220 protein-coding genes and 5 pseudogenes (1 of these 225 cut by a window edge) are annotated in these 221,995 nt (G+C 64.7%); 100 read left to right on the top strand and 125 right to left on the bottom strand.

Features of this window, described 5'->3' with window-relative positions:
• The 4 genes from FJ950_RS19685 to FJ950_RS19670 form a co-directional block, all read left to right on the top strand.
• On the top strand, positions 1–216 hold the 3' portion of the coding sequence (locus tag FJ950_RS19685) for a sugar ABC transporter ATP-binding protein (protein WP_140618013.1). Its footprint begins 1,332 nt before the window's first position; 216 of the gene's 1,548 nt are visible here — the last part of the coding sequence; its start codon lies off the left edge, out of view; its stop codon occupies positions 214–216.
• Positions 213–1,187, top strand: a complete 975-nt coding sequence (locus FJ950_RS19680) for an ABC transporter permease (RefSeq protein WP_140618012.1) — start codon at positions 213–215, stop codon at positions 1,185–1,187. The genes FJ950_RS19685 and FJ950_RS19680 overlap by 4 nt, the downstream gene beginning before the upstream one ends.
• Positions 1,188–1,278: 91 nt before the next feature.
• The gene (locus tag FJ950_RS19675) at positions 1,279–2,277 is read left to right on the top strand and encodes an ABC transporter permease (protein ID WP_140618011.1); all 999 of its coding nucleotides are present in this window, start codon (positions 1,279–1,281) and stop codon (positions 2,275–2,277) included.
• A gap of 58 nt (positions 2,278–2,335) precedes the next feature.
• Positions 2,336–3,310 (top strand): nucleoside hydrolase, encoded by a 975-nt coding sequence (locus FJ950_RS19670; RefSeq protein WP_140618010.1) that lies wholly within the window; start codon positions 2,336–2,338, stop codon positions 3,308–3,310.
• A gap of 114 nt (positions 3,311–3,424) precedes the next feature.
• On the opposite strand, the gene FJ950_RS19665 is transcribed toward FJ950_RS19670, so the two are convergent.
• The 7 genes from FJ950_RS19665 to FJ950_RS19630 all read right to left on the bottom strand — a co-directional run bounded on the left by FJ950_RS19665 (position 3,425) and on the right by FJ950_RS19630 (position 8,226).
• The gene (locus tag FJ950_RS19665; protein WP_140618009.1) at positions 3,425–3,733 is read right to left on the bottom strand and encodes a DUF1236 domain-containing protein; all 309 of its coding nucleotides are present in this window, start codon (positions 3,731–3,733) and stop codon (positions 3,425–3,427) included.
• A 69-nt stretch (positions 3,734–3,802) separates the two neighbouring features.
• Positions 3,803–4,027: a hypothetical protein gene (locus FJ950_RS19660; RefSeq protein WP_140618008.1), complete on the bottom strand. Its 225-nt coding sequence runs from the start codon at positions 4,025–4,027 to the stop codon at positions 3,803–3,805.
• Between the two features lie 773 nt (positions 4,028–4,800).
• A complete protein-coding gene (locus FJ950_RS19650; protein WP_140618007.1) occupies positions 4,801–5,403 on the bottom strand; it encodes a cupin domain-containing protein in 603 nt (200 codons plus the stop codon).
• A 105-nt stretch (positions 5,404–5,508) separates the two neighbouring features.
• Complete coding sequence (locus FJ950_RS19645) at positions 5,509–5,817, bottom strand: DUF982 domain-containing protein (RefSeq protein ID WP_015316965.1); 309 nt, start codon at positions 5,815–5,817, stop codon at positions 5,509–5,511.
• A 117-nt stretch (positions 5,818–5,934) separates the two neighbouring features.
• Positions 5,935–6,159 carry a hypothetical protein gene (locus FJ950_RS19640; RefSeq protein WP_015316964.1) on the bottom strand — a complete coding sequence of 75 codons (225 nt, stop codon included), beginning with the start codon at positions 6,157–6,159 and terminating at the stop codon, positions 5,935–5,937.
• A gap of 61 nt (positions 6,160–6,220) precedes the next feature.
• Positions 6,221–7,852, bottom strand: a complete 1,632-nt coding sequence (gene groL, locus FJ950_RS19635; protein ID WP_015316963.1) for a chaperonin GroEL — start codon at positions 7,850–7,852, stop codon at positions 6,221–6,223.
• A 59-nt stretch (positions 7,853–7,911) separates the two neighbouring features.
• Complete coding sequence (locus tag FJ950_RS19630; protein ID WP_015316962.1) at positions 7,912–8,226, bottom strand: co-chaperone GroES; 315 nt, start codon at positions 8,224–8,226, stop codon at positions 7,912–7,914.
• Between the two features lie 391 nt (positions 8,227–8,617).
• On the opposite strand from FJ950_RS19630, the gene FJ950_RS19625 reads away from it, so the two are divergent.
• Positions 8,618–8,896 carry an usg protein gene (locus FJ950_RS19625; RefSeq protein WP_015316961.1) on the top strand — a complete coding sequence of 93 codons (279 nt, stop codon included), beginning with the start codon at positions 8,618–8,620 and terminating at the stop codon, positions 8,894–8,896.
• 294 nt (positions 8,897–9,190) lie between these two features.
• Here FJ950_RS19625 and FJ950_RS19620 read toward each other — a convergent pair whose 3' ends face one another.
• Both FJ950_RS19620 and FJ950_RS19615 read right to left on the bottom strand, forming a co-directional pair.
• On the bottom strand, positions 9,191–10,693 hold the full coding sequence (locus tag FJ950_RS19620) for an ATP-binding protein (protein WP_015316960.1): 1,503 nt from the start codon (positions 10,691–10,693) through the stop codon (positions 9,191–9,193).
• A 338-nt stretch (positions 10,694–11,031) separates the two neighbouring features.
• Positions 11,032–11,739: a glutathione S-transferase family protein gene (locus tag FJ950_RS19615; RefSeq protein ID WP_015316959.1), complete on the bottom strand. Its 708-nt coding sequence runs from the start codon at positions 11,737–11,739 to the stop codon at positions 11,032–11,034.
• A 198-nt stretch (positions 11,740–11,937) separates the two neighbouring features.
• Between FJ950_RS19615 and FJ950_RS19610 the strand changes: the two genes are divergently transcribed.
• Entirely contained in the window at positions 11,938–12,246 is a 309-nt protein-coding gene (locus FJ950_RS19610) for a hypothetical protein (protein WP_015316958.1), read from the top strand.
• Between the two features lie 21 nt (positions 12,247–12,267).
• On the opposite strand, the gene FJ950_RS19605 is transcribed toward FJ950_RS19610, so the two are convergent.
• From FJ950_RS19605 to FJ950_RS19595, 3 genes are all read right to left on the bottom strand, one after another.
• On the bottom strand, positions 12,268–13,098 hold the full coding sequence (locus FJ950_RS19605; protein WP_015316957.1) for an aldo/keto reductase: 831 nt from the start codon (positions 13,096–13,098) through the stop codon (positions 12,268–12,270).
• Positions 13,099–13,185: 87 nt separating this feature from the next.
• A complete protein-coding gene (locus tag FJ950_RS19600) occupies positions 13,186–13,818 on the bottom strand; it encodes a PQQ-binding-like beta-propeller repeat protein (protein ID WP_015316956.1) in 633 nt (210 codons plus the stop codon).
• A gap of 34 nt (positions 13,819–13,852) precedes the next feature.
• Positions 13,853–15,073: a helix-turn-helix domain-containing protein gene (locus tag FJ950_RS19595; RefSeq protein ID WP_140618006.1), complete on the bottom strand. Its 1,221-nt coding sequence runs from the start codon at positions 15,071–15,073 to the stop codon at positions 13,853–13,855.
• Positions 15,074–15,189: 116 nt separating this feature from the next.
• On the opposite strand from FJ950_RS19595, the gene FJ950_RS19590 reads away from it, so the two are divergent.
• The 3 genes from FJ950_RS19590 to FJ950_RS19580 all read left to right on the top strand — a co-directional run bounded on the left by FJ950_RS19590 (position 15,190) and on the right by FJ950_RS19580 (position 16,470).
• Positions 15,190–15,369 (top strand): hypothetical protein, encoded by a 180-nt coding sequence (locus FJ950_RS19590; RefSeq protein WP_140618005.1) that lies wholly within the window; start codon positions 15,190–15,192, stop codon positions 15,367–15,369.
• Complete coding sequence (locus tag FJ950_RS19585; protein WP_140618004.1) at positions 15,366–16,112, top strand: thioredoxin family protein; 747 nt, start codon at positions 15,366–15,368, stop codon at positions 16,110–16,112. Before FJ950_RS19590 ends, FJ950_RS19585 begins: the two co-directional genes overlap by 4 nt.
• A gap of 94 nt (positions 16,113–16,206) precedes the next feature.
• Positions 16,207–16,470 carry a hypothetical protein gene (locus FJ950_RS19580; RefSeq protein ID WP_140618003.1) on the top strand — a complete coding sequence of 88 codons (264 nt, stop codon included), beginning with the start codon at positions 16,207–16,209 and terminating at the stop codon, positions 16,468–16,470.
• Between the two features lie 42 nt (positions 16,471–16,512).
• On the opposite strand, the gene FJ950_RS19575 is transcribed toward FJ950_RS19580, so the two are convergent.
• From FJ950_RS19575 to FJ950_RS19565, 3 genes are all read right to left on the bottom strand, one after another.
• Complete coding sequence (locus tag FJ950_RS19575; RefSeq protein ID WP_140618002.1) at positions 16,513–17,511, bottom strand: bestrophin family ion channel; 999 nt, start codon at positions 17,509–17,511, stop codon at positions 16,513–16,515.
• A 154-nt stretch (positions 17,512–17,665) separates the two neighbouring features.
• On the bottom strand, positions 17,666–17,977 hold the full coding sequence (locus tag FJ950_RS19570) for a hypothetical protein (RefSeq protein WP_246681350.1): 312 nt from the start codon (positions 17,975–17,977) through the stop codon (positions 17,666–17,668).
• Positions 17,978–18,007: 30 nt separating this feature from the next.
• Positions 18,008–19,381: an MFS transporter gene (locus FJ950_RS19565; protein ID WP_181171336.1), complete on the bottom strand. Its 1,374-nt coding sequence runs from the start codon at positions 19,379–19,381 to the stop codon at positions 18,008–18,010.
• 117 nt (positions 19,382–19,498) lie between these two features.
• Between FJ950_RS19565 and FJ950_RS19560 the strand changes: the two genes are divergently transcribed.
• The gene (locus tag FJ950_RS19560) at positions 19,499–20,452 is read left to right on the top strand and encodes a LysR family transcriptional regulator (protein WP_140618001.1); all 954 of its coding nucleotides are present in this window, start codon (positions 19,499–19,501) and stop codon (positions 20,450–20,452) included.
• Positions 20,453–20,581: 129 nt separating this feature from the next.
• Here the strand turns inward: FJ950_RS19560 and FJ950_RS19555 are convergent, their stop codons facing one another.
• Positions 20,582–21,199 (bottom strand): TetR/AcrR family transcriptional regulator, encoded by a 618-nt coding sequence (locus FJ950_RS19555; protein ID WP_140618000.1) that lies wholly within the window; start codon positions 21,197–21,199, stop codon positions 20,582–20,584.
• Positions 21,200–21,451: 252 nt separating this feature from the next.
• On the opposite strand from FJ950_RS19555, the gene FJ950_RS19550 reads away from it, so the two are divergent.
• The 6 genes from FJ950_RS19550 to FJ950_RS19525 all read left to right on the top strand — a co-directional run bounded on the left by FJ950_RS19550 (position 21,452) and on the right by FJ950_RS19525 (position 29,289).
• Positions 21,452–21,982 carry a (2Fe-2S)-binding protein gene (locus FJ950_RS19550; RefSeq protein ID WP_140617999.1) on the top strand — a complete coding sequence of 177 codons (531 nt, stop codon included), beginning with the start codon at positions 21,452–21,454 and terminating at the stop codon, positions 21,980–21,982.
• On the top strand, positions 21,979–23,037 hold the full coding sequence (locus FJ950_RS19545) for a xanthine dehydrogenase family protein subunit M (RefSeq protein WP_140617998.1): 1,059 nt from the start codon (positions 21,979–21,981) through the stop codon (positions 23,035–23,037). Before FJ950_RS19550 ends, FJ950_RS19545 begins: the two co-directional genes overlap by 4 nt.
• A complete protein-coding gene (locus FJ950_RS19540) occupies positions 23,027–25,285 on the top strand; it encodes a xanthine dehydrogenase family protein molybdopterin-binding subunit (RefSeq protein ID WP_140617997.1) in 2,259 nt (752 codons plus the stop codon). The genes FJ950_RS19545 and FJ950_RS19540 overlap by 11 nt, the downstream gene beginning before the upstream one ends.
• A gap of 229 nt (positions 25,286–25,514) precedes the next feature.
• Positions 25,515–25,997 carry a (2Fe-2S)-binding protein gene (locus FJ950_RS19535; protein ID WP_015316943.1) on the top strand — a complete coding sequence of 161 codons (483 nt, stop codon included), beginning with the start codon at positions 25,515–25,517 and terminating at the stop codon, positions 25,995–25,997.
• Positions 25,994–26,977 carry a xanthine dehydrogenase family protein subunit M gene (locus FJ950_RS19530; RefSeq protein WP_140617996.1) on the top strand — a complete coding sequence of 328 codons (984 nt, stop codon included), beginning with the start codon at positions 25,994–25,996 and terminating at the stop codon, positions 26,975–26,977. Before FJ950_RS19535 ends, FJ950_RS19530 begins: the two co-directional genes overlap by 4 nt.
• Positions 26,974–29,289, top strand: coding sequence for a xanthine dehydrogenase family protein molybdopterin-binding subunit (locus FJ950_RS19525; RefSeq protein ID WP_140617995.1), 2,316 nt, complete (start codon positions 26,974–26,976; stop codon positions 29,287–29,289). The genes FJ950_RS19530 and FJ950_RS19525 overlap by 4 nt, the downstream gene beginning before the upstream one ends.
• Before the next feature lie 94 nt (positions 29,290–29,383).
• On the opposite strand, the gene FJ950_RS19520 is transcribed toward FJ950_RS19525, so the two are convergent.
• Positions 29,384–30,394, bottom strand: coding sequence for an NAD(P)-dependent alcohol dehydrogenase (locus tag FJ950_RS19520; RefSeq protein ID WP_140617994.1), 1,011 nt, complete (start codon positions 30,392–30,394; stop codon positions 29,384–29,386).
• A 95-nt stretch (positions 30,395–30,489) separates the two neighbouring features.
• On the opposite strand from FJ950_RS19520, the gene FJ950_RS19515 reads away from it, so the two are divergent.
• A complete protein-coding gene (locus FJ950_RS19515; RefSeq protein WP_140618086.1) occupies positions 30,490–31,416 on the top strand; it encodes a LysR family transcriptional regulator in 927 nt (308 codons plus the stop codon).
• 35 nt (positions 31,417–31,451) lie between these two features.
• On the opposite strand, the gene FJ950_RS19510 is transcribed toward FJ950_RS19515, so the two are convergent.
• Positions 31,452–32,753, bottom strand: a complete 1,302-nt coding sequence (locus FJ950_RS19510; protein ID WP_246681349.1) for a PAS domain-containing protein — start codon at positions 32,751–32,753, stop codon at positions 31,452–31,454.
• 46 nt (positions 32,754–32,799) lie between these two features.
• Between FJ950_RS19510 and FJ950_RS19505 the strand changes: the two genes are divergently transcribed.
• Together FJ950_RS19505 and FJ950_RS19500 are read left to right on the top strand one after the other, a co-directional pair.
• On the top strand, positions 32,800–33,756 hold the full coding sequence (locus FJ950_RS19505; RefSeq protein WP_140617993.1) for an AraC family transcriptional regulator: 957 nt from the start codon (positions 32,800–32,802) through the stop codon (positions 33,754–33,756).
• 211 nt (positions 33,757–33,967) lie between these two features.
• Positions 33,968–38,377, top strand: a complete 4,410-nt coding sequence (locus FJ950_RS19500; protein ID WP_181171334.1) for an autotransporter outer membrane beta-barrel domain-containing protein — start codon at positions 33,968–33,970, stop codon at positions 38,375–38,377.
• Between the two features lie 61 nt (positions 38,378–38,438).
• Here FJ950_RS19500 and FJ950_RS19495 read toward each other — a convergent pair whose 3' ends face one another.
• From FJ950_RS19495 to FJ950_RS19440, 11 genes and pseudogenes are all read right to left on the bottom strand, one after another.
• Complete coding sequence (locus FJ950_RS19495; protein ID WP_140618081.1) at positions 38,439–39,320, bottom strand: DMT family transporter; 882 nt, start codon at positions 39,318–39,320, stop codon at positions 38,439–38,441.
• A gap of 413 nt (positions 39,321–39,733) precedes the next feature.
• Positions 39,734–40,805: pseudogene (locus FJ950_RS19485) on the bottom strand (histidine kinase dimerization/phosphoacceptor domain -containing protein).
• 230 nt (positions 40,806–41,035) lie between these two features.
• The gene (locus FJ950_RS29560) at positions 41,036–41,185 is read right to left on the bottom strand and encodes a hypothetical protein (protein ID WP_181171332.1); all 150 of its coding nucleotides are present in this window, start codon (positions 41,183–41,185) and stop codon (positions 41,036–41,038) included.
• Positions 41,186–41,207: 22 nt separating this feature from the next.
• Positions 41,208–42,503 (bottom strand): HlyD family type I secretion periplasmic adaptor subunit, encoded by a 1,296-nt coding sequence (locus FJ950_RS19480; protein WP_140792427.1) that lies wholly within the window; start codon positions 42,501–42,503, stop codon positions 41,208–41,210.
• Positions 42,504–42,514: 11 nt separating this feature from the next.
• Positions 42,515–44,536, bottom strand: coding sequence for a type I secretion system permease/ATPase (locus FJ950_RS19475; protein WP_140617991.1), 2,022 nt, complete (start codon positions 44,534–44,536; stop codon positions 42,515–42,517).
• A gap of 98 nt (positions 44,537–44,634) precedes the next feature.
• Positions 44,635–47,067, bottom strand: coding sequence for a hypothetical protein (locus FJ950_RS19470; protein ID WP_181171330.1), 2,433 nt, complete (start codon positions 47,065–47,067; stop codon positions 44,635–44,637).
• 1,328 nt (positions 47,068–48,395) lie between these two features.
• A pseudogene (locus tag FJ950_RS19460) lies at positions 48,396–49,059 on the bottom strand (TolC family protein); the annotation flags it as partial.
• A gap of 11 nt (positions 49,060–49,070) precedes the next feature.
• The gene (locus tag FJ950_RS19455; RefSeq protein WP_140617988.1) at positions 49,071–52,226 is read right to left on the bottom strand and encodes an efflux RND transporter permease subunit; all 3,156 of its coding nucleotides are present in this window, start codon (positions 52,224–52,226) and stop codon (positions 49,071–49,073) included.
• 4 nt (positions 52,227–52,230) lie between these two features.
• A complete protein-coding gene (locus tag FJ950_RS19450; RefSeq protein WP_140617987.1) occupies positions 52,231–53,505 on the bottom strand; it encodes an efflux RND transporter periplasmic adaptor subunit in 1,275 nt (424 codons plus the stop codon).
• Between the two features lie 278 nt (positions 53,506–53,783).
• Positions 53,784–54,014 carry a hypothetical protein gene (locus FJ950_RS19445; RefSeq protein WP_224527071.1) on the bottom strand — a complete coding sequence of 77 codons (231 nt, stop codon included), beginning with the start codon at positions 54,012–54,014 and terminating at the stop codon, positions 53,784–53,786.
• Between the two features lie 103 nt (positions 54,015–54,117).
• A complete protein-coding gene (locus FJ950_RS19440; protein WP_140617986.1) occupies positions 54,118–54,819 on the bottom strand; it encodes a hypothetical protein in 702 nt (233 codons plus the stop codon).
• Between the two features lie 220 nt (positions 54,820–55,039).
• Here FJ950_RS19440 and FJ950_RS19435 point away from each other — a divergent pair, with 220 nt between their 5' ends.
• Both FJ950_RS19435 and FJ950_RS19430 read left to right on the top strand, forming a co-directional pair.
• Complete coding sequence (locus tag FJ950_RS19435; RefSeq protein ID WP_140617985.1) at positions 55,040–55,768, top strand: response regulator transcription factor; 729 nt, start codon at positions 55,040–55,042, stop codon at positions 55,766–55,768.
• The gene (locus FJ950_RS19430) at positions 55,765–57,006 is read left to right on the top strand and encodes an ATP-binding protein (protein ID WP_140617984.1); all 1,242 of its coding nucleotides are present in this window, start codon (positions 55,765–55,767) and stop codon (positions 57,004–57,006) included. Before FJ950_RS19435 ends, FJ950_RS19430 begins: the two co-directional genes overlap by 4 nt.
• 75 nt (positions 57,007–57,081) lie before the next feature.
• On the opposite strand, the gene FJ950_RS19425 is transcribed toward FJ950_RS19430, so the two are convergent.
• Positions 57,082–58,542, bottom strand: coding sequence for a hypothetical protein (locus FJ950_RS19425; RefSeq protein WP_140617983.1), 1,461 nt, complete (start codon positions 58,540–58,542; stop codon positions 57,082–57,084).
• A gap of 283 nt (positions 58,543–58,825) precedes the next feature.
• Between FJ950_RS19425 and FJ950_RS19420 the strand changes: the two genes are divergently transcribed.
• Positions 58,826–59,416, top strand: coding sequence for a sulfotransferase family protein (locus FJ950_RS19420; RefSeq protein WP_246681348.1), 591 nt, complete (start codon positions 58,826–58,828; stop codon positions 59,414–59,416).
• 84 nt (positions 59,417–59,500) lie between these two features.
• On the opposite strand, the gene minE is transcribed toward FJ950_RS19420, so the two are convergent.
• From minE to FJ950_RS19355, 14 genes are all read right to left on the bottom strand, one after another.
• Positions 59,501–59,773: a cell division topological specificity factor MinE gene (minE, locus tag FJ950_RS19415; RefSeq protein WP_015316923.1), complete on the bottom strand. Its 273-nt coding sequence runs from the start codon at positions 59,771–59,773 to the stop codon at positions 59,501–59,503.
• Entirely contained in the window at positions 59,770–60,585 is an 816-nt protein-coding gene (gene minD, locus FJ950_RS19410) for a septum site-determining protein MinD (protein WP_015316922.1), read from the bottom strand. Before minD ends, minE begins: the two co-directional genes overlap by 4 nt.
• A gap of 170 nt (positions 60,586–60,755) precedes the next feature.
• A complete protein-coding gene (gene minC / locus FJ950_RS19405) occupies positions 60,756–61,619 on the bottom strand; it encodes a septum site-determining protein MinC (protein ID WP_140617982.1) in 864 nt (287 codons plus the stop codon).
• A gap of 160 nt (positions 61,620–61,779) precedes the next feature.
• Positions 61,780–63,837 carry a response regulator gene (locus FJ950_RS19400; RefSeq protein WP_140617981.1) on the bottom strand — a complete coding sequence of 686 codons (2,058 nt, stop codon included), beginning with the start codon at positions 63,835–63,837 and terminating at the stop codon, positions 61,780–61,782.
• A 3-nt stretch (positions 63,838–63,840) separates the two neighbouring features.
• A complete protein-coding gene (locus tag FJ950_RS19395) occupies positions 63,841–69,591 on the bottom strand; it encodes a HAMP domain-containing protein (protein ID WP_246681347.1) in 5,751 nt (1,916 codons plus the stop codon).
• A 171-nt stretch (positions 69,592–69,762) separates the two neighbouring features.
• A complete protein-coding gene (locus tag FJ950_RS19390; protein ID WP_127204769.1) occupies positions 69,763–69,912 on the bottom strand; it encodes a hypothetical protein in 150 nt (49 codons plus the stop codon).
• Between the two features lie 56 nt (positions 69,913–69,968).
• Positions 69,969–70,256, bottom strand: coding sequence for a hypothetical protein (locus FJ950_RS19385; RefSeq protein ID WP_015316916.1), 288 nt, complete (start codon positions 70,254–70,256; stop codon positions 69,969–69,971).
• Positions 70,257–70,450: 194 nt separating this feature from the next.
• Entirely contained in the window at positions 70,451–70,579 is a 129-nt protein-coding gene (locus tag FJ950_RS30110; protein ID WP_281408394.1) for a hypothetical protein, read from the bottom strand.
• Positions 70,580–70,581: 2 nt separating this feature from the next.
• Positions 70,582–70,773 (bottom strand): DUF2934 domain-containing protein, encoded by a 192-nt coding sequence (locus FJ950_RS29855; protein WP_246681346.1) that lies wholly within the window; start codon positions 70,771–70,773, stop codon positions 70,582–70,584.
• Positions 70,774–70,893: 120 nt separating this feature from the next.
• A complete protein-coding gene (locus FJ950_RS19375) occupies positions 70,894–71,493 on the bottom strand; it encodes a BA14K family protein (protein ID WP_140617979.1) in 600 nt (199 codons plus the stop codon).
• Positions 71,494–71,599: 106 nt separating this feature from the next.
• Complete coding sequence (locus FJ950_RS19370) at positions 71,600–72,121, bottom strand: DoxX family protein (RefSeq protein ID WP_140617978.1); 522 nt, start codon at positions 72,119–72,121, stop codon at positions 71,600–71,602.
• Between the two features lie 292 nt (positions 72,122–72,413).
• Positions 72,414–72,893: a tetratricopeptide repeat protein gene (locus FJ950_RS19365; protein ID WP_140617977.1), complete on the bottom strand. Its 480-nt coding sequence runs from the start codon at positions 72,891–72,893 to the stop codon at positions 72,414–72,416.
• Between the two features lie 31 nt (positions 72,894–72,924).
• Positions 72,925–73,896: an MBL fold metallo-hydrolase gene (locus FJ950_RS19360; RefSeq protein ID WP_015316911.1), complete on the bottom strand. Its 972-nt coding sequence runs from the start codon at positions 73,894–73,896 to the stop codon at positions 72,925–72,927.
• Between the two features lie 131 nt (positions 73,897–74,027).
• Positions 74,028–74,273, bottom strand: coding sequence for a DUF680 domain-containing protein (locus tag FJ950_RS19355; RefSeq protein ID WP_140617976.1), 246 nt, complete (start codon positions 74,271–74,273; stop codon positions 74,028–74,030).
• A 12-nt stretch (positions 74,274–74,285) separates the two neighbouring features.
• Between FJ950_RS19355 and FJ950_RS19350 the strand changes: the two genes are divergently transcribed.
• The 4 genes from FJ950_RS19350 (at position 74,286) to FJ950_RS19335 (ending at position 80,168) form a co-directional block, all read left to right on the top strand.
• Entirely contained in the window at positions 74,286–74,705 is a 420-nt protein-coding gene (locus tag FJ950_RS19350; protein WP_140617975.1) for a hypothetical protein, read from the top strand.
• A gap of 197 nt (positions 74,706–74,902) precedes the next feature.
• Positions 74,903–79,021: a Pls/PosA family non-ribosomal peptide synthetase gene (locus FJ950_RS19345; protein ID WP_181171328.1), complete on the top strand. Its 4,119-nt coding sequence runs from the start codon at positions 74,903–74,905 to the stop codon at positions 79,019–79,021.
• Positions 79,022–79,080: 59 nt separating this feature from the next.
• Positions 79,081–79,527, top strand: a complete 447-nt coding sequence (locus FJ950_RS19340) for a GNAT family N-acetyltransferase (protein ID WP_246681355.1) — start codon at positions 79,081–79,083, stop codon at positions 79,525–79,527.
• Positions 79,524–80,168, top strand: a complete 645-nt coding sequence (locus tag FJ950_RS19335) for a 4'-phosphopantetheinyl transferase superfamily protein (RefSeq protein WP_140617972.1) — start codon at positions 79,524–79,526, stop codon at positions 80,166–80,168. Before FJ950_RS19340 ends, FJ950_RS19335 begins: the two co-directional genes overlap by 4 nt.
• 8 nt (positions 80,169–80,176) lie before the next feature.
• On the opposite strand, the gene FJ950_RS19330 is transcribed toward FJ950_RS19335, so the two are convergent.
• From FJ950_RS19330 to FJ950_RS19320, 3 genes are all read right to left on the bottom strand, one after another.
• Positions 80,177–81,277 (bottom strand): KamA family radical SAM protein, encoded by a 1,101-nt coding sequence (locus FJ950_RS19330; protein ID WP_140617971.1) that lies wholly within the window; start codon positions 81,275–81,277, stop codon positions 80,177–80,179.
• Between the two features lie 87 nt (positions 81,278–81,364).
• Complete coding sequence (locus FJ950_RS19325; RefSeq protein WP_140617970.1) at positions 81,365–82,261, bottom strand: NmrA family NAD(P)-binding protein; 897 nt, start codon at positions 82,259–82,261, stop codon at positions 81,365–81,367.
• Complete coding sequence (locus FJ950_RS19320) at positions 82,258–82,455, bottom strand: DUF1127 domain-containing protein (protein WP_015316904.1); 198 nt, start codon at positions 82,453–82,455, stop codon at positions 82,258–82,260. Before FJ950_RS19320 ends, FJ950_RS19325 begins: the two co-directional genes overlap by 4 nt.
• Before the next feature lie 216 nt (positions 82,456–82,671).
• On the opposite strand from FJ950_RS19320, the gene gcvA reads away from it, so the two are divergent.
• Positions 82,672–83,583 (top strand): transcriptional regulator GcvA, encoded by a 912-nt coding sequence (gene gcvA, locus FJ950_RS19315; RefSeq protein WP_140617969.1) that lies wholly within the window; start codon positions 82,672–82,674, stop codon positions 83,581–83,583.
• 69 nt (positions 83,584–83,652) lie between these two features.
• Here the strand turns inward: gcvA and FJ950_RS19310 are convergent, their stop codons facing one another.
• The gene (locus FJ950_RS19310; RefSeq protein ID WP_140617968.1) at positions 83,653–84,105 is read right to left on the bottom strand and encodes a helix-turn-helix domain-containing protein; all 453 of its coding nucleotides are present in this window, start codon (positions 84,103–84,105) and stop codon (positions 83,653–83,655) included.
• A 115-nt stretch (positions 84,106–84,220) separates the two neighbouring features.
• Between FJ950_RS19310 and FJ950_RS19305 the strand changes: the two genes are divergently transcribed.
• Together FJ950_RS19305 and FJ950_RS19300 are read left to right on the top strand one after the other, a co-directional pair.
• The gene (locus tag FJ950_RS19305; RefSeq protein ID WP_015316901.1) at positions 84,221–84,517 is read left to right on the top strand and encodes a YciI family protein; all 297 of its coding nucleotides are present in this window, start codon (positions 84,221–84,223) and stop codon (positions 84,515–84,517) included.
• A gap of 51 nt (positions 84,518–84,568) precedes the next feature.
• On the top strand, positions 84,569–85,384 hold the full coding sequence (locus FJ950_RS19300; RefSeq protein ID WP_140617967.1) for an oxidoreductase: 816 nt from the start codon (positions 84,569–84,571) through the stop codon (positions 85,382–85,384).
• 163 nt (positions 85,385–85,547) lie between these two features.
• Here FJ950_RS19300 and arsK read toward each other — a convergent pair whose 3' ends face one another.
• From arsK to FJ950_RS19280, 4 genes are read right to left on the bottom strand one after another with little or no spacing between them, the layout of a single operon-like run.
• Positions 85,548–86,774: an arsenite efflux MFS transporter ArsK gene (gene arsK, locus FJ950_RS19295; RefSeq protein ID WP_140617966.1), complete on the bottom strand. Its 1,227-nt coding sequence runs from the start codon at positions 86,772–86,774 to the stop codon at positions 85,548–85,550.
• The gene (gene arsC, locus FJ950_RS19290) at positions 86,755–87,168 is read right to left on the bottom strand and encodes an arsenate reductase (glutaredoxin) (protein ID WP_140617965.1); all 414 of its coding nucleotides are present in this window, start codon (positions 87,166–87,168) and stop codon (positions 86,755–86,757) included. The genes arsK and arsC overlap by 20 nt, the downstream gene beginning before the upstream one ends.
• On the bottom strand, positions 87,165–87,857 hold the full coding sequence (locus tag FJ950_RS19285; RefSeq protein ID WP_140618078.1) for an MIP/aquaporin family protein: 693 nt from the start codon (positions 87,855–87,857) through the stop codon (positions 87,165–87,167). The genes arsC and FJ950_RS19285 overlap by 4 nt, the downstream gene beginning before the upstream one ends.
• A 41-nt stretch (positions 87,858–87,898) precedes the next feature.
• The gene (locus tag FJ950_RS19280) at positions 87,899–88,252 is read right to left on the bottom strand and encodes a metalloregulator ArsR/SmtB family transcription factor (RefSeq protein WP_140617964.1); all 354 of its coding nucleotides are present in this window, start codon (positions 88,250–88,252) and stop codon (positions 87,899–87,901) included.
• 105 nt (positions 88,253–88,357) lie between these two features.
• Here FJ950_RS19280 and FJ950_RS19275 point away from each other — a divergent pair, with 105 nt between their 5' ends.
• On the top strand, positions 88,358–88,825 hold the full coding sequence (locus tag FJ950_RS19275) for a DUF6428 family protein (RefSeq protein ID WP_224597190.1): 468 nt from the start codon (positions 88,358–88,360) through the stop codon (positions 88,823–88,825).
• 77 nt (positions 88,826–88,902) lie between these two features.
• Here FJ950_RS19275 and FJ950_RS19270 read toward each other — a convergent pair whose 3' ends face one another.
• Both FJ950_RS19270 and FJ950_RS19265 read right to left on the bottom strand, forming a co-directional pair.
• A complete protein-coding gene (locus FJ950_RS19270) occupies positions 88,903–89,115 on the bottom strand; it encodes a 4-oxalocrotonate tautomerase family protein (protein ID WP_015316894.1) in 213 nt (70 codons plus the stop codon).
• A gap of 87 nt (positions 89,116–89,202) precedes the next feature.
• Positions 89,203–89,958 carry an SDR family oxidoreductase gene (locus tag FJ950_RS19265; RefSeq protein WP_140617962.1) on the bottom strand — a complete coding sequence of 252 codons (756 nt, stop codon included), beginning with the start codon at positions 89,956–89,958 and terminating at the stop codon, positions 89,203–89,205.
• A gap of 103 nt (positions 89,959–90,061) precedes the next feature.
• Here FJ950_RS19265 and FJ950_RS19260 point away from each other — a divergent pair, with 103 nt between their 5' ends.
• The 3 genes and pseudogenes from FJ950_RS19260 (at position 90,062) to FJ950_RS19250 (ending at position 93,223) form a co-directional block, all read left to right on the top strand.
• Positions 90,062–90,955 carry a LysR family transcriptional regulator gene (locus tag FJ950_RS19260; RefSeq protein WP_015316892.1) on the top strand — a complete coding sequence of 298 codons (894 nt, stop codon included), beginning with the start codon at positions 90,062–90,064 and terminating at the stop codon, positions 90,953–90,955.
• Positions 90,956–91,110: 155 nt separating this feature from the next.
• A pseudogene (locus FJ950_RS19255) lies at positions 91,111–92,768 on the top strand (acyl-CoA synthetase).
• Positions 92,769–92,872: 104 nt separating this feature from the next.
• The gene (locus FJ950_RS19250; RefSeq protein ID WP_140617961.1) at positions 92,873–93,223 is read left to right on the top strand and encodes a DUF2200 domain-containing protein; all 351 of its coding nucleotides are present in this window, start codon (positions 92,873–92,875) and stop codon (positions 93,221–93,223) included.
• A gap of 65 nt (positions 93,224–93,288) precedes the next feature.
• Here FJ950_RS19250 and FJ950_RS19245 read toward each other — a convergent pair whose 3' ends face one another.
• Positions 93,289–94,179, bottom strand: coding sequence for a LysR family transcriptional regulator (locus tag FJ950_RS19245; protein WP_140617960.1), 891 nt, complete (start codon positions 94,177–94,179; stop codon positions 93,289–93,291).
• Positions 94,180–94,383: 204 nt separating this feature from the next.
• On the opposite strand from FJ950_RS19245, the gene FJ950_RS19240 reads away from it, so the two are divergent.
• Positions 94,384–95,319 carry a DMT family transporter gene (locus FJ950_RS19240; protein WP_140617959.1) on the top strand — a complete coding sequence of 312 codons (936 nt, stop codon included), beginning with the start codon at positions 94,384–94,386 and terminating at the stop codon, positions 95,317–95,319.
• Positions 95,320–95,369: 50 nt separating this feature from the next.
• Positions 95,370–96,092, top strand: a complete 723-nt coding sequence (locus FJ950_RS19235; RefSeq protein WP_140617958.1) for a haloacid dehalogenase type II — start codon at positions 95,370–95,372, stop codon at positions 96,090–96,092.
• A 46-nt stretch (positions 96,093–96,138) separates the two neighbouring features.
• On the opposite strand, the gene FJ950_RS19230 is transcribed toward FJ950_RS19235, so the two are convergent.
• Positions 96,139–98,148, bottom strand: a complete 2,010-nt coding sequence (locus tag FJ950_RS19230; RefSeq protein WP_140618076.1) for an ABC transporter ATP-binding protein/permease — start codon at positions 98,146–98,148, stop codon at positions 96,139–96,141.
• A gap of 163 nt (positions 98,149–98,311) precedes the next feature.
• Between FJ950_RS19230 and FJ950_RS19225 the strand changes: the two genes are divergently transcribed.
• From FJ950_RS19225 to FJ950_RS19200, 6 genes are all read left to right on the top strand, one after another.
• Positions 98,312–99,196 (top strand): hypothetical protein, encoded by an 885-nt coding sequence (locus FJ950_RS19225; RefSeq protein ID WP_140617957.1) that lies wholly within the window; start codon positions 98,312–98,314, stop codon positions 99,194–99,196.
• Between the two features lie 231 nt (positions 99,197–99,427).
• Positions 99,428–101,320 (top strand): molecular chaperone HtpG, encoded by a 1,893-nt coding sequence (htpG, locus tag FJ950_RS19220; RefSeq protein ID WP_140617956.1) that lies wholly within the window; start codon positions 99,428–99,430, stop codon positions 101,318–101,320.
• A 203-nt stretch (positions 101,321–101,523) separates the two neighbouring features.
• Positions 101,524–102,402, top strand: coding sequence for an ABC transporter permease (locus tag FJ950_RS19215; RefSeq protein WP_140617955.1), 879 nt, complete (start codon positions 101,524–101,526; stop codon positions 102,400–102,402).
• 13 nt (positions 102,403–102,415) lie between these two features.
• On the top strand, positions 102,416–103,258 hold the full coding sequence (locus FJ950_RS19210; protein ID WP_140617954.1) for an ABC transporter permease: 843 nt from the start codon (positions 102,416–102,418) through the stop codon (positions 103,256–103,258).
• Positions 103,255–104,397: an ABC transporter substrate-binding protein gene (locus FJ950_RS19205; RefSeq protein ID WP_140617953.1), complete on the top strand. Its 1,143-nt coding sequence runs from the start codon at positions 103,255–103,257 to the stop codon at positions 104,395–104,397. The genes FJ950_RS19210 and FJ950_RS19205 overlap by 4 nt, the downstream gene beginning before the upstream one ends.
• Complete coding sequence (locus FJ950_RS19200; RefSeq protein ID WP_140617952.1) at positions 104,390–105,553, top strand: ABC transporter ATP-binding protein; 1,164 nt, start codon at positions 104,390–104,392, stop codon at positions 105,551–105,553. Before FJ950_RS19205 ends, FJ950_RS19200 begins: the two co-directional genes overlap by 8 nt.
• A 172-nt stretch (positions 105,554–105,725) precedes the next feature.
• Here the strand turns inward: FJ950_RS19200 and FJ950_RS19195 are convergent, their stop codons facing one another.
• From FJ950_RS19195 to FJ950_RS19185, 3 genes are all read right to left on the bottom strand, one after another.
• A complete protein-coding gene (locus FJ950_RS19195) occupies positions 105,726–106,883 on the bottom strand; it encodes an FAD-dependent oxidoreductase (protein WP_140617951.1) in 1,158 nt (385 codons plus the stop codon).
• Between the two features lie 120 nt (positions 106,884–107,003).
• A complete protein-coding gene (locus FJ950_RS19190) occupies positions 107,004–108,332 on the bottom strand; it encodes an aspartate aminotransferase family protein (RefSeq protein WP_140617950.1) in 1,329 nt (442 codons plus the stop codon).
• A gap of 131 nt (positions 108,333–108,463) precedes the next feature.
• Entirely contained in the window at positions 108,464–109,438 is a 975-nt protein-coding gene (locus tag FJ950_RS19185) for a GlxA family transcriptional regulator (protein WP_015316877.1), read from the bottom strand.
• Positions 109,439–109,658: 220 nt separating this feature from the next.
• Between FJ950_RS19185 and FJ950_RS30105 the strand changes: the two genes are divergently transcribed.
• On the top strand, positions 109,659–109,781 hold the full coding sequence (locus tag FJ950_RS30105) for a hypothetical protein (RefSeq protein ID WP_263486586.1): 123 nt from the start codon (positions 109,659–109,661) through the stop codon (positions 109,779–109,781).
• 264 nt (positions 109,782–110,045) lie between these two features.
• Positions 110,046–110,756, top strand: coding sequence for a hypothetical protein (locus tag FJ950_RS19180; protein WP_140617949.1), 711 nt, complete (start codon positions 110,046–110,048; stop codon positions 110,754–110,756).
• 56 nt (positions 110,757–110,812) lie between these two features.
• On the opposite strand, the gene FJ950_RS19175 is transcribed toward FJ950_RS19180, so the two are convergent.
• Positions 110,813–111,178 (bottom strand): hypothetical protein, encoded by a 366-nt coding sequence (locus FJ950_RS19175; RefSeq protein ID WP_140617948.1) that lies wholly within the window; start codon positions 111,176–111,178, stop codon positions 110,813–110,815.
• 223 nt (positions 111,179–111,401) lie between these two features.
• Between FJ950_RS19175 and FJ950_RS19170 the strand changes: the two genes are divergently transcribed.
• The gene (locus FJ950_RS19170) at positions 111,402–111,842 is read left to right on the top strand and encodes a hypothetical protein (protein ID WP_023775082.1); all 441 of its coding nucleotides are present in this window, start codon (positions 111,402–111,404) and stop codon (positions 111,840–111,842) included.
• A 68-nt stretch (positions 111,843–111,910) separates the two neighbouring features.
• Here FJ950_RS19170 and FJ950_RS19165 read toward each other — a convergent pair whose 3' ends face one another.
• Positions 111,911–113,533 (bottom strand): ABC-F family ATP-binding cassette domain-containing protein, encoded by a 1,623-nt coding sequence (locus FJ950_RS19165; RefSeq protein ID WP_140617947.1) that lies wholly within the window; start codon positions 113,531–113,533, stop codon positions 111,911–111,913.
• 276 nt (positions 113,534–113,809) lie between these two features.
• On the opposite strand from FJ950_RS19165, the gene FJ950_RS19160 reads away from it, so the two are divergent.
• Together FJ950_RS19160 and FJ950_RS19155 are read left to right on the top strand one after the other, a co-directional pair.
• Positions 113,810–114,124 (top strand): EthD family reductase, encoded by a 315-nt coding sequence (locus FJ950_RS19160; RefSeq protein WP_140617946.1) that lies wholly within the window; start codon positions 113,810–113,812, stop codon positions 114,122–114,124.
• Between the two features lie 155 nt (positions 114,125–114,279).
• Complete coding sequence (locus FJ950_RS19155) at positions 114,280–114,567, top strand: hypothetical protein (protein WP_140617945.1); 288 nt, start codon at positions 114,280–114,282, stop codon at positions 114,565–114,567.
• Positions 114,568–114,784: 217 nt separating this feature from the next.
• Here the strand turns inward: FJ950_RS19155 and FJ950_RS19145 are convergent, their stop codons facing one another.
• A complete protein-coding gene (locus FJ950_RS19145) occupies positions 114,785–115,483 on the bottom strand; it encodes an SDR family NAD(P)-dependent oxidoreductase (RefSeq protein ID WP_140617943.1) in 699 nt (232 codons plus the stop codon).
• 177 nt (positions 115,484–115,660) lie between these two features.
• Between FJ950_RS19145 and FJ950_RS19140 the strand changes: the two are divergent.
• Together FJ950_RS19140 and FJ950_RS19135 are read left to right on the top strand one after the other, a co-directional pair.
• Positions 115,661–116,289, top strand: a pseudogene (locus FJ950_RS19140) (glutathione S-transferase family protein).
• Positions 116,290–116,406: 117 nt separating this feature from the next.
• Positions 116,407–116,895, top strand: a complete 489-nt coding sequence (locus FJ950_RS19135) for an Rrf2 family transcriptional regulator (protein WP_015316869.1) — start codon at positions 116,407–116,409, stop codon at positions 116,893–116,895.
• Positions 116,896–116,977: 82 nt separating this feature from the next.
• Here FJ950_RS19135 and FJ950_RS29850 read toward each other — a convergent pair.
• The 4 genes and pseudogenes from FJ950_RS29850 to FJ950_RS19115 form a co-directional block, all read right to left on the bottom strand.
• A pseudogene (locus tag FJ950_RS29850) lies at positions 116,978–117,162 on the bottom strand (hypothetical protein); the annotation flags it as partial.
• A 68-nt stretch (positions 117,163–117,230) separates the two neighbouring features.
• Complete coding sequence (locus FJ950_RS19125) at positions 117,231–117,659, bottom strand: cupin domain-containing protein (RefSeq protein WP_140617942.1); 429 nt, start codon at positions 117,657–117,659, stop codon at positions 117,231–117,233.
• Between the two features lie 43 nt (positions 117,660–117,702).
• On the bottom strand, positions 117,703–118,455 hold the full coding sequence (locus FJ950_RS19120) for an SDR family oxidoreductase (RefSeq protein ID WP_140617941.1): 753 nt from the start codon (positions 118,453–118,455) through the stop codon (positions 117,703–117,705).
• 55 nt (positions 118,456–118,510) lie between these two features.
• Positions 118,511–118,990 carry a carboxymuconolactone decarboxylase family protein gene (locus FJ950_RS19115; protein ID WP_015316865.1) on the bottom strand — a complete coding sequence of 160 codons (480 nt, stop codon included), beginning with the start codon at positions 118,988–118,990 and terminating at the stop codon, positions 118,511–118,513.
• A gap of 125 nt (positions 118,991–119,115) precedes the next feature.
• Here FJ950_RS19115 and FJ950_RS19110 point away from each other — a divergent pair, with 125 nt between their 5' ends.
• The gene (locus FJ950_RS19110) at positions 119,116–120,093 is read left to right on the top strand and encodes a LysR family transcriptional regulator (protein WP_140617940.1); all 978 of its coding nucleotides are present in this window, start codon (positions 119,116–119,118) and stop codon (positions 120,091–120,093) included.
• Here the strand turns inward: FJ950_RS19110 and FJ950_RS19105 are convergent.
• Positions 120,072–120,671, bottom strand: coding sequence for a YdeI/OmpD-associated family protein (locus FJ950_RS19105; RefSeq protein WP_140617939.1), 600 nt, complete (start codon positions 120,669–120,671; stop codon positions 120,072–120,074). The genes FJ950_RS19110 and FJ950_RS19105 overlap by 22 nt on opposite strands.
• A 243-nt stretch (positions 120,672–120,914) precedes the next feature.
• On the opposite strand from FJ950_RS19105, the gene FJ950_RS19100 reads away from it, so the two are divergent.
• The gene (locus FJ950_RS19100; protein WP_140716435.1) at positions 120,915–121,526 is read left to right on the top strand and encodes a hypothetical protein; all 612 of its coding nucleotides are present in this window, start codon (positions 120,915–120,917) and stop codon (positions 121,524–121,526) included.
• A 24-nt stretch (positions 121,527–121,550) separates the two neighbouring features.
• Here FJ950_RS19100 and FJ950_RS19095 read toward each other — a convergent pair whose 3' ends face one another.
• Positions 121,551–122,024 (bottom strand): cupin domain-containing protein, encoded by a 474-nt coding sequence (locus FJ950_RS19095; protein ID WP_140617937.1) that lies wholly within the window; start codon positions 122,022–122,024, stop codon positions 121,551–121,553.
• A 65-nt stretch (positions 122,025–122,089) separates the two neighbouring features.
• Here FJ950_RS19095 and FJ950_RS19090 point away from each other — a divergent pair, with 65 nt between their 5' ends.
• A complete protein-coding gene (locus FJ950_RS19090; RefSeq protein WP_015316860.1) occupies positions 122,090–122,545 on the top strand; it encodes a MarR family winged helix-turn-helix transcriptional regulator in 456 nt (151 codons plus the stop codon).
• Between the two features lie 154 nt (positions 122,546–122,699).
• The gene (locus FJ950_RS19085; protein ID WP_140617936.1) at positions 122,700–123,428 is read left to right on the top strand and encodes an SDR family oxidoreductase; all 729 of its coding nucleotides are present in this window, start codon (positions 122,700–122,702) and stop codon (positions 123,426–123,428) included.
• 24 nt (positions 123,429–123,452) lie between these two features.
• Here the strand turns inward: FJ950_RS19085 and FJ950_RS19080 are convergent, their stop codons facing one another.
• Both FJ950_RS19080 and FJ950_RS19075 read right to left on the bottom strand, forming a co-directional pair.
• Positions 123,453–124,409 carry a LysR family transcriptional regulator gene (locus FJ950_RS19080; protein ID WP_140617935.1) on the bottom strand — a complete coding sequence of 319 codons (957 nt, stop codon included), beginning with the start codon at positions 124,407–124,409 and terminating at the stop codon, positions 123,453–123,455.
• Positions 124,410–124,431: 22 nt separating this feature from the next.
• Positions 124,432–125,337, bottom strand: a complete 906-nt coding sequence (locus FJ950_RS19075; RefSeq protein ID WP_023775064.1) for a S1C family serine protease — start codon at positions 125,335–125,337, stop codon at positions 124,432–124,434.
• A 246-nt stretch (positions 125,338–125,583) separates the two neighbouring features.
• Between FJ950_RS19075 and yghU the strand changes: the two genes are divergently transcribed.
• Positions 125,584–126,450, top strand: a complete 867-nt coding sequence (gene yghU, locus FJ950_RS19070) for a glutathione-dependent disulfide-bond oxidoreductase (protein WP_140617934.1) — start codon at positions 125,584–125,586, stop codon at positions 126,448–126,450.
• A gap of 84 nt (positions 126,451–126,534) precedes the next feature.
• On the opposite strand, the gene FJ950_RS19065 is transcribed toward yghU, so the two are convergent.
• Both FJ950_RS19065 and FJ950_RS19060 read right to left on the bottom strand, forming a co-directional pair.
• Entirely contained in the window at positions 126,535–126,834 is a 300-nt protein-coding gene (locus FJ950_RS19065; RefSeq protein ID WP_015316855.1) for a DUF1236 domain-containing protein, read from the bottom strand.
• A gap of 477 nt (positions 126,835–127,311) precedes the next feature.
• Positions 127,312–127,503 carry a hypothetical protein gene (locus FJ950_RS19060; protein ID WP_348641173.1) on the bottom strand — a complete coding sequence of 64 codons (192 nt, stop codon included), beginning with the start codon at positions 127,501–127,503 and terminating at the stop codon, positions 127,312–127,314.
• Positions 127,504–127,768: 265 nt separating this feature from the next.
• Here FJ950_RS19060 and FJ950_RS19055 point away from each other — a divergent pair, with 265 nt between their 5' ends.
• Positions 127,769–128,509, top strand: a complete 741-nt coding sequence (locus tag FJ950_RS19055; protein ID WP_140617933.1) for a sulfotransferase family protein — start codon at positions 127,769–127,771, stop codon at positions 128,507–128,509.
• A gap of 689 nt (positions 128,510–129,198) precedes the next feature.
• On the opposite strand, the gene FJ950_RS30100 is transcribed toward FJ950_RS19055, so the two are convergent.
• Positions 129,199–130,755: a WD40 repeat domain-containing protein gene (locus tag FJ950_RS30100; protein WP_140617932.1), complete on the bottom strand. Its 1,557-nt coding sequence runs from the start codon at positions 130,753–130,755 to the stop codon at positions 129,199–129,201.
• A gap of 245 nt (positions 130,756–131,000) precedes the next feature.
• Between FJ950_RS30100 and FJ950_RS19045 the strand changes: the two genes are divergently transcribed.
• A complete protein-coding gene (locus tag FJ950_RS19045; RefSeq protein ID WP_140617931.1) occupies positions 131,001–131,093 on the top strand; it encodes a lasso RiPP family leader peptide-containing protein in 93 nt (30 codons plus the stop codon).
• 134 nt (positions 131,094–131,227) lie between these two features.
• Here the strand turns inward: FJ950_RS19045 and FJ950_RS19040 are convergent, their stop codons facing one another.
• The 10 genes from FJ950_RS19040 to FJ950_RS18995 all read right to left on the bottom strand — a co-directional run bounded on the left by FJ950_RS19040 (position 131,228) and on the right by FJ950_RS18995 (position 142,984).
• Positions 131,228–131,998 (bottom strand): exodeoxyribonuclease III, encoded by a 771-nt coding sequence (locus FJ950_RS19040; RefSeq protein ID WP_140617930.1) that lies wholly within the window; start codon positions 131,996–131,998, stop codon positions 131,228–131,230.
• Between the two features lie 5 nt (positions 131,999–132,003).
• Complete coding sequence (locus tag FJ950_RS19035; RefSeq protein ID WP_140617929.1) at positions 132,004–132,648, bottom strand: alpha/beta family hydrolase; 645 nt, start codon at positions 132,646–132,648, stop codon at positions 132,004–132,006.
• 88 nt (positions 132,649–132,736) lie between these two features.
• A complete protein-coding gene (locus FJ950_RS19030; RefSeq protein ID WP_140617928.1) occupies positions 132,737–133,870 on the bottom strand; it encodes a tetratricopeptide repeat protein in 1,134 nt (377 codons plus the stop codon).
• Entirely contained in the window at positions 133,867–134,772 is a 906-nt protein-coding gene (locus FJ950_RS19025) for a Ku protein (RefSeq protein WP_015316846.1), read from the bottom strand. The genes FJ950_RS19030 and FJ950_RS19025 overlap by 4 nt, the downstream gene beginning before the upstream one ends.
• A gap of 317 nt (positions 134,773–135,089) precedes the next feature.
• On the bottom strand, positions 135,090–137,597 hold the full coding sequence (gene ligD / locus FJ950_RS19020; RefSeq protein ID WP_140617927.1) for a DNA ligase D: 2,508 nt from the start codon (positions 137,595–137,597) through the stop codon (positions 135,090–135,092).
• Between the two features lie 94 nt (positions 137,598–137,691).
• Positions 137,692–137,916: a hypothetical protein gene (locus FJ950_RS19015; RefSeq protein WP_140617926.1), complete on the bottom strand. Its 225-nt coding sequence runs from the start codon at positions 137,914–137,916 to the stop codon at positions 137,692–137,694.
• A gap of 112 nt (positions 137,917–138,028) precedes the next feature.
• Positions 138,029–139,177: a GNAT family N-acetyltransferase gene (locus FJ950_RS19010; protein ID WP_246681343.1), complete on the bottom strand. Its 1,149-nt coding sequence runs from the start codon at positions 139,175–139,177 to the stop codon at positions 138,029–138,031.
• 109 nt (positions 139,178–139,286) lie between these two features.
• Positions 139,287–140,507, bottom strand: coding sequence for a GNAT family N-acetyltransferase (locus FJ950_RS19005; protein ID WP_140617924.1), 1,221 nt, complete (start codon positions 140,505–140,507; stop codon positions 139,287–139,289).
• A gap of 9 nt (positions 140,508–140,516) precedes the next feature.
• Complete coding sequence (locus tag FJ950_RS19000) at positions 140,517–141,818, bottom strand: hypothetical protein (RefSeq protein ID WP_015316841.1); 1,302 nt, start codon at positions 141,816–141,818, stop codon at positions 140,517–140,519.
• Entirely contained in the window at positions 141,815–142,984 is a 1,170-nt protein-coding gene (locus tag FJ950_RS18995; protein WP_140617923.1) for a glycosyltransferase family 4 protein, read from the bottom strand. Before FJ950_RS18995 ends, FJ950_RS19000 begins: the two co-directional genes overlap by 4 nt.
• Positions 142,985–143,424: 440 nt before the next feature.
• Between FJ950_RS18995 and FJ950_RS18990 the strand changes: the two genes are divergently transcribed.
• Together FJ950_RS18990 and FJ950_RS18985 are read left to right on the top strand one after the other, a co-directional pair.
• Positions 143,425–144,594 carry a DUF1972 domain-containing protein gene (locus tag FJ950_RS18990; protein WP_140617922.1) on the top strand — a complete coding sequence of 390 codons (1,170 nt, stop codon included), beginning with the start codon at positions 143,425–143,427 and terminating at the stop codon, positions 144,592–144,594.
• Positions 144,591–145,859: a cellulase family glycosylhydrolase gene (locus FJ950_RS18985; protein WP_140617921.1), complete on the top strand. Its 1,269-nt coding sequence runs from the start codon at positions 144,591–144,593 to the stop codon at positions 145,857–145,859. Before FJ950_RS18990 ends, FJ950_RS18985 begins: the two co-directional genes overlap by 4 nt.
• 42 nt (positions 145,860–145,901) lie before the next feature.
• Here the strand turns inward: FJ950_RS18985 and FJ950_RS18980 are convergent, their stop codons facing one another.
• Together FJ950_RS18980 and FJ950_RS18975 are read right to left on the bottom strand one after the other, a co-directional pair.
• Positions 145,902–147,257, bottom strand: coding sequence for a VpsF family polysaccharide biosynthesis protein (locus FJ950_RS18980; RefSeq protein WP_181171322.1), 1,356 nt, complete (start codon positions 147,255–147,257; stop codon positions 145,902–145,904).
• 1 nt (position 147,258) lies between these two features.
• Positions 147,259–149,391 (bottom strand): Wzz/FepE/Etk N-terminal domain-containing protein, encoded by a 2,133-nt coding sequence (locus FJ950_RS18975; RefSeq protein ID WP_140617920.1) that lies wholly within the window; start codon positions 149,389–149,391, stop codon positions 147,259–147,261.
• 282 nt (positions 149,392–149,673) lie between these two features.
• Here FJ950_RS18975 and FJ950_RS18970 point away from each other — a divergent pair, with 282 nt between their 5' ends.
• The 8 genes from FJ950_RS18970 (at position 149,674) to FJ950_RS18935 (ending at position 156,169) form a co-directional block, all read left to right on the top strand.
• Positions 149,674–151,197: a formyl transferase gene (locus FJ950_RS18970; RefSeq protein WP_140617919.1), complete on the top strand. Its 1,524-nt coding sequence runs from the start codon at positions 149,674–149,676 to the stop codon at positions 151,195–151,197.
• 95 nt (positions 151,198–151,292) lie between these two features.
• Positions 151,293–152,501: an NAD(P)/FAD-dependent oxidoreductase gene (locus tag FJ950_RS18965; protein ID WP_181171320.1), complete on the top strand. Its 1,209-nt coding sequence runs from the start codon at positions 151,293–151,295 to the stop codon at positions 152,499–152,501.
• A gap of 196 nt (positions 152,502–152,697) precedes the next feature.
• Entirely contained in the window at positions 152,698–152,901 is a 204-nt protein-coding gene (locus FJ950_RS18960; RefSeq protein WP_140617918.1) for a hypothetical protein, read from the top strand.
• Positions 152,902–152,953: 52 nt separating this feature from the next.
• Positions 152,954–153,160, top strand: coding sequence for a hypothetical protein (locus tag FJ950_RS18955; RefSeq protein ID WP_041163398.1), 207 nt, complete (start codon positions 152,954–152,956; stop codon positions 153,158–153,160).
• 367 nt (positions 153,161–153,527) lie between these two features.
• Positions 153,528–154,559: a hydroxyacid dehydrogenase gene (locus FJ950_RS18950; protein ID WP_140617917.1), complete on the top strand. Its 1,032-nt coding sequence runs from the start codon at positions 153,528–153,530 to the stop codon at positions 154,557–154,559.
• A 121-nt stretch (positions 154,560–154,680) separates the two neighbouring features.
• Positions 154,681–155,058 (top strand): hypothetical protein, encoded by a 378-nt coding sequence (locus tag FJ950_RS18945; RefSeq protein WP_140617916.1) that lies wholly within the window; start codon positions 154,681–154,683, stop codon positions 155,056–155,058.
• Between the two features lie 190 nt (positions 155,059–155,248).
• A complete protein-coding gene (locus FJ950_RS18940; RefSeq protein ID WP_246681342.1) occupies positions 155,249–155,443 on the top strand; it encodes a hypothetical protein in 195 nt (64 codons plus the stop codon).
• Positions 155,444–155,491: 48 nt separating this feature from the next.
• On the top strand, positions 155,492–156,169 hold the full coding sequence (locus FJ950_RS18935) for a GntR family transcriptional regulator (RefSeq protein ID WP_015316829.1): 678 nt from the start codon (positions 155,492–155,494) through the stop codon (positions 156,167–156,169).
• 53 nt (positions 156,170–156,222) lie between these two features.
• On the opposite strand, the gene FJ950_RS18930 is transcribed toward FJ950_RS18935, so the two are convergent.
• Positions 156,223–157,224 carry an NADP-dependent oxidoreductase gene (locus FJ950_RS18930; protein WP_041163779.1) on the bottom strand — a complete coding sequence of 334 codons (1,002 nt, stop codon included), beginning with the start codon at positions 157,222–157,224 and terminating at the stop codon, positions 156,223–156,225.
• A gap of 27 nt (positions 157,225–157,251) precedes the next feature.
• A complete protein-coding gene (locus tag FJ950_RS18925) occupies positions 157,252–158,067 on the bottom strand; it encodes an oxidoreductase (RefSeq protein ID WP_015316827.1) in 816 nt (271 codons plus the stop codon).
• Between the two features lie 103 nt (positions 158,068–158,170).
• Between FJ950_RS18925 and FJ950_RS18920 the strand changes: the two genes are divergently transcribed.
• The 4 genes from FJ950_RS18920 to FJ950_RS18905 all read left to right on the top strand — a co-directional run bounded on the left by FJ950_RS18920 (position 158,171) and on the right by FJ950_RS18905 (position 162,474).
• The gene (locus FJ950_RS18920; protein WP_140617915.1) at positions 158,171–158,755 is read left to right on the top strand and encodes a TetR/AcrR family transcriptional regulator; all 585 of its coding nucleotides are present in this window, start codon (positions 158,171–158,173) and stop codon (positions 158,753–158,755) included.
• A gap of 514 nt (positions 158,756–159,269) precedes the next feature.
• Positions 159,270–159,572, top strand: a complete 303-nt coding sequence (locus FJ950_RS18915) for a hypothetical protein (RefSeq protein WP_015316825.1) — start codon at positions 159,270–159,272, stop codon at positions 159,570–159,572.
• A gap of 268 nt (positions 159,573–159,840) precedes the next feature.
• Positions 159,841–161,868 carry an acyltransferase family protein gene (locus tag FJ950_RS18910; RefSeq protein ID WP_140617914.1) on the top strand — a complete coding sequence of 676 codons (2,028 nt, stop codon included), beginning with the start codon at positions 159,841–159,843 and terminating at the stop codon, positions 161,866–161,868.
• A gap of 252 nt (positions 161,869–162,120) precedes the next feature.
• Positions 162,121–162,474 (top strand): hypothetical protein, encoded by a 354-nt coding sequence (locus tag FJ950_RS18905; RefSeq protein WP_015316823.1) that lies wholly within the window; start codon positions 162,121–162,123, stop codon positions 162,472–162,474.
• Between the two features lie 92 nt (positions 162,475–162,566).
• Here the strand turns inward: FJ950_RS18905 and FJ950_RS18900 are convergent, their stop codons facing one another.
• The 3 genes from FJ950_RS18900 to FJ950_RS18890 are packed head-to-tail and all read right to left on the bottom strand — an operon-like array spanning position 162,567 to position 164,105.
• Positions 162,567–163,160, bottom strand: coding sequence for a DUF6456 domain-containing protein (locus FJ950_RS18900; RefSeq protein WP_140617913.1), 594 nt, complete (start codon positions 163,158–163,160; stop codon positions 162,567–162,569).
• Positions 163,161–163,198: 38 nt separating this feature from the next.
• The gene (locus FJ950_RS18895; RefSeq protein ID WP_140617912.1) at positions 163,199–163,570 is read right to left on the bottom strand and encodes a hypothetical protein; all 372 of its coding nucleotides are present in this window, start codon (positions 163,568–163,570) and stop codon (positions 163,199–163,201) included.
• Entirely contained in the window at positions 163,491–164,105 is a 615-nt protein-coding gene (locus FJ950_RS18890) for a DUF1376 domain-containing protein (protein ID WP_015316820.1), read from the bottom strand. Before FJ950_RS18890 ends, FJ950_RS18895 begins: the two co-directional genes overlap by 80 nt.
• A gap of 93 nt (positions 164,106–164,198) precedes the next feature.
• On the opposite strand from FJ950_RS18890, the gene FJ950_RS18885 reads away from it, so the two are divergent.
• Both FJ950_RS18885 and FJ950_RS18880 read left to right on the top strand, forming a co-directional pair.
• On the top strand, positions 164,199–164,480 hold the full coding sequence (locus FJ950_RS18885; RefSeq protein WP_140617911.1) for a DUF982 domain-containing protein: 282 nt from the start codon (positions 164,199–164,201) through the stop codon (positions 164,478–164,480).
• Between the two features lie 39 nt (positions 164,481–164,519).
• Positions 164,520–164,876, top strand: coding sequence for a DUF982 domain-containing protein (locus FJ950_RS18880; protein WP_140617910.1), 357 nt, complete (start codon positions 164,520–164,522; stop codon positions 164,874–164,876).
• A gap of 117 nt (positions 164,877–164,993) precedes the next feature.
• On the opposite strand, the gene FJ950_RS18875 is transcribed toward FJ950_RS18880, so the two are convergent.
• Positions 164,994–165,632: a GcrA family cell cycle regulator gene (locus tag FJ950_RS18875; protein WP_140617909.1), complete on the bottom strand. Its 639-nt coding sequence runs from the start codon at positions 165,630–165,632 to the stop codon at positions 164,994–164,996.
• A gap of 579 nt (positions 165,633–166,211) precedes the next feature.
• On the opposite strand from FJ950_RS18875, the gene FJ950_RS18870 reads away from it, so the two are divergent.
• Positions 166,212–166,907 carry a helix-turn-helix transcriptional regulator gene (locus tag FJ950_RS18870; protein WP_181171318.1) on the top strand — a complete coding sequence of 232 codons (696 nt, stop codon included), beginning with the start codon at positions 166,212–166,214 and terminating at the stop codon, positions 166,905–166,907.
• A gap of 157 nt (positions 166,908–167,064) precedes the next feature.
• On the opposite strand, the gene FJ950_RS18865 is transcribed toward FJ950_RS18870, so the two are convergent.
• Positions 167,065–167,367, bottom strand: a complete 303-nt coding sequence (locus FJ950_RS18865) for a hypothetical protein (RefSeq protein ID WP_015316815.1) — start codon at positions 167,365–167,367, stop codon at positions 167,065–167,067.
• 182 nt (positions 167,368–167,549) lie between these two features.
• Here FJ950_RS18865 and FJ950_RS18860 point away from each other — a divergent pair, with 182 nt between their 5' ends.
• From FJ950_RS18860 to FJ950_RS18845, 4 genes are all read left to right on the top strand, one after another.
• On the top strand, positions 167,550–167,909 hold the full coding sequence (locus FJ950_RS18860) for a hypothetical protein (protein WP_140617907.1): 360 nt from the start codon (positions 167,550–167,552) through the stop codon (positions 167,907–167,909).
• Between the two features lie 103 nt (positions 167,910–168,012).
• Positions 168,013–168,639: a hypothetical protein gene (locus FJ950_RS18855; RefSeq protein ID WP_140617906.1), complete on the top strand. Its 627-nt coding sequence runs from the start codon at positions 168,013–168,015 to the stop codon at positions 168,637–168,639.
• Positions 168,636–169,256 (top strand): hypothetical protein, encoded by a 621-nt coding sequence (locus tag FJ950_RS18850; RefSeq protein ID WP_140617905.1) that lies wholly within the window; start codon positions 168,636–168,638, stop codon positions 169,254–169,256. Before FJ950_RS18855 ends, FJ950_RS18850 begins: the two co-directional genes overlap by 4 nt.
• Positions 169,253–169,825, top strand: a complete 573-nt coding sequence (locus FJ950_RS18845; protein ID WP_140617904.1) for a hypothetical protein — start codon at positions 169,253–169,255, stop codon at positions 169,823–169,825. The genes FJ950_RS18850 and FJ950_RS18845 overlap by 4 nt, the downstream gene beginning before the upstream one ends.
• A 45-nt stretch (positions 169,826–169,870) precedes the next feature.
• Here the strand turns inward: FJ950_RS18845 and FJ950_RS18840 are convergent, their stop codons facing one another.
• From FJ950_RS18840 to FJ950_RS18815, 5 genes are all read right to left on the bottom strand, one after another.
• A complete protein-coding gene (locus FJ950_RS18840; protein WP_140617903.1) occupies positions 169,871–171,184 on the bottom strand; it encodes a hypothetical protein in 1,314 nt (437 codons plus the stop codon).
• 116 nt (positions 171,185–171,300) lie between these two features.
• Entirely contained in the window at positions 171,301–172,317 is a 1,017-nt protein-coding gene (locus FJ950_RS18835; protein ID WP_023774610.1) for an ABC transporter permease, read from the bottom strand.
• Positions 172,314–173,915 (bottom strand): sugar ABC transporter ATP-binding protein, encoded by a 1,602-nt coding sequence (locus FJ950_RS18830; protein ID WP_181171342.1) that lies wholly within the window; start codon positions 173,913–173,915, stop codon positions 172,314–172,316. Before FJ950_RS18830 ends, FJ950_RS18835 begins: the two co-directional genes overlap by 4 nt.
• 220 nt (positions 173,916–174,135) lie before the next feature.
• Positions 174,136–175,083 carry a substrate-binding domain-containing protein gene (locus FJ950_RS18820; RefSeq protein ID WP_015316808.1) on the bottom strand — a complete coding sequence of 316 codons (948 nt, stop codon included), beginning with the start codon at positions 175,081–175,083 and terminating at the stop codon, positions 174,136–174,138.
• Between the two features lie 263 nt (positions 175,084–175,346).
• Positions 175,347–175,907 (bottom strand): dienelactone hydrolase family protein, encoded by a 561-nt coding sequence (locus FJ950_RS18815; protein ID WP_140617901.1) that lies wholly within the window; start codon positions 175,905–175,907, stop codon positions 175,347–175,349.
• A gap of 140 nt (positions 175,908–176,047) precedes the next feature.
• On the opposite strand from FJ950_RS18815, the gene FJ950_RS18810 reads away from it, so the two are divergent.
• Positions 176,048–176,746, top strand: a complete 699-nt coding sequence (locus FJ950_RS18810; RefSeq protein WP_140617900.1) for a RibD family protein — start codon at positions 176,048–176,050, stop codon at positions 176,744–176,746.
• A gap of 18 nt (positions 176,747–176,764) precedes the next feature.
• Here the strand turns inward: FJ950_RS18810 and FJ950_RS18805 are convergent, their stop codons facing one another.
• Positions 176,765–177,649, bottom strand: a complete 885-nt coding sequence (locus FJ950_RS18805; RefSeq protein WP_140617899.1) for an SDR family oxidoreductase — start codon at positions 177,647–177,649, stop codon at positions 176,765–176,767.
• 90 nt (positions 177,650–177,739) lie between these two features.
• On the opposite strand from FJ950_RS18805, the gene FJ950_RS18800 reads away from it, so the two are divergent.
• Complete coding sequence (locus FJ950_RS18800; RefSeq protein WP_246681341.1) at positions 177,740–178,588, top strand: helix-turn-helix transcriptional regulator; 849 nt, start codon at positions 177,740–177,742, stop codon at positions 178,586–178,588.
• A 137-nt stretch (positions 178,589–178,725) separates the two neighbouring features.
• On the opposite strand, the gene FJ950_RS18795 is transcribed toward FJ950_RS18800, so the two are convergent.
• Entirely contained in the window at positions 178,726–179,022 is a 297-nt protein-coding gene (locus FJ950_RS18795) for a DUF1236 domain-containing protein (protein ID WP_015316803.1), read from the bottom strand.
• Positions 179,023–179,990: 968 nt separating this feature from the next.
• On the opposite strand from FJ950_RS18795, the gene FJ950_RS18790 reads away from it, so the two are divergent.
• A complete protein-coding gene (locus tag FJ950_RS18790) occupies positions 179,991–180,218 on the top strand; it encodes a polymerase (RefSeq protein ID WP_140617897.1) in 228 nt (75 codons plus the stop codon).
• Between the two features lie 70 nt (positions 180,219–180,288).
• On the opposite strand, the gene FJ950_RS18785 is transcribed toward FJ950_RS18790, so the two are convergent.
• Positions 180,289–180,528, bottom strand: coding sequence for a hypothetical protein (locus tag FJ950_RS18785; RefSeq protein ID WP_015316799.1), 240 nt, complete (start codon positions 180,526–180,528; stop codon positions 180,289–180,291).
• Positions 180,529–180,809: 281 nt separating this feature from the next.
• Here FJ950_RS18785 and FJ950_RS18780 point away from each other — a divergent pair, with 281 nt between their 5' ends.
• On the top strand, positions 180,810–181,031 hold the full coding sequence (locus tag FJ950_RS18780; RefSeq protein WP_140617896.1) for a hypothetical protein: 222 nt from the start codon (positions 180,810–180,812) through the stop codon (positions 181,029–181,031).
• A 98-nt stretch (positions 181,032–181,129) separates the two neighbouring features.
• Here the strand turns inward: FJ950_RS18780 and FJ950_RS18775 are convergent, their stop codons facing one another.
• Together FJ950_RS18775 and FJ950_RS18770 are read right to left on the bottom strand one after the other, a co-directional pair.
• Positions 181,130–183,046: a diguanylate cyclase gene (locus FJ950_RS18775; protein ID WP_140617895.1), complete on the bottom strand. Its 1,917-nt coding sequence runs from the start codon at positions 183,044–183,046 to the stop codon at positions 181,130–181,132.
• Between the two features lie 119 nt (positions 183,047–183,165).
• The gene (locus tag FJ950_RS18770; RefSeq protein ID WP_015316796.1) at positions 183,166–184,068 is read right to left on the bottom strand and encodes a LysR family transcriptional regulator; all 903 of its coding nucleotides are present in this window, start codon (positions 184,066–184,068) and stop codon (positions 183,166–183,168) included.
• Positions 184,069–184,163: 95 nt separating this feature from the next.
• Between FJ950_RS18770 and FJ950_RS18765 the strand changes: the two genes are divergently transcribed.
• The 3 genes from FJ950_RS18765 (at position 184,164) to FJ950_RS29835 (ending at position 187,068) form a co-directional block, all read left to right on the top strand.
• Positions 184,164–185,048 (top strand): aldo/keto reductase family oxidoreductase, encoded by an 885-nt coding sequence (locus tag FJ950_RS18765; RefSeq protein WP_140617894.1) that lies wholly within the window; start codon positions 184,164–184,166, stop codon positions 185,046–185,048.
• A 141-nt stretch (positions 185,049–185,189) separates the two neighbouring features.
• Complete coding sequence (locus tag FJ950_RS18760) at positions 185,190–185,948, top strand: pseudouridine synthase (RefSeq protein ID WP_140617893.1); 759 nt, start codon at positions 185,190–185,192, stop codon at positions 185,946–185,948.
• A 385-nt stretch (positions 185,949–186,333) separates the two neighbouring features.
• Positions 186,334–187,068 (top strand): VOC family protein, encoded by a 735-nt coding sequence (locus tag FJ950_RS29835; protein WP_348641172.1) that lies wholly within the window; start codon positions 186,334–186,336, stop codon positions 187,066–187,068.
• Here FJ950_RS29835 and FJ950_RS18745 read toward each other — a convergent pair.
• Positions 187,004–187,585, bottom strand: coding sequence for a histidine phosphatase family protein (locus FJ950_RS18745; RefSeq protein WP_140617892.1), 582 nt, complete (start codon positions 187,583–187,585; stop codon positions 187,004–187,006). The genes FJ950_RS29835 and FJ950_RS18745 overlap by 65 nt on opposite strands.
• Before the next feature lie 171 nt (positions 187,586–187,756).
• Between FJ950_RS18745 and FJ950_RS18740 the strand changes: the two genes are divergently transcribed.
• Positions 187,757–188,206, top strand: a complete 450-nt coding sequence (locus tag FJ950_RS18740) for a universal stress protein (RefSeq protein WP_140617891.1) — start codon at positions 187,757–187,759, stop codon at positions 188,204–188,206.
• Positions 188,207–188,243: 37 nt separating this feature from the next.
• Here the strand turns inward: FJ950_RS18740 and FJ950_RS18735 are convergent, their stop codons facing one another.
• Positions 188,244–189,155 carry an AraC family transcriptional regulator gene (locus tag FJ950_RS18735; protein WP_140617890.1) on the bottom strand — a complete coding sequence of 304 codons (912 nt, stop codon included), beginning with the start codon at positions 189,153–189,155 and terminating at the stop codon, positions 188,244–188,246.
• Positions 189,156–189,359: 204 nt separating this feature from the next.
• On the opposite strand from FJ950_RS18735, the gene FJ950_RS18730 reads away from it, so the two are divergent.
• The gene (locus tag FJ950_RS18730; RefSeq protein ID WP_140617889.1) at positions 189,360–189,926 is read left to right on the top strand and encodes a DUF308 domain-containing protein; all 567 of its coding nucleotides are present in this window, start codon (positions 189,360–189,362) and stop codon (positions 189,924–189,926) included.
• Between the two features lie 33 nt (positions 189,927–189,959).
• Here FJ950_RS18730 and FJ950_RS18725 read toward each other — a convergent pair whose 3' ends face one another.
• Positions 189,960–190,658: an RES family NAD+ phosphorylase gene (locus FJ950_RS18725; protein ID WP_140617888.1), complete on the bottom strand. Its 699-nt coding sequence runs from the start codon at positions 190,656–190,658 to the stop codon at positions 189,960–189,962.
• Entirely contained in the window at positions 190,652–191,062 is a 411-nt protein-coding gene (locus tag FJ950_RS18720) for an MbcA/ParS/Xre antitoxin family protein (RefSeq protein ID WP_015316785.1), read from the bottom strand. The genes FJ950_RS18725 and FJ950_RS18720 overlap by 7 nt, the downstream gene beginning before the upstream one ends.
• Positions 191,063–191,344: 282 nt before the next feature.
• Between FJ950_RS18720 and FJ950_RS18715 the strand changes: the two genes are divergently transcribed.
• Positions 191,345–192,229, top strand: coding sequence for an AraC family transcriptional regulator (locus FJ950_RS18715; protein ID WP_140618069.1), 885 nt, complete (start codon positions 191,345–191,347; stop codon positions 192,227–192,229).
• A 64-nt stretch (positions 192,230–192,293) separates the two neighbouring features.
• Here the strand turns inward: FJ950_RS18715 and FJ950_RS18710 are convergent, their stop codons facing one another.
• The 6 genes from FJ950_RS18710 to FJ950_RS18685 form a co-directional block, all read right to left on the bottom strand.
• Entirely contained in the window at positions 192,294–193,727 is a 1,434-nt protein-coding gene (locus FJ950_RS18710) for an aldehyde dehydrogenase family protein (protein ID WP_140617887.1), read from the bottom strand.
• A gap of 151 nt (positions 193,728–193,878) precedes the next feature.
• Positions 193,879–194,262 (bottom strand): ACT domain-containing protein, encoded by a 384-nt coding sequence (locus FJ950_RS18705; protein ID WP_140617886.1) that lies wholly within the window; start codon positions 194,260–194,262, stop codon positions 193,879–193,881.
• Between the two features lie 16 nt (positions 194,263–194,278).
• The gene (locus tag FJ950_RS18700; RefSeq protein ID WP_140617885.1) at positions 194,279–194,743 is read right to left on the bottom strand and encodes a GNAT family N-acetyltransferase; all 465 of its coding nucleotides are present in this window, start codon (positions 194,741–194,743) and stop codon (positions 194,279–194,281) included.
• Between the two features lie 269 nt (positions 194,744–195,012).
• Entirely contained in the window at positions 195,013–196,002 is a 990-nt protein-coding gene (locus tag FJ950_RS18695; RefSeq protein WP_140617884.1) for an aldo/keto reductase, read from the bottom strand.
• Between the two features lie 2 nt (positions 196,003–196,004).
• Positions 196,005–196,346 carry a carboxymuconolactone decarboxylase family protein gene (locus FJ950_RS18690; RefSeq protein WP_015316779.1) on the bottom strand — a complete coding sequence of 114 codons (342 nt, stop codon included), beginning with the start codon at positions 196,344–196,346 and terminating at the stop codon, positions 196,005–196,007.
• 43 nt (positions 196,347–196,389) lie between these two features.
• Complete coding sequence (locus FJ950_RS18685) at positions 196,390–196,785, bottom strand: cupin domain-containing protein (RefSeq protein ID WP_140617883.1); 396 nt, start codon at positions 196,783–196,785, stop codon at positions 196,390–196,392.
• A 145-nt stretch (positions 196,786–196,930) separates the two neighbouring features.
• On the opposite strand from FJ950_RS18685, the gene FJ950_RS18680 reads away from it, so the two are divergent.
• The 4 genes from FJ950_RS18680 to FJ950_RS18665 all read left to right on the top strand — a co-directional run bounded on the left by FJ950_RS18680 (position 196,931) and on the right by FJ950_RS18665 (position 201,019).
• Positions 196,931–197,824: a LysR family transcriptional regulator gene (locus FJ950_RS18680; RefSeq protein ID WP_140617882.1), complete on the top strand. Its 894-nt coding sequence runs from the start codon at positions 196,931–196,933 to the stop codon at positions 197,822–197,824.
• Between the two features lie 63 nt (positions 197,825–197,887).
• Complete coding sequence (locus FJ950_RS18675; RefSeq protein WP_015316776.1) at positions 197,888–199,327, top strand: PAS domain S-box protein; 1,440 nt, start codon at positions 197,888–197,890, stop codon at positions 199,325–199,327.
• 111 nt (positions 199,328–199,438) lie between these two features.
• A complete protein-coding gene (locus FJ950_RS18670; RefSeq protein ID WP_015316775.1) occupies positions 199,439–199,825 on the top strand; it encodes an ester cyclase in 387 nt (128 codons plus the stop codon).
• A 129-nt stretch (positions 199,826–199,954) separates the two neighbouring features.
• The gene (locus FJ950_RS18665) at positions 199,955–201,019 is read left to right on the top strand and encodes a YeiH family protein (RefSeq protein WP_140617881.1); all 1,065 of its coding nucleotides are present in this window, start codon (positions 199,955–199,957) and stop codon (positions 201,017–201,019) included.
• Here the strand turns inward: FJ950_RS18665 and FJ950_RS18660 are convergent, their stop codons facing one another.
• A complete protein-coding gene (locus FJ950_RS18660; RefSeq protein WP_015316771.1) occupies positions 201,020–201,517 on the bottom strand; it encodes a GAF domain-containing protein in 498 nt (165 codons plus the stop codon).
• 322 nt (positions 201,518–201,839) lie between these two features.
• Between FJ950_RS18660 and FJ950_RS18655 the strand changes: the two genes are divergently transcribed.
• From FJ950_RS18655 to FJ950_RS18630, 6 genes are all read left to right on the top strand, one after another.
• A complete protein-coding gene (locus FJ950_RS18655) occupies positions 201,840–202,073 on the top strand; it encodes a hypothetical protein (protein ID WP_140617880.1) in 234 nt (77 codons plus the stop codon).
• A gap of 383 nt (positions 202,074–202,456) precedes the next feature.
• Positions 202,457–203,500 (top strand): LacI family DNA-binding transcriptional regulator, encoded by a 1,044-nt coding sequence (locus FJ950_RS18650; protein ID WP_140617879.1) that lies wholly within the window; start codon positions 202,457–202,459, stop codon positions 203,498–203,500.
• A gap of 74 nt (positions 203,501–203,574) precedes the next feature.
• A complete protein-coding gene (locus FJ950_RS18645; protein WP_140617878.1) occupies positions 203,575–204,852 on the top strand; it encodes a sugar ABC transporter substrate-binding protein in 1,278 nt (425 codons plus the stop codon).
• A gap of 171 nt (positions 204,853–205,023) precedes the next feature.
• Positions 205,024–205,950: a sugar ABC transporter permease gene (locus tag FJ950_RS18640; RefSeq protein WP_015316767.1), complete on the top strand. Its 927-nt coding sequence runs from the start codon at positions 205,024–205,026 to the stop codon at positions 205,948–205,950.
• On the top strand, positions 205,950–206,807 hold the full coding sequence (locus FJ950_RS18635; RefSeq protein ID WP_140617877.1) for a carbohydrate ABC transporter permease: 858 nt from the start codon (positions 205,950–205,952) through the stop codon (positions 206,805–206,807). Before FJ950_RS18640 ends, FJ950_RS18635 begins: the two co-directional genes overlap by 1 nt.
• A gap of 86 nt (positions 206,808–206,893) precedes the next feature.
• Complete coding sequence (locus FJ950_RS18630; RefSeq protein WP_140617876.1) at positions 206,894–208,894, top strand: glycoside hydrolase family 127 protein; 2,001 nt, start codon at positions 206,894–206,896, stop codon at positions 208,892–208,894.
• A gap of 29 nt (positions 208,895–208,923) precedes the next feature.
• On the opposite strand, the gene FJ950_RS18625 is transcribed toward FJ950_RS18630, so the two are convergent.
• The 9 genes from FJ950_RS18625 to FJ950_RS18580 all read right to left on the bottom strand — a co-directional run bounded on the left by FJ950_RS18625 (position 208,924) and on the right by FJ950_RS18580 (position 214,605).
• Positions 208,924–210,018: an acyltransferase family protein gene (locus FJ950_RS18625; RefSeq protein ID WP_140617875.1), complete on the bottom strand. Its 1,095-nt coding sequence runs from the start codon at positions 210,016–210,018 to the stop codon at positions 208,924–208,926.
• Between the two features lie 357 nt (positions 210,019–210,375).
• Complete coding sequence (locus FJ950_RS18615; RefSeq protein ID WP_140617874.1) at positions 210,376–210,768, bottom strand: DUF1801 domain-containing protein; 393 nt, start codon at positions 210,766–210,768, stop codon at positions 210,376–210,378.
• Positions 210,769–210,800: 32 nt separating this feature from the next.
• Positions 210,801–211,229 carry a DUF1801 domain-containing protein gene (locus tag FJ950_RS18610; protein ID WP_140617873.1) on the bottom strand — a complete coding sequence of 143 codons (429 nt, stop codon included), beginning with the start codon at positions 211,227–211,229 and terminating at the stop codon, positions 210,801–210,803.
• An 11-nt stretch (positions 211,230–211,240) separates the two neighbouring features.
• Positions 211,241–211,462: a hypothetical protein gene (locus tag FJ950_RS18605; protein WP_015316761.1), complete on the bottom strand. Its 222-nt coding sequence runs from the start codon at positions 211,460–211,462 to the stop codon at positions 211,241–211,243.
• Between the two features lie 39 nt (positions 211,463–211,501).
• The gene (locus tag FJ950_RS18600) at positions 211,502–211,894 is read right to left on the bottom strand and encodes a VOC family protein (RefSeq protein WP_140617872.1); all 393 of its coding nucleotides are present in this window, start codon (positions 211,892–211,894) and stop codon (positions 211,502–211,504) included.
• Positions 211,895–211,967: 73 nt separating this feature from the next.
• On the bottom strand, positions 211,968–212,399 hold the full coding sequence (locus FJ950_RS18595; RefSeq protein WP_015316759.1) for an SRPBCC domain-containing protein: 432 nt from the start codon (positions 212,397–212,399) through the stop codon (positions 211,968–211,970).
• A complete protein-coding gene (locus tag FJ950_RS18590) occupies positions 212,396–212,719 on the bottom strand; it encodes a metalloregulator ArsR/SmtB family transcription factor (RefSeq protein WP_140617871.1) in 324 nt (107 codons plus the stop codon). Before FJ950_RS18590 ends, FJ950_RS18595 begins: the two co-directional genes overlap by 4 nt.
• Before the next feature lie 96 nt (positions 212,720–212,815).
• On the bottom strand, positions 212,816–213,547 hold the full coding sequence (locus FJ950_RS18585) for a gamma-glutamylcyclotransferase (protein ID WP_140617870.1): 732 nt from the start codon (positions 213,545–213,547) through the stop codon (positions 212,816–212,818).
• A gap of 149 nt (positions 213,548–213,696) precedes the next feature.
• Positions 213,697–214,605 carry a LysR family transcriptional regulator gene (locus FJ950_RS18580; protein WP_140617869.1) on the bottom strand — a complete coding sequence of 303 codons (909 nt, stop codon included), beginning with the start codon at positions 214,603–214,605 and terminating at the stop codon, positions 213,697–213,699.
• Positions 214,606–214,703: 98 nt separating this feature from the next.
• Here FJ950_RS18580 and FJ950_RS18575 point away from each other — a divergent pair, with 98 nt between their 5' ends.
• The 3 genes from FJ950_RS18575 to FJ950_RS18565 all read left to right on the top strand — a co-directional run bounded on the left by FJ950_RS18575 (position 214,704) and on the right by FJ950_RS18565 (position 219,126).
• Entirely contained in the window at positions 214,704–215,927 is a 1,224-nt protein-coding gene (locus FJ950_RS18575) for an MFS transporter (protein WP_140617868.1), read from the top strand.
• A 52-nt stretch (positions 215,928–215,979) separates the two neighbouring features.
• Complete coding sequence (locus FJ950_RS18570; RefSeq protein ID WP_140617867.1) at positions 215,980–216,672, top strand: DUF2270 domain-containing protein; 693 nt, start codon at positions 215,980–215,982, stop codon at positions 216,670–216,672.
• Positions 216,673–216,759: 87 nt separating this feature from the next.
• A complete protein-coding gene (locus tag FJ950_RS18565) occupies positions 216,760–219,126 on the top strand; it encodes a cation:proton antiporter (protein WP_246681340.1) in 2,367 nt (788 codons plus the stop codon).
• Positions 219,127–219,195: 69 nt separating this feature from the next.
• Here FJ950_RS18565 and FJ950_RS29555 read toward each other — a convergent pair whose 3' ends face one another.
• From FJ950_RS29555 to FJ950_RS18555, 3 genes are all read right to left on the bottom strand, one after another.
• The gene (locus tag FJ950_RS29555) at positions 219,196–219,339 is read right to left on the bottom strand and encodes a hypothetical protein (protein ID WP_181171316.1); all 144 of its coding nucleotides are present in this window, start codon (positions 219,337–219,339) and stop codon (positions 219,196–219,198) included.
• A 199-nt stretch (positions 219,340–219,538) separates the two neighbouring features.
• On the bottom strand, positions 219,539–220,372 hold the full coding sequence (locus FJ950_RS18560; RefSeq protein ID WP_246681339.1) for a methyltransferase domain-containing protein: 834 nt from the start codon (positions 220,370–220,372) through the stop codon (positions 219,539–219,541).
• Positions 220,373–220,457: 85 nt separating this feature from the next.
• Positions 220,458–220,871, bottom strand: a complete 414-nt coding sequence (locus FJ950_RS18555; protein WP_140617866.1) for a DOPA 4,5-dioxygenase family protein — start codon at positions 220,869–220,871, stop codon at positions 220,458–220,460.
• Positions 220,872–221,073: 202 nt separating this feature from the next.
• Here FJ950_RS18555 and FJ950_RS18550 point away from each other — a divergent pair.
• On the top strand, positions 221,074–221,995 hold a 922-nt coding region (locus tag FJ950_RS18550; RefSeq protein ID WP_140617865.1), incomplete at its 3' end, for an ornithine cyclodeaminase family protein.

The raw sequence follows: 221,995 nt of genomic DNA, 5'->3' as shown, positions 1-221,995 counted from the left end.
TTCTACACCTCCGAACTGGAAGAAGTGCAGCGCGTCTGCGACCGCGTCATCGTCATCTTCGGCGGCCGCCTGGTCGATATTTTCCCTGTCGAGGAGGCCGACGAGCCGACGCTGATGCGCGCCGCCTACGGCCTGCCGCGCGGCGTCAAGGCGGATATCGGTATTTTGGCCGCACCCACGGCGAATGCCTCCGATGCGCCGGAGGCAACGCCATGAGCCATTTCCTGCGCCGGCAAGGCTGGGTAACAGGTCTGTTCGCCCTCCTCGTCATCCTGTTCATCGCCACCAAGATCATCCAGCCCGGCTATGGCAGCGGCGATTTCGGCTCGCTGGCGCGGGCCGTACTGCCCTACGCCTTTGCCGTCGCCGCGCAGACGGTCGTCGTCATCGCCGGCGGCATCGATCTCTCGGTCGCCGCCATGATGGCGTTGACCAGCGTCACCGCCGCCTCGATGATGGCGGGCGCGAGCGAGGAATACGCGCTGTTCGTGGTGCCTTTCGTGCTCGCCATGGGGTTCGTGCTCGGCGCGCTCAACGGGATGCTGATCGTCGTCACCCGCGTGCCGGACATCGTCGTCACGCTGGCCATGCTGTTCGTGCTGCAAGGCGCGGCCCTTCTGGTGCTCGGCGCCCCGGGCGGCGCGGCGGCCGAATGGCTGAAGGCGCTGATCTCGGGCACCGTGCCGATCCCGGGCCTGCCCGACGCCGTCGACGCGTGGCTGCCCAAGGCGCTGCTGGTGCTGATCGTCTGCCTCTGCATCGTCTGGATACCGCTTCGACGGTCGCGCCTCGGCCTTTCCATCTACGCCATCGGCTCCAGCGAACTGGCGGCGTTCCGCAGCGGCGTGCCTGTCGCCCGCACCAGGGTCATCGCCTACGCGCTGTCAGGCCTGTTCGCGGCCATGGGCGGGTTGGCGCTGACCATGAGCACAGGCATCGGCGCGCCGATCCCCGGCCCCTATCTCCTGGCCAGCGTCGCCGCGGTCGTGCTGGGCGGCGTGGCGCTCGGCGGCGGCAAGGGCGGCCTGCTCGGCCCCATCGTCGCCGTCTTCGTGCTGCGGCTGGTGCGCACGGATCTCACCTTGCTCGCCATCGACCCCAACGTCACCGCCATCATCGAAGGCCTGATCATGGTCGCCGTGGTGATGTTCGGCGCCTTCATCACGATGCGAGGGCGGCAATCATGAAATTCACCCGCAGCGCTGTACGGCGCCGTAGAGGACCATCCTTCCAGAACGCCACCACCAAGCCCACCTCCTCGCGAGCAGGAGCCAACCCATGAGCACCACCGCGATCACGCCCGCGCCGGTCCCCTTCGGCCGCCGCATAAAACGCTTCATGGCCGACCGGCCCCTCATCCCGCTGATCATCCTGCTGGTCATCCTGGTGGTGATCCTGCAGATCCTGCGCCCCGGCATCGTCAACGAGCGCTGGATCGCCAACACCATCAAATTCGCCATTCCGCTGGCGATCCTCGCCGGCTGCCAGACCATGACCATGCTGACCGGCGGCATCGACCTTTCGGTCGGCACGGTGGCGACGATGAGCGCCTTCATCATGGCAACGCAGATCGTCAGCCAGGACCCGGCTGTGGCCTTCCTCCTGGCGATGATGCCGGCGGTGCTGATCGGCCTCGTCAACGGCATCGGCGTCGGTGTCTTCCGCGTCCACCCGCTGATCATGACGCTGGGCACCAGCCTGATCGGCACCGGCTGCCTGCAGGTCTACCAGCGCACGGTGATCGCGTCCGGCGCCAAGATCCCCGACTTTCTTGCCTGGCTGGGTACCGGCGTCACCCCCGTACTCGGCTTTGCCTTCCCCAACGCCCTGCTGCTGTTCGTGCCGCTGGCGGCCCTCATCGTCTTCACGCTTGCCCGCACCGGCTTCGGCCGCCTGCTCTACGCCGTCGGCGACAATGAGCGCGCGACGCGCCTGTCGGGCGTGCAATACTGGCAGGTCATCACGGCGCTCTACGTCACCTCCAGCGTGCTCGCCGGCGTCACCGGCCTGCTCTATATCGGCTTGATCAAGGCGCCGTCGCTGTCGCTCGCCGAACCGCTGGTGCTGCCCTCGGTGGCGGCGGCCGTCATCGGCGGCACCTCCATCTTCGGCGGCCGCGGCGGCTACACCGGCACCATCATCGGCGCGCTGATCCTGACGGTGCTGACGACGCTACTGACGATTTTGCAGATGCCGGAGGGAGCAAGGCGCATCCTGTTCGGGTTGATCGTCCTGTTGGTGACCGCGGCCTATCTGCGCATTGTCGAGGACAAGTAGGCGCGGGCCGGGACTATTGGCACGGGGCAGCCGCCCCGCCGACAAGGGAGACGAAGTCATGGAAAAGATCATCCTGGACTGCGATCCGGGGCACGACGACGCCATCGCCATCCTGCTTGCGGCGGGAAACCCGAATATCGACCTTCTCGGCATCACGACGGTTTCGGGAAACCACAATGTCGAGAACACCACGCGCAATGCTCTGGCCGTATGCACGGCCTACGGCATCAAGGTGCCGGTGGCGAAGGGCTCCCCCGGCCCGCTCATCGGCGACCAGGTGCTGGCCGTCGAAATCCATGGCGATACCGGGCTCGACGGCCCCGTCCTGCCGCCCGCCTCGTTCGAACTCGACAAGCGGCATGCCGTCGACTTCATCATCGACACGGTCATGGCACACGAGCCGAAAACCATCACGCTGGTGCCGGTCGGTCCCTACACCAACATCGCGCTCGCCATCCGCAAGGACCCACGCATCATCGATCGAGTGAAGGGCGTCGTCGCGATGGGCGGAGCCTACACGCGCGGCAACATCACGCCAGCGGCGGAGTTCAATGTCTATGGCGACCCGGAGGCCGCAGACGTCGTGTTCCGCGCCGATTGGGATGTCACCATGGTCGGCCTCGACCTCACGCACCAGGCGCTGGCCACTCCGGACCTGCAAAACAGGGTGCGCGCCGTCGGCGGCCCGATCGCCAAGTTCATCCTCGATATCTGGGAGTTCATAGCGACCACGCATGGCGGCCTCCTGCAGATCGAGTATCCAGCCGTCCACGACGCGTGCTGCGTCGCGGCCATGATCGACCCGACCGTCTTCACCACCGAGAAGGCCGATATCCGCGTCGAAATCGCCGGGCGGTGGACCAAGGGCATGACGGTGTGCAATTTCGAGAAGATGGGCGGGATGCACCATTTTGGCGGCACGGCGAGCGAGCAGGTCGACTTCCGCCATACCGTGGCGATGAAACTTGACCATCCGAAATTCTGCGGCCTGATCGTCGATGCGCTGGAGCGGTTAACCCACGCCAAGGCCTGACGGGTGAAGGTTTCGGCGGCGCTCACAGGGATTAAGTGGCTTCGTTTAGAAAGCCCGCCGCGCCATTTGCGGCACGGCGGGCCGCCCCCTTTGGCCAGGGACGAACTACCAGCATCACTCGATGATCTGCACGACCCTGCGTGTATCGGGGTCAACCAGAACCGCATGATCGCCGACAACAGTGTATTTGTATCTGACGTCGGGGACGTCGATTGTATGAAGCTCGACAGTGTCAGGGAGAGCGGAGCCGACGTTGAGTTCGACGCCGAGCAGGCTGACTGACGCGAGTTTTTGCTTGTGGATGTATTCGCGGACGACCGTCTGCTGCTCGGGCTTGAGAATTACGACGTCTCCCGCGAAGGAAGCACCAATTCCAGCCATAAGCGCGAGGGTCGCGACAGCGCCGACAAGATATCTTTTCATGACAAGTCCTTTTGTGAACCAAGAAACATTTTCAGAGGCCAGAATTATTCTGGCCTCTGCCGCAGCCAATCAGCCACCATTGGCAGGTGCCGCGGGCTTCGCGGGCGCTGAAGTGGCCGGAGCTTCCACCTTTGGCGCCTCAACCTTCACGTTGATGTCCTTCCCGCCGCCGCCACCGATGTTGATGACACCGGTAAATATCAGCAGGACAACGATAGCGACTATCGCAAGAACAATAGCGACCGCAGTGCCGCCACCACCTCCAGAGTTAACAACAGTTGGACCGTCAGCCATGACTTTCTCCTCTCCTATTCTTTGAGTTGTCACCGGTCACCAACGGCTCCCGCTGCATTGCGTTCCCGGGCAAGGCTTAGGTCTAAGAATTGGCAAGACTGAAGTCGTATGCGGCAACCCATTTCTTGCCGATACGTTGGGTTTCGCGCCGGAGCAACGCAGCCAATCATCCATCATCGCGGAATCCAGCTCGACCGCCGGATATTCTGAGAGCGAGGCAAGCAGTGACATCAGCCCAGAGACCGAGCATCCACGACGACAATCGCCCCGCAAATGACAATGATGTTCAGGCCCCGGAAATCCCGTCGGGCCCGCCCGTCTGTCTGAGTGAGGACGCCAACATGGTCGATCTTGTCAGGCGAACCGAGCGCTTGGCCATCGCCGTTGTCGTGGGAATGGCGATCTGCCTGACGCTTATCCCGGCGATCTATGTTGCCCTCACCTACGGAATGTAGACGGTATATCAGTCGTCTGTCCGCTCCGAGGCAGGCGCAATCTCTTCACCACCTGCTTTCTCCAGGCTTGCTCCCATTGCGCCTGGCATGCCGGACATGTTCCCGCGCGCCATCAATCCCGAGAATCTCAGACAAAAAAGAACCCGCCCCGGCGTCAACCGAAGGCGGGCTCTCTCCGTTTTCCAGTCCGTTGATAAAGCATTCGACGGCTATCAACCTCCAATGCCCGAGAGCGTTCCACCGGAGTGATGAATTATGCTTCGATCTGCCCGTCGATCGTTCCGAGGCAGGGCCTGCTCTCTTTCGCCTTCGGCGAACTCAATCTTTCTTCCACGCCGCCAGCAGCGGGCCCTTGCTTCCATAGACGGGATCCTTGCGCGGACGGCCGACCTTGGGGATCGTCACCACCGCCTTGGCGTGGTCGGCGGTGGTCGTGCATTCGTCATAGGTACCGGCCGGCGGATAGGCGCCAACGACGAGAAAGTCGTCCGAAGCGGAGATGCGCTGGTGCCCCGTGCCGGCCGGAAGAACCGCGACATCGCCGGCCTTCAGCGCCAGCGTTCGGCCCTTCTTGCCGCCAAACCGGACCTTCGCCGTGCCACGCGCCACGCCGAGCACTTCGTGGATGCGCGAATGGTAGTGAACATAATCGTAGATGCCGTTGCGCCAGCTGTCTCCCCAGCCATTGGCCGAGAAAAGCGCCTCTAACACGGCCGCGGGATCGAAGTCTTCCGGCAATCTCACTGCGCCGCGATAGACGACCAGCGGCCAGGACGGATGATTGGGCACCAGGCCATCATCGCCAAACCTGAACTCGTTCGCTTTGCGCGGCCTGACAAGGTCGGCCGCATGACGGCTGTCCGGTCTTGCGGCACCGGTCACCTGTTCGGCCACTTTCTTGATGCTTTGCAGGATGCTCATGACGTCGCCTCGCCTCGGGGAACCAACGCTGATTCAACCCGATGGCCATCGCTTGGTTCCCCGCGGGCTCGCGCCCGCCACCGCCGCGAGGCGGATCGCTGAAGATCAGGCGGACCTGCCGCCTCGCCCTGCCTGCAGCGCATTGTCCATCGCAGCGGCCGGCGAAACCATATCCGGCAGCAATATGTCGTTGCGGCGTGCGAAGGTGACCAGCGTCGCGCGCACCGTCTCCGGGTCGATCTCACCGGCGATGCCCGCCTTGCAGGCATTGAGGGCGACGGCATGGGCGCCGTTGCGGCTGGCGGCCGGCCAGTCCTGCAACAGCGCGTAGGCTTCCATCACGCTTTCGATCTTCCTCGGAAAGCCCATTCCGACCAGAATGGTCACCGGTTCTTCAAACTGCCAGCGATTCATGGCTTGTGCCTCCTCTCGATTGTGCGGACCCGCGGCGGGCCGAACACCGGAAGGCGCGGCCCGCCGCGTAAGGTTCATGGGACTGCCCGTAAGGTTCAGGGGACTGAATGTCAGCGCTCAGCCGCCGGCCGAGGCCTCGGACGCCTCCGACACCTGTTGCGCGGCCAGGAACATCAGCGTCGCGGCAACGGTCCGCCGCTTCCAGCCGGCGGCTTCGGCCCTGTCGAGCAGTTCCGCCAGCAGCGGCTTCAACGCACCGCGGCATTCGCTTTCATAGGCCAGGAACTCCTTTGCCTGATGTGTCGGCGCGGGCACGGGCCCAAGGTCAGCAAGCGCATCCATATCTCTCTCCCTTCAACCGATGCCCGCTCCCTGTCGAGGGAGCGGGCGGACTGGTCGGACCTCAGAAGTCCATGCCGGCGCCGGCCGGCATTGCCGGGCTGGCGGCTTCCTTCTTCGGCTTCTCGGCCACCATTGCCTCGGTGGTCACCAGCAGGCCGGCGACCGACGCGGCATCCTGCAGCGCGGTGCGCACCACCTTGGCGGGGTCGATCACGCCCTGGCCATAGAGATCGCCGAACTCGTTGGTCTGAGCGTTCCAGCCCCAGCCGAATTCGCCCTTCTCGCGCAGCTTGCCGACGATGATCGAGCCTTCAGCACCGGCATTTTCCGCGATCTGGCGGACCGGCGTCTCGATGGCGCGGCGCACGATCTCGACACCGGTCTTCTGGTCGGCATTGTCCGTCTGGACAGCATCGAGCGCCTTGGCGGCCCGAAGCAGCGCGACGCCGCCGCCGGGCAGCACGCCTTCCTCGACAGCCGCGCGGGTCGCGTGCAAGGCATCGTCGACGCGGTCCTTGCGCTCCTTGACCTCAACCTCGGTCGAGCCGCCGACGCGGATCACCGCGACACCACCGGCAAGCTTGGCCAGCCGCTCCTGCAGCTTCTCGCGGTCATAGTCGGAGGTGGTCTCCTCGATCTGGGCCTTGATCTGCGCGACGCGGCCCTGGATTTCTTCCTTGCGCCCGACGCCGTCGACGATGGTGGTGTTTTCCTTTTCGATCACCACCTTCTTGGCGCGGCCCAGCATCTCCAGCGTCACATTCTCGAGCTTGATGCCGAGATCCTCGGAGATCGCGGTGCCGCCGGTGAGGATCGCGATGTCTTCCAGCATGGCCTTGCGGCGGTCGCCGAAGCCCGGCGCCTTGACGGCCGCGACCTTGAGGCCGCCGCGCAGCTTGTTGACGACCAGCGTCGCCAGCGCCTCGCCCTCGACATCCTCGGCGATGATCAGCAGCGGCTTGCCCGACTGGACCACCGCTTCCAGCACCGGAAGCAGCGCCTGCAGGTTGGCGAGCTTCTTTTCGTGGATCAGCACGTAGGGCTCGTCAAGTTCGACGCGCATCTTGTCCTGGTTGGTGACGAAATAGGGCGAGAGATAGCCACGGTCGAACTGCATGCCTTCGACGACTTCCAACTCGGTCTCGGCTGTCTTGGCTTCCTCCACCGTAATGACGCCTTCATTGCCGACCTTCTCCATCGCTTCGGCGAGGAAGCGGCCGATCTCGGCGTCGCCATTGGCGGAGATGGTACCGACCTGCGCGATCTCGTCGTTGCGGGTCACCTTGCGGGCGTTGGCCTTCAGCTCGGCGACGACGGCGTCCACCGCCTTGTCGATGCCGCGCTTCAGGTCCATCGGGTTCATGCCCGAGGCAACGGCCTTGGCGCCCTCCTTGACGATGGCCTGGGCCAGCACGGTCGCGGTGGTGGTGCCGTCGCCAGCAAGGTCATTGGTCTTGGAGGCGACTTCGCGCACCATCTGCGCGCCCATGTTCTCGAACTTGTCCTCAAGCTCGATTTCCTTGGCGACGGTGACGCCATCCTTGGTAATGCGCGGCGCACCGAACGACTTGTCGATGACGACGTTGCGGCCCTTGGGACCGAGCGTCACCTTCACCGCATTGGCCAGGATATCGACGCCGCGCAGCATCTTCTCGCGCGCTTCGGTATGGAATTTTACCTCTTTGGCAGCCATTGGATCACTCCTCTATCTCTAGGCAGCATTCGTTGACTGGTGGATTTTCTAAGAAGCCGTCAGGCGGCCTTCTTCACTTGCGCGGTCTGTTCGATCACGCCCATCACGTCACTTTCCTTCATGATGAGCAGATCCTCGCCATTGAGCTTGATCTCGGTGCCGGACCATTTGCCGAAAAGGATACGGTCACCCACCCTGACATCCAGCTCGGTCAGTTTGCCGCTGTCGTCGCGCGCGCCGGGACCGACGGCGATGACTTCGCCTTCCTGCGGTTTTTCCTTGGCGGTATCGGGAATGATGATGCCGCCGGAGGTCTTTTCCTCGGCCTCGATGCGGCGGACCAAGATACGGTCATGCAATGGACGGAACGCCATGTCGTTCTCCTCTTGGGACAAACAGGTTTTCAGCTTCCTCCACACCGGACCGGCAATTCGGGCCGATGCGGAATGCGGCGACCCTTTGTCAGGCATCGCGCGCGCATATCGAGCTAGTTTTCCCTTTTTTCGGTTTCAAGAGGCCGGCCAGAAAATTTTAGCACTCACGCCGTCGGAGTGCCAACTCACTGTTATAGCGGTCTTATTCGCTCTGCGTCGGGAGCCGCCCCTTGAATTTACGCCTAGATCCGGCAAAATTATCCGAGCCGGTACCATCGCCGGCGCCGGAACCGCTCACCCTCTGAAGGAGTTGTTTACCGACGGCGCACATTGATGGGCCGAGAGACTTTTTCGCCGTTGCGGCCACCGCTGCCGCCGAAAGGAGACACGAATGATCGCAAGCGTCAGCAAGGAGTTCCGCCTCCAGATGGAAGGCTATGGCCTGACCACCGCACAAATCCATTACCGTCTGCCTGACCATCGGAGCCTGCTGCAGCTTTATGTCTGGCAGGACTACGACCTGGCGCCGGAGTTCCCCGAACTCAAGGGCTTTCTCTCCTATTGGGAGCGCGAATTGGACGGGCCGCTTCACTCCGTCCACATCGCCCACCACCGGCTCATCACCCCATCGGAATGGCGGGCGGTCGACGGTGTCATCACGGTCCAGTAAGGGCGGCGTCATCGCGCGGTGCTGACCTTACCAGAAGCCGACCAGCGACCTCACCATCGCCTTCGCACCCGCCGTCTGCGAGCAAGCTTCAGATACGATGATTGACCAGCGCCACGCCGAGCCCGGCAAGGATCGAGCCGCGGGTTCCCGGCACCAGCTACCTTGCGCCGCTTGCCGGGGACCGCGCAAGGGCCAGTGAGGCGATGCCGGCCGCCGCCAGGTCCGCCATCGAGAACCAGCGGATCAGCGTTCGTCGATGAGATCGCAGTGCCGCCACGGCCACGTTGGATGCCCTCACAAAGCCAGGCTTCCCTGCTCCGCCCCCTCGGCATTGGGATCGCCGGGCGCCGTTGCCCAGGCGAGTTCGACCAGCGTCACGGTGCGCTTCCCCGTGCCGTCGACCTGGCAGACGATGAGGCCCTGCTCCTCGATATAGGTGAGCAGCCGCCGGGCGCGGCGCATGGAATGCGAGCCGTAGGCGCGGGCGATCGCGCCATCGCTCGGGCACGGCCAGCCCTCCTTCGCCGCGCGCGCGATCATCATGAACACGCCTTGCATGTCCTCGGGCAGCAGCGAAGCGCGCACCGAGACGTCACGCCACACATCGTCCTCGCTGGCTTCGGCCCCCAGCCCGGCACGGGCGCGCGTCAACATGCGGCGGAAGGCGGGCAGATCAGGCACGACCGAGGCGAGCCCCTCGATGCGGCAGCGCACGACAAACTCCTGGTAGAGCACCCCGATCACGCGGAAGCCCGCGTCGGGTTGTGCAAGAATGGCGCGCAGCACGCGGTCCACCCGCTCGCGCCGCTCCGCCAGATCCTCGGCGCTGACTTGCGGCTCCGCCGGTTCGGGGCGGATTTCCAGCGCAGCCGACTTCGCTGCCATCAACTGGTCGAGCAGGTCCGGCGACGCCACCCGGCGCGGCGCGCGCATCGTCTCGGGCGGCGGGGCGGCCAGGATGATGGCGCGGGCATCCTCGAGCGCCGCCTCCGGCAGCGGCATCAGCTTGGGCGTGCCGTTGCGCGGGCTGGTGTCGGTCGGGCCGATGCGCAGGCCGAGCGGCCGGCGCGACAGTGCCGGCCCCAGCGCCATGAACTGGCCGCGCTCCAGATCGCGGAAGGCCTCCGCCTGCCGCCGCTCCATGCCCAGGAGATCGGCCGCGCGCGCCATATCGATATCGAGGAAGGTGCGGCCCATCAGGAAATTGGAGGCTTCCGCCGCGACGTTCTTGGCGAGCTTGGCCAGCCGCTGCGTGGCGATGATGCCGGCAAGCCCGCGCTTGCGGCCCCGGCACATCAGGTTGGTCATGGCGCCGAGCGAAAGCTTGCGCGCCTCGTCCGACACCTCGCCGGCCACCGCCGGCGCGAAAAGCTGAGCTTCGTCGACCACCACCAGCATCGGGTACCAGTGGTCGCGCGCGACCTCGAACAGCCCGCCGAGGAAAGCGGCGGCGCGCCGCATCTGGTTCTCGGCATCGAGGCCTTCGAGGTTGAGCACGGTCGAGACGCGGTGGATGCGCGCCCGCTCGCCGGCCGCCTGCAGGCCGCGCTCGGTATGCTCCTCGGCATCGATCACCAGATGGCCGTAGCGTTCGCCCAGAGATACGAAGTCGCCTTCCGGATCAATGATGGTCTGCTGCACCCAAGGCGCGCTCTGTTCCAAGAGGCGCCGCAAGAGGTGCGACTTGCCGGACCCCGAATTGCCCTGCACCAGAAGGCGGGTCGCCAGCAACTCCTCGAGATCGAGTTTCGCCGGCGCGCCCGCTGTCGTGTGTCCCATCTCGATCGCAACGGTCATGCCAGACTCATCAGCTCCTTCGCGGACGGGCTTAGCAATCCGATCGCGGCCCGTCGAGCGTGGCATGGCCGGCGATTCGCGTTGCGCACAGCCGAGACAATGAAGATCTGGCCGCGATGGACGGCCGCAATCCGGCGGGCCTGCCGGATTGCGGCCCTGACCTGTGGATAGTAACCACCTGTTCACCATGGGCCGGCGTTTCGATTGCGGCGGCCGGCCAGCCGCTTAGCCTGGCCTCTGCATCGCCCCCCAAAGCGATGCACCCCAACGCCCCCAAATGGCGGCCGGCGTTTTCAAGTTTCTCTCCAAACGTATACGCCGGTCGCCACCCCTTTCGACTACAGCCTCGGCGCCTCATGCGGCTCGACCTGTCCTGGGACTGGCGGCAATCGCGGCGCGTCCAGACCCTCGAAGGGATCACGCCAGGCGTTGATCGCTTCAAGCCGCCGATACCAGCGATCGACCAGTCGATAGTCGCCGAGCGGCAGGCCCGCGACATCGTTGAAAGGCAGGAAGGTCGCCATGCGGAAGTCGGCATAAGAAACTTCGTCTCCGACCAGCCATTGCCGGCCCGCAAGCGCGGTCTCCAGGATCGCCGCCGTCGTGTGAAACAGTTTCAGCCCATCCTCGACCAGTTGGTGATCGATCGGCCCGATGTGATAACGCTGCTTGGTGCCGCGCTCGAAATGCACCATGTCGCAGGCCCGCATGAAATTCTCCTTGCCCCAACTCAGCCAGCGGATCATCTCGGGCTCATCGTCGCCGCTGCGCCAGAAATCGGACCCCATGTCGCGCGACAACCGGCAGGCTATGGCGTCGGCCTCCCACAAGCTTCCGCCGAGCCAGACCAGTATGGGCAGGGAAAGGTTGGGGTTGAGGGGCCGGAATCGCTCCGCTTGCCCCGGCGCGAACGGCGACGCGAATTCGAAGGTCACCCTCGCCCCGAGATGACGCGCCACCGCGACCCCCAGGCGCGGATTGGGGTTGCGGCTGAAGTACAGTTTTGTTTCCACCCCAGCCGGCATCGGCTCGACTTCGTCACTCATGAATGCCTCTCCTTGTCTCGGCGACCGTCGCCAGATCAAGGACGGATGCGGCTGGTGCAATCCGACAAATCATCCACTCCCCGTGCGCCGGGCGGAACGAGCAGCCTATCGAAACAGGATGGGTTGCGCAAAGTTTGGGTTGACGGTCTCCGACGACGAGGCGACACTTCATCCCACAGCAAGGCAGGAGGAAATACGATGGACGAGCCCGACCGCTGGCGCCACATGTCGAGCGCGCCAAAAGACGGCAGCCGGATCCTCGTGACGGTCCGCCCATCCGAGCAGGGGCCGGCGGAAGTCGACCTCGCCTACTGGTCACGCGCCGATCAGTTCGGTGACGAGGGCTGGCGCGCCTCCGATTCCTCGCCCGGCCGCGTCGTCGAATATGCCGAACCGGAGCTGAAGTGCTGGATGCCGATGCCCTCGGCCAATCTCAGCCGGGGCGCCTCGATGCCGGCGCCGTGGGAAGGCGACGACGCGCAACAGCTGGACGGCTCGGGGATTTAGCGCGCCGACCGCTTCGTCCTGTCAGAACAGAAACGCCGCCGTCACCGGATTCGGACCGTTACGGCCGTCAGCCGAATCCATACCGGCGATCGTCTCCAGGTCCTGTGCGTCCAGTTCGAAATCGAAGACATCGAAATTGGCCGCGATGCGGTCCTGGCGCACCGACTTCGGGATGACGATCAGCCCTTGCTGGAGATGCCAGCGGATCATTGTCTGCGCGGTGGACTTGCCGTGTTTGCGGGCAATGCCTGATATGGTCGGGTCGCTCAGCAACCGGCCGCTGCCCAGCGGACTCCAGCTTTCCGTATGGATGTCGTGCCGGGCGTGAAATTCCCTCAGATCGCGCTGCTGGAAGCGCGGGTGCAGCTCGATCTGGTTGACGACGGGCGTCACGCCCGTCTCGCCGATGATGCGCTCCAGATGATCCCTGTTGAAATTCGAAACGCCGATCGACTTGATGCGGCCGGCCTGCTGCAGCTCGACGAGCGTCTTCCACGCCTCGACATATTTGTCCTGGCTGGGCACCGGCCAATGGATCAGGAACAGGTCGAGCTGCTCGACGCCGAGCTTCTTCATCGTGTCGTCGAAGGCCCGAAGCGCCGCATCGCGCTGGTGCGCGCCGTTGCGCAGCTTCGAGGTGATGAACAGCTCTGCCGCCGGCACGCCGGCGGCGCGGATCGCCTCGCCGACCCCTTCCTCGTTCCGGTAGCCCTCGGCGGTGTCGATCAGCCGGTAACCGGCCTGGATCGCCCAGCCCACCACCTGCGCCGTGATGTCGTGATCGACCTGCCAGACGCCAAGGCCAAGCTGGGGAATGGCGGTGCCGTCGTTCAACGTGATCTGTTCGGGCATGGGAGAATCCTTTTGTGGGGGATGGTCCAGCCTATCTAGGTTTGGCATCGCACAACGGCCAGTCGATTGGGGAAAATTCGCGGACCCTTATTTCGGCCGGCGCACCGCCCTCACCACGCCAGCGTTTCCGCTGCCGCAGAACAGTCGGTCGGCGCCATCGGATTCCAGCCCCGAGATGCCCATGTCGGCAGGCATGTCGAGCTTCTCCAGAACCTTGCCCGTCCGCGGGTCGACGCGGCGCAGATCGCTTTCGTCGCCCTCCCAGGTGGCGTGCCACAATTCGCCGTCGACCCAGGTCACCCCGGTGACGAACCGGTTGGATTCGATGGTGCGCAGGATCGCGCCGGTCTCGGGGTCGATCTGGTGGATCTTGCGCTCCCGGTGCTGGCCGACCCACAGCGTGCCTTCGGCCCAGGTCAGCCCGGAATCGCCGCCATTGCCGGGGGCTGGAATGGTGGAAAGCACCTCGCCCGTGTCGGGATCGATCTTCTGGATGCGGTCCTTGGCAAGCTGGAAGAAATGCCGGCCGTCATAGGCGGTGCCGGCATGTGCCGCGACATCAATCGAGCGCAAGGCCTGCCCGCTCTCCGGATCGAAGGCGTTCAGCCTGTCGCCCGAGGCGAACCAGACATTCTTGCCGTCAAAGCTTACCCCGGCCACTGTATTAGCACCGGGAAAGGGCCCGTATTCCCTCAAGATTTCGGCTGCCGAATGTTTCATGTCCTTGTCCCTCGATGGTGGTCGTCGTCACTTTCTAGCCATTGGGAAGCGGCGCGGGGAGTAACAAGGTGGTCGTGAAACCCGCCACCGGCGGCGTCATCCAGCGGCGCGCCCGGCCATGGCCGAAGGATTGTACCTTGCCGGCCTCGGCAAGCGGCTCAAGCGCCCGCTGCACGCTGCGCTGGCCGGTTCCAAGTGCCAGCGCCAGGGCCGAGCTCGACCAGGCCTCGCCGTCGGCCAGCAAGGCAAGCACGGCCGCGTGCCGTTCCTCGATCGGCCGCGCCAGCACCACCACTGCATGGGCCTGGCGCGGCACCAGCGTGAAGCCATGCCTGGTGGCGCTGATGCCGGCCAATGCGCGAAGCTCGGCACGCAGCCGCCCGATCTCGACGCGCAGGCGCGCGCGATGCGATTCATCGGCATGCTTGCCGCCGAAGGCCCGCGCCACGAGTTCCCCCCGCGAAACATCACCGGGCCATGCTTCGGCGAGCGTCCGCGCCAAGGCGAACAGCACAGGCCGGCTCGCCAGCGAAACCGTGGTCCGCCCAATGCGCACGGCGTAGCGGAAAGCATCGACGACCAGCGCCGGCGTTCCCTGCAATGCCTCGACCTCTTCGAGCAGCAGCGGCTGCTCCCTGCCCTGCGCGATCAGCCGCGCCGCGGGTGTCTCCAGTGCCAGCCACGCGCTGTCGACCTCCGCGATGAGGCCGGGAATGCCGGCCTTGCGAGCGGCATGGCGCGCCCACTCCAGCGCCGCGCGCGCCGGCCTGGTACGCAGGCGCCGCATTGCGATACCGGCGACGGCGAGTTCGTGCGCGGCTCTTGCCGCCGGCGGCAGTGGCTCCGGGTCGAGCCCGGCCAGCACGTGCTCGGCCTCGTCGAGGCGGCCGATCAAGAGCAGGCGCCGCACCTTGAGGTGGCCGGCATGCGCCGCGTTCAACCGGTCGCCATGCTTTTCCAGCGCCGTGCGGGCCGCGTCGAGCGCCTTGGCCGGCCAGCCCAAATCACGCGAAACCAGCGCGATCTCGGCCTCCGCGACGACGCATCTGGCGCGCGCCACCGCCTCTTTCGGGCTGAAGGCACGCGCGGCCCGCCGCAACAAGAGCTTGGCGCGATCGAAGTCGCCGAGCTGCGCCATGGCAATGCCGCGCAGCGCCAGCGCCGGCGCATCCTCGCGCAGGGCGACGCGGTCGAGCGCGCCGAGCGGATCGCCGGCCGCCAGCGCCAGCGCTGCCGCGGTGATCAGCGAGTCCATTCAAATCCCGTCACACTTGTAACTCCCACCTCGGCGCCGCGCCGCCCTAACTTACGTCAGTACCGTCAACCAGCAAGACGTGCCGGCAATGACGGCAGCATGGGAGAACCAGAAAAATGCCTGCCTCCACCGACCTCGACCTCGACGCGGCCAATGATACGGCCAAGCGCGCCGCACGCCACCCCTGCTGCGCCGGGCCGGATCTTTCGGATTTCGCCGCGCCTGCGGCTCCCCCACACGTCCAGGCAACACCACACCGCAACGACGCCACGACCGGCAAAGGAGAAGACCAATGACCATGACCATGAACACCCCACCGATCGTCTCACAGCAGGATTGGAACGCCGCGCACGAAAAGATGCTGGTGAAGGAGAAGGCGACGATGCGCGCCAGGGACGCGCTGTCGGCCGAACGCCGGCGCATGCCGTGGACGGAAGTGGACAAGGCCTATGTCTTCGAGGGCCCTGACGGCAAGGTGAGCCTGCTGGACCTGTTCGAAGGCCGCCGCCAGCTCATCGTCTACCGCGCCTTCTTCGAGCCCGGCGTCTATGGCTGGCCCGATCATGCCTGCCGCGGCTGCTCGCTCGGCGCCGACCAGGTCGGCCACCTCGCCCATCTCAACGCCCGCGACACCACCCTCGCCTACGCCTCTCGCGCCCCGCAGGAAGACATCGAGCGGCTGAAGACACGGATGGGCTGGGAAATCCCCTGGTATACGATCACCGATAGCTTCGACAAGGACTTCGGCGTCGACGAATGGCACGGCCACAACGTGTTCATCCATGACAGGAACCGCATCTTCCGCACCTATTTCATCAACAACCGCGGCGACGAGGCTTTGGGCACCGTCTGGAGCTATCTCGACATCACGCCGCTCGGCCGCCAGGAGGTGTGGGAAGACTCGCCCGAAGGCTACCCGCAGACGCCACTCTACAGCTGGTGGAACTGGCATGACAATTACGATGCCGGAGCCGACAAGAAATGGGCCGAAGTGTCAGCTGCCGGCGAGGCCGCGTTCCGCGACAAGGGCAACCAGTAAGCTGGCGCAAGCCCGTCCAGCCTGGGTTCCTCTCCTCCGGCAGGGCCGAGGACCCCAGGTCATGACGGGCCGCAACCATCAAGGGAATAAGATCATGAGCGATATCCCTTCCGGCATCGGCAGCGTGACCCCCGAAAATGTCGTCCCCCATGGCATAGCCGACTGGCTATGCCTCGCCGCGGCGCCGACCTTTGCGGTGATGGCGCTGCTTTCCCGTCTTCACGGCGGCGACGGGACCATGCTGTGCATGGGTGCCTCGCCGCTGACCGGCTCGATCCTGACCGGCATGCCGGCCATGTATCTGCTGATGAGCGCTTTCCATCTGGCGCCCTGGCTGAGGGTGATCTCCCGCCGCTAGGCGCTGAGAAGGCATGGCTCTGCCCGACTCCGGCGCCCGACCTCACATCGCGATGTCATTGACCGGCAGCAATGGCTTGGGAAGATCGCTCTCGCCGAGCCCGGCGCGCATCTCGATCTCGATGTCGCGGCAGATTTGCGAGATCGGCACGTCGTTGGCGTTGCCCTCGAAAGGGTTGGCGCTGCTCTCGCCGACCTGATCGAGGGACATGTAGGCCCAGCCCAGCAGCGTGCTGAACGGGATCGTCAGCCAGATGCCGATCGAGCCGAGCATTCCCCCCAGCTTGCCCATGTCGGCGAACACCGGAACCACGCCGAACGGCAGCAGCGTGCAGAAGATCATGACAAACATGGAACTGACGATGGCGTATTGCCGGGGATAGGGATTGTTCTTGATGCGGTCGCAGCGCGCCTGCTGGTCGTGGAAGTCGCGGATCAGCTTCGTCAGTTCGCCATGGATCTGCGGCGGGACCTTGGCGTCCTTGAACAGTGCGTTGACCTGGACAGACTGCAATTCGAGCAGGGCTATCGCCGGACGAGGCGATTTCAGGACGTCCGCGGTCTGGTCGCCCAGCAGCGGGCGTAATTCGTCGGCGATCGAACCCTTGTCCTCCTGAATGTGGTAACGCCGCCGGTATTCGATATTGGCGGCCTTCCCCATGGATTCCCACGGCATCGGCCGCCGCAGCGCGTATCGCAGCGCCGTCATCCAGGCGATATGGCGGTAGATGAGCTGCCTGGCCGTCGGCGCATCGAGGAAATCCCGACAGAAATTCGACCATACGCGGCTGCTGGCCGTGATCTGCGTGAAGGCCTGCAGCGCCTCACTGCTGCGGGTGAACACCTGCGAGTTCTTGAAGCCGGCAACCAGCGACACCGTGGTGCCGAGCACCAGCACCACCGACCATGGCACGGAGAACCCGGCAATGCCCGGAAAGCGGTAGGCAGCGACGGCCAGCCCACTCACCACCACCATGTAGAGGACGCTGCGCCGTGACCACAGTGCGAAATCGATCACCTTGTAGGAACGGCCTACATACATTGAAATGCCCCTCAATCACGAACGGCCGGCAATCGGGCCACCGGTAGCCTGACGCCTATCATATCGTTTGCACAGGGCGAAGAGCCGTCGACCGCGGTGTGCGCAGGACGCCGCCATGGGCACGGGATCTCGCCCGCGCCCGTGATCGTTCCCCCTATCTCAATTGCACTTCGGCTTGGCGAGTTGCAGGCGTCCGCCAGCTCCGCCCGGCGGGTCCTTGTGGAAGACCGTCTTGAAGGATTCCAGCAGCACCGGACTGCACCGTCGGCAAGGCCTGGACCCCGATCGACGCCGGCGTGGGTTCACCAATAAGCGCCTTCATCATGGCAAGCGCCTCGGCGACGCCCTTGTCATCGGGACGCCACGAGCCGGTAGCCTTGAGCGGAACGCCCTTGGCGATCTCGATTGCCGGCCGCAGGCCGAGATCGACCGTGGTGATTGGAATGTCGATGCCTTGCGCGCGCATCGAGGACAGCGTGTCGAGCGCCAGCTGGTCTCATCCCACCGTCTCGTAGCGGGCGCGGCTCAGGCTGACCAGGCAGGCGATGGCCGCGCAGACGCCGGCCAGGACCAGCGCGAGGCTGGGTGCGCCTGTCGGCGGCACGGTCGCGAAAATGATCGACATCGAAATGGCGCCAAGCGTTTGTCCCAACAGCCGTGCCGTGCCCTGCATGGCTCCCGCCGCACCGCTGCGCGCCTTCGGTGCGGAGAGAAGCAGGATGCGGTTGTTCGGCGTCTGGAAAAGACCAAAACCCGTGCCCGCGACGACGGTTCCGACCAGGAAGGCAATCGCCCTTGGACCGGGCGGTGTCAGGCCCGCGATCAAAAGGCCGATCGCCAGCAACCCGCCGCCGGCGGCGCACAGCCACGCCGTCTTGAAACGATCGGCCAGCCGCCCCGAAATCGGCGCGATGATGATCGTCGCGATGGGCCATGGCATCATGTAGAGGCCCGCCTGGACCGGGCTCATGTGCAAGGCGTGCTGCAGGTAGAATGGCAGCGCGACGTAGCTGAGCATCTGCCCGGTGAAGCACGCGATCGAAGCGATGACGGCTATCCGGAAGGCTGGATCGGCCAAGAGGTCGGTCGGCACGATCGGTGCGGCACTCCTGCGTTCGAGAGACAACAAGATGACGAGGCACAGGACGGAACAACCGATCAGGATCGACCCGCTGACCGGCGCACCGGCGATGCGGTCGGCGCCCGTGAAGAACAGGATAAACATCAGTGTGTTGGCCAGCAATGCCACGAGGTTGAGGTGACGCTTCATGCCATCCAGATGCGCAAGCAACCCGCCAGACAACAGGACGATGATGCCGATCGGGATGTTGACGGCGAACAGCCACGGCCAGCTGGAAACGGAGAGGATCGCGCCGGCGACACCAGGGCCGGCGGCCGCGGAAATCGCAATCGTCATCGCGTTGAAGCCGATCACTGTTCCGAGCAGCCGCTGCGGCACCGAAACGCGCAGGTTCATCGGCCCGGTCGCCATGATGGCGCCCGCCCCCAGCCCCTGGATGGACCGGGCAGCCACAAGAACAGGCAGGCTGCCGGCGAAGGCGCAGGCCGCGGAAGCCACCGTGAACAGCGCGACACCCAGAAGAAAGACACGCCGGGGGCCGTGGATCTCGCCCAGCGCGCCGCAAGGCAAAAGAGCCACAAGCACCGCAAGCTGGTAGCTCGACACCACCCACACGGTGCTGCTGGCACTGGCATTGAGCGACGCCGCGATGGATGGCAGCGCGACATTGGCGATGGCGCCGTCCAGCACGACGAGCACCAGCGTCATCAGCAGGACGCCGATGGCCAGGTAGCGGCGTGGCGACGGCAGGCCGTCATGGGCGGGAGTGATCGTTGCGGCTATGGACATCGGAGGCTCCGCTTCGTGGATTGTCGCCGCATCGATACCGCTCACCCCATTATTGCACCAGACGCAACGGAGTAAATTGACCGTTGCGTCAAACGCCTCATCCCGTTAGGCTCTCTCATGCTCGATCTCGACCTGAACCTTCTGGTGGCGCTTGACGCCTTGCTGCGGGAGCGCAGCGTCTCGGGCGCCGCCAAGAAACTTGGCCTCAGCACGTCCGCGATGAGCCGCACACTGTCGAGATTGCGGCTGGCGCTGGGCGATCCCATCCTGGTGTCGGCGGGACGCGCCATGGTGGCGACGCCTCATGCCGAAGCGATTGCCGAACAGGTGCACACGCTGACGTCGGAGGTCCGGTCCGTGCTCAGCCCCTCGCCGGAGATCGACATCAGCCAGGTGCGGCGCGATTTCACCATCCGGGCCAATGAAGCCTTCGTGCTGCTCTACGCCGCGCGTCTCCATGCCCTTGTCACCAGTGCCGCGCCCGGCATAAGGCTGCGCTTCGCGCCCCGGCCGGACAAGCGCATCGAACTGCTGAGAGAAGCCACGATCGACCTCGATATTGGCGTGCTTTCGGGTGATGGTGCCGAATTGCGTGGTCAGGCGTTGTTCGATGACCGTTTTGTCGGTGTGGCGAGAACGGGGCATCCGCTTCTGGAGACCGAAATAACCGCTGAGCGTTACGCCGCGTGCCGGCACGTGGTCTCATCCCGGCGAGGCCATTTCATCGAACCGATCGATGAAGCACTCGCCGAACTTAGCCTTTCGCGAAAGGTCGATCTGGTGGTGCCTAGCTATCCGGCGGTCGTCTCGGTCGCGGCCGCATCCGATCTCGTTGGACTGGTGCCGCGCTCGTACCATCTGGGTGCGACAGGCCGTACCCAGATGTTTGCTCTGCCGGTGGCAATCCCAGGCTTCACCATCACCCAGGCATGGCACCCCCGCATGGATGCCGATCCCGTGCATCGCTGGCTGCGATCGTTGATCTTCAAGGAGTTTCCGGGCGCGGTTCGCCGGCTCGAGCAGCTGGCGACGGCAGGAAGTCTGGTGGCGGATCGACGGCGGACCGACTGATCCTGTTCCCGGACCCGGAGCAGTCGCCGAGCTGCCATGCCGGAGCAAATTCAGCCGCCCCCAAACACGATCGCACGATCAGCGTTTGTCATCGCTCGCCTCATGCCGGGGCAAGCGGCGTTCGCCCTCTCATCCAGCCTTCGTCGCCCCGAACCGCAACCCGTCCATCAGGAGCTTGACCAGACGGCGCGAGCGGTCGCGCCATTCGGGCGTGTCGGGCGCCGAGTAGATGCCGCCGAGCGCATGCAGCACGTCGGAGGCATCGACATCGCCGCGGATGGTGCCGTCGGCCACCGCCGCCTCGACCAGTTGCCGCAGCGCCTGCGACACCCGTCCCGACGTGTCGGAAAACAGCGTCGAATTGGTGTTGAACAGGATGCGCAGGCTGGTCGCCAGGCCGCGCTTGGTAGCGATGTAGTCGACGAAGCGGCGCATCCATTCTTCCAGCGCCACATCGGAGGGATATCTTGCAGCGAGCTCGCCGGCCGCCGCGCACAACCCCTCCGCCTCGCGGCGGTAGACCACCTCGACCAGATGCTCGCGTGTCGGAAAATGCCGGTAGAGCGTGCCGATGCCGACGCCGGCGCGCCGAGCGATCTCCTCCAGCGAGGCGTCGATGCCGCGCTCGGCAAAGACCGCAGCCGCCACCTCGACCAGCCGGTCGCGATTGCGCCGTGCATCGGCACGCAACGGCTTGTCGGCGGCGGCGGTTTTTTGGTCAGCGGTTGTGACGGGCTCAAAAGCCAATTTTTTTCTCCACCAGGGATATGGGGGCTTGAACCACGCCTGGCCAGCCCCCACGTAAATAAACGGAGGCACCTCCGCTTTTAGTGGAGAACCCCCATCATATAATCAGGGGAACCGGTATGTCACGTCTTTCGAAGCCGCAACCCGCCACTTTCCCAACCCGCAGGAGATTGGCCGTCGCCTGACCTTGCCCTTCCCCGCCCCTACCCCACTTCATTCCCCTCAGCGTCAAGCAACTGGAGCCAGACGCCCATGACCAGCCTTCCCATCTCGCTTACCGTCAACGGACATCGACACGAACTGGAGGTCGACCCACGCGTCACCTTGCTTGACCTGCTGCGCGAGCGGCTTGAGCTCACCGGCACGAAGAAGGGCTGCGACCGCGGCCAGTGTGGCGCCTGCACGGTGCTGGTCGACGGCAAGCGCATAAACTCCTGCCTGGCGCTGGCGGTCAGCCATGACGGCGCCGAAGTGCTGACCATCGAAGGTATCGCTCACGGTGAAGAACTGCACCCTGTGCAGGCCGCCTTCATCGCCCATGACGGTTTCCAGTGCGGTTTCTGCACGCCCGGGCAGATCATGAGCACGCTCGGCCTGATCGCCGAAGGACAGGCTGGCGATGATCCCGAGCGCATCCGCGAGGGGCTGAGCGGCAACATCTGCCGCTGCGCGGCCTATGGCGGCATCGTCGAGGCCGTCCTGGAAGCCCAAAAAAACATTGAAGCCCAGAAAAACATGGCCGACACCGCCACCACCGAGGCACGCAGGAGGACCGCGGCATGAGAGACTTCGATTTCATCAGGCCGGCCACCGTCTCCGACGCCATAGCGGCGGCGGCCGAACCGGGTTCGGCCTATCTCGCCGGCGGCACCAATCTGCTCGATCTGATGAAGGGCGGCATCACCAGCCCCGAACGGATCGTCGACATTACCCGCCTGCCGGAACTCAATCGCATCGAAACGCTCGATGATGGCGGCCTGCGCGTCGGCGCGCTGGTCCGCAATGCCGATCTCGCATATGATCCGGCCTTCGCCAGAGCCTATCCGGCGGTGGCCGAAGCGCTGCTTTCGGGCGCCTCTGCGCAGCTTCGCAACGCCGCCACTGTCGGCGGCAATCTGTTGCAGCGCACGCGGTGCAGTTACTTCTACGACACCGCCAGCGCCTGCAACAGGCGCGAACCCGGTTCCGGCTGCTCGGCGCTTGGCGGCGAGAACCGCCTGCATGCGGTGCTGGGCTGGAGCGATGCCTGCATCGCCACCCATCCCTCCGATTTCTGTGTGCCGCTGGTGGCGCTGGACGCCGTCGTCGAGATCGAGGGCAAGGGAGGCCGGCGCCACGTGACCTTGGAGGAATTCCACCGGCTTCCAGGCGACACGCCGCAGCGCGAAACCGTGCTGCAGCCAGGCGACCTGATCGTTGCGGTGCGCCTGCCGGCGGAAGCAGCGTCCTTCGCCGCCCACGCCCGCTACCTGAAGCTACGCGAACGCACCTCCTATGCCTTCGCCGTCGTTTCGGCTGCCGCGGCCCTGACCGTCGCCGACGGCAAGATCCGCGCCGCGCGGCTGGCGCTCGGCGGTGTCGCGGCCAAGCCATGGCGGGCGCGCTCGGCGGAAGCGGTGCTGCTCGGCGCCGATGCCAATGAAGCGAGCTTCGTTCGGGCCGCGGATGCGGCTCTGGCCGACGCCAGCCCCTCCGGCGACAATGCGTTCAAGATCGAGCTTGCCCGCCGCATTGTCGTCAGGGCGCTGATGTCCGCACAGGCGGGAACGCCCGCTCTGATGCCCGCTTTGCCTGCTTCCCCTTTTTCCTCCCTTCCCGGAGTGCGTCATGACGCTTGAACTCGGCCTCAACCAACAGCCTGCCCATACGCGCCAGGGCTCCAGCATCGGCCAGCCGCTGACGCGTCGCGACGGATTTTTGAAAGTCACCGGGACCGCGCGCTTTGCCGCCGACAACAATCCGCCCGGCATGCTCTATGCCGTGCTTGCCGTCTCCAGTATAGCGCGCGGCCGGGTTGTCTCGCTGGATGTCGAGGCGGCCAAGGCGCATGCCGGCGTGGTCGAGGTGATGACGCCACTGAACCGGCCGGCGCTCGCCGTCGATCCGGATGCCAAGGACCATCCCTTCATGTTCCGGCTCGACCTGCTGCAGAACGATGGGGTTCGCTATCCCAACCAGAGCATTGCCGTGGTGATCGCGCGGACGCTGGAAGCGGCGACCGAAGGGGCGGCGCTGTTGTCGCCGCGCTATGAGGAGTTGCCGGCGCGCGTTGGTCTGGACGGCGCCAAAAGCTTCGTGCCGCGCGGCGTTGGCGTCGGCAATCCGGCTGTGCAGGAGAAGGGCGATGTCGAGGCCGGCCTCAAATCGGCAAGGACGCGGATCGAGGCGACCTACGAGACGCCGGCCCAGTACCACAACGCCATGGAGCCCCACGCGATCGTCGCTGCCTGGGATGGCGACCGGCTGTCGATCGACACGCCGAGCCAGGGCCTGGCCATGGCGCAGGGCCGCATCGCCGGCCTGTTCGGCATCGCGCCGCAAAACGTCCATATCCGCAGCCCATTCCTGGGCGGCGGCTTCGGCTCCAAGGGCATGATTTCCGGACCGCAAGTGCTCGGCATCCTGGCGGCGCGTCTCGTCGGCCGCCCGGTCAAGCTGGTGCTCCGGCGCGAGCAGATGTACGGCCCGGTCGGTCACCGCGCCCCGACCCGCCAGACATTGCGCATGGGCATGGATGGCGAAGGGCTGCTGACCGCGATCTCCCATCACGCCAGGACCACGTCGAGCACGTTCGACGATTTCTTCGAACCGGCGGCCGATGCCTCGCACACGCTCTATGCCAGCCCGGCCATCGCCACCTCGCACGATGCCGTGCGGCTCGACACCGGCACGCCGCTGTTCATGCGGGCGCCGGGCGAGGCCACCGGATCGATCGCGCTTGAGAGCGCCATCGACGAGGCGGCCCATGCCTGCGGCATGGACCCGCTGGAATTCCGGCTCAGGAATTACGCCGAGGTCGAACCGATGACCGGCAAGCCGTTCTCCTCCAAGGCGCTGCGCGAATGTTACGAACAGGCCGCCGAGGCGTTCGGCTGGGCGAGTCGCCCGCTGCAGCCGCGGCGGATGCGCGACGCCGACGGTTTCCTCACCGGCTGGGGCATGGGCACGGCGACGTTCCCTGCACTCATGTTCCAGGCAGAGGCACGCGCGGTGCTGAGGGCCGACGGCACCGGCTTGATGGAGACCGGCGCCCAGGACATGGGCCAAGGCGCCTGGACGGCTTTTGCCCAGATTGCAGCAGACGGGCTGGGGCTCGACATCGACCAGGTCGATTTCAGGGCCGGCAGTTCCGACCTGCCCAATGCGGGCATCGCCGGCGGTTCGGGTCACACGGCGACGGCCGGCATGGCCATCCACAATGCGGGTGCGGCCGTCATCGCCAACCTTGCCGGTCTCGCCACCGGCGACGAAGCCTCGCCGCTGTTCGGCGCCGGCAATGAAGGCGTTGTTGCACGCGGCGGACGTCTTTACCGGCGCGATGACGAAAGCCGCGGCGAAAGCTATACCGAGATCCTCGTCCGCGCGGGCCTGACCGAAATCGAGGGCCGGGGCAAAGGCGCTCCGGACCCGGCCTCCCAGGAGACGTACGCCAAGCACGCGCATGGGGCCGTCTTCGCCGAGGTGAAGGTCGACCCGGATCTCGGCCAGATCCGCGTCACCCGGCTGGTCGGCGCATTCGCCGCCGGACGGGTCATCAATCCGCGGCTGGTGCGCAGCCAGTATTATGGCGGGATGATCTGGGGCGTTTCCTTCGCGCTGCATGAGGAAGCCGTCACGGACCGGCGTTCCGGCCGCATTCAGAATGCCAACCTGGCGGACTATCATGTCCCGGTGAATGCCGACGTGCCCTCGGTCGAGGCGCTGCTGGTTCACGAGGACGACCCTTACGTGAACGCCCTCGGCATCAAGGGCGTTGGCGAAATCGGCATCACCGGCACTGCCGGCGCCATCGCCAATGCGGTCTGGCACGCGACCGGCGTGCGCCCACGGCGCTTTCCGATCCGGATCGAGGACCTGCTGGGGTGACGAGCGGTCCGCCCGAAACGACAGGCCTGCGCCAGAGCATGATGCCGAAAAGTGGGAACCGGTTTTCGGACGACATCATGCTCTATCTCTTTGATTTAGACGCGGATTCAGATTTCAGGTCGAACGGACCTGAAATCATCCGGCTCTAGGGCAGGCAAGCGGTCGGTTGGAGCGCCCTGCCCAGTTTCAATTCATTCCCCCAGCGTCAAGCAACTGGAGCCAGACGCCCATGACGAGCAAGACCACGATTCCCGTCCATCTCGATATCAACGGCCAGCATCACACGCTGGAACTCGAGCCGCGTGTCACGCTGCTCGACGCCTTGCGTGACAGGCTCGGCCTGACCGGCACCAAGAAGGGCTGCGACCACGGCCAGTGCGGCGCCTGCACCGTCCATGTCGACGGCGAGCGCGTGCTGGCCTGCCTGACGCTGGCCGCACAGGCCGAGGGCCGCGCCATCACCACCATAGAGGGGCTTGCACGGGAGGGCGAACTGCATCCCGTGCAGGCTGCTTTCCTCGAGCAGGACGCCTTCCAGTGCGGCTACTGCACGCCAGGCCAGATCATGTCGGCGGTGGCCTGCATCCGCGAGGGCCATGCCGGCTCGGACGAGGAAATCCGCGAATACATGGCCGGCAATCTCTGCCGCTGCGGCGCCTATCCGCACATTGTCGCCGCCGTGCGCCAGGCGGCGCTGGAGGCCGCGTCATGAGGGATTTTTCCTATTTTCGCGCCACCTCGGCTGATGCCGCCCGCCAGGCGGCCGCGCTGCCCGGCGCCATGCTTCTGGCCGGCGGCACCACGCTGATCGACCTCGCCAAATGCGGTGTCGCCGAGCCCGACACGCTGGTCGATATCACCCACCTCGAGGGGTTCGACCAGATCGAGATCGACGAGCGCGGCGCCGTCATCGGCGCGCTCGCCAGGATGGGCCATGTCGCCGACCATGACGACATCAAGAGCCGCTTCCCCGCCATCTCCGAAGCGCTCTGGCAGGCAGCCTCGGCGCAGATCCGCAACATGGCGACCATCGGCGGCAATCTGATGCAGCGCACGCGCTGCCCCTATTTCCGCGATCCCTCGAACTTTGCCGCCTGCAACAAGCGCGAACCAGGCAGCGGCTGTTCGGCGATCGGCGGCGTTACCAGGGGCCATGCCGTGCTTGGCACCAGCGAGGCTTGCATCGCCATGTATCCCGGCGACCTCGCCACCGCGCTCGTCGCCTTCGACGCAACGGTCCATCTCGGCGAACGGCGCGTGCCGGTGGAGGACTTTTTCCTGCTGCCAGGCACGACGCCCGACAGGGAACACGCGATCGAGCCGGGCGAGATGATCACCGCCATCGAAATCCCTTCTTCCGCCGTCGCCCGCCGTTCGACCTATTTGAAGATCCGCGACCGGCAGTCCTATGAGTTCGCCGCGGCCAGTGCCGCTGTCGGGCTCGAACTGGAGGCCGACGGGCGCACCATCCGCGACCTGCGCGTGGCGCTCGGTGGCGTCGCGACCAAACCCTGGCGGGCGCGAGCCGTGGAAGCCGCGCTAAAAGGCAAGGCGCTGGAGCCGGAAGCCGTTCGCACGGCCAGCCTGCTCGCCGTCGAAGGCGCCGTCGACCATGGCGCCAACCGCTACAAGATCGAACTCGCGCCGCGCGTCGTCGCACGCGCCATCCTCAAATTGGGAGAAGCGGCATGACCGTTCACATCGCAAGCACTGTTTACGTCGGAAGACATGGCGACGCGTCCGACGGCGCGCGGGTGGAGGCCGTCGGCGGCCGGCTGTCGCGCGTCGACGGCCCGGCCAAGATCACGGGTGCGGCGAAATACGCCGTCGAGCAGCGGCTCGAGGGGCTCGCCCATGCCGTGCTGGTCGAAAGCACCATCGCATCCGGCAAGGTGCGCGCCATCGAGACGGCGGAGGCCGAGACTGCGCCGGGCGTCCTCAAGGTGTTGACACCAGACACGATCATCAGCCTGAAAACCGCCTCGGACTGGTTCGGCACGCCGCCGCCGGACAAACCCTATTGTCCGCTGGCCCGCGACGTCACCTTCTCGGGCCAGCACGTCGCCGCCGTCATCGCCGAGACCTTCGAGCAGGCCGTGGCCGCCGCGGCGATGGTCAAGGTAAGCTATGATGAGACGCCGGCCATCGTCGACCTCAGCGACGGCAAGGCCGGCGACGGCATCCCGGTCGACGCCATGACCAAGGAATGGGGCGACGCGGCCGCCGCCTTCGCCTCCGCCCCGGTGCGCATCTGCGCCGCCTACAACACACCGCGCGAATACCAGGCGCCGATGGAACCGCATGGCCTGATCGCTCGCTGGGAGGGTGACCATCTCACCGTGTGGGAGCCGAGCCAATGGCTGGACGGCATGGCGCGCACCTATGCCGAATGGTTCGGCGTGCCGTTCGAGAATGTGCGGCTGGTGTCGCCCTATGTCGGCGGCGGCTTCGGCTCCAAGGCGCTGGCGCTCAGCCATGGCGCGATTGCCGCAAGTGCCGCGAAAATGCTCGGCCGACCGGTGCGGCTGGTCATGACGCGGCCGCAGACCTTCACCGGCTATGGCGGCCGCGCCGCGACGCGGCAGACGGTGACGATCGGCGCCGACCATGACGGAAGAATCCAGTCGATCGTGCATCGCGGCGTCAACGAAACCTCCATCGACGGCATGTGGGTCGAGCCGCTGGGCTCGGTCACCTCGATCATGTACGCGACGCCGAACTTCTCCTCGAAACAGAATGTCGTGCGGGTGAATTCGGTGGTGCCGGGCGCCATGCGCGCACCGGGTGAAAACCCGTCGGCCTTCGGCATCGAAAGCGCCATCGACGAGCTCGCCTACGAGGTCGGCATCGATCCGCTGGAAATCCGGCTGCGCAACTACGCCGAACAGGATCCGCATGCGAACAAAGCCTGGTCGACCAGGCAGCTGCGCGAGGCTTTCGCAGCGGGTGCCGAACGCTTCGGCTGGGCCAGGCGCACGCCTGAGCCACGCTCGATGCGCGACGGCAACCATCTGGTCGGCTGGGGCGTGGCCGCCGGCACCTATCCGGTGCGGCGCGCCTATGGCGAGGCGATCGTGCGCATCCTGGCCGACGGCTCGGTCGAGGTCGAAAGCTCCTCCATCGACATGGGCCAGGGCACCTACACCATCCTGGCGCAGACGGCCGCCGAAACGGTCGGCGTTGCGGCCAACGACGTGGTGGTGAAGCTCGGCGATTCGCGCTTCCCCCGCGCCGGCGTCGCCGGCGGCTCGCGGCTGGCCGGCGTGATGACGGGCGCCGTCCACAAGGCCGCGACCTCGGCGCTCGACCAGCTGGTCGGCCTGGCGATCAGCGATCCGCGCTCGCCCTTCCATGCGCTGCAGGCCAACACGCTGGTCGTCGTCAATGGCCGCATCACCGCGCCGCGGGGCGACGGCCCCGACGTCTCGATCGCCGAACTGCTCAAAAGCGTCGGCCGCGACCGCATCGAGGCGACGGGCGACACCATGCCGGCCAATTCGAGCGTCGAGGATCGCTACAAGAACTACACCACCATCGCCATGGCGCTGCCACACACGGAGGGTGACTATTCGCGCCATTCCTGGTGCGCGCATTTCGTCGAGGTGCGCGTCGACGAGGATTTCGGCACGGTGCGTGTGTCGCGCGTCGTGTCGGCGCTGGATTCGGGCCGCCTCTACAATCCGAAACTCGCCGAGAGCCAGTGGAAGGGCGGCATCATCATGGGCATCGGCCAGGCGCTGCTCGAAGAAGGCATCGTCGATCGCCGCCACGGCCGCATCGTCAACAACAACCTCGCCGACTATCTCATCCCGACCAATGCCGACATCCCCGACATCGAGGTGATCTCGGTGGGGATTCCCGACCCGCACTCCTCGGTGCTCGGCGGCAAGGGCGTCGGCGAGCTGGCGATCGTCGGCATGGCGCCGGCCATTGCCAACGCGGTGTTCCATGCCACAGGCAAGCGCGTGCGGGATCTGCCGATCACGCTGGAGAAGCTGATCTGACGGTGAGGCTGCCAATCTTCCCCCTCGTGGGGGAGATTGGATGTCGCGGCGGTTCCGCCAATTTTCAACATTGAAAAAAAAGCGCCTGCGCCGATCACCACTCCAGCCCGAACACCAGCTTGCCGAAGTGCAGGCCGCCGGCGGCCATGTGGGCGTAGGCTTCGGCCGCTTCGTCGGGCGAAAACACCTTGTCGACCACCGGCTCGATCCGGGCCGCGCCGACGGCGCGGGCGGCGTCGCTGAGATCGGACACCGATCCGGTGTTGTTGCCGACCACCTTCAGCGCCTTGATGATGATCGGCAGCAGATTGATCGTGGCTTCGGCACCGGTGACGAAGCCGATGGTGAACAACGTACCGCCGGGCGCGGTGGCGTTGACGGCGCGGGCGAAGGTGGCACTGCCCCCGGTCTCGACGACAAGGTCGGCGCCGAGGCCGCCGGTCAGCTCCAGCACCTTGCCATCCCACTCGGGCGTCGCGCGGTAGTTGATGAGATGATCGGCGCCGAGCGCCTTCGCCCGCTCCAGCTTTTCGTCCGACGACGAGGTGATGATGACGGTCGCGCCGGCGGCTTTGGCGAGCTGCAGGGTGAAGATGGAGACGCCGCCAGTGCCAAGCAGCACGACGACCGAGCCCGGCCCGACATCGGCGGCGCGGATGGCGTTCCAGGCGGTGGTGCCGGCGATGGGCAGCGTCGACGCCGCCTCGGAGGAAAGATGCGCCGGCACCGGCACCAGCGAATTGGCCGGCAACGCGACATATTCGGCCAGTGACCCCGGCAGCGAAATGCCGCGCATCTGCGTCATTTCGTAAGGCCGCGGCGGCCCACCGATCCAGCGCGGCTTGGCATGGGCGATGACGCGATCGCCGATGGCGAATCTCGCAACGTCCTCGCCCAGCGCGACGATCTCGCCGGCGCCGTCGGCTACGGGGATGAGCGGAAAGCTCGGTCCGGGATAATTGCCGCTTGCCACCGCCACATCGACGAAATTGAGGCTCGCCGCACGCTGGCGGATCAGCACCTCTCCGCGCTGCGGTTCGGGGGTTGCAACGGTGGCGGCGCGGAAGGCGTCCAGCCTGGGCTGGCTGAGTTCGATGGCTTTCATGGTTTCACTCCGGTGGACGATTGGTGGTTGAGTGAACCTATTTGCTGCGTTATCTCTGGATAATCCTCGTTTCGCGAAATTGAGAACTGTGAATGATGCAGCAATCTCACGAACCCGCTGCCCTTGCCGAGATGGCTGCGTTCGCGGCCATCGCCGAGGCGCGCTCCTTCACCAAAGCGGCGGCGCGGGTCGGGCGCGACGCGACCATTCTGTCGCGGCGCCTGCAATCGCTGGAAACGCGGCTGGGGGTGAGATTGCTCTCGCGCACGACGCGCAGCGTCTCGCTGACCGAAGCGGGCGCCGAATTCCTGATGCGCGTGCGCGCCATCCTTGCATCCGTCGACGAGGCCGAGGCCGTCGCGTCCGCGCATGCCGGAGGCCGCCCGCGCGGCGTGCTCAGGCTGGCGCTGCCCGGCACGTTCGGGCGCATGTGGATCGGGCCGCTGCTGCCTCAATTCCTTGCCGAATTTCCCGATGTCCGCATCGAGGCCGAATTCTCCAACCGCTTCACCGATCTGGTCGCCGAGAATTTCGACGTCGCCGTGCGGCTGGGCAGCCTGGAGGATTCGCGCCTGGTGGCACGCAAGGTGGCGACGCGACGCAGGCTGCTCTGCGCGGCTCCCTCCTATCTCGCCCGCAGCGGCACGCCGGAGACGCCGCAGGCGCTGCTCGATCATTCCTGCCTGGGCTTCTCGGGCTTCCAGACCTTTCCGGCCTGGGAGATGACCGACCGCGAGGGCCGGCGCGCGCGCGTCGAGGTTTCCGGGCGGTTGGTCAGCGACGATGCCGAGGTGCTGGTCGAGGCCGCCGTGCAGGGGCTCGGCCTGATGATGAGCACCGACTGGCTGGTCGGGCGCGAGCTTGCCGATGGACGGCTGGTGCCTGTGCTGGAGGAGTGGACCTTGGCGGATGAAGGCGCCGTCTATGTCGTCACGCCCTCGGCCAAGGGAAAAGCCGCCAAGACCCGCGCCTTCACCGACTGGATCGGCAAGCGCTTCGCGCCGGAACCGCCCTGGCGGTAAAGCCGCTGACCCGCTCGCGGTAGAGACTGCGCGCTTCAGGGCCCATGAGCCGCCAGCGGCATGCCGATGTCCGACACGAGTTTGACGAGGTCGGCTTGGCGTCTCGTGCCGGTTTTGGCAAAGATTCGGTTGAGGTGGGTCTTCAAGGTGTTTTCGCCAATGCCGAGCGCCAACGCGCTCTTGGACGCTGACAATCCGCTGCCGATCCGCAGCAGCACCCGCGCCTCCGAGGGCGTAAGATCGAACAGCGTGGTCAGAACGGCCTCCGGGAGGGGAGAAGCCGATGTCGTCGTCGATATGAACACAGCCGCGCATGCCGGCCGGAAAACCGCGCGCGCCGTTCCTTCAGTCAACGGCAACACATAGGCAACGGCGGGCGGCTGGCCTTGGGCCGAAACCGGCAGCCCTATGCCGCGCGCGCCAAGCGAGGCATCCGCGCTCGCCGTGCTGGCGATCGCGTCGAGCAGGGCGCGGGCCACGACCCGATTCTGTGCCTGGAGCAGGCCGTTCCTGGAGAGAATGGGCCCCTGCACCGAAAACATCTGTTCGGCGGCCGCATTCGCATGGAGGATTGCTCCATTGGCGTGGGTAAGCACGACAGGCACAGCCAAATGATCGAGCGCCTGACGATAAAGATCGATGGTGATGCGGCCCTGGTCGAGCAGATCGCCGATCAGCGAAGCACGGCGCAGATGCGGCGAGAGCAATGCCAGGAAATGCTGCTCTTCGATCGAGATGCCTCCCCTGCTGGCTCGCGTGGTGCAGCCCAGAAGCCCGATTCGGTCCGGCGTATGAACGAATTTGGTGATGCAAGCCTCGCGCAGTCCCTGCGGTTTGGCCCAGTTCTGAAAAAACGGCGTCAGTTGGAGTTCGCTTTCGCTCATGAGCGACAGCGTCGCAACGGGCCGGTCGACATCGCCGACGACCGCTGCCTTCAGCCCGGGAATTTCATCAAAGTCATAGTCTTCTTCGAGGGCCCGCATCCGTACGGGATCCCAGGGCGACTGAGCCGCGAAACGGCCACTATTATGGGCGGTGCCGGCAAGCGCGATGGTGGTATAGGCCGCGTCGACAGCTTTCGTGACGCGGGTCATGACTCCGGCCCAGCCTTCCGGGTTCAAAACGCAATCGTAGATATCGCCGATAATTGAACTCAGGACTTCGCTGCTCAGCCTTTCCATCACACCTCCAGGCACGCCCCGATCTCGCCTCGGAGGAATTTGTGACATCATACTTTTGGATGACGCAAGTCGCGGCCGCTCTCGACTATGGGTTGAACTTGGTCGCTTGAACGCCGGGCCGCCACTGTTGCCGGTTATTGTCGCAATGGAAAGCATCGCGTTCGATATTTTTTAAGCCGTGGACAGTTGTCGAGGTTTCCCATTGTCGCGAAAGACGGTGCTTTCATCGGCTCGGTTGCCACCGCATATTGATGAACGAGAACGATTTTCCCCGTGGCAAGACATCCCTGTCGCGGAAATACGGTCGGCCGAATACGACAGTCCGGAAAACCTGCACTTCGAAGCCATCGAAGCCACGGCCGTCGGTTCAGCGGTTCTCGGCCAGATGTCCGGACCCGTCAAGCATGCCACACGCAAAGCGAGCAACATCGCCAATGACGACAAGGACGGCTATCTGCTGATGATCAACAAGGCCGACACCATGCTGTCAGGGGTACATGCCGGCCGCGAATATGCCGTCGGCCGGGGAGAGGCCGTGCTTGTCACCGCATCGGAAGCTCTGAAAATGAACGGTGCCGACAGCAATGTCTGGACGAATGTGGTGGTCCCACGCGCGATCCTCCTGCGCGCCTTCCCGCAGATCGATGACAGGCTGGGGCTGAAGATCGGCGCCGACAGCGAAGCCCTCGAGCTTCTCAAACGCTATTGCCTGCTTCTTGAAAGCGGCAGCCCGCTTGCCTCCGCGGATCTGATCACGCACGCGACGGACACGATCGTGGATCTGATCGGCCTGGCGACCGGCGCAAAAGGTCGGGCTGCCGAACTGGCCGGGCTTCGGGGCCTGCGCGCTGCCAGGCTGGAGGCCGTCCTCGCAAGGATCGCCGAGGATTTTATCGACCCCGGCATCTCCGCCCAAAGTGTCGCTCTACAACTCGGCCTGTCGGTGCGCTACGTCCACGACCTCCTTCAGGAGACGGGAATGAGCTTCTCCGAACGCGTTCTCGAACTGCGTCTGCAGAGCGCCCACAGGATGCTCTCGCACAAACACAGCGACATGCGGGTCAGTGACATCGCCCTGACAAGCGGATTCAGCGACGTATCGTACTTCAACCGCTGCTTTCGTCGCCGTTTCGGCTATACGCCGACAAGCGCCAGATAAGTTTTGCAGCCTTCGCCAGCAGTCCGGTACCGCCCGTGCGAGGCCGTTCCGCAGCGGCTTGCGCCACCGATGACGCCGAACTGCCACAATGCGCGCAAAACACGCTGCTTTTCACTCCAGTCCAATTCCGGTGCGGCCCTGCCCAAGACAAGGCCGGGCTCCAATGACATGTCAGCCTCAGGGTGAAACGACTGTCATGTCAGGGGATCGAATGCCGCGGAATGCATTTGGAGGCCGTAAGGCCAACGCATTGAAAAACCTGGCGCTGGCGTCGACGGCACTGGTCTGCCTTGGCCTGCCGATCCCCGCATCGGCAGCCGAGATCTGGACCGGCGCCGCCTCCACGGATTGGTTTACCGCCGGAAACTGGAACCCCGCCGCTGTTCCGACATCGAGCGACGATGTTATGCTCGATCCGGTGTTCCCGCACCCGACCGTGGTCAATGCGGCGAATGCGGCCGCTCATTATCTGTTTGTCGGCACCATTTCGAGTTACTCGGGCTCGCTGACGATCACCAATGGCGGCACCCTCTCCGACACTGCCGGCTATCTCGGCTACGCTTCGGACGCGAGCGGCACCGTGAGCGTCACTGGAGCAGGCTCCGTCTGGAGCAACAGTTCGGACCTTTTCCTTGCCTTGGGTACGAACAGCAACGGCACCTTGACGATCTCCAGCGGCGGCGCTGTGAGCGACAAAGTGGGTCATGTCGGCTACGGCCCGGGCACCGGCACCGTAACGGTGGACGGCCCGGGCTCGACATGGACCAACAGCGGAGATCTTTATATCGCCGAATTTGGCACAGGCACGCTGGACATCACCAATGGCGGCGTGGTCAGCAATGCCATGGGCACCATCGGTTGGCATGTAGGCTCCACCGGCACGGTGACGGTCGACGGAGCGGGTTCGACCTGGACAAACTCCTCCCACCTATACGTCGGCGATCAGGGCACCGGTGCGCTGAAAATCTCGAACGGCGGCAAGGTCAGCAATCTGAGCGGTATCCTGGGCAACCTGGCGGGCTCCAGTGGCACGGCAACTGTCGACGGTGCTGGCTCGACCTGGGCGAACGCGGCCCTTGCGGTTGGGAACGCGGGCTTCGGCGCGCTGACGGTCACGAATGGCGGCGCGGTCACCAGTTCGGTGGGCTATGCCGGCTATGCCGCGGGCTCCAAGGGCCTGGTGGCGGTCGACGGCGTCGGCTCGGCCTGGACCAACACTTCGGACCTCTTCATCGGCTTCCAGGGCCAGGGTACGCTGACGGTCTCGAATAGCGGCGCGGTCAGCAACACCATCGGTATGATCGGCGCGCAGACGGGCTCGACCGGCATCGCGTTCGTCGATGGCGCCGGCTCGATCTGGACAAACAGCTCCAACCTGATTGTGGGCAATTTGGGTAACGGCGCACTGGGGATCACTCACGGCGGCGTGGTCAGCAACACCTGGGCCGCTGTCGGCGCGAAGACGGGCTCCATCGGCATGGCGTTCGTCGACGGCACCGGCTCGACCTGGACCAACAGCGGAAACCTGAGTATTGGCGATTTCGGCGCCGGCACTTTGGCGATAAGCAATGGCGGCGCCGTCACCAACGCCTGGGGCTTTGTCGGCAACTCGGCGGGCTCGGCTGGCGAAGTGTTCGTCGACGGCGCGGGATCAAAGTGGACAAATAGCGGGAATCTCTACCTCGGGGGTCTCAGCACGGGCACGCTGACGATCTCGAACGGCGGCGCGGTCAGCGACACTGTAGGCGCTGTGGGCACCATGGCGGGCTCGACGGGCTTTGCCACTATCACCGGTGCGGGCTCGACCTGGACAAGCAGTTCCGACTTCTATGTCGGCGATGGAGGCACTGGCACGCTGAAAATCCTGAACGGTGGCGCAGTCAGCAATGCCATGGGCTACGTTGGCTTCGAGGCGGCCTCGACGGGCACGGCAATGGTCGACGGTGCAGGCTCGACCTGGACCAACAGCGGAAACCTCAAGGTTGGGGTTGCGGGCACGGGCACGCTAGTTGTCACGAACGGTGGCGGCGTGAGCAACCTTGCTGGCTATCTCGGATATGCCGCGGGCTCGACCGGGACGGCGACGGTGGACGGCACCGGCTCAACCTGGGCGAATACGGGCGAACTCATTGTTGGCCAATCAGGAACCGGCACGCTCGACATCACCAATGGCGGCGCCGTTAGCAACCAGACTGGCTCTGCGGGCTACGACGTCGGGTCCATGGGCACCGTCACGGTCGATGGACCGGGTTCGAGCTGGACGAATTCGGGCGACCTGTTCCTCGGTTTCAAGGGCGCCGGCACGCTCCAGGTGGCAGATGGCGGCCATGTCCTCAACCAGGCCGCGCTCCTCGCAGTGTTTGAAACCGCAACCGCCACCGTGACGGTGGACGGGGCGGGATCCTCCTGGAGCACCGATGACAATCTTATCCTGGGAAGCGCCGGTCACGCGGCACTTTCCATCTCCAGCGGCGGTTCAGCGGATGCAGATTCCGTCTTTGTCGGCCAGGCGGCGACAGCCAACGGTGCGGTTACCGTCGACGGCGTGGGCTCGAAATGGACCAACAAGAACGGCATGTACCTTGGCGGTCTGGGAATCGGCACTCTTGCCGTCACCAATGGCGGCGTCGCATCCGGCGGCGGCACCTACATGGCGTTCGCCGCCGGTGCCACCGGCCAGGCAACCGTTGATGGCCCGGCCTCACTGTGGGAGATGCACGGCGACCTGGATATCGGGTTCAGCGGCACTGCTTCGGTGACGCTCTCCAACGGCGGCACCGCTCTGGTGGACGGCTCTACCGTGATCGCCAGCCAGGCCGGCTCTGTCGGCGCGCTTAACATCGGCGGCGCGGCGGGCTCCGCGGCGGCGGGCGCCGGCGTCCTCGATTCGGCAACGTTGCAGTTCGGCTCCGGCACCGGCACGCTCAATTTCAACCATACCAGCGCGAACAATGGCTTCGCTTCGGCGATCAGCGGACTGGGGACGATCAACCAGATCGCCGGCAACACCAAGTTGACCAGTAATTCCTCCGGCTTCACCGGGACGACGAACGTTCTCGGCGGCGGCCTCTATGTCAACGGCTCGCTCGGCGGCGCGATAAATGTCACCGGCGGCCTGCTTGGCGGGTCGGGCACGGTAGGCATTGTGACCATTGCTTCGGGCGGCACCTTTGCACCGGGCAATTCGATCGGCACGATCAATGTTAGCAACACAGCCTTCTCGGCCGGTTCGACTTACGCAGTTGAAGTCGAAATCGGCGGCACATCCGATCGGATCAACGCCACCGGTACGGTGACGATTGGCGGCGGCACGGTCGACGTCATACCCTATCCGGATTATGCGACCGGCACGACCTATACGATCGTCACGGCGGCGGGCGGTGTCACCGGCACCTTCGACAAGGCCAGTCTCGAAGACGGCTCGATCTTCATTGCGCCGACGCTCACCTATGACGCGAACAATGTCTATCTCAACCTGGCCAAGGCAAGCTTTGCCAGTGTAGGCCTGACGCCGAACCAGATCGCCACCGGCGGCGGCGCCGAAAGCCTTGGCGCCGGCAATCCGCTCTTCGATGCCATCTTTGCCTTGTCGAGCGAGGCAGCCGCCCAGGACGCTTTCGACCAGCTTTCCGGCGAAATCCATGCCTCGGCCAAGGGCCTGCTGATCGAGGACTCCCGCTTCGTTCGCGACGCCGCCAACAGCCGCATCGCTGCCGCCTTCGGCGATGCCGGCGCGGCGGCGCTTCCGGTCATGGCCTATGGCGAGGGCGGCCCCGAGATGGTCGCCGCCGATACCGATCGCTTCGCCGTCTGGGGCCAGGCGTTCGGTTCCACGGGCAGTAGCGACAGCGACGGCAACGCCGCCGCCTTCGACCGCTCGACCGGCGGCCTGCTGGCCGGCGCCGACACTTTGGTCGGCGGCTGGCGCGTCGGTGTTCTCGGCGGCTACAGCCATTCCTCCTTCAACGCCGACGATCGCAATTCCTCCGGCAAGAGCGACAGCTACCATCTCGGCCTCTATGGCGGCACCAATTGGGGCGCCATCGCCTTCCGCACCGGTGCGGCCTACAGCTGGAGCAGCCTCTCGACCAAGCGCTCCGTCGCCTTCACCGGTTTTGCCGATCAGCTCTCGGCCAACTACGATGCGGGCACCGCGCAGATGTTCGGCGATCTCGCCTACAAGGCCGAGACCAGCGGGGCCTTCAAGTTCGAACCCTTCGCCAACCTCGCTTATGTCAGCCTGCACACTGAAGGCTTCAGCGAAACCGGCGGTGCGGCGGCCTTGACCAGCGCTGGCGCGAGCAGCAACGTCACCTTCGCCACGCTCGGCTTGCGCGGCTCGACCGATTTTGGGCTTGGCGGCGTCAATGCCACCGCGCGCGGCATGCTCGGCTGGCGCCACGCTTTCGGCGACGTCACGCCGACTTCAAGTTTCGCCTTCGCCGGCGGCGACGCCTTCACCATCGCCGGCATACCGATCGCCAGGAACGCGGCGGTAATCGAAGCCGGCGTCGACATGAAAATGTCGCCCAATGCCACGCTCGGCCTGTCCTATTCCGGGCAGTTCGGTGGTGGCGCCGTCGACAACGGCGCCAAGGCAAACCTCAGCGTCAAGTTCTGACGACAACAGGCCGCCGGCTCGCGCCAAATTGACGTCGCCGGGCGGTCCTGGCGTCCGCCCCCTACTCCGGCGACGGCACCGGCGGCTTGGAGGTCAGCGCGGTGCCGGCGGCGGCCACGATCACGGCGGCGATGCCGGCCAGTTGCGGCGTTGTCAGGCTTTCCCGCAGGAACAGGAACCCGGCCAGCGCGCCAAGCCCCGGCTCGAGGCAGGTCAGCGTGCCATAGATGCGCGCCGGCATGCGGGTCAGCGCCACCATCTCCAGGAAGAACGGCAGCGCGCTCGAGAACAGGCCGACGAGCAGCGCGCTGACCAGGATCGACGGCGCGAGCAGGCCGCTTCCCGCCTCGGCAATGCCAAAGGGCAGCACCAGCAGGGCGGCGATCGCCATGCCATAGGCGGTGGTGCGGGTGCCGAGTTCCGCGCCCGCCTTCTGCGCCAGAACGATATAGAGCGCCCAGAACCCGCCGGCCGCCAGCGCCAGCATCACGCCGATCGGGTCGAGCGGCTTGAGCGAGTGGATGAAGGGCGACAACAGCACGATGCCGGCGACCGCAAGTGCGATCCAGGCAAAGTCGCTGGCCCGCCGAGAGGTCAGTGTCGCCACCAGCAGCGGACCGGAAAACTCCAGCGCCACCGCGACGCCAAGCGGGATCCTGGCAAGTGCCGCGTAGAACAGAAGGTTGAGCGCGCACAGCGTCACCCCATAGGCGATGAGCCACGGCATGGTGGCGCGCGAGGGCCGTACCTGCCAGGGCCGCAGCACCGCGATCAGCATCAGCGCGCCGATGACCAGCCTGAGCGTCGTCGTGCCTTGCGCGCCGATCACCGGAAACAGCGTCTTGGCGAAGGTGGCGCCGATCTGGATCGACACCATGGCCCCCATCAGCGCCGCGACCGGCAAGGGTGCGGCTTCGCGGCTGGCAAGCGGCATTGATGTCACTTGTGCTTCATCCCTCCATGCCCCGAGGCGAAAACCTGCCCGGCAGCAATGCAATAGGATGAACCGGCCTGGCTGTCGTGAGACAGCGCGGATGCCTCGATGGGGGCACGGCCAGAAACGGTCGATGCCGTAAGGCGATTCCGCCACCGACAGGGCATCGGGCACCGGCGCTACACCGATGGCCGCCGGCCCACGGACGCGTCGCTGGCGGCGGCCTGGTTGAGTTCGACGACGGTCCCTGCCTTGAGCAGATGCGCCGTAGTCGGTCAGCGTGGTGGGCGAAAGCGCCGTGCGCCGCGCCAGTTCGGCACGACTGCGGACCGTCGTCGCGCAGCATGCGCAGGATCGCCGCTCCAGACTGGATTTGGCAGAACGCCGAACCCGCCCTAACCAGTTGGTTTCCTGGAATTGCCCTAGGCCGCGGCGGCGGAGCGCTTGAACACGATCGTGACCCGGGTGCCTTCGTCGGCGCTGGAAGTCACGTCGAACTCGGCCTTGGCGTTCTCTGTCAGCGATTGTGCGATGAGCGCGCCGAGTTTGCCTTGCTTGGGCCAGCTCTCGCCTTCCGGCAACCCGATCCCGTCATCGGCGACGACGACGCGGCAGCCATCCCCGTTCACGACGCTGTGCAGCGTGATCGTCCCGCTGTCACGCCCGCGAAAGTGCATTGGTCAGCAATTCGTTGACCACCAGGCCGGTGGGCATGGCAACGTTGATCGAAACCGGGTAGGTGTCCACCTTCATGTCGAGGCGAATGCCCTCGACAGCATGCGAACTCATCACGGCTGACGCGATCTGGCTCAGATAGACGCCGAGATCGACCTCCTCCTTGTGCTCCTCGCCCGATAGCGTTTGATAGAGGATGGCCAAGGCGTCGACGCGGCCGGCCAGTCTTTCGAAGCGTTTCCGGTCCGGCTCGGTCGCATTGCGCGTTTCGAGGCGGATCAGGGCGGTGATCATCTGCAGATTGTTCTTCACCCGGTGCTGCAATTCCCGCAGCAGCGTGTCTTTCTCGCGGACGCGCTCCTCGATCGAGCGCGCATCTTCGGTCTCGCCATGGGCCGAGACGTCGACCAGTGCCACCAGCCGGAAGCAGGCCTTGCCATTGTCATCCTCGATGACGTTGGAATAGACGTCGACGATCGCAGGCTTGTCCTCGGCCCGCTCGAGCCGGAACGTGCCGACGAAATCGGTCCCGTCGACCACCGCATCGGACAGCGCGCTGTCCTTCTGCTGGTGCAGGCCAATGCCGGAAAGTGCCGCCCAATGCTTCTGGGCGAGGCTGGCCGCCTTCAGGCCCGACAGTTTCTCGAACTCCGGATTGGCATAGACGACACGTTCCTGCCCGCCGAGGTCCGAAACGGCGATGGCAATCGGCACCTGGTCGAGGAACTTCTTGAACTGTTCGCTTTCCAGCGCGCTGGCAAGGTCGGGCGTTTCCAGCAACTGCTCGACCGTTTCCGCCTTATCTGAATTCGATGTCATCTCTTGCATCCAGGAATTTTCTGGACGCCACCAATATCAGCGAAGCGATGCGCGAGCTATCGCCAAAAGTGCCACTTTCACCGGCATCAGGACTAGGCCCGCGCCGGCCTGGTCCCGCGCAACGGCAGCGCCATGGTGAAATCCAGGCCGTCGCCAAGATAATTCACCCGATGATGGCATCGCATTGCAAGCGTTCCCCAGCCTGGAACCCCTGCAGGAACCCGAACCGGTCAACTCTGGCCGGCCACCTTCGCCAGCCGCGGACCGGTCTTGCCGTCGACGATTTCGGGCCTGGCGCTGTCGACCGCGGCGTCCCAGCCGCCGCCGAGCGCCTTGTTGAGGGCGATGTAGTCGGTCGCCAGAAGGACGCGGCTCTGCAACAGCGAATGCCGAACATCCCGCTCATTCCCTGAAAGCGCGGCTGATCTGATCCTGCAGCGGTTTGACGAGATAGGAGATCACGGTCCGGTCCGCGGTCTTGATGAAGGATTCGACCGGCATGCCGGGAACCAGCTTGACCTCGCCGAGGCGTGCCACCTCGGCATGCGTGGTTGCGATGCGAACGGTGTAGTAGCTGATGCCGGTGCGCTGGTCGGTCGTCGTGTCCGGTGAGGTCCGTTCGACCGTGCCGTTGATTTGCGGCGTGGTGCGCTGGTTGAAGGCCGAGAAGCGCAGCGCCGCCGACTGGCCGACCCAGAGCTGGTCGATGTCGCTCGGCGCGATCTTGGCCTCGACCGTCAGGCTGTCGCTATCGGGCACGATCTGCATGATCGTCTGGCCAGGGGTTATCACGCCGCCGATGGTGTGAGCGATGGACTGCTGCACGACGCCGTCCTGCGGCGCGCGGATGTCGATGCGCCTGAGCTGGTCCTCGGCGGCAATCTTTCGTTCCGTCAGCTCGCCGATCTTGCCGTCGATCTCGCGCAAATCCTTGTTGACGTCGGTGCCGAGTTCGAGGTCGATCTGGAGGACCTGCAAATTGATCTCGGCGATCTTGCCCTGGGCCTGTGCCAGGGCCGCCGTCAGCTGGCCGCGCTCGCCGTCGAGCCGCGCCGACTCGCGCTCCATGGCGGTCAGGCGATCGATTGAGATCAGCCGCTTCTTCCACAGTGCGCGTATGCTGGCCAGTTCCTCCTCGACGAGCGTGATTTCCTGCGACTTGGCTTCGACCTGCGCCGTGTCGCCGCCAATCTCCTTCTGCAGCTGCAGGATGCGCTCCTGCAGCTGGCTCTTCTGGCCGGAACGACCCGCACGCCTTGTTTTGAAAACCTGTTGCTCGCCGGCCATCATCGCGGCGATCCCCGGACTGGCGCGGCGATCGAAAAGATCTTGCGGAAAGACGATGGTGTCGGAGCCCTGGCGTTCGGCTTCGAGGCGCGCCTTGCGTGCCGACAGCTGATCGAGCGCCTTGGTGACGACGGCGAGGTTGGCCGCCGGCACGGTAGGGTCGAGGCGCACCAGCAGCGCCCCGCGCTTGACGCGGTCGCCGTCACGCGCCGAGATCTCGCCGACGATGCCGCCGGTCGAATGCTGCACATCCTTGACGTGGGAATCGACGACGAGAACCCCAGACGCGATGACCGCTCCCGAAATCCGCGTCAGCGAGGCCCAGCCGCCGACGCCGCCGACCAGCATCGCGACCGCGATGAGGCCCATGTGCATGTAGCGCCGGATGGATTGGTGGGAAGCGTTCGACATCGTTCCCCCCGTCATTCGCCCGCCGCCGCCACGCCAGGCGATGGCGCCGGCCCTTCGGTGGCGAGCCTGAGGTGCGGCACGGCGGCCACTGCCGGTTGCGGCCGCGGAAACAGCTTGGCCAGAACATCGTCCTTGAGGCCGAACGCCTGGACGCGGCCCTGGCTCATGGCGAGGATGAAATCTACTGTGCTGAGCGCGCTTGGCCGGTGCGCCACGAGTACGACGATGCCGCCACGCTGCCGCACCGAAAAGATCGCCTGGAACAGCGCCTGCTCGCCTTCGGCGTCGAGGTTGGAATTCGGTTCGTCGAGCACCACCAGGAAAGGGTCGCGATAGAGCGCGCGGGCCAGCGCGATGCGCTGGCGCTGGCCCGCCGAGACGGCTTCGCCGAGTTCGCCGATCTGTGTTTCGTAGCCATCACGGAAACCGACGATGAGGTCATGCGCGCCGGCGGCCCTGGCGGCGGCAATCACCAATGCGGGATCGGCGCCGGGCTCGAAACGCGCGATGTTCTCGGCGATCGAGCCAGCAAACAGCTCGACGTCCTGCGGCAGATAGCCGATGAACCGGCCACGATCCTCCGGCGACCACTGATCGAGGTCGGCGCCGTCGAGCCTCACCCTGCCGGCGGCGGACGGCCAAGCGCCGACAAGCGTCCTGACCAACGTCGACTTGCCTGAGCCACTCTGGCCGATGATGCCGACGGCGTGTCCCGCTTCCAGCGCAAAGCTGGCATCCTGCACCAGAAGGCGCTGCGTGCCGGGTGCGGCAACACTGACACCCTGCATGAAGACATGGCGGCTCGGCGCCGGCATGGCCATCGGCTCGGCGTCGGCCGGCAAAGCGGCGAGAATCCTGGTCAGCCGCTGCCAGCCCTGCCGCGCGGTCACGAAACCCTTCCAGTTGGCGATGACCAGATCGACGGGCGCCAGCGCGCGGCCGCTCAGGATCGATGCGGTGATGATGATGCCCGCGGTCGCCTGCTGCTCGATGACCAGCCAGGCGCCAATGCCGAGCATGGCCGATTGCAGGAGCATACGCAGCACCTTGGACACGGCGCCGAAGCCGCCGGCGATGTCGCTGACGCTGCGCTGCTCGGCGAGATAGTCGCGGTTGGCCTCTTCCCATCGTTTCGCCATCCGGCCGCCCATGCCGAGCGCCGCGATGACTTCCGCATTGCGATTGCCGGTCGTGGTCAGGCCGTTGCGGATGATGCCGGTCTGGGTGCCTGATGTGACCGGCTTGCGCGTCAGCCGCTCGGCAAAGACGGTCAACAGCACCAGCACGATCGCGCCGATCAGGGCGGTCACGCCGAGAAGCACGTGGAACATGAAAATGATGGCCAGATAGAGCGGCAGCCACGGCAGATCGAACAACGCGGTCGGGCCGGTGCCCGACAGGAAAGTCCGCACGCTGTCGAGATCGCGCACCGGCTGCATGCTGTCGCCGTTGCGGCCGACCTTGAGCGGCAGCTTGAGGACGCTGGAATAGACGCGGGCGCCGAGCACCTCGTCGAGGGCACCGCCGATGCGCACCAGGATGCGGCCGCGGATGAAATCGAGCCCGCCTTGCCCGGCATAGAGGATGGCGACAAGCAGGCTGAGGCCGATCAGCGTCGGCACGCTGCGGCTCGGCAGCACGCGATCGTAGACCTCGAGCATGTAGATCGAACTGGACAGCATCAGCACGTTGAGGACGCCGCTGAACAGCGCGATCGCGATGAAGGCCGAGCGGCAGGATCTGATCGCCGCCGCGAGTTCCGATCCCTGCTGTTGTCTGGCGTTGGGCTGCCGGGCGTTGTTGGGCTGCCGGGTACTGGGCCCGGCAGCATCTCGCGCCGTCGCCGTGACGCCGGGGGCTGCGTCCGGACCGGCTTCAGCGCGAAAGGGATTGCGTTCCCGAAACAGCAGAAGTGCGCCGGATATCGCCAGCGCCAGGCACAGCAACCAGACGCCCTGCGATGCCGTCAGCACGCCGCCGAGCCCGAGAAAAAGGGCGCAGGCTATCAAAACCAGACCCAAGGACCTGATCATGGCCTGCGCTGATTTGAAGATGGTGGAGGCCCTTCCCATGCCAATTCATGCGAGCAGCGCTGCGGCAAGACACCCGACCGGAAGGCCGGGAGCCTGCCTCAGGCGATCCCCGTCAGGCCCCCCACTTGAGTCTGCGCCACCTCATGCAGCGTGAGCCAGAATTGATCGAGCGTGTTGGGATGCTCGTCGATGATGTTGGTCCCGTCGAACCAAGCGACATGCCCGTCCGGCCCGGATGTCACCAGTTGCCCCTGGTTGAACCACATCAGCGCGTTCTTCAGGCCCTCGCCGTCGGCCTCCTTGCCGCCGTTCCAGTCGACGATGCCGGAGCTCGCGTCGGTGACGTCGACATATTTGGTCCAGGCAACCGTGTTTGTCTTGACCGCAGGCCCCTTCAGCGCGGTGCCGACCTGATCGACGACGCCATCGTTGTCGGCGTCGACATTGACGCCGAGCCCGGCCCAGGTCCCCTGACCCTTCAGCCACATCACCGCCTCGTCGATCAGGTCGTTGGGCTGAGCGACATGGTTGTCGATGTTGAGCTGGGTGGCGATTGCCTGCTGCAGCATGATCACGCGCGCATCGCCACCCGCCGAACTCGATTCGATGGCCTTGGCCAGCGAGGTCGAAATCAGGAGGTCGTGCGCATCGTTGGCAATGCCGTCGCCGTTGCTGTCGCCGAGCAGCAGATAGCCGTCGCTACGCGGATTGACGTCAAGGCTGGACAAGACGCCGCTGGCCACCGCGCTCTTAGTGGGATTGCCCTCATTGCCGGCGACATTGTCCCAGGCATCGGAATGGCTGCCCCAGAACCCTTGTGTCAGCGCCTTGTTCGAGAAACCTTCGTAGTCGCTGCTGTCGGCGGCGAGCGGCGTGCGCGAATGTCCGGCCGTGTCGACATAGGCGTCGGTGGTGGCTGTTGCATTGTTGAAGTAGCTGCCGAGCTGCGCGATGCCCGTCGCCTGGTAGTGCCAGGTCTCATTTATATCGAGCAGATTGTCGTGGTTGGTGTCGCCGCTGTTGAAGCCGCCGCTGAGGATCGCCGTCGGATGGAAATCGTCGCCGGTGCCGGCGGTGCCGTTGTCGTCGGTCACGACCACATGGGCGAGCGCGACATTGCCGTCGTTCTTGACATCGTAGGTCCAGGTCACGGCTTGGCCCTGGAAGATGTTGAGGCCGTGGTCGACGGCGTTGGTCTTCTTGTCGAGCGTGATGTGCGGATTGGCGCCGAAATAGCCGGAGTCGTCGGTGGCCGTGTCGGTGCCGGTATGATTGGCATCATCGGTGAAGGAGCCGGAGGCGGTGCCGGTGTTGCTGTAGGCGCCTGTCACGGCGGTGCCGGTTGCCGAGAACTTCCAGACTTCACCGATGTCGAGCTTGTTGTTGTCGTTGACGTCACCGATGTTGGTGACATGGCCACCGCCAAGCACCGCGCCCGGCGTCACGCCGGCGTCGCTGTCGGTTACCGTGACGCCCGACAGGGCAACGTTGCCGACATTGGTCACCGTGTATTCCCACGAGATCGGCTCGCCGGTCAGGATCGTCAGAGTGTCGCCCTTGGTCCCGTCGTCGACCGTCACCTTGTCGATCTTGATCTCGGGATCGGCGCCGAAATAGCTGGAGCCGTCGCTGTCGGTGACATTGACTGCCCCGGCCGAGCCCGTGACCGTGCCAACATTGGTGTAATCGCCGACGACAGCCGTGCCGGTGCTCGTGCCGATGAAGCTCCAGTGCTCGGTGGTGTCGAGCTTGCCGTCATGGTTGGTGTCGCCGACGTTGAAGCCGCCGCTGAGAACCGCCGTCACGACCACGTCATTGTGGTCGTCGGTGACGACAATGTTCGACAGGGCGACATTGCCGGTGTTGCTGACCGTGTATTGCCAGGTGATCGTATCGCCGGCGAGCACGCTCAGCCCGTCGCCGATCGCCGTGCCGTCGACCGTTACCTTGTCGATGCCTATTCCAGGCGTATCAGTGCCGGTGCCGGGGGTCGTGAGGGTGCGCCACTCCTCGAAGCCGCCATTGGCTCCGGAGAAGCCCGAAGACAGCGTGACATAGGAATCGGGCGAGACACCGGCCGCCGTAAAGTCGCTGACCGGGACGAGCACGCGGTAGTCGTCCGTCCCCGAGCCATGATTGGAATCGATCAGCAACTGGTCGGCGGTCAGGTGGAAGACGGTGGTGAACCCTGCAAAGTCAGCATTATAGTCGGCAAGCGTCGCTCCGGCATTGGAGATGTAGATATCCAGCCCGGTCAGCGTGATGTTACCGTTTACATCATTGTTGCTTTCGTTCAGGTCCAGCCGAAACTCGATATACTGGACGCCGTCGACAGTGATCGCCTGCAAGTTGCTGTATTGCAGGTCGTGGGTGAAGGACGCCTTGTTGTCGACGACGTTGCCGTTCTGATCGGTGTTGAAGCCCTCTTCGACACCTGTCGCCTGCAGCCGCAGGAACGAATCATAATTGCCGGTTCCCGAACCTTCCGTCGTCGCCTCGAGAAGGACGCCGCCGCCGATATCTGTCGCCATTACCATTTCCTCCACATTGTCGTCCGGTCAGCGATCAAGCCGCCACCGTTCACCCCAGGGTTGACTGCATGCTCCGAGCGCCGGCTCCCGCGGCATGCCGACGAGCGATCGTCTCGTAAAAAGAAGAGGGGAAATTGGAACGAAAGCCCGGGAGCGGCGGCGAAGTCTGGACTCGCTTCGCCAGCTGTTGCTGGATGACGGAACACAGGTGCCGTCGAACTGCGTGCCACGCTCAAGCCCCATACCTCAAACTCACGCGGTCGACATCGACCGCCAGAGTCTTAACAATCCCCTAACCATATTTTGCAGGTTGCAATGGCCACGTCCATATAACTGCGGTTATAGGCGCAAATGAAAATCCGACATCATTAAATGTAATCGTCATTTCAGTAAAAACTCACAACGTTAGCCGAGTTGTGTGAAATTCTTTCCGCGTTTTACTCTCAAAGACGAGGATCGCTGGGTCAGGTCCATGATCTCATCAAATCGCGGACTGGCAATGACGCCTCGGAACTGCCCTGTTTCAATCCGGCACCACGCACCTTGGTGCTGGAAGCGTATCGACATTAATTAGTAATTGCTAATTCTTATCGGAAGCACGATGCTGCTGCCGGGATGGATTATCGCATAGGGTGTGCGAGCCTGATCGGGTTGGAGCGTGACTGAAGATGGTCACCACTGTGTTCATTGTCGACGACCATCCGCTGCTCCTGCACGGCCTGGGAGACCTGATTGCCCGCGAGCCCGGCTATAGGGTTGTCGGTTCGGCGCTGGACGGCAGGAGCGCTGTGACCAGGATTAGGCAGGACTTGCCCGACATTGCGGTGATCGATCTGAACATGCCGGGGTTCAGCGGGCTCGACGTTGCCGTCGAACTCGGCAAGGAAACGCCGGCCACACGCTGTGTGATGCTGACGGCTGGCGCGTCACAAGGCCAGCTTTACGATGTGGTCATGGCTGGCGTCGCCGGGATCGTGCTGAAGGAGTCCGCCGTCGGCACGCTGCTGAGATGCATTGACCAGGTTGCCTCCGGCGGTCACTGGTTGCCTGCCGAAATTGTCGGCGAAGCCCTCGAGATTGAGGCGTCCCGCCGGATCAAATGGCAGAAGCTGTCGTCACGGCTGACCAGACGGGAAATGGAGATTGCCCGGCTCGTTGCCACGGACAAGCCATACGGGCGGATCGCGCTCGATATCGGCATCTCGAAAGGCACGCTGAAAATCCATATGAACAACATCTACCGCAAGTTGGAGATCGCCTCGCGTGCTCAGCTTTTGCAACTGGCCGCCGGCCAGACTGGACTGAACGCCCGCATCGGAGGCGAATGAGGCCGCCATCGCCGACCCCGCCTGCGCCATGGTGCGGGTGAGCTCAGCGGTCTGCCGCTGCGAGACGGCCGAACGCCGGGCGAGCGCGATGCGCGCCTGGTAGCCGCGGGCCTGCGTGTAAGTGGACGCGACATCGCCGACCAGCGTCAGCAGCGTCGAGCGCAGTTCCTCCTGCGAGGCGTCCACACCATGGCGTGCGGCCTCGACGCCCCGGCGGTTGGCACCGAACAGGTCGAGTTCCCAACTGGCGGCGAAGCCCGACTGGTACTGGCTGTAGGCATCGCTGGCGGTGCCGCCGGCCGCAGCAGTCCTGTTGCGCGTCGCCGATGCCGAGCCGTCGGCTGACGGGAACAGCGTGCCGGCGCTCTGGCGGTAGTCGGCGCGAGCTTCGCGGATCTTGGCCTTCGCCGTGGCGACATCGAGGTTGCCGGCGACTGCTTCCTCGACAAGCGAGTCGAGCTGCGGGTCGCGCAGGCGTTGCCACCATTGCGACAGCTGCGCCGGCTGGACGGACTTGGTCGGCTTCTCACCGCTCCAGTTTGCCGGTATCGGCAGGTCGGGCGTGCGGTAATCCAGACCGACGACGCATCCCGCGAGCAAGGCCGCGCCGACAATAGGCGCACGGGGCCGCCTCGGCCACCGAGCCACGTTCAAAACCTCTCATGTGAAGAACCCTTACTGCTGGTTGGCCGTCACCGGCGTTTCGCCCTTATCCTGCCCGGGATCTGGTTTGGCCACCCTGCCCTTGAAGATGCGCCGCACCGTGACGAACAGCAGCGGCACCAGGAACACACCGATCACGGTCGCGGCGATCATGCCGCCCATCACGCCGATGCCGACGGAGTTCTGCGCGCCCGAGCCGGCGCCGCTGGCGATCGCAAGCGGCGTGACGCCGAGGATGAAGGCCAGCGACGTCATCAGGATCGGCCGCAACCGCTGTCGCGCCGCCTCGAGCGTTGCCTCCACCAACCCCATGCCGGCCGCCTGCCGTTCGATGGCGAACTCGACGATCAGGATGGCGTTCTTGGCGGCGAGGCCGATCGTGGTCAGCAGGCCGACCTTGAAATAGACGTCGTTGGTCTGGCCGAACAGGCTTGCCGCCAGCAGCGCGCCGAAGATGCCGATCGGTACCGACAGCATCACCGCGAACGGGATCGACCAGCTCTCATAGAGCGCGGCCAGGCACAGGAACACGACCAAGGCCGAGATCGCATAGAGCGACATCGCCTGGTTGCCCGAAAGCCGCTCCTGATGCGACAGCCCGGTCCATTCATGCGAATAGCCGGCCGGCAGTTGCGCGACGAGTTTGTCGATCTCGTCCATCGCCGCACCCGAGCTCACGCCCGCTGCCGCCGCGCCCTGAATCTCGACCGCGGCCGAACCATTATAGCGTTCGAGCCGGGGCGAACCGAATGTCCAGTGGCTGGAGGCAAAGGCCGAGAACGGCACCATGGCGCCGCTTGAATTGCGGACCTGCCATTTGTCGAGATCCTCCGGCTGCATGCGGAAATTCGCGTCCGATTGCATGTAGACCGGCTTCACCCGTCCCCGATCGATGAAGTCGTTGACGTAATCGCTGCCCCAGGCGCTGGACAACGTGTTGTTGATGTCGGCAAGGCTGACGCCCAGCGCGCTCGCCTTCTCCTGGTCGATGTCGACCGAGAATTGCGGCTGGTCCTCCTGGCCGTTGGGACGCGTGTTTGCGAGCACCTTGCTCTGCCCAGCCAAGGCCAGAAGCTGGTTGCGCGTCTGGATCAGCGCGTCATGGCCGGCGCCATTGACGTCCTGCAGGTAGAAATCGAAGCCGTTGGTGTTGCCGAAACCCTGGATGGCCGGGGGCGCCAGCGCGAAGACCTGCGCATCCCTGATCTTGGAGAACGCGCCCATGGCGCGGCCGGCGATCGCCTGCGCGGCCATTGCGGACGACTTGCGCTGGGCGAAATCCTTCAGCCGCACGAAGCCGATGCCGACATTCTGCCCGGCTCCGCCGAAGCCGAAGCCCGACGCGGTGAAGACCCCGTCGACGGCGTCCTTTTCGTCGTTGAGATAGTGGTCGGTGACTTGCTTCAGCACGCGCTCCGTGCGGTCCTGCGTGGCGCCGACCGGCAATTGCACGCTGGTGATCAGGATGCCCTGGTCTTCTTCCGGCAGGAACGAGCTCGGCAACCGCGCAAACATCCAGCCCATGGCGACGACAATGGCGAGGAAGATGGCAAGAAATCGCCACGACCGGTTGATGATGCCGTGCGAGCCGTCGCGATAGGCCGTCGTGCCGCGATCGAACATCCTGTTGAACCAGCCGAACGGACCGGTCTGCGTGGCATGGTCCTTCGGCCGCCGCAGGATCGTGGCGCACAATGCCGGCGTCAGCACCAGCGCCACCAACACGGACAGCACCATGGCCGAGACGATGGTCACCGAGAACTGCCGGTAGATGATGCCGGTCGAGCCGCCGAAGAAGGCCATCGGCACGAACACCGCTGACAGCACGGTGGCGATGCCGACCAGCGCGCCGGTGATCTCGTTCATCGATTTTCGCGTCGCTTCTTTCGGCGACAGATCTTCCTCCTGCATGACGCGTTCGACATTCTCGACCACGACGATGGCGTCGTCGACGAGCAGGCCGATGGCCAGCACCATGGCGAACATGGTCAGCGTGTTGACCGAATAGCCGAACAGCGACAGCACGCCGAACGTGCCCAGCAGCACCACCGGCACCGCGATGGTCGGGATGATCGTCGCCCGCAAGTTCTGCAGGAAGATGAACATCACCAGGAACACCAGCACGATCGCCTCGGCCAGCGTCTTGACCACCTCCTCGATCGACAGCCGCACGAAGGGCGAGGTGTCGTAGGGATAGACGACCTCGACGCCTTGCGGGAAGGTCGAGCTCAGCCGGTTTATCGTCGAGCGCACCGCTTCGGCGGTGCTGATCGCGTTGGCACCGGTCGCCAGGTTGACGGCGACGCCCGCCGCCGGCTTGCCGTTGTAGTTGGCTTGCGTCGTATAGCTTTCGGCGCCGAGTTCGACGGTGGCGACGTCGTTGAGGCGGACCAGCGAGCCGTCCGTCTGGCTCTTCAGGATGATGTTGCGGAACTGTTCGGCGGTTTGCAGCCGGCTCTTGGCGGTCACCGTGGCGTTGAGCTGCTGGCCCTTGCGCGCCGGCAGACCGCCGAGCTGGCCGGCCGAAACCTGCGTGTTCTGCGCCTCGATGGCGCTCGCCACGTCGCTTGGCATCAGCGCGTATTTGGCCAGCTTGTCGGGGTCGAGCCAGATCCGCATCGCATAGCCCGAGCCGAAGAGCTGCGTCGAGCCCACGCCTTCGACGCGCTTCAGCGTGTCGTTGACGGTGGCGTCGACATAGTCGGCGAGGTCGGTCGAGTTCATCTTGCCGTCGCTGGAGACGAAGCCGATGACCATCAGGAAGCCGGTCGAGGATTTGGAGACGGTGATGCCGTTGCTCTGCACTACCTGCGGCAGTTGCGACTGCACCAGCTGCAGCTTGTTCTGCGTCTGCACCTGGGCGGTGTCGGGGTCGGCCGAACTGGTGAAGGTCAGCGTGATCGACGCAGAACCGGTCGAGGTCGACGTCGCCGTCATGTAATCGAGGTTGTCGATGCCGGTCATGCCTTGCTCGATGACCTTGGTCACCGAGTTCTCGACCGTCTGGGCGTCCGCGCCCGGATAGGTGGCGCTGATATTGACCGTGGTCGGCGCGATCTGCGGATATTGCGAGATCGGCAGCGTGGTGAGTGCGAGCAGACCGCCCAGCATGATCACGATGGCGATCACCCAGGCGAAGATCGGCCGGTTGATGAAAAATGCTGACATCGTCTCAGTTCCCGGTCGACGCGGCGGGTTGCCGGCCGGTGCTGGCCACCTTGGATGGGGCCGGCAAGGCGGAGGTCTGGCCGCGATCCTTGATCTCACCGGTCGCCTCGTCAATCGTCACTTCGACGCCGGTCGCATCGCCGCCGGGGCGCACGAGCTGCAGGCCCTCGACGATGACACGGTCACCATCGCCCACGCCGCTGTCGACCAGCCAGCTGTTGCCGACGGTGTTGCGCACGGCGAGCACGCGCGTCTCGACCTTGCCCTGCGCATTGATGACCATGGCCGTCGCCTCACCCTTCGTGTTGCGGGTGACGGCGCGCTGCGGCACGAGAAAACTGTTCTGGGCAACGCCCTCCTCGACCAGCGCCCGCACATACATGCCCGGCAGAAGCAGGCGGTCGGGGTTGGGGAACTCGGCCCTGAGCGCGAACGTGCCGGTGGTCTGGTCGACATTGGCGCCGGCGAATTCCAGCTTGCCGGTCTGCGCGTAGATGGTGCCGTTCTCGAGCTTCAGCTTGACGCTGACATTGGGGCCGCTGAACTTCAGCCGCCCTTCCGAGATCGCCTGGCGCAGGTTGAGCAAATTGGTGCTCGACTGCGTGACGTCGACATTGATCGGGTCGAGCGAACGGATCGTGGTCAGCACCGTCTCCTGGTTGGCGGTGACCAGCGCGCCCGGTGTCAGCGTGGACTTGTCGATGCGGCCTGCGATCGGCGCGGTGATCGAGGTGCGGTCGAGGCTGATGCGCGCGGTTTCGGCGCTCGCCTTGGCGGAAGCCACATCCGCCTGCGCCTGCGCAAGCGTGGCGGCGGCGTCATCATAATCCTGTTTGGAAACAACGTTCTGCTTCAACAGGCCGGCGTATCTGTCGAACTTGGCCTGCGCGGTAGGCACCGCCGCCGCCGCCTTCTGCTGCGCCGCGACCGCGCTGTCATAAGCCGCCTTGTAGCTCGCCGGGTCGATGAGGTAGAGCGGCTGTCCCGCCGCCACCTCGCTGCCTTCCTTGAACAGTCGTTGCTGGATGATGCCGTTCACTTGTGGACGCACCTCGGCGATCAGCGAGGCCGCCGTGCGCCCCGACAGTTCGGCTGTGATCGCCACCGATTGCGGATGCAGCGTGACGACGCCGACTTCCGGTTTGCCGACGCCGCCCATGCCTGCGGGAGCCTTGCCGCCCTCTTGTGAGCAGGCCGCCAGGAGAAGAGCCGCGGCAAGCGCCGTCCAGGACGCGAACCGGCGAACTGGCGGGGAGGACTGCCTAGACTGCATGGACATGGCTGAATGATCTTTCGCTGGAGGTGCGGTGACCGCCTGGGCGTTGGCCAATACAAAGCGAGGGCGAACGCCGGCGGTCGCAGGTGAGGCTTGAGACGGACGATGTCGTGACGAGGGGTCGCGCCCACTTGCGGGCGGCGTCGAGCAGTGCTTCGAAGCGGCTCATGTCGCGCTCCTTCTTCGTGGCTGGAGCGCACCCGAGGACCGGATGGCTGGCCGCGATGCCCTCCGCGCCATTATGCCGATCAGCACCGACATGCCAAGCGCCTTGCCAGGTCTCACGCGATCTTGCGGTCATGATTTCCGTGGCCATCGGCGTGCCGCGAGATCGGCAGCGACAGGCGCCAGGCGGCGAATTCCAGCCGGATCGCGCCTTGCAGCGTGTCGACCGGCAAGGCCGGCGGCGTTGCGGCATGATCGATGCGCCGGCCGAACGAATATTTCGGGCTGGCCGATGCGATCAGCCGCAGCAGCATCAGGGCTTCCCACATTGTCGTGCCTTGTTGCATGGGGTGAATCCGGGAAGGCGCGATCCGCCATCCCGGAGAAGCAAACCCGGCCGGCCCGGGAACGGGTTGGGTACCGGGGCCGGCCGGCGCAGCCGGTCGGTTGTCAGCCGTTCCCGGGCTGGGGCGGCGGCATCGGGCCATCATTGGGCGGGCCTGCCGGACCGACTGCGTCATTCGGCGGGCCGCCCCATGGACCGGGGGGTGGTCCATGGGGGCGTTCCGCCGAAACGAGGATTTCGAGCTGTTCAGGCGTGAGCTTGGCGCGCAGCTCGGCGATCGCGTCCTTCAGCTTGGCGGCCGAAGCCGCACGCGCCGTGACGTCGTCTGCCAGCCTTTCCTGGAAGGCGAATGGATCGGGCTTGCCGGCCGGCCCTGCATCGGGGCCTTTCGCCTGCGGCCCGCCATCCGGCCCTCCAGGCCCGCCAGTGCCACCCGGACCACGGTCCGGCCGCGGTGGCGAAAGCACCGCCTGCAGCGCGCTGGTGTAGTCGCGCCAGGCGTCGAGCTGTTCGCTGCGGATGCCGACGCGTGTTTCGAGCGCGGCGAGCCGGGCGGCCAGCATGAATTCCGGCGGCGGCCCCACGCGGCGGGGGCCGAAGCCTTGCGGGCCGAAACTGTGCGGGCCAAAACCTTGCGGACCCCATCCTTGCGAAGGATGCGGCATCGAGCCATGGTCCGTTCCATCCTGCATTGCCATGGCAGGCGGCGGCCCGCCTGGCGCCGCGCCCGGGTCGGGCTGCGCCGCCAGCGCGGGGTGGATGGCGGCGGCGGAAAACAGGCCGAGCGCAAGAAGTCTGCTTCGCATGACGGTATTCCTTTCATCCATGCTTTGGACGTCAGGAGGATAGGAAGCGTGTTTGTCTGCTTCGCGTCGGCATGTTGCCGAAGGTTTCCGCAAAAGGGCAATTTGTTTCCGAATGTTGCCATCCCCCGGCCAGAAACATTGGGTTGCAATTTTCCATGCCGCTTGCACGGGCGCTCCCTATAATCAGGACAAACCCGGGATCATGGGCAAGGGCACGATAATGCAGTCACAACCCCACATCCTCGTCGTCGACGACGATCGCGAAATCCGCACGCTGCTCGGGCGCTATCTCGACGGCCAGGGTTTTCGCGTCTCGGTAGCGGCCGACAGGCGCGAATGCGAGCAGAAGCTGGCCACTGGCCAGTTCGACCTGGCCGTGCTCGACGTCATGCTGCCGGATGGTTCGGGGCTCGACATCTGCCGGGGCTTGCGCGATCGCAAGCCGCATATTCCCGTCATCCTGCTGACGGCGCTGAAGGAGGATGTCGACCGCATCATCGGGCTGGAACTCGGCGCCGACGACTATCTCGGCAAGCCGTTCAACCCCCGCGAGCTCACCGCCCGCATCCGCGCCGTGCTCAGGCGCTCGACGCCGGAAGAAGCGGCGCCCGCGCCTCCGCCCCGCGCCTACCGCTTCGCCAGCTACAGGCTGGAGCCGGACACCCGCAAGGTGACGGATGCGCAGGGCGCGGCTGTCGATCTCACCGGCGCCGAATTCGACCTGTTGCAGGTGTTCCTCGACCGCCCCGGCCGGCTGCTTTCGCGCGACCAGCTGCTTGATCTCACACAAGGCCGCGAACGCGACCCGCTCGAACGCTCGGTCGACGTGCTGATGAGCCGGCTGCGCCGCAAATTCACCGACACCGGCGACGGGCCGCTGTTCAAGACGGTGCGCAATGGCGGCTACCAGCTGACCGCGCGCGTCGAGACGGTGGAGGCGCAGGCGTGAACTCGCTGCGCCGCCGCCTCATCCTGTTGCTGGTCGCCTCTATCGTCGGCGTCGTCGGCCTGGCGACGGCGGCGGTCCTCAGCGTGCGCGGCGGCGGGCCGCCGCCGGAACTCGTCGTGCCCTGGGTTGCCCAGCAGATGGAACTCGTGGTGCGGCTGCTGCCGGGGCCCATACCCGATGTGCTGCGGGTGCAATTCAGCGACCGGCCGGCGGATGGCAAGGTGGACCGGCAGGAGACGGCGATGCTCAATGATCTGCTGCGCCGCCGCGGCTTCGACGTGCTGGCCATCGTCAGCGACAAACCGGGTGAACCCAGCCAACGTGCCTCGATGCGCCTGCCCGACAGCCGGTGGGCGATCCTCGAAATAGCACATATCGACCCGCCCAGGCGCGAATGGCTGGTTCTGGCCGGCTGGATCTCGCTGATCGTGGCCGGCGCCACCGCAGTCTCTGTCTATTTCACCTCGGTGCTGATCCGGCCGCTCGAAATGCTGGAGGCCACCGTCTCCAAGATCGGCAGGGACGGCGTGCTGGCGCCGGTGCCGGAGGTGGGCTCGGCCGAGGTCAAGGCCACGGCGCACGCACTGAACCAGCTCTCGTCCAGGCTGAAGACCGCCATGGAAAGCCGCATGCGGCTGGTGGCCGCCGCCGGCCACGATCTGCGCACGCCGATGACGCGCATGCGGCTGCGCGCCGAATTCCTCGACGAGGAGCGCGACAAGTGGCTGCACGACCTCGACGAGCTCGACCGCATCGCCGACAGCGCCATCCGCCTGGTGCGCGAGGAGGTGAACCAGGATGCCGTCGAACCGCTCGACCTTGAAAAGATGGTGCGCGACATATCTGCCGAGATGGTCACGCTCGGCCATTCCGTCTCGATCGGGCATCTGGACAGGGTTGCGGTCCGCGCCGGCGCGCTCGGCCTGCGCCGCGCCCTGCGCAATCTGGTCGTCAACGCCGCCACCCACGGCAAGGCCTGCACGATCGCGCTCGACCTCGCCGACAGGCGCGCCGTGCTCTCCATATCGGACGTCGGCCCGGGCATTCCGCCCGACCTCATCAACAAGGCCTTCGAGCCCTTCTTCCGCGTCGACCCCGGCCGCCAGCAATCCATTCCAGGCGCCGGCCTCGGCCTCGCCATCGCCAAGGAGATCATCGAGCGCTACGGCGGCACCGTGACGCTGGAGAACCGCCAGGGCGGCGGGCTGGCGCAGACGGTGGTGTTCGCGGCGGTGTGATTGGGTTAGGCCCGTCCACATCGCGAAAGGCAGCCCAATGCGGGGACTGCCAAGCAACGAGGCCTGCGAAGCGCGCTACGACGTGGCGCGCAGATTCCTGCGGATGGGACGCCTGCCCGTTGCACGGGCTTTCTCGGCCACTACGGCGGCTATCTCCACCACCTCGCCCTCGCGCGATTTGCCGTTGGTCGCCTTGTGGAGCCGCTCGTAGGGCAGCAATTCCTTGATCCGGGCATTGAGCGACGCGATTTCTGCCCGCAGATCCTCGCATTCCTGCCGCTGGACATCCCGTTGTATGTCCTCCGATGCCTGTTGCAGCGCAAGTTGCGAAAGATTGGCGTTCGCTTTCGAAAGACTCAGCTTGTCGGCTTCGTTCTCGTCGGTGAGCGCGGACAACCTTTCATCGGCGATTTTCTTTTCGGCCACTGCGTCGTCCAGGTCGGTCTTGAGCCTGGCGATTTCGGCGGCGGCCGCACTGTTCTCGTTCGAGGCCCGCTCCAGCCGCGATTCCAGATCTTGGATCTCGGACCGCAATCCGCGCATCTCCGTCTGGCCGCGAGCCCGTTCGGCTTCCCAGTCGCCTTCCATCAGGCTGGCCGTTTCGGTCTTTTCCGCCAGCTTCGCCTGTGTGGCCTCGAGCGCCTTCTGCAGCCGGATCTCCTCTTTCTCGCTCTTGCCGAGCGCCGCCATCAGTTCGGCAAGGCGCGCCGCTTCGCTGGCGTGGACTGCCGAAAGCTCGTCCAGCCTGTGGCGCGCATGGCTCTCCCGCTTCAGCACCTTGTCGAGTTCGACCGACAGGCTGACATGTTTTTCCCGCAGCATCTTGCTCTCGCGCAAGCGCCTGTTGGCCTCGACCGTCCTGGCGGTCAGCCGGTTGGCGATGTCGCCGAATTCCGCGTCGCGTTTGGCGCTGGCATTGCCCATCTCGGCGAGATCGAGCCTTGCCGCCGCGAGCGCTGTGCGAAGCGCGTCCCGGTCCTGGACCAGGTCTGTCTCGCGCTGCTGCAGCACTTCGCACGTGCTGTCACGCTCGCGCAGCTTCGCCGCCGTGTCGTGCAGCTTTTCCGACAGCGCTCTTTGCTCGGCGATCAGGCCGGCATTTGCGAGCTCCAGCTCGTTGGCGCGAAGAATGTCGGTGTGGAGGATGTTGAGGAATTCGCGCGTCAGATGATGCGAGGTCGAGATTTCCGACAATTTGCCGTTGATCTCATCCAGATAATCCCTGGCGTCGTGGAACATTCCTTCGAAGGCGTTCAACGCCGCGAGCCGGGTCTGGGCATGGGGCGTCAGTCGTGGCGTGGTTTCGGCGGCGTCGGCGTTGCCCGCGGCGTCCGGATTGTCCGCGCCCTCCGCTTGCGCCGCATCGGCCTGGGGTGGCGAGACGGTCGGCGCGTCATCGGGGACATCGACGCCCTGTGGCGGTGCCTCGAATTCGCTGTCGAGGCTGGCATCCAGGGCGTCCGCCAGATCGTCCTGCAATTCCTGGAGTGCATCGTCTACGTCTTCAGCACGCTTGATCAGGCTCTTGAAGTTCATACGGAACTCCCTCTTACGCAAAGAAAACCAGATATTTAACAAACTGCTAATATGTATCCTTACATCCGCTTATTCCGCAGGGGAAGCCCCCCTAGGGAAATGTAAATTTCAGACATTTGGGGATTTGCACCGCCGCGACAGCCAGTGCCGGGTCCCGGGCTGGCACAGACCGTAGCGTTCGCGGCGATGTCAACGCTTCTCGTGCATATTCGGTGTGCAGCCTGATATGCTGCCAGCAAACGGCTTGCAGGTCGAACGGGAGGGGATGGAGATGTCGATCAAGGTGATCGGAACCGGCTTTGGCCGAACGGGCACGGATTCGATGCGCGAGGCGCTGGCCATTCTCGGCTACGGCCCCTGTCATCACATGCATGAAGTGATCGGCAACGAGGAGCAGAAACGGATGTGGCGTGCGCTGGCCCAAGGTGCCGCGCCGGACTGGAACCAGCTGCTGTCGGGCTATGTCTCCTGTTTAGACTGGCCTTCGGCGTACTACTGGCGCGACCTGATCGAATTCTATCCGAATGCCAGGGTGATCCTGACCTACCGCTCGGCCGAAAGCTGGTGGGAGAGTTTTGAAAAAACGATCGCGACGGGACTTGAGCAAAGCGTCGATCAAGAATCGCTGGGCCTCGCCCTGATCGCCAGGCAGGTGTTCGGCGGCCGGCCCGGCGATCGAGCGCATGCCATTGCCTGCTACGAGGCCAATGTCCGTGCGGTGTACGCCGAAGTGCGACGGGAGCGGCTGCTGGTCCACGCTCTTGGCGACGGTTGGGAACCGCTGTGCACTCATCTGGGCGTTGCGATACCGGATCAGGATTATCCCAATCGCAACAGCGCCGCGGGCTTCAGGTCGAGATTTTCGCTGAACTGATCTGGACGAAAACCGGCGGTGCCGGCCCGGCAATCCGGGTTCCTCGCCCCCTGTGGAGCGGGGCGAGGAAAAGGCGCACCGTTTTTACCCCGCCATGGCCAGCGGCACGGCGCTCTTGTTGGGGATCTGGATGTCGATTTCCAGCGTCGACATGGTCTCACCCCGCTCCATTGAGACCTGGAGATAGTCCTGGTCGATCTGCACATGCTTGGCGATCACAGCCATGATCTCCTCCCGCAGAATGGAGACGAGGTCGGGCTGGCCACGGCTGCGGCGCTCATAGGCGAGCAACACCTGCAGCCGCTCGCGCGCCACCGGCGCGCTGGTGCGCCGCTTGAAGAGGTCGAGGATGCTCATGCGGCCCTCCTTCCGAGCAGACGGTCGAGGAAACCCTTGCGTTCGAAGGGCACCACCACCGGCAAGTCTTCGCCTTCAAGCCGCCGTGCCGCTTCGAGATAGGCCTTGGCGGCGTTGTTGAGCGGTTCCGACAGCGTCACCGGCGAACCGAGGTTGGAGGCGCGCAGCACATCCTGGCTTTCCGGGATGATGCCGAGCAGCGGCACCGACAGGATTTCCAGTACGTCGTCGATCGAGAGCATTTCTCCCCGCGCGGCGCGCGCCGCGTCATAGCGCGTGACCAGCACATGCTTGGCGATCTGCTCGCCCTGTTCGGCGCGCATGGTGCGGGCGTCGAGCAGACCGATGATGCGGTCGGAATCGCGCACCGACGACACTTCCGGATTGGTGACGATGACGGCCTCGTCGGCAAAGCGCATGGCGAGCTGCGCGCCGCGCTCGATGCCGGCCGGGCTGTCGCAGAAGACATAGTCGAAGACCGAACGCAGCTTGTCGATCACTTCGCCGACGCCGTCCTCGGTCAGCGCGTCCTTGTCCCGCGTCTGCGACGCCGGCAGCAGGAACAGCGTGTCGACGCGCTTGTCGCGGATCAGTGCCTGCGACAGCTTGGCCTGACCCTGGATGACGTTGACGAGGTCGAACACGACGCGCCGCTCGGCGCCCATGATCAGGTCGAGATTGCGCAGGCCGACATCGAAATCGACCAGCGCCACCTTCTTGCCGGTCTTGGCGACCGCGGCACCCAGCGCGGCCGTCGAGGTGGTCTTGCCGACGCCCCCCTTGCCCGATGTGACGACCACTACCTTGCCCATGGAAAAAGCCTCCGTTGCCTGTTGTCGTTCGTTGTGCCGTGCGCCGCACGGCTGTTGTCAGAGCCTGCCATCATGCCATCCCAAACCGGTCCGAGGCTTGCGCGCGGCGATGGTGCCTCGGCGCTTGTCCGGGCCGGAACCGTGAAGCAGGGCGTCAGCATCGCGCCGCCCTAGTTCAGCGGCACGACGGCGAGCATGTCGCCTTCGAGGAAGGCCTGCACGGCCTTGCCGCGCGAGACGCCTTCCATCTCTTCGGCGGTGGTGTACCAGCCGTCGACCGAAATCAGCTCCGCCTCGTTCTTGCGGCAGAAGATACGTGCCGAGCGGTTGCCCTGCGAGCCGGCGATGGCGCGGCCGCGTAAGGTGCCATAGACATGGATAGAGCCCGCCGCGATGATTTCGGAGCCGGACGCGACCGAGCCCAAAACGATGACATCGCCATGCGGATGGAAGATCGACTGACCCGAGCGGATCGGCGACTTGACCATCAGCGTGCCGGCCTGGACCGTTTCGATCGCGCCTGCTTCCGCGGCCTTGGCTGCCTTGCCCTTGCCCGCCTCGGCCCTGGCTTCGCCGGCCTTGCCCTCGCCTGCCTTGACTTCGCCGGCCTTGCCGGCATCCTTGCCGCGATCCGAAAACACCGTTTCCAGCTTGCCGGCTTCATCAGCCGCCTCCGCCTTGCCCTTGCGGCCGGGCTGCGACAGCAGGCCATCCGTGGTGGCCTCCTTGGCGCCGCTAAGCAACGGCGGCAGGTCAAGCCCGAGCGAGGCGCCTTCAAGCTCTATCGCATAGACCCGGATGCCTCGCGCACCGAGCGAAGCAACCAGCAGCCCGATGTCGGCGATTTCGGGCTTCAGCACGTTCAGATCGAGCACCACCGGCCGTCCCGCAAAATACCCCGGCGAATTGCCGATCCAGTGATCCAGCTCCTCCAGCCAGGCGGAAATCGGCGCCTCCGGCGTGAGCGTAAAGGCCACGAAAGAACGGGCGCGAAAACGAATGGATTTTGTTTCGAGGGGGGCGGCAAAGGTCACGGCCAGCGAATCCTTACTGAGAGGTAAACGCTAGGGGGTTAATGGTTAACGAATGGTTAACGGCAAGAGGCAACTCGGCAGCTGGTGCGAGAAATTGGGAGGTCGGCTAAGCGCCCTCCAAGGATCGACGACAAGTGCGGCTCCCCACGAACCACGGCCTTCAGCGGCGGCGCGAAGCTGATCGAATGGCTGCTACCAGGTGAGCATCTTCGAAGGGCTTGCTGATCAACGCCACGTCGTGAGGGCGGTCCGAGATCTTCTCGGCATCGGCGTAGCCCGTGACGATGAGTGCCGGCCAATCCGCGCGCAGGCTTCGGGCGAAGCGGATGACGTCGATGCCCGAAATGAGCGGCATGGCGAAGTCGGTTACGATGACGTCGAAACGGTCCGGTTCCTTTTCGATGGCGGCCAGTGCCTGGGCGCCGCCGGAAAACGCCGTCACGTCGAAACCCGATTGCCGCAGCGACATCGCCGTCAACTCCCGCAGGGATTGACTGTCGTCGACGAGCAGAACAGTCGGCAACTGATCCTCAACCGCCGTCGGGAGGTCCGTGCCGGCATTGTTGGCGGCACTGGCTTCGAAAACGAGCTCATCCCTGGCGGTAACGTCTTGCGCCTCGCGTGAACGGGGCAGCCAGAGCTCCATGGTGGTGCCGTGGCCAAGCTCGCTGTCAATCCTGAGCGTGCCACCCGACTGCTTGGCGAAACCATAGACAGTGCTGAGGCCCAGACCCGTGCCCTTCCCGATCGGCTTTGTCGTGAAGAACGGCTCGATCACCTTGCTGATGACATCCGCGGCGATACCTGTCCCGGTGTCCTCGACCGCAAGCCTGACATAGTCGCCCGCGGCAAGCCCCTGGCCGGAATGGCCGACGCTGCGATTGTGGGCCCTGACGCAGATTGTCCCGCCGGAAGGCATCGCGTCGCGGGCATTGAAGACCAGGTTCATCAAAGCAAGCTCAAGCTGCGCCGGGTCCGCATGCACCGGCCATATGTCGTCACCGACATGCCAGTCGAAGCGCACCAGGCCGCCCAGGATCGGCGCCACAAGGCCGGTCATCGTGTCTCCCAGGCTCGACATCCGCACGGCAACCGGTTTCAGATCCTGGCGCCTTGAAAAGGCGAGCATGCGCTGGATGAGGTCCTTGCCCTGGGAAGCGGAGCGGCGCGTCATGTCGAGAACCTGGGCCGCCTTGCCGTCGAGGCTCACTTGCCTTTCCAGCAGGCTCAGCCCGGAGAGAATCGCCGCAAGCAGATTGTTGAAATCGTGGGCAAGTCCGCCGGTCAGCTTGCCGATCGCATCGAGCCGCTGCGATTGCAGCAATTGGCTTTCCAGATGGCGCTGCTCGGTGATGTCCTGCATGGTGCCCAGCAGTTCGAGCCCGGCGCCATCCCTGGCGACCACTCCCTGGTCGAGGAATATCCGGTATTCCTCATTGGCGCATCGCCAGCGGAACTCGCACGCATAAGAGCCGGTCTCGTGGGCGGCCGAAAGCGATCTTGTCACCGCGTCCCTATCAGCCGGATGGACCCGGCTGATGCCGAAATCTTGATCCGCCATGAACCGGTCCGGAGAAAATCCCGTCAACCGCTCGACCCCCTTGGAAACATAGCTTGCGGCGAATGGCGCCTCGGCCGCGCGGGCGTGAAAACAGATCGGCAGCGAAGCGAGGATCGCCTCCTGCCGGGCCTCGGAATGCCGCAGCGCCCGCTCGGCGTCGAGCTTGTCGGAGGTCGCCTTCAGCGCTCGCTCAAGCAGCAGTTGCTCCCTGGCAGCATTCCGTTCGATTTCCCTCGTCTTTTCATAGAGATCGACGAAGACCATGACCTTGGACCGCAGCATCGACGGGTCGAATGGCTTGAACAGATAATCCACCGCGCCGGCGTCATAGCCGCGCAACATATGTGCTTCTTCCTTGTTGATGGCGGTCAGGAAGATGATCGGCGTGGCGTTCGAACGTTCGCGCCTCCGGATCAGCGAAGCGGTTTCGTAGCCGTCGAGACCGGGCATCAGCACATCCAGCAGAATGACGGCGAAGTCGTCCTTGAGCAGAAAGCGCAGCGCCTCGTCGCCCGACTGGGCGCAAATCACCTGCCCGACCCCGTCAAGTGCCTCCTCAATAGCAAGGAGATTTCGCGCGTCGTCGTCGACAGCCAGAACGCGAACCGGCCCCAGCTTGTCGAACGGTTCGCTGCTTTCTGCTTCCATCGCCGCCATTGGCTAAATCCGCCGGGGCGCGATCAGATTGCGGTCGTCGCCGTCTGCCCGCGATGTCCCCGCTCGCGAGCGCGAGCGACCGACCCAAACCCGCAGCAGGGCGAGGAGCAGGTCGAGGTCGACGGGCTTGGCGATGTAGTCGGACGCGCCGGCGTCCAGACATTTCTGGCGATCTCCTTTCATCGCCTTGGCCGTGACGGAAATCAGCGGAATGTGCGCGATTTCCGGCTGGGAGCGTATCCGGCGCATTGTCTCGTACCCGTCCATCTCGGGCATCATGATGTCGATCAGGGCGACGTCGACGTCCGGCGCCTCTTCAAGCATGGCTATGCCGTCCCGCCCCCGCTCGGCATGCTGCACCTCGATACCGTAGGTCTCCAGCACGCTGGTCAGCGAATAGATGTTGCGAATGTCGTCGTCGACGATCAGAACCTTGGCTCCGGCCAGATCGGCGTTGTCGAGTTGCTCGGAAGCCAGGATTTCCTTGTCGGGCCTGTCGCCTGGAAGGGCGGCGGACATCAACAAGCCAAGCTGGGCAAAGTTGTCGGCACGCGGAACATCGCTGAGCGGCGGATGCAAGGCGATCTGCTGTTGAAAGGCGTCCGGATGGGGCGTGAAGAAGAGCAGGCGCGGGACAAAATCGCCGAACTGCGACATGATCTCATCGAGCATCTGGGCGTTGTCCTTGGCCGAACGGCCAAAACCGAACACGACGGCGTCATATCCGGCAATACCACCCCCGTCGGCATTGGCCGCGACGCGGCCGATGGCGGTGACCGACGTGACGCCGTCGCGAATGGCTTCCACCAGCGCCAGGCGACGCTCGGGGTCCGGATCCGCGACCAGCACATTGCGTTGTGTCCTGAGCGTCCTCGACTGAATATCGTCGAAGACACGCGAAAGTTCGCCGGCGGACACCGGCTTGCTGGAAACGCTTGCGGCGCCTCGGCGCGTGAGGAGCTCGATGTCTTCGGCGCCGGAGATAACGTGGATGGGTATGTTCCTGGTCTTCGGATCGTGCCGTAAAAGGTCGAAAAGCACCCAGCCATCAATGTCCGAAAGGCCGAGATCCAGCGTGATCGCATCGGGCATGAGCTTGCGCGTAAGCGCCAGCGTTCCCGAGCCGGCCGTGGAGAGCACGCCTTTCAATCCGGCCGATCGCGCAAGACCAAGCAGCAGCCCGCCAAAAGTGGGGTCGTCCTCCACGATCAGCACCACCCTGTCCGATGGATCGATCGCATCACGGTCGTCGGCGAGTTCCGGCGTTCCTGTCGTGCTGCTGGCCGCAACGGAAACGGCGGCCGGCGAAAGCTCGATCTGCGGTGCAAGACTGCTGCTGCGCGGGCCGTCGAAGGGAATGACAAGCGTGAAGGTCGATCCCGTTCCAGGCTGGCTTTCGACGCGCAACTCGCCGCCGAGCAGGCGGGCGATTTCCCGGCTGATCGAGAGGCCGAGGCCAGTGCCGCCATATTTGCGGCTGGTGGTGCCGTCGGCTTGTTGGAACGCCTCGAAGATCAGCTTTTGCTTGTCCTCCGGAATGCCGATGCCCGTGTCGGTGACGGCGATGGCCAGCGCTTGCGGCAGTGCCGCCGCGCCGTTTGCGCGGCCGGTCCGCTCGGCATGGATGCTGAGCGTCACGTCGCCTTGAGAGGTAAACTTGAAGGCGTTGGACAAAAGGTTGAGGACGATCTGCTGCAGCCGTTTTTCGTCCGTACGGATCGTCTCGGGCAGGATCTGATCGATTTTGATCGTAAACCCAAGCCCCTTGTCGGCCGCAAGCTGCCGGAAGGTCCGCTCCATATGCTGGCGCAGATGTGCGAGCGGCATGTCGTTGAGCTCGATCGAAACCGTGCCGGATTCGATTTTCGAAAGATCCAGTATGTCGTTGATGAGGCTGAGCAGGTCCGTGCCCGCCGAGTTGATCGTGCGAGCGAACTCGATCTGCTTGTCGTTCAGGTTGCCCTGCTGGTTGGTCGCAAGCAAGTTGGACAGGATCAGCAGCGAGTTCAGCGGGGTTCTCAGCTCGTGGCTCATATTGGCCAAGAATTCGGACTTGTACTTGGACGTCAGCGCCAGCTGTTCCGCCTTCTCCTCGAGTGCCCGTCTGGCCATTTCGATCTCGAGATTCTTGTTCTCGACCTGCTTTTTCTCGTTCTCGAGAAGCTGCGCCTTCTCCTGCAATTCCTCGTTGGTGGCGTGAAGCTCTTCCTGTTTCTTGGTGAGCTCGGTCTGGCGCGACTGCAGTTCGGACGTCAGAAGCTGTGACTGCTTGAGAAGCCCTTCCGTGCGCATGGTCGCGGCGATCGTGTTGAGCACGATACCGACTGACTCCATCAATTGCTCGAGGAACAGGCGATGCGTGTCGCTGAAGCGGCTGAACGAAGCGAGTTCGATGACCGCCTTGACCTCTTCCTCGAACAATGCCGGCAGAACGATAGCGCTGGCCGGCGGTGCTTCGCCGAGGCCCGAGCTGATGCGCAGGAAGCTCGAGGGAACCTCGTCGAGCATGATCGCCCGTTTGTCGGCCGCGCTTTGACCGATCAGGCCTTCCCGAAAGTCCACACGCTGGCGGATCTTGGCTTTGCCCTCGGCGGCGTAGGACGCTGCCAGTTCCAGATAGGACTCATCCTCGTCGCGATTGGTTACGTAGAAAACGCCATACTGCGCGTTCACCAGCGGCGCGAGTTCCGAGATGATCATGCGCGACACCGTGGCCAGATCGCGCTCGCCCTGAAGCATGCGGGAGAACCGCGCGAGGTTGGTCTTCAGCCAATCCTGCTCGGCATTCTTGAGCGTCTGATCCTTCAGGTTGCGGATCATCTCGTTGATGTTGTCCTTGAGCGCCGCGACCTCCCCGGAAGCCTGGACGCTGATGGAACGCGTAAGATCGCCCTTGGTGACCGCGGTCGACACCTCGGCGATGGCCCGCACCTGTGTGGTCAGGTTCGCCGCCAGCTGATTGACGTTGTCGGTCAGGTCGCGCCACAGGCCGGCGGCGCCAGGCACCCTCGCTTGGCCGCCGAGCTTGCCCTCGATGCCGACCTCGCGGGCGACGTTGGTCACCTGATCGGCGAAGGTCGCCAGCGTTTCGATCATGCCGTTGATGGTGTCCGCCAGGGACGCGATCTCGCCCTTGGCATCGACGGCGAGTTTGCGCTTGAGATTGCCCTGCGCCACGGCGGTGACGACATCGGCGATGCCGCGCACCTGGTTGGTCAGGTTGGTCGCCATGAGGTTGACGTTGTCGGTCAGGTCCTTCCAGGTGCCCGCCACGCCCTCGACCTGTGCCTGGCCGCCGAGCTTTCCCTCCGTGCCGACTTCGCGCGCCACGCGCGTCACCTCGCCCGCGAATGAGTTGAGCTGGTCGACCATGGTGTTGATGGTGGACTTCAGCTCCAGGATCTCGCCCTTGACGTCGACGGTGATCTTCTTCGACAGATCGCCTCGCGCCACAGCGGTCGTCACGTCGGCGATGTTGCGCACCTGGCCGGTCAGATTCTCGGCCATCGAATTGACGTTGTCGGTCAGGTCCTTCCAGGTACCGGCGACACCGCGCACCTGTGCCTGGCCGCCAAGCTTCCCCTCGGTGCCGACTTCGCGCGCGACACGCGTCACTTCCGAGGCGAAAGAGTTGAGCTGATCCACCATCGTGTTGATGGTGTCCTTGAGCTCGAGAATTTCGCCGCGAACGTCGACCGTGATCTTTTTCGACAGGTCGCCCAGCGCAACGGCGGTCGTCACTTCCGCGATGTTGCGGACCTGGCCCGTCAGATTGGCGGCCATGGCGTTGACGTTATCCGTCAGGTCCTTCCACGTGCCGGCGACACCGCGGACCTGTGCCTGGCCGCCAAGCTTGCCGTCCGATCCCACTTCGCGGGCAACGCGCGTCACCTCGGATGCGAAGGAGTTCAGCTGGTCCACCATCGTGTTGATGACGTCCTTGATCTGCAGAATCTCTCCCAGCGCATCGACGGTGATTTTCTGGGTGAGATCGCCGGTCGCGATCGCGGTCGCGACCTTGGAGACATCGCGCAACTGCACGGTCAGGTTGCCGGCCATGGCGTTGACGTTGTCGGTCAGGTCCTTCCAGGTGCCGCCGACCCCCTCGACATGGGCCTGGCCGCCGAGTTTTCCCTCCGAGCCCACTTCGCGGGCAACGCGCGTGACTTCGGAGGCGAATGAGTTGAGCTGGTCCACCATCGTGTTGACGGTGTTCTTGAGTTCGAGGATTTCGCCCTTCACGTCGACCGTGATCTTCTTGGAGAGATCACCCCGCGCGACGGCCGTCGTCACATCGGCGATGTTGCGCACCTGGCCGGTGAGATTGGCGGCCATCAGATTGACGTTGTCGGTCAGGTCTTTCCAGGTGCCTCCGACGCCACGGACTTCCGCCTGACCGCCGAGCTTTCCCTCGGTGCCGACTTCGCGCGCGACGCGCGTCACTTCCGAGGCGAAGGAATTCAGCTGGTCCACCATCGTGTTGATGGTGTTCTTGAGCTCCAGGATCTCGCCCTTCACGTCGACCGTGATCTTCTTCGACAGATCGCCAAGAGCCACCGCGGTGGTCACTTCGGCTATGTTGCGCACCTGGCCGGTCAGGTTGGCCGCCATTGAATTGACGTTATCGGTCAAATCTTTCCAGGTTCCGGCGACACCCCGCACCTGCGCCTGCCCGCCGAGCTTTCCCTCCGTGCCGACCTCGCGTGCAACGCGCGTCACCTCGCCGGCAAATGAGTTGAGCTGGTCGACCATCGTATTGATGGTGGACTTCAGCTCCAAAATCTCTCCCTTCACGTCGACGGTGATCTTCTTCGACAGGTCGCCGAGCGCGACCGCGGTCGTCACATCGGCGATATTGCGGACCTGGCCGGTCAAATTGGCGGCCATCAGGTTCACGCTGTCCGTCAAATCCTTCCAGGTGCCACCGACGCCCTCGACGCGGGCTTGGCCGCCGAGTTTACCCTCGGTGCCGACTTCGCGCGCGACGCGCGTCACCTCGCCGGCAAACGAGTTGAGCTGGTCGACCATGGTGTTGATGGTCGACTTCAGCTCCAGGATCTCGCCCTTCACGTCGACGGTGATCTTCTTCGACAAATCGCCCGAAGCGACTGCGGTGGTCACCTCCGCGATGTTGCGCACCTGGCTCGTCAGGTTGGTCGCCATCGCGTTCACATTGTCGGTCAGGTCCTTCCAGGTGCCCGCCACCCCCTTGACCCGGGCCTGACCGCCGAGCTTGCCCTCGGTGCCGACCTCGCGCGCCACGCGCGTCACCTCCGAAGTGAACGAGGCGAGTTGCTCGACCATTGTGTTGACGATCTTGCCGATCCGCAGGAATTCGCCGCGCAGCGGCCTGCCGTCGATCTCCACCATCATGGTCTGGGACAGATCGCCCTTGGCGACGGCGCCGATGACCCGGGCCACCTCGGCGGTCGGTTGCACCATGTCCTCGATCAGGTCGTTGACCGATCGGACGCTCGATTCCCAGCTACCTTTGGCGTTCCTGACATGGCCGCGCTCGCTGATGCGCCCGTCCTTGCCGACCACCCGGCTGAGCCGCGCGAATTCCCGCGTCACCTGGTCATTGAGTTCGACGATTTGATTGAACGTGTCTGCAATCTCGCCACTCAGCCCATCATAGACGTTTTCGATGCGGACGGAGAAATCGCCGTTTCGAAAAGCTTTGAGAGCGCTAAGGATTTGTCGAGAGTCCAGTTGTTCTTTTGGTAACCGAGATGCGCCCAAAAACCCCTCCACGCGAACCCCCGGCCGGATCAGGCCGAAGCACTTAACGCGTGGCCGCGTATTTGGTTCCATATGGCTTGCAAGCGCGGCTGAAAGGTCCGCCGCGCTTTGCTGGCCCCCTAGGAGGCCGACAGGCCTACAGCGGCCTCGGTCTCTGTGTACCGCTATGCAACAGCGATCCCTTCAATGCCGCTTGAAATACTGCACTTCCCTTTCGTGCTTCTCCGCCGCTTCGCGGCTGTCGAACGTGCCCAGATTCCGCCGCTTGCCCGTCTTCTCGTCCTTTTTCCTTGAATAAAGCCGATATTTTCCGTCTTTCAGCTTCCTGATCATCGGTCTCTCCTCAGGAAAGGACGAAGGGCCCGACGATCGCCGAGCCCTTCCTATTGTCAGTCGCGGTGTTCGGGCATGGCTTTCAGCTGGTCCTTGGTCCAGCTGGTCACGGCGTGAACGTCGCCGTCCTCGTCGCGCATGAAATCGAGTTCGTTGGCGGCGACGGCGACCGGCTTGGCGCCGATGCCGAGGAAGCCGCCGACGTCGATGACGACCTGGCTGCTGCCATGCATATGGTCGACGGAGCCGATCTTCTCGTCGTTGGGGCCGTAGATGGTCGCGCCTTCAAGCGTATCCGGGGTCAGTTCGGCGCGGCTGAGCCTTACGTGGTTGGCGTGGTCCATGAGTGCATCTCCTTTGCGGTGGGACAGGGTGAACCTCCGAGGCGGCCAAGGGTTCCGACATTGTCGGAGATGACCAGGGATAGCGCTCCAAGAGAGCGCCGGCTTCGGGGCGATCATGGTTTTGCGCTCGGTGCCTCGATGAATCATCTTGTCATCGAGTTGCGCCAATCCATTGTTTCGAAAGGCTCGCGCGTTCAGCGCCCGCGCTTTGGCTTGAGGCTGCGCGCGGCTTGCTCGATCGCGGCGCGGTCGGTGCCGAGACGGTCGATCAGCTCCTGCGCCTCCTCGCCCGATATGCCCGCGCGGATCGCCAGTTCCTCCACCGTCAGAACGTCGGAGCTGGCGATCTCGCCGGTTTGTGGCAGGCGTCATCCGCCGTCAGCGGCAGGGCGGCTTCCCTGTCGATCTCCATCTCGGCCCGGCGCCAGTGCCACTCATGGTCGCCATGGCCGCCGCCTTCGCGTTGCCAGATCTCGTAGGCGCGGTTCCTGATCTTGTCGTCGCGGTCGTCGCTCATGTCATTCCTCCACTCATGTGAGGCATGAACGCCGCGCCGGAGCGAACGATCCAAAAAATTCGCGTGATCGTCGGGATGACAAGATGCAACCCTTCAGCCAGGCCTGCACGGCACCGGCGGCTACTCGCACTGGCGCCTGGGTCCGCCGGAATATGGCTGATAGCTGTTGTCGTCGGGCCGGTAGGAGCGGTATCGGCTGAAGCAGGAATCGACATGGTCGGCGGAAAGCGCCGTCGTGGCGACCGCCGGGGCGACACCGCCCTCGACATAGCTGACGGCTGCCGATGGCTGCGCGCCCTGGTCGTCGCCGGCGTCGAGATAGGGCGAGACGCAGGGGCGCTGCTGCCCGCTATAGGACATGTAGCTGTTGTCGTCCGGATTGTAGGAGCGGTAGCGGTTCGCGCACCAACTGACATGGGACGCCGGCAGCGCGTCGGCTCCAGCCGCCGGCGCGATCGATCCGGTCGCGGCCGGATCGGGTGCCTGCGGCTTGACGGCGACATCGGGCGGCGCGGGCTGGTCCGCCGGCAAGCGTTGCAGGTTTTGCGCCGCCTTGTTCACCGGCCGCGCGTCCCTGGTCCACAGTTCCGCCACGCTGACGGTCGGCCTTGCCTCATGCGCGGGCTTGGCGGCGAGCAGCCAGGCGGCAAAGCCCAGCCCGCTGCCGAAGACCGCAAGGGTCAAGACAAAGCCGCCGACCAATGCCAAAATCGCTTTCACGTCACGCTCCTTCAGTCCCTGCTTATAGAATGCGGAGCATCAAGGCTGGTTCCAGCAAAGTACGTGTCGCAGGCGTTTGAACGGGTCGCGCGGGCTCAGCTCCTCCTCAGACCGGCAGCCTCACCTCTGGGGAAAACTGGTTCTCGACCGCCAGCAGCGACGCCACCGTTTCCCGATCGCGCTGGCGCTGCTGCAGAGTGCGGGCCAGCAGCCAATCCAGCGAGATCCGGCCGGCGCCGGCTACGGCCAGAACGAACATGCCGCCGGCGATCGCCAGATCCTTTTCGAAATTCAGCAGCTCGCTCTGGCTGGCGAAGTTGGTGTGGAACAGTGTGGCCGTTGCCAGGCAGAAGAGGCCGAGGCCGATCGCCCCCAGCCGCGTCAGCACGCCCGTTGCCACCGAGAGCCCTGCCCCCAGTTGCAACGCGATGGTGGCGACAAACAGCGGCAGACCGACGCCTTGCGCGGCCATCGCCTTGGCGGCGCCGTCGAAATGGGTGGCCAGTGTCACCCCCTCATGCAGGAAGATGAAGGACATGAGCAGGCGCCCGACAAGCAGGGTCAGATCCCTGACATAGAGTTTGATGGCGAGGGCGTGCAGCTTCTCGGCGCGTTCGTTCAGGGTCATGGTCAGCCTCCGATATTTTGACACCGTGCATGCGCCGCGCGGGGACGGCGCCTGCCGAATGTGATGCTTGAAAGGGCCGGAGCCGGCTCGAGGGAGAGGCGCCGGCTCCGGCAATGGGCGCCAGCCACGAGCGCCCGAACTTTGGTGGGTTAGCGCCAAGCCCCTCATCCGGGCGCTTCGCGGCCACCTCTCCCCAGCGGGGAGAAGAGAAAGGCGGCGCCTCCTCTCCCCGAGGGGGAGGTCGGATGCCCCGAATTGCCCTTCGCAAGTGGGGGCAATCCGGGGGGAGAACTTACTTCGTCACCTTGGTATCGATGGCTTTCCGCAGGTCGGAAAGCTCGTCGCAGCCGGTCGGGCACAGTTTCTGCAGCGAGGCCAGTTGCTCATCGGCCTTGGCCATGTCGCCGGTTTCGACATAGAGCTCGCCCAGATATTCGCGGGCGGCCTTGTGGTCGGGTTTCAGCTCCAGTGCCTTGTTGTAGTAGGTCAGCGCGGTGGTGAAGTCGCCGGTCTTGCGCAGCGTGAAGCCGAGCAAATTGTAGACGTCGGCCTGCTGGTTGTCCTGCGCGAGGTCGCGCAGGTCCGCCAGCGCGCCCTTGTAATCCTTGGCGTCGATCTTGGCCTTGACGGCGGTGAGGTCGGGCGCGTCGGCGCCCTCGATGTCGTCGACCGCATAGGCTGGGATGATGGTTGCGACGGGAACCACGGTCAGCACGGCAATGGCGCCGAGCAGGCCGAACAGGGCGTGCTTGCCCAAAAAGGATTGTTTCATTGTCTGTCTCGCTTGGGTTGGGAGCTCGCGCTCAGATTTCGACAGGCGTGAAGCCGTAGGCATTGCCGTCCTTGACGAAGACGCCGGTGCCCGGGAACGGGAAGTGCGAACCGGAAATGCGGATGTTGTCCGCGATCACCCGGTCGATGATCTTGTGGCGTGTCGCGATCGCCGTCGGCCCGTCCTGGTCATAGGCGCCCTGCCATTCCGGATGCGGTGCGAGAAGCGCCGGCACATACATTGTGTCGGCCGAGATCATCAGTTGTTCCTTGCCGGAATTGGCGAGGTACACCGAATGGCCGGGCGTGTGGCCGGGGGCGGCGATGATCTGGATGCCGGGCGCGACCTCGGCGCCGTCCTCGACCAGCTTCCAGTTCTTCCATTTCGGGAAGTTTTCGGCGATGCGCTTGCCCGCCGGCTTGCGGCCCTCGGGCAGCTTCGCCAGCCTGCTCGGGTCGGTCCACCACTTGTATTCGGTGGCGTTGACGATCAGCTCGGCGTTGGGGAACACCGGCGTGTTGGTGCCCTTCTCCATGAGGCCCCAGACATGGTCGGGGTGGAAATGCGAGATCATGATGGTGTCGATCGCCTTGTAGTCGATGCCGGCGGCGGCCATGTTGGCCGGCAGGTGCGTGGCGTTGGCCTGCCACTGGCCGACGCCCGAGCCGGCATCCATCATGATCAGCCTGCCGCCCATCTTGAGCACCGCTACGGTGAGCGGAATGGGCATGAAGTCGGTCGTCAGCCCCGCCTTGGCGAGCGCTGCCTTGGTATCGTCGACCGAAACATCCTTGATGAAGGCCGGGTCGTGCGGCTTCTTCCAGATGCCGTCATAGACGGCGGTCACCTCGATATCGCCAACCGTGTATTTGTAGAAGCCGACGGTGGGTTCCACCGGCGTCTGCGCGAAAGCGGGACGGGTGAATTCCAGCTTGCCGGCAAGGCCGAAGGCGGCAGCGGCGGCGGCGGATTGAAGCACTGTGCGGCGTGACATGCTGAACATGGTGATCTCCTCTGTTGAGTGGTGGCTAAGGCGAAAGGTCGAATGGAATGACGGAGCGCCAAGCCCCTGGCCCTCCGTCGCTGATCGCGGATCGGATCGGCGCCGCCGGGATCCGGCGCCGACCCGTGAACTCAGTTGCCCCAGATGCCCTGGCCGGGTTCGTCCGCATCGGATTTGGTCGCCGGCCGGCTCGGCCCAGTCGTCACCTTGGTATCGACGCCATGAGGACGTGCCGCGTAGGGGATCGAGGCGGTGACATTGGTGTCGACGGCGGCGCCCGGCCGGTTGGGGCCATTGGCGTTGAAATGGTCGCTGCCGGCAAAGGCAGAAGTCGAGGCAAGCAACATCGCAGCCACGCTGAGAGCGAGCTTGGTCATTTCGGTAAATCCTTGTTTCGTTTTCTATGGGTCGCGGACCGCAACATTGCCCCGCTTGCAGAGAAGACCCGCAAGGGCCGCGCTTTATTCCTGGGCGCTATGAGATTTTTTCTGGAACGGCTGAAACTGCAGGAAGCGGCCCTACGGAAGGCTGCCCAGACACAATTCAGAAACAAGATTCAACAGTTCGGAAAAACTGGCGAAAAGATCGGATGGCATAAGCATCCCTCAACGGCCGGAAATCTAGCCGCCGCACAAGCGCACGGACACAGGCGCACGGAATTGGGTACGGCAATGCAACGAGGTTCGAACGGATCGATGGGTGCCCTGCCCGGCATGTCGCTCGCCGCCGGCAGCGCCCGGGCAATGCGTGCGCTTGCGCCCTACGCCCATGCTCCCGAAACTGTGAAGACGGGGCGGTCGATTCCGTGATAACCGCCCGGCCAAAGAGGGTGCGGCCGGCGATCGCCGGTCTGAATTCCGGAATCTTCCGTTCTGGAAGCTTCAGTCATTCCCCCTCCATGAACAACGATCAAATTGCAGCGACGGCACAGCCGGCAATGCCCGCCGGCGCGGCGGCGTGACCGAGATGTGCCTGTAACGGCTTGCCAGGACGAGAAAGTTTGGAAATGGACCACGGTATCGATATCGCCGAACTGGACAGGGAAGCGGCACGATTGGGCGCAGGGCCCGAGACCAGCTCCGACAGCGTCGATGCACTTGCGGGAATTGCCTCCGGAGCGCACGGCCAGGTCCTGGCGGGCGCCGATTTTGCCCGGGCAGGCCAACCGGACGAGCGGCTCGACAAGGTCTTCGAGCAACTCGCCGGAACATTCGCCACGCTGCCGGCGGTGATCTCCGAGGGCCGCACCTGGACCTATCGGGAGCTGGACAAGCGCGCCAACCAATTTGCTCGCCTGCTGGTCAAGCGCGGCGTGCGGCCGGGTCACCGTGTCGGGCTCATCCTCGACCGGTCCGCGGAAACCTATGTGGCCCTGCTCGCCGTGGCGAAGGCGGGTGCCGCCTTCGTGCCGCTGGCCACCGCTTTTCCGCAAGAGCGCATGGCGCTCATCATCGAAGACGCCAGCGTCAGCCTGGTCGTCACCATCGCCACCTACGCTTCGCGGGCCGACCAGCTGCCGGTTCCGCACCTGTTGATCGACAGCGCCGCCGCCGAAATATCAGCCCAGTCCGACGCGCCGCTGAAGCCGCACAAGGCGCCGGCCCCCACGGCGGTCGAAGACATCTGCTACATCCTCTATACGTCCGGCACCACCGGCAGGCCGAAGGGCGTCGCCATCCGCCACCAGAGCTTCGTCAACTTCATCCGCGTCGCCGCCGCATCCTACGGCTACCGGCCGGGCGATCGCGTCTACCAGGGCATGACCATCGCCTTCGACTTTTCCTCCGAGGAGATCTGGGTGCCATTCGTCGCCGGCGCGACGGTCGTGCCGGCACCAGGCCAGATGCCTCTCGTGGGCGAAGAGCTCGCCGATTTCCTGCGCCATCACGACATCACCTGCATGGCCTGCAGCCCGACGCTTCTGTCGTCCATGACATCGGACGTGCCCAGCCTGCGCACGCTGCTGGTCGGCGGCGAGGCCTGCCCGCACAATCTGGTGGTGCGCTGGTCGAAGCCCGGCCGGCAGATCCTCAACACCTATGGCCCGACCGAGGCGACCGTCACGGCAACCATGGGTGCATTGACGCCGGACCGGCCGGTGACGATCGGCGCGCCGCTGCCCACCTACTCGATCGTCATTCTCGACCCTTCGCTGCCGCGGCTCGCCGAACCCGGCGAACTGGGCGAGATCGGCATTGCCGGCATCGGGCTGGCGGTCGGCTATCTCAACCGGCCGGACCTGACCGAACAGAAATTCATCGCCGATTTCCTCGGTCTGCCGAACAACCCGTCGAAGCGCATCTACCGCACCGGCGACCTTGGCCGGATCAGTGACGCCCGCGAGATCGAGTATGCCGGGCGCATCGATACCCAGGTGAAGATCCGCGGCTATCGCATTGAACTCGGCGAGATCGAGGCCGTGCTGCTCGACCAGCCCGAGATCGCGCAGGCCGCCGTCACCACCTGGGAGATCGAGCCCGGCCGCGTCGAACTCGTTGCCTATTACGCGCCCAAGGCCGGCCAGCCGGCTCTCTCGCGCGCCGACATTGCCCAGACGATGAAGCGGCGGCTGCCCGACTACATGGTGCCCTCCTATCTGGAGGAACTGCCGGCGATCCCGATGACGGTCTCCAACAAGGTCGACCTTCGCCAGTTGCCCAAACCAACCAGCGTCCGGCTCTCGGCCGATCGCGCCATGGTGCCGCCCGGCAATGACGACGAGCGTTTCCTGGCCGACGCGCTATGCGCCGTGCTGAAGTTCGACGACGTGTCCGTCGAGGACAATTTCTTCGACGATCTCGGCGCCAACTCGCTGCTCATGGCGCATTTTTGCGCGCGTGTGCGCACCCGCAAGGAATGGGCGACGACGTCGATGCGCGACATCTATCTCTATCCGACGGTGGCGCGCCTGGCCAAGCACCTGAGCGTGGCGGAAGAGATGACGACGGCCACCAACGAGCCCGTTCTCACCCGCCAGGCGTCCAATTTCGTCTACTGGACCTGCGGCGCGGCGCAGTTGCTGTTTTACGCGCTCTACAGCTACGTGGCGCTGTGGGCGATCAATGACGGCCTCAACTGGGTCTATGACACGCTCGACGACCCGCTGCAGCTTTATGTCAGGTGCGTGGTGCTCTCTGCCGGCGTGTTCTTCGGCATGTCGGGCTTCGCCATTGCCGCCAAATGGCTGCTGGTCGGCCGCTGGAAGGCGGAAGCGTTCCCGATCTGGGGCCTGCGCTACTATCGCTTCTGGGTGGTCAAAACCTTGATCCGCACGGCACCCGTCGTGCTGTTCCGCGGAAGCCCGCTCTACAGCCTCTACCTGCAGCTTCTGGGAACCAGGATCGGCAAGAACGTGGTCATCGAATCCCGGGCCGTGCCGGTGTGCACGGACCTGATTTCGATCGGCGACCGAACGATCCTGCGCAAGGAATCATTGATCCTCGGCTATCGCGCCCAGGCCGGCTATATCCACACCGGGCCGCTGACCATCGGCCGCGACGCCTTCGTCGGCGTCGGCTGCACGCTCGACATCGACACCGCGATCGGCGATGGCGGCCAGCTCGGTCATTCCTCCTCGCTGCAGCGCGGGCAAAGCATCCCCGACGGCGAACACTGGCATGGATCGCCCGCGGTGCCGACCACGGCGGACTATTGCAAGGTGCGCAACGTCAATCCTCCCCGCATCCGGCGCTTCCTCTACGAGGCCGTGCAGCTGATAGGCCTGTTTGCCATCGTCACCCCGCTGCCGCTTTTGTTCCACAGCTATTGGGAGAATGTCGGCGACGACTATCAGGAGACCATCGGCATTGTGGCGATCGGCACCACGGTCACGCTGTTCGGCTACATCGCCGCGGCCTTTTTCGCCGCCACGGTGGTGCCGCGCCTGTTCAGCCTGATCCTGAAACCCGGCCGTACCTACACGCTTTATGGCTTCCGCTACTGGCTGCAGACGGTTGCCGAGTTCTCGAGCAACTCCCGCGTGCTCGGGCTCCTGTTCGGTGACAGCTCGGCCATCGTCCATTACATGAGCGCCATCGGCTGGAACCTCAATAAGGTGGTGCAGACGGGCTCCAATTTCGGCTCCAACCAGCAGCACGAAAACCCGCTCCTGTGCGAGATCGGCACCCAGACCATGGTGTCGGACGGGCTTTTCATGATCAACATGCACAAGTCCGCTTCCGCGTTCCGGCTCGAGCCGACCCGGATCGGCGAGCGCAACTATCTCGGCAACAACATCTACTATCCGCCGGATGGACGCACGGGCGACAACGTCCTGCTCGGCACCAAGGTGATGGTCCCCATCGACGGGCCACTGCGCGAGAATGTCGGCCTTCTGGGCTCGCCGCCCTTTGAAATCCCGCGCATGGTGAACCGCGACAAGGAACTCATCGCCGGCATCGACGAGCAAGACCGACGCCAGCGCATCCCGCTCAAGAACCGTCACAATCTGGTGACGATCCTCCTGTTCATGGCAACGCAATGGGTCATGCTGTTCGCCACGCTTGCGATCTGGGACCGGGCACTGAACTACTACACCGAATGGGCTGAGATCGCCCTCTTCGTGGCGGTGCTTTTGACCTCGGCGATCACCATTCCGTTCTACATCTTCGTCGAGCGGGCAAGCCTCGGTTTTCGCAAGCTGAAGCCGCAGATAACGACGATCTACGACGTCACATTCTGGCGCCACGAGCGCCACTGGAAGCTCGCGGATTCGCCTGTTGTGCGCCTGTTCGCCGGCACCCCGTTCCGGCCGATGATCCTGCGCATGCTTGGGGTCAAGGTGGGCAAGCGCGTCTATGACGGCGGCGCCAACCTGACCGAGCGTTCCCTCGTGGTGATCGGCGACGACGTCACGCTCAACGAAGGCTGCGTCATCCAGGCCCACTCGCTGGAAGAAGGTGCGTTCAAGTCCGACTTCATCCGTATCGGCGATGGCTGCACGCTCGGACCTTCCGCCTTTGTCCATTACGGCGTGGTGATGGGCAAAGGATCGATGGTCGATGCCGATTCCTTCGTGATGAAGGGCGAGGAGTTGGAGCCCAACTCGATCTGGCGCGGCAATCCGGCCAAGCTGCACCGGTTCGTCGAGCCGGTCATGGAAGACGGCTCCAGGGCGTCGTCCTGACGCTCGATCCCGATATCGTCGGAGGCCACGTGGCAGAGCGATCCGGAAGCACCGTGGACATCCGGATCGGCCCGGTGACCCCAGCCAATCGCGCTTTGGTCACCGCATTGCAGCTGGCGCCGGAGCAGATGGATTTCGTCGCCAGCAACGCAGCCTCCCTGCGTGAGGCCAGATCCGATCGTGACGCGCGGCCACGCGCCGTCATGGCAGGCGACCAGATCGTCGGGTTCCTGATGTACGAGGCGCCGCGGGCCGATGACGAGGCGCGCATCTACCGCTTCATGATCGACCGCGCCTGGCAAGGCCGGGGCTACGGCAAGGCCGCGTTGCGTGAAGTGCTGGAGGAAATCGGCGGGCTCGGCCACATCAGGCACGTGTCGATCTGCTACGAACCGGAGAACGAGGCGGCGCGGCAGCTTTATCGCAGTGCCGGTTTCGTCGAACAGGGGCTCGACGAGGACGGCGAAATGATCGCGGATCTCATTCTGCCCACCGGCGACCGATGACGCCGCCCGCCGATCCGCCCGAGGAAATCGCCATGGCGCGCGCCATGGCCGCCATGGCTCCTGCCGGGGTCCGCACCGGTTGCAGGATCATCCGCGAAGGCGACGAGACCCATCTGTTGCCGGCGGAAGCACGCTCCATCCCCGCTCGCCAGCCGTCTATGCGGCGGGCCAGCGGCGCGGCGCGATTGCTCGCGCACCGACTGCTGACGGATGCCGGCTTCGACGGTTTCGCCCTCTTGCGCACGCCGTCCGGTGCACCCGCCTGGCCGGACGGGATAACGGGCTCGCTCGCGCATGACGACGACATGGCCGTGGCGGCGGTCGCGCCTGTTGGCCGCATCGCCTCGCTCGGCATCGACGTCGAGCCGGCGCTGCCCCTGCCCGATGAGATTTTCTCGCTCGTGGCAATTCCCGAAGACCGGATCGACGCCGCCGACCGGCAGCTTGCCGGCCGCATCCTTTTCGCCGCCAAGGAAGCGGTCTACAAGGCCGCCTATCCGCTGGATCGCGAGGTGCTGGGCTATGAGGATATCGCCGTGGACCTCGAAACCGGCCATGCGACAACGAGGACGGGCCGCAAGGTCAGCCTCGCACACTGTATCGCCCCGCGCGTGGTCGTGCTGGCGTTTGTTGCCAGATAGGCGTTGGCCTATTCGCCAACCACCTCTCGATAGGCCCTCACCGCACCATCCAGCCCACGTATGCGCCAGCGCTGCCCGTCCTGTTCCTCGACATGGCAAGGTCCAAGCGGCACTTTCCCTCCCCCGTCGGGCAGGTCGAGCACATAGACAGGGTTGCAGATGCCCGACAGGCGCGCGCGCAGCGCTTCCACCAGCGCCTGCCCCTGCGCGATCGTGGTGCGCCTGTGTGCCATGCCGCGTGCGAGATCGCCATGGTGGAGGTAGTAGGGTTTTATCCCCAGCCGGTACATCAGCTCGCGGCAGAGCTCTTCCAGCGCTTCGACCGTATCGTTGACGCCCTTCAGCAGAACGCTCTGGTTGAGCATCACGAAGCCGGCCTGTCGCAAGGCGCGGCAGGCCACTTCGGTGGCGTCGGTGATCTCGCGCGCGTGGTTGAAGTGGGTGACCACCGTCACCATCAGCCGACCCTGCAGCGCCGCGACCAGCCCTGGCGTGATGCGCGACGGCAGTGCCACCGGCACGCGCGTGTGGAGGCGCAGCAACCGCACATGGGCAATGTCCTCGATGCGCGCCCGGATCTCGGCCAGTGCCTTGTCGGGCAGCGACAGCGGATCGCCGCCGGTCAGGATCACTTCGCGGATTTCGGGATGGTCCGATATATAGGCCAGCGCCGGCTCCAGCGCCTCGCGCGTATAACCACGGCCGATCGACGTCAGCGATTCCTTGCGGAAGCAGAACCGGCAATAGACCGCGCATTGATAGGTCGGGAACAACAGTACCCTATCCGCATGGCGATGCGTCAGCCGCGGCACCGGGCTGAATTCATGATCGGCGATCGGGTCGCCAAGCTCACCCTCAGCCTCGTCCAATTCCCCAGGCGACGGGATCACCTGCGCCCGGATCGGATCGGCGGGATCGTTCCAGTCGATCAAGTCGAGATAGGCCTTTGGCGCCCGCACCTTGTGAAGCGCCGCGGCGGCTTGCGCGGCTTCGCGCTCGGCCGGCGAGAGCGGCAGGGAAGCGAGGTCGCGCACATGGCGCACGCCGGCGCGGACATCCTCCTGCCAGGCGCTGTCGGCGGCGCGGGTCGCATCTTTGAGATTGGGCATCGGGCGTCTCGGCTGTTTGCGCGGACCTATCGGCCGGATGGACAGCGCGGTCAACCGCTGTCGCAACGCCAGCCATGTCCGCCGCCTTCACAACCTATGCCCACCCGCGCCAGCCATCGCCACAAAAGCGCTTTCGATGCTTTCAAACCTCAGCTCCGGATAAAGCGTCCCGGCTTCCGGGGTGGCCGTCTCGAGCGCGGTCTCGCCGCGGATCCAGAATGCGCGCAGCAATCCAAGGCCGGGAACCGCCGCGATCAGCGCCTCCAGCTCCTCGGCGCTCATCTGCTTGACGCGGGGCGAACGGCCGCTCACTTGCCGCCACAGCTCGATCATTTCACGTTGGGTGATCTTGTTCTGTGCGATCCGTATCTCGCTGCGAACAGCATTGGGATCCTCAAGCGCGCGCATGGTGACCGCGGCGATATCCTTCTCGCTGACGAAGGTCGCCGGCACGTTGCCCTCGCCATAGAGCGTCACCTCGGCGGGCGGCAGCGGCGACGAGCCGAAGCGCGTCAGGTCGCCCAGCGTCGCCACCCAGGTCGAGAAGAAGCCGTTGGTGTAGATCACCGTATAGGGCAGGTCGGCCTCACGGACCGCGTCGAAGACGGTCCGCTTGATGTCGAGCGGTTCGATCGAGCCAGGTGCGGCGGCGGCAAAGTCGAGGCCGAAGCCGGCGGACGGCACATAGCGGGAGACGCCGGCATCCCTGATGGCGCGCACCAGCGTCATCTCGCTGGCCGACCCCACATGCACCGAGCTGATGACGCGGTCGACCTTGCCGACGGCGCGCACGAGGCTGTCATAGTCGTCGAGATCGCCGACATGCACGGTGGCGCCGAGATCCTTCAGCGGGCGCATCCGCGCTTCATTGGCCGACGTTGCCTGCCGGACCAGGACATGCAGGCTGTCGCCATTGCGCGCACTGGCCTTGGCCATCTCGCTGCCGAGCAGTCCGGTGGCGCCAATGATCAGGGTGCTGGTCATATCGCCCTCCCATTGCCCAGAATTTCGTTAGCAAGGATCGAACCGTCCCAGTCGCGTTCGAGGCCGATGTCATGCAAACGGCGATCGGAAAGCCGGGAGATCCGGCGCAATGTGCGGCGGCGCTCGAACGCTGCCAAGCTTCGCGTGGCAAGGCCGCTCATCGCGGCGCCGATGGGTCGAAGGGTCAAGGTCATAATCCGTCTCCTGTGTTTCACTGGGCGCAAGCCTGCCGATGTCGCCCGAGTGGGGCGAGCATGACGATTGCTCACACTTGTCTGGTCAATTCAGCGCATCGATGAACCGGAAAGCCGGTGTGGATGCTTGGTACGCCTGAATATTGGGCCATTAAGGGCTGGACGACAAACGACTCTTTGTGCAGGATTTGTGAGTAACACTCACAGGTCGATCCAATGCCGCGCAGACTGCCGCCCCTCACCGCTTTGCCCGCCTTCGACGCGGCGGCCAGGCATTTGAGTTTCTCCAAGGCCGCGGAGGAGCTCAACCTCACCCATGGCGCGGTCAGCCGCGCCATCCGCAACATCGAGGACAGGCTGGGCATCCAGCTCTTCGATCGCGGCACACGCTCCGTGCGCCTCACGGGCGTCGGCGCGGCCTATGCGGCGGAAGTCGGCAAGGCGCTCGACCAGATCGCCGCCGCCACCATTGCCGCCACGCCCGACCGCTCGACGCGCATTCTCAATGTCAGCACGTCCGACGGCTTCGCCGGCCGCTGGCTGGTGCCGAGGCTGCATCGTTTCCATCGCGCCAATCCCGACATCGACGTGCGGCTGGCGACTTCGGGCGTGCTGGCCGATTTCGTCAGCGACGGCATCGACATATCCATCCGCTACGGCCGCGGCGGCTATAGCGGGGTGACGGCGGAGTTCCTCGCCGACGAGGAGGTCTTCCCCGTCTGCAGCCCGGAACTGCTGCAAGGCGAGCATCCGCTGCATCTGACAGCGGACCTCAGGCACCACAAACTGATCCACGACGCCTTTCGCATCGACTGGGCGACATGGCTTGAGCAGGCCGGTGTCGAAGGCATCGACCCCACACGCGGCGTGCGCTTCGATTCCGCCACCTTCGCCGTCGAGGCCGCCGTGCATGGCGAAGGCGTGCTGCTCGGCCGCAGCGCGCTGGTCTCGGCCGACCTCGCGGCAGGCCGGCTGGTCCGGCCCTTCGATCTCGCGCTGAAATCGGCGGCCAGCTACTACGTCGTCTATCCCGAAGGCGCGCTGCGCCAGAAAAAGATCAGGGCGTTCCGTGACTGGCTGTTCGCCGAAGTGGCCGCCGACTGGATTGGTGCGAAGAAGAGCGGCTGATCCGAGGAAGGCCCACCTGAATTCCCTCTCTTGCCGGCCAGCTATCGCCGTTCGCTCCGGCGCATCCAGTCAGTCCGACGGGCCGTCAGGCAGCTTGGGCGTCACGATCTGTATGGGACGACTGCCGATCGGCGCCCCGGTCCCGCGATCGATGCTGACTGGGTCGATTTCGGTTCCTGTCTCGGCGTCGAAGAACCGGGTGAAATTGCCACCGCCCCGGTGCTTGCTGCCCCAGGCGGCGAGCGAGAACAGCACCGGAAGCAAATCCCGACCGGCCTCGGTCAGCACATATTCATCCCGTGGCGGCCGCTCCGAATATCGCCGTTTCTCCAGCAGCCCTTCCTGCGTCAAGGTCGCCAACCGGCTGGTCAGCATCGTCGGAGCGATGCCGAGGTTCTTGCGGAATTCGTCGAAGCGGCTGAGCCCCGCATGGGCATCGCGCATGATCAGCATGCTCCACGTGTCACCCACCGTGCCGAGGCTGCGGGCGATCAAACAGGGCTGGTTGGAAAGATTCTTCACGTCGATACCATTTTGATAGTGACTTACTATTAATTTGATAGTATCTGATCTCGCGAGGCCGTTCCACCGAAAAATGATGGTGGACGGCCGGTCATCGCGCCGCTGGGAGTCCCAAATGAAATTCTATCTGTGCAAGTACATCCCGCCCCGTGCCGACTTTCTTGCATCCATGACCGGCGACGAGCGGGAATGGATGAGGCAGCATGGCGCCTTCTTGGACGAGTTGCTCGACCGCGGACTGATCGTCGCCCATGGTCCGGTGATGGATCCAGGCGGCGGCTATGGCTTGTCACTATACCGGATCGCCGACGACCAGGACATCCAGGCGATAACCTCACAAGACCCCATCGTGAGAAATGGCGCCGGCCATTACGAACATCACCCCATGCTTCATCTGAGCGTACACGGCTGACAAGTCCGTCGGCACAAACCGTCATGATCATGCATCTCGAAGGATATTGAAATGAACAACAAAAATCGCGGCGTCGCCGTCGTCACCGGAGCAGCGGGCGGCATCGGGCTTGCGACAGCCAAAGCCCTTCAGTCGGCCGGCTACCGCGTCTTCGGCACGAGCCGGAAAGCCGCGACCGGGTCACCGCCCGGGATCACGATGCTGAGCTGCGACGTGACCGACGCGGACTCCGTCGCAAGCATGGTGTCGCAAGTGATAAGACAGGTCGGGCGCATCGACCTGCTGGTCAACAATGCTGGCAATGCACTGATCGCGGGTGCGGAAGAATCGTCCGTTGAACAGGCAAAGACCCTTTTCGACGTCAACGTCTTCGGTCTCATCCGCGTCACAAACGAGGTGCTGCCGATCATGCGACGTCAGGGCGGCGGCCGGATCGTCAACATCAGCTCGGTTGTCGGCTTTGTCCCCAGCCCGTTCAGCGCGCTCTACACATCCACGAAACATGCCGTCGAGGGCTACTCCGAGTCGCTGGACCATGAGGTCCGCCCCTTCGGTATTCGCGTCCTGCTGGTCGAACCGGCCTTCACCCGTACGGCTCTCGATCACAATGCGACGAAGCCGGACAGGATGATGAGTGTCTATGACCAGGCGCGGGCAACGGCAACCGCGGTCTGGAACAGGGCGATCGAAACCGGCGATGCTCCCGAGGTAGTCGGCCAGGCGGTCGTCACCGCGGCCACCGCGACATCGCCGAAGCTGCGCTATCCTGCCAGCAAGCAGGCGCATCGCCTATACCTGCTGCGACGGTTTGTTCCCGCGCATGCCTTCGACAAAAGCCTCCGAAAACAGATGAACCTGCCGTCGTGACAAAGGCGCGAAGCCACTGTTCGGCGGCCAGTTTTGAGACGCCAGACATTCGCTGCTGCGGCCGACGATTTGACGCATCACAAGCCGATCCACGACGGTTCCGAGAGGGGAAATTGAGCCGGCGGAGTGGCGCCAAACCGCCTCTGGGCATCCCTGCCCGGTTTCAGGTGGCGCTCGACACTTTCGCGATCGCCGCCAGCACCAGCAGAGCCAGACAGCCAACAAGTGCCATCAGGCCCAGCGACCAGGAAATGCCGATATGGGCTATCGCCAATGCCAGGGCGAACGGCGCGACCGCCGAGACGATCAGGCGGGCGGACATGGCGCGTCCCTGCAGCCGGCCATAGCCTTCGCTGCCGAACAGCATCAGCGGCAGTGCCCCGGTGACGATGCTGAACAGCCCGTTGCCCATTCCGAAGACGACGGCGAACGCCATCGCGCCGGCGATCGAAGGCGCGGTGCCAAGCAGGATGACCACGCCCGCCGTCATCAGCACGGCTGAGATGATGGCGAGCCGCAGCGGCGGCAGGTTGATCCCGAAGACCATATTGATGAAACGGCTGAGCACCTGCGACGGCCCGAACAGCGTTCCAACGATGGCGGCGGCGGCACCCAGACCGAGCCCGGACAGCAGCGGCACCATATGGACCAGCACGGCGGCGCTGACCAGGTTCTGGAGCGAGAAAGCGACAACCATCAAGGCAAAGCCGAGCGGCCGCGCCGGGGCCGGCAGCGATCCCGCGACGTGCCGTGGCGGCTCGGTCGCCGCGCGCCTGCTCCTGGCCAGCCCCTGCGAGAGCCAGGCGTGCAGCGGCAGGCAGACCAGCAGGTTCAGCCCGGCAAAAACGAGGTAGACGTCTCGCCAAGGCAAATGCCCATGCAGCGCCGATGTGATCGGCCAGAAGACGGTCGATGCGAAACCGGCGACGAGGGTGAGATAGGTTATGCTGCGCTGCGCGGCACGCGGCCGGATCTGGACCAGCAGCGCGAAGGCCGCGCCGTATTGGACAAGGTTCGATGCTGCCTCCAGCGCAATCAGCGCGGCGACGAAGGCTGGACCGTTGGGCGCATAGGCACAGGCGGCAAGCGCAGCGGCAGCAACGGCCGAGCCGGCGGTCATGATCCGTCCCGCGCCAAAACGGTCGATCCAGCCGCCGAGCAAGGGTGCGGTCAGCCCGCCGGCCAGCAGCGCGGCCGATAGCGCGCCGAATATCCATTCGGTTGGCCAGCCCATATCCTTCGCCATGTCGCCGGCAAGGATGCTGAAACTGTAATAGAGCGTGCCGTAGCCGATAATCTGGGTGATCCCGAGCGCGGCGACAGCCGCTATCGGCGCACGCTCCGCGGTTTCGGCTTTTGCAAGGCTTCCATCATTGCCCACCGCGGTCATGGCTCACCACCTCGCCGTCTTCCTTGGTGAACCGGCTCACCGGGTGGTCGAGCAGATCCAGCACAAGCTCGGACGGACGGCACAGCCGTGTCCCTCTCGGCGTTTCGACGATCGGCCGGTTGATCAGGATCGGATGCTCGAGCATGGCATCGAGCAGTTGGCCGTCGGACCATTTTGGATCGGCCAGGCCCAGTTCGGCATAGGGGGTGCCCTTTTCACGCAGCAGGGCGCGCACGGGAATTTCGAGCGTCGCTATCAACTGCTCCAGCCGCGCACGTGGCGGCGGATGTTTCAGATATTCGACGATGGTCGGCTCCTCGCCGCTCGCCCTGATCATGGCAAGCGTGTTGCGCGAGGTGCCGCAGTCCGGATTGTGGTAGATGGTGATCGTCATGGGCTGGCCTCGATGGGGAACGGTTGAACGTGCGGCTGCAGCAGCCATGTCGTCAGCGCCAGGGCAATGCCCGCGCCGGCCAGTTCGGCGGCGATGAAGCCCGGCAGGCTTGCCGGACTGATTCCGGAAAAACTGTCCGTCAGTGACCGTGCGGCCGCGACCGCTGGGTTGGCGAACGATGTCGATGCGGTGAACCAGTAGGCGGCGGTGATATAGAGGCCGACTAGCCAGGGGATGGCCGAGCGCTCGAAACGCAGGCCGGCGAGAATGACCGCCAGCAACCCGAAGGTCGCGATCCCTTCCGAAAGCCAGAGCGCGGGTCCCGTTCGGTCATGCGTCGACAAGGCGAGCGGCGAAAGCCCGAACATCAGGTGCGCGCCGACCGTGCCGGCGACGCCGCCCGAGAGTTGGGCGAGCACATACCAGGCGCAGTCGCTCGCCGGCAGCCGGCGCGACAGCGCCAGGACCATTGAAACGGCCGGATTGAAATGAGCGCCCGAGACCGGCCCCAGTATCGTGATGAGCACCACGAGGATCGCGCCCGTCGGCAAGGTGTTGCCAAGCAGCGTCAGTGCGCGATCGGGCGTCAGCGACTGCGCCATGATGCCGGAGCCGACCACCGTGGCCACCAGCAAGCCCGTGCCGAGAGCTTCCGCCGTGAGCCGGCGCGGCAAATCAAAACCGGCCATGTCCCGGATGGAGGACGCGCCAGGCACAGTGTGGCCGCCACTCATCGGGCAGGCTCCCGCGTGTCGGCCGCACAGCAGCCCGGCAACACCGCCGGCGCGCAGATTTCCGGCCGGCCGGAGCAACAATCCTCCATCAGGAAGCGGATAAGACCGCTCAGCATGTCATACTCGGCGCTGTAGACCATGGAGCGGGAATCGCGGCGCACGCTCACCAGCCCCGCGCGTTCAAGCTCCTTAAGGTGGAAGCTGACGTTGGACGCCGAAACCTCGACCTTTTCGGCGATCGCCCCGGCGGCGATGCCGTCGGGGCCGGCGATCACCAAATGGCGCAGCACGCGCAGCCGTGTCTCCTGCGACAGAGCCGCGAAGGCCGCCAGGGCTTGACGTTCATTCATATTTCAACAATCCTATGAATATTGAAGCAAGGATTATCGCACATGCTCGCCTCTGACAATCGGGAATTTGATCCCGTGATCACGGCCGACCCGCGGGACATCACCATGGCCGGCTTGCTGGACTTTCTGGCGGATCACAGGGAAAAGCCACTGGTGTTTTTCCATGAAGGCGGGCCAGTGTTGCCGGGCTACCATGTCACCGAGGTCAAGGCCGGCCGCTTCGACGCGCTCGACTGCGGCGGGAATCCGGAATCATGGTCGGAGATCTTCGTGCAGCTATGGGACGTCAATGAGGACCGCACCCATATGCCGGCTGGAAAATTCGCGGCGATCATCCGGAAAGTGACCGAGCATGTCGGTCTCGACCAGGCGGCCAAGCTGACCTTCGAGGTCAGCGACGGCGTGCGCCCGATGCAGCTCTACCGGGCCGCCCTGCCCCGGCTGGCCGACGGCGCCGTGCATGTCACGCTTGCGCCACGGCCAGCGAGTTGCAAGCCGCGCGACCGCTGGCTGGAGGAGGAAAAGAAGGCCAAGGCCTGCTGTGGCCCCTCCGCCGGGCCATGCTGCGGCTAACGGAGGGTGCTTTTGAGCATGTGAGTACCGGAAGCGCGGGCGTGAGCCATGTGCAGGCCGGCCGGACATCGGCAACCTTAGTCCTTGGCGCGAAAAGCGTCCGGCACCACGAACACTTCGTCGGCGCGGCCATAGCCGCCATCGGCGACTTCCTCCACAAGCACCATCGTGTAGGGCCGCACGCCCTCGCCGAAAAAGTCGACGAACATGGCGGTCGTGCGATGGATGAGGTCTTCTTTCTGTGCCTTGGAGAGCGCCGCCTGCGGCATCTTGATATTGGCGAATGGCATGATGTTTTCCTTGTCTTCTCAATCATTTGGGCTAGGTTTCGAATGGAACAGGAGGCAGACCGCCACAGCAGCAGCGGCCAGCCTCCTTCAGATCACGCCGCCATTGGCGCGGATGATTTGCCCGTTGACCCAGCCACTGTCCGGCCCGGCCAGGAACGAGACCACGCCGGCAATGTCGTCGGGCTGGCCGAGCCTGCCGAGCGGGATCATCTTGGCCGTGGCCTCGATCTGCGCCGCGCTCTTGCCATCGGTGAACAGCGCCGTCTCGACCGGTCCGGGCGCCACCGCGTTGACGGTGATGCCGCGCGCGCCAAGCTCCTTGGCCAAGATGTGCGTCATCGCCTCGACCGCCGCCTTGGTGGCGGCATAGACGCCGTAACCCGGCTGGTAGAGGCCGACCACGCTGCTCGAAAAATTGACGATGCGGCCGCCATCGCGAATGCGTTTTGCGCCTTCGCGCATGCCACGGAACACGCCGCCGAGATTGATCGCGACCTGGGTGTCGAAGAAGGCATCATCGGCCTGTGCGATCGGCGAAAGCTTCATGATGCCGGCATTGTTGACCAGTATATCGATGCCTCCGAACGCCTTCTCGCCGGCGTCGAAGAGGCTGGCGATACCGGCCGGATCCGCGATATCGGCCTGCACGGCGATCGCCTTGCCGCCATCGGCTTCGATGGCGCGCACCAGCGCCTCGGCCCCGGCCTGTCCCCGAGCATAATTGATGACGACGGCGATGCCGTCACGGGCGAGCCGCCGCGCGATCGCCGCGCCGATGCCCTTGGAGGCGCCGGTCACGATCGCCGCTTTGGTTTGGCCCGTGCTCGTTTGGCCTGAAGTCATGGAAGTCTCTCCTTCTTGTTGGTGAGACGGATATAGGCGGAGCCAGCTTCCGGACAATCAGCCTTGTCTTGACATTACTATTCGGAAATTGCGAACAAAGAGCATGGATCGCCTGGACACGATGCGACTCTTCGTTCGCGTGCTGGAGCGGCGCAGCTTCACCGCTGCCGCCGCCGATCTCGGCCTGCCTCGCTCGACCGCGACGGAAGCGGTCCGGCGGCTGGAAGAACATCTCGGCGCAAGGCTGCTCGAGCGCACCACGCGCCAGGTGAACGCCACGCAGGATGGCGAGGCCTATTACCGGCGCTGCCTGTCCATCCTGGCCGAGATCGAGGATGCCGAGGCCGCCTTCCGCAATGCGGAACCCTTCGGCCTGCTGCGCATCGACGCCAGCACGCTGCTCACACGCACCTTCCTGTTGCCGCGCCTGCCGGAATTCCTCGCCCGCTATGCCAGGATCGACCTGCAGATCGGCCAGAGCGACCGGCTGGTCGACTTGGTGCGCGAGGGTGTCGACTGCGTCATCCGCGTCGGCGAGCCGCCTGACAGCGGCATGATCATGCGCCGGCTTGGCATGATCCGCGAGATGACCTGCGCCAGCCCCGCCTATCTCTCTCGCCACGGCACGCCGGCTTCCCCCGATGCGCTGGACGGCCATCAGGCGATCGGCTTCGTCTCCTCCCGCACCGGCGAAGTGCTGCCCTTCGAATTCACCGTCGGCGGCAAGACGCGCGAGGTCAGGCTGCCCGGCCGCGTCGCCGCCAACAATTCCGACACCGCCGCCGACCTCGCCCGGCTTGGCCTCGGTCTCATCCAGGCGCCGCGCTATCGCTTCGAGAAGGATTTGGCAGAGGGAACACTGGTCGAGGTGCTGGCCGGGTATCCGCCCTCGCCGACACCGCTCTCGGCGCTCTATCCGCAGAATCGGCAGCTTTCGCCGCGCCTGCGCGTCTTTCTCGACTGGGCGGCACGCATCTTCGCCGAGGCGAACCTGTAAGCGCAATTCCGGGAAAAGTGTGTAGCGGTTTTTCGTCCGGAGTTGCGTCAATACAAAGGAACAGGCACTCGCCGTTGCCCATCGGCGCCATCTGATGTCAATGTCGCCGCGACAGCGCGCCATGGGGAGATGGCGCACCGCCAGGGAGGATTTTCATGACCAAGCAGCAAGCCGGCTTGCCGCGCTATGACGATGCCGTTGCAAGCTTTCGTATTGAGGATGAGATCGCGAGACTGCAGGGCGACCCCGCGACCGGCATCAACGCCTATGTCGAATGCTGCGGCCGGCACACCGGCGGAAACCGCCTGGCGCTGCGCGCCATCTCTGCCGGCGGCGAACTCAGCGAATTCAGCTTCGAGGATCTCGCCGACATGTCCGGCCGCGTCGGCACTCTGCTGAAGGAGTTGGGCGTTGGCCCGGGCGATGTCGTGGCCGGCATGCTGCCGCGCATCCCCGAACTGGTGGCGCTGATCCTCGGCGCCTGGCGCATCGGCGCGGTCTACCAGCCGCTGTTCACTGCCTTCGGCCCGAAGGCGATCGAACACCGGCTTGGCTACAGCGGCGCCAGGCTGGTGGTGACCAATCCGGCCAATCGCGGCAAGCTCGACGAGGTCGCGAACCCTCCGCAAATCGCCACCATCCTCGGTGCTGGCGACGCCCTGTCCCCGGGCGACATCGATTTCCGTGCCGCGCTTGCCGCCGCCTCACCCAACTGCGACCCGGTGATGCGCAAGGGCGAAGACCTGTTCATGATGATGTCGACCTCGGGCACCACCGGCCTGCCGAAGGGCGTGCCGGTGCCGCTCAACGCGCTGCTCGCCTTCGGCGCCTATATGCGCGACGCGATCGGCCTGCGCCCAGACGACATCTTCTGGAACATCGCCGATCCGGGCTGGGCCTATGGCCTCTACTACGCCATCACGGGACCCCTGCTGCTCGGCATCGCCACGACCTTCAACGAGGGCGCCTTCACCGCCAAAAACACCTATGATGTCATCGAGCGGCTTGGCGTCACCAGCCTTGCCGGCTCGCCCACCGCCTTCCGCCTGCTGCTCGCCGAAGGTCCCGATGCCGCCGCGCGTGCAAAAGGCCGGCTGCGTGTGGTGAGCAGCGCCGGCGAGCCGCTCAACCCGGAAGTGATCCGCTGGTTCGACGCCCATCTCGCCGCGCCCATCCACGACCATTACGGCCAGACCGAGAACGGCATGATGGTCAACAACCATCACGGCCTGGCGCACCCTGTCCGCGCCGGCTCGGCGGGCTTTGCCATGCCGGGCTATCGCATGGTGGTGCTGGACGAGGCCGGCAACGAGCTCGGCCCCAACCAGCCCGGCATCCTCGCCGTCGACATCGCCAACTCGCCGTTGCGCTGGTTCGACGGCTACCACCAGGCCGAAACGCCGGCCATATCGGGCGGCTACTACCGCACCGGCGACACGGTGGAATACGAGCCGGACGGCTCGGTCTCCTTCATCGGCCGCGCCGACGACGTCATCACCTCGTCAGGCTACCGCATCGGCCCCTTCGACGTCGAAAGCGCGCTGATCGAACATCCCGCCGTCAACGAGGCGGCGGTGGTCGGCGTGCCCGACCCGCAGCGCACCGAGATCGTCAAGGCCTTCGTCATCCTGGCGCCCGCCTACGAGGCAGCCCGGAACTCGCCGAAGAATTGGCGCAGCATGTCCGCAAACGCCTCTCGGCCCATGCCTATCCGCGCGAGATCGACTTCGTCGGGGAATTGCCGAAGACCCCTAGCGGCAAGATCCAACGGTTCTTGTTGCGCAAGGCTGAGGTGGAGAAAAGGAACGGGTGAAGGGCGGCGGGAAGATTGGAGTCGGTCCTGCGCCAATTGCTGAGACCTGCGCATTGGAGGCAAAGTTGAGTGCGGGCGATAGGCGCCACCGGTAAGGGCACGTCATGACGGAGCATCGAATCTATTCCACAAGCTTTGCCAGCGTCTATCCGCACTATGTCGCCAAGGCGCAAAGGAAAGGACGCACCAGAGCCGAGGTCGATGAGATCATCTGCTGGCTGACGGGCTACACCGAGAAGGAACTCGAGGCCGAACTGGAGAAGAAAACCAGCTTCGAGGATTTCTTTGGTCAGGCCTCTCGACTGAATCCTTTGCGGAATTTGATTACAGGGGTGGTCTGCGGCGTCCGCGTGGAAGATATTGAGGATCCACTGATGAAGGAAATTCGCTACCTCGATAAGCTGATCGACGAGCTTGCGAAGGGGAAAGCGATGGAGAAGATACTCCGGAAATGAGGAGAGAGGCTCGAGCGCGCGATATCATCGACCGGGCGCGTGGGCGCAAGCGCTAATCACACCCCTCACATCGCGATCTGCAGCGTCCCGTGGCGCTTCACCTCAGCCTCTATCTCCCGCACCAGTGTCTCCAGCGCGGGATTGCGGACGTTGCGGGCGCGGCGAATGACGTAGGCGAGGTCCGGAGGCTTGGGGAACGACTTGTCGACGATCTCCATGCCGGGCCGCAGATGCCGCTGGCTGAGCAGCGCGACGCCGAGGCCGGAGGTCACGCCGGCGATGATGCCGGCCGCGCTCGAACATTCGAACACGATCTCGAACACCGTTCCCTCGTCCTGACCGAGATCGAGGCCCCAACGGCGATAGAAGCAGTTCTCGTCGAAGGACAGGAACGGCACCGGGTCGCCTTTCCCAAGGGTCAGCTCGGGCGACTTCACCCAATGCAGGGTCTCGCGGAACAGCAGGACATCGGTGGGGCGGACGTCGTGCTGGAACACCTGGATGATGGCCGCGTCGAGCGCGCCCTCGCCCAACAGCTTCTGCAAGGCCAGGCTCATGCGCACCTGCGTGCGCACGCTCACCTCGGGGTACAGCCGGCGAAACCGGCCAAGGATGCGCGAAAGGTCCGTGCAGGTCGTATCCTCGGTCATCCCCAAAGCGATCTTGCCTTGCAGCGTGCTCTTCGACAGGCTCAGGATCGCCTCGTCATGGATGCCCAGGATGCGCTTGGCATAGCCCAGCAGATCCTGCCCTGAACTGGTGAACATCGGCGCATTCGCCTTGCGACTGAGGATTTCGCAGCCGAGACTCGCTTCCAGCCGCCTGATCTTGTGGCTGACGGCCGATTGCGACAGGCCGAGCATCTCGGCCGCCCGGGTAACGCCGCCATGTTTCTCGATCGCCACCATCGCCCGCAAGGCATCGACATCCAGGCGGCGGCTCATCACTCTAGCCATGACAATCCTCGTTTGAAACGAAAGCAGCGCTTCAAGGTTTCGGCAGAGAACGGGCTTTGAGGTCAATCATAATGCCACATCTCGCGCCTATTTCATGGATATATCGAAATTTGTCATGTGCAAAGGCGCTTGCGCGCCGCCATAAATCCCGCATCCGAGATCGGCCGTGATCCGCTGGCGAACTCGCTTCGACGAAGAGACCGCATGACGCTCCCGAAACCTCCGTACCGTCGCCTGGCCTGGCCGCTTCTGGCGGCAGCCCTGGTCGTAAGCTGGAGCTCGGGCTTTGTCGGCATCCGTTACGCCAGCGAGAGCGCCGACGTCATGCTCGTGCTGTTCTGGCGAACCTTGATGTCAGGGCTGGTCCTTCTGCCCTTCGCGCTCATGGTCGGGCCGCGCATCGGCGTCCGGGCGCTGCTCCAGCAGATGGCGTTCGGCGTGGCGATGATGTTCCTCTATCTCGGCGGCTTCGCGCTTGCCATCGGCCAGCGCGTGCCGACCGGCCTGGTCGCGCTGATCTCGGACCTCGTCCCCCTCGCCATCGCGGCACTGTCGCAGCCCGTTCTCGGCCACCGGCTGCCATCGAGGCAGTGGACCGGAACGGCTCTCGGCGTGCTCGGCGTGCTGGTCGTTTCGCTGAACAGCCTCAGTCTCGGCACCGCGCCGGCCTGGGCGTACGTGGTCACGATCGCTTCCATGATGGTCTTCGCGCTGGCGACCGTGCTGCAGAAGCGGATGGGGACGATCAACATGCCCATCCACCAGAGCCTGTGCATCCAATGCCTGACAGCGGCGCTGTTTTTTGCCGCTTGCGCCGAATGGAAAGGCGGGCTGATGCCGCCCCTTGATGGCCGGTTCGAGTTCGGCATCGCCTGGCTGGTGCTGTTTTCGACCTTCTTCTGCTACGGCGTCTATTATGCGAGCCTGCGCCTCCACAGCGCCGCGCAGGTCAGCAGCGTGATCTATCTCAGCCCGCCGGTGACGATGCTTTGGGCCTGGCTGCTCTTCGGCGAGCCGCCTTCGGCGGCGATGGTCCTCGGCCTCGCGGTTACGCTGTTCGGCGTCTGGCTGACATCGTCGCGTGGCACCACATCGAAGGGCGAGGCAGGTTTGCGCCCAGCCGGGCAGCCGGCCGATTGATCGCGATCCACGCAAACGCCAGCCAATTATCCAACTCAAGGGAGTGAACCATGAAGCTGACTGATTTCAAGGCCTTGACCTTCGATTGCTACGGCACGCTAATCGATTGGGAATCCGGCATGATCGACGCCCTGAAGCCGCTGACCGGGCGGGTTGGCCGCGGCCTCGGCCGCGACGAGATCCTGCAGGCGCATGCCAGGCACGAATCCAGCCAGCAGGACTGGACGCCGCAAAAGCGCTACTGCGACCTTCTGGCTGTCGTCTACAAGCGGCTCGCCGAGGAATGGGGCGTCGTGACCACGCCGGAGGAATGCATTGCCTATGGCCAAAGCGTGAAGGACTGGCCGGCCTTTGCCGATACCGCCGCCGCCCTGCAATACCTCAAGCAGCACTACAAGCTCGTCATCCTCTCCAACGTCGACAATACGAGCTTCTCCTTCAGCAACAGGAAGCTCGGCGTCGATTTCGATGCGATCTACACGGCGGAGGACATCGGCTCCTACAAGCCGTCGCCCCGGAATTTCGACTATATGCTGGAAAAACTGGCGACGCTCGGGATCGGCGACAAGCAAGTCCTGCACACGGCCGAAAGCCTGTTTCATGACCATGCCGTGACCAACCGCCTGGGCCTTAAATCGTGCTGGATCCACCGCCGGCATGCCGATCAGGGTTTCGGCGCCACGATTGATCCCGGCGAGATGCCGAAGGTGGACTTCCGCTTCGACAGCATGGCCGACCTCGCCAAGGCGCATCAGGAAGAATTGGGCGGCTGATAGAAGGCCATCCCTTGAGCTGAAACCAGAACTCGCCTGAGCGTCATCAACTCTTTTTACGGGCGGCGCCGCGCTCTTCGGCGGAAGTGCCGGAACCCCACAAGGCGCGGCCGAGCAGGCCCCTGCGCTTGCGCGGGGCGAGGTCGATATCGCTGACCAGCTTGGCGCCACCCTTGCGCCGCTCGAGCGTGATCTTGCGGCTGTGGAAGGCCTCCAGCTCGGCGCGGTGCGCCACGCTCAAGATGGTCACATTAGGCAATTCGTGGATGATGGTCTCCATCATCCTGTCCTGGCTCTTCTCGTCGAGTGCCGCCGTCGCCTCGTCCAGCACGATGATATCGGGCGCGTGCAGGAGCAGCCGCGCGAAGGCCAGGCGCTGCTTCTCGCCGCCCGACAGGGTCTGGTCCCACGGCGCGTCTTCCTCGATCCGGTCGCCAAGATGACCGAGCCCAACCTTGTCGAGGGCAGCCCTGATCTGCGGGATCGTCCAATCCTCGGCGGCGCCCGGATAGGCAGCGGCCCGGCGCAGCGTGCCCGAGGGGATGTAGGGGCGCTGCGGCAGCATGAACATGCGCTTGCCCGGGTGGAAATCGACGCTGCCGCCGCCCCACGGCCACAAGCCCGCTATCGCCCGCACCAGCGTGCTCTTGCCCGAACCGGATTCGCCGGCCACCAGCAGCCGCTCACCCGGCTGGATCACGACCTCGGTTTCCTTGACCACGGCGGTGCCGTCATCGAGCGACACGGACAGATTGTTGAGGCTGAGCATCGTGTCGTCCTTGGTCTCGCCGCGATTGATGCGTCCGAGCGCGTCGCTCTCTTCCGCGCGCTCGAGCCCATCCAGCGACATCATCAGCGAGGCGATGCGCCGTGCCGAGGCGTTCCAGTCGGCCAGGCGCGGGTAATTGTCGACCAGCCATCCGAACGCGCCCTGCACGATGGCAAAGGCGGATGCCGCCTGCATGACCTGCCCAAGCGACATCGAGCCGTCGAGGAATTTTGGCGCGCATAAAAGCACCGGCACCACCGGCGCGAACAGGCTCGATCCCTGCGAGACCAGCGCCGTGCGCATGTGCTGGCCAGCAAGCATCGCCCACTTCCCCAGCACGCCGGCGAAGGTCCTGTCGATGCCGCTGCGCTCCTCCTCCTCGCCGCCGAGCAGGGCGATGCTCTCGCCGTTTTCGCGCACGCGCATCAGCGTGTAGCGAAATTCCGCTTCCGCCTGGTTCTTCTGCTCGGAGAGTTCGACGAAATGCCGGCCGATGACCACCATCGAGGTGGAGGTGATGCCGGCATAGATGACCGCGGTGATGACGAGAAAGCCCGGAATGGTGACGGTCGAGGAGCCGATCGGCAGCGTCAGCGCGCCGCCGATGGTCCACAAGACGACGATGAAGGTCGAGGCCGCCAGGAACGCGTTGAGCACGCCGGAGACGAAATCAACAGGCGATTCGGTGGCGATCCGCAAATCGTCGGCGATGCGGGCTTCCGGGTTCTGGTGATCGCCGCTGACGAGATTGAGCTGGTAGTAGCGGCCGTTGGTGAGCCAGCGGCCGATGATGGATGTAGTGAGCCAGGAGCGCCAGCGGCGCTGGATCGTCATGCGCAGATAGACCTGCGCAACGACAAGGCTGACGCTTCCAAGCACCAGCGGCACGAACACGGCGCTCAGGAAATAGACGGTCGGCGCATTGCGCTGCTCGATGGCGTCGAAGATCGAGCGGTTCCAGACATTGATCCCGTACTGGAAGCCGACATTGACGCAGATCAGGATCAGGAGCGCGATCGTGCATGGCCAGGCGAGCTTGTCGCCCCGCCGGCTCCAATAGCCGCGCGCGCTGATCCAGAAGCGCTTCAGCAGGTATTTCTTGCGCGCCTGTTCGGCCTGTTCGGGGCTCAGCTGCGGATCAGGTTCCACCGCCGCTGGCGGCGGCGCCGCCTCGCCGACGACCTCGGATGCGGCCTCGACATCGGGTACCTTCTCCCGGCGGGGCTTCCTGGCACCGTTTGGCTTGGCGCCGCCGGCCGGCCTCTGTTTGGGTTTGATGTCTGCCACAACGGCCATAACGGCCTGGGTATCGGAAGGTTTCATCATGAGGGCTTGCGACCTTGCCAGGGCTGTCCTGGTGCCCCGATATCCGCCACGTCTCGCCATGAGTTCACCGCCGCACAATCGCCACCAAGCCACGCGAAGAGCTTGTAAAACGGAGGTTTTCACGATGCGTCTGGTCTGGACTTTGGTGTTCGCGCTGGCGAGCGGTGCGGCGTATGCGGCTTCGCCGGAGGACGACTACATCGCCGCGCGCGACAAGGCGATCGCGGCCATCGCCGCGATGGAAAGCGCGAACGCTCCCGTGGAAACGCTCGACGCCGCCAATGAGAAGGCCCGCGCCGATCTCGAACAGCGCCTTTCGACGCTTCTTGGACCTTTCACGGTCAAGGGTTTTCCGGCGGCCGGCAGGATCAATATCGAAAGCCTCAGTTCCTCCGATGTCGGCTTCGGCATGCTGGACGGGCTGCGTCACGGCACCGAGGACGGCCCCAGCATCGTCGCGTCGACACGCGGGCTGGTCGAGCGCTGGCTGCAATCGCGTGCGGCGGAGACGGACGCCGATCTCAAACTGCCCACCAGCTTCGACGCGGCGCTGAAGCTCGATGCGTTCTACACCCAGGCCATCGGCAGCGACGCCGCTTTCACAGGCACGCTCGACTTCACCCTGAAGACGCCCGACGGCGCCGACATGGCGATCGCCCGCCTTGGCGGCTGGGCACAGGATGTCGGACCTAACTACGACCAGGAAATCGTCGTCACGCTGGTCAAGGGCAACAGTGTCATGATCGCCGAGGCGCCCGCGACACCGCCCATCCCAAGGATCGCGGCCTGCGACGCGGTGTGGACCGCGGCTGACGCCGCCGCCCAGAAACTGGTCAAGCAGGCCACCGACGACAGCGACGAAAATACATCCGATGCCGCCGACGCCGCCTGGGCAAAAGGCGACAGCGACTTCCGCGCCTGCATGGGCAAGAACCTGCGCGACAACCCGGCCTTCCCCACGCTGCTTGCCCAGGCGCAGGCGCTTGCCGACCAGATGGCGGGGAAGTAGGGCGCGCAGGACCGGCGCGGCGCCGACGCTGCCAATCTCCCCCTTCGCGGGGGAGATTGGCTGTTTCGTCGTCAGCACCGTTTCCACCCCCTTGCGGCCCCAGCATCCCATCACGATATTGTCGGCGCGTTGGCCTTGCTGACGGCAGTTGCCAGCACAGTTGAAAATTGGTGAAAGGAAGTCCTGATCGCGCATGGCGCGGCGGGCGGAGGAAAGCGTGGGAAACCCGGAATGACGACAGACACGAAAGCGACGGAAACCAAGGCATTCGAGGCGGATGTTTCGCGGCTGCTGCACATGATGGTGCATTCGGTCTATTCCGATAAGGACGTCTTCCTGCGCGAACTGATTTCCAACGCCGCCGACGCCTGCGAGAAGCTGCGCTTCGAGGCCGTCAGTCGCCCCGAATTGCTGGCCGACGATCCGAAGCCCCGCATCTCGATTTCAGCCGATCCCGACGGCAAGCTGATCACCGTCGAGGACAACGGCATCGGCATGAGCCGCGACGACATGACGGAGGCGCTGGGCACGATCGCGCGCTCGGGCACGCGCGCTTTCATCGAGCGCGTCGGCGCCGGCAATTCGAGCGAGGACACGCAGCTCATCGGCCAGTTCGGCGTCGGCTTCTACTCCGCCTTCATGGTCGCGACCCGCGTCGACGTCATCAGCCGCCTGGCGGGAAGCGAAGAAGCCTGGCGCTGGTCGTCCGACGGCAAGGGTTCCTACGAGATCGCGCCCGCCCCGCTCGAAGCCGCCCCCAAGCGCGGCACCCGCGTCGTGCTGCATCTGATGGACGACGCCGTGTCCTACACCGGATCCTATCGGCTCGAGCAACTGGCCAAGTCGCAGTCGGGCCATGTGCCGGTGCCGATCACGCTCATCGAGAGGCCCGGTGCCGAGGCGCGCGACATTGCCGATGGCACGGCCCTTTGGGTCAGGCCGAAGAGCGAGATCAAGCCCGAGGAATACACCGATTTCTACCGCGGCGTCTCCGGCCAGTATGACGAGCCGGCCGCCACCGTCCATTTCCGCGCCGAGGGCCGGCAGGAATATAGCGTGCTGGCCTTCGTGCCCGGCTCGCGTCCCTTCGATCTGTTCGACCAGGACCGGAAGGGCCGCATGAAGCTCTATGTGCGCCGCGTCTTCATCACCGACGATGCCGATCTGTTGCCGCGCTACCTGCGCTTCATGCGCGGGCTGGTCGATTCCGCCGACCTGCCGCTCAACGTCTCGCGCGAGATGATCCAGGAAAGCCCGCTGCTTGCCGCGATCCGCAAGGGCCTGACCAACCGCGTGCTTGGCGATCTCGCCAAGCTGGCGGAGAACGAGACCGAGGCCTATGCGAAGATCTGGGAAAACTTCGGCGTCGTCCTCAAGGAAGGACTCTACGAGGACCATGAGCGGCGCGAGCAGCTCTTGAAGCTCGCCCGCTTCCGCTCAACCGCCTCCGGCGAAGGCTGGCGCGGCCTTGCCGACTACGTCTCGGCGATGAAGGAAGGCCAGAAGGCGATCTTCTTCATGGCCGGCGACGACCGTGCACGGCTCGAAGCCTCGCCGCAGCTCGAAGGTTTCAAGGCACGCGGCATCGAGGTGCTGCTGCTCACCGACCCGGTCGACAGTTTCTGGACGTCGATGGCGCCCGAATTCGACTGCAAGCCGTTCAAGTCGGTGACGCAGGGCGTGGCCGAACTGTCCGAGATCCCGCTGCTCGACGAGGCGAACAAGCCGGATGCGGCGGCGACGCCCGAGGTCGATGGCTTCCTGGCCTTCGTCAAGGCGGCGCTTGGCGATGCAGTGTCGGACGTGAAGGCCACCGACCGCCTGACCGAAAGCGCGGTCTGCCTGGTGGCGCCCGAACACGGTCCCGACCGGCAGTTCGAGCGGCTGCTCAACGCCGCCGGCCGCCTCGACAAGACGGCCAAACCGATCCTCGAGATCAACCCCCGCCACGAGCGCGTCCTGGCACTCGCCAGCCTCGGCGAAGACGAGCAAGCCTTCAAGGAGGATGCCGCCCACCTTCTCTACGACGAGGCGCGCATCCTCGACGGCGACAAGCCGGCCGACGCAAGGGCGTTTTCGGAGCGCCTCGCCCGGCTGATCGCGCGCGGTATTTCGAAGGGCTGAGGAGACGCCGGCCAGCCGTTCCCGACGTGTGGTCGAACGGGGTTGCGTGGCGACCCCGTCTCCCGACAAATTTCGGCATCTCTCGCACCCGGCGACACTGAAGTCCGCTGGCTCAATCGCCGACTGTGGACATCGCGCCTGCAATCCCTCAATCTTGGCCCGGGAACAAAACAGGCGCTTCAAAGAGAGCGCACCGGGTGCTCATGAAACGACGATGGACATTGTATGATCCACGGCTGGCCTGGATGCTGGTCGCGCCGGTGCTCTTGCTGCTGATCTTTTTCCTAGTGCTGCCGATCGCCGTGATGGCCGGCTATACCTTCTTCACCTTTGTCACCGCCGGCGTGGAAACGAGCGCGCTGACGACCGCGAACTGGCACGAATTCCTCACCGACAGCTACTATCACGGCTTCCTCCTGAAGACGCTGAGGGTCGGAGCCATGACGGCGCTGCTGTGCGGCGTGCTCGGCTACTTCCCCGCCTATTTCATCTGGGCCACGACCTTCAAGCACAAATGGCTGCTGCTGCTTTTGCTGATCGTGCCGTTCTGGATCAGCTTCACCATCCGCACCTTTTCCTGGATCAACATCCTGGGGGAACAGGGCGTCATCAACGTCGCGCTGCTCAAAATGGGCATCATCCATGAGCCGCTGCAGATGCTCTACAACGAAGGCGCGGTCATCCTGGGCATGCTGCACTTCCTGCTGCCCTACATGATCCTCAACGTCTATGTCAGCCTGGAGAGCATTGATCGCACGTTGATTTCGGCGGCCCGCTCGATGGGCTGCACGAGTGCGCAGGCGTTCCGGGAGGTCACGCTGCCGCTGTCGCTGCCCGGCCTGGCGGCGGGCCTGCTGCTTTGCTTCGTGCTGGCCGCCGGCAGCTATGTGACGCCGCAGCTTCTCGGCTCGGGCCGCGACGCTCTGTTCGGCAACCTGATCTACGACACCATCATGGGCGAATTGAACTGGCCGATGGGAGCCACGCTTTCGATCGTGCTGTTCATCGTGCTCGGCTTCTTCGCCGCCGTCTACACGCGCTACATGGGCATGTCGCAGATCGTCAAAGGGCTTGGCGGATGACGGGGCTTGCAGGATGAGGGGAACACGGCGCAGGCAGGAAGGGAGATGGGCTTGGCGGCTGACCGGCTTTGTCACGGTCTGCGTCTACATCTTCATGTTCGCGCCGATCGTGGCGACGGTGGTCCTGTCTTTCAACGCCTCGATGTTCGGCGGCTTCCCGATGACCGGCTTCAGCCTGCAATGGTACGGCAAGCTGATGGCCAACGAGGCGGTGCTGGCTGCCTTTCGAACATCCTTGTGGATCGCATTGGTCACCGCCATCGTCACCACCGCCATCGGCGTCACCACGGCGTTTGCCTTGGTCCGCTTCGAATTTCGCGGCAAGCAGGCGCTGAGCACGCTGGTGATCCTGCCGGCATTGGTGCCGGAAACCATCCTCGGCGTCGGCCTGCTGGTGCTGATCAAGGCCGTCGACCAGCCGAGGACCATGCTGCTCCTGGTGCTTGGCCATATCCTGCTCGCCGTGCCCTATGTGGTGCTGATCGCCCAGGCGCGCATGATCGGCATCCGCCGCGTCTACGAGGAGGCGGCACTGTCGCTTGGCGCCTCTCGCTTCTCGTCCTTCCGCGAGATCACGCTGCCGCTGCTCATCCCGGCCGTTGTCGGCGGCGCCCTGCTCGCCTTCACCATTTCGTTCGACAACACCTCGGCCAGCCTGTTCTGGCGGCCGGCCGGCGTCGAGACCATGCCGACCCAGATCCTTTCCATGCTCAAGATTTCGATCAGCCCGGAGATCAACGCGCTCGGCACCGTGATGATCCTGGTGACCGTCGGCATCCCGCTGATCGGTGGCCTGATCCTGCAAAGCCTGACAAAACTGAGAAGACGTGGCGAACCAAAGGAGGAAATACAATGAAACTCACCACCACCAAGCGGCTGGAACGGCTGCACGATCGATACGCCAATGGCGACCTGAGCCGCCGCACGTTCCTGACGCTGACCGCAGCCGCGGCAGCATCGGCGGGCCTTTCGATGCCCTGGATGGGCCGGGCGCTCGCCGCGGTCCAGGAGGTTCGCTTCGACGGTTGGGGCGGCACGGTGCAGGATGCGATCGACAAGTTCGCCTTCCAGCCCTACACGACCAAGACCAAGATCAAGGTGGTCCAGGGCACGTTCGGCGACGAGGACGAGATCATCACCAAGATCAAGACCGCCAAGCCCGGCGACTACCAGGTCATCCATTCCTCCGGCGTCAACTACTACATCAAATACGTGAACGCCGGCCTGACCTCGGAAATCAACGAGGCCAACATTCCCAACATGGCGAACGTGCTGCAGCCGATGATCGAGCCGTTCCGCAAGCTGACGCCAAAGCTATCGGCCGTGCCCTACGACTACGGCACCACCGGCATCGCCTACAACACCAAGGTGATCTCGCCGGAGGAAGCCAAGGAAAAGGGCGCCGGGCTCCTGCTCGACAAGAAATATGCCGGCAAGGTCGGCGGCTATTCCGACATGACGACGCGCGTCTGGTATGCGGCGCTCGCCACCGGGCAGGACCCCAACAACCTCAAGGACATGGACGCCATCTGGGCCAAGGTGCGCGAAACGCGCGACCTCGCCAAGAAGTTCTGGAGTTCCGGCGCGGAGCTGATGGACCTGCTTTCCAAGGGTGAGATCGTGGTGACCGATGCCTGGTCGGGCCGCGTCGCCGCGCTGCAGGACCAGGGCCATCCGATCGGCTATCTCGATCCGGCCGGCTCCTACGCCTGGATGGAGGACATGCTGATTCTGAAGGGTTCGCCCATGGCCGAATGCGAGGAACTCATCAACTTCATGCTCGACCCGGCGACCTCGATCGCGGTGGCCGAAGGCCAGAGCTATCCGCCGTCGCTCGATCCTAACAAGGTCAAGCTGACCGAGAAGATCGAGAAGCTGCCGGCATTCGACAAGACGGGCACGATGAAGTCGCTGACCTTTGCCGATCCGACCTACTGGGCGACCAACGAGGACGCCTGGACCAAGCAGTGGAACAGGATCTCGAAGGGTGCCTGACAGCCAGGAAACGACACTCCATCCCCGGCCTGTTCAGGCCGGGGCAGCCGGCGCGAGCGCGGCCGCCGAGGCGAACAGCCCGGCGGTCGAGTTCCGCGACATCGACATCGCCTACGGCAAGTTCGTCGCGGTGCGCGATTTCTCGCTCTCGATCCGCAAGGGCAGCTTCGTCACCTTGCTCGGGCCTTCGGGTTGCGGCAAGACCACGATCCTGCGCTCCATCGCCGGCCTGGTCGATATTTCGGGCGGCCAGATCATGATCGACGGGCGGCGCGTCGACGACGTCCCGATCTACAAGCGCAACATCGGGCTGGTCTTCCAGAGCTACGCGCTCTTCCCGCACAAGAACGTATTCGACAACGTCGCCTTCGGCCTGAAGTACCGCAACGTGCCGAAGCCCGAGATCGTGCGCAAGGTCGGCAAGGCGCTCGAAATGGTGCGGCTGCCGGGCAGCGAGAAGAAGCTGCCGTCGCAACTGTCAGGCGGGCAGCAGCAGCGCATCGCGCTCGCCCGCGCCATCGTCTTCGAGCCGCAGGTGCTGCTGCTGGATGAGCCGTTGTCGGCGCTGGACGCCAACATGCGCGAGGAGATGCGCGTCGAGATCAAGAAGATCCAGAAGGAAACCGGCATCACCGCCATTTTCGTCACGCACGACCAGGAAGAAGCCCTTTCCATGTCGGATCGCATCGTGGTGATGAACGCGGGCGCGGTGGAGCAGATCGGCACTCCGGAGGAGGTCTACGAGGCGCCGGCGACAGCCTTCGTCGCCGACTTCCTCGGCAAGGCCAACATGCTTGCCGGGACCGTGAGCCGGTCCGGCCAAGGAACGGTAACGGTGGTGCTTGGCACCAGCCAGACGGTCAGCGTGGCTTGTCCAAGGCCGCTTGCCGACGGCAGCAAGGTCACCGTCGTGGTGCGGCCGCAGAAATTTTCGGTCGGTGCTGGAACGAGCGCCAATCGGCTGTCCGGCCGCGTGATCTCGGCCTCCTATCTGGGCGGCAGCGCGATCTACGAGATCGACATCGGCGGCAAGACCAGCCTCCGCGCCAATACACCGATCACTGGCCGCGTGCTTCGCGAAGGCGAGACGATCGAGTTGGGTTTTGCCCCGGACGGCTGCGTGCTGCTGGACGGGGCCGGGAAGCGGATTTCCTGAAGGTCGCGGGCGCTTGGTGCGGTTCAGCCACCATTTGACGCGCCCGTGCCGTCTCGCGCAACAGCCCAGATCCCAGCCGCCTGAAGGCGTGGGGTCTGCAGATCCCCATCGGGGCTCTAAACGCTTGTTTCCGCAATTCCGGCAGCGCCGGTCTGGTTTCAACTCGCACCGGTCAGTGATCGACTTTGCGGATGTTGCGCTCGGCCGTGGGTGCAAGGCTCCCGGCTCCGGGCACTGAAGCCGGCGCGCCTTGAAGAACCCAATCCGCCGCGATCTGCCCGATCACCGGCGCCAGCTGGATGCCATAGCCGCCGGCGCCGGCGGCGGTGACCAATGCCGGTTCCGAGGCATCGATCGGTCCGACGAGCGGCCGATGATCGGCCGTGACAGGATAAACGCCGGCCCAGCCACGGCCAAGCCGCGCGCCCGGCAGATCGGGCAGCCGTTCCAGCAGCAGTTCGGCCAGATGGACCTTCGATTGCTCCTCGCACTGGTCGTTGTAATTGTCCGGATCCTCGGGAGCGATGGACGTCACCTTGTGGATCTCGGCAATCAGCGCGCCAGGCTTGTCGTGGCGGAAATTAAGGCCGCTGCCCTCGCCGTCCACAAGGTCCATGACCATCGGCATCGTATAGTCGAGCGGCCTGTCCAGATGGATGACGACCGCCTCATGGCGCTCGGGCCAAATGTGCAGGCGCTGGCCGAAGAGCTCGGCGACCCGCGGCGCCCAGGCGCCGCCTGCGTTGACCACGGCATCGCATTCGACCGGATCGCCATTGGTCTCCAGCCTGTAGCCGCCTGGCCGCCTTCCCACCCCGAGCACCTTGCGGTACTGGCGGAGGTCGCCGGCCTTTTCGCGGACGATCCGCGCCAGGAAATTGCACATGTCATAGGGATCGAGAAAGCCGTTGTCGGGTCCGAACAAACCGCCTTCGAGCCCGTCGGGGCTGAGGTGGGGAACAAGGTCCCTGAGTTCGTTCGCGCGGATCAGGCGCGACTTCAGGCCGGCCCCGCCCTGAATCTCGACTGATTTCGCGAACAGCTCCATCTGCGCGGGCGTGCGCGCGAGCCGAAGATAGCCGATGTGGTTGAATTGAAGCCCCTGCCCCTCCCACTGGCGAAACCGGCGGAACGATTGAACGCGAAGCATGATCTCGAACGGATCGGTAAATTGCGACCCGACAACGCCGACCGACCTGCCGCTCGAACCCGAAGCGATCGACTGCGCTTCCAGCACCGTCACGCGCGCGCCCTGTTCGAGGAGGTTGAGCGCCGTGCATAGGCCCAGCGTGCCCGCACCGATCACCGCGACATGGAGGGAAGCTGTCATATTGTCACCTGCTTTCAGGCATGATCCCAGACGTGGGAACCGGTTTTCTCGGACTAACGCTTTCCGTTTGTCCAGAGCTCATGCTCCGACAAAGAGATAGGGAGGCGAATCGACCAAACGTCATCCTGATCCACGCTGCGCTGCGATCTCGCCCAGGGTGTCGTCGATCGCATGCAGAATGCTGCGCGCGTCCGCCTGTGTCATTGGCGTCGAGAGCGCGAACAGGCCGTAGCTGGCAGACAGGACGCCGCGGCTGAGCAAGCCCTTGTGGAATGTATCGAACCTCCGGTGCTCGGCCTGGCCCGGATAGACGGATCTATAGTCGGTAACCGGATGCGAGGTAAAATGAACCTTGAACAGCGAACCGAGGCCCACGCATTGGCCGGCAAGGCCATGCCTGTCGAACGAGGCGGACACCCCTTCGCGCAGGAATGCGCCCAGTGTATCGAGATGGGCAAAGCTCTCCTTCGTCAGCGCCCGCATCGAGGCGAGCCCGGCCCGCATGGTCACCGGATTGGCGGTGAACGTGCCGCCATGGGGAAGAGCGGGCTTGCCCCTGGTCGGATCGAACACCGCCATGACATCGGCGCGCCCGCCAACGGCGCCCACGGGGAAGCCGCCGCCGATGATCTTTCCGAGCGCGGTCAGGTCGGGCTCGATGCCCCACAACCCCTGCGCGCCCGACCAGCCAAGGCGAAAAGAGATGACTTCGTCGAAGATGACCAGGGTCCCGGCCGCGCGGGCAATCTCGACCATCGCGCGCAGGTAGTCCCTGCGTGCCGGGATGAGGCCGGCACGATTGGGCATCGGGTCGATCAGCACGCCTGCTATGCAGTCGCCCTGAGCGGCGAAGACGGCGCGAAGCGCCTCGACATCGTTGAAGGGCACGGCAATCACATCGTCCAGCACCCCGCGCGGCGTTCCCATTGCGTAAGGCGTCGATCTTGGCATGTCGCCCCAATTGGACGGGGAACTGTCCAGGCTCACCTCGGCGAAATCATACGACCCATGGTAGGCGCCTTCGATCTTGACGATCTTCGGCCGCCCGGTGAAGGCGCGCGCGGCCTTGATGGCCATCATCACCCCCTCCGTGCCGGAGTTGGTGAAGCGGATCCGGTCGACGGAGGGCAGCCGGTCGACGAGAACCTCGGCAAGCTCGATCTCGCTGAGCGTCGGGGCGCCGAAGGCCGTGCCGAAAGGCAGTTGCTCGACCACGGCGGCAGCGACATCGGGATGCGTGTAGCCATGGATCATCGACGTGAAATTGTTGATGCAGTCATAGTAGACGTTGCCGTCGACATCCCAGACCCTGCACCCCTCGCCTCGCGCGGCATAGATCGGAAACGGATCGACAAAGACGGTGGTGCGCGTATTGCCGCCCGGCATCACCTTCTTGGCGCGCTCGAAGAGGCTCTTTGATCCAGGCATGGCGTCGGGATAATGCGGCATGGCTCTCGCTGGCGAATTTGACCGTCAAGGCAGCGGCGGCACCGCCGCTTGTCGCAATGCTATGACCGGCTTCTGCACCGACGCAATCGGCCAGGCGGGGTATGCGACACGACCAAGGCCATCACCGACCATTAGCCTCCCGCCGCCACTGCCCGGTTCGGATGCCTGAGGTGGGTTGGCGTGATGCCGGTCTGCTGGCGGAACACACGGCTGAAATGGCCGGCATTGGTGAAGCCGCAGCGGTAGGCGATGTCGCCGATCTGCAAGTCGCTGCCTTCCAGCAGCGACTTCGCATGATGCACCCTGAGCGCCAGATATGCCGCCATCGGGCCGATTCCCAGTTCCAACCCGAAGAGCCGTTCGAGCTGGCGCCGCGAGCAGTTCAGGCGGCTTGCGATCTCGGCCACCGACAGCGTCTCCTGCAGGTTGCTCTCCATCAACAGCAAGGCCCGCTTCACCGCCCGGCTCGACGCCGCCGGAAACAGGTCGCCGACGGGCTGCACGTCGCGGCTGCTCCTGATCCGGTCGAGCACCAGGATCTTGGCGGCCTTCTCGGCCGCCTTCTGGCCGATGAACTGGGACACGAAATGGCCCGCGAGGTCGGCGGCACCCGTGCCGCCCGCGCATGTCGCGCGGCCCCGGTCGACGGTAAAAAGGCTGTCGGCATGGGCGTTGACCTCCGGGAACCGGCTGCGGAAATCCTTGATGTGGAACCAGCTGACGGCAGCGCTGTAGCCGTCGAGCAACCCGTAGCGCGCCAGCACGAAGCTTCCCGTGCAGAGCGCCGTCAGCGGCACTCCCTTGCCGGCGGCACGCAAAAGAAACGCCTCCTTCTCGGAACTCAGGCTGCGGTTTGTGTCGAGCAGGCCGCCGACCACGACCACGTTATCGAAATCCTCGGGGTTGCCGATCCCCCCGGTCGGCAGCAATTCGACGCCGCAACTTGCCCGGATCGGCAGGCCGCGTTCGCCGACGATCTCCCAGTCGAACTCTATCCTGCGGCTGCGGTCGCCCTCATCGCCCGCCAGCCGCAGCGTGTCGATGAACAACGATAGCGGCGACAGCGTGAAGTCGCGAACGAGGAGAAACGCAAAACGCCTGGCCATTGTTGTTCGGAACCGTCCTCGTGCCCTCTGATTGCACCCTGCTGCGCATCAATCGCTACCCCCTTATATAGCCCGTGTCGGAAAAGGCAGAGTTGGTTTGGCAAGCCCAACTCCTTTCGCCAGCGAATTCCTTTCGCCGGGAAAGTTCTGGTCTTCGGCTTCGTGCACGAGATCCCCGCGACGAACATCGGACGCTGCTCAAGCGCCCGTCGCGTCCGACATGAAGGCGATCGCAACCCTTCTCGCCGCGCGGGCAAGCGCGATCAGCGCCGAGATCAGGCGCGGCCTCGGAGTCGAGGACTTCGCGCAGTCGGATGAGCACGACCATCCGCGCCGGCGGTGAGACACTTCGCGCGCGCTGGCTTATTGGCTGCGGTGGCGGCCCCAGGGCCATCGACGCTGATCCGGACCTCGAGGGAGTTGCCAAGGCCGCGGCGCGGTGGTTGGCGAACCCGAATGAATGCGTGTCCATCGGCGGCGAATCCAAATGCCCCGCCTACGAACACCCGCCGGTCCCATGCCAGGGGGAACCGATCGAGCCTGATTGCGGTTGTCTGTTGCGCGAATGATCGTTGCACGGCAGGCACATGACGAGCGAAGACGGGACATGAAACCTGCAGCCAAGCGGCGCGGTTCCCTGCGGAAGATCCTGGGTGGCATCGCAACTGCCGTTGCGACCACCCCTTATCACCCTTCCGAGCAAGGCGCCAGCACCGCGTCAATGGTTGCCGAATGGCCACTGCCGCCGTCGGCGACGCTGGGCTCCTCCTTGCGCCTGAAGGGGATCGAACGCGAAATACGAGCCAGGCTGCCCTGGACAGTGAGGAAATTCGCCAAGGCCGAGACCGGCCGCATCGTCTTGCGCATGCCGCAAGCCGACGCGGATGCGTTCCGGGCCGCCTCGGCGACCATCTCCAGGACGCTGGAGGGGATCGAAGCGCTGGCCGTGCTTCCGCGAGAAGCGGAGGACATTCTCACCATCTCGTCGCGCGAGCGGCACAAGTGGCTCAGGGACGGTCGCCTGAAAAGCATCGGCACGCGCACCGTGAAGATGCGCGGGCGATCCAAGGCCGTGACCTTCCATGTCTTCGATCCACGCCACATCGAGGACCTTCTTGATCGTGACCTGGCGACCGCCTGGCGGGAGGAGGACGCGCGGGAAACATCCGAAAACAGGAGGCGCGGAGCCGGCAAGGCCGCGCTGACGCGAGCAGGCAAGCGGACGGGCAACGCCCGCAAGACCAGGAATTCGGGAAAAGACGATGCGCCAAAGCTCGAAGGCTGGGACACGTTCGAGGCGGAAGGATTGCTGCGGTAGAGCAACCCCAGGAAAACGATTTTCCGGCGAGGATCGCGCTCGCGCCCCATTCCCGTCTACGGATATTGCGCCTTGCCGGGGCCGGCAGCGCCGATATCGCCCTGCAATTCCTTGGGCAGGGGAAGGCTCGAACATTGCAGATGGACGTCGCGGGCGAGCAGCTTTCGCTGCTTCTGCTCGTGCTCCTTGGTAGCCGCTATGATCCCCAATCCATACGGGCCAAGTGCAACGAATTCCCAACCCGGATGCGTTTTTTCGCGGACCGCGTAGTCCGAAGCCGCCGCTCGAGCTTGCTGGCATTGCGGCGTCGCCCATTTCTGGTCCTGCTGCGAAAGCGAGGCTCCGTAGTCGACTGGAGAGGTCGCGCATCCGGCCATCGTCGCGGCCAATGCGGACATTGCGAGCCCCACCGCAGTTTTCATCCAGAATCCCTTCGCCAACCACGGTGGAGAGTACATGGACGCCTTCATCTCACAAGGGGAGCGTTGCGACCAGAGAGCCCGGCCTCGTTCCTGGGGCCCCGCCCGTCGCCAGATTTGGACCGCGGCTTGGAACCAATGATGGGCGAGACTGTTCATTTGTAACTTGATACGACGCTGACATTCTTGCCGGCGGGCAAGGCGGCCATCTTCAGGAGTTCCCATCATGACTATTTCGTCCGGATTTCGTTCAATCGCCGTTGCCGCGATCGCCGCTGCGGGCGTCAGCCTGGCCAGCGCCGCGCATGCCGACAGCGGTAAAATCCGCTTCTCCGTCTACAAGGCGGCCTTCTTTGTCGGAGGCTCCGGTGGCGAGGGCACGCTGACTTTCCATGGCCGCAAATACCCGATCTCGATCGGCGGCGTCTCGGGCGGCCTCGCCTTCGGCGTCTCCAAGACTTATTTCCAGGGCACCGTGCGCCACATCAAGCGCGTCCGGGACGTGACTGGCGTGTACGGCGCCGCCGGCGGCGGCGGCACGCTCGGCAAAGGCGCCCAGGTGATCGTGATGACCAACGACAAGGGCGCCCAGCTTGAACTCACGGGCCGACAGGTTGGCCTGCAGGTCAACGCCGATCTGAGCGGGCTCGCCATCTCGCTGAGATAAGCCTCGTGGCGTGAAGCGCTTCGGCATGACCCTGCGACGCGCTCCGGCGCACATTTTGAAACTGGAAATCAGCTCCTCAACCCCGGCGCTTCCTGTCCAGTGCGCTCGACATATTCCGTATAGCCGCCACCATAGGTGTGGATGCCTTCCGGCGTCAGTTCGAGCACACGGTTCGACAGCGCGGCCAGGAAATGCCGGTCGTGCGAGACGAACAGCATCGTGCCTTCATACTGCGACAACGCCTCGATCAGCATCTGCTTGGTGGTGATGTCCAGATGGTTGGTCGGTTCGTCCAGCACCAGGAGGTTGGGCGGGTCGAACAGCATCAGCGCCATCACCAGCCTTGCCTTCTCGCCGCCCGACAGCACCCGGCATTTCTTCTCGATCTCGTCGCCGGAAAAGCCGAAACAGCCGGCAAGTGCCCGAAGCGGCGCCTGGCCGGCCTGTGGAAAATTATCCTCCAGCGTCTGGAACACGGTGCGCTCGCCTTCGAGCAACTCCATGGCGTGCTGGGCGAAATAGCCCATTTTCACACTCGGTCCCCGCGCCACCGTACCGGTATCGGGATCGGAAGCACCGGCCACCAGCTTCAGCAGCGTCGATTTTCCCGCGCCATTGACGCCCATGATGCACCAACGCTCGCGGCGGCGGACCTGGAAGTCGAGCCCTTCATAGATGGTGCGGCTGCCATAGGCCTTGTGCACGTTCTTCAAGGTGACGACGTCCTCGCCACAGCGCGGCGCTGGCTGGAACTCGAAATTCACCACCTGGCGGCGCTTTGGCGGCTCGACCCGGTCGATTTTGTCTAGCTTCTTCACCCGGCTCTGCACCTGCGCGGCATGCGAGGCACGCGCCTTGAAGCGCTCGATGAAGGCGATCTCCTTGGCCAGCATCGCCTGCTGACGTTCGAACTGAGCCTGCTGCTGCTTGTCGGCGATCGCCCGCTGCTGCTGGTAGAATTCGTAATTGCCGGAATAGGTGGTGAGCGATCCCGCATCGATCTCGACGATCTTGTTGACGATGCGGTTCATGAACTCGCGGTCGTGCGAGGTCATCAGCAGCGCGCCGTCATAGCCTTTGAGGAACTGCTCAAGCCAGATCAGGCTTTCCAGGTCGAGATGGTTCGACGGTTCGTCGAGCAGCATGGCGTCGGGCCGCATCAGCAGGATGCGGGCCAGCGCCACGCGCATCTTCCAGCCGCCCGAGAGCTTGCCGACATCGCCGTCCATCATCTCCTGGCTGAAGCCCAGACCGTCCAGCACCTCGCGGGCACGCCCGTCCAGCGCATAACCGTCGAGTTCCTCGAAGCGATGCTGCGCCTCGCCATACTTTTCGATGATCTCATCCATCCGGCCGGCCTGGTCGGGGTCGGCCATCGCAGCCTCGAGTTCCGCCATTTCGGCCGCTACGTCGCTCACCGGCCCAGCGCCGTTCATCACTTCCGCGACCGCGCTGTGGCCCGCCATGTCGCCGACATCCTGGCTGAAATAGCCAATGGTGACGCCACGATCGACCTGCACCTGGCCCTCGTCAGGCTGCTCCTGGCCCGTGATCATGCGAAACAAGGTCGTCTTGCCGGCGCCGTTCGGCCCGACGAGGCCGATCTTCTCGCCCTTCTGCAGCGTGGCCGACGCCTCGATGAAGACAAGCTGACGGCCGTTCTGCTTGCCGATGTTTTCAAGTCTGATCATGGTGGTCCGGGGAGGCTCAAAGGAGATTGGAGGATTTGCCCGCGCCCTTACGCGAATGAAGATGCCAGGGGAAGAGGCAGAAGCGCCGCAGATGCCTGGCGGAGCACGAGGCGCCGATTTCCTCAGCCAGGGGAAATCGGCGGTTTGCATGGCTTCTCCTGCCTGCCGGCGTCCATGAAAAATCGGCGGGCGGTCGAAATCCGCCCTTGTCGAACGACTTTGGCGCGGTGGCCTGCACGGCCAGACCAGAAACGCCAACAGGACAGGACCATGGCAATGGCCAAGATGCTCGTGATCTACAAAACCCCGGCCGATCCGGCCGCCTTCGACCGCCACTATTTCGACGTTCACATACCGCTTGCCAAGAAGCTTCCCGGGCTGAGGCGCTATGATGTCAGCAGGCGGCCCATCGTCAAGCTCTCGGCGGGCGAGATGCCTTATCTGGTCGGAACATTGTATTTCGACAGCCTCGAAGACATCCGCGCCGCCTTCGCCTCCGAAGTCGGCGTCGCCTGCGCCGCCGACCGGCGGATACTGGCTCCGGGCAACGACGATCTGACGATGCTGTTGTTCGACGCCGACGAGGTGTGATCCCGACCGCCAGAAACACTCCAGAAACAAGATTCAACATCCGGGAAAAACTGAGGAAAACATCGTCGGGCATAACATGCTCGTGGCAACCGGACAGCGGTCGCCACCAATGCAAAGGGATGCTGCCTGCGATGCAACGACATTCGACCGGATGGATGAGTGCCCTCGCAGGCATTTCGCTGGCCATGCTCGCGGTCGCACAGTCGGGTGCGGAGGCGGCGGTCACCCGAAGCGAATATTGCAGCCGGCTCGGTCTTCAACTCGACGGCGCCATCCAGACCAAGCCCAGGCCCGGTGCCAGTGCGAGCCAGATCGCGCAGGCAACGGCACTGCAGGACAAGGCGAACCGGTTCTGTGCCGAAAGCAAGCAGGCGCAAGGCATCCGGACCTACGCCAACGCCCTGAAGCTCCTCGGTGTGACACCGGTCGACCTCAACCAGTGACGAGCAGTCATCACCCTTGAAGACCCGTCGCGAAAAGGGCGGCCTTTTCCTGCGGGCAATGCCGCGAGCGGTCCGCCCTCGCGCAGCATGTCTTGCCCTTGCTGGATGGCGGCAAAGTTCTGATGACGGATCTGGGTGGAATCCGGGTAGAACGCGGTCGAGGAATTCTGCACGCCATCACCACGGCAGTCCCGCCGTCACCACGGCAGTCCTGCCGTCACCACGGCAATCTCTCGCCATCGCGAAAAAAGCCGCCGGTCGGGCCGTCGTCCGGCAAGGTCGCGGCCCAGACGATGCCGGCCGCCCCTTGCGCGACCGGGCGTCCGCCCGGTCCTCCCATGTCGGTGGCGACCCAGCCAGGGCAGACGGCATTGACCAGCACGCCGGAGCCGCGCAGCTCCGCCGCCAGCACGCGCGTCAGCGCGTTGAGCGTCGCCTTCGAGGTCGAATAGGCCGGCGTCCCCGCCCCCATCGAGGCTAGCGAACCGCCTTCGGACGACACATTGACCAGTCGGCCATGGCCGCCCGCCCCGAGCAGCGGCGCGAAGGCGGCGGCCGCCCGCCAGGCGCCGAAGACGTTGGTCTCGAACGCCTCGCGGATGACGGTCCAGTCGGGCCGCGAGGCGCGCGAGCCGGTGTCGTAATGGAGGGCGGCATTGTTGATCAGCACGTCGAGCCGGCCGAACCGCCGCTGCACCTCTTCGGCTGCCGTCTGAGCCGCGTCAGGCGCGGCGACATCGAGCGCGATGACCTCGACATGGCCATCGAGCGCCTTGGCCGCCGCCTCGCCCTTGGCGATATCGCGCACGCCGAGCAGTACGGTGAAGCCGAGCTTGGCCAATTGCCGGCCGGTTTCCTGACCGATGCCGCGATTGGCGCCTGTGACGAGGGCGACTTTGTCGGACTGGGTGTTCATCTGTCATGCCTTTGTGGATGTCGATCATCGAAGCGAAGATGGCACGGAGGGAATTGATTTATTAGGCGGCGGAGATCGCAGTCATTGTGCGATCGATTGCATGGATTGGTTCGCGCAGGAATCGGGTGTCGGCCGGCGCTGCGCCATGCGATCGTTGATCCATCATGAGGACCGGTCATGCTCACGCGCCACGATTATCTGCCATCGCAGAACGGCTGGAAGGTCCGGGTCCTGCTCGGATTGCTTGAGATTCCCTATGACAGTCATCCCGTCTCGATTTTCGCGGGCGAGAGCCATACCGACGCCTTCCTGGCGCTCAACCCGGCAGGCGCCGTTCCCGTACTTCAACTCCAAGACGGCAGCGCCATTGCTGAATCCAATGCGATCCTCACCTACCTCGCCGAAGGCACGTCCTTCCTGCCGTCGGACCGCTATCGGCGTGCCAAGGTCATGCAATGGCTGTTCTTCGAACAGTACAATTCGAGCCCGTCATCGGCTCGCTGCGCTTCTGGACCTTGACGGGACGGCTCGAGCGCAACCAGGCCATGGTTGCCGGAAAACGCGAAGCCGGAGCCCGTACGCTCGCCGCCCTGGACCGCAGCCTTGGCGAGACGCCGTTCCTCGCCGTCAGCGACTTCACCGTCGCCGACATCGCCGTCTATGCCTACAGCCATCGCGCCGGGGATTGCGGCTTTTCGCTGCCTGACTATCCAGCGTTCGCCGCATGGACGGACCGCGTGCGCGATGCCATCGGACCCGGCTACCCCGTCCATCCCTACGGTATCGATCCGCATTCCGGAGCCTGAGCGCATGCGCTGCCGGATCATGGCTCCCGCCAGAATCCGTCTCTGTTTACACCGCGGTGGAATAGGGATACTTTTTATCCTTAATAGGTCGGTCGGTACCGGCCCGGGAACCCGTGGATGATCCTGAAAAGCCAAGTCGAATGGGCACTGCACTGCTGCGCCATTCTCGCCGGTCTGCCCGAGGGGCGGTATCTCTCCACAAAAGCGCTTGCCGAGTTCCACGGTCTTCCCAAGGAATATCTCTCCAAGGCACTGCAAAGCCTGTCGCAGGCGGGACTGGTGCACACGACGCTGGGGCCGTCGGGTGGATACCGGTTGGCGCGGACGCCGGCAGAGCTGACCTTCCTCGACATCGTGGAGGCGGTTGAGGGCAAGGCGCGGACGTTTGTCTGCAACAATATCCGCGAGAACAATCCGTGTCGTCCCCAGGGCTATTGCGAAAGCAATCCTTGCCCGGTGGCGCGCATCATGTGGGAGGCCGATGAGGCCTGGCGCGCAAAATTGCGCGCCGTCAGGCTTTCCGACCTCACCGAAGCGTTGGCGCTCGACATCCCCGCGGAGCTTTGGAAAAACAGCTTCGAATGGGTGCTAGAGCGCGCCGGATGAACGTGGCCGCATGACCGTCGCGGGCGGCCGGTCTCCCGTCGCCGGCATGCAGGCGGCTAGCCATGCCCGCATCGTTCCGGGCGCCCGTTATCGACAGCGCCACGCCGAGATAGATGGCGGCGACCACCAGGTCCTGGAGCAGGCGCGCTTCTCGCGGCCTCAGGCGTGCCATGGGACGCCCACGGCCCTGGAAATACCAGACACGATGCCGGCAAGCCCGAGAAGGTTGATCAAGACCAGAGCCAGGAAATGATGATCGCCGAACATGGGCTCACCGACAGTATTTTGGCTGGCGGCAGGGCCGGACGCGAGGAAGGGCGACCGGCCTTGCGCCCCTATTTCTTGGCCGGATAGGTCAATTCCTTCTGGTCGCTATCGACCACGAACACCGCCAGCAGCTTCGCGGGCTTCGTCTCGCTGCCGTTTTCGCTAACACTGTGGCGATCACCCGGCATCTCCGAAAAGCTCTCGCCGGCCTTGTAGACCTTGACCGGGTCGTCGTTGACCTGGCTGCGGATGGAGCCTTCCAGAACGGTGGCATAGATGAAGGCGGAGCTTGGATGCGTATGCGCCTCCGAATAGCCGCCCGGGCCATATTCGACGAGGATGCCCTTGATGCTCTTGCCGGGGGCATTCGGCAGTTCATGCTCATAGACGAGGGTGACCTTGGCGGCCTTCTCGCCGGCGCGATGGGCCTCCTTGGCTCCAACCGGGCCGGCCAGTGCCGCCGTCAGGGCGAGCGCGATGGCGATTGACTTGATCATTCGAAAACTCCTTTGTGTGTTGAGCTACGGCGCATCCTGGCAGTCATTTCCGCGCCGCGGTGGCGAACCATTGCTCGAAGGTGATGCGGCCAAGGCGCGGATTGTTGTCGGAGACGAGCGAAGTGTCGTTCAGCCTCGCGCCGAAGTAGAGCGCCTCCGGATCAGCCACGACCTCGCGGGGATCGCCGACAGCCTTGAGGTAGCGGGCGACGAGTTCGCTCATGCGCGCACGCTCCGGACCGGAAATCTCGATCATGCCGTTGATCGGCGCGCCGAGCGCGATCCCGGCCATCGCATCGGCGACGTCGTCCGATGCGATAGGCTGCACATAGGCCGGCGACAGGTGCACGGCCTCGCCGACCGTGCCGGACTTGGCGATGCTGGCCAGGAATTCCATGAACTGCGTCGAATGAACGATGGTGTAGGGGATGCCGGAGGCCTTGATCAGCTCTTCCTGGACGAGCTTGGCGCGAAAATAGCCGCAGTCCTGCAGGCGTTCGGTCCCGACAACCGAGAGCGCGATGTGGTGCCTGACCCTGGCAATTTTGCCCGCGGCGAGCAGGTTGCGGCCTGAAGTGGTGAAGAAATCCATGGCGGGCTGGTCCTCGAACGAAGGTGAATTGGCGAGGTCGATGACGACCTCGGCGCCAGCCAGCGCCACCTCCAGGCCTTCGCCCGTGATGGTGTTGACGCCGGTATTCGGGGCGGCGGCAACCACCTCGCAGCCCTGCTTGCGCAGCCGTTCGACCGTCTTGGAGCCGATAAGCCCGGTGCCCCCGATGATGACGATTTTCATGATAGTCTCCGTTCGCGGCCGCGCCGCGTCGTTGCTGGTTTCGTTGAGGGAGAGGTCAGTTCAGGCCGGCCTTGTCGAGGCCATAGAGCTTGTCCGCGGAGCCGGGCACGGTCTTGAAGGCGACGCTGACACGGTTCCAGGCGTTGATGGCCATGATCGAGAAGGTGAGGTCGGAGATTTCCTTCTCCGAAAGCTGCCCGCGCACGCGTTCATAGAGCTCGTCCGGGATACCGCCTTCGGGGAGTTTGGTGACGGCTTCGGTCCAGGCAAGGGCGGCACGTTCTCGGGGAATGAATAGGATCGATTCGCGCCAGACGGCGAGATGGTACAGCCGCAGCTCGCTCTCGCCGTGGATCTTTGCTTCCTTGACGTGCATGTCGAGGCAGAAGGCGCAGCCATTGATCTGGGATGCCCTGACGTGGACCAGATCGCGGAGCTTCTCTTCGATCGCGCCATGTGTCTCGGCCATGCTGAAATCGAGGAGCTTCTTGAAGAGTTCAGGCGATTGCTGGGCGGCGTTCAGGCGCTGCGTCATGGCTTTTCCTTTTTTGGATATCTTGTGTCCTTAAGGACAATTAATATCCATAATAACTGGACAGTAAAGCGCCACCCGCCTACGATGCGAACATAAGGCTTATGTCGAAAAGTATGAGGGCGAGGATGGACGTCGTATCGGCGTTGCGAACGTTCCTGCGGGTGGCGCAGACAAAATCCTTCTCAGCGGCCGCCATCGACCTCAATCTGACGCAGCCGGCTGTATCCCGGCAGGTCTCCGCGCTGGAATCGCATCTCAAGACGCGCCTCCTGCATCGCACGACGAGCGCGCTCGCCTTGACGGCGGAGGGTGAACGGATGCTGCCGATGGCGCTGCGCGTCATCGAAGCGGTCGAAGCGCTCGGCGAAGCCAGCGGCGCCGAAGCGGCAGCCATATCCGGAAAGGTTAGGCTCAGCCTGCCGACGCCCCTCGGCTTCTTCCTCAGCGACCGTCTGGCAGGGCTGTTGGAGCGCCATCCGGCACTTCAGGTCGAACTGCTCCTTCGGGATGAACCGTCGGACGTGGTCGCGAATGCGATCGATCTAGAGGTACGCCTCGGGCCGGTCTGTGACAGCAGCCTGATCTGCCGCCGGATCGGCTGGACAACAGCCTTTCTCGTGGCCTCGCCAGCCTACATCGAGGGGCGCGACACACCGCGAACGCCGCAAGACATCAAGGATCACTCCTGCATTTGCTACAGCCGTGGCGGGGACGGCCGGTCGTGGTCGTTCTCCAGTGGAGCGGAGGAAGTGGTTCTGCGGATTGAGCCCCGCCTCGTCGCCAACAATTCGATGGCCGTCCATCGCGCGACCCTGGCGGGAGCCGGGCTTGCGGTGCTTTCCCACATCCTCGCCGGATCGGACATCGAAGCGGGCAGGCTGGTCAAGCTGATGCCGGATTTTCCGCCGACGCGCCTGCCGATCAATGTCGTCTACCCGTCCCGCCGGAATATCCCGCTGCGTGTGACAACGGTGCTCGACTTTCTTATCCAGGCCGTCCGCGGCGATGTCTTGATGGCGTCGTCGGCGCCCGTGCGGACAATTCCCGGACCCTTGACCCACACTACCGCGTCTGAAGGCTGCTATTTCTTTCCCTGCGGATAGATCGTCTCGCCGCGCTTCAGCATCGCCACGAAGGCTTCGATCTTCTTCTTGCGCCCGGCTTCGGTCTTCATGTTGTGGGTGCGGAAGGCGAGCGAGAAGCGGTTCTGTGCGCTGAGCTTTTCCAACATCGCCTTGGCCGCCGGCTCGGCATCGATCGCCGCTTGCAAATCATCGGGGATTTTCATCTCCTTGCCGCTGCCATAGGCACGTGCCCAGCGCCCGTCGGCCTTGGCCGCCTCGACCTGTTTCAGCCCGTGCTCGGTCATGCGGCCCTCCTCGATGAGCCGCGCGACATTGTCGATGTTGATCTTGCTCCAGATGCTTTTTTTGCCGCGCGGCGTGTAGCGCTGCAGGAAACTGTTCTCGTCCAGCCCCTTGCGCACGGCGTCGATCCAGCCGAAGCACAGCGCGACGTCGATGGCTTCCTTCGGTGTGATCGACTTCAGTCCCGAGCCTACCTTGTGAACCTTGATCCACACTTCGGTTTCCGTGGCGTGGTGCTGGCCGAGCCAGGTATGGAAACGGGCCGCGTCGGGAAATTCCCTGACCTTTTCGGGATCGACCTTGACCGGAGCCATCAGCGGGCCTGCCGGTTCAGAATTGTTGTCGCTGGGGCCCCTGTCATCTTGCCTCCGTCATCCTGCGGCCCGGCATCATGGCATCACACCCAATTCCCGTCAGCAGTGGAGACGCTGTCATGAAGTTGGAAACACACCATGGATTGCCGCGTTGCGGCTGAAGCGCGCCCGACCAGATGGAGGAGCACGACGCTTCCCCACCGTGCTATAGGACCACAAATGCCACGCGGGGGATATGCCGCAATGAAATCTCTGCTCTTCGGCCTTGCCTTGTTGCTGCCGGGCGTGGCGCTGGCCGAACCGATCGAAACCCGCAAGATCATCACCGCGCTGACCGGCGACTTCAACGGCGACGGCGCTCCCGACCTTGCCATGGTGGTCGAGACCGGCCCGACCGACCCGATGGACATCCATTTCTTCCTCGGGGACAAGGAGCACAATTACCTCAAGCCTGTCGAGATCGTGCGCGAACAGATCGGTGGCGAGTGGAACGGCTACGACCGACCGGGCTACGAGAACTCCAACGCCGAGCCGGAGCTGACAATGCTGCCCAACGGGTCGATCAAATTCCATCTGCCGGCGCCGGAGATCGGCAGCGAGCGCACCAACCAGACTCTGACCGTCGCCTACCGCAACGGCGCCTTCATCGTTGCCGGCTTCGCCTACGATTCCGATGATTACCTGCAGGAGAATGCCGCCAGCGCCTGTGACTACAATGTGCTGACCGGCAAGGGCACCAGCTCGAAGCAGCAGCCGGACGGCAGCACGAAGCACAAGACCGTGTCGGCGGAAGGCAAGACCATCGCATTCCGGGACTGGAACTCGGGCGACGCCTTCGCTGCTTGCCAGGAATAATGGCTCGCTGGGCTTCGGCCGGCATCAGGCCGGTGGCGGCATTGCCGGCGTCAGGCCGTGACGGCGCATGATCTCCATCATCGCAGCTTTGTCGGGCGGCCCGCCGGCAGCGGCGTTAAGCAGACCGAATGCCTCGCGGAAATAGTCCGGGCCAATTGCCGCCGGCGTGATGACGCACAGCGTCTTGGCATCCCGGGTGCCGTTATTGTCGAAGCGGTGGACGGCGCCGCGTGGAATGCACAGCGCCTCCCCCGGCCCAACCTCGATCGGCTTGCCGTTCACGGTCCAGGTCAAAACCCCGTCAATGCCGTAGATCGTTTCCTCGTAATGGTCGTGGCTGTGCGCCGGCGCGGGCAAGCGCTGCGCGCTTGGCACCATCAGTTCGAAAGCGGCGACGCTGCCGTTCGAATTTTCGCCCGACACCAGGAAACGGACCGACAGCCCCTTGGTGCCGATGGTTTCATCGGCTGGGTTGACCCCAGGATTCATGGATGACATTGCGCAAACCCCTCCGGTAAATTACATTTACTAGCTATCAGTAAATTCAATTTACCGGATCGTCAATGGCCACCTCCACCGAAGTTCTGCAGACCAAGACCGAGGATCTTTTGATCGGCGCCCTGCTGCGCGTGCCAGCCCAGGCGATCCAGCGCCGGCTGATCAGGGAGCTCAATGCCGCCGGCTTCGACGAACTGCGTCTGCCGCATATGGCCGTGCTGCAGTTTCCCGGCCCGGACGGCGCGCGGCCCGGCACGATCGCCGAGCGTGCCGGCATGAGCAAGCAGGCCATCAACCAGCTGCTCACCAGTCTGGAAGGCTACGGTTATCTCGTCCGCTCCGACGGCGAAGGCAGCGCGCGCGTGGTGCGGTCCACCGAGCGCGGCCACGCCGCTTTCTGGAAAATGGTCGACATATTGCGCGACATCGAGGAGGACTGGCGCACCGAACTTGGGCCGAAGCGCTTCGCCGAACTTAAAGCGCTCTTGTTCGCAGTCTGGGATAGCCCGCTGGCCCGTTGAGCAAGCTCCGGCCATCGAGGCAATCGGGTTTCCAAACCGCACCGCGTCGGGACCAATCGGCATCTCCGATAGCACCATCGGTTTCTTCCGTTTCCCCTCACCGCATCGAGCTGCCAATTCCCTGCCCTTGTCCAACCAACGAAGGCAGAGCGGAATGAGCATTTCGAACCAGAGAATCCTGATCGTCGGCGGCGGATCCGGCATGGGCCTCGCGCTTGCAAGGCGCTGCCTGGCAGCCGGGGCCGAAGTCATCATCGCCGGGCGCGGCGAGAACAGGCTGCGGCAGGCGCGTGAGGCGCTGGGCAATCCCGCAGGGCTGGGGATGGCCACTGTCGACATTACGCGGGAAGACCAGGTCGGGGCGTTGTTCGCCGGGATCGGCGGCCTCGACCATATCGTCAGCACCGCCGCCGACGTCGAAGGCGCCTACCGGCTGCTGCCGGAGCTCGGTCTCGAGGCGGCGCAACGCGTGGTCGACAGCAAGCTCTTCGGCCCGCTGCTGCTTGCCAAGCATGGTGCGCCACGGTTGGCAGTGGCTGGATCGATGACCTTCGTCTCCGGCATCGCCGCCTACCGGCCGGCCGCGCGCGGCTCGGTCGTCGCCGCCGTCAATGCCGCGCTCGAAGGGCTGGTGCGGGCGTTGGCCATAGAACTCGCGCCGCTCCGCGTCAACGCGGTGTCGCCCGGCTGGGTCGATACCGAAATTTGGGCGCAAGTGGCGGGCGACAGGAAGGCAGACACGCTTGCGGCGATGGCCGAGCGGCTGCCGGTCGGCAGGATCGGCCAGCCCGAGGACATCGCCGACGCGATCGCCTTCCTCATCGGCAATGGCTTTGCCACCGGCACGACGCTCCACGTCGAGGGCGGACATCGTCTCGTCTAAAACGGACGGCTCTGCGAAATGCTGTTAAAGCAGGGCCTTGGAGCGGCTTGAGGATTCAGCGTCTGAACTGGCTTTCGAGGATGCCGGCGCCTGCATGTCGCGCGCGGCGGCGAGCAGTCGGCGCAATGCCGGCGGCTGGACGCGCCGACGCCGCCAGATCATCGTCAGCGGCGCCGCCTGTTCCGGGCCAGGCCAAGGCAGTTCGATCAGCTCACGACGCTTGAGCGCGTCGCTGACCGCCAGACGTGGAATGAGGCCCAGCCCCGCGCCGGCCGCCACCAGCCGGGCAATGGCACCGATGCTGCCGACTTCGGCGGCAAGTTCAGGCGTACCAGTGCCCGCCTCGGCAAAGGCGGTGTCGAACATGTGCCGGTAGATGCATCCAGGCTCCGTTGCCACGAAGCGCAGCGCGGCAAGGGCGGCCAGGTCGCACGGAACCGGCTTCTGCCCCGGCGCGGTGACCAGCGCCAGCGGTTCGGCCAAAATCGTGCGCCTGGCGAAGCGCTGATCGGCGCCGCCGTTGGACATATCGCGGCGCTCGAAACAGAAGGCGACATCGATGTCGCCCTCCTCCAGCAGGCGCAGCAGCGCGCCGCTATCAGTCACTTTCATGCGCACGGCGATATCAGGATAACTGGCCTGGAACCCCGGCAGCCAGGGCGCCAGCCGGGCCGAGGCGATCGTCTCCAGCGCGCCGATGGTCAGCGCTCCGCTGGTCTGTCCCGCCACAGCGAGCACCGCCGCCCGCGCTTCGGCATCGAGCCGCAGCAATTCCTCGGCGACAGGCTTCAACACCAGTCCCGCCGGCGTCAGTTCCAGGCCCGACTTCGAGCGCGTGAACAAGACAGCGCCAAGCTCGGCCTCCAGCGACTGGACCTGGTCGCTCACACTCGACTGGGCGAGATGAACCGTCTCGGCGGCGCGCGTAACGGTACGGCAGCGCGCCACCGCGAGGAAGGTCTTGAGCAGTCTTGGATGCATCGACTGGCCGAAATCGCCCGGCCTACTGCAGCTGCGGCTTTTTCAGGAAACTGCCGCGGTCGGCGGATTTCACACGCAGCCACGTTTCGCGGCCGTCGCGCACCACCCGCATCGGGATCTCGGCACCGGCCGAACCGCTTTCCCACAGCTTGCGATAGAAATCGGCGAGCCCGTCGACCGCGCCGTCACGGACCTCGGAGATGACGTCCCCTTCGCGCAGGCCGGCCTTGGCGGCCGGGCCGCCCTCGGTCACGCTCATCACCACCACCTTGCCGTCGCTTTCGGCCGACAGCGCCCCGAGCCACGGGCGCGGCGGCTTAGCCACCTGGCCACGCGTCAGCAGGTCGTCGAGGATCGGCGGCAACAGGTCGATCGGCACCACCATGTTGATATCGGCCACCTCGCCGGCGCGGCTCATCTGCAGGCGCAGCGAACCGATGCCGAGCAGTGCGCCCTCGGCGCTGAACAAGGGCGCGCCGCCCCAGGACGGATGCGCCGGCGCGATGAAGATCGCCTCGTCCAGCAGATACTCCCAATAGCCGGCGAATTCCTGCTTGGTGACGATCTTGGCCTCGACTGCCCGGCCGATGCCGTCGGCAAGCACCACCGCGTCGCCGATCCTGGCCTTGCCGGCATCGCCCAGCGCCACGGCCGGCAGGCCGGTCGGCGCCAGCGCCTGGACGAGGCCAAAGCCTGATTCCTGGTCGTAGGCCAGCGCATGCGCGGGAATAACACGGCCGTCATGCGAGGTCAGCCAGACCTCTTCCGCCTCGGTGATGAGATAGCCGATGGTCAGCACCAGCCCGTCATCGCGGATGACGACGCCGCTGCCTTCCCTGAGCGTGCCGAGGGCCCCGGCCGTGAAGGCATCCTCCGGAACGGTCGCCCGCACGGCAACCACGGAGCGCGGATTGGGATTGATGGTCATGATTTTGTCCTGCGGTGCGAATGCCTGGCGGCTTGTTGTATAGGTATGCCACGCGGGAGAAGGCGCAAGGGGTGAGAACGGTGGGCATGGACCACGAAGCCAATCACTTGGCCTTTCGAGTTTCGAACGCCCGGCAGGGCAATGCGGCGGCCCAAGATTAACATAGTTCAACACAAGTTGAACTTCCCCCTCCACGGCCCTACCTATAAACGCCTATCCATCCTTCCCACGACAAGAGGCCGTGCAATGACTGAATACACCCCGCCGAAAGTATGGACCTGGAACAAGGCCAATGGCGGCACCTTTGCCAGCATCAACCGGCCGATCGCCGGTCCGACGCATGACAAGGACCTGCCCGTCGGCAAGCACCCGCTGCAGCTTTATTCGCTGGCGACGCCGAACGGCGTCAAGGTGACGGTGATGCTGGAGGAGCTTCTGGCGCTTGGCCACAAGGGCGCCGAATACGACGCCTGGCTGATCCGGATCAACGATGGCGACCAGTTCGGCAGCGGCTTTGTCGAGGTCAATCCCAATTCCAAGATCCCCGCCCTGATGGATCGAAGCGGCAAGACCCCGTTGCGCGTCTTCGAATCCGGCTCGATCCTGGTCTATCTCGCCGAAAAATTCGGTGAATTCCTGCCCACCGAACAGCCGGACCGGGCGGAAGTGCTGTCCTGGCTGTTTTGGCAGATGGGTTCTGCGCCGTATCTCGGCGGCGGTTTTGGCCATTTCTACGCCTATGCGCCGGAGAAGTTCGAATACGCCATCGACCGCTTCTCGATGGAGGTGAAGCGGCAGATGGACGTACTCGACCGCCGGCTGGCCGAGGTCGAGTATCTCGGTGGCAAGGATTATTCGGTCGCCGACATGGCGGTCTGGCCCTGGTATGGCGGGCTGGCGCTCGGCCGGATGTACAATGATTCCGCCGAATTCCTGTCGGTTCAGGATTACAAGCACGTTCAGCGCTGGGCAAAAGCGATCGACGAACGGCCCGCTGTCCAGCGTGGCCGCATGGTCAACCGCGCCTTTGGCGAACCGTCCATGCAACTGCACGAACGCCATGACGCCAGCGACTTCGACACCAGAACGCAGGACAAGCTGGCCGCCGAGTAATTCTGGAGAACTGGCGGGCGACAAGCAAAAGCCCATCACCGGATTAAATCGGTGATGGGCTTTTTGCTTGATGCATGAGACGGATCAGTGAAGAACTTCCACGATCTGACGGGTGTCCGGGTCGACCAGCACGGTCTGATCGTTGATCACCGCAACGCGATACTTGACGTTGGGGACCTCGCGCAGTTCGACCTTGTCCGGCACGGACGAGCCGAGCTTGAGCTCGACGCCCAGAAGGTTCACCGACGCTAGCGGCTCCTTCTTGATGTATTCGCGAACCACCGTCTCCTGTTCCGGCTGGACCACGATCGTGTCCGCCAGGGCCGCTCCGACGCCGCCCAGCAGGACGATGGCAGCCGCGGCGCTCGTAAGATAATGCTTCATAACAACCTCCATGATTGGGTATTTCGCTCCGCCTCAGGGAAAACTCTCACGCAACTGGGAGGTTCCATCCTTGTTTGTGAAATAAATGTGGCGCGCAACCAGAAACATGCCACATTTTATTATGCACACATGTGAAGATAAGCAATGGTATGCTTTGCTTTTCTGAAGAAACTTCTTCTAATTTGCGGAAATAGCAAAAGCATCGCGCGTTGCAGCGCAAGCAATGTCGCCTCTTTCTCGGATTACCCGCTCCTTAGGAACAACTAACGTATAGCGAAGAGTGTCGTTCCAAATGCTCTACCGGGCCTCCAAAAAAGGCCCGCCCTGCCGGGAGCAGAACGGGCCTTCAACGGACCGGTGGAGGTGGCGCCTCACCGATCGAGGCAGGAAAAACGCACGCATCACAGCTTCGTTCCACCGGCCGCCGCGATTTGGCGGAAGGTGCGCAACGCTCGATACCGGAGCGGGAGCTCTTCGTCAGAATCGGACGCCGTCCCGATGGAGCGGCGGCACCGGGTTGACTGCATCCGGGCTCATCGCGACGTTTTGCGCGCGCCTGTAGATCAGCCCCACGACGAGCACGAAATAGCCGACCTGCAGGACGACCAGGACCACCACTGTCCAGCCAAGCGCCACCCAGAACGAACCGGTAGCAATATATGTCCACACTGCGACAACGATCGTGGTCGCCGACATCCCGACGAGAAAAGACCCAAAATACATCGACCATCAAGATCGCCGAACCGATTCCGGTCCGGCGACTCCCTGCCCATCTCCACACCCGCGCACAGGCTTTCATTATTTTAGCAACTACGCAAGTATGGCGTCCGCCTAGGCATCCATGTAGAAGTTTGTTGCGGGGCGGCCCCGGCAGGAGCAGTTTGATGCTCACGGACCGCGATATCAGGGAAAAGAAGTCCGGTGGGGATTGGAAATGACGCTCAAGCTTATCGGCGCCGGTTTCGGCCGCACCGGCACATGGTCGACCTTTGCAGCGCTTAACAGGCTCGGCCTGCCCTGCTATCACATGCAGGAAGTGATCATGAACAAGGCCAATAAGGGCCATCTTGATTTCTGGCGCGCGGTGGCCAACAGCCCGCCCGGCACCCAGCACGACTGGAACCGCGTGTTCGCAAGCTATACGGCCACCGTCGACAATCCAGGCTGCTGCGTCTGGAAGGAATTGATGGCTGCCTACCCCGACGCCAAGGTGCTCCTGACATTACACCCACGCGGCGCCGAGGCCTGGTATGAAAGCACCATCGACACGATCTACTTCACCGAGAACCTGTGGCAGTTCAAGGTCCTGGAATGGCTCACACCGTTCGGCCGCAAGTTCGGCGACATGTCGCGCAAGCTCATCTGGGGCCGCACATTGGCCGGCGTCATGGGTGACCGCGACAAGGCGGTTGCCCGCTACGCCAGCTATGTCGACGAAGTGAGAGCAGCCGTGCCGCCGGAAAAGCTGCTGGTGTTCAACGTCAGCGAAGGCTGGGGGCCGCTCTGCCATTTCCTCGACGTCGCCCAGCCAAACGAAACCTTCCCCAACCTGAACGACCGCGAAACGATCAAGAAGATCATCCGCGACATCATCAAAGGCTCCTACATCATGCTGGGGCTGACGATGGCCGCCATCGCGGCGGTGATCGCGGCATTGTGGTGGTGGCTGGGGTAACGGCAAGCCCAGGCAGTTCGATCCCTTGCCTGCATGGGGCGGTCAAGTTTTTCGCTCCGAAACAAACGACCTCAAGAGCTACCCGCTTTCACGCGGGCAGGCTGGCTGGCAGCGGCTCTCGCCGGAATTTTGCGCTTGTCTTTGCCTGCCGGGCAGCCACCAGCCCATGCCTGTCCGAGCAGGCTACCGTTCTTGAACCTGGCGGCGAGGCCGGATGATCATATCTCGATTGGATAAAATAGCGGAACGTCCAATGGACATTGCCGGAACCGAACGGGGCCTCTCGGACTTTCGGGCGCACGAAACAAGACCTTGGTCCTACAAGGAAAACCGATCAGTTCGATCCGCAGGCGCGCAGCCTATCGAGTCAGATAGCGACGCAACGTCCCCGGTCAATCCATGGACCAGCACTTTGCCATACTGCGTTGCCGCCTCGCCAAGCCGTCTGGCGGTTGGCCGATCATGCCGGCTTAGAATGCCGGGCCTTGCAGCCCCTGCCTATTCCGCTTTCGCGGAAGTTTCCGACGTGTGGGCGATGTGCGATGGTGTTGTTGCGGCGGTACGAGCCGCCCTGGTTGGCGCGGGCGCCGAGCACACCCCAACAATGCGCCCCCCCGTCCGCGTCGACCATGGCAAGCGCCCCGATTACTTGACCAGCGTCCATGCCCCGGCCCAGCCTCTCCAGGCACTCACCCCGGCGCCCCTGCAAACAGCACGACGCCGTCACCACCGGCCGCCGGCCAATCCCTGATGGTGCGGTCGGAGCCGCCGGTCAGCACCGTGCCATCGGCGGCGAAGGCGACTGCGTAGATCGGTCCGGTCTGGCTGTCGAACATGGCGATCTGGTTGCCGCTTGCCATGTCCCACAGCCTTGCAGTGCCGTCGAGCGATCCGGACAGCAGGTGTTTGCCGTCGGCCGATAGCACCAGCGCGTAGACCGTGCCCTCGTGGCCCTCGAAGCGCTTCACCTCGCGGCCGCTGTCGACGTCCCAGACCTTGATCGTCAGGTCGCCGCTACCGGTGATCAGATGATGCCCGTCGGCGGTGAAGACGGCGCCATAGGTGCCTTGCTCATGGCCGTGCCAGCTGCGCAACTGCTTGCCGCTGTCGATGTCCCAGAGTTTCAGCGTCCCGTCGATGCTGCCCGAGAGGGCCTGCTTGCCATCGGGCGAGACGGCGACCGCGCTGATCGACCAGTCGTGGCCGGTCAGCACATGCAGCACGGACCCGTTGACGAGGTCCCAGATAATGACGTTGCCGGTGTCGTGCCCGCTGACGGCGCGCCTGCCGTCCGGGCTGATCGCCAGCTTGTTGACGCCACCATTCTGGCCGGATTGGAAGACGTGCAGCACCGCGCCGTCGGCGAGTTTTCGCTGCACGATCTCACCGTCGTCGCCGGCCGTCAGCGCACTGACGCCGTCGGGCATGTAGAGCGCGGTGCGCGCCATGTCCTTGTGAACGCCGAGATTGCGCATCAGGTGCTTGCCGCCCACGTCCCAGAGCTTAATCGTGTGGTCGGTGCTGGCGCTCATGATCGAACGCCCATCCGGCGCCACCGCCAGCCAGACGACCGCATCGCGATGGCCGTCGGGCTGCGTTGGTGCCGCCGGCGGCGACGGCGGCAACGGCGCCACCGTCGGCGGCGGAATGACCGCGACCTCCGGCGGCATCGGGGCCGTAGACGCCGGCGGAACAGCAGGCTCGGCCACCGGCGGAGCTGGTTGCACCGGCAAAGCCGGCGGGTTTGCAGCGGCTGGCGGCGTGGCCGCCTGCTCGGACGGCAGGGCCGGCGGCAAGGGCGGTGTCCGAGCAACCGGCGACGGCGATTCCGGCTTTGGCGCGGATTCCATGGGCGGCGCGCTGGCGACATGCTCGCCACCCTCATGCGGCCGCCACGAGCCGAACCCGTCGCCAAGCAGCGCCAGCAAGACAACCACTGGCAGCACCAGGAAAGTCCGGCGCAGGCGTGGGCGGCCCGCCGGCTCCAATTCGGCGTCCCTGCCGAACAGCGGCACCCCGGCCGCGTGCACGGGCCGGCCGGGCAATTGACCCGCCAGGAACAGCAACGCACCGATGAAACAGGCAAGTGCCGCCGCCGAATATGCCGCCGGCCGCAGCGTGGCAGCGTCGAGCCCGGCAAGGCCACGCCCGGCCAGGATGTCGATCAGCGGATAGACCTGGGCCAGACAGGCAGCCGCGACCACGGCCAGGACAAGCGCCAGCACCTTGTCAGCCAACCTGTTCATCGCGCCCTCCGCCCGCCGATTTGGACAAGATTATCAGCGTCGGTGGATGCCGCAAAGCGCCGCTCTTGTTTCCTGCCCTGATGTATACCGATCGCAGGATTCGGATTTGCGCCAGGGCACCCGGCCTCCTGGAGCCCAGAGTCCGCGATGCTTCGGTGGGATAACCTCGACTATCGCCCTCACAACATTGACAGATGACCGTAATGTGTCACTATCGCGACGGGATATAGTGGAGAGCTTGCACTATGAAGAAGATTTATGAACGACCCGTCCTGGTCAAGAAGGGTAATCTGAAGTCGGTCACGGCCGGGCCCTCGGCGCCGATACTGCCGGGCTGATTTCAGTACCCGGAACATATCCGCCAATAATGTTGGGGGCACTGTCCGATCGGCAGGCAGGGATGCTCTGTCTTTCTTGAGGCCGTGACAGCGTTGCCGTCGCGTGGTTTACGCGACGACTGTCGCGACGGCCTTCACCCCAATTCCACCCAGACCGGCGCGTGGTCGCTGGCGCCATCTTGCCCGCGCACGTCACGATCGATGCCGGCGGCCCTGAGCTTGCGCACCAGCGTCTTCGACAACAGGATGTGGTCGAGCCGCAGGCCCGCGTTGCGTGGCCAGCGGTTCCGGCGGTAATCCCAGAAGGTGTAGAGCGTTTCCTTCGGGTATCTCTTGCGCAACGCATCGGTCCAGCCTTGTTCGAGCAGCGCGGCGAAGGCGGCGCGGCTTTCCGGCTGCACCAGCGCGTTGTCGTCATAGGAGCGTGTGGCGTAGATGTCGCGCGGCTCGGGCACGATGTTGTAGTCGCCGGCCAGCACCACGGGCAGGCCGGTGTCGATGAGTTGTTCGGCATGCGCTTCCAGCCTTGCGTGCCAGGCGAGCTTGTAGGTGAATTTCGGTCCCGGCCGCGGGTTGCCGTTCGGTGCATAAAGGCAGGCGATGACGATGCCGTTGACCGCAGCCTCGATGTAGCGGCTCTGCCGGTCGGCATCGTCGCCGGGCAACACATCGCGGGTCAGCACCGGCTCGGCACCGCGCGCGAGTATGGCGACGCCGTTCCAGGTCGGCTCGCCTTTCCACACCGCGCCATAGCCGGCATCGGCAAGCGCGGTACGCGGAAACTGCGTGTCGCGCGCCTTCAGTTCCTGCAGGCAGACCACATCGGGTTTTGCGGAGCCGAGCCACGACAGCAGGTTGTCCAGCCTGCTGTTGATGTTGTTGATGTTGAAGCTGGCGATCTTCATTGGGATCAGGGCGCGATCCTGCCCATCCAAGCCTTCACCGTCTCCGCCAGCGTCGTCAGATGATCCGCGGTAGAGAAACCCGAAATACTCTTGCGCGGCTTCAAATCATGGTCGCCGTCCTCCAGCCAGATCACTTCGATGGCATCGGAAAGGTTGTAGGTCGCGACCTCGTCCTTGGTGCCGAACTCGTCGCGTGTGCCTTGGAAGATCAGCGTCGGCGTCTTCAGCCCGGCGAGATGTTTTGTCCGCAATTGCTCGGGCTTGCCAGGCGGATGGAAGGGATAGCCGAGGCAGACCAGTCCCGATATTTCGCCCTTGGAAAACATCTCGTCGGCGATCATCGACGCGACCCGCCCGCCCATCGACTTGCCGCCGATGATGAGCTTGCCCGTCACGCCCTTCGCCCTGAGGTCGGCGATCGCGTTGATGTATTCCGGGTTCACCGTCTCGGCACGCGGCGGCGGCTTGCGCTGGCCGTAGCGGCGCGCGGCCATATAGTGGAACTCGAAGCGCACGACCTGGAAGCCAGCGGCGGCCAGCGCCTTTGCGGTGGCTGTCATGGAGGGAGAGTCCATTGAAGCGCCGGCGCCATGGGCAAGCAGGATGGTGACGGGAGCGGTCTCGTGGCCGTCGAAGAGGAAGCTGGTCATGATGTGACACCCCGCGCGACGGCGAAGCTGCCGATCTCCCGCCACGAAGCGAGAGATCGGCTGTCATCGCGGCCTTCGCCCACCATCGTCACCCCGCCGACTTCGCCAGCTGCATGTCCACGAACTGCACACCCCTGGCAGCCACCACTGCCCATTCCGAGGCCGCGTCGAGCTCCAGGTACCGCATCCACAGCCGCCGCGCCTCGAGCAGATTGCCGGCGTCAAACTCCAGCCGCGCCAGATTGAACACCGGGTCGGCATAAGTCTTGTCGAGCGCGATCGCCTTCTGCAAATGCCTTCGCGCCGAAGCGTCGCGCCCTTGCTCGCTCATCAGCCCGGCCAGGTTGAACCAGGCTTCGACGAAGACCGGATCGAGCTTGATCGCCCTGGCATAATCATGCGCGGCTTCCGCCACGCGCCCGGACCCGCGCAAACAGTTGGCGCGGTTGAAGGCGGCGATGGCGTCGGTGGGATCGATGGCGAGGCAGCGCTGGTAGAGTGCGGCGGCCCCGTCATGGTCGCCGCCCTCCTCGGCGGCTTCCGCCTCGGCGAACAAGTCTTCCAGCGTGTCGTCGCCTTCTGCCGCGGCGCCGAGATCGAACAGCAGCTGCCCGTCGAGCTCGCTCTGGCCGCCTTCGAGGTAGATGGCGTCGGGGCGGCCGTGCTGCGAGCCGACATTGAGCGACTTGGCGGTCAGCGAAGCCACCGGGCCGGAGCGGTGGACGGAGCGCGCGATCGCGCCCCATGTCGCGCCCCCGGCGATCAGCCCCGCATATTTGCGCGCCAGAATCAGGTCGCGGAAGGAATAGGGCTCGCCATCATGCTCGAAGGCATCAAACAGGCTGAGCCTGTCGAGATCGGCGCCGGACAGCCTTGACTGGTCGATCAGCGATTGGCGCGACAGCGAAGAGGCCTCGGGCGCCTTCATCAGCCCGAGCAGCCGCAGGAAACCGTTCTCGCTCATGAGAATGCGCCCGGCCGCGCGCTCGGCGCCAACGCGACGTTCGATCTCGCTATCGCTATTTTTGGTGAGTCCGGCCTTGGTCAGTCCCGCCTTGACCAACAATGCGCGTCCGAACACGACATGCGTGGTGCGGCGGGTGACGCCGCGCCTGAGCTGGCCGTGCTGGCGCTCCACCTCGCGTGCGGCAAGCCTGAGCGGAAACGCCGCCAGTGCGCCGATCGTGCCGAAGACAGCGCCCGGAACGGCCGGAGCCGTCATTTCTTGCTCTTGCCGACCGCCTTGAGCAGGTTGGCCTTGAGCGGATTTTCAGGCGCACCACCCGCGGCCGCCTTCTTCGCGGCGGGCTTGGCGGGCTCGTCGGCCTTGCTCTTCGACTTGGCCGGCGGCTTCGACTGAGACAGGCTGGCCTTCAGCGCATCCATCAGGTTGATGACGTTGCCGCGCTCCGGTGCCGCCGCGATGATCGGCTTGTGGCCCTTCAGCTTCTCGCGGATCATCGTCATCAGCGCGACCTCGTAGCGGTCCTCGTAATTCTTCGGATCGAAGGTGGTTTCCTTCTGCTTGATCAGCGCTTCGGCAAGCTGCAGCATTTCCGGGTCAGGCTTGCCGGCTGGAATGTTGCCGAAATATTCAGCCGTGCCACGCACTTCGTTCGGGTTCCTCAACGTGCACACGAACATCCCGTTCTCGCGCGCGCCGATCGTCACCACGCGCTCGCGGCTGGACAGCACCAGCCTGGCGATGGCGAGCTTGCCGGATTTGCGCATCGCTTCGCGCAGCACGGCGAAAGTCTCTTCCGCCATCGCCCCGTCCGGCGCCATGTAATAGGGCGCGTCCTGGTAGATGACGTCGACCTCGTCCTCATCGACGAAAGCCTCGATGTTCATCGTGTGGTTGGATTCGATGCGCACCGCGTCGAGGTCGGCATCGTCGATGATGATGTACTGCTTGTCCTCGTACTCGTAGCCCTTGACCAGATCCGCCCGCTCAACGAGCCCCAGTTCAGGGTCGACCGGCTTCATGTTGATGCGGTTGTGGGTCTTCTTGTGCAGCTGGTTGAACGAGATGCGCTCGCTGGCGCTGGTGGCGGGATATAGCCGCACCGGACAGCTGACGAGACTGAGTTTGAGGTAACCCTTCCAACTTGCCCTGGGCGCCATGATGAACTCCTACGCGGCCATGCACTGACTGTTACTTCGCAGCGCTTCGTCCGAAGGACGAACAAGGCTGCGCAAATCCTACACCGACCCCGCACAATACCGACAAATCCCTGACGAAATCTTCCCGCCGGGGCTGCGAGAGGACCGGCGACAAGATAATTCAAATTGTCGAAAGCGTCGATGGCGTTTGAGCCGACACGCCGGCGACCACAGCGAACGCTCCACGCTTCGTCATCCTAGGGTCTTCGCGACGGAGCTTCGCTCCTGCTTCGCCCTAGGATGACGAAGTTCAGGAGCCCTGGTCGTCGAAGGGCGCCTCAAAGCCCGTTTACCTTTCCCGAGACCACCGGCAGATCCCTGGCGAAGTCGTCGATCTCAGCCCACGGATCGCCCGACGTCTCCAGCAACCCCGGCAGCGACGCATAATTCAAATCCTGCGGTGCATCGATCGCCTCCAGATCGGCCCAGCTCACCGGTGTCGAGGCCGGCAGGTTGGTTCGGGCGCGCAGCGAATAGGGCGCGGCCGAGGTGTGGCCACGCGCGTTGCGGTGATAGTCGATGAAGATGCGCCGCTTGCGGTTTTCCTTGCCCATTGTGGTGGTGAAGGTGTCGGGCGCGGTGGCCGCTAGATGCGTTGATATGGCGCTGGTTGCCTGATGCAGCTTCTTCCAGTTCTGCTTTTGCGTCACCGGCACGGTGATGTGGATACCGCTGCCGCCGGAGGTTTTTGCGAACGGCACCAGGCCAAGCCCCTCCAGCTCGCCCTTGATGTGCACGGCGGCCTCCACCACCTCGCGCCAGGAAATCCCCTCGCCCGGGTCGAGGTCGAGGACGATCTGGTCGGGCTTGTCGAGGCTCGAGCGATGCGTGCCCCAGGTGTGGAACTCGACGACGCCGAACTGCGCCAGCGCCAGGTATCCTTTCGCGCCCTCGACCGAGAGATAGGACTTGGTCTCGCCCTCGGAATTGGTCGCCTGGAATGTCACCACCGAAGGCGGCATGCCGGTGAACGCATGACGCTGGAAGAAGCAGTCCTTGGGCAGGCCGGTCGGGCAGCGCACCAGCGACACCGGGCGGCCAAGGATGTGCGGCAGCATGAAGTCGCCGACCAGCGCGTAATAGACGGCGATGTCGAGCTTGGTCGGGCCGGTCTTGCCGAACAGCCGACGCGTCGGGTTGGTCACCCAGATGGTGGCGAGGTCGGCCTCGGAGATCAGGCGCTTGCGCGTCGAGGAGACCGGCGTCGACAGGCCGACATCCCTGAGGCCCCGGAACACACCGTGGCGCAACGAATTGTCCGCGGTTCGATTGGCGTAGTGGATGCGCGCCGAAAACAGCGGCTTGACCCAGTGCATCTCGCGCATGATTTCGCGCGGCACGCCTTCCGGCGGCGTGGCGCCGGATGTGAGCGGCCCAAGCCGGGCCAGCAGGTCGGCCGCGGTCCCGGCATCGAAGCCGGTGCCGACCTTGCCGCGATAGTGCAGTTCGCCGTCCACCCACTCGGCCATGCCGAGCGCGGCCAGCCCCTCGGCCGCGTCCGAAATGGTGTAGCCGGCGATGACGAAATCGTCCTTTTCGAGTGCCTTGGTCTTGGTCCAGCTCTTGGTGCGGCCGCTCTGATAGATCGCGGTGGCGCGCTTGGAGACCACGCCCTCCAGGCCGAGTTCCGTCACCTGGTCGTAAAGCGCTTGCCCGGAACCCTCGACATGGTCGGAGAACTGGATCGCGGAGTTGGCGCCAAGCCCGCCAAGCAGTTCGGCCAACAGCGCCTTGCGCCGGATGAGCGGCACCTTCATCAGATCCCAGCCCTCGAGATGCAACAGGTCGAAGGCGTAGAAATGCAGCTTGCTGCCGGCGCCCGCTGCCAGCGCGTCCTGCAACAGCGCAAAGCGGGAGATGCCCTTGGCATCGAGCACGACGATCTCGCCATCGACGATCGCCTCGCGGCACGGCAGCTTGGCGAACGCATGTGGCAAGTCGCCATAGCGTCTCGTCCAGTCGATGCCACCGCGCGTGATCAGCCGCACCTCCCCTTCGGAGATATGCGCCATGGTACGGTAGCCGTCGAATTTGATCTCGTGCAGCCAGGGCTCGTTCGTATTCTCGGCAAGGCTTTCGCCGCCCGGCGGCTTCGGCACCTGTGTTGCCAGTTGCGGCTCGATGCGGCTCAGCGCCGGCGCCTTGGCCGCGCCCGGCAGGTCGCCCGGCTTCAGCGAACCGGGCTTTGGCGCGGACTTCGCGGCCGGGCTAGGTGGCGCTGCCAGCTCCTCGATGCGCAGGCCGGATTTCACGCTTTCCGGCCGCGCTTCGAGGATATTCAGCCCCGTGTCGGCGGCGAGGTCGCGCTCCTTGAACAGCAGCCAGTTCTTCTTGTTCTCGTCTTCGCCGGGCTTTGGCTTCAGCCGGGTCAACATCCAGCCGCCATTGAGCTTTTCGCCGGCCAGCCGGAACTTGAAGGCGCCGGTGCGCAGGCTTTTGTCGACATCGTCCATCGGCGCCCAGCTGCCGGTGTCCCAGACGATCATCGGCCCGCCGCCATATTCGCCTTCGGGGATGACGCCCTCGAAATCGATGTATTCGAGCGGATGGTCCTCGGTCTCCACGGCCAGCCTTTTGTCTGCTGGGTTGAGCGATGGCCCGCGCGGCACCGCCCAGCTTTTCAAGACATCGCCAACCTGCAGGCGCAGATCGTAGTGGTCCGCCGTGGCGTGATGCTTATGGATGACGAAGCGGTTGCCACCCCCAGTCATCAGCCCGCCGGCCGGCTCCGGCGTCTTCGAGAATTCGCGCTTGGCGCGATAGGATCCGAGCTTGGCGGGCGGCATGTCAAAAGCCGAGCCTGGCGGAAACCAACAACCGCCTCGTTCCTTCGCGCCGTGGGGCGCTATCTTGGCACCGCTCGCGATTTATCACGTGGTCTCAGTCGTCCGTCGCCGGCATCAGCTCCAGCTCGGCCGGCGACAAGCCCTGCTGCAACTGGCTCAGCCGGAACTCATCCACCCAGTAGGCCTCGCCGTCGACCAGCACGCGCGCACTGTAGGTGCCGCCTGAGAAACGCTGCGCGGTGACGTAGACCTTGTGGCGGTCAAGTGCCTTGCGCACCGCGGCGCGCTTGGAGTTCTGGCCGTTCACGGCAGTGGACATGCGCTTCGCCCTCGGTCGCCTGACACGGAACTCGGCCGCTTTTGGCGGCCCGGCGACTGGCCCCAAGGATGGCGGAGACACGCGCGCCTGTCAATTTCGCGGGCGGCGTCCTTCAGGTCTTCAACCGCCGGAAACGGCGCATCACGCCCTGCACGGCCTTGTAAAGCCGCGGCTTGGAGCGCACGAACAGTTCGGCCTTGCAGCGCAGCCTAATATAGGCGGTCGAGCCCCTGCCCTTCAGCGTCATCGCCTCGCACAGTTCGGCCAGCACCGAGTTCGAGGCGCCGATATGCTGCTTGTATCCCTGTCCGCCGACCGAGAGGTCGAAATAGCCGAGCCCTTGCGCCCGTGCCCACACCATCAGCTTGCCGATCATCGTCAGGCCCGGCGCGACGTTGGCCACCGCGTCCTGGTCGATCCCGAGCAGCAGGGCGTGCAAGGTGCCCTTCATGACCAGCACGTACATGACAGCGAGATAGGCCTGGCCGACGCGCAGCCCGAACAGCCGCACCGAGCCGTCGGAAAGCCCCTGCAGCGCGGCGTTGCGGTAGAACTCCACGATCGGCGCCTGCGTCAAAAGGTCGAAGCGCCCGAGTTCGCGAAAGCGGTTGAGCCTGAGGTCGAGCAGCCTGCCGAACTGCTCCTCGATCATCTCAGGCGTCTCGGCTTCGACCAGTGCGAGGCCTCCGAGTTGTTCGAAGCGGCGGCAGTGCTTGTTGAAATTCTTGGTGAAGGAGGATTTGCAGATACGCTTGACCAGCGTCTCCGGCTCGCCATCCATGACCAGACCCGAGGCGATCTGAATGGAGTCGCGCGCCGCCGAAAGCAGCGCCAGCGGATTGGCCACGCCGTGGATTTCCCGCGGAATCCCCGCAATATGGATGCGGTCGGCCGGCGGCAGCACGGCGCGGACCGCGGCCCAGGCGGCGTCGGCGTTTTGCCTGGTCCAAGGCCTGGCATCGGCCAGCAGCGGCGCCGAATAATCGCACACGCCGCAGCTCAGCCATTCGATCACGGAGTGGCCGAGCGCCCGGCGCCGCATCAGCGGCAGCAGCATGACATGCGCGCCCGTGGCGGCATCATTGACCTCGACGACGAGCAGCGCGGCGCTTTTGGGCATCAGCCGCCCGGCGATCCCTTCCACCCAGGCAAGGCCCTGGTGGCCGGTGCACAAACCGGTCTCCTCAAGACGCTGCCAGAGCTGCCTTACGGTGTCGAAGCTGGTGTGCAGCCGCGCCGTATAGTGCGCGGTGGCGCCCATGCCTGCTCTAACCGGCGAAATCGGTTGAACCGGTGCATCCGCTGTCGCGACCAACCGCACTGCCTGGCTTGCCACATGCCTCTCCCATTCGTTCTGGGGCGCATGGGCATTATCCACGCAAGCGCCGAAAACCCCGCATTGTTCCCTGGACCGCGTTGAGCAGCCTTGGGCTGGAGCGTACGAAAGCCTCGACCCGCCTGCGGAACTCGATGGCGGTGGTCGCCACACTGCCCCGCATCGTGAACCCATGGCAGAGTTCGACCAATACCGAACCCTTGGCGCCCATATGTTCCTTGTAGCTCTGGTTGCCGACCGACAGGTCGAAATATCCAAAGCCTCGTTCGCGCGCCCAGCCGATCAACCTGCCCATGATTGCAAGCCCCGGCGAGACATTGGGCACGACGCCCTGGTCCATTGCTATCAGCAGAGCATGAACAGTCCCTTGATGCACGAGCAGATATTGTACCGCGATCAGAGCCTCGCCGACGAGCAGTCCGAAAAGCCGTACAGAGCCGTCCAACAGGCCCTGAACAGCCGCGTTCCGGTAAAATTCGACGATGTTCTCCTGGGTCAGCAGATCGAAGCGACCAAGCTCGCGAAAGCGGTCGAGCCGCATCCGCACCAGTTCGCCGAAGATACGGTCAACCTCGGCCGGCGCCCCGGCCTCGACCAGTTCCACGCCGCCAAGCCGTTCGAGGCGGCGCCAGTCCTTGCCGAATTCCTTGACGAAGGATGGCCTGCAGAGACGCTTGAGCACTGTTTCGGGATCGCCGTCGATGGCGAGGCCGAAAGTGGTCTGGATGGAATCGCGTGTGGCCGACAGCAAGGCCAGCGGATTGGCGACGCCCTGAATCTGTCGGGGAATCCCCACGATGTGGACGCGGTCCGCCGGCGGCAGCGCCGAGCGCACCGCCGCCCACGCAGCCTGCGCGGATTGCCGCGTCCACGGGCTGGCATCGGCCAGCAGCGGTGCCGAATAGTCGCAGACGCCACAGCTCAACCATTCGACCACCCAATGATGGAAGGCCCTGCGCCGCATCAGCGGCACCAGCATCCTGGGTTCGCCGGTCGTGGCGTCGCCCACCTCGACGATGAGGAGTTCGGCGCCTTCCGGCAGCAGCCGCGTGGCGATCCCTTCCGCCCAGGCGTAATTCTGGTGGCCGGTGCACACACCGCTTTCCTGGAGGCGCAGCCAGAGTGGCCTGACCGCCTCGAGGCTGGTGTGCAGTTTTGCCGTATAGGCGTCGTTCGCCGCGATGGAGGTGGGATGCGAGACCTGCCCCCCAGGCAAGTCGGTCATCGAGGCAATTTGCACTGCGTGGCCTGTCACATCCTTCTCCTATCGCTTGACCGCGGCGAACGAAACCGCCCGTCGCCAGGAGCCCAGGCGGCTGTCGCGCTGCTGGTCCGGGTGCTCGATGTTCCACATGCGGTGATGCACGAAATACCATGATGCCACGAGCACGAAGATCTCGGACACCGCCGAACCCAGCAGCGCCCATGGCGGGGAGGCGATCGACAGCAGGATGGCGATCAACGCCAGCCCGACGATGGCGCCGCCCAGTGTGATGAACGCGACGATGCGGAAGTCACCCATTATCTCGAGCACGATGCGGGGCATGATGTAGAGCATGATCGGAACGAAATTCGCGATGACGAAAAACCCGATAAATCCCACCGACGCGTCCTGGAGAGCCTGGGACTTTATCATCGGCAGGACGAACAGGATGGCGCATCCATAGACAACCGCGCCAAGGCCCATGACAACGGCCCACAGCTTTGCCTGCGCCCAGACACGGCGCGTTTCGTTGTTGCGCATCAGCTTGGCGAGTTCGGGCTGCGTCATGTTCACGAAGGCAAGACTGCTGATGCGCAGCGGCGCGAACAGCACCAGCACCGCCGCCAGCGGCGCATAGGCGGCCGGCCCGGCAATCCCCGCGACCAGCAGCGCCAGGCATTGCCCCTGGATGTTGGTGGTGGTGGCGCTGAATGCCGACCAGCAGAGCTGGGACCACAGCCTCGCATAGCGCCGCCGTGTCGGCATGCGGAAGCTGATGCGCATCGTGCGGCGCGCCAGCCTGACCAGGACGAAGATGCCAAACACATTGGCCGCCGCGAGCGCATAGAACACGGTCTGCAGCGCGTCCTTGGCCAGCCAGATCGCCAGGCCGGCCATGACCGTGCCGGCGATCGTGAAGGCGGCATCGCTGACGGAAACGATCACCTGCTGGCGGCGCGCGAAGAAGGCCGTGCGCATGTGGCTGCGCAGCGACCATGCGCCGACGAAACAGCCCGCGGCAATTCCGCTGGGGTCGCCCAAGAGACGCATCACGATCGCCGTGCCGACGGCCATCAGCAAGGCAACGACCAGCGCCGCCGTCCCGAAGGCGACGTCATAGGCATCGACGCCGGCGCTGTTGGTGCTCTTGCCCATCCATATCGAGGCCGGAACGGCGGTGAGCGACCTGATGTAGGACAGGCCGACGCCGCCCATCACCATGCCGATGGCAAAGAGGCCGTAGCCTTGCGCCGAAAGCATGTGCAGCAGCGCGATGTTGAGGGCGAAGTGGAAGCCGCTCTGCATCGCCTCGCCGCCGATCATCAGCACGAGACGCCGCACCAGATGGCCAGGAAGTTTCACGGCCGTGTCTCCGCCTGGCGGGCGGTTGCCGCCCGCCCCGGCCTCGCGATGGGTGTCTTCAGCTTGTCGGCGGCTATCGCCGCGATCGCCGCCGCCGCGACCGGTTCGCTGAAGACCGCCTCGTAGCGCGCCCGCCCGGCAGCGACAAAGGAGCGCCAGGCCTCGGGCCGCAGGATGATCTCCTCGAGTTTGGCTGCAAGGGCGGCGGCATCGCCGGGCGGAACATGCCAGCCGGTCTCACCGTCGCTCACCACCTCGACCAGCCCGCCGATCGCCGACACCAGCGGCGGCCGGCCGTAGGCCATCGCCTCGATGGCGACGCGGCCGAGCGATTCGGGACGCCGCGAGGGCACGGTGACGATATCGGCCCAGCGATAATGCTCGGAGGGATCGGGGATGAAGGGCAGCACGCTGACGCGTCCGCCGAGCCCCATGCTGCCGACCCGTTCGGCGAGCGCGCGTTCGCGCTCGGTACTTTCGAAGGCGCCGCCGACCAGCCGCACCTCGATCCTCGACTTGAGTTCCGCCGGCAACGAGGCGATCGCCTCCAAAAGCACTTCCTGGCCCTTGATCCTGTTGATGCGGCCAAGCAGCAGCACCTTGAGCGGCCGCTTGCCGTCATAGGTCGTCGCTTCGGCCGCGGCCGGGCCGGCAACGCCGTTATAGACCACATGGGAGCGCGCGTATCTGGGCTCGCCGAACGCGGCGCGTGTGGCGCGCGAGTTGAAGATGAGATCGGCATGGCTCCAGTGCATCAGGCCGACTAGGATCCTGCGCATGGCGCCTTCGGGAATTTCGTGGATGTGCAGCACGGCCTTGTGCGGCAGCAGGCGCGCGGCAAGCGCATAGTCGGCCACGATCGAGGTGTTGACATAGGTGAGATCGCAATCCCGGAGCCGCCGCCAGGCCCTCAGCACCGCGACCGGCAGCCGCGCCATCTCGATGGTGGCAAGGCGCGCAATCGCCTGGCGCCTCAGCACCCAGAGCGGCTCGAAGACGATCCGGGTCGCATGCGGTTCGAGGATCCGCAAGATCGGTCCGCTGCGCGGCAGGACGACCTCGATATCGGCTGAAGGAAACGCGGCGCGCAACGCGGCGACGCTCTCCGCGAAGCTGCGATCGGAACCATAGAGTTCATAGCCCTGATGGACGCATGCAATCCGCATATTCCCATGCATCTTTCTGCCAGGGGTAGTTTGACGATCCCGCCGCCTGACAGAACAGGCGACTGGAGACTTCAAGCCCAACACCCCTTTGGACTTCACTTGTTGCCGGCATGGTGACGAGCGGATGTAGAACCCGGATCACCATACCAAATGCTGCACGTCCTCCGCCGGTGTGGCGCACAGAAGTCCACGAGCAAGGATCATGCCGGCCCTGATTTCTCCGTCTGCAGGTCGCCCGGTCGCGGCATTGCCTTGTTTCGATACACATACGCTGGGATAGTTGACCGATAGTGAAACAACTCCGGCCGCTGGAAGAAATATTTTACACCCCGGTGCGATGATGGCTGGAACTGAGTCTGGCACGGATATTCGCTGGGCTGTGTTTCCAGAGGGACGGCCGCGCATTGCGGAATCGAGCGGACTTGAAAGCGCCAGCAGCCATGAAACCTGAAATGCCCACCATCCTGATCCTCGGGACGCGCGGCATTCCAGCGGCCCATGGTGGCTTTGAAACCTTCGCCGAGAGGCTGGCGCTGTTTCTTGCCGGGCGCGGCTGGAAGGTCGGCGTCTATTGCCAGGAGGAGGTCGAGCGGGTCGACCAAAGGGTGCGTGTCGACACCTGGAACGGCATCGATCTCATCCATGTCCAGGTCGCCTCGAAAGGTCCCCGCGCGACGCTGGAATTCGACTGGCAATGCGTGCTCGACGCCGCCCGGCGGCCCGGCATCTGCCTGGTGCTCGGCTATAATGGCGCGGTCTTCCTGACCTGGCTGAGGCTGATGCGGCGCAAGATCATCACCAACATGGACGGCATCGAGTGGCGCCGGCCAAAATGGGGTATGGCTGCGCGCACATGGTTCTGGCTAAACGAATGGATCGGCGCCTGGGCCTCACACCGCCTGGTCGCCGACCATCCGGTGATCGCGGATCACCTGGCGACGCGCCGGCCGCGCAGCGCCATCGCCACCATCACCTATGGCGCCGACCCGGTGACATCGGCCCCGGAGGCGCCGGTGCGCGCGCTCGGCCTTGAGCCTGGCAACTACCTGATCTCGATCGCGCGCATCGAGCCCGACAACAACATCCTGCCCATGGTCGAGGCCTTCTGCAGCCAGAAGCGCGACATGAGGCTGGTGGTGCTGGGCACGCTTTCCCCCGATATCCCTTACCATGCCGCCGTCCGCAAGGCGGCGAACGCCTCGGTGGTGCTGCCCGGCGCCATCTACGACCAGGCGGCGGTGAAGGCGCTGCGTTTTCACGCGCGCGCCTATCTGCATGGCCACACCGTCGGCGGCACCAACCCGTCGCTGGTCGAGGCGCTGGCCGCCGGCAACATGGTGATCGCTCACGACAATCCCTATAACAGATGGACCGCCGGCGCGGCCGCCATCTATTTCACCGATGCGCGGAGTTGCGCCGAGCGGATGCGGCAGGCGATGGAGGATGACGCGCTGGTCAGGACCTGCGGCGCGGCCGCGAGAGCCCGCGCCAACGAAGCTTTCCGCTGGGACGATGTCCTGCTTGCCTATGAAACCGAAGCTTACCGGCTTCTGGGCGTGAGCGCCGCCGCAGCCCAGCCCGTCGACCGTCCCTCGCCCGGCGCCGTATGACGGGCTGGTCGCGACGGCGGCTGCTGAGGACCGCGCTGTCGACGGCGCTGGTGCCCGCCACGGCAGCACTCTCGTCCGCATCGCCCGCGCTGGCCGCCACCGGCGAATGGCGTTTTCACCGCGGCGTCAACGCCTGGCCCTGGTTCGCGCTGACGCGTGAGTTTCCCGCGCCGCGCACCGACTATGACTGGCCGCCCTTCCAGTCGCAGCGGCCGGTGCCGACACCGGACGACCTTCGCCGGCTGCGCCGGACCGGGCTCGACTTCGTCCGCCTGCCGGTCGATCCCGGCCCGTTCCTGGCCGCCGATGCCGCCACGCGCACAAAATTGCTGGCGATGCTGGACGATGCCGTCGCGGCAGTCATCGATGCGGATCTCGGCATCATCGTCAACGTGCAGGCCAACGGCGCCACTCATTACTGGAATCCCGACCGCATGGTCTCCAGCACGGCCGCGCCCGAATTCGAAGCCTATCGCGCGGTGGTCGGCACGCTTGCCGGCAGGCTGCAGCGGTTCCCTTCGGGCATGGTAGCACTGGAGCCGGTCAACGAACCGCCGCAATCCCGCTCCTCCAACGTCTGGTCGAACGTCCAGGCGGCCCTCCTGACGGCGGCCAGGGCGTCATCCCAGACGTTGCCGTTGGTCGTCACCGGCGGCTGCGGCTCGATGGTGAGCGGGCTTGCCGCGCTCGATCCGGAACCGCTGGCGGCCTTCGAGCCGATCCTGTTCACCTTCCATTTCTACGAACCCTATCTGTTCAGCCATCAGGGCGCACCCTGGATGCGCGAGCCGGTCTACCGCGCGCTCAACAACGTGCCATGGCCAGCCTCCGCCGGTTCGCTCGAACGGACGCTGGCCTCGGTCAGGGCCCGCATGGCCGGGGACACCGAAACCTCGGAAGCGGACAAGCAGGCCGCCTATGCCGAAACCGAACGCGTGCTGAAGGTCTATTTCGACGCCAGGCCAGATCGCTGGTTCGTCGACAAATATATCGGCCAGGCGCGCGATTGGGCCGACAGCCACGGCATCGCCCCGACGCGCGTCATCATGGGCGAATTCGGCGCGCTGCGCACCGACGCCCGCTACGTCGCCGCCCCCAATCCCGACCGCGCCCGCTACATCGCCGATGTCAGGCAGAGCGCCGAGGCATCCGGCTTCCCCTGGGCCTTCTGGGACCTGTTCGACGGCATGGGCATGATGGACGACAAAACCCGCTCGCTCGACCCGGCGATGGTGGATGCACTCGGGTTGAGGATGCCGGAATAACCGCCTTCCAAATGCGGCCGAGTTCCTTGTCGCCGTAGAGCGCTACCTCGGCACCCCTTGTGCGCCCGGACGCCCCGCCGTCCGCGCTGGCCGCACCGGCCTGTAAAGCGCCAGCGCGATCACCACGAACTTGGTCATCAGCGTCGTCTTGGACGCCAGGCTTTCGGAGGTGTTGAGCAGGATCAGCCAGCCCAGCATCGGCAGCCAGATGCCGGGATGGCAGCGGCGTGCCACTTCGTGCATGAACAGCGCGAAGCCGAAAAACAACAGCAGGGTGAAGAAGGCGCCCTGATAGAGGAGCAGGCGGATGATCGGGTTCTCGATACCCTGTTCGAGGCCGTTGATGCGGCGCAGGCTTTCGATGAGATCGATGTCGGGCCCCACGATCAGGTCGCGCAGTTCGAAATGCTTGAACAACTCGAACATTTCGACGCGGGCATTGGCGCTGCCGCTGTCCGACACGAAGCGCTCCAGCAGCGCGTCGAAGAAGCCGTAGGAGAACAGCATGACCACCACGACCGGCAGCAGCGAGGCGAGCATGACGGCAAGGGCGGCACCCGGCAGGCTGATGCGTCCTCGCCGCAGATAAGCCACGCCACTGAAAAGCAGATAGATGCCGCCGAGCGCGATCGTCGTCACCATCGCCGAGCGCCCGCCAAATACCACCAGCGCCGCGCATTGCAGGCCGATCAGCCCGAGCCGCAGCGGCATGGACAGGGATTTCGAACCGGAGAGCAGCGCCAGCACATAGATCGAGGTGATCGTGGCGTTAGACAGAGGATGGCCCTGGAGCGCCGTCGAGCGCAGGTCGTTCATGAACACCTCGCCGTCGAGCCGGTAGGGAAAGACCAGCGTCTTGGTGGCGAACTCGAACAGCGCCAGCAGCGCGTTGACCGTCATCACCGCGTGCACCACGGTTTGCATGCGGGCGAACGTCTTTTCGTCGGCCTCGGCCAGCATCATCACCAGCAGCGCCGCCGCCACGAACGTGTCGATCATGCCGGCCATGCCGGGGCGCTGCCTGACGATGACGACGACCAGCAGCATGATCGACATGACGGCCAGCAGCGCGCTGGCAGGCCGCCTGTCGGCGATGGCCAGCGTATAGCCTACCGGGTTGCCGAACGTGCAGGCGCGCCAGGCAAACATCAGCACGAGCAGATAGGTGGAAGGATGGATCTTGGTCGCCGGATTGCCGGTCAGGCCGTCGTAATTGTAGCCCACCAGCCACAGCATGCCACCCGAAATGCTGAACAGCAGCGCCACCACCGCCACAAGGCCGTAGCCGGTCACCCAGTCCACGGAATTGCCGGTGCGGGGCGCGGTCGGGGCTTGACCCTGGCCGGCCCAGCCGGCCGCCGGGGTGGCGGACCGGGCGGCGCCCCGGATGGCAGCCATGTCAGGCCGCCTCGTCGACCAGCAAGGCGCCGGTCGGCAACCGCCCCATGACCGAAATGGCTTGCGAGGCCGCCGTGACATCGCGCATCGGCGTCGCGTTCAGCGTGGCGACGAGCACGATCTCGTCGACCATGGCGACCAGCGGTGAGGCGTTGAGATTGTCGGCCAGCGCGCCGCCATCGACGACGACGAGTTCGAAATTGCGGCTCGCCTGGGCCAGCATATGCTGTGTGAAATAGACGCCCTGCGCCTCGGAAAAAGCAGCCTTCGGCCGACCCTTGCCCAGAAGCGCGACGTTGCTGCCGGGCGCGTATTGGCTGAGCGCTTCGAAGGCGTATTCGCCGCGCAGCACGTCGAGGAGACCTGGCTGCGGCTCCTTCTGGCTGCCGCCGGCATTGTTGGTGTCGATGAACAGGACACGGCTGCCCCTGGCAGCCGCCGCGTTGGCCAGCAGGCGCGCCACCCGGCCCCGCTGCGCGGCATCCTCTGGCGCCGACGTCACCAGGATCGACGGTACCAGTGGCCAGTTCGGCGGACGCCGGCTGGAGGAGAACAGGCGTCTCAACGCCAGGCCGGCGACGGCGTCCATCTTCTGTCCGGCCGGCGCGGCGGCGCCGCCGAAAGGCCACCAGCGGCGGCGCGCTGATTTTGCTGGCAGCACGCCCACCACGGGCGCGTCGATGGCCGATTGCATCTGCGCGCTGGAAAGCACCGTCGGCGATGAATATTCCGCGATCAGCGCCATGCCGGTGCCGAGCCCCAGCCCGCCGAAGAACGCGCCGAACACCAGCAGCAACAGCGGCGGCCAGCTTTTCTTCAGGGCCGGCATGGCGTCCGAGATGATGCGCGCATTGGTGCTGTCGACATTGACCTGCTCGCGCGTTTCCTGCGCCCGTTGCAGATAAGTGGCATAGACGGAGCGCACCGCCTCGAGATCGCGTTGCAGTTCGCGCAGCTTGACCGAGGCCTGGTCGGTGTCGAGCGACTTGCTCTTCATGCCCGCGACCTTCGCTTCCAGCGCCTGTTGGTTGGCCAGCGCGCGCTCGTAGTCGGTTTCGGCGGCGGCGGCGATACGACCGAGTTCGCGCGCGATGAGCGCGCGCGTGTCGCGCAATTGCTGCTGGGCCGCCATCATCGAAGGATGGCGCGGCCCGAGCTCCGTGCCGAGCTGCGAAACCTGGTCGACAAGTGTCGCCTCCTGCGCCCGCAGGCTCGAAATCACCGCCGAGCGCATCGCTTCCGAGGTCGCGTCCGGCGCGCCGCCGGACCGGCGCAACTGGTCGACCTGCGCCTTCAGCGTCGCGGTGCGGCTCTGCGCGGCGGCGAGCTGCGTGTTGATCTCGGTCAGTTCCTGGTCGCTGACCAGATTGCCGGCGGCCATGACCATGTTGTTGGCCGACCTGTAGGCCTCGACCGCATTCTCGGCCCGCTGGACGCGCTTGCGCTGCTCGTCCAGCCGCGCCGTGATCGAGTCGGAAGCATCCGTGGCCATCTTCGCGCGCGCGCTCGCCTGATCCGCCAGGTAAGCCTGCGCGATGGCATTGGCGAGCTTCGCCGCCTTGTCGGCGCTCTTGGCGGTAACGATCACGTCGAGGACCAGCACCTTGTCGGCCCGCTTGACCGCAAGCCGCCGGCGCAGCGCATCGAGCGTCTTGCCCGCCTTGTCGGTTTCGGCCGAGCCCGAGCCCAGCACGCCGCCGAGCAGGCGGCTCAACAACCCGCCCTGCCCGTTGAATTCCGGGTCCTCGGTCAGGTTGGTCGCCGCGATTGCCCTGAGCAGCACGCCGCTCGACTGGACGACGGCAACCTGGCTTTCCACCATGGTGATGCCGCCATCAGGCGGAACGCGGCTCGGATTGACGTCGTTGGTGACCACCTGCAGGTCCTGCGGATCGACGATGATCTCCGCCACCGAGCTGTAAAGCGCCGGCGTGAACAGTCCATAGAGCAGCGCCCCGAGGGTCAGCAGCGCGGCGGTGGCGAGGATCAGGAAACGGCGGCGCACCAGAATGCGCTTCAGGTCACCCAGCTCGACGGTCGAGGACGGATAGGACGCGGCCGGCGGTGGCTCCGGCGCATATTGCATCACCTCTGGAGCGTGTTGTTGCGGCAACGAGAGCAGGGATGATTGCAAAGGTCGCTCCGACAACACTCCATGTGCCCCAAAAGCTTAAATTGCGGCTTAAGCTTAGCTATTACTCCAACTGTTAAAACACTGTTAATTATGTTGGGAGCTCTTCTGATTTTTGGCACGGAGTTTGCGTAGCAGAGGCATGGGCCGTGTTGACAGGGCGCGAGCGAGCGGGAAACGAATGGAATGGAGCAACATCTTCCTCCAGTCCGACCGTCGCCCACCGATCGTGCCTAAAAATCGAACACCGGCCAATACCGAATATCAGAATTCTAGGGGTGCGACATGCAGGTGAGCCTGCGCCTGGACAGCGACTGCCTCCGTGCCTTTCACCTGCTGCTGCTGCAGCGCCTGGCCGCGCTCGCCGAGGTCGCGGTCAGCGTCGACGCACGCCCAGCCGGGAGCGGCATTCCAGGCAGCGTCGCGGCACTGTTCCAGCTTGAAACGGTCATCCATGGCTTGCCCGCGGACGGACTGGCCAAGCGCCTGCCGTTGTCGGCGCTGGCATCCTACCGCACGCAGCCCGTCACCGCGCCCGACCTCGTGCTCGACCTCTGCGGCGATGTGCGAATGGAAGGAACACGCGTCTGGCATGTGACCTATGACGGCGCCGGCGGCGAAGCGGCCCTGCTGGCGTCGATCCTCGATGGCCGGACCCCGCGGGCCTGCATCGAGGAGAACGGCGCCGTCGTCGCCGAAGGACGCCTGGGCACCGAATATGGCGGCATCGCGCTCGCCTCGTTCCAGGACATGCTGGCGCGCACGGCAAGCCTGATCCTGGCGGCGGTGACGGGCGCGGCGCGGGGCGCCCTGCCCGCCCTGCCCGAGCCGGAGGACGGCAGGGGGCCGCCATCGCTGCCCTCGGCCGGCAAGCTCGGCGTCAGGGCGGGCAAGGCATTGGCGCGCCGCGTCGTCCAGAAGATCTACCATCTCTGCTACAACGCCCCGCACTGGAAGGTCGGCTGGCGCGAGGCTGGCGGGCGGGATCTGTTCGACCTGCGCGCGCATCCGGCCTCTGGCTGGCGAGAACTGCCCGACGACGGCAGCCGCTTCTACGCCGATCCGTTCCCGATCCTTCATCAGGGACAGGTAACCCTGTTCGTCGAGGACTATATCCACCGCCTGGGCCGAGCCATCATTTCCGCCGTGCCGTTTGGTCCGTCGGGGCCGATCGGCCGTCCGGAGCCGGTCCTCGATCTGCCCTACCACCTCTCCTACCCCTTCGTCTTCGAGCGTGACGGCGAGGTTTGGATGGTTCCCGAAAGCTGCGCCAACCGGACGGTGGATCTCTACCGCGCCACGGCCTTCCCGGGCGGATGGGTCAAGGAAGCGACGCTGGTGTCCGACATCGTCGCCAGCGACGCCACCTTGGTCGAGCATGGCGGCTCGTGGTGGCTGTTCGCCACCGTCCGGGACGGTGAAGGCAGCGCCCGGGACGGCGGCGGCGCCTTCTCGGACGCGCTGCATCTGTGGTCGGCGCCTGACTTTCGCGGCCCCTGGACGCCGCATCCCAGGAATCCGGTGCTGATCGACATCGCCTCGGCGCGGCCGGCCGGACGCATGGTCGAACGCGACGGCCAGTTGCTGCGTCCGGTACAGGACTGCCGCAGGAGCTACGGCGGCGCGCTTGGCATCGCACGCGTCACTCACCTTGATTTGAACGCCATGGAGCAGCGTGTCGAGACGATCTTAACCCCCGGCGCGCTATGGAGTGGGCGTAAGCTGCACACGCTAAACGAGGCGGGCGGCCTGGAGTTCATCGACGGCTCGGCGATCGCGCCGCGCTGGAAAAGAGGTGGCCGTGGTTAACCTAAACGTTTGTTACTACCGGCTACCCGCGTTGGTTGCTTGAGGTTGATTATGGTCCGGAAGATATTTTCCACCACGGATTGTGGAGACGGAAGATGACCAGCATGAAGGGCAGCGATATCACCCCCGCCGACGCTGACCCCATCGAAGTCGACGTGGCGATCGTTGGCGCCGGAATGGCCGGCACCACGCTGGCAACCGTGTTGGCAAATGCCGGCCGCAAGGTGGCACTGATCGATCCGCACCGCGTTCATCACGACGAGTTCCGGGCCGAAAAAATCGGTACCGATCAGATACGGCTGTTCGAGAAGCTCGGCCTCGACAAAACGATCATGCGGCTCATCACGCCATTTGACGACATTCATGTCTTCCGCCTTGGCCAGTTGTTCGCGCGTGAGCGCAGGCCCGAATACGCATTTTCCTATGGAGCGTTGATCAACGGGCTGCGCGATGCCCTTCCCCCGCAAGTGCCGATAACGGTCGGCAAGGTCGCCGAGGTCTCGACCGGACCGGACCGGCAGCGCCTTGTGCTGAACGACGGCAGGGTCATCACGGCTCGCCTGCTGGTGGTCGCCACCGGTCATAGCGAAGCGGTGCGGCGCGCCATCGGCGTCGAGCGGGTCGAGCAATCGAAAGCTCATTCGCTGTCGATGGGTTTCGACCTCGCCATTCCGCCGCGCGAATGCGTCTACCAGGCCGTCACCTGCTACGGCAGGCGGGCCAGCGACCGCGTCGCCTACATCACCGTCTTTCCTCTCGGCGACAAGATGCGGGCCAACATGTTCGTCTATCGCACCGTGGCCGAACAATGGACGAGGGACTTTCGGGCCAATCCGCAGAAAATGCTTTGCGAATTGATGCCTGAAATATCGGCGCAATGCGGCAACTTCGCTGTCTCAAGTCCCGTCGAGGTCCGGCAGATCAACCTGACCACGACGCAAGGCCATCGCCGCGACGGGGTCGTCTTCATCGGTGACGCGTTCTGGACGACATGCCCGACGCCGGGCGTCGGCATAGGGCGGGTCATGATCGACGTCGATCAGCTCCATTCCGTTCACATTCCACGCTGGCTGGAAACGCCAGGCATGGCGGCGGACAAGATCGCCGCTTTCTATGACGATCCGGTCAAGCTGGCCTCCGATGAGGCCGGCATGCGTGTGAGTGTCTATGCCAGGCGGATCACCACCGAAACCGGGCTGGAATGGCGCGCGCGGCGCCTGCGCAACAATACGGCACGCAGGCTGATGATCATCGGCCGCAAGGTGCGCCATTTGGGAATGCGGAGGGAGCCGGGCATGGCGTGAGGGGTCTCCCACCCTTCATCGTCATCGTGGTTCTGTCCTGAGGGCCGTACCTCTAACCTGGCTCCACCCCTCCCGGAGAAGGAAACCGCTGGAGCGCTTCACCGGGACAGCGACATCGCGCTCAAAAAGCAGATCCAGTGCCGTTCGGTGGGAACAAGCGGCTTGCCGACAGGTTATTCCCGCAGGAGATCCTGTCATGGTCAAGAATATCGACCGCGCGTTGCAGGATGCTATTCTGGCAATGCGCATTCTTCGCAAATCCATCATTGATCATGGGCATATGGAAGCCATGGCCGAATTTGACGGCTTGATGAGCGTGACCATATCGGAGGCCGAGCGCCAACTCACCAGTTGGCAGACCGGTCATCGCGCCGAGCGATCGGACCACGCAGAATCCTGACGCGATCTCAAAGCTCGGACCCAACGGAACCTTGCCGAACGGCGTTGGTTTCATGGAATGCGACACGCTGCCGGAGGACAAAGTGGCCCGATTGGTCGACAAGCATAAGCTTGAGAGAGCCGATCGCGAGTCGCGGCTCATCCTCGACGCCGAACGGCAGGCCCGCGACGCAAAGACCGAGCGCCTTCGCAAGCAGCGGCTGTCCGCCGAGCCAAGCGGCGAGCGACAGAAGCCCGCACCGCCGAAGCGGCGTGGGTGACGGCCTGCTCGTTCGCAAAGGCAAAAGGCGCGATCGGTCGATCGCGCCTTTGTTCGACCGGCGAATGCACTAGCCCATTCAGAGCGTGGTCGGTAACCCTGAAGGTCCAGCGAGAGCAGTGACGGCCGAAAGCCGTTCGCGCTTCTGCCAGGTTGGCTTCTCGTATTTCTTCACCAGCCATCTCCCCTTGTTGGAAACGGTAGAGAACACCGGCTTCGGCGCCAATGTCAATCGTACCAGGACGGCCGTGGTGATTGTTCGAAACGCCTGCGCCGGGTGAATTGGTCTACCGTGCTTTCAAATCCGCCGGCACGGGATAGATTTAGGATCTAGAAAGCGCCACAAGCCGCTTGGGAGGACCTTGCCAATGTCAGACACCGCCTTGCCACTGGTGATCAGCGCGCCCGAGCCGCGCACGCTCGAACTGATCTTCACGCCGCCGCAACTGGCGCGCCTCAAGGCGCATTATCGCACCGTCGAGACGACGCCCGACGGCGTGGCGCGGCTGTCGGCCGAGGTGCTGGCCGAGGCCCGCTACATCGTCGGCCAGCCGCCGATCTCGCCGCGGACGCTTGAGGCGATGAAGGCGCTGCGCTGCGTCTTCAATGTCGAGAGCAACCTCCTCGACAACATGCCCTACGAAACACTGTTCGCACGGGGTATCCATGTCGTCACGACGGGCCTGGTCTTCGCCGAGCCGGTAGCCGAGCTCGGCCTGGCCATGGCGCTCAACCTTGCCCGCGGCATCGTCGATGCCGATCTTGCTTTCCGCAAAGGCGAGGAACTGTGGGGCGGCGACGGCAACCAGACGGCGCGGCTGCTTTCAGGAGCCGATGTCGGCATCATCGGCTTCGGCGATCTCGGCCGCGCCCTCAACCGCCTGCTGTCGGGCTTCCGCACCCACACGAAGGTGTTCGACCCCTGGCTGCCGCCGTCGATCCTGAGGGAAAACGGCGTCGAGCCGGCCTCGCTGGACGAGGTGCTGTCATCAAGCGACTTCGTCTTCGTCGTCGCCTCGGTAACCTCCGAGAACCAGGGGTTTCTGGGCGCCGATGCTTTTGGCAGGATGCGCAAGGGAGCCGCCTTCATCCTGCTCAGCCGTGCCGGCGTGGTCGATTTCCCCGCCTTGATGGCGGCTGTGAAGAGCGGCCACATCCTTGCCGCCAGCGATGTCTTTCCCGAGGAGCCGCTGGCAGTCGACCATCCCGTGCGCGCGCTGCCCGGCTTCCTGCGCTCCGCCCATCGCGCCGGCGCCCTCGACATCGCCTTCAAACGCATGGGCGACATGGTGCTGGAGGACATGGACCTGATCGACCGTGGCCTGCCGCCGCTGCGCTCCAAACGCGCCGAGCGCGAGACGGTGTCGAGGATGCGCTCGAAGCCGTCCGACAGGAATTGAGCAACCGCGCCGGTGTGAGCATTGCTCGACCGCATCGACGAGGTTTTGTACCAAACCGTACGTTGAATCCCCTTTGAGATGCACCTTCGGAGGCGTAAAAAACAACCTCAGGGAGGTAGCGATGGTTGGAAGCCATATAGACGTGGCGCGGGCAGCTATCGAAGCCAGCCTCCTGCTACGACATCGTTCCATTGCTGGAAACATCGCCTTTCGCCGTGAAATGGACCATTCCAGGCGCGCGATCGCGCAATCGCGCGAGCTTCTGAAACAGCTTCGCCAACGCCAACGCGATGACAACGGTCAAGCCTGGGAAGCTACAGACCCGGTTCCCGTCTCAGCGTTCGATGCCGACATTCTGCGCGCTGTATTTCGAGATCTGGTTTCGCAAGCGAACGTGCCCGAGTGTCAATGGCGCGATCTGGCCAAAAGCCTGGTTCACGAGTTTACCGGCTGCGAGCTGGCCGAGACCGGCTTGATAGAATGGCTCATCCACAAATAGTGACCCGCAAAGGTCCGTGAGCCCGTCTCCCAGAGGTGCCCGCGCTTCCTGATGGAACGATCGCGCCGCCGGCTGGTTTTGCAAATGGCCGGGCGGTGGGAAGCCCGGCGTACTCGGAAGGCCCGTCACGAGTCGCGTCGGTGGCGGGCCTTTCCATATCCAGCAGCGATATTGGCCGAAGGTCCCATTCGTGGCCGTGCAGTGGGCGCCCTTCTCCGAACCGGTCCTGGTCGGCCAGGCCTTCGTGCTGACCGGAGCGGGGCCGACCTGCCTGCCGGTCATCATGCGCCAGCAAGTCGGCAGGATCAGCCTGCGCCACGCGATGCGGATGTGCGGCGACGTCAGCCTCGACCAGCTTGTGGCCAGCCTCGCGCGCGAACGCTAGAGTGGTCTGGGCCAATGACGATTTGGCCGGGCCAGCAAGAGGATCGCGATGCTCAACACGGTCGACTATGGCGGCAAGGAAGCCGATATCGTCCATGCGCTGGAGGAAGACATCATCTTTGGCCGGCTGGCGCCCGGCACGCGGCTGGTCGAGGACGTGCTGCTGGCCCGCTTCCCGGTCTCGCGCCACACCATCCGCCAGGCCCTCTACCAGCTGGAAAGGCTTGGCGTCGCCACGCGCGAGCGCAACAAGGGCGCCACGGTGCGCCGGCTCGCCCCCGAGGAAGTCCGCCAGATATATGAGGTGCGCGAGATGCTGCAGCGCCAGGCCGCGCTGATGATCCGGCTGCCGGCGAGCGAGGCGCTGATCGCCGAGCTGATCGAGATCCACCGCGTCTACAGCACCCATGTCGACGCCGGCTACCTCAGAGGCATCCATGAGGCCAACGACCGCTTCCACCTCACCATGTTCTCGGCCTGCGGCAACGCCTATCTCGTGTCCTCGATCGAGCACTATATGCGCCTCAGCCTGCCGGTACGGGCGAATTCGCTGGCCGACCGGGACAAGCTCGAAATCTCGCGCCAGCATCATCTGATGATGATCGAGGCGCTGAAGCGCAGCGACAATTGGGTGCTGGCGCAGCTCTGTGTCGATCACCTGCAGCCGAGCAAGGCGTTTTATCTGAGGGAGGTCGAGATGGGACCGGTGGGCCGCGACGCCGGCTAAGGATGATGACGGACAGTGCCGGGGTACAGGTGACGCGCCGCTGCCGCGCCATTCTATCTGACCTTGATGACGACCTTGCCTTTTGCCCGTCCGGTCCCGACATAGGCCAATGCTTCGTTGGTCTGTTCGAATGGGAAGACCCGATCGACGACTGGGCGTACGGCGCCGGATTCGATGAGCGACGTGATCTTGCCCAGCTGGTCGCCCTGCGCCCACATGAACAGGAACGAATAGTCGACACCGGCGCGTTTTGCCTTGCGGCGTATGCCACGGCTGAGCAGGCCCACGATCAGCCTCAGGACGATGTTGAGGCCTTGTTTCCTGGCAAAGTCGGAATCCGGGGGACCGGAGATGGAGATCAGCTTGCCGCCCGGCTTCAGAACGCGCAGCGATTTTGCGAGCGTCTTGGCGTCCTGGCTGTTCAGGATAACGTCGTAGCCCTGCAGGACGTTTTCGAAATCGTCCTTCTTGTAATCGACGACGATATCGGCGCCGAGACTTTTGACCAGATCGGTGCTCGCCGCGCTCGCTGTTGTCGCGACCGTCGCGCCAAGATGCTTCGCCAGCTGGATGGCGAAGGTCCCCACACCGCCGGAACCGGCCTGGATGAAGACTTTCTGGCCCTTCCTCAGTTTGGCTTTCTCGACCAGCACCTGCCAGGCAGTCAGGCCGACGAGCGGGATCGAGGCGGCCTCTTCCATGCTGAGGTTTTTTGGCTTCAGGGCCACGTCGGCTTCGTTCATGGCTATGGATTGCGCGAATGTCCCGATCCGGCCATCGCGCGGCCGGGCATAGACTTCGTCGCCTGGCTTGAAGCCGCGGACTTTCGATCCGACCCGCACGACGATTCCTGCCACGTCGTGGCCCAGAATGAAGGGCGGGCGATAGGGCAGGATGGGTTTGAACTCTCCGTCCCGGACTTTGGCATCCAGGAGGTTCACGGCGGCGGCATAGATCTCGACCAGGACATCATCGTCCCGCGGATCCGGCTCTGGCATTTCGGCCAGCCGCAGGGCGCCCTTCTTCTGATATTTGTCGACGACAAAGGCTTTCATCATGGTCACTTTCTGAAAATCGTTTGCTCAGGCAGGCAAGCGGAACTGCTTGCGCAAGGTCTTGTCGAACATCCCGGCGGGCGCGAAGCGACGCAGCAGGCTGACCTGCCGGGCCGCCTTGCCCGCGGTGTAGCGCCGGCGCGGCTGGCTGGCGGTCGCCGCTTTGACGACCACATCCGCCACCACTTCCGGCCGATCGGCTTTGGGCATCACATCGGCAAGCAACGCCTTGAAGCCGGCTCGCGCCCGATCGTATTCCTTCAGCACGGAATCCGGTTCTATTCCATTCTGGTCGAAGACGGTGCGCACGAATGCCGGCTCGATGACCGAGACGCGAATATTGAAAGCACGAATCTCATGATCGAGCGATTCCGAATAACCTTCGAGCGCGTGCTTGACCGCGGAGTAATGCGCCGAATATGGCGCGGGTACCAATCCCAGGATCGAGCCGATATTTATGATGCGTCCTACGCCCTGCCGCCGCATCGACGGCAACACCGCATTGGTCACGCGCATGACGCCGAACAGATTGACGTCGAACAGCGCCTGCACCTGCGAGATCGAGGATTCTTCGGCTCCTCCAAACATGCCGACGCCGGCATTGTTGACCAGCAGATCGATGCGGCCGGTCTGCGCGTGTATGGTTGAAACGAGTGCATCGATGGCCTTGTCGTCGGTCACATCGCAAACCAGCATGGTTACTCCGTTCGGGCTGTCGCCGAGCTTGCGGCGGCTTGTGCCGAACACGGTAAATCCCGCTCGCGCCAGCGCTTCCGCGCTGGCGCGGCCGATGCCCGAGGAGGCTCCCGTGACGAGCGCGGTCTTTCCCGAATTCCTGTTCATTTGGTGCTCCAAAATCATTAGGGCTAGCTTTTTCGCCTCGTTAGAATTATGCTCGTAATATCACATTACAATCATAATGCAATAGAAGAAAGGAATCGCAGCCATGCGCTATGAAAAAGGCCGGAAGGACGCCTCGCGCAGCCGGATCATGGAGGTTGCCGCCAACCGTTTTCGCGGTGACGGTATCGCCGCGTCCGGGCTCGCAACCATCATGAAAGACGCCGGCCTGACCAACGGGGCCTTCTATCCGCACTTTCAATCCAAGGCGGCGCTTGTCCGTGAAACCGTGGCAGCGGCCTTGGAGGATCAGTCGGACCAGATCCGCGAAGCTTTGGCTGCCGGCGGCCTGGATATGGCCATCGACGCTTATCTGTCGACGGCACACCGGGACAATCCGAGACAGGGCTGCGCGTCCGCCGCATTGCTGCCGGAGATCGCACGCGAGCCTTCCGAAACACGTCAACTCTATACCGAGCGCTTGCTGACCCAGGTGCGCCAGGTGGCGGCGGAACTGCCGCCGCGGACCCGGAATCGGGAAAGCGTTGCGCTGGGCATCTTTGCGACCCTTATCGGCGCCCTTCAGATGGCCCGCGCCGTGGACGGAACGGAACTCTCGGAACGCATCCTCGCGGCAGGGGCAGACGCGGCGCGCACGCTGATCCAGCGGGATAGCGAGGCTTCCTCCTAAGTTCGAGCGAAGCTGTAGGCTCAGACGAAGTCTGCAAGGTGCCGGCAAGCTGATCTCGGCTCTCGTAGCAGAGGCGCTTGACGGTCGCTGGGCGCTGAAACTTTCCGCAAGCCGGCCTCGTTGCTGCGCAATCGCTTCCTGAGGCGATGACAAGTCCCTCCAATCAATGCCTCGCTGGCTGCGCCCGCGAGGCCTTTTTTGTGCGGCGACAAGGCCGTCCTGCCGGAACCCGGAACCATCCGCGAGCCGCGAAGTTGTCCAGACGACCTGAAGCCTGGTCGTCCAGCGTCAGCGGCGATGAGCAGCAGCGGGGAAGATTGCTCAAAACCAAGCAGTCGCCTGGAGCCGTGGCTCGCGTTCCAAATACCGCAAATATTTCAAAGGTTAGACAGAACACATTTTGGCTGAATTAGGGAATTTTGGTCTGATAAAACCGGAACTTTCGGGCAAACTGTTTCGTTATAACCTTGATCGTTGCTTCGACGATCACAAAGCAACAGGGAAGGATCCAGTCATGAACATCAAGATGATCTGTCTTGGCGCGATGGCGCTTTCGATGGCCACCGGTTCGGCTCTCGCGGGAGGCAGCACGGGAACATCCGCTCTCGACGATCCTGCCAAGATGAAGCCGTTCTACACGGACTCAGGCATGAAGAAGATGGTCGGCAATGATGACTTCGTCAAAGCCTGGAAGGCCCTCACGCCCGAGGACCAGACCGCCATGAAGACCGCCTGCGCCGACGAGGCCAAGAACGCCAACCCGACCAACACGCATCCGGAGTTCTGCAGCAGCGTGAAATTGAACGGTGGCAGTTGATAACGCGCCGCAGCCGTGAAAACAGCCCCGTTCGCGGGGCTGTTTTCGTGACCGCCGTGCTTTGCCCTGCCGCTACTCATTCGGCCCCCACTCCAAGTGCCTGATCCCACGAGTTTTTGCCTCGATCAACACATTTCCCGCTTTTTTCAAGAAGAGGAAAAAACAGCGTCCTTGCTCTGGCCATGTTGCACTGCGAAATATATGCTGCATTGCAATATCGGCTACCCGGCCGGACAGGTGACGGCTGGGCGCAAACGAAGGAGCTGTCGTGGCGGCATCGTTTCGGCCTGACATACAGGGCTTGCGCGCGCTGGCGGTTGGCGGCGTCGTCGCCTACCATTTCGGCCTGACGGCGCTGCCTGGCGGCTTTGCCGGGGTCGACATCTTCTTTGTCATTTCCGGCTGGCTGATCACCACGCATCTGATGCAGGAGATCACCGAGACCGGCCGGCTCGACCTCTGGCGCTTCTATGCCAGGCGCGCACGGCGCCTTCTGCCGGCCGCCATCTTCGTCATCCTGGTCACGCTCGCCGTCGGCACCTTCATCATGGCGCCGCAGGAACAGGCGCTCTATTCGCGCGGCGCCATGTATGCCGCGGCCTATACCATCAATCTGTGGCTGCTGCGCTGGTCGTTCGACTATTTCGCCGCCGATGCCTTGAGCAACCCCTTCATCCACTTCTGGTCGCTGTCGGTGGAGGAGCAGTTCTATCTCGTCTGGCCGGCACTGCTTGTCTTCGCCGCCTGGCTGCATCGGGGCCGGCGCATGACGGTGCTCGTGATCGGTACCGTCGGCCTCGCGTCCTTCGCGGCTTGTCTCTGGCTCACCAGTCTCTCGCCGGCCTGGGCTTTCTATTTCTCGCCGCTGCGGGCCTGGGAATTCGCCGCCGGCGGCCTGGCGACCTTTGCCGCGCCAATCTTGTGGCGGCATCAGTCCTGGCTGCGGGCGGCACAGGGATGGCTGGGCTTGGCGCTGATCGCCGTCGCCTATCTCTGTTTGAGCGAAGACCTGCCCTTCCCCGGCTGGTACGCGCTGCTGCCGGTTGCCGGCTCCGTGCTGGTGCTGTTGAACGGCGCCGGCGAGCAGGGCGATGCCCCGGCCAGGACTCGCTGGCGAGCCTCGGCGCCCGCCGCCATGCTCTCGCTGCCGCCCTTGCAGTGGGTCGGCACGCTCTCCTATTCGCTCTATCTCTGGCATTGGCCCGTCATCGTCTATGCCACCATGCTGCAGCCCCACCTCGGCGTGGCGCAGCGCATCGGCTGCGCCGTGCTGGCGCTGGCGCTGTCGGCGGCCACCTACCGGCTGATCGAAAACCCCGCGCGGCGCGGCGACTGGCTGGCGGCGACAGCCAGAGCCTTTCGCTTCGTCGCCAGCCCGGCCGCAGGACCGCTTCGGCTTTTCCCCGGGCTTGCCCTCGCCCCGGCCCTCGTGCTGACCGCCGCCGGCGTGGCTGCGGCCTACGCCAACGCGCATCTGGCCACGCGCAACATCGACCCCACCCAGCGCGGCATTGAAGAGGCCGCCGAACAGCCGTCCATCGCGCGCGCCGTCGACAAGGACTGCCTGCTCGATTTTCACACGGTGGAGCCGAAACCTTGCACCTTCGGGCCGGCCGACGCCGCCCACACCATCGTGCTGTTCGGCGATTCGCATGCCGACCACTGGTCGACGCCGCTGGTCGAGGCAGCAAAACGCAACGACACCAAAGTGATCACCTACCTCAAATCCTCGTGCCGCGCTTCACGCCTGTCGACCTTCAACGCCGTGCTCAAGCGCGACTACACCGAATGCGACGCCTGGCGCGAACAGGCGATTTCAGACATTATCCGCAGCAAGCCGCGCCTGGTGGTGATCTCGGAGTTCTCGATCGGCAATCTGACACGCGACATGTCCGCCGCCAGCCGCAAGGCCGAGATAGCTCGCTGGCAGGCTGGCCTGCGCTCCACCTTGGAGGCCTTCAGCCAGGCCGGCGTCGAGGCCGCCGTCATCCGCGACACGCCGATCGGCGACAGCTTCGCGAACGCCTGCGTCGCCCGCGCGCTGTGGTGGCGCGAGGCGCCGTCGCTGTGCGACACGCCGAGGGCCGAGGCCGCCAATGACGACGTGGCCGCCGCCGAGCGCGCGGTGGTGAAAAGCATCCCCGACACGCTCTATGTCGACCTCACCGACCGCTTCTGCGGCCCGACCGAATGCCACGTCTTCATCGACGGCAAGCTCGCCTTCCGCGACAGGCATCATCTGGCGACGGCCTTTGCCGAGACATTGGCAGGACCGCTGGAAAAGGCGCTGTTCTAGAGGGTTTCCTTTCTCCTGCGGAAGAAAGAAGAGGCGCCCGCTTACTCGGCCCCCGTTGCATCCAGGGGAAATGGACAGCGGCGGCCAAGGTTCAAAACGCCCCCCAGCATGCTGACAGGTACGGCCAGGGCGGCATCGCCGGACAGGTCCTTTCGCGCCCCGGCAAACAGCTCGAACGATCGATCCACCGATTTATGGGAACAGGGCCGCGGCTGCAGCGTTTATTAGGCGCACCTTAAGAAGGAGGTTGTCATGAAAAAGCTCTTGCTTGCATCCGTGATCGCGGCCGCTTCGGCGATGGCGGTGATCGCTCCGGCAAATGCCGCCAGTATCACGCTCGGCATCGGGAACGGCTATGATGACGACTACTACGTTCCCAGACATCGCGACTATTACCGTCACTACTCCGACGATAGCGACTATTACGGTGGCTACTCCGACGATGGTGCCTATTACCGCCGTCACCACTATCGTTATGGCGTGTACGACGACGGCTACCGGCCGCGCTATTACGGCATGTACCATCGCCGCTGCCACACCGAGCTGGTGAAGCATTGGCGCCACCACCACCGTGTAATCGAGAGAGTGCGGGTCTGCGGCTACTGACCTTGGGATTTGGCCCGGCCGGCGTTAGCCGGCCGGATCAATATTACCGTCCGGCTTGCGTAAAACACCCGCATCGTCGGGGTTGAACAATCCTAACGTCCCATCATCATCCCATAGTGCACGGCCAGCACGTCGAGCCCTACCTTCAGCAGCCTCGTCACCACGTCGCGGCCTTCGCCATCCTGTTCGGCCACGGTCTTCACCGGCTGTTCCAGGCACACGACCTTATGCACGATTGCCGCCACATCCCAATGCCCGAGGGCCCGTGTCGCGGCGGCGTGCGTGCGGCCGGCGTTGAGCACGCTGTCGGCGATGCCGCCGCCGATGCGGCCGCCGTCGACGCGCTCCGTCCAGCGCATCGGCTTGATATCGGCCTGCTGGCTGCACCGGAAGTGCTCGCGGTAGCGCATGCCGGCCTCGCGCTGTTGGCGGGTCAGCGAGGTGATGCCCAGCAGCGGGTCGACATTGCGCACCCGCACGATGCCGCCGGTGGAAATGTGGCCGTCATTCGACACCTCGTAGACGCGCCGCGCCTCGGCCGTGCCCGGTGTCAGCCGCTTGCGGCCGAAGGCATCGTCCTTCAGCGCGAAATCATGGCCGACCTCGCGGCGGATGCGCACCTGCTCGGCCTCGCCTCTCGGCAGTTTCGGCGCTTGCGGCCTGGCGGCCTTGGTTTTTTTGGGCATGGGTGGCTCCTTGGTTGTGTTCGAGTGGTGGCCAATTCTCAGTCGGCTCTGGCGTGGCCGAGGGCGTCCCCCTCTCCGTCCCGGCTTCGCCGGGCCACCTGCCCGCCGCTTCGCACAGGCGAGGAAACCAGGCCGGCGCCCCTCCGCGCCAGCAACTCCCGCATCACCCGCCGCTCGCGCACTTCGATGCAGAGCTGCGCGCTCGAAGGACAGAACTGCGCGTTGCAACTCCTCACCTCGCCGCGCACGAAGCGCTGGATGGCGGCCTGCAGGTCGCCCAGTTCGGCATCCCTGATCGCGCCGAGGTAGCCGCGCAGTTGCATCTCGACGTCAGTCAGGGCGGATTGCGGGAAGCAGGAGAACATTGCCGCCAGCGCCTTCGTTGCCTGCTGCAGTTCGGCCGTGGTCATATCCGCGGATCTCCTCGATGATGGCGTTGGCGGCGTCCCCGTGGGTTTTCGGCCTGGTCCAGCCCGGCGGCTTTTTGAGCCGGCCCGGTCTTTCGCGCCCTTCGCGCGCTGAAAAAGCCGAAGCTTTTTCCATCTGGTTTCTGGACTCTGGAGAATGCCGCGTCAAAACATCGGCATTTGCTTGGGTATGCGCCTTTGTTTTCAAGGCGGTGGCGGCTCCGCCGCGCGCGCCGGCGGCCGCTCTCGCCTCGCTCTTGAGCCGCGCCTTGCGCAGCTCCTTCGTCAGTCTCTTGTGTCCGATCTCGTCGCCCTCGCGCTCGAAGAAGGCGAGCAGCTCGGCACTGATCGCGCGCCATCGCTTCAACGGCAGGCGCGCCACGCGCGCCAGCCTCGCGTCATCCTCGGGCAGGCTTCCCCCGGCGTTCCACATCGCCATCAGCAGCAGCATGTAGGCGCCGATCTGCTCGGTCGAGAGTTGCAGCGTGTCGCCGACGAAATCGGAGACGTAGAGCTGCATGAAGGGCCGTTCGCTCATGCCGCGCACCACCTCGTTCTTACAGCCGCGCTAATGGAACCCGCCGCCGGTCCGGACGTTGTGACGCGTCCATGCCCAAGGGGAGGATTGCCCATGACGGCTTTCATGCCGGTGACCCTGCGTTTCTGCGACAACAAGACCATGCTGGTCGGCTCGGTGGCCGATGCGGCGACAGCGCTTCGTCACCAATGGCCCGACAAAACCGCGCCGGGCTATCTCGAGGCGGCGCGGCTCGTCCGGCTCGCGGTCGAGGGCACTTGCTGTCCGCGCCCCGCCTTCGAGGCCTTCCGCGAGGCGGCCAGGCAACAAGGCATATTGGTGGCCAAGCCAAGAAGCCGCGCGCATGAGTGGCTCGACGCGGCGGCGAGCCCCTGAGACGGCCGCGATGCAACCGGCGGCAGGCCTTGTGCGTTTATGAGCGTCGGCTCGGAAGCCGCGCCCGCACCGAAGGTGAATGCCGTGGGTACGATGAAGACCGGAGTGCCGCTCAAAGTCTCCCTGGACGGCCATGTCGAGGAGATCGAGACTGTCAGCGAGGCCGCCGATTTCCTGCAGCGCTGGCCGATCGAGCGGCGGGGCCACGTCTATCGCAGCGCCCTCAACGCCTGCAGCGCCGCCATCGCGGCGCAGATCTCGCAATCCGATGCGATGAAAGTGTTCACCGGCTTTGCCCGGGTTGCCGGCATTCTGGTTGCCGGCGGCGGCCCGGCGACGATGCTGGAGCGACGGGCGGTGCAGCCGCCCAAACAAGGGCGCCAGATGCCGAAATAGCGGTGCGGCGCGATAGGCGTTCACGGTAATTCTCCCGGTATTGGCGGCGATCGAAACTGGTGACGGCGGCGTGAGAAGCGCCTTTTCCTCCATTCAACGGGGAGAAGGGACCGAGCTTCACCCGGCTTCGCAAACAGGGCGGTGAAAGCGCGCCTGATGATAGCTGCAGTAGCTTTTCATCGCAGTGATGCGCATGCCGCAGCACAGCATGTCCTGGCCGGGCCGTCCGCGGGGCTGACCATTTTTAGCATCTTCCTCCGGCGCCAGGTCGAGCGGAGCACGGCAGCGGGTGAACAGGCAATCGATGAAGCGCATGGCCACGCCATGCGGCTGCCGGCCGATAGGACCGCGCGGCGACGCCGGCACCTTGAAGCGGTAGGTTTGCCCATCAGCGATCAGCACGCCCGCCTCGCGTTGGAAAAGCCGTGGCCGGACGGGCGAAGGGGCCTGCTTCGGCCGCACGGCCGGTGTGCTCCCCGGCTGCGGGATGGCGCCGGCACGGCTCGTTGGAGGTTCCGCCTTGGCGGCTCGGCTCGCCGCCTTGGCCATCGCCGTGCCGGCTGCCGACGGGCCCTTGCCATTGGCGAAGCCGATCGCGCCCAGCATGGCATTGCGATGGACGATGCCGATAATGGCGTTGCGCGATACTGGGCTGCCGCGCTGTGCGCTGAACGCCGCCGCGATCCTGGAGGCCGAAAGCCCATCCCCGAGCCAGGCGGCAATCGCCTGCAATTCGCTGTCACTGTAGCTTGCCATGTCCGTCTCCATTGCGCGGCCAGCGGCCGCCGTGGACGGCGCCGTCAGGCAAGCGTCGGTTTGCCCGCGGCCGTCATGGGCGCTGTCGGGCCTGGTCGGCCTGTCGGCCGCCGGGATTGCTGTGGACGAGCCGGCTCTCAGCCTCGCCGGGCGACCTGCGGCGAGGCGCGCAAGCCGCGCCCGCGCCAGGTCTCTATCGGGGGGCCGAACCAGCCCTGCCCGTCATCGGCTCGTACAGGATCTACGGTGCCGTTCTGCGTGCGACAGGCAACACCCGCGGCCGGGTCGAATGGGGGGCCGGAGCCGCGGGGAGCGGCGGCTCCGGCCGTTCCGGCCGCCGGGAACGGGCGGACCGGACGCAAGACCGATGCACCAAGGCAATCGGCTTCGCGCTTCGCCCCGGCCGGGGAGGAGGCGGCCGGGGCGGAAGGGAAAGGGCAGGCCGGCAAGGCCGGTCTGGAGGTGCTGTCGACTCTGAGAGGGTTGAGCTTTTGCATAAGTCGATATAAGCATAACTCAAAAAATCATGCAAGCCATTCTTTCATGGACGAAAGCAGGACTTGCCGGTCACATGAGGCCATGGTGAAAACGCAACTGTCGATCAGGGTCGGGGCCGCGATCCGCCAGGCACGCAAGCAGCGTGGCCTGGTCATGCGCCACATCGCCGAGCACAACGACACCGATGTCGCCGCCGTCGGCAACTGGGAAACCGGGCGCAACCTGCCCAAGACCGAAAACTTGCTGAAGACCGCCGCCTTCCTGCGCGTCGACCCCGTGGCGCTGGGCCAAGGGCAGGTCGTCTTCCTCGACGATGCCGGCCCGGTGGCGGACGCCGAGATCGTCACCGACGCCGGCCCGCTGCCGGCCGGAGCGATGGACATTCCGGTGCTGGGCGCCGCCATCGGCGGCGACGACGGCGACTTCACCTTCAACGGCGAGCCGGCAGGATACGTGCAGCGTCCGCCAGGGGTCCGCAACCTGCCGAGAGTATTCGCGCTCCATGTCCTCTCGGATTCCATGGTGCCGCGCTACGAACCCGGCGACATGATCTATTGCGGCGGCCGCGACGCGGTGCCGGGCGACCATGTGGTGATCGAGACCTTTCCCGACGAGAACGAGAAGAACGGCAAGGCCTTCATCAAGAAACTGGTCCGGCGCACGGCGGGTGAGCTGGTGGTCGAGCAGTACAATCCGCCCAAGACGCTGACCTTCAATCGCTACGCCATCAAGCACGTCTGGCGGGTGATTCCGCTGAAGGAACTGCTGGGATACTAGGCCGGGCCTGCGTACCGCGGGCTATCGCCCGCGAGCCACGATAGCATTCAGCGTCAAGGACAACACCGTGACGATCTTGCAAGCCTTTCACGCAGGGCGAGACGTTGCCCTCTTCGACGAAGACGACGTCTGCTGACGACTTGGCCAGCCGGCGCCCTCAAGCCCGCCTCGACCCCTCCAGCGGCACGTCGCGGCCGCTCAGCATGCGCGCTTCCGAGCGCACGCGCTGGCGCTCGTCGATGAAAGCGGCCTGGATCGAGATCGCCGTGCCAGGCAGCCCGTCGGCCCGGCAGGCCGAGCAGACGATGCGGCCCGACAGCGCGGCCAGCGGCGTGCTCCCATTCACACCGAAGCGCTTCAACTGATCGGGCCGCCACCACCTGTTGCGGCCGCAATCGGCGCACTCGACCGACAGCGAGGCGACCTGCGCGATCACTGCTTCCCTGCCTGGCAACGCCATCACTTCTCCGTCCTTTTGTTCGTGCTTTGTTCTTATCTTCCCGTGTTTCGAATCAGGAGTCGAGTCGCAGTTTCCAAACTCCCCCAAAAGTCTCCCTTCTATGTCTGTTTGAGTTATGCTTATATCATACTTGCAAATGTGAGTCGGCGCGGGATCACCTCGCGCCAGATCCGGGAGCAAGAATGGATGCCGATTTCGCCCGCGCCTGCGGCTACACCGGCGACAGTCCCGCCTTGCTCGAAGCCTTCGAGGCGATCCGCCGCACCGGCATCGCGCAGGCCCGCCTGGATCATTTCAGGCGCAAGGCCGTCATCGACGAGTTGAAGCGCGCCGAGCCGCTGTTCCTGGCCGCGATCGGCCCGGCGCTGTCGGCGCACGAAGCTGTCGAGGATACAGCCCGTTTTATCGCCGGCTGGCGCAACATGCCGCGCTGGCGCCAGGAACGGCGCCTGGCCGATCTCGCCAGGGCGAAGCAGCAGCGGCTCGTGGCGCGCTTCTTCCGCCGTTTCGGCCATCGTCTTTGGGCACTTGAAGCAGCCTGAGGCCCGAGCACGGCTGGACCGAGCCATTTGCGGGTTTCAATCCCTGATTTTTCTTTCTAGATTGCGCCCGGGGTGCCTGTTCGTTCGACGCACATAATTTGGAATGTTCAAGACTGCCCGCTCAAAAGTTCAGACCTGGATAACGGCCGGCGCGGGAACCATTGCCGCCTTGTTCGTCGCCGGCCTGATGGGGGCATTCGGCGCCCTGCCCGCCCATGGTCCACCACAATTGCCGCCAGATGCCGTCATCGAGGCCGGTCGCTGGCGCCTGCAGCCGGTGCGCGCCTATGTCGGCCATGCCAGGGTCCACGGCGTGCCGCTGAAGCCGGGCCAGAAGGCGCTGGTGCTGGAAATCGACATGACCAACCGCACCGCGCAATCCGACAAGGGCTATTTCAACGTCTTCGCGCCGGACGGCGTCATCCTGTCCGATCCCGTGCCGATGATCGTGTTGACACGCGATCCCACGATGACGCCGGAACTGCATCCCGGCATGACCGAGCGCATGGCCTATGTCTGGCCGCTTGCCGGGGACGCCGCCGTGCCGGCAAGCCTCGCCTTCGGCGTCACCGCCGAGATCTTCAAGCCGCGCGACAATCTCTATGGCACACCAGGCTGGTACAACCCCTACCGGCTCGGCACCGTCACCTTGCCGGTCGCCGACCTGCCGACGGCCGGGCAGTCGCAGAGTGGGCAGTCTCAGAGTGGGCAGCCGGAAAGCGGCCCATGAGGATACGCGTGCTTGGCAATCTCGCGATCCTTTGCGCCACCGTGGTGCTGAGCTACGGCATGCAGATGACGAAGCCGCATTATGCCGACCTCACCGCACCTATCCCCATCGATGGTTCGATGCATGACACGGTGCGCGCGCGCAGCTTCGCTGTCAGCTTGGACAAGGTGATCTTCGCGCGCCAGCTCAAGACCAATCAGTTCGGTCAGGAAAAGCTTTTGACGACCAGCGGCCTATGGGCGGTGGTAACAACAAACCTCACCGCGACCAGCACCTCCACGGCGGTCGCCGACGGCTTCTGGCAAGGTCCGACCGGGCTGCGATATCACCAGACGGAGCGGCTGGGCTACCGCCCCGACATGCCGCCGCACGGCGTCGATCCGGGCCTGGACAACCATGGCCTGTTCGTCTTCGAGGTACCACCGGACCAGATCCGCGGCGCCAGGCTGCTGATATCGGCGCGCCAGTTCGGCCCGCTCGACGCGCAGGCCCGCATCAGCCTCGACGCGCTGCCGACCGGCGCTGACGGCCAGCCGGCCGACATCCTGCCGGAATTCGACCTCGACGCGGCGCCGGGCCTGACACCGCAGGACAAGACACCGCAGGGCAAGACATGAGTGCTGTTTCGACAGACACCCCGACCGAGGACCGGCAATCCGAGCGACGATGGCGCCGGCGCGGCTTGATAGCGCTCGCCATCCTGCTGCCGCTGACACTGGCCGAGACCAGCCATGACAGCGTCCGCGAATGGCTGCATGGCGAGGACCTTATCGCCAGGGATGTCGAGTTCGGCCAATCCGTGCCGTTCGGCGGCAGCGGCTGGAAACTGGCCGATTTGCGCGGCGGCAAGGCCGGCCGCCTGCCCAACCACGCCTTCGCCGTCATCGCTACCTTCACCGTGACCATTGGCGACCCAGACCTGCAGAAACAATGGCTGGGCTGCAAACTGATGCTGACCGATGCCGCCGGGCGCCGATGGCTGCCCGATTTCATCAGCGGCGTCAGCCTGCCCGACGGCGTGATGAATTGCGCTTCGGCCATCTTCTCCGGCGCCAAAAGAAGCGACGTCATCACCATCGGCGACATTTTCATCGTGCCCGAGGACGCGGTGAAAACCATTCGCCCCGCCGTCGGGCTGGGCAGCGAACGGCCGTGGTATCTGCGTTTCCAGCGGCCGCCGAAGTGACAGCGCCCCAGGCTCGGCTCCGCAAGGCCGGCGCCAACAAATCCTCTACTTCCGCGCTTCGACAGTCCCGGTCACCCGCTTGGGCAGCGAGAACGCCGTCTCCAGCACGGCGGCGAGAAAACATATCCTGATCGGCTCGATCAAAATGCCGGTGGAGGAATCCTGGAACGGGCTGCCGAACAGCAGCGTCAGTCCATGGGAGAAAATCTGCCAGACATCGAGCTCGTGCGGGCCAATCAGCCGCGTCGCGCCAAGCCACAGCCAGGCCGCGCCCCAGTCGAGCAGGCGGTAGCCGACGATCAGCGTGCACAAAAGCACCAGGCTGGAACTCACCGTCAGCCGCACGCCATTGGCGATTGGCAGATAGCGCGAACGGTAGCCGGCGACGAAATGCTCGACGAAATCGCGCAGGAATTTCGGCAGTCCGGCATAGCGCCGGCCGAACCGCTCGACGCGGCTGTCGACCCGCATCAACGCCGCGTCGTCGCGCACGTCATAGCCATAGATCAGCGCCGCCATCACCAGCCAGATCAGCGGCAAAAGCATGTAGAAAAACAGATTGACCGCCACCGTCGAGGGCGCGATCGAGGTGATCTCGACCGTCACCACAGGTGCGGCGCTCGTCGCCGTCACCGGGCTCGCCAGCCCGTCGATGGACGCCTGCAGCACGGACCAGAAATTGCGGCTCATCAGCCAGTGCAGCGCGCTGTCCTTCCAGCGGCTGATGACGTAGAGACCGACGAAGATCCAGTTGGTCTCGCAGATCACCACCACGATCTGCCAGAACGACGTTGCCGTCGTCTTCGTCTGCATGAACTTGGCCAACCGGCGGATCAGCCATGACACGGCGACGGAAATCAGCAGCCAGCGCGAATCGAGCACGTCGAGCACATTGCCGCTCTGGCCGAAATCGGCCTGTTCGAGCGAGGCGCGCGAATATTGGCGCACGATATCGCCGAGGAACCCCCAGGCGGCGTAATAGGCAAAGAACGGCAGCAGCGCGATGGTGATCATGCGCACCAGCCGCGAGCCGCGCCGGTCAGTACCTCTCGCCTCCTTGCCAGCGACTTCGCTCTCGGAGGCCGCGGCCTTGTCCGCGCCGCGCTGCGCGGCCAGCACATTGGGCAGGCCTGGCCGCAGCACATGGAACATCGCAACCGTCACCACCAGCTGCGCCAGCGCCACCAGCGTCAGCATGGCAAGCCCGGCGAAATGGTTGGCGAGCGCCACCCTGGCAGCCAGCTGCAGCAGGAGATCGCCGGCCAGCACCCCGGCCAGCACCAGCGCCACGAGCTGCGGCCAGAAGCGCCGCAGCAGCGAAAAACTCAAGCTGATCGGCCTGATGATGTCGGCAACCATGAGATTCTTTCACGCTGCCCCGCGCAAAGCCTTTCTAGCAAGGCGCGGATGTTTTGCAAGAAATGGGGGCAGCTTCCTGGCAAATGGCTGGGGTGAGCGCACAACCCTTGCTGCTCCTATCGCCTCACCCGCGACTTCAGCCAGCGGTCGAACGCCACCGCCAGGATCAGGATCAGCCCGATAACGATGCTTTGCGTGTAGGACGAGACGTTGTTGAACTGCAGGCCGTTCTGCAGCACCCCGATCAGGGCAGCCCCCACCACCGTGCCGCCGACCGAGCCGATGCCGCCGAACAGCGAGGTGCCGCCGATGACGACAGCGGAGATCACCGTCAATTCGTAGCCGATGCCGGCGACCGCTTCGGAAGAATTCAGCCTGGCCGACAGCACGAAGGCGGCGAGCCCGGCGAAGAAGCCGACGATGACATAGACCGAGACCAGGATACGGTCGACGCGCAGGCCCGACAGCCGTGCCGCCTCGGCATTGCCGCCGACGGCATAGACGGCGCGGCCATAGCGGGTGTAGCGCAGCACGATGTGGCACAGGATGGCGGCGATGGCGAAGATGATCGCCGGCACCGGCACCGGACCGATCAGCCCGGTGCCGAACCAGCGCATCGAGGCGTCGAAGCCCGAGATCGGGCCGCCGTTGGAAATGGTCAGCGTCAGCCCGCGGAACACCGTCAGCCCACCCAGCGTGACGACGAAGGGCGGCACTTTCAGCCTTGTGATGGCGAACCCCTGCACGCCGCCGGCGAGCGCACCGACCACGACAGCAGCGAGCAACGCCGCGAACCAGCCAAAACCTTGCGTGCCTGACGTGGACAGCGACAGCGTGTTGGCGGTGCCGCCCTTGGCGACCACGGCCGCGACCATGCCACAGAAGGCGAGCAGCGAGCCGACCGAAAGATCGATGCCGGCGGTGAGGATGACGAAGGTCATGCCGAGCGCGATCAGCCCGGTGATCGAGATCTGCCTGGTGATGTTGAACAGGTTGATCGGGTCGATGAAGCTCGGCTTCAGCACGGTGAAGACGACGACCAGCGCCGCCAGGAACAGCAGCGGCCCAAAGCTCATCAAAAGCCGCGCGATCGTCACGCCGCCGCGCTGGCTCTGTTCCTCGGCGATGCTCATCGTGCCTGCCCCTCCGCATCCTGTGCCGGCGTATCCTGCCTGTCGAGCGCCATCAGTTCCATCAATCTTTCCTCGTTTGCCTCGACGCCCGGCATTTCGCCGGTGATGCGCCCCTTGCGCATGGTGACGATGCGGTCCGACACCGCCAGCACCTCGGGCAGCTCGGACGAGATCATCATCACCGCGATGCCGCGCGCCGCCAGCTGCACCAGGATCTGGTGCACCTCCGCCTTGGCGCCGACATCGACGCCGCGCGTCGGCTCGTCGACGATCAGCACTTTCGGGTCGCGCGCCAGCCAGCGCGCCAGGATCACCTTCTGCTGGTTGCCGCCCGACAGGCCCTCGATCGCCTGCTCGGCCGAAGCCATGCGGATCGACAGCATCTTCCTGAACCCCGACAGCGCGTCGCGCTCGCGCCGCTCGGCCATGAAGCCGAAGCCGTTGCTGAAGCGCCCGAGGGAGGCGACGGAGAAATTCGGCAGGATACCAAGGGCTGCAAAGATCGCCTGGTGCTTGCGGTCTTCCGGCACCAGCCCAATGCCGAGCGCGATGGCGTCGGCCGGCGATGCGGGCGCGATCTGCTTGCCGTCGAGCGTGATCGTTCCCGCCGCGATGCGGTCGGCGCCGAAAATGGCGCGCGCCAGTTCCGTGCGGCCGGAGCCGACAAGACCGGCGACGCCGAGGATCTCGCCCGCCTTGAGGTCGATATCGACACCGTCGAGCACGATGGCGTGCGGCGCTTCGGGGTCGCGCACGGTGCGCAAGCCCCGAACCGACAGCACCACATCGCCGGCCGCCGCGCGTTGCGCCGGACGGGCGTAAAGTTCGGAAGCGGCGCGACCGACCATCTTTTCGATGATGGCGGGCAGTTTGATCGGCCCGCCCTGACGCTCGAGATGCCCGGCAAGCCTGCCGTCGCGCAGCACCGTCATGCGGTCGCAGATGGCGGATGCCTCTTCCAGCCGGTGGGTGACGAACATGATGGCAACATGGTCCTTGCGCAGCCGGTCCATGATCGACAGCAGCCTCTGCACCTCCGTCTCGGTCAGCGCCGAGGTCGGCTCGTCCATGATGATCAGCCGGCTTTTCAAGGACAACGCGCGGGCGATCTCGACCAACTGCTGCTCGGCCACCGACAGCGCCGAAACCGGCGTCATCGGATCGATGGTAAGGCCGACACGGGCAATGATGGCGCGGGAATCCTGTTCCATCTTGCGCCAGCTCACCAGCCCAAGCCGGCCGATCGGCGCGCGGCCGATGAAAATGTTCTCCGCCACGGTCAGCGTCGGGATCAGGCTGAGTTCCTGGTAGATGGTGACGATGCCCAGCCGCTTGGCCTCCTGCGGGCTCGCCGCCTGGTACTCGGCGCCGTCGAAGGTGATGCGGCCGCCGGACGGTGGCATGACGCCCGACAGGATTTTCAGAAGCGTCGATTTCCCCGCGCCGTTTTCGCCAAGCAGGCCGAGGATTTCGCCGGCGCGGACATCGAGCGAGACATCGCTCAGCGCGGTGACGCCGGCGAAATGCTTGGTGAGGCCTTCGACGGCAAGCAGGACGGGGGATGCGGCTTCAGATGGAGACAAGGAGTGCTCCTTGATGCGGTTCAGGCTGTGCTTGAACACCCCCCTCTGGCCTGCCGGCCATCTCCCCCACAAGGGGGGAGATCACCAGTGTCTCTGACCGCGCTTTTCCTGCAACGTTTGAGGTTGGCGAAAGGAGACGAACAGTCAATCTCCCCCCTTGCGGGGGAGATGTCCGGCAGGACAGAGGGGGGTGCTGTCCCGCCCGCCTCGCCAATCGGCCGATGTCCACCCGCCCCTACTTCGTCTCGCTCAACCTCTCCGCCTTGTCGAGATTGTCCTTGCCGATGACGATCGGCGTCAGCAGCACCAGCTTCTCCTTCGGCTCGGTCTTGTCCTTGGCGTAGGCGACCGCGATCTGCACGGCGGTGCGCGACTGCTTGCCTGGGAACTGTTCGACCGTGCCGGCGAGCTTGCCGTCACGCACGGCCACCAGCGCTTCCGGCAGCGCGTCGAAGCCGTAGATCTTGACGTCGCTGAAATTGCGCGCGGCACACGCTTCGAGCGCGCCCAGCGCCATGTCGTCATTGGCGCAGATGATGGCGTCCGGCTTGCCGTTGGCGGCAAGGCCGGCTTCCGTCACCGTCAGCGCCTCGGCGCGGGCGAAGTTGGCGGTCTGCTCGTAGACGATCTGGTACTTGTCCTTCAGCGGATCGAGCACATTGTGCACGCCCTTGTTGCGGTCGATCGCGGGACCCGCGCCCGGCTGGCCTTGCAGGTGGAACAGCTTGGCGCCATTGGGGAACGCCGCCACCACGGCCTGGGCTTCCGCCTCGCCGCCCTTGACGTTGTCGGCGCCGACATGGGCCAGAATGCCCTGGACACCGTCGACGCGGCGGTCGATCGTCACCACGGGAACGCCGGCCTTGACCGCTTCCTCGATGGCTGGCGCCAGCGCGTTGACGTCGAGCGGCGAGATGACGATGGCGTTGACCTTCTGCACCAGCGCCGCCTCGATGTCGGCGGTCTGCTTGGTGGCCGAGTTCTGGCCGTCGCTCTCGGTCAGGTTGACGCCTTGCGCCTGCGCTTCGGCCTTGATCTCGTTCAGCATGTGCACGAAGAACGGAAAGCCGAGACTGGGCACCGAGCCCAGTATGGTGAGTTTGTCCTCGGCGAAAGCCGAGCGTGCGGCGAGCATCATGGCGCCCGCGGCCACGGACGTCATCAGGAATTCGCGTCTGTTCATGGGTTCCTCCTCCACAGAAGCGCACGGCCCCTAAAAACCGGGACCGGTTTCAGGAAGGATCATGCGCCGGTTAAAGTGTTGGAGCATCCTCCTTGCGCCAAGAACGCATGCCGCTCCAGCTGACAGCCGCCTAAATTCCTCCGATCGGCGTCAACAAGAGGATGCTAACCCAGGGTCAACCATTTGTGCAACATCGATATAACAGCCAGGATAGCAACTTGTCGGAATTGTCTGAATTTTGGACTCTTCGGTCCGAAGGCCTTCTATGCCAGGAACGCCAAGGAGCGGCTCCAGAGCTGCGCGGCCGCCGTTGCATTGTAATCGGACAGTGCCGGGTCGGAAAAATAATGTCCCGCGTTTGGATAGCGGAAAACCTGCACATCCGCTCTCGCTGCCTCCGCGCTTTCCTGCCAGGCGCTGACGTCGGGCTCGGGGAACAGTGGATCGGTGTCCGCGACATGCAGTTGGATGGGCAAGCCGGGTCGTGTGTTGGCAGGCACGGTCGCCAAACCATGCAACAGCAGAACGCCCGCTGCCAGCGGCCGCGACTCCCAGAATTCCGCCACCACGCCGGCTCCCATCGAGATACCCGCCAGCACCGCATCCCCCGGCGTCGAGGCCAGAGCCTCTCGCGCCTTCAGGCAGATGGCACCCCAGCCGATCCGCGCCTTGATCGCGAAACCTTCATCGAGATCATCCGTCGCCGCACCCTGATAGAGGTCTGGCAGTGCGACCGCATGGCCGCAGGCGCGAAGGCATTCCGCAAGATGACGCTCGATCGGGCGAAGGCCAAGAACCGAGTGAAACAGGATGATGTCCGTCATGCACCGGCCCCTAGGTCGCGCAGATCCAGTCATTTTTTACCTGCCGGGGCGTGCAGCCTCAAGGCACACCGCATCGGCTTCCATTTTCCCGGTGCGGCACTACCTTTGGGGCGGCCAGGCCGACGAAATGGAGACACCATATGAAGCCGCGCATCATCTGCCATATGCTTGCCTCGCTCGACGGCAGCCTTCATCCGAGCCGCTACACCGAAAGCCCCGACGGCAGCCGGGCTGAGTGGTCGGGCCTCTATGAAGAGATCCACAACGACCTCGAAGGTGACGCCTGGATCGTCGGCCGCGTCACCATGGCCGAGATGAGCAAGGTCGCCGTGCATCCGCCCGAGCATGTGGGCAAGGTCGATCGGCCGCATCATTTCGCGCGGCGCGACGCGGGCAGCTTTGCCGTGGCGCTCGATGCCTCGGGCAAGCTGCACTTCGCCAAACCCGATATCGGCGGCGACCATGTCGTGGTGCTGCTTGGGCATGATGTAGCCGACAGCCATCTGGCCGAGCTCGCCACCGACGGGGTATCCTATATCGTGTCGCAAACGTCCGGCATCGATCTCGCCGCCATGCTGGACGTGCTTGCCCGTGAGCTCGGCATCCGCCGTCTGCTGCTCGAAGGCGGCGCCGGCATCAACGGCTCCTTCCTGGCGGCGGGGCTGGTCGATGAACTCAGCCTTCTCATTGCCCCCGCGCTCGACGCGCGGGCGGCAAACCAGGGCTTTGTCGAGTTCGGTGAAAGCGGCCTTGCCGACAAGGTGCGGTTGTCGCTCAAGGATTGCAAAGCCCTCGCGCATGGGCTCGTCCATTTGCGCTATGCCGTCACCCCTGGCTAAGGCCGCCTCTTGCGCGCCTCAGTATCGCATCGCGTCCAGATCGGCGATCAGCGTCGGGCCGGTCGGACGCCAGCCGAGCCGCGCCTGGGTCAGCGCGCTGGAGGCCGGCAGGTCCATGGGGGCGAACATCGCCATCCAGCCGAAATGCTCCGCCGCCTTTTCCGGCGCGATCGAAACCACCGGCAGGTTCAGTCCCCGGCCAAGCGCCTCGGCGATCGCGCGCACCTCGACGCCTTCCTCGCCGACGGCGTGATAGCGCGCGCCGGGCTGCCGCTTCTCCACCGCGAGCCGATAAAGACGCGCGGCGTCCGCGACATGGCCGGCCGAATAGCGGTTGCGGCCCTCGCCGACATAGGCCGAGGTGCCCTTCTGGCGCGCGATCTCGATGAGCGGCGAAATCAGCCCCTGCTTAAGCGTGTTGTGGACCTGCGGCAGGCGAATCACCGACAGGTTGATGCCCGCCTCCAGCAACGCATTCCCGGCGAGTTCGGAGGCGATGCGCGGATTGGGGTGATCGGGGTTGAAGACATCCTCGACGGCCAGTTGGCCATGGCCGGGACTGCCCATGCCGACGCCCGAGGTGATCACCAGCGGCCGGTCGGAGCCGGCGAGTGCCTGGCCGAGCGCGGCGATGACACGGCTGTCTTTTTCGCAATTCTCGGCGAACCGCGAAAAATCATGGTCGAACGCGGTGTGGATCACGGCTTCCGCCTCCGCCGCGCCGTCGCGCAGGCCTTGGGGATTCTCGAGGGTTCCCCGATACACCTCGGCGCCGGCGGCGGCCAACGCCTCGGCACCGGCATCGGAGCGGGTGACGCCGACGACCTGATGGCCGGCCTGAAGAAGTTCGGGAACGATGGCCGAACCGATGAAACCGGTCGCGCCGGTTAAAAAGATACGCATGCAAAATCTCCTGCACAGTTGCCTGCGTACTATCGCTGCTCTATTATTCCATTAAAGTAGTGATCTTATCATGGTATAATGGCTAACAGGATGTCCAACACTTCCGCCGGTTCGCTCGCGGCATTCCTGAAAGACAGACGCACCCGGCTCGACCCATCCTCGTTCGGCTTTTCCGGGCGCAGGCGCACGCCGGGACTGCGCCGGGAAGAGGTCGCGCAACGCGCCAACATCAGCCCGACCTGGTACACATGGCTGGAACAGGGACGCGGCGGCGCACCTTCGGCCGACGTGCTGAACCGGATCGCCAAGGGCCTGCTGCTGACCGAGCCCGAGCGCGAACATCTTTTCATGCTGGGGCTCGGGCGCCCGCCCGAGGTCCGCTACATCGGCGCCGACGGCGTCAGCCCCAGGCTGCAGCGCCTTATCGACACGCTCGAGGCAAGCCCGGCCCTGATCAAGACGGCGACCTGGGATGTCGTCGCCTGGAACCGCGCCGCGCAAGTCGTGATGACCGATTACAGCACCTTGCCCGCTGGCCAGCGCAACATCCTGCGGTTTATGTTCCTGAGCCCCACCATCCGCGCCAAGCAGCACGATTGGGAGAACCTCGCCCGTTTCGTGGTCGGCGCGTTCCGGGCCGATGCGGCGCGCGCCGGCGCGGTGTCAGAGGTCGCCCAACTGGTGGAGGAGCTTTGCAGCGCCAGCCCGGAATTCGACGCGCTGTGGCGGGAAAACGACGTGCTCAGCCATGGCGACGGGACAAAGCGCCTGAAGCATCCCGAACTCGGCGACATCGAGCTGGAATATTCAGCCTTCGCGGTGGATGGGCGGCCGGATCTGAGCCTGACCGTCTACAACCCGGTGGACAGCAAGGTCGCCGACCGGATCCGCGATCTCGCCCGCCGGCACAAGGAGCGAGAGGCGGACCTGTCGCGTTGACTCTGGATCCCATTCAAGGCGGCGTTCGCACACCCGTTCAGCTTGCGCAAGGTCGGCATCCACCCACGCAATTCTGATTGTCAGGCAACGCATTTGCACGGTTGGCCCGCCGCCAGCCGGCAGCGGGCCAAGCGCCGCTACTGGATGATCTTGACGATCTTGCGGGTGCTTGGATCCACGATCACGGTCCGGTCGTCGACGACGGTGTAGCGATACTTGACGTTGGGGACTTCGTGAAGCTCGACGGTATCGGGCAAGGCCGTGCCGACGTTGAGTTCCACGCCGGGAACCTTGACCGAAGCCAGCGGCTGCTTATGCACATACTCCTTGATCACTGTTTCCTGCTCGGGCTGGATGACGACGTCCTCGGCAGCGGCTGCGCCGACACCTGCGAGCAAGAGAACGGCGGCTACGGCGGCAAGATCTTTTTTCATGAGTACCTCCATCTGAAACCTGCACAGCACAACATTGTCACCGCGCTGCCGGATCGAACTTCAGGCATGTTTGAATGTTCCAGGCTTGGGCTTCGGTCCGGCCAGCACCGGACTTAGGTCCCATCGAAAAACGCAATAGTCCTGCCGGCGCCGCCGCCGGGAACGGCCGTCTTTCGCGCTCGTTGTTCGCTGCAAGTTCATCGCGGATACCTGACGGATGTCGGGCAGCACTGCGGGTGTGTTTTTTGCGAATTGGCGCAGCTACGTCCCTTCCTGCGCCAATAGGGTTCGCTCACTGCTTCAGGCGGTGAGCGAACCCTAAACCCTCGGCGTCAGCCGACAAGTGAGGAGGTTTAATGTTCAGCGACAAGGAAACCCGCCTTATGGAGGCGGCGCTGGTCATGGCGGTCCCGTTGTCGGCCTTGATCGCCGTCCTGCTCGTCAGCCTTACTTTAAACTGGTAGCAGCCCTTGCTGCCTTTATCGCCAATCGTGGGGTGGAGTTGAGGCTGTGGGACAACAGATCCGTCCATACAATCCCAACCTGACCATGCTGGCCCGATCTGACCATGCTGGCTAGCCGCCAAAGGGAGGAGAATCGCGCCTTTGTCGCCGTGGAGCAAGGCGGACGGTACCGGCGCGCTTTCCGCCACCCCGCTGATCGGGCCTTGCCCTCGCTGCGCAACCAGCGCTCACCGCTGCCCGTGGAAATCGCGGTCCGTTTGTGACCCTTTCAGAAAGGAGCCCGGCCTGCTTTGGCGGAGGGCTCGGCACGTTGCGAGCAGGCCGGGCTATGCTCCGGCTGCCACACTTGGCGGAGGCTCGGCCGGTGCAAAGGCAGGTTGTGCGTTTATCGCTCGACCCGCAACTCGGACTGAAGTCCTGCTAATCAGGCGCATTGGTCCCAAACGCTGAACATAGTTTGCTGGCGCTCGTTGCCGAGAGGGACGCGTGAATTGGAGAAGAGCAATGCAGCTTGGTGAGATCATCGCCAACACCTTGGCCATCCTCTTGCTGGTCTGTTTTCTCGCCAGCACATTCTTCCTTTTCGGAAAGCCATTGTGGCCGGAGCAGCATGCCCGCATGATCATCATCGTGCCGGTTGACGCGATGGCGACAGCCTCGACCAGCCGCAGTGGCCCACCCGCGCTGCCAGGCACCTTCGACACCGGCCTTGCCCATCCAAGGCCGTCCTGATGGGCATCGGCGATGGGGGAGCCGACGCTCGCCGGTGCGACGGAGCGCTGCTCGCGGCAAGCCTGCAAGCCTAGTCGAGCTTCTGGATGCGCCCTTTGTCGAGACGGAACACGCCATCGTTGCCGCCTTGTTGCTCGAAGTCGGTCTGCAGCTCATCCCAGATACCAAGATATCTGCCGCACTCGGCGCAACTGATCCGCGTCGATGGTGTCGCATCGGCCGGGATTTGCAGGCGGATGGTGCCGCAAAAGGGGCACTCCAATCGGTGATCGAGATATTCGCCAGGGCGCGTCTGTAGTAGCCTGCGCACAGCTTCCTCCTGGATTTGGGTGGAAGCAGGATGATCGCTCCCAAGCGCCCACGTGTCTTCGCGTCGCGGACGGCCTTTGACAAGTTACGCCAGCCATTGGCGGGGTCAATAAACAAAGACATGACTGCCAATCACCAGCCCAACCCTGGAAGCGTGGCGGCCGCCGCATCTCCAGGCAGACGCCTGACCCCGGCAGCGAATACAGCTTCACGAACGGCCCGGAACCAAACCACCCGGCAGCGGTTTCCCAATGGAAGGGACCGCAAACCACGGAAGCAGCAATGGAACTTTTGACCTTGGAACTTGCCAGGGCGAGGCAGCGACTTAACCGGGCGGAACTCGCCCTTGAACGCGCAAACGCGATGCTGGACGAAGACTGTGGCGTCGGTATCAATCTGCGGCTTTGTGACAGGATAAGATCCGCGCAACAACGCGTCGGCGAAGCGAAGGCTCGTCTTGTGAAGCTCGATCGCGCCAGCACGGATTCAGCTCACTCCGGCTGAAGCTTACGCGGACCGAGAGAGCTTCCCGCCCGGACCCTCGTTCAGGCAATCGCAAGCTCAGCCTTGATCCAAATCCACCGGCAGTGGCCTTGCAAGTCTCATATCTTGCGCCGGGAACCGGTCGAGCGTTGGTCGCTGAGATGCGGGCGCCAGCCATGCACCCGGTCCCGCCCGGCGGCCTTGGCGCCGTAAAGCGCCTCGTCGGCGCGTCTCAGAAGATCGGCAATCTCCATCGCGGCGCCGTCCGCATCGAGGGTGCTCACCCCAATGCTGACCGTGACGATACCCTTTTCGCTGCCGGCATGCGCCATGGCAAGGTCGCGCACCTTGCTCCTGAGGGTCTCGGCGATGACGAAGGCGCCCCGGGCGTCGGTCTCCGGCAGGATGAGCGCGAACTCCTCGCCGCCGTAGCGGGCCGCCGCGTCGGCCGGACGGCGGGCAGTCGCCTGGATGCAGCGGCTCACGGCGCGCAGGCAATCATCGCCCGCCGGATGGCCGTAATGGTCGTTGAACCGCTTAAACCAGTCGACATCGATGATCACCAGGCTGAGCGGCGCCGCATTGCGCCTGGCGCGCGAGAATTCGCGCGCCAGCGCTTCATCGAAGGCGCGGCGCGTCCACAGTTCGGTCAGCCCGTCGCGGTGCGCCAGAAGGTTCAGCTTCTCGTTGACGGCCAGCAGTTCGGCCTCGACCTGCTTGGCCTCGGTGATGTCGGAAAACACGCTGAGGCTGCCGCCATCGCCTGTCGGCCGGGTGCGTACGTCGAGCCAGCGGCCGTCGGCGAGCCGGACTTGGCGGTGGCTGACAAGCTTCTGCGAGGCCATGATGCCGTCGATCCAGCCCTCGACCGCGTCTGGCGGTGTGGTCCCCTCGCCGCGCGCCGCCGAGGCGCTCAGGATGTCGCGATAGTCGGCGCCGGGCACCCTCATCTCAGCCGTCTTAGGAAACATGGCGCGATACTGGTCGTTGCACAGCACCAGCCTGCCGTCCGGGTCGAACATCACCAGACCGTCGGCCATGTGTGTCAAGGCGTCTCCGAGCCGGACCCGACTTTCCGCCAGCTCGGTCTCGAGCTGCTTGCGCGCCGTGATGTCGCGATTGTGCGTGATCAGGCCGACGACGGCCCCGCTCCTGTCGCGAAAGGGCGCCTTCAAGGTCGCCAGCCAGCCTTCGGTTCCATCCTCGTGATGAAGGTGCTGTTCGATGGTGGACGAGACGCCCGACGCCAGCACGGCAAGCTCGTCCTCGCGGAAACCTTTCGCCGTCTCGCGCGGATAGAAGTCGAAGTCCGTCTTGCCGATCAGCGCCTTGGCGTCTGGCGCCTGCATCAGTTCGGCCGTTGCCGGATTGGCCGCGATGAACCGCCCGTCGAGGTCCTTTACGTTCAGGCAATCCGGCAGCGTCTCCACCACGGCCTTGTAGATGCGCCGCGACTGCAGCGCCTCGAGGCGCCGCCGCTCCTGGTAAAGCGTAAGCCCCGACAGCACCACCGAGACGAAGATGAGCAGGGAGGAAGGCAGCGCAACCTTCGGCAGGACTGTTTGCAGCACATCCCGCGGCAGGACGCTGAGGCCAAGCAGCGACGCCGCCGCTGCCGCCGCGCCGAGGGTCATGATGTCGACCATGGTGGGCCGGCGGCCCCTAAGGGCGAGGTTTCCGGCAACACCGACCAGCATGGCGGCCGCGATCCCCACCGCGCCGGCGAAGGCGCCGAGCCCGCCCTCGAAAGTCCGGAACGCACCGGCCATAACCCCGGCGACGATGCCGGCGACGGGACCGCCGAAGAAGCCGGCAACGGCAATCATCGTCGCCCTGAGATCGGCGAGCACGCCAGGCTGCAGCTGCATTGGTGTGAGCATCAGGATGATGGCGCCGGCGCCCATCAGCAGGCCGAAGGTCGCCGCCTTTACGGCGGGCGCCCAGCGGTCCAGCCACACATGGGTGTGGATCCAGACCGACACGAACATCGCCACGACCGCCAGATTGGCCAGCAATTCGGACCAGGGCGAACCCATTGGGCGCCTTTCCTGTTACCGGGCTTTCGCCGTACCGCCTCCTCGATAGACCCTCAATGACAACAAAGTGTTACATCAGGGATTGCCTTTGGTCGAAGGAGCCAGGCCGTCGCCCCCCCTCACCACCGCATCCCGTCGACAAAATCGATGAATGCCCGCAGCGGCGCTGGCGTCAGGCGGCGGCCGGGGTAGTAAAGGAACGGACCCGAGAATTCCTGCCACCAGGGCTCCAGCACGGGCTCGAGCCTGCCATCGTCGAAATAGGGGCGCAGCCAGTCCTCGAACAATGAGACGATACCGCCGCCGTCGACCGCCACGCTGACAGCGAGGTCCATCGCCGTGCCGGTGCTGACCAGCAGCGGGCCGGTCGGGTCGACGCTCACCGTCTCGCCGTTGCGTTCGAAGTCCCAGGGCGGCATGGAGCCGCTGGCGAAGCGGCCGCGCAGGCAGGCGTGATCGAGCAGGTCGCGTGGATGGCCGGGCCGGCCGCGCCGATCGAGATAGGCCGGTGCGGCGGCGGTGGCGAAGCGCTGCCGGCGGGGGCCAATCGGCACCGCGATCATGTCCTGCTCCAGCCGTTCGTCATAGCGGATGCCGGCATCGCAGCCGCTCGCCAGTATGTCGACGAAACTGTCCTCGGCGGTCACTTCGACGCGGATGTCGGGATAGGCCGCGAGGAAGGGCGGCAGAAGGCGCGGCAGCACCAGTTTCGCCGCCACCACCGGCACGTTGAGCCGTAGCGTGCCGGCCGGACGGCCGCGAAACCCGTTGACCACGTCGAGCGCGGCCTCGACCTCGCCGAGCGCGGGGCCGAGCCGCTCCAGCAGGCGCGCGCCGGCTTCGGTGGGCGCGACGCTGCGCGTGGTGCGGTTGAGGAGCCGCACGCCGAGCCCGCTCTCCAGCCGTCGCACCGTCTCGCTCAGGCTGGAGGCGCTGAAGCCGGTCGTCCGAGCCGCCTGCCGAAACCCGCCGGCGCGCGCCACCGCCATGAATGCCTGGAGGTCACCCAGATCCGATGCCATTGTTCACCTTTCCGCACAGCCTGTGCCGATTGCACCATATTATCGCGCGGACGGGGACTGTCTATATCGGGCCGATCCAAAGGAGATCGAGACCCATGACAGACATCAGCAAGGCCGGAACTTTCAAGCTCGGCGACCGCACCGTGAAGCGCCTGGGCTATGGCGCCATGCAACTGGCCGGACCCGGCGTCTTCGGCCCGCCGAAGGACCGCGATGCGGCGATAGCCGTGCTGCGCGAGGCCGTTGCCAGCGGCGTCGACCATATCGACACATCGGATTTCTATGGTCCGCACGTCACCAACCAGATCATCCGCGAGGCGCTGCACCCCTACCCCGCCAACCTCACCATCGTCACCAAGATCAGTGCGCGGCGCGGCGCGGATGCCTCGTGGATCCCGGCGATGTCGCCACAGGAACTGACGCAGGCCGTGCACGACAACCTGCGCAATCTCGGGCTGGACGTGATCGAGGTCGTGAACCTGCGCTCCATGCATGGCATCCACGGGCCCGTCGAAGGCTCGCTCGAGCCGCAACTCGACACGCTCGCCGAACTGCAGCGCCAGGGATTTGTGCGCCATATTGGCCTGAGCAATGTCACCCGCAAGCAGATCGCGCAGGGACGCGGGATGGTCGACATCGTCTGCGTGCAGAACCAATACAACATCGCGCATCGCCAGGACGACGCGCTGATCGACGAGCTTGCCGCCGACGGCATCGCCTATGTGCCGTTCTTCCCGCTCGGCGGCTTCACGCCGCTGCAGTCGAGCACGCTTGCCGACGTCGCGCAAAAACTCGGCGCCACCCCCATGCAGGTGGCGCTCGCCTGGCTGTTGCAGCGCTCGCCCAACATCCTGCTTATCCCCGGCACCTCGTCAGTCGGGCATCTCAGGGAGAACCTGGCGGCCGCCGAGCTTAAGCTGCCGGCGGATGCCGTCCAGGTCTTGAACGGCATAGCAGGCGAGACCGAGCAGGCTGCTTGACGCGTCGAAAGGCCCTTGCCGGATATACCATTGCTGTTTGGCCGGCCTGCCGCCGAGGCCTCGATGCGGCCTCGGCGGCAGCTTGCTAAGCTGACGCTGCTCATGGCATCTGTCCGATACCACGGATCGACCCCAAGCAGCATGGCAGCACGACCACCACCACCCGGCAAGCCACGCAGCGCCGGCCCTCCCGGCGTCAGCCTGAACCGAGCGCTCTCAAAACTCGGCCTGTGCTCGCGCACGCAGGGCGAGGCGCTGATCGCGCAAGGCCGCGTGCGCGTCGGCGGCAAGGTGGTGCGCGATGCCGCGCTGCGCGTCGACATGAACCGCGACAGGATCGTCGTCGATGGCGTCGAGGTGGTTGCCGAGCGCAAGGTCTATCTGATGGTGAACAAGCCGCGCGGGCTGGTCACCACCCGCGACGACCCGCTCGAGCGCGACACCGTCTATGCCTGTCTCGAAGGGCTCGACCTGCCCTTCGTTTCACCGGTCGGCCGGCTGGACAAGGCCAGCGAAGGCCTGCTTCTGATGACCAACGACACACGCTTCGCCAACCGGCTGATGGACCCGGCCTCGCATCTGCCCAAGACCTATCACGTGCAGGTCGCCGCGGTGCCGGATGAAACGCTGCTGGACAAACTCCGCGCGGGCGCCACCATCGACGGCGAGGCCTTGGCGGCCAATTCGATCGAATTCCTGCGCAGCGGCGGTCGCACGGCCTGGCTGGAGATCGTGCTCGACGAAGGCAAGAACCGCCACATCCGCCGCCTGCTCGCCTCTCACGGCATCGAGGTCAAGCGCCTGATCCGCGTCGCCATCGGCCGCCTGCCCCTCGGCGACCTCGCCAAGGGCGCCGCGCGGCACCTCACGCCGGAGGAACTGGCGCTGCTGGCGGGCTGAGCGAAGCCCCAAGGCAGCGTTTTCTTGCGTCTGGCTTTCGCGGACAAATGCCTCGAAAAAGATTTTCGCCACCACCGATGATTTTCCCCCACCCGCTTTGTCCTGATCTACAGGCGTCGGAATGGTCCGCCGCCGGAAGAGCGAGGTGATCCATGGGATCGTTGCAAGATCAAAATGTCGTCGTGGTCGGAGGCAGCCGGGGCGTCGGCCGCTCGATCGTGGAAGCTGCGCTGCGCGAGGGCGCGACCATGCTTGCCGCCGCTCTGGTCCGAACCGGAGCCTGGTCATCGCACCCCCCTCTCCTGACAGAAAGCTGGCAGGAGACCTGGGCTATGCATCGGCTGGGAAGCCCGGCCCGGGCTTCAGCGACCAAGGAACCTAAGCGATGAATTTCGTCTCAGTCCGCATCATCACATCGGATGTCCAGCGCCTCGTGCGCTTCTACGGTGAGGTCACCGGCATGCCGGTGACGGTATACACCGAAGACTTCGCCGAACTGGCGACGCCAGCCTGCACGCTGGCGATCGGCAGCACGCGCACCTTGATGCTGTTCGGCGGCGACATCGCCCGCCCCGCCGACAACCACACGGCCATCCTCGAATTCCGCGTTAGCGACGTCGATGCCGAATTCGCCCGGCTGTCGGACCTCATCAAGAACACGACCGTGCAGCAGCCGACCACCATGCCCTGGGGAAACCGCTCGCTGCTGTTCCGCGACCCCGACGGCAATCTGGTGAATTCTTCCAGCCCGTCACCGCCGAGGCGATCCGGAAGTTTGACAGATAGAGACGGTCGGGATTGGCTAGGGTTTGGGAATTGCCAAAGCCTCCCCGCGTTCGTCATCCCAGGGCGGAGCAGCCGCGAAAGCGGCGTCGCGGAGACCCTGGGATCCATGCCGCGATGCTGGCCGTGGAGTGCAGCGGAGCAGATTCCGCACCGTGGCCGCGCTCGGAGGTCACGGCATGGATCCTCGGGTCTGCGCCGCGTCGCTAAGCTCCTTGCTCCGCCCGTGGATGACGAAAAGACGGCGCTTCCGCGCCGAGCCGGTGCACGCCCTACTTCCCGTTCCACTTGCGCACGACCGGCTCGCCGAAATCATGCTCGTAGCCGAGCACGCTGATGCTGGCCGTGTCGAGCACGAACAGCGCCCCGCCTTCCGGCGGCAGGCCGAGCCAGCGGGCGGCCAGCACGCGCAGGAAGTGCGCGCTGGAAAAGATCAGTATGTCGGCATTGGCCTTGCGCAGGCGCTCGATGATCCTGTCGGCGCGGGTGCCGACATCGGCCGCCACCTCACCTTGCGGACAGCCGTCGCGAAACACTGTCCAGCCCGGCCGCTCGGCCAGGATCTCTTTCGTCGTGCGCCCTTCATAGGCGCCGTAGTCCCACTCCTGCAGATCGTCCATCTTGACGCTTGCCGCGCCAAAGCCGGCAAGCACGCTGGTGTTGTAGGCGCGCTGCGAGGGGCTCGACCAGACGGCTGAGAACGATAGGCCTTTCAACCGCTCCGCAACACCCCGCGCGGCCGCCTCGCCGGCCGGCGTCAGCGGCATGTCGGTGCGCCCGGTGTGCTGCCCCGAAAGGCTCCACGCCGTCTCGCCATGCCGGACCAGATGGATCTGCGGAAACGCGTTGCTCATGGGCTGCCTTTCGATGTCGGCGGCACCTTAGAGGACGATGCGGCAAAGAGGAATCCGGGGTAATGGCGAAACCTCGCCTGGCCCTGATTCCCGCCGGATTGGCACAATGATTGAGCGTGCGGCATGACTATCTCTGTCGGATAGTCATCAGGCACGACAGGCAACACCATCATGTACAAACATCTGCTCATCGCCACCGACGGTTCTGACCTGGCCGACAAGGGTGTCGCCCAGGGCCTCACACTGGCCAAGGGCATCGGCGCCGCCGTCACCTTCGTTACCGTCTCGGAACAATTCCCGATCTTCGCCTGGGGCGGCGCCATGGCCGGCTATGCCGCCGGCGACGAGCTGGTCACCTATCAGGAGGAAGCGCGCCGCTATGGCAAGGAAGTGCTCGACAAATGCAAGGCATCCGCCGACGCCGCCGGCGTGTCCGCCACGCTGGTCCATGTCGAGGACAAAAGGCCGGCCGAAGCGATCCTGGAACTGTCGCGGGCTGAAGGCTGCGACCTGATCGTCATGGCCTCGCACGGCCGCCGTGGCCTCGGCAGGCTGCTTCTGGGCAGCCAGACGGCGGAAGTGCTGTCCTACACCGAGATCCCGGTACTGGTGGTGCGGTAGCGGCCGCAACCCGATATTTTCAAGCTGGCGCCATCGGTCAGCGCGGTTTCACCGGTGCGGCTTCATTCGCCAGGGCATATTCGACCCGTGGCGGATGCCCGAAGAGCTGTTTGTAGGCGCGGCTGAAGGCGGCTTCGGACTCGTAGCCGATGCGCAAGCCGATCTCACCCACGCGTGCGTCTCGCCTGGCCAGCAGATCGCGGGCCAGGCCCAGCCGCCATTCATTCTGGTAGCGCAGCGGCGAGCGCCCGACGAGCGCGGCGAAGCGCTCGCAGAAGCTGGAACGGGACATGCCGGCCTTGTCGGCCAGTTCATCGATGCTCCACCGCTGCAGCGGCCTTTCGTGGATGGCCTTCAGGGAACGGGCGATGCGTGCATCCGAAAGCCCGCCGAGCCAGCCCGTGGCGCGTCCTTCATGGACCCAACTGCGCAAGGTGCGGATGACCATGAGATCGATGATGCGGGAAATCATCAAAGCCGCGCCGGGCTGGGCGTCGCTGGTTTCGACCATCAGGAAAGGCAGCATTCCATCGACCCACCCTGCCCCGTGGGCACGCCCGATATGGATGCATCGCGGCAAGGCGAAGATCATTCCCCGCAGGCTGTCAGGATCGAACCAGAAGCGGCAGGCGACGATCGCCACCTGCGGATGCGACGCCACCAGCCGCAACGCGCCGGGACCACGAGGCAGGAGCACGAGGTCGCCGGCCTCTATGACGACAGGGGCCTGATCCCCACTCTCCATGCGCAGCGCGCCGACGGTCACCACGACGATATGGGCTTGGCCCTCGTCGAGATCGAGTTGCTCCGCCTGTGCCAGCGCGCGTGAAAAAACCTCGTCGCCGGTAAGCCTGATCTGCGCCAGCACATGCGAGAGAAGGTCCCCGGAGACACCGGCACGCGGCCCTCCATCCGGAAGAATGGTCAAATTTTCAGGCGATTCCATCATGGATGCGGCCGGCCGGCTCCCCTACATTCTTTACGACGATAACGCATTTTCGTGCTGATTATGCGCCGTTTTTTCCTTGGATCAAAACCAATCCCGCAGCCAAGGCTGCGAGAACGGGCTGTTCCAATCATCCAACCCGGCGGGCGTGATTCCAAATCGATCAAGCGGATCAATCACCGTCCAACAACAAGACAGGAAATTCCAATGAGCACTCAAACCATCCAGGCGCCCGGCGCCGCATCGCAGTGGCTGAAATCCTATTATTTCCTCCGGGCCGGCTTTTCGGTCGCCTGGGTGGCGGCGGCCTTCACCCTTGGCAAAAGCGTGCCGCCGGTCGCGGCGCTACTCCTGGTCACCTATCCCTTGTGGGACGCTATCGCCAATATTCTGGACGCGCAGCGCAGCGGCGGCCTGAAAGCCAATCCCAGCCAGGCGCTCAACGCTGCGGTCAGCACGATCACGGCCATTGCCGTCGTCATCGCACTTGAGCAGGGCCCGCACGCGGTTCTGGCGGTGTTCGGTGCGTGGGCGGTTCTCGCCGGCCTGTTCCAGCTTGCGACCGGTGTGCGCCGTTGGCGGGCAGGCGCGCAATGGGCGATGGTGCTGAGCGGTGCGCAGTCAGCGCTGGCCGGTAGCTTCTTCATCAAACAGGCAATCGGCACCGCGACGCCTGGCATCACCGACATCGCGCCCTATGCCGCGTTCGGCGCCTTCTATTTCCTCGTCTCGGCCGTATGGCTGGCCGTCACGCAGGCACGCAAGCCCACGTAAAGGCCTGGGACTGGTTGCCGCGGCGGCCTTCGCTCAAACCACTTCCAGCACCTTGCCCGTGTCGTGCTGGCGCACGAAATCGACGCGGCCGCCGTCCCAGTGGTAGCTGTAGTGGCGGCCCTGAACCGGGACACCGATGGCGGCGGGCCAGAAGATGCCGATGCACTCCCCATCGGGCATGCGCACGCTGTTCCACACCAGCCCGTCGCTGCCGGCGGCCCGCAGCGCCCGCCCTTCCGCCTGCGACGCCGTGTAGTCGTCGGGATCGAGCACGCCGGGCACGGCGTTGACGTCGTCGAGGTCGCGATCGACGCTGCCGATCAGCACGCGGAAATCGGCCGTCCAGCCGGGCGCCTCGTTGGTGGCGCGCATGAATTTCTGGTGATGGTGGATGGTTTCGGCCAGCGCCACGTCCTCGCTGTCGCCGGCATAGTAGATGCCGTAGCTGCCGTCCGAAAACCGGCCGGGCCGAAGGACGGAACAATGCACGAAAGGCGCCATGACGAAACTGGCGCCAGGGCCGGAAACCCGCCTTGCGGCCGGCACCTTGCCGAGATCGCCAAGCTCCAGCCGGATGCGCGGGTTGGTCTTCTCCTCGACGGCGGCGAGCGCCTCCCAGTCGCGTGGATCGGCGATGTCTTCGAAGAGATCGATCGGCGGATGGATGGAGCGGATGATGCGATAGGTCTGGGGCCAGTGGACGCGGCGCCGGACCGCGAGCCCACTCACCATGCACCACGCTCCGCATCGAGCCATTCGCGCATCGCCGCGAGATCGGAAATGTCGCCGCGCAGCATCACGTCGAGCGCCGACTGCCCGCCAAAGGTGGCATTGGGCTTGCGTATCCAGGCATAGCCGCGCGCCGGCTCGGTGAAGAGGTAACGCAGCCCCTTGTGGATGCCCATCAGATGCGCCATGCGGGTGCGCAGGTCGCGGTCGATCCGGCCGATGCCGCCCTCCTTCCAGCGCGCCCAGGTGCGCGCCGAAATGCCGCCAAGCAGGACGCAGGCCTCGAAGTCGGTGAGGTTCCAGGCCTTGAACAGGTTGACCGTGGTGCGCGCCAAAGCGCCTGCCTCTTCATCCGAAATGGCTGAGCCGACCGTGGCCGGTGTGGCGGTGATGGCTTGAAGCTGCATGTTTAGACCTCGGTAATTGGCAGATATATAGCACGTATATGCCAATTGGCAAGGCGGGGAGCCATTGCCAGTGAAGACCGCACTGATGGCGATTAGATGGTCCGAACAATATTGCATCAACAATTACGGTCGAATTTCCCGGTAGTTGGATTTCCAACTAAGGTCGCGCGTGCCCCTAAACGGTCTTTGGCGCGGTTCCGCGACCCGTGACAAACCGCAAGATCGGTCGAGCGCGTCATGTCCGCATACGCTTTAGCTGGTGCTGCCACGGAGAACGGAATGATGAAGGCGGCGCTTCAAAACTACCATGCCCGGATGCAGAGAGTGTTGGATCATATCGACCAGCATTTGAACGGCAATCTGGACCTGGATGCTTTGAGCGGCATCGCGGCATTTTCCAAATACCATTTCCACCGGCAGTTCACGGCGACCTTCGGGCTGTCCGTGCATCGCTATGTCCAGCTTGCCCGCATGAAGCGCGCTTCATACCGGCTGGCCTTCAGGGATGCCGAAAGCGTCACTGACATAGCAATGGATGCCGGTTACGATGCACCGGACGCCTTCGCCCGCGCCTTTCGGCAACGGTTCGGGCAGTCTCCTTCATCGTTCCGGAAGTCGCCCGACTGGGCACCGTGGCTTGCGGCCTTCGGGCCTATGGACAATGCGAGGAGCAAGCTCATGCACATTACCTATGACCACGACGACGTGACGATCCGCGATGTGCCCCCGACGCCGGTGGCGATCATGGAACATCGAGGCGACCGGGCGACACTCGGCGACACCATTCAGCGGTTCATCGCCTGGCGCAAGGCCGCCGGCCTGTCGCCGGAGACGAGCCCGACCTTCAACGTCTTCCGTTCCGAGAGGATCCCCGCCAACCCAGCCGATTACAGCATGGACCTGTGTGTCGGGACTGACCTGCCGATCGACGCTGATGACGGGCAGATGATGGCTGGCGTGATCCCCGGCGGACGTTGCGCGGTGTTGCGCGTCGTCCACAATACCAACAACCTGGAGCCAGCCGCGCTCTACCTTTATCGCGACTGGCTTCCTGCCAGCGGCGAGGAAGCGCGTGACTTCCCGATCTATTGCCAACGGCACTTTTCGATGTTCCCGAATGTGCCGGTGCCTGATGTGGTCTGCGAATTGTTTCTGCCGCTGAAATAGAGCCTTCTGACGGGACCTGTCCCTTCTGACCGGGCCGGCGTTGCGCCGGCCCGAAAGTCCTGCACTACTCCGCCGCCTCGTACCCCGCGATGCCCTTGATCTCGAGGAAATCCTCGAGCCCGTATTCGGCGTATTCGCGGCCGTTGCCCGACTGCTTGTAGCCGCCGAAGGGCAGGCCGGCGTCCCATTGGGGATAGTTGATGTAGACATTGCCCGAGCGCATGCGGGCCGCGACCTCGCGCGCTTTCTGCAGGTCCTTGGCCTGGATGTAGGAGGCAAGGCCGTAGACGGTGTCGTTGGCCTGCTCGACAGCCTGCTCGACCGTGTCGTAGGGCAAGATCGCCAGCACCGGCCCGAAAACCTCCTCGCGCGCGATGCGCATGTCGTGGGTGACGTCGGCGAACACGGTCGGCCTGACATAGTAGCCGCGATTGAGTTCGGCAGGGCGGCCGGGGCCGCCGGCGACCAGCCTGGCACCCTCGTCGATGCCGCTCTGGATCAGGTCCTGGATCTTGTCGAACTGGAGCTGGCTGACGACTGGGCCGAGCTTGGTGTTGGCGCCGTCGGCCGGACCGACCGTGAACCTTTCCGCCGCCGTCCTGGCATATCCCGCGGCCTCGTCGTGGCGGTCGCGCGGCACGAACATGCGCGTCGGCGCGTTGCAGGACTGGCCGCTGTTGCTGAAGCAGCCGGCGACGCCCTTGCTGACGGCGGTGGCGAGGTCGACATCCGGGAACAGGATGTTGGCCGACTTGCCGCCAAGCTCCTGATGCACGCGCTTGACGGTGTCGGCGGCAGCCTTGGCCACCAATATGCCTGCCCGGGTCGAACCGGTGAACGACATCATGTCGATGTCGGGATGGCTGGCCAGCGCCTGGCCGACGCCAGGGCCGTCGCCGTTGACGAGGTTGAACACGCCCTTCGGCACGCCGGCCTCGTCGATGATCTCGGCGAAGATGATGGCGTCGAGCGGCGCGATCTCCGACGGCTTCAGAACCATGGTGCAGCCGGCGGCGAGTGCCGGACCGACCTTGCAGGTGATCTGGTTCAGCGGCCAGTTCCACGGCGTGATCAGGCCGACGACGCCGATCGGCTCCTTGACCACGAGATGGTTGCCCTTGACGTGGCGGAACTGGAAATTCTTCAGCGTCTCGGCCATCTTGGCCAGATGCGCCAGGCCGATGCCGACCTGGCTGTCGAGCGCCATCTGGCGCGGCGCGCCCATCTCGCGCGACACGGCGACCGCCAGGTCCTTGCTGCGCTTCTTGTAGACCTCGATGACGCGGTTGAGGATGTCGAGGCGCTCCTCGACCGAGGTGAAGCCATATGTGTTGAAGGCGCGCTTGGCGGCGGCCACCGCCTTGTCGACATCGGCCCTGGAGCCGAGCGAAATCCGCGCGAAAGCGTCCTCGTTCGATGGATCGATGACGTCGAGCGTGTTGGGCACGACAGGATCGACCCACGCGCCATCGATGTAGAACTGCAGATCGTGTGACATGGTCTCTCCTTGGGGTGCCGCATGGCCGGTCAAGCCGTGATATCTGGCTAGAAATAACGATGCGCGAACGGCGCTGTCAAACGCAATCCCCGAACCGGTTGAGCCAGCGCTGCAGTGGTTGAGCCAGACGGCTGGACCAGCGAAGGGCGGACTATAGCAGCGTATGCCCGGCTTCGCCCAGCAGCCGTGTTGCCGCCGGCCGGTCCTTGTCCTTCACCAGCAGGTGGTCGCCATCGAAGGTCGATACCAGGAAGATGCCCAGCCCGTTTTCCGACAGCGGCCTGATGACGGACAGCACGATGCCGGTTTCGTCGAACGCGAACGGCCCCTGCAATTTGAAGGCGACCCAGTCGCGGTCATGCTTGACGGCATCGGGCACGCGATCCTGAAAGCAGGTGATCGAGAGCTCGTCGTCGGTCCTGGTGATGCTGACGAAACCTGGTCCGTCCGCCCAGCCGGGGATGCCGTCAGCGGCTTGAAGCCGCGAAATCGCATAGAGCCCGGACAGTTGCTTCAGCGCTACCCTCGCAGCCATCGTCGCGCTCCGATCGTCATGCCAACCTCTTGCTCATATAGACCGTCACCCCATTCATGAACGGCTCTTCCCGGTCGACCGTATAGCCGTGCCGCTTGTAGAGCGACACGTTGGCTTCGAAGGCGCCGTTGGTCAACAGGCGAAGCTCGTTGCGGCCCGCCTCGCGCGCCTTGATTTCCGCACGCTCCAGCAGGAGCCGGCCGATACCCCTGCCCTGCGCTTCCGGCGCGACGCAGACGTTCTCGATCCACAGGTGATCGTCGGCCAGCGTGGTCTCGATCATGCCGACGATGCGGCCGTCCTCGACGGCGAGGTCGAACGGATGCTCGGCGACGGCCTTTTCGTAGTCGGCGCGCATCGGCAGCGGCTCGCGGCCGATCACCGGCACCCATTTGGCATAGGCGGCACGCACAATGTCGCGGATGGCGGCGGCATCGGCGGGTTCGGCCGGCCGAAACCGGATGGCAGACTCGATGATCATGACAGTGCTCCAGGCATGAAAAACCCCGCCGGCTGTTGTCGCGGGCGGGGCTGGAAACGAGCGAAGCGGATTTATCCTGCCGGCCTTTGTCGTCGCGCAATCAGCGTGCCGCTCCACGCTGGGCGGAAGCGGCGTCGCTTGGCGATGACGGGCGCGGGAACGAACATGGCGGCAAGCTGGAGCAGCAACGGTCCCGCGTCAAGACACCGCCTCGGCCTGTCATTGGGCCAAACCGTCGGCAACGCCTTGGCCTGATACGGCTGGGACCCTCAGCGATCGATCCTCGCCGCCTGTTGCGGGGAGTATCGTTCTCCCTGGACGGCAATCGCCGAGACCGCGTTCTCGATATCGCGAAGATCGTCCGCGGTCAGGGCAACGGCGAGAGATCCGATGTTTTCCTCAAGGCGGTTTAGCTTAGTCGTGCCTGGGATGGGAACGATCCAGGGCTTGCGCGCCAGCAGCCAGGCAAGCGCGACCTGTGCCGATGTCGCGTTCTTGTCAGCCGCGATCGCGACGATGGCGTCGACCAGTGCCTGGTTTGCCTGGCGGGCTTCCTCCGTGAACCGCGGAACGCTGTTGCGGAAATCGTTGGCATCGAACGTCGTCCCGGCGTTGATGGCGCCGGTGAGGAAACCCTTGCCCAGCGGACTGAAAGGCACAAAGCCGATTCCCAGTTCCTCGAGGACCGGCAGGATCGCCTCCTCGGGTTCACGCCACCAGAGTGAATATTCGCTCTGAAGCGCGGCGACCGGCTGCACCGCGTGAGCGCGGCGGATGGTGCGCACGCCCGCTTCCGAGAGGCCGAAATGCTTCACCTTGCCTTGGCTGATCAAGTCCTTCACCACGCCAGCCACCTCTTCGATCGGCACGACCGGATCGACCCGATGCTGGTAGAGAAGATCGATGTAGTCCGTCCTCAGCCGCTTGAGAGAGGCCTCGACGACGTCGCGAATATGCTGCGGCCGGCTGTCCATGCCCTGATGTCCGGCCGCACCGGCGATGTCGATGCCGAATTTGGTGGCGATCACCACCTGGTCGCGGATTGGCTGCAACGCCTCGCCGACGACCTCTTCGTTCCTGAACGGTCCGTAGACCTCCGCCGTGTCGAAGAAGGTGACACCGCGCTCGAATGCCGCCCGGATCAGACGGACCGCATCCGGCGTCTCCATCGGCTGCCCATAGGACTGGCTCATGCCCATGCAGCCGAGGCCGATGGCCGAGACTTCGAGGCCGCTGTTTCCAAGTGTGCGCTTTTGCATCGTCAGTGTCCCTTCTTCTCGGCGTCGGCCTGTTCGAAGACCTTGCGGGCGATGCCGATCGCGGTGCTTGCCGGCGGCCATCCAGCATAGAAGGCAAGATGCGTGATGGCCTCGATGAGCTCGTCATGGGTCACGCCATTCTCGAGCGCCCGCTTCATGTGGAACGGCATCTCGTTGATCCGGTATCCCGAGACCAGGCTGGCGACGGTGACGAGGCTGCGGTCGCGCGGCGAGAGGCCGGGGCGTTTCCAGACGTCGCCGAAAAGCACCTCGTCGGTATAGGTGCCGAGTGCTGGAGCGATGTCGGAAAACGGGCTTTTGGGAGGCGCTGGGGCATGGGTCATGAGGATCTCCTTCTTGTGTCGTCGGTGGGCGAGGTCTGGTCGGTCAAATCCCGTATTGTTCGTCGGTGACATGCTCCATCCAGTCGACGACCTTGCCGTCGAGCGCTTCGGCAATGGCGATATGGCTCATCGCCGTTGTCGGCGACGCCCCATGCCAATGCTTTTCGCCCGGCGCGAACCAGATGATGTCGCCGGGACGGATCTGTTGGATCGGGCCGCCTTCGCATTGCACCAGACCGGCGCCCGACAGAACGATAAGCGTCTGGCCGAGCGGGTGCGTGTGCCAGGCCGTGCGCGCGCCGGGCTCGAAGGTCACGGTGGCCCCGCCGACGCGCGCGGGGTCGCTGCCCTTGAAGGGTGCATCGATGCGCACCGCCCCGGTGAAATATTCGGCGGGCCCCTTCGCCGAGGGCTGCGAGCCGCTTCGTGTGATCTCCACGTTTTCCGTCCTTTCGTGATGCCTGGAGGACATTGCCGCCAGGCCAGGAGCGCCGGCTTGTCCGGCCGATTGCAATCTATTTAGGGGCTGCGATGGTCATGAGTAGCTGCTATATCCGGCATGTACTTATGAGAGAAATTCATCAATGCCACGCGACAATCTGAATGAGTTGACCGCCTTCCTCGCCGTCGCGCGCGAGAAGAGCTTCACCAGGGCGGCGGCCAAGCTTGGCGTGTCCCAATCGGCGCTCAGCCATGCCTTGCGCACGTTGGAAGAGCGGCTGGGCGTGCGGCTTTTGACCCGCACCACGCGCAGTGTCTCGCCGACCGAAGCCGGCGAACGCCTGGCCCGCACCGTCGGACCGAGGCTCGACGAGATCGAAAGTGAGCTCGCCGCCTTGAGCGCATTGCGAGAAAAGCCCGCCGGAACCATCCGCATCACCGCCGGCGAACATTCGGCCAACACGGTCCTGTGGCCGGCCATTGTCCGGCTGTTGCCGCAATATCCCGACATCCGGGTCGAGATCGTCGTCGACTACGGCCTGACCGACATCGTCGCCGGGCGTTATGACGCCGGCGTGCGGCTGGGCGAACAGGTGGCGCGCGACATGATCGCGGTGCGCATCGGGCCGGACATGCGCATGGCGGTGGTCGGATCTCCGGCCTATTTCGCAAGCCGGCCGAAGCCGCGCACGCCGCAGGACCTGACCGATCACAATTGCATCAACCTGCGCCTGCCGACCCATGGCGGGCTCTATGCCTGGGAATTCGAGAAGGCCGGACGCGAGCTGAAGGTGCGCGTCGACGGCCAGTTGATCTTCAACACGGCGGGGCTGCGCATGAATGCCGTGTTGGCCGGCGTCGGCCTCGCCTATCTCCCGGAGGATCAAGTGACGGCGCATCTCGCCGATGGCCGTTTGTTGCGGCTCATGGCCGACTGGTGCCCGCCGTTTCCCGGCTACCACCTCTACTATCCCAGCCGCCGCCAGGCGACGCCCGCCTTTACGCTGCTGGTCGATGCGCTGCGTTATCGCGGCTAGCCTACGGGTCCAGGAACCAATTCAGCCGGACAGCGTTCACGGTGGTTAAATGGAACCTTGCGCATGACGGACCTGTCGAACAGTTCGACACTCGATCTATCCCATCAAATCCTCGATAATCTTCCTGTCGCCATCTACACGACCGATAGCGAAGGCAGGATCACCTATTTCAACCGGGCCGCGGCCGATTTTGCCGGGCGCGAGCCCGAGCTCGGAAAAGACCAGTGGTGCGTAACGCACAAGCTGTTCACGACCGACGGCCAGGTGTTGCCGCACGACCAATGCCCGATGGCCATTGCGTTGCGGGAGAACCGGCCGGTCAGAAACCAGTCGGCCATCTCGCAGCGTCCCGACGGCACGCGCGTGCCCTTCCTTCCCTATCCCACGCCGCTCCATGACGACCAAGGCAGGCTGGTCGGGGCCGTCAACATGCTGTTCGACCTCACCGACCGGCATCTTGCCGACGAGGCCAGGCATCATCTGTCGGCCATCGTGGAATCCTCCTTCGATGCAATCGTCAGCAAGGATTTGAACGGCGTCATCAAGAGCTGGAACTCAGGCGCCCAGCGCCTGTTCGGTTACACCGCCGACGAAGCGGTCGGCAGGTCCGTGACGATGCTGATACCCGATGACCATCTGGACGAGGAGCCGCGCATATTGGAGCGCATCCGCAAAGGCGAGCGGGTCGAGACCTACGAGACCATCCGCCGCCGCAAGGACGGCAGCCTAGTGCCCGTATCCCTGACGATCTCGCCCGTACGCAATGCCGTCGGCCGGATCATCGGCGCCTCCAAGATCGCCCGCGACATCTCGATAGCCAAGGAGAGCGAATATCGCATCCGCATGCTGATGCGCGAGGTCAACCATCGGGTCAAGAACCAGTATTCCGTCATCATCTCTATGATCCGCGAGACCAGCAAGAGGTCCTCGACACCGGCGGAGTTCGAACGCCAGGTGCGCGAGCGCATCATGGCGCTGTCGCTCTCGCACGACCTGCTGGTGTCCGGCGACTGGCGAGGCGCGACGATTTTCGAGCTGCTCCTGGCACAAGCCAAACCGTTCGGCAACGAGGAACGGATTTCCATGGCTGGCCCTTCCCTGACGCTGAACCCCAATGCCGTCCAGTATCTCGGCATCGCCTTTCATGAACTGGCGACCAATTCCGCCAAATATGGCGTGCTTTCGGCCGCCGAGGGAACGATATCGGTGCAATGGAAGGTGAGCCAGGCAGGCGACCTGAAACGGTTCCAGCTGATCTGGAAAGAGCGCGATGGTCCTCAGGTGCAGAACATCGGCCATGGCGGTTTCGGCACCGTCGTGCTCCAGCGCGTCGCTCCAGCAGCTGTAAGTGGCACCGGCGTTCTCGAATATGACAGCCACGGCGTTACCTGGACCCTTGAAGCCCCCTTGTCACAGCTCGAAGCCTCGGTCGACAGCGAGCACGTCGACCCACAGGCGATCGACGAGGTGATCGGTGGACCGGAATTCGAAGTCCTTCCCTGATGCCGCACTCGCATTCCGGCATCGCCGCTCTATGTCTTCCCCGAACAAGCATTTCTCGCCGTCCGGAACAGTCGTGGAAGACATGCGGTTGGCAAAGCACCGGAGCATGCTATGACCGATGAAGATCTTGCCAATAGCTATCGTGGTTACATCGCCTGCCTCAACGCCCAGGACTGGCGGAGCCTAGACCGCTTCGTACACCAGGAGGTGCACTACAATGGCGACCGGGTCGGCCTGTCGGGTTACCGCGACATGCTGGAGCGGGATTTTCGCGAAATTCCCGATCTCTATTTCGACATCCAGCTGCTGATCGCCGATACGCCTTTCATAGCGAGCCGCCTTCAATTCAACTGCACGCCGAAGGAAACTTTTCTCGGCCTGCCGGTCAACGGCAGGAAAGTGTCCTTCAGCGAGAACGTCTTCTACGAGTTTCTCGACGGCAGGATCAGGCACGTCTGGTCGGTGATCGACAAGGCGGCGATCGAAGCGCAGCTGTAGGCCGGCCCCTTTCTCAGCTTTCGAGGGCCAAGACCGTTCGTAAAAATCGATCATTCTAACGAAAATAATTCGTTGGAAAGATTAGTCTTGGAATGACATTTCTCCGGCGTACTCGCACGGAGAATTGTATTGTCGTCCCTGACTCCCATCGCAAACGGTATTCCGAACGGCCTGATTTCCGCCGATCTGGCCCAAGGTCGCAAGCGCCTCGATTCCCTGGGAAACGGCGTCATTCCCGGCATCGTGCTGGTGGCCATGATCACGGCCGTCGCCTTCTCGGCCCGCAATGTCTCCGGTTTCGCCCTGTTCAGCCCGATGATCCTGGCCGTCGTCGCCGGCATGATCTATTCCAACGTGCTCGGCACACCGGTGCACGCCAAGGCCGGCATCGCCTTTTCACAAAAGCGCCTGCTGCGCTTCGCCATCGTGCTGCTCGGCTTCCAGCTGACGCTTGGCCAGGTCGTCTCGATCGGCGCCGGCGGCGTTGGCATCGTCGCGCTGACCCTTGGCGCCACCTTCGTCTTCACCATCACGCTCGGCCGGCTGATCGGCGTCGACGCCAAGCTCACCCAGTTGATCGCCGCCGGCACCTCGATCTGCGGTGCCTCGGCGATCGTCGCCACCAACATCGTCACCGATGCGCGCGACGAGGACGTCACCTATGCCGTCGCCTCGATCACCTTGTTCGGCACCATCGCCATGCTCGGCTTCCCGCTGCTGGCGCCGCTGCTCGGCCTCGACCAGCACGCCTTCGGACTGTGGGCCGGCGCCTCCATCCATGAGGTGGCGCAAGTCATCGGCGCCGGTTTCCAGAACGGCACCCAGTCCGGCGAGATCGCCACCGTCGCCAAGCTGACCCGCGTCGCCATGCTGGCGCCGATGGTCATCGTGCTCGGCCTGATGGCACGCCGCAAAAGTGACGACCAGTCGGCTGCACGCCCGCCCATGCCATGGTTCGTCGCCGCCTTTGTCGCCATCGTGGCAATGAACAGCCTGGTTGCGATACCAGCCGAAGTGAAGCAGGCGGTAGTGCTGGCCACCACCATCATGCTCACCATGGGGCTGGCCGCCATGGGCCTGCAGGCGGACATTTCGCAACTGCGCTCGCGCGGCCTGCGCCCGCTGGCGCTCGCCTTCTGCGCCTTCCTGTTCATCGGCGGCTTCAGCCTGATGCTGGTGAAGGTCTCAGGGTAACTAATCCTGGAACGAACTCGCCGCGACATAGATCGCCGCCAGCGCCTCGATGCCGGCCTGGTCGGCACTGTCGAAGCGGCCGGGCAGCGGGCTGTCGAGATCGAGCACGCCGAAAACGCCCTCCTCGTCCTCAAGCAGCACGACCAGCTCGGAGCGCGAGGCGGCGTCGCAGGCGATGTGGCCGGGGAAATCATGCACGTCCTTGATCAGCATCGAGGTGCCGAGCTCGACCGCCGTTCCGCATACGCCTTGGCCGACGGCAATGCGCACGCAGGCCGGCTTGCCCTGGAAGGGCCCCAGCACAAGTTCCTCGTCCGATGCCAGGAAATAGAAGCCGGCCCAGTTGAGGTCGGGCACCATCTGGAAGATCAGCGCCGCGGTGTTGGCGGCGTTGGCGATCGAATCGTGCTCGCCCTCGAGCAGCGCCTTCAATTGCTTGGCAAGGTCGCGGTAGAACGCGGCCTTGTCTGAGATATCGATGGCCTGGGCCGCGAACATGATTTGTCTCCAAACTGGGAATCGCGGTTCCGTTTCCGCAAACCCTGCACCAAACGACCACCTGACCATCCTAGGCAACTCCAGGAAAATGCGAAACGGTTTTCCGTTCGAAATTCTGTCCGTTGGCGCCTTGGCGCTATCTCCTTCCCGGCGCAAGATTTGATTCCGGCGGGAGAAAAATTTCAAAAGTATTATTTCGAAGCGCGGTCTTCTGACGCCGACAAGGAGGCCAAATTATTCGAAAGATTGAATTTTTCCTTCCGGGCGCCTATTTATCGAGAAGTTCATTTTCACGATTTCACGCGCGAAGGAGATTTCTTCAATGGCCGACAGCAATCAGACGATCATGCAAAAAGCTGAAGCCCGCTTTGTCGACAAGCAGAAGAAAACCGCGGAGCGCAACAAGGCAACCGCCGAATACATGTCCGAGGCGAGGGCCAGGGAGATCAAGACGGCAAGGCTGAGGGAATTGCGCCTGGCCAAGGAAGAAGCCGATCGCGTGGCGGAAGCGCTGAACCCGGCGCCGAAAAAGAAGCGTGTGGCCAAGAAGGCATAGAGTCACTCCAAGGACGTGAGCGGTCTCCCGCTGGGCTTGCACCGAGTCAAGGAATGCGGCGGCTCAAGCCACGTCTGACGTTCCAGCCATGCAATGATCCTGCCGACCAAGGGCAAGAGCGTCCAGCTCCACACCGCGGCGCGTTCCCTTTCACCTGCCTTTCGGCCTCGAAGATGCGAAACGTCGCGGCCGCGCGCGAAATAGCGGATGGTACCGAGGAACCCTGATCTGGCCATTTTCCTCTTGATCGGTCCCCCAATCTGGCCTAGCCTTCAAGTTGAGAAAAGGTTTTTCCAGACAGTCCCGATGGGGTTCGGCCGTTAGCCGGGCTTTATTCCGGCCGGTAAGGGAAAACCTTTTTCCAACCAAGGATTTCTGCCGCGATGGCATCGGACGACCAGCCAGTTCCGGTCTTTCCCAAACCCGTCACCTTGCGCGACGTGGCCGCGCAGGCCGGCGTCAGCGTTGCCACTGCATCCAAGGCGCTCAACGATCAGGGGCGCATGACCGCCGAGACCCGCGAGCGCATTCGCGAGACGGCGCGCAACCTGGGCTTCCGGCCCAACAGCTTGGCGCAGAGCCTGCTGAGGCGCCGCTCCTTTACTGTCGGCCTGCTCACCAACGACACCTATGGCCGTTTCTCGCTGCCGCTGATGTCGGGCATTTCGGATGCGCTGGTCGATGCCGGCGTCTCGGTATTCCTGTGCAATGTCGAGGAGGATCCCCGTCTCGGCCAGCTCCATGTCGAGGCCATGCTCGACAAGCGCGTCGACGGCATCATCGCCACCGGCAAGCGCATCGACCGCCATCTGCCGATCGATCTCGCCAATTTGCGCATCCCCGTGATCTACGCCTTCACTCAGCCCGATCCCGACGCCGTCGCCTTCGTTTCCGACGATGCCGGGGGGGCGCGGCTGGCCGTCGACCATTTCTGCCGGCTCGGCCGCAAGCGCATCGCCCATGTCACCGGCCCGGCCAGTTTTGCCGTGGTGCATGAACGGGCGCAGGCCTATCGCGCCGCGCTGATCGAGAACGGCCTGTCCGTCATCGAACCCCTGCTCGGCGCCTGGTCGGAAGCCTGGGGGCATGAGGCGGTGACGATCCTTTTCGATGGCGGGGGAGAAAAGCCGGACGCCGTCTTCTGCGGCAACGACCAGATCGCGCGCGGCGTCATCGATGCTCTGCGCGAGCGTGGCTTGAGCGTTCCCGGCGATGTCGGCGTCATCGGCTTCGACAATTGGGAGATCGTGGCCGCGGCGACCCGCCCGCCGCTGACCTCGGTCGACATGAACCTGACAGCGCTCGGCCGCGAGGCCGGGCTGACCCTGCTTTCCCTGGTCGGCGGCAAGCCCGCCGCGCCGGGCATCAGAAAACTGCCGTGCCGGCTGGTGGTGCGGCAGTCCTGCGGCCGCCTGCCCGACGGCTGAAAAGACGGTTGAGAAACGAAGCGCCGCGATCGGCGGCAAGCCGCGCATCGCGGCCAAATGAGGAGGAGGAGAACATGAGGACTTTGATTGCCAAACTGGCCCCGACCAAATTGGCCCTGACCAAATTGACGTTGACGGCTGCCGTTCTGGGTTGCGGCCTGCAATTTGCCGCCGCCGAAACCGCCAACATCTGGGTACGCGCCGACGGCTCGAACTTCATGCCGAGGATCGTCGACGCCTTCAACAAGGCGAACAAGGACCAGGTCAAGCTCGACATCATCCCCAATGCCGAGATCATCCCGAAATATGGCGCGGCCGCGGCCGGCGGCACGGCGCCCGACGCGCTGTCGCTCGACCTGATCTACACGCCCTCCTTCGCGGCCGCCGGCCAGTTGGAGGACATCACCGACTGGGCGAAGTCGCTTCCCTATTTCGCCAGCCTGTCGCCCGCGCATGTGAAGACCGGCACCTACAAGGACCGCATTTACGGCCTGCCCTTCTCGGCCGACGCCTCGGTGCTGATCTGGAACAAGAAGCTGTTCAAGCAAGCAGGCCTCGACCCTGAAAAAGGCCCGGCCAACTGGGCCGAGATCGAAGCCGACGCCGAGAAGGTCAACGCGCTTGGCGGCAACATCAAGGGCTTCTACTTCTCCGGCAATTGCGGTGGCTGCAACATCTTCACCTTCACGCCGCTGATCTGGGCTTCGGGCGGCGACATCCTGTCGGAGGACGGCTCCAAGGCGACGCTGGACAGCCCCCAATTGCGCGGCGCCGTCGATCTCTACCGCTCGATGGTCAAGAAGGATTTGGTGCCGGCGGGCGCGCAGACCGACACCGGCGCCAATTTCTTTGCCGCCTTCGCCGCCGGCAATATCGGCATCTCGCCCTCCGGCGCCTTCGCCATCGGCGCGCTCAACACGCAATATCCTGATGTCGACTACGGCGTCACCTTCCTGCCGGGCAAGGATGGCAACTGGTCGTCCTTTGCCGGCGGCGACAATTTCGTCGTCACCAAGGGCACCAAAAAACTCGCCGTGGTGAAAGAGTTCCTGGACTTCGCCTATTCGCTCGAAGGCCAGACGATCCTCGCCAAATACGGCAGCCTGCCGGTGCGCGGCGACATCGCCAAGGACGCGCTGAAGGAGCTCGACCCGCGCTACCAGATTGCCGCCGAGGCGATGGCCAAGGGCAAGACGCCGTATTCGGTGGTGTTCAACGACCTGATCAACTCCGCCAACGGCCCGTGGACACAGATGATCAACGAGGTGTTCTTCGGCGACGACGTCGATGGCGCCATAGCAAACGCCCAGGAGACCATGCAGTCGATCATCGACCAGGCGCCGCAGAAGTAGCGCCGCCTCCACCTCCCCTTGAGGGGAGGTCGGACCGCAGGTCCGGGTGGGGTCGTCTCGGCAGTGCTCGACGTTCCTTGATGTCGGCGCGCTTGGCGGAGGACCCCACCCCCGGCCTTCGGCCGGACCCTCCCCTCGAGGAGGAGGGGACGCAGCGCCAGGGAAACAGCCATGACCACCATCACCGCAACCACCGCCCCACCCCGCCTCCGCAAACGCGTTGGCGCCGGGCGCCGGCAATGGATTGGCCTGCTCTATGTGGCGCCGGCGGTGGCGCTGGTCATGCTGTTCTTCGTCATTCCGCTCGGCATGACGGCCTGGATGTCGCTGCACAACTGGCCCTTGATGGGCGAGCACTCCTTCATCGGCCTCGGCAATTACTGGGCAATCCTGCGCGACACCAGGTTCTGGAACGCGCTGAGATTCACCGGCTACTACACGCTGATCGTCACCATCGCGATCTTCGCCGTCGCCTTTCCGCTGGCGATCTTCATCGAGCGGCCGCGCCCGTTCACCAACCTCTACCGCACCATGTTCTTCATGCCGGCGGTGGTCGGCTTTGCCTCGGCGAGCCTTTTGTGGTCGTGGCTGCTCAACGTCGATTCCGGCCTGTTCAGCCCCGCCGCCTACGATCTCGGCCTGATCGACAAGAAGTTCAACCTGCTCGCCACCTTCCAACCGGCCTTCTGGTCGATCATCGCCATGGTGGTGTGGAAGGTCGCTGGCTTCACCATGATCATCCTGATGACCGGCCTGCAGTCGATCCCGCAGGATCTGCAGGAGGCCGCCGTCATCGACGGCGCCGGGCCGTTCGCCAGGTTCCGGGCGATCACCTTGCCGCTGATGCGCCGCACCCTGGCGCTGGCGCTGATCCTGTCGGTCGCGGGCTCCATCCTTGCCTTCGACCAGTTCTACATCATCCTGCGCGGCGGCCCGCGCAACCAGACGCTGACGGCGGTGTACTGGATCTTCAACCAGTCCTTCGTCTCGTTCAAGCTCGGCTATGGCGCGGCACTCTCGATGGTGCTGCTGGTCATCCTGGTGGCGCTCAGCCTCGTCCAGCTCTGGTTGCTGCGCAAACCCGAGGGGCTCGACTGATGGCGCAGGCGATATCGGGCACAGGCAAGCTTGCCGCGCGCTTGGCCAGGCATTCCACCGGCATCGTCGCCTCGGTGCTGTTCGTGGCGCCGATCGTGTGGACGGTGCTGTCGGCCTTCAAGCCGGCACAGGAGGCGCGCCTGCCGCCGCTGCCGCCCTGGCCGACGACGGGCTTCTCGCTGGAGAACTATCAAACGCTGAACAGTTTCGGCGACGGCCTGTGGGCCTCGGCGCAGAACAGCATCTATGTCTCGGTGATGACGGTCATGCTGTCGGTCATCGTCAGCGTGCTCGCCGGCTACGGTTTTTCGCGGTTTCGGTTCCCGTTCAAGGACTTGTTCTTCGTCCTCATCCTGTCGACGATCATGATCCCGTTCCAGTCGATCCTGACGCCGATCTTCCTGGTGCTGACCAAGCTTGGCCTGCACAACACGCTGACCGGCCTGGTCGGCGTCTATGTGACGCTGCAGCTGCCGTTCTCGATCTTCATGATGCGCAACGCCTTCGACGCGGTGCCGCGCGAGATCGAGGAGGCCGCGCGCATGGACGGCGCCGGCAACGCCACCATGCTCATAAAGGTCATGCTGCCGCTGGTCTGGCCTGGTGTCGTCACCATCGCGCTGTTTGCCTTCCTCGGCGCCTGGAACGAATTCCTCGCTGCCCTGGTGCTGATGACCGACCAGTCCAAGTTCACGCTGCCGGTGATGATGACCGCACTTCAGTCCGGCCGCTTCGGCGCCATCGACTGGGGCGCGGTGCAGGCGGGCGTCACCGTGATGATGGTGCCGTGCCTGATCCTGTTCCTGGCTTTGCAGCGCTTCTACATCCGCGGCCTGATGGCCGGGGCCGTCAAATAGAGCATGATCCCGAAAAGTGGGAACCGGTTTTCGGAAAGATCATGCTCCAACAAAGAGATAGACGTCAGATCGAATGGAGTGAGTTCATGACCGCATCGCCATCCCCCCGCCACGCCACCCCAAATAAATCGCAGGGGACGGGCAAGCCGAAGCTCGCCTTCCGCCCGCTGCCGGTGCCGCAGGTCGACGTGCGCGGCTTCTGGGGCGACCGCGCCGAGGCGGTTGCCACGCGCACCGCCGACATCCTTTACGACCGCTGCGTGGCGGCGCGCATGCTGGAGCAGATCGATCCGGACCAGCCCTCGCCAGGCGTCGTCATTCCGTTCCACTCGCCCTCGCCCGACGAGGCGGCCTCCGCCGGCTTCACCGGCTCGACGGTGACCACGCAGATGTTCTGGGATTCCGATCTCGGCAAGACGATCGAGACCGCGGCCTATTCGCTCTACCGGCGTAAGAATCCCGAACTGGAGAAGAAGATCGACGCCGTCATCGACATGTATGGCAGGCTGCAGCAGGAGGACGGCTATCTCTCCAGCTGGTACCAGCGCATCCAGCCGGGCAAGCGCTGGACCAATCTGCGCGACTGCCATGAGCTTTATTGCGCCGGCCACCTCATCGAGGGCGCGGTCGCCTACTACCAGGCGACGGGCAAGCGCAAGCTGCTCGACATCATGTGCCGCTATGCCGACCACATCGCTTCGGTGCTGGGACCCGAGCCCGGCAAGAAAAAAGGCTATTGCGGCCATGAGGAGATCGAACTGGCGCTGGTCAAGCTGGCGCGGGTGACGGGCGAACAAAAGTACATGGAATTGGCCAAATATTTCATCGACCAGCGCGGGCAGCAGCCGCACTATTTCGACGAGGAGGCGCGCGCCCGTGGCGCCGACCCGAAGGCTTATCATTTCAAGACCTACGAATACAGCCAGTCGCACATACCGGTTCGCGAGCAGGACAAGGTCGTCGGCCACGCGGTGCGGGCCATGTACCTCTATTCGGGGATGGCCGACATCGCGACCGAATATGGCGACGACACGCTGCGGGTGGCGCTCGACCGGCTGTGGGACGACCTCACCACCAAGAACCTCTACATCACCGGCGGGCTCGGCCCGTCGGCGCACAATGAGGGCTTCACCAGCGACTACGACCTGCCCAACGAAACCGCCTATGCCGAGACCTGTGCGTCGGTCGGGCTGGTGTTCTGGGCGAGCCGCATGCTCGGCATGGGGCCGAACGCGCGCTACGCCGACATGATGGAGCGCGCGCTCTACAACGGCTCGATCTCGGGCCTGTCGCTCGACGGTTCGCTGTTCTTCTACGAGAACCCGCTGGAAAGCCGGGGCAAGCATAACCGCTGGAAATGGCACCGCTGCCCTTGCTGCCCGCCCAATATCGGGCGCATGGTCGCCTCGATCGGCAGCTATTTCTACAGCCTGGCGGACGACGCGCTGGCGGTTCATCTCTATGGCGACTCCACCGCCCGCTTCGACATTGCAGGCACACCGGTCACGCTGACGCAGGCGAGCCGCTATCCCTGGGATGGTGCCGTCGAGATTACCGTTGAGCCGCAGGCGCCGGTAGAGTTCACGCTGCACCTGCGTGTGCCGGCCTGGAGCGGCAACGCCGGCCTGGCCGTCAATGGCGAGACGGTCGACCTCGAGGATTTGACCAGTGACGGCTACGCCGCGATCCGGCGCAGGTGGCAGAAGGGCGACCGTGTCCGGCTCGATCTCGAAATGCCGATCGAGCGGCTCTATGCCAATCCCGAGGTGAGGCAGGATGCCGGCCGCGTCGCACTGTCGCGCGGGCCGCTGATCTACTGCGTCGAGGCGACCGACAATGACAATCGCCTGCATCGCCTGACCCTGCCGCGCACGGCCGGCATCGAGGCGCATGACGAACCGGATCTGCTCGGCGGTGTGGTGACGCTTTCAGCCACGGCACAAGCCGATGCCGGGGATGGCTGGCAGGACGGCCTTTATCGCGCCGATCCGCCGGCCAGGGTCGAGACGCGCCTGACCGCCATCCCCTATTTCGCCTGGGACAACCGCGAGCCCGGCGAGATGCTGGTTTGGCTGCGGGATGGTTGATACCGGCGGCAACGCCGTGGGGCGGCCGGTTATGTCCGGCTCGACTGGGCGGCGGCGGTCAGCGGCTTTTTCGGCGCTGCTTTCGCGGCGCTGCCGTCAATATGCGCCCAGGCCGGCCGCTCGAACAGGAACATGCCGAAGCCGATGCGCTGCACGATGAAGTAGAGCACGATGGGACTGACGATCGAGACCAGCAGCACCGCCAGGCTGAGCAAGCCCGTGTCGGTCAGCAGGCCGCTTGCCAGCGCCGCGCCGCGGAACAGCGACATCGGAATGGTGAAGGCGACATAGACGACCAGGGAATGTTCGCCCAGCCAGCGCAGCCATTCCATGGCGGGAAATTTCGACAGGAAACCGCCAAGCACGCAAAGCGCCACGGCACCGGCGACGGCCAGGACGAGATGCAGCGGCGGCCATGCCGCCAAGCCCATCTGCATGCCGACCGGCTGCATGGCATAACCCGGCGAATAGACCAGCAGGCCATTGACGACAGCCCACAGGACGAGCCCGGAGACGGTCAGCGCCGGGCGGGCTTGCGTCCATTCGACGAGCCGGAACACCAGCGGGGCCATGACGAAGCCGACGTAGAAAAAGACGAAATAGGCGGCGAATTGTTCGACCGCGTAGCTGTCGGGATGCGGCGCCCACATCTGCAGGCCGGCCGCGATCGGGATGACGATCCAGGCGGGCACGGCAAGCTGCCGCAGCAGTTTCGCGGCAAGACCGAACACCGCCAGCATGTAGATGAACCACAGGACGCCATAGGGCTGGACGACGGCCATTGCCAGGTCGTGCAGCATGCCGGCGGGATCCCGGCTGAAGATGCCGATCTTCAGCCCGATCGAGATGATCGCCCACAGCACGTAGAAATAGAGGTAATGGACGACGCGCCGGTCGATATAGCGCAGCCACGGCCGGTCGATCACCTGCGACAGGAACAGCCCCGAGATCAGGAAGAATTCCGGCATCCGGAACGGCGTCGCGAAGCCGATGACATAGTGGAGAAAGCCGACGCCGCCTGTATACTCGCCGGTGTTGTAGGCCGAGTACATCATGACCACGAGGATGATCGAGAGGCCTTTGGCCGTGTCCACCCACGGCATGCGCATTGGGCTGCTGTTCATGGCGGCGAATCCAAACCGGCCGGCCCGGCTGGCCAGCCATCATCCCGCGATGTCTAGCACCATCAAGCTTCCCAGATCGTAAACGCGGCTGTCTTGCGGTGAGGCTGGCAGCGCCCGCGGGCCGCCGTGTTGAAGCCGTTGGCAATCATCTGCCGTCCGCGCTGCCCCTCGCCTGCCTGCCGGCATCATCCCCGTAAACGGGGCGAGGGACGCCGTTCTCGCCGATTTCGCCAATCGCCGGCGTTGCAGAAAGAGCGTCGGCCTCGCGGGCAGCCCTCTCGCCCCGTTTACGGGGAGAGATGTCCGGCAGGACAATGAGGGGCAGCGCCGACCGTGACCTCTATGCACAATGAACGATTACTTTCGGGACTTGGATTTGTTCAAAGCCACCGCCGCGCGTACCAGCGCCTTGAAGGCCTCCTGGTCGACCTCCTCGCCTTTCTGGAAATCGATGGCGCGCCGTGTGTTGCCTTCGAGGCTGGAATTGAACAGGCGCGAGGGATCGGGCAGCGCGGCACCCTTGGCGAAGGTCAGCTTGACGACGGCCTTGTAGGTTTCGCCGGTGCAGATCATGCCGGCATCCTCCCACACCGGCACGCCGCGCCATTTCCACGTCTCGACCACGTCGGGATCGGCTTGATGGATCAGCGTGCGCAGCCGCCCCAGCATCTCGCCGCGCCAGTCGCCCAATTCCTTGATCCTGCCGTCGATCAGCTCGGAGGGAGATTTGCTGTCCTGGGTGGTCGTCATGCCGTTTCTCCTTCGAATGCTAGATAGGGCACTCACATGCGCTCGCCAGGCAAGAGGCTCGCCTGCTTCACCCAGGCGCTGAACTGCGCTTCGTCGAACGCGTCGTCCTCATGAATGTTGAGGTAGCGCGTGTCCCGACTTTTGGATTCGCCCGGCGGCACCGGATCCAGCGACATGCCGCGGAAGAAGGCCACCTTGATGTATCTGGTGAAGCAATGGAAGCTGAGGAACCAGCCCTCGCCCTCGACGCCGTAGAAGGGCGAGTTCCATTTCACCGCCTTGTTTACGCCGGGCACGGCGCGCTCGATGAGCGCGTCGAGCCGCCCGCCCATCTCGCGCTTCCAGCCCGGCATAGCCACGATATAGGCCTGCACCGGAGCGTCGCCATAACCCTTGGCGATCTGCGGATTGCCACCGGAAAGCAGCTTCGGCTCAGCCTTGGCCGGGGTCGCCTTGGCCATGCGCTTTCCTCCTATCCATTGGCCCGCTGTGCGCTGCGTCCTTTCGCGACATAGGGCAGCACGAACATATAGAGGCCGCTGAACAGCATAAGGAAGAGCGGCGGCAGTGGCGAATAGACCACCCAGGCCGGCGGCTGTCCAAACGCCATGGTGACGAAATTGGCGACGACGGTCGCCGTGAAGATGATCGACAGCCAGCGATGCGCTTGCCGCATCCATTTGCTCCAGTCCAATTCTGCCTCCTCTTGCGCTATGCGTTGAAACCCGGCGCCCTACCAGCGCGCCAGTTCGGTGATCTGGATGAGATTGCCGCAGCCATCCTCCAACTTGGCGATGGTCGAGCCGGTCACGTCGGTAGGCGCCATGGCAAAGGCACCGCCATTGGCCTTGATGCGCTCATGGTCGCCCTTGATGTTGTCGGTGAAGAGCATCAGCGCCGGCTGGCCCTGCTTGAAGATCGCCTGCTGGTAGGCCTTTGCCGCCGGGTTGTCGTTCAGCGCCAGCTGCAATTCGGTGCCGTCGGGCTCTTCGGCCGAGACGACCGTCAGCCAACGGAACGGCCCATTGCTGAAATCGGCTTTTTTGGTGAAGCCCAGCACGCCGGTGTAGAAGGCAAGCGCCTTTTCCTGATCGTCGACATAGATGCTGGTCAGTTTGATCTTCATCGCTTTTTCTCCATGGTTTTGACGGCGGAGAACCCGCCCTCTAATATTTCTGTGTGGCTTTCAGTTCGAGACCTCAGTCCGTCCGCGCCAGAAGCTCTTCCAGCTTTTCCAGGAATTGCGGCCAACCCACCTTGGCGCCGCCATAGGCCCGCTTCTGGTCGGGCCGGAAACCGGCCTGCTCCATGCGCAGATGGGTTCCCGTTGGCGTCGGGGTGAGCGTGAAAGTCACCACGCTCCTGAGATCGAACGCTGGGTCCTGATGCGCGAGGTTCCAGCTGTAGGACAACCTCTTGTGCGGCTCCACGGCAAGCACCTCGCAGTCCAGCACGCCGCCCCAGTCGGCGCTGATGTTGAAGCGATGGCCGACGGCGGGTTTGAAATCGTTCTTCATCAGCCACTCCTCGATCAGATGCGGTTGCGTCAGCGCGCGCCAGAGTTTTTCGGGCGGATGAGAGATTTCCCGCTCGACGACGACAGTGCGGGTTTGCTGTGCACTGTCGTTCACTGGTCCATCCTTTTGAGCAAATCCTCGAGGTCGTCGAACCGGCTTTCCCAGAACCCCGCCATATGGCGTGTCCAGTCCATCAGCGGCGCCAGCGCGGCAAGCTGGGCGCTGTAATGCGTCTGGCGGCCTTGATGGCGGTCGCGCACCAGCCCGGCCTGCTTCAGCACGCCGAGATGCTTCGACACCGCCGGCTGCGAGACGCCGGACTGGCTGGTCAGCGCCCCGACCGTCTGCTCTCCCTGGCGGCACAGCCGCTCGAAGATCGCCCGCCGTGTCGGGTCGGCGAGCGTCCTGAAGAGCGTGTCATGAGCGTCTGGCATCTCTAATCGATAACCCGTTGGCTATTGGTTGACGTATAACCACAGGGATATATGTTCGTCAAGCGAAAGATTGCAGCGTCCTGAATACGGTGGTGGCTAGACGGCGACGTGGCTGCGACCGATCTCGCGCGCCACCAGTTCCTGCAGTTGCCACAGATTGCGGTCGCGTATGCCGCAGGCGTCGAGATGGCGGATGGTCTCGAACAGATATTGCGCGCCCGAGCCCCAATGGCCGACGGCGTTCGCCAGCGTCGCCGCGACCGCGGGCTTGTCCAGTTTGCCGGCATAGCGCGGGTTGGCGGGATCGACGACGAAGCCGAGCGCCAGGCACGGCCCGCTTTCGGTGCTGACCCGCAGCCAGCGCGGCACGTTGACGGCGGGCAGGATGGTCATTTCGCGGCGCAGCAGCGCTTCCAGATTTTCGGCAACCGGTTCGGCGATCTCGAACACCATGCCCTGGCACTGGCCGCCACGGTCGAGCGCCATCATCAGGCCGGGCTGCTCGAGCGTGCCGCGAAAGCGCTGCACCGTGAAGCAGAACGACCGGTGCCAGCCCCGCGCCACCGCCCGCTCGCCGCCCCTCACCTCGCCCGCCGGCTTCCACAACAGCGAGCCATAGGCGAACAGCCTCAGCGGCCCGGCCGGTGCCGAGGCCAGGATCTCGTCGCGAAACCGCGCATAGTCGTCATCGGTCATCGGGATCATGCCCGGCACCGGCCCGGCATCCTCGACCACGCGCAAGGTGCGCGCCACCAGCGCCTCGGTCAGCGCCATCGGCGCCTTGCGTGGCGCTGATTTGCGCGGTGCGGCGGAAATCGGCTTGCTCATTGTCGTGCCTCGGCCATGGCAGCCATGTTGCTGAAGGCTAGGGGATTCTCAAGAGCCAGATCCGTTCGAAACCTGTCCCTACCTGAGCCATCCCGTGCAGCAGCTTGATCGGATTCAACAAATTCGGACGACGTCAGCATCCCTGACACCTATGACACCAGCGGCATCGGCAGCTTGAGCCCGTCGATCAGCGCGTCGCGGAACAGCGCGATCGGGCGCCCCAGCCGCCCGGCAGGCGGGCGGTGCAGCAGCCAGGCGCGCACTTGCGGCTTGAAGTCGGGGCAGTCGATCACCTCGACGGCATCGCGCCAGCGACTGTCGGCGAAGGCGCCCGGCGTGACGATGCCGATGCCATGGCCGCGCGCCACCAGCGACATTCTGAGATCGACGCTGAGCGCTTCGACGCCGACCTGGAAAGGCAGCCTCGCGGCATCGAAGCTCTGACGGATGAAGGCGCGAAAACCGCAGCCGTTTTCGTTCATCACCCAGGCAAAGCGCGATAGATCGGCAAGCTTCGCCTGCTTCGGCACGCCAAGTCCGGGAGACGCGACCAGCAGCACCGATTGTACGCCGAGATCGTCGCAGACCAGTTCGTCCGGCGGCGCCAGGCCTTCGGCGAGGCACACCGCCACCGCGTCGACCTCGCTGCGCGCCACCTGCTCGACCAGCCTTGGCGACCAGCCCGAAGTGATGCGCAGCGTCAATTGCGGGAAGGCGGCGCGCAGGCCATCGAGCGGCAGCGCCAGCGCCGCATCCGAGAGATAGGGCATGATGCCCAGGCGGAATTCGCCCCTGACCTCGCCTTGCGGCGACACGCCTGCCTTCAGGTCCTCCAGCGAACGCAGCACGCGCCGGCCATGCTCATAAGCTTCGCGTCCCGAGGCGGTCGGCTTCAGCGGCTTCGACTGGCGGTCGAGCAATGCTGTCGCCAGCCCATCCTCGAGGTTCTGGATGCGGCGCGTGACGCCCGGCTGGGTGAGATTGAGCCTGGCCGAGGCGCCGACGATCGAGCCAGTTTCCACCACGGCGACGAAAGCTTCGAGATCATGGATGTTCATGCGCATCTCGCATAATCATTATCGATTTGATTGAATTGTAGCATGATAAAACTTCGGCATAAAGTCCTCACGGGATATGCAACTTCATTGAGGATTTCATGCTCGATACCAATGATGGTCAATTGGCCGGACGGCTGCCGGCTCGAACCATCACCGGCCCGCAGACGCTGCTTTTTGCAGCCTCTACCGGCATTATCGTCACCAATCTGTTCGCGCCGCAGACACTGGTCGGCCTGATCGGTCCCTCGCTCGGCGCCGGCGCCGCGAGCGTCGGTCTGGTCGCCATGGCGACGCTGCTCGGCTATGCCGCCGGCCTGTTCTTCCTAGTGCCGATGGCCGATCTCGGCGAAAACCGCACCCTGATCCTGCGCATGCTGGGCTCGGCGGCTCTTGCGGCCGGCATCGCCGCGCTGGCGCCCACCATCGCCTCGCTGCTGATCGTCCTGTTCGTGCTCGGCGCCGCCTGTTCGGCGATCCAGATACTGGTGCCAATCGCCGCCTCGATGGCGCCGCCCGGCGAGGCCGGCCGCGTCATCGGCGATGTGATGAGCGGACTGATGATCGGCATCCTGCTCGCACGGCCGCTGGCCAGCCTCGTCGCCGATGCCTGGGGCTGGCGCGCCTTCTATGGCCTCAGCGCCGCCGCCCTGACGCTGCTCGCCATCGTGCTCGCCTTCACCCTGCCGCGACGGCGGCCGGAGGTGAAATCGTCCTATGGCGCGCTGATTGCCTCACTTTTCCATCTGCTGCGCCAAGAGCCGGTGCTGCGGCGCCGCGCCTTGACCGCGGCGCTGGTGATGGCGGCGTTCAGTCTGTTCTGGACGGCGGTGGCCCTGCGCCTGGCGCAGCCGCCTTTCGGCCTCGGGCAACGCGGCATCGCGCTTTTCGCGCTCGTCGGCGCCGGCGGTGCCGTGGTTACGCCGCTGTTCGGTCGCGCCGGCGACCGTGGCTGGACGCGGGCGGCGACGATCTTCTGCCATCTCCTGCTGATTGGCGCGCTGGTGCTCGCGGCCTGGGCCGGCTCCTTTCAGTCCGGCGCGTCATGGACACCGCTCGCGCTGATGGGCGTCAGCGCCGTGCTGCTCGACATCGGCGTCACCGGCGACCAGACGCTCGGCCGCCGCGCCATCAACCTGCTGCGTCCCGAGGCGCGCGGCCGCCTCAACGGCCTGTTCGTCGGCATCTTCTTCATCGGCGGCGCCATCGGCTCCTTGCTGGCCGGCATCGGCTGGACCCTGGGCGGCTGGCCCTGTCTCTGCGCCGTCGGCGCCGCCTTTGGTCTCGCTGCCCTGCTGGTCGACGGGACCGGCGGGCCCGAATGACCGCTGGCCGGAACGACATTGCCTCATAGGCGTTGTCGGCGGGGAGGAAGTCATGAACGATGCGCCGGCAACGCCCGTCGGCAGGCCGCTTTCGCCTGGCGAGCTGGTCACCGTGATGTCCCATTTCCATCGCGCCGAGATCGCCCGCATGGCGGGCTGGCGCGACCGCCTCGACCGCACCAGCAATTGGGCGATCACCGTTGTCGCGGCGATGCTGTCGGTGTCGCTGTCGACGGCCAGTGCCCATCACGGCGTGCTGCTGTTCGCCATGCTGCTGGTGCTGCTCCTGTTGTGGATCGAGGCGCGCCGCTACCGCTTCTTCGATGTCTATCGCGCCCGCGTGCGCCAGTTCGAGCGCCATTATTTCGCGCAGATCTTCTCGCCGCAGCCCGACTTTGCCTCCGACTGGCTGCTGATCCTCGGCGAGAGCCTGCGCACGCCAAAATTCCTGGTCTCGCAGCGCGTGGCGCTGGCGCGCCGCTTGCGCCGTAATTACCTGCACATGATGCTGATCCTGCTGCTCGCCTGGATCCTCAAACTGTCGACCCCGAGCCTGATCGACCAAGGCGTGCCGGTCGGCTTTGTCGGCACGATGCGCGAAGCTGTCGGCGCCGCGGCGCTCGGTCCCATTCCGGGCGTGGCGATCGTCGCCGTGGTTGCCCTCCTCTATGCCGTCCTGCTGGCAGCCGCCTTCCTGACACCGGGCGACGACGGCGAACTCTCCTTCGGCGACGTCCACGTCTGAGTTCGATATCTCGTAACGGATGGCTGCAACGCAAACCCCGGCCGCGCGTTGTGATGGTCAGTCCGCGGCGGCGTCTTGAAGGGACCCATGATCCACCCACCGGCAACAAGGTCGCACGGCACTGCGGCCGCCCTTTCGCTGGCCGCCGCCCTTCCGCTGGCCGCCGCCCTTTCGCTGGCGATTGTCGCCCTCGCCTCGGCAAGCCAGGCGCTGGCCGCGCAGCCGGCCGGCCACGCCTCGGGCATGGGCGGCTCGGCCGAAGGCCTGTTCGTCGCCGAGATCGTGCTTCTGCTTCTGGTCGGGCGTGGCTTGGGTGAGATCTTCCAGCGCTACCGGCAGCCGGCGATCATGGGCCAGCTGATCGGCGGCATCCTGCTCGGGCCGTCGCTGTTCGGCTGGCTCTGGCCCGGCGCCCAGCATCTGATCTTCTCCACCGATCCGGCGCAGAAAAGCATGATCGATGCCGTCTCGCAGCTCGGCATCCTGCTGCTCCTGCTGCTGACCGGCATGGAGACGGATCTGCGGCTTGTGCGGCGGGTGGGTGCGGCCTGTTTTTCGATCTCGATCACCGGCGTCGTCCTGCCCTTTGCCTGCGGTTTCGCGCTGGCGCAGGTGCTGCCGGATTCGCTTCTGCCCGAGCCGAGCGAGCGCATCGTCGCCGGGCTGTTCCTCGGCACCGCGCTGTCGATCTCCTCGGTCAAAATCGTCGCCATGGTGGTGCGCGAAATGAATTTCATGCGCCGCAATCTCGGCCAGGTCATCGTCTCCTCGGCCATCATCGAGGACACGATCGGCTGGCTGATCATCGCCGTCACTTTCGGCATCGCCACCAATGGCAGCCTGCAGGTGCTGCCGCTGGTGCTGACGGTGGCCGAAGTGGCGCTGTTCATGGTGTTCTCCTTCACCATCGGCCGCCGCCTGGTGTTCACCCTGATCCGCTGGAGCAACGATTCCTTCCGCAGCGAATACGCCGTCATCACCGTTATCCTCATCATCATGGGCGTGATGGCGCTGATCACCAACCTGATCGGCGTCCACACCGTGCTCGGCGCCTTCGTCGCCGGCATACTGGTCGGGGAATCGCCGATCCTGTCGGACCACATCGAGGGCCAGTTGCGCGGCGTCATCACGGCGCTGTTCATGCCGGTGTTCTTCGGCATGGCCGGCCTGTCGGCGGACCTCACCGTGCTTGCCGACCCGACGCTGGCGCTGCTGACGCTGGCGCTGGTGGGGATCGCCAGCATCGGCAAGTTCTCGGGCGCCTTCCTCGGCGGCCGGCTGGCCGGCATGTCGCTGAAGGAGTCTACCGCCGTCGGCAGCGCCATGAACGCGCGCGGCTCGACCGAGGTCATCGTCGCTTCGATCGGCCTGTCGATGAACATCCTTTCCCACAATCTGTTCACCATGATCGTCACCATGGCCGTCATCACCACGCTGGCCATGCCGCCAATGCTGCGCTGGGCGCTCGGCCGGCTGCCGGTCGGCGACACCGAAAAGCAGCGCGTCGACCGCGAACTGCTCGACGAGCGCGGCTTCGTCTCCAAGCTGGAGCGGCTGCTGCTGCTCGTCGACGACAGCCCGGTCGGCAAGTTCACCGCCTACCTCGCCGGTCTCGTCGGCGGCGGCAGCGGCATGCCGACCACGCTGCTCCACCTCGAGGATGGCAAACTGACAGGCCCTGCCCGCGACAAAGGTCCCGAGCGGGCCTCCAAGCAGGTCAAGAGGGGCGCGGCCAGAAGCGCCAAGGCTGTCAGCAAGGCCGAGGATACGCCCGTCGACAAGGTCCACCTCACGGCCCGCACCGAGCTTGAAGCCACCGCCGAGACGATCGCCGCCGAAGCCCGCAAGGGCTACGGCCTGCTGCTGGTCGGGCTGGACAACGCGCTGGCCGAAGGCACCTTCAGCGGCACGCTGAACGCCATCACCAGCGGCTTCGACGGCCCGCTCTGCCTGGTGCTGAATGGCGCCAAGGCCGATGGCAAGATGCCGATGCTGCGCGCCGGCGCGACCATCCTGGTTCCCGTCAACGGCACCGAGGTGGCGCGGCGCGCGGCCGATTTCGCGCTCGCCTTGGCGCGGCCGCACCGGGCGCGCGTGAAAGTCCTTTATGTCTCGCAGGCCCGCAAGGGCAGCCGGCCGAGCTCGGTTTCGCACCGCCGCGAGGAGGCCGTGCTCAAGGACGTCGCCGATCTCGCCGACCGCTATGGCGTCGCCGTCGACACCGCGATCAGGACGCGCGCCACGCCCGACAGGGCGATCGCCAGGGAAGCAGCCAAGGGCGCCGCCATGGTGGTGATGGGCGTCACCCAGCGGCCAGGCGACGAACTGTTCTTCGGCGACACGGCGAGCGCGGTTCTGGCCGCCGCCGCCTGCCCGGTCGTGCTTCTGGCCAGCGACCGCGTGCGGCGAACCGAAGCCACCGCCGAGGAGACGGCAGCCGAGACTGGGGCTTGATGCCTGTCGGCCTTGCCGGAGGACGCGATTCCCCCGGGGAAGCGCTACGCGCTGTTCCTGGAATTGCGCCTACAGGCCGAGGAATTGCCGCCCGATCATGTAGCCCAGCGCCGCCGCGACGAGCGGAAACAGCGCCGGCGCGACCTTGCCGAACAAGGAGACGCTTGTGTCCTTGGGCGGCACATAGCGTCCATTGCCAAGATTCTTGGTCATTGCGTACCCCACGCCACCGGATAATTAGCAGATGCTTATTGACGCATGGCCGCATTAACGGGTTGCAAAGAAATTCGATCGAAAGCCGGCCATTCGACTGGATGACTGGCGAATGCGGCTTGGCTTGGCCTGGATCTCGGAAGCGGGTATGCCCCGGCCTCGCGCAGCCGCCGGGGGCATCGGTCGTCGCGGCCGAGCGCTAGGTCCGGCAGACCGCCACGACGAAGAACTCGCGGTAGCAGAAATCGGGATCGTCCAGCAGGCGATCCGGCCGCTGCTTCAGCTCCCGCCAATAGGCCTGGTCGGCGTCAGGCAGGGCGTAGCCCGGCGCGACGCTGGCAAAATAGGCCAGCAGGTCGCGAACATAGTCGCGCGTGAAGCGAGGCGCCGGCGCCCAGCGCTCGACCAGCCAGCCCTTGCGGCTGACGACCTCCAGGCCCGCCTGCCGCAGGCGCGCCGGAAGCGTCGAGCCGCAATCGGTGCCGAGCACGCCCCGGTCGCGGAACCCTTGCAGCCTGGCGGCCATGAAGCGCGCCAGCAGGGCCCGGTCCATGGGCAGGATCTGCAGGATGGTCGAATCGAAATCCTTGACCGCCAGGATGCCGCCCGGCTTCAGCACGCGCCTGGCCTCGCCGACGGCAAGCTCGAACTCGGCCGGCGTCAGATACTGCATGACATTGCCGGACCAGACGCAATCGAACGATGCGTCGGCGAAGGGCAGCGACAGGATGCTGCCGACATGCGTGGCAATTTCAGGCGGCTCGGGCAGCGTGCCCGCGAGCGCCTCGACCCGGGCGATGTTTTCGGGCGCGAGGTCGAGCGCGGCAATGAAGCCGGAGGAGCCGACGGCGCTCGCGATGAGCGGCAGGAAGCCGCCGCTGCCGCACCCGGCATCGAGCACGCGCCAGCCCGGGCGGATGCCGGCGTCGAGCAAGGCCGCCTCGTATTCGGGCCGCGACGATTCGAAATGAAGATCGAGCCAGCCGGCCTCGCTCGCTTCGTGACCGGTGGACGTTTGGTTCCTGCCAGACAAATGATGACTCCCCATGGCGCGGCAGGGATAGAAGCGCACCGGACGCCATCACGCAATGCCCGCGCGGCGTGGAACCGACGCCGGTCTACGCCGGCAGGGACGGCTCGGTGTTGGGTTCCAGCGCCTCTTCCGCCTCATGGTCGTCCGGAAGCACGTCGCCATGCACCGCCAGCGGCCGGCCGATCCAGATGGGATCGACCAGATGGTCGCGCTTGGGATTGCTCGTGTTCGGGTGGACGAGGATGCTCAGCCCGCCATGGTTCAGCATCAGCCACGGAACCAGCGCGCCGAAGATCCCGGTCGCGAAGGAGACCTGGTACATGGCCTTGTCATGCGGCCCGACCTGTCCGTCGTGCCAATTGCCCAGGCGCACGCGGAATCGTTCCGCGATGTGCTGCCGCAGCCATTCGGCATGCTGCCGCTCGGCCGGCCCGTCGAAATAGACATGCGCGTGATAGCTGGCGATCTCGGCAAGTGGCCGTGGACTGTCTTGGCTCATCTCGATGCCCTCCTCCTCCCGCCATTCAGCCCGAGAGCGCGGTCTTAAGCAAGGTCACCGACTGCCGCTCGACCCGCCGGGAAGATCGGCACCGCTGGACGCGGTTCCCGCCTCCCAGGCATGCCGTCACGCCGCCGGCGCCGCGAGGCTTTCGGCCCCGCGCACATCGTGTAGTCTGGTCGTCCCCTTGGAAAATGACAAGATGAACACCGCCGAAACCCTGCCCTATCTGTCATCCCAGTTGCTCGACCGCCTGTCGATCTCGACAGTCGACATGGTCGACGAGATCGAACGCCAGATCGTCGGCCAACGGCGCGGCGAGGTGTGGTGCGCGCCGAAGGCGGTCGTGCTGCCGGGCGACGACCGCTACATCATGGCGACGCTGGGCGTTGCCTCCACACCGCCCGTGCTGGCGACGAAATCGCTGGTCGTCAATCCGCGCAACGCCGGGCGCGGACTGCCGACGCTCAATTCGCTGATCACGCTGCTCGACGCCGAGACCGGCCTGCCGCTTGCCCTTGTCGACGGCAATTGGGTGACCGAGAAACGCACGGCTGCCTTGAGCGCCGTCGCCGCCAGGCGCATGGCGCGCGGCGATGCGTCATCCCTGGCCTTCATCGGCTGCGGGGTGCAAGCGCGCGGTCACCTCGAAGCCTTCGCCGACCTCTTCCCCTTGCGCAAAATCCGCGCCTTCGGCCGCGGCACCGCCAACCGCGACGCGCTGTGCCAAATGGCGCGCTCGCGGGGTCTGGACGCCGCGCCCTGCGACACGGCAAGGGCCGCGATCGAAGGCGCCGACATGGTGGTGACGACGGTGACCCTGGTGCCCAAGCCCGAACCCTTCCTCGACGCCAACTGGCTGAAGCCAGGCAGCTTCACCGTAATGACCGACCAGGCCCTGCCCTGGCTGCGAGACACCATGCCCCGCTTCGACCGCATCATCGTCGACGATCTGGAGCAGGAGAAAAACATGGCCAAGCCGATGGTTGATCCCGGACTGGTTGTGGGAGATTTGACCGGGCTGGTCTGCGGGGACTTTGCGGGGCGGGAGCAGCCGGGTGAGACAACGGCGTTTGTTTTTCGAGGGCTGGCTGTGGGGGATCTGGCGGTGGCGGGGTTGGTGT

It is taken from the genome of Mesorhizobium sp. B2-3-14 (assembly GCF_006442175.1).
In the GTDB taxonomy this organism is placed as follows: Bacteria; Pseudomonadota; Alphaproteobacteria; order Rhizobiales; family Rhizobiaceae; genus Mesorhizobium; species Mesorhizobium australicum.
Note: the sequence above shows the minus strand (reverse complement) of the source record. Positions and strands in the feature narration are given on the sequence as shown.

What these genes read in the sequence shown, in the direction of transcription:
- FJ950_RS19680 (WP_140618012.1), top strand. Translation starts at nt 213, where the DNA reads ATGAGCCATTTCCTGCGCCGGCAAGGCTGGGTAACAGGTCTGTTCGCC.
- FJ950_RS19675 (WP_140618011.1), top strand. Translation starts at nt 1,279, where the DNA reads ATGAGCACCACCGCGATCACGCCCGCGCCGGTCCCCTTCGGCCGCCGC.
- FJ950_RS19670 (WP_140618010.1), top strand. Translation starts at nt 2,336, where the DNA reads ATGGAAAAGATCATCCTGGACTGCGATCCGGGGCACGACGACGCCATC.
- FJ950_RS19665 (WP_140618009.1), bottom strand. Translation starts at nt 3,733, where the DNA reads ATGAAAAGATATCTTGTCGGCGCTGTCGCGACCCTCGCGCTTATGGCT.
- FJ950_RS19660 (WP_140618008.1), bottom strand. Translation starts at nt 4,027, where the DNA reads ATGGCTGACGGTCCAACTGTTGTTAACTCTGGAGGTGGTGGCGGCACT.
- FJ950_RS19650 (WP_140618007.1), bottom strand. Translation starts at nt 5,403, where the DNA reads ATGAGCATCCTGCAAAGCATCAAGAAAGTGGCCGAACAGGTGACCGGT.
- FJ950_RS19645 (WP_015316965.1), bottom strand. Translation starts at nt 5,817, where the DNA reads ATGAATCGCTGGCAGTTTGAAGAACCGGTGACCATTCTGGTCGGAATG.
- FJ950_RS19640 (WP_015316964.1), bottom strand. Translation starts at nt 6,159, where the DNA reads ATGGATGCGCTTGCTGACCTTGGGCCCGTGCCCGCGCCGACACATCAG.
- groL (WP_015316963.1), bottom strand. Translation starts at nt 7,852, where the DNA reads ATGGCTGCCAAAGAGGTAAAATTCCATACCGAAGCGCGCGAGAAGATG.
- FJ950_RS19630 (WP_015316962.1), bottom strand. Translation starts at nt 8,226, where the DNA reads ATGGCGTTCCGTCCATTGCATGACCGTATCTTGGTCCGCCGCATCGAG.
- FJ950_RS19625 (WP_015316961.1), top strand. Translation starts at nt 8,618, where the DNA reads ATGATCGCAAGCGTCAGCAAGGAGTTCCGCCTCCAGATGGAAGGCTAT.
- FJ950_RS19620 (WP_015316960.1), bottom strand. Translation starts at nt 10,693, where the DNA reads ATGACCGTTGCGATCGAGATGGGACACACGACAGCGGGCGCGCCGGCG.
- FJ950_RS19615 (WP_015316959.1), bottom strand. Translation starts at nt 11,739, where the DNA reads ATGAGTGACGAAGTCGAGCCGATGCCGGCTGGGGTGGAAACAAAACTG.
- FJ950_RS19610 (WP_015316958.1), top strand. Translation starts at nt 11,938, where the DNA reads ATGGACGAGCCCGACCGCTGGCGCCACATGTCGAGCGCGCCAAAAGAC.
- FJ950_RS19605 (WP_015316957.1), bottom strand. Translation starts at nt 13,098, where the DNA reads ATGCCCGAACAGATCACGTTGAACGACGGCACCGCCATTCCCCAGCTT.
- FJ950_RS19600 (WP_015316956.1), bottom strand. Translation starts at nt 13,818, where the DNA reads ATGAAACATTCGGCAGCCGAAATCTTGAGGGAATACGGGCCCTTTCCC.
- FJ950_RS19595 (WP_140618006.1), bottom strand. Translation starts at nt 15,073, where the DNA reads ATGGACTCGCTGATCACCGCGGCAGCGCTGGCGCTGGCGGCCGGCGAT.
- FJ950_RS19590 (WP_140618005.1), top strand. Translation starts at nt 15,190, where the DNA reads ATGCCTGCCTCCACCGACCTCGACCTCGACGCGGCCAATGATACGGCC.
- FJ950_RS19585 (WP_140618004.1), top strand. Translation starts at nt 15,366, where the DNA reads ATGACCATGACCATGAACACCCCACCGATCGTCTCACAGCAGGATTGG.
- FJ950_RS19580 (WP_140618003.1), top strand. Translation starts at nt 16,207, where the DNA reads ATGAGCGATATCCCTTCCGGCATCGGCAGCGTGACCCCCGAAAATGTC.
- FJ950_RS19575 (WP_140618002.1), bottom strand. Translation starts at nt 17,511, where the DNA reads ATGTATGTAGGCCGTTCCTACAAGGTGATCGATTTCGCACTGTGGTCA.
- FJ950_RS19570 (WP_246681350.1), bottom strand. Translation starts at nt 17,977, where the DNA reads ATGCGCGCGCAAGGCATCGACATTCCAATCACCACGGTCGATCTCGGC.
- FJ950_RS19565 (WP_181171336.1), bottom strand. Translation starts at nt 19,381, where the DNA reads ATGTCCATAGCCGCAACGATCACTCCCGCCCATGACGGCCTGCCGTCG.
- FJ950_RS19560 (WP_140618001.1), top strand. Translation starts at nt 19,499, where the DNA reads ATGCTCGATCTCGACCTGAACCTTCTGGTGGCGCTTGACGCCTTGCTG.
- FJ950_RS19550 (WP_140617999.1), top strand. Translation starts at nt 21,452, where the DNA reads ATGACCAGCCTTCCCATCTCGCTTACCGTCAACGGACATCGACACGAA.
- FJ950_RS19545 (WP_140617998.1), top strand. Translation starts at nt 21,979, where the DNA reads ATGAGAGACTTCGATTTCATCAGGCCGGCCACCGTCTCCGACGCCATA.
- FJ950_RS19540 (WP_140617997.1), top strand. Translation starts at nt 23,027, where the DNA reads ATGACGCTTGAACTCGGCCTCAACCAACAGCCTGCCCATACGCGCCAG.
- FJ950_RS19535 (WP_015316943.1), top strand. Translation starts at nt 25,515, where the DNA reads ATGACGAGCAAGACCACGATTCCCGTCCATCTCGATATCAACGGCCAG.
- FJ950_RS19530 (WP_140617996.1), top strand. Translation starts at nt 25,994, where the DNA reads ATGAGGGATTTTTCCTATTTTCGCGCCACCTCGGCTGATGCCGCCCGC.
- FJ950_RS19525 (WP_140617995.1), top strand. Translation starts at nt 26,974, where the DNA reads ATGACCGTTCACATCGCAAGCACTGTTTACGTCGGAAGACATGGCGAC.
- FJ950_RS19520 (WP_140617994.1), bottom strand. Translation starts at nt 30,394, where the DNA reads ATGAAAGCCATCGAACTCAGCCAGCCCAGGCTGGACGCCTTCCGCGCC.
- FJ950_RS19515 (WP_140618086.1), top strand. Translation starts at nt 30,490, where the DNA reads ATGCAGCAATCTCACGAACCCGCTGCCCTTGCCGAGATGGCTGCGTTC.
- FJ950_RS19510 (WP_246681349.1), bottom strand. Translation starts at nt 32,753, where the DNA reads ATGCTTTCCATTGCGACAATAACCGGCAACAGTGGCGGCCCGGCGTTC.
- FJ950_RS19500 (WP_181171334.1), top strand. Translation starts at nt 33,968, where the DNA reads ATGCCGCGGAATGCATTTGGAGGCCGTAAGGCCAACGCATTGAAAAAC.
- FJ950_RS19480 (WP_140792427.1), bottom strand. Translation starts at nt 42,503, where the DNA reads ATGTCGAACGCTTCCCACCAATCCATCCGGCGCTACATGCACATGGGC.
- FJ950_RS19475 (WP_140617991.1), bottom strand. Translation starts at nt 44,536, where the DNA reads ATGATCAGGTCCTTGGGTCTGGTTTTGATAGCCTGCGCCCTTTTTCTC.
- FJ950_RS19470 (WP_181171330.1), bottom strand. Translation starts at nt 47,067, where the DNA reads ATGGCGACAGATATCGGCGGCGGCGTCCTTCTCGAGGCGACGACGGAA.
- FJ950_RS19455 (WP_140617988.1), bottom strand. Translation starts at nt 52,226, where the DNA reads ATGTCAGCATTTTTCATCAACCGGCCGATCTTCGCCTGGGTGATCGCC.
- FJ950_RS19450 (WP_140617987.1), bottom strand. Translation starts at nt 53,505, where the DNA reads ATGTCCATGCAGTCTAGGCAGTCCTCCCCGCCAGTTCGCCGGTTCGCG.
- FJ950_RS19445 (WP_224527071.1), bottom strand. Translation starts at nt 54,014, where the DNA reads ATGCAACAAGGCACGACAATGTGGGAAGCCCTGATGCTGCTGCGGCTG.
- FJ950_RS19440 (WP_140617986.1), bottom strand. Translation starts at nt 54,819, where the DNA reads ATGCGAAGCAGACTTCTTGCGCTCGGCCTGTTTTCCGCCGCCGCCATC.
- FJ950_RS19435 (WP_140617985.1), top strand. Translation starts at nt 55,040, where the DNA reads ATGCAGTCACAACCCCACATCCTCGTCGTCGACGACGATCGCGAAATC.
- FJ950_RS19425 (WP_140617983.1), bottom strand. Translation starts at nt 58,542, where the DNA reads ATGAACTTCAAGAGCCTGATCAAGCGTGCTGAAGACGTAGACGATGCA.
- minE (WP_015316923.1), bottom strand. Translation starts at nt 59,773, where the DNA reads ATGAGCATCCTCGACCTCTTCAAGCGGCGCACCAGCGCGCCGGTGGCG.
- minD (WP_015316922.1), bottom strand. Translation starts at nt 60,585, where the DNA reads ATGGGCAAGGTAGTGGTCGTCACATCGGGCAAGGGGGGCGTCGGCAAG.
- FJ950_RS19400 (WP_140617981.1), bottom strand. Translation starts at nt 63,837, where the DNA reads ATGGCGGCGATGGAAGCAGAAAGCAGCGAACCGTTCGACAAGCTGGGG.
- FJ950_RS19390 (WP_127204769.1), bottom strand. Translation starts at nt 69,912, where the DNA reads ATGATCAGGAAGCTGAAAGACGGAAAATATCGGCTTTATTCAAGGAAA.
- FJ950_RS19385 (WP_015316916.1), bottom strand. Translation starts at nt 70,256, where the DNA reads ATGGACCACGCCAACCACGTAAGGCTCAGCCGCGCCGAACTGACCCCG.
- FJ950_RS29855 (WP_246681346.1), bottom strand. Translation starts at nt 70,773, where the DNA reads ATGAGCGACGACCGCGACGACAAGATCAGGAACCGCGCCTACGAGATC.
- FJ950_RS19370 (WP_140617978.1), bottom strand. Translation starts at nt 72,121, where the DNA reads ATGACCCTGAACGAACGCGCCGAGAAGCTGCACGCCCTCGCCATCAAA.
- FJ950_RS19365 (WP_140617977.1), bottom strand. Translation starts at nt 72,893, where the DNA reads ATGAAACAATCCTTTTTGGGCAAGCACGCCCTGTTCGGCCTGCTCGGC.
- FJ950_RS19360 (WP_015316911.1), bottom strand. Translation starts at nt 73,896, where the DNA reads ATGTTCAGCATGTCACGCCGCACAGTGCTTCAATCCGCCGCCGCCGCT.
- FJ950_RS19355 (WP_140617976.1), bottom strand. Translation starts at nt 74,273, where the DNA reads ATGACCAAGCTCGCTCTCAGCGTGGCTGCGATGTTGCTTGCCTCGACT.
- FJ950_RS19345 (WP_181171328.1), top strand. Translation starts at nt 74,903, where the DNA reads ATGGACCACGGTATCGATATCGCCGAACTGGACAGGGAAGCGGCACGA.
- FJ950_RS19335 (WP_140617972.1), top strand. Translation starts at nt 79,524, where the DNA reads ATGACGCCGCCCGCCGATCCGCCCGAGGAAATCGCCATGGCGCGCGCC.
- FJ950_RS19330 (WP_140617971.1), bottom strand. Translation starts at nt 81,277, where the DNA reads ATGCCCAATCTCAAAGATGCGACCCGCGCCGCCGACAGCGCCTGGCAG.
- FJ950_RS19325 (WP_140617970.1), bottom strand. Translation starts at nt 82,261, where the DNA reads ATGACCAGCACCCTGATCATTGGCGCCACCGGACTGCTCGGCAGCGAG.
- FJ950_RS19320 (WP_015316904.1), bottom strand. Translation starts at nt 82,455, where the DNA reads ATGACCTTGACCCTTCGACCCATCGGCGCCGCGATGAGCGGCCTTGCC.
- gcvA (WP_140617969.1), top strand. Translation starts at nt 82,672, where the DNA reads ATGCCGCGCAGACTGCCGCCCCTCACCGCTTTGCCCGCCTTCGACGCG.
- FJ950_RS19305 (WP_015316901.1), top strand. Translation starts at nt 84,221, where the DNA reads ATGAAATTCTATCTGTGCAAGTACATCCCGCCCCGTGCCGACTTTCTT.
- FJ950_RS19300 (WP_140617967.1), top strand. Translation starts at nt 84,569, where the DNA reads ATGAACAACAAAAATCGCGGCGTCGCCGTCGTCACCGGAGCAGCGGGC.
- arsK (WP_140617966.1), bottom strand. Translation starts at nt 86,774, where the DNA reads ATGACCGCGGTGGGCAATGATGGAAGCCTTGCAAAAGCCGAAACCGCG.
- arsC (WP_140617965.1), bottom strand. Translation starts at nt 87,168, where the DNA reads ATGACGATCACCATCTACCACAATCCGGACTGCGGCACCTCGCGCAAC.
- FJ950_RS19285 (WP_140618078.1), bottom strand. Translation starts at nt 87,857, where the DNA reads ATGGCCGGTTTTGATTTGCCGCGCCGGCTCACGGCGGAAGCTCTCGGC.
- FJ950_RS19280 (WP_140617964.1), bottom strand. Translation starts at nt 88,252, where the DNA reads ATGAATGAACGTCAAGCCCTGGCGGCCTTCGCGGCTCTGTCGCAGGAG.
- FJ950_RS19275 (WP_224597190.1), top strand. Translation starts at nt 88,358, where the DNA reads ATGGCCGGCTTGCTGGACTTTCTGGCGGATCACAGGGAAAAGCCACTG.
- FJ950_RS19270 (WP_015316894.1), bottom strand. Translation starts at nt 89,115, where the DNA reads ATGCCATTCGCCAATATCAAGATGCCGCAGGCGGCGCTCTCCAAGGCA.
- FJ950_RS19265 (WP_140617962.1), bottom strand. Translation starts at nt 89,958, where the DNA reads ATGACTTCAGGCCAAACGAGCACGGGCCAAACCAAAGCGGCGATCGTG.
- FJ950_RS19260 (WP_015316892.1), top strand. Translation starts at nt 90,062, where the DNA reads ATGGATCGCCTGGACACGATGCGACTCTTCGTTCGCGTGCTGGAGCGG.
- FJ950_RS19250 (WP_140617961.1), top strand. Translation starts at nt 92,873, where the DNA reads ATGACGGAGCATCGAATCTATTCCACAAGCTTTGCCAGCGTCTATCCG.
- FJ950_RS19245 (WP_140617960.1), bottom strand. Translation starts at nt 94,179, where the DNA reads ATGGCTAGAGTGATGAGCCGCCGCCTGGATGTCGATGCCTTGCGGGCG.
- FJ950_RS19240 (WP_140617959.1), top strand. Translation starts at nt 94,384, where the DNA reads ATGACGCTCCCGAAACCTCCGTACCGTCGCCTGGCCTGGCCGCTTCTG.
- FJ950_RS19235 (WP_140617958.1), top strand. Translation starts at nt 95,370, where the DNA reads ATGAAGCTGACTGATTTCAAGGCCTTGACCTTCGATTGCTACGGCACG.
- FJ950_RS19225 (WP_140617957.1), top strand. Translation starts at nt 98,312, where the DNA reads ATGCGTCTGGTCTGGACTTTGGTGTTCGCGCTGGCGAGCGGTGCGGCG.
- htpG (WP_140617956.1), top strand. Translation starts at nt 99,428, where the DNA reads ATGACGACAGACACGAAAGCGACGGAAACCAAGGCATTCGAGGCGGAT.
- FJ950_RS19215 (WP_140617955.1), top strand. Translation starts at nt 101,524, where the DNA reads ATGAAACGACGATGGACATTGTATGATCCACGGCTGGCCTGGATGCTG.
- FJ950_RS19210 (WP_140617954.1), top strand. Translation starts at nt 102,416, where the DNA reads ATGAGGGGAACACGGCGCAGGCAGGAAGGGAGATGGGCTTGGCGGCTG.
- FJ950_RS19205 (WP_140617953.1), top strand. Translation starts at nt 103,255, where the DNA reads ATGAAACTCACCACCACCAAGCGGCTGGAACGGCTGCACGATCGATAC.
- FJ950_RS19195 (WP_140617951.1), bottom strand. Translation starts at nt 106,883, where the DNA reads ATGACAGCTTCCCTCCATGTCGCGGTGATCGGTGCGGGCACGCTGGGC.
- FJ950_RS19190 (WP_140617950.1), bottom strand. Translation starts at nt 108,332, where the DNA reads ATGCCGCATTATCCCGACGCCATGCCTGGATCAAAGAGCCTCTTCGAG.
- FJ950_RS19185 (WP_015316877.1), bottom strand. Translation starts at nt 109,438, where the DNA reads ATGGCCAGGCGTTTTGCGTTTCTCCTCGTTCGCGACTTCACGCTGTCG.
- FJ950_RS30105 (WP_263486586.1), top strand. Translation starts at nt 109,659, where the DNA reads ATGAAGGCGATCGCAACCCTTCTCGCCGCGCGGGCAAGCGCGATCAGC.
- FJ950_RS19180 (WP_140617949.1), top strand. Translation starts at nt 110,046, where the DNA reads ATGAAACCTGCAGCCAAGCGGCGCGGTTCCCTGCGGAAGATCCTGGGT.
- FJ950_RS19175 (WP_140617948.1), bottom strand. Translation starts at nt 111,178, where the DNA reads ATGAAAACTGCGGTGGGGCTCGCAATGTCCGCATTGGCCGCGACGATG.
- FJ950_RS19170 (WP_023775082.1), top strand. Translation starts at nt 111,402, where the DNA reads ATGACTATTTCGTCCGGATTTCGTTCAATCGCCGTTGCCGCGATCGCC.
- FJ950_RS19165 (WP_140617947.1), bottom strand. Translation starts at nt 113,533, where the DNA reads ATGATCAGACTTGAAAACATCGGCAAGCAGAACGGCCGTCAGCTTGTC.
- FJ950_RS19160 (WP_140617946.1), top strand. Translation starts at nt 113,810, where the DNA reads ATGGCCAAGATGCTCGTGATCTACAAAACCCCGGCCGATCCGGCCGCC.
- FJ950_RS19155 (WP_140617945.1), top strand. Translation starts at nt 114,280, where the DNA reads ATGAGTGCCCTCGCAGGCATTTCGCTGGCCATGCTCGCGGTCGCACAG.
- FJ950_RS19145 (WP_140617943.1), bottom strand. Translation starts at nt 115,483, where the DNA reads ATGAACACCCAGTCCGACAAAGTCGCCCTCGTCACAGGCGCCAATCGC.
- FJ950_RS19135 (WP_015316869.1), top strand. Translation starts at nt 116,407, where the DNA reads ATGATCCTGAAAAGCCAAGTCGAATGGGCACTGCACTGCTGCGCCATT.
- FJ950_RS19125 (WP_140617942.1), bottom strand. Translation starts at nt 117,659, where the DNA reads ATGATCAAGTCAATCGCCATCGCGCTCGCCCTGACGGCGGCACTGGCC.
- FJ950_RS19120 (WP_140617941.1), bottom strand. Translation starts at nt 118,455, where the DNA reads ATGAAAATCGTCATCATCGGGGGCACCGGGCTTATCGGCTCCAAGACG.
- FJ950_RS19115 (WP_015316865.1), bottom strand. Translation starts at nt 118,990, where the DNA reads ATGACGCAGCGCCTGAACGCCGCCCAGCAATCGCCTGAACTCTTCAAG.
- FJ950_RS19110 (WP_140617940.1), top strand. Translation starts at nt 119,116, where the DNA reads ATGGACGTCGTATCGGCGTTGCGAACGTTCCTGCGGGTGGCGCAGACA.
- FJ950_RS19105 (WP_140617939.1), bottom strand. Translation starts at nt 120,671, where the DNA reads ATGGCTCCGGTCAAGGTCGATCCCGAAAAGGTCAGGGAATTTCCCGAC.
- FJ950_RS19100 (WP_140716435.1), top strand. Translation starts at nt 120,915, where the DNA reads ATGAAATCTCTGCTCTTCGGCCTTGCCTTGTTGCTGCCGGGCGTGGCG.
- FJ950_RS19095 (WP_140617937.1), bottom strand. Translation starts at nt 122,024, where the DNA reads ATGTCATCCATGAATCCTGGGGTCAACCCAGCCGATGAAACCATCGGC.
- FJ950_RS19090 (WP_015316860.1), top strand. Translation starts at nt 122,090, where the DNA reads ATGGCCACCTCCACCGAAGTTCTGCAGACCAAGACCGAGGATCTTTTG.
- FJ950_RS19085 (WP_140617936.1), top strand. Translation starts at nt 122,700, where the DNA reads ATGAGCATTTCGAACCAGAGAATCCTGATCGTCGGCGGCGGATCCGGC.
- FJ950_RS19080 (WP_140617935.1), bottom strand. Translation starts at nt 124,409, where the DNA reads ATGCATCCAAGACTGCTCAAGACCTTCCTCGCGGTGGCGCGCTGCCGT.
- FJ950_RS19075 (WP_023775064.1), bottom strand. Translation starts at nt 125,337, where the DNA reads ATGACCATCAATCCCAATCCGCGCTCCGTGGTTGCCGTGCGGGCGACC.
- yghU (WP_140617934.1), top strand. Translation starts at nt 125,584, where the DNA reads ATGACTGAATACACCCCGCCGAAAGTATGGACCTGGAACAAGGCCAAT.
- FJ950_RS19065 (WP_015316855.1), bottom strand. Translation starts at nt 126,834, where the DNA reads ATGAAGCATTATCTTACGAGCGCCGCGGCTGCCATCGTCCTGCTGGGC.
- FJ950_RS19055 (WP_140617933.1), top strand. Translation starts at nt 127,769, where the DNA reads ATGACGCTCAAGCTTATCGGCGCCGGTTTCGGCCGCACCGGCACATGG.
- FJ950_RS30100 (WP_140617932.1), bottom strand. Translation starts at nt 130,755, where the DNA reads ATGAACAGGTTGGCTGACAAGGTGCTGGCGCTTGTCCTGGCCGTGGTC.
- FJ950_RS19045 (WP_140617931.1), top strand. Translation starts at nt 131,001, where the DNA reads ATGAAGAAGATTTATGAACGACCCGTCCTGGTCAAGAAGGGTAATCTG.
- FJ950_RS19040 (WP_140617930.1), bottom strand. Translation starts at nt 131,998, where the DNA reads ATGAAGATCGCCAGCTTCAACATCAACAACATCAACAGCAGGCTGGAC.
- FJ950_RS19035 (WP_140617929.1), bottom strand. Translation starts at nt 132,648, where the DNA reads ATGACCAGCTTCCTCTTCGACGGCCACGAGACCGCTCCCGTCACCATC.
- FJ950_RS19030 (WP_140617928.1), bottom strand. Translation starts at nt 133,870, where the DNA reads ATGACGGCTCCGGCCGTTCCGGGCGCTGTCTTCGGCACGATCGGCGCA.
- FJ950_RS19025 (WP_015316846.1), bottom strand. Translation starts at nt 134,772, where the DNA reads ATGGCGCCCAGGGCAAGTTGGAAGGGTTACCTCAAACTCAGTCTCGTC.
- ligD (WP_140617927.1), bottom strand. Translation starts at nt 137,597, where the DNA reads ATGCCGCCCGCCAAGCTCGGATCCTATCGCGCCAAGCGCGAATTCTCG.
- FJ950_RS19015 (WP_140617926.1), bottom strand. Translation starts at nt 137,916, where the DNA reads ATGTCCACTGCCGTGAACGGCCAGAACTCCAAGCGCGCCGCGGTGCGC.
- FJ950_RS19010 (WP_246681343.1), bottom strand. Translation starts at nt 139,177, where the DNA reads ATGGGCGCCACCGCGCACTATACGGCGCGGCTGCACACCAGCTTCGAC.
- FJ950_RS18995 (WP_140617923.1), bottom strand. Translation starts at nt 142,984, where the DNA reads ATGCGGATTGCATGCGTCCATCAGGGCTATGAACTCTATGGTTCCGAT.
- FJ950_RS18990 (WP_140617922.1), top strand. Translation starts at nt 143,425, where the DNA reads ATGAAACCTGAAATGCCCACCATCCTGATCCTCGGGACGCGCGGCATT.
- FJ950_RS18985 (WP_140617921.1), top strand. Translation starts at nt 144,591, where the DNA reads ATGACGGGCTGGTCGCGACGGCGGCTGCTGAGGACCGCGCTGTCGACG.
- FJ950_RS18980 (WP_181171322.1), bottom strand. Translation starts at nt 147,257, where the DNA reads ATGGCTGCCATCCGGGGCGCCGCCCGGTCCGCCACCCCGGCGGCCGGC.
- FJ950_RS18970 (WP_140617919.1), top strand. Translation starts at nt 149,674, where the DNA reads ATGCAGGTGAGCCTGCGCCTGGACAGCGACTGCCTCCGTGCCTTTCAC.
- FJ950_RS18965 (WP_181171320.1), top strand. Translation starts at nt 151,293, where the DNA reads ATGACCAGCATGAAGGGCAGCGATATCACCCCCGCCGACGCTGACCCC.
- FJ950_RS18960 (WP_140617918.1), top strand. Translation starts at nt 152,698, where the DNA reads ATGGTCAAGAATATCGACCGCGCGTTGCAGGATGCTATTCTGGCAATG.
- FJ950_RS18955 (WP_041163398.1), top strand. Translation starts at nt 152,954, where the DNA reads ATGGAATGCGACACGCTGCCGGAGGACAAAGTGGCCCGATTGGTCGAC.
- FJ950_RS18950 (WP_140617917.1), top strand. Translation starts at nt 153,528, where the DNA reads ATGTCAGACACCGCCTTGCCACTGGTGATCAGCGCGCCCGAGCCGCGC.
- FJ950_RS18945 (WP_140617916.1), top strand. Translation starts at nt 154,681, where the DNA reads ATGGTTGGAAGCCATATAGACGTGGCGCGGGCAGCTATCGAAGCCAGC.
- FJ950_RS18935 (WP_015316829.1), top strand. Translation starts at nt 155,492, where the DNA reads ATGCTCAACACGGTCGACTATGGCGGCAAGGAAGCCGATATCGTCCAT.
- FJ950_RS18930 (WP_041163779.1), bottom strand. Translation starts at nt 157,224, where the DNA reads ATGAAAGCCTTTGTCGTCGACAAATATCAGAAGAAGGGCGCCCTGCGG.
- FJ950_RS18925 (WP_015316827.1), bottom strand. Translation starts at nt 158,067, where the DNA reads ATGAACAGGAATTCGGGAAAGACCGCGCTCGTCACGGGAGCCTCCTCG.
- FJ950_RS18920 (WP_140617915.1), top strand. Translation starts at nt 158,171, where the DNA reads ATGCGCTATGAAAAAGGCCGGAAGGACGCCTCGCGCAGCCGGATCATG.
- FJ950_RS18915 (WP_015316825.1), top strand. Translation starts at nt 159,270, where the DNA reads ATGAACATCAAGATGATCTGTCTTGGCGCGATGGCGCTTTCGATGGCC.
- FJ950_RS18905 (WP_015316823.1), top strand. Translation starts at nt 162,121, where the DNA reads ATGAAAAAGCTCTTGCTTGCATCCGTGATCGCGGCCGCTTCGGCGATG.
- FJ950_RS18900 (WP_140617913.1), bottom strand. Translation starts at nt 163,160, where the DNA reads ATGCCCAAAAAAACCAAGGCCGCCAGGCCGCAAGCGCCGAAACTGCCG.
- FJ950_RS18895 (WP_140617912.1), bottom strand. Translation starts at nt 163,570, where the DNA reads ATGACCACGGCCGAACTGCAGCAGGCAACGAAGGCGCTGGCGGCAATG.
- FJ950_RS18890 (WP_015316820.1), bottom strand. Translation starts at nt 164,105, where the DNA reads ATGAGCGAACGGCCCTTCATGCAGCTCTACGTCTCCGATTTCGTCGGC.
- FJ950_RS18885 (WP_140617911.1), top strand. Translation starts at nt 164,199, where the DNA reads ATGACGGCTTTCATGCCGGTGACCCTGCGTTTCTGCGACAACAAGACC.
- FJ950_RS18880 (WP_140617910.1), top strand. Translation starts at nt 164,520, where the DNA reads ATGAGCGTCGGCTCGGAAGCCGCGCCCGCACCGAAGGTGAATGCCGTG.
- FJ950_RS18875 (WP_140617909.1), bottom strand. Translation starts at nt 165,632, where the DNA reads ATGGCAAGCTACAGTGACAGCGAATTGCAGGCGATTGCCGCCTGGCTC.
- FJ950_RS18870 (WP_181171318.1), top strand. Translation starts at nt 166,212, where the DNA reads ATGGTGAAAACGCAACTGTCGATCAGGGTCGGGGCCGCGATCCGCCAG.
- FJ950_RS18865 (WP_015316815.1), bottom strand. Translation starts at nt 167,367, where the DNA reads ATGGCGTTGCCAGGCAGGGAAGCAGTGATCGCGCAGGTCGCCTCGCTG.
- FJ950_RS18860 (WP_140617907.1), top strand. Translation starts at nt 167,550, where the DNA reads ATGGATGCCGATTTCGCCCGCGCCTGCGGCTACACCGGCGACAGTCCC.
- FJ950_RS18855 (WP_140617906.1), top strand. Translation starts at nt 168,013, where the DNA reads ATGTTCAAGACTGCCCGCTCAAAAGTTCAGACCTGGATAACGGCCGGC.
- FJ950_RS18850 (WP_140617905.1), top strand. Translation starts at nt 168,636, where the DNA reads ATGAGGATACGCGTGCTTGGCAATCTCGCGATCCTTTGCGCCACCGTG.
- FJ950_RS18845 (WP_140617904.1), top strand. Translation starts at nt 169,253, where the DNA reads ATGAGTGCTGTTTCGACAGACACCCCGACCGAGGACCGGCAATCCGAG.
- FJ950_RS18840 (WP_140617903.1), bottom strand. Translation starts at nt 171,184, where the DNA reads ATGGTTGCCGACATCATCAGGCCGATCAGCTTGAGTTTTTCGCTGCTG.
- FJ950_RS18835 (WP_023774610.1), bottom strand. Translation starts at nt 172,317, where the DNA reads ATGAGCATCGCCGAGGAACAGAGCCAGCGCGGCGGCGTGACGATCGCG.
- FJ950_RS18820 (WP_015316808.1), bottom strand. Translation starts at nt 175,083, where the DNA reads ATGAACAGACGCGAATTCCTGATGACGTCCGTGGCCGCGGGCGCCATG.
- FJ950_RS18815 (WP_140617901.1), bottom strand. Translation starts at nt 175,907, where the DNA reads ATGACGGACATCATCCTGTTTCACTCGGTTCTTGGCCTTCGCCCGATC.
- FJ950_RS18810 (WP_140617900.1), top strand. Translation starts at nt 176,048, where the DNA reads ATGAAGCCGCGCATCATCTGCCATATGCTTGCCTCGCTCGACGGCAGC.
- FJ950_RS18805 (WP_140617899.1), bottom strand. Translation starts at nt 177,649, where the DNA reads ATGCGTATCTTTTTAACCGGCGCGACCGGTTTCATCGGTTCGGCCATC.
- FJ950_RS18800 (WP_246681341.1), top strand. Translation starts at nt 177,740, where the DNA reads ATGTCCAACACTTCCGCCGGTTCGCTCGCGGCATTCCTGAAAGACAGA.
- FJ950_RS18795 (WP_015316803.1), bottom strand. Translation starts at nt 179,022, where the DNA reads ATGAAAAAAGATCTTGCCGCCGTAGCCGCCGTTCTCTTGCTCGCAGGT.
- FJ950_RS18790 (WP_140617897.1), top strand. Translation starts at nt 179,991, where the DNA reads ATGCAGCTTGGTGAGATCATCGCCAACACCTTGGCCATCCTCTTGCTG.
- FJ950_RS18780 (WP_140617896.1), top strand. Translation starts at nt 180,810, where the DNA reads ATGGAACTTTTGACCTTGGAACTTGCCAGGGCGAGGCAGCGACTTAAC.
- FJ950_RS18775 (WP_140617895.1), bottom strand. Translation starts at nt 183,046, where the DNA reads ATGGGTTCGCCCTGGTCCGAATTGCTGGCCAATCTGGCGGTCGTGGCG.
- FJ950_RS18770 (WP_015316796.1), bottom strand. Translation starts at nt 184,068, where the DNA reads ATGGCATCGGATCTGGGTGACCTCCAGGCATTCATGGCGGTGGCGCGC.
- FJ950_RS18765 (WP_140617894.1), top strand. Translation starts at nt 184,164, where the DNA reads ATGACAGACATCAGCAAGGCCGGAACTTTCAAGCTCGGCGACCGCACC.
- FJ950_RS18760 (WP_140617893.1), top strand. Translation starts at nt 185,190, where the DNA reads ATGGCAGCACGACCACCACCACCCGGCAAGCCACGCAGCGCCGGCCCT.
- FJ950_RS29835 (WP_348641172.1), top strand. Translation starts at nt 186,334, where the DNA reads ATGAATTTCGTCTCAGTCCGCATCATCACATCGGATGTCCAGCGCCTC.
- FJ950_RS18745 (WP_140617892.1), bottom strand. Translation starts at nt 187,585, where the DNA reads ATGAGCAACGCGTTTCCGCAGATCCATCTGGTCCGGCATGGCGAGACG.
- FJ950_RS18740 (WP_140617891.1), top strand. Translation starts at nt 187,757, where the DNA reads ATGTACAAACATCTGCTCATCGCCACCGACGGTTCTGACCTGGCCGAC.
- FJ950_RS18735 (WP_140617890.1), bottom strand. Translation starts at nt 189,155, where the DNA reads ATGATGGAATCGCCTGAAAATTTGACCATTCTTCCGGATGGAGGGCCG.
- FJ950_RS18730 (WP_140617889.1), top strand. Translation starts at nt 189,360, where the DNA reads ATGAGCACTCAAACCATCCAGGCGCCCGGCGCCGCATCGCAGTGGCTG.
- FJ950_RS18725 (WP_140617888.1), bottom strand. Translation starts at nt 190,658, where the DNA reads ATGGTGAGTGGGCTCGCGGTCCGGCGCCGCGTCCACTGGCCCCAGACC.
- FJ950_RS18720 (WP_015316785.1), bottom strand. Translation starts at nt 191,062, where the DNA reads ATGCAGCTTCAAGCCATCACCGCCACACCGGCCACGGTCGGCTCAGCC.
- FJ950_RS18715 (WP_140618069.1), top strand. Translation starts at nt 191,345, where the DNA reads ATGAAGGCGGCGCTTCAAAACTACCATGCCCGGATGCAGAGAGTGTTG.
- FJ950_RS18710 (WP_140617887.1), bottom strand. Translation starts at nt 193,727, where the DNA reads ATGTCACACGATCTGCAGTTCTACATCGATGGCGCGTGGGTCGATCCT.
- FJ950_RS18705 (WP_140617886.1), bottom strand. Translation starts at nt 194,262, where the DNA reads ATGGCTGCGAGGGTAGCGCTGAAGCAACTGTCCGGGCTCTATGCGATT.
- FJ950_RS18700 (WP_140617885.1), bottom strand. Translation starts at nt 194,743, where the DNA reads ATGATCATCGAGTCTGCCATCCGGTTTCGGCCGGCCGAACCCGCCGAT.
- FJ950_RS18695 (WP_140617884.1), bottom strand. Translation starts at nt 196,002, where the DNA reads ATGCAAAAGCGCACACTTGGAAACAGCGGCCTCGAAGTCTCGGCCATC.
- FJ950_RS18690 (WP_015316779.1), bottom strand. Translation starts at nt 196,346, where the DNA reads ATGACCCATGCCCCAGCGCCTCCCAAAAGCCCGTTTTCCGACATCGCT.
- FJ950_RS18680 (WP_140617882.1), top strand. Translation starts at nt 196,931, where the DNA reads ATGCCACGCGACAATCTGAATGAGTTGACCGCCTTCCTCGCCGTCGCG.
- FJ950_RS18675 (WP_015316776.1), top strand. Translation starts at nt 197,888, where the DNA reads ATGACGGACCTGTCGAACAGTTCGACACTCGATCTATCCCATCAAATC.
- FJ950_RS18670 (WP_015316775.1), top strand. Translation starts at nt 199,439, where the DNA reads ATGACCGATGAAGATCTTGCCAATAGCTATCGTGGTTACATCGCCTGC.
- FJ950_RS18660 (WP_015316771.1), bottom strand. Translation starts at nt 201,517, where the DNA reads ATGTTCGCGGCCCAGGCCATCGATATCTCAGACAAGGCCGCGTTCTAC.
- FJ950_RS18655 (WP_140617880.1), top strand. Translation starts at nt 201,840, where the DNA reads ATGGCCGACAGCAATCAGACGATCATGCAAAAAGCTGAAGCCCGCTTT.
- FJ950_RS18650 (WP_140617879.1), top strand. Translation starts at nt 202,457, where the DNA reads ATGGCATCGGACGACCAGCCAGTTCCGGTCTTTCCCAAACCCGTCACC.
- FJ950_RS18645 (WP_140617878.1), top strand. Translation starts at nt 203,575, where the DNA reads ATGAGGACTTTGATTGCCAAACTGGCCCCGACCAAATTGGCCCTGACC.
- FJ950_RS18640 (WP_015316767.1), top strand. Translation starts at nt 205,024, where the DNA reads ATGACCACCATCACCGCAACCACCGCCCCACCCCGCCTCCGCAAACGC.
- FJ950_RS18635 (WP_140617877.1), top strand. Translation starts at nt 205,950, where the DNA reads ATGGCGCAGGCGATATCGGGCACAGGCAAGCTTGCCGCGCGCTTGGCC.
- FJ950_RS18630 (WP_140617876.1), top strand. Translation starts at nt 206,894, where the DNA reads ATGACCGCATCGCCATCCCCCCGCCACGCCACCCCAAATAAATCGCAG.
- FJ950_RS18625 (WP_140617875.1), bottom strand. Translation starts at nt 210,018, where the DNA reads ATGAACAGCAGCCCAATGCGCATGCCGTGGGTGGACACGGCCAAAGGC.
- FJ950_RS18615 (WP_140617874.1), bottom strand. Translation starts at nt 210,768, where the DNA reads ATGACGACCACCCAGGACAGCAAATCTCCCTCCGAGCTGATCGACGGC.
- FJ950_RS18610 (WP_140617873.1), bottom strand. Translation starts at nt 211,229, where the DNA reads ATGGCCAAGGCGACCCCGGCCAAGGCTGAGCCGAAGCTGCTTTCCGGT.
- FJ950_RS18600 (WP_140617872.1), bottom strand. Translation starts at nt 211,894, where the DNA reads ATGAAGATCAAACTGACCAGCATCTATGTCGACGATCAGGAAAAGGCG.
- FJ950_RS18590 (WP_140617871.1), bottom strand. Translation starts at nt 212,719, where the DNA reads ATGCCAGACGCTCATGACACGCTCTTCAGGACGCTCGCCGACCCGACA.
- FJ950_RS18585 (WP_140617870.1), bottom strand. Translation starts at nt 213,547, where the DNA reads ATGAGCAAGCCGATTTCCGCCGCACCGCGCAAATCAGCGCCACGCAAG.
- FJ950_RS18580 (WP_140617869.1), bottom strand. Translation starts at nt 214,605, where the DNA reads ATGAACATCCATGATCTCGAAGCTTTCGTCGCCGTGGTGGAAACTGGC.
- FJ950_RS18575 (WP_140617868.1), top strand. Translation starts at nt 214,704, where the DNA reads ATGCTCGATACCAATGATGGTCAATTGGCCGGACGGCTGCCGGCTCGA.
- FJ950_RS18570 (WP_140617867.1), top strand. Translation starts at nt 215,980, where the DNA reads ATGAACGATGCGCCGGCAACGCCCGTCGGCAGGCCGCTTTCGCCTGGC.
- FJ950_RS18565 (WP_246681340.1), top strand. Translation starts at nt 216,760, where the DNA reads ATGATCCACCCACCGGCAACAAGGTCGCACGGCACTGCGGCCGCCCTT.
- FJ950_RS29555 (WP_181171316.1), bottom strand. Translation starts at nt 219,339, where the DNA reads ATGACCAAGAATCTTGGCAATGGACGCTATGTGCCGCCCAAGGACACA.
- FJ950_RS18555 (WP_140617866.1), bottom strand. Translation starts at nt 220,871, where the DNA reads ATGAGCCAAGACAGTCCACGGCCACTTGCCGAGATCGCCAGCTATCAC.